The organism is Methylotuvimicrobium sp. KM1 (genome assembly GCF_044788715.1).
Taxonomy (GTDB): Bacteria; Pseudomonadota; Gammaproteobacteria; order Methylococcales; family Methylomonadaceae; genus Methylotuvimicrobium.
Map to the genome: position 1 here is coordinate 2,998,193 of NZ_CP173170.1, position 230,686 is coordinate 3,228,878.

Consider the following 230,686-nt stretch of genomic DNA (forward strand, 5'->3'; position numbering starts at 1 on the left):
TTAAAGGCCCGTCCGAGTTTGATCGTGAACGTGAACATCAAATACATCACGCCGAAGAAGATCGGAATGGCTAAGAATCGGTTCAATATCACATGATCGATCTTATCGGAAAGGTTCCGGCCCAGCTCGGACTGCCGTGTGAGCGTCTCATTTACCAAGAGACTGATAAAACCGTAGCGGCTGTCCGCGATCAAAAGATCCGCCTCTTCGGCGGCCTGGTCTTGGACCGCATGGCGCAGCTGTTTCGCAGTCTCGGTCAGCAAGGGATCGGCATGGCCGAGCGCAAAACCGTCCTGTTCCAGCAATTTGACGGCGAACCAGCGCGCATCGCCGTAACGGTTGTCCAGTTGTTGCTCGACCAGCGGTGTGAGTCGATCCAACGCTTCCCGAATCGCAAGCGGATAATCGATCACCGAATGCGACAATTTTTTATGCTCCACCGCTTGGTTGATCGCCGCTTTCAAGGCCCTGACCTCCTCGACTCGAGTCGCAACCAACGAAACCAATGGGCATTCGAGGCGGCGGGCTATTTCGTCACTATCGATTTTGATGTCGCGGCCGGTCGCGTCGTCCATGTTATTCAACACCACCAGCATCGGCAATCGCATTTCCAACAATTGTGTCGTCAGATAAAGGTTATGTTCGAGATGCGAAGTATCGACGATATTGATGATCAGGTCCGCCTGCCGCGCAAGAATGTAATCCCTGGCGATTTTTTCATCCAGCGCCGTGGCCGTATCGTTCACATCCAACGCATAGATACCGGGCAAATCGACGACTTTGACGGTCTTGTTATCGAACCGATAAGAGCCGCTTTTGCGCTCGACGGTTACGCCCGCCCAATTACCGACATGCTGACGGGCGCCGGTCAAACCATTGAACAGCGTGGTTTTTCCGCAGTTGGGGTTGCCGATCACGGCGACGGTATATTCCTGTTTCTGCAAAACAGGTATCGGGGCCGGCGACACTTTGTCCAGACGCTCTATTCTCAAGCCGGCGATCTCATCTTGGCGCACACTGAGATCGGTACCGCGCACTCTGATTTCAATCGGGTCGCCTAACGGTGCGATACGGATGATTTTGAATTCGGTGCCGGGCGTCAAACCCATCGCCAGCAGTTTATGCCGGTAAGGTAAGAAGCTTTTGTCGTAACCCAGGACGCGTCCGCAATCGCCCGCTTTCATATCGCTCAAATTCATTTGCATCGAAAGCCACCCTTGTTCCTTTTAAAACGCAAAAAACGCCAATGCCGTTGCTGAATCAGCAATCTCATCATAGCCGGTCTGCATTTGTTTTATCTTATATTCTAAAGTCTAGCAACTCGTCTTACTTACGAGAAAACATCAACTCTATCGATACCGACAGTGAAACCCGAGTATTTTCCAGACCTCACAGCACTTCATACAGTTAATTTAGGCTATGCTCGCGTTAATAGTTGATACCCAATTTGAACTCAAAGTCAGCAGAAACCAAAGGATATAGCTCTAAATAACTTGTCTTATTCAATATTGATCGGATTGTTGAAAGGAGGGTACGGTTGCTCAATTGACAGGTATCGGCGGCAGGGCAGATTTTTGCTCCTGCAAAATCTGCATTTACCCAGCATCTAAATTCCATAATCCATTATCTATGGTTAACTATCTTAGATAGTTTAGGTGCTGGGTTCATGCCATCCTTGGCAATCAGTCGTCCCAGTCAAGCCTTGTATGATTAATTTAATGAATTTTAGCCAGGAAATACTTTAAGCTTTAACGAGTTCATTGGGAGGTCGCTCAAGCCCGAGGACTGGATTAACCAGAGCCTGTCTATAGATTGCCCCCCGCCCTATTCACTTACATGGAGGTATTTACCCAGCACCTAAATTATCTATGTAATCAATCATGGCCAATAGGCTATGGAATTTAAGTGCTGGGTTTACGGCGTCCTGTCAGACGAGTAATCGTGCCCTCTTCCATGCTCAATGTATTGGAAAGCAATCATTGACTATTTCCTAAATGGTTTATTTAGTAGGAAAGATAACCGTTTCAACGTAATTATTCACATCCCCCCTATCGTTCCCACGCTCCAGCGTGGGAATGCAGCCCGAGACGCTCTAGCGTCTCGTACCGCTGGAGCGGTACTCAGGCATTCCCACGCAGAGCGTGGGAACGAGAATGGCCGGGGAACTGAATACTCACGTTTCAACTGCTAACATGAACATAGTTTTTTAAAGGGGATGCAAAGTTCCAGCTTATTTTAAATGTAGGGGTCTGAGTAATTGCAATGTATTAGACAGATTTCTTAAACGAACGGCCTTTTTTAAAAACGCCTAAACTTGCTAAAGCCGAACCGAAAAACCAAAAAGCCGCTGGTAATGGTACTGGGGTAGTACTAAATGTAATATTGTTTATTCCTAGATTCCAACTTGTCCCCAATATTATGCCAATCGAACTAGCTGTAATGTTAGGTTCGAAGATGTAAGCTACGTCACCCGGCACGGTAAAGGGATTACCCAAAGGTGCGTAATCAATCAATATATTAGTTATATCGTTTCCATCAACAATACGTAAATCGCTTGCATCCCTCGATGTTTGAAGGTATCCACCAACTTCAAAGCTGCTAAGCGTAACATAATTGTTAGGATTAACAGCAGTCAATGTTATATTCAGAAGTCTTCCATTAGCATTAGCAAAAGCGGCGGTATTGAGATCTGCATAGCCGGCATTCCAAAGCAGAACATTCGAAGATTCCACGGTACCATCAGAATTTAAAGTTTGATAAAACACAGATACTTCGGGTGTGGAACCGAAACTCTCCGGAACCGCCGAGTAATTTGAAAAGGGTTGAAGTTCGTCGAAATTTATTGTACTTGCCTGACAATCGAAAAATGCGAAACCCAAGATTAACAAATAAATAATTTTATTTAGCATTACACTTACCATTGATGATTATTGGTTAAAAAAGTCTAGCGCGAAACATAACTCGTAAAAGAATAAATGACTCAGGCTCATTCAACACTTTCATCAAGCTACACATGAATCAAAGCAAAATACATACCATATCTATAGATCGCTGATTTATACTATCTTTTAAGTAACCACCATTTTTCGATGTAAAAAATACTGACAATTGATTTTCGGTACTGGCAGTCATATCAAAAGCAACTCTAGCGAGTCGGTCTTTACGGGCTAGCATTGCTGTTATTGCAACGCACATAAATCCCCCTTCATCCCTGCGTAATTTCATGGCTGCGGCTGCGACTTGTCCCCGCTTGGATTCTTAGCTTCAACAAACTGAAACATCTTGCTAATCACCAAAAATCATTACAGATGATCTTACCGAAATTTGACAAGTAACACTTGACTACCGCCTGCCTTATTCTGCCTAAGCGCCTCAATACAGCTCTTGCGATAACGCTTAAATAAAGGCTTAAACAGCTCCAATTGAACGTTGAGTGAAATGATCGATACGCCTCCAACGCACTTGGATTGCCGGTTACCCGCTTCCCTGCTTTTCATAACTGACCAATTCATCGGCGGTTTTGAAAATCGTACTATCAAAACCAAGAACTAGCCCCTTCTCGTTCGAACAAGGATTAACCCAACGCCTTCCGGTTTGCGTAACTGTATGTACAAGGCCAACTGAAAGATATGCAGTTTTTCATTGGCACTGGTCAGATTGTTTTCGGTAGCAATCATCCAAAAAATAACTTAGATATTGATAAGTAATTAATACCCAAACCAAACATATAATAAATAGAACGGTTTTTTTAAATTTATATATTAGATAAAACAATTCTGGATTGTTAGTATGCTTGCAACTTCAATCCAGGAAGGGCTCGTCAGGAATGATTTCACATTATTAATGTGTTTGCTATCGCTCGTATCGAGTAAAAACTTTAGATTGTACTGCATCCTACTCACACCGAATGAGACTTCATTAGGATCGGATGCAGCGCTTCCCAACCACGGAGATTTACTTAAATGACCGCTTTATCGATTATTCCCGTCATCGCAGGCCCGGTTTCGCTGTTACTGCTGGGACTTGCGCCTTCATCGTGGGCCGAGCGTCAACCGTTAAAGATCGCTCGATCGACAGAAATCGCTGCGATTGCCGGTTTGTTTTCAGCAATACTGGCCACTTGGTTTTACGCTGAACACGGTTTGATCGAACAAGGATTCGCCGGAATCGATATTTACTTCGATGCACTCTCGGCGACGATGTTGATATTGGTTTCCTTCGTGAGCGTCATCGTCATTCGATATTCGCGTAATTATTTGGCTGGCGATCCCGGACAGGGACGCTTCATGAAGTGGTTGGCGCTGACGATCGGTGCCGTACTAACGCTGATCGTGTCGGGTAACTTGGTGTTATTCACGCTGGCCTGGATGGCGACCAGCCTCAAACTCCATCAATTGCTCACTTTTTACTCAGACCGTCCGGCAGCACTGATCGTCGCGCGCAAGAAATTCGTGATCAGCTGGATCGGCGATCTGTGTCTGATTCTGGCGATGGCGTTAATCTATCAGCGCTTTGGCAGTCTTCGTTTCGGAGAAATTTTCGCGGCGGCCGATATCGTATCGACGACTTCTCAGTCGGTCGATGCCGGCAGCGAGTTATCGTGGATCGGCATCTTACTCGTATTGGGAGCCTTGTTGAAATCCGCACAATTCCCATTCCACAGCTGGCTGCCCGAAGTCATGGAGACACCGACGCCGGTGTCGGCATTGATGCACGCAGGCATCATCAACGCCGGCGGTTTTCTGATAGTCCGCATGAGCCATGTGATGATACTCGCGCCGTCCGCCTTAGATATACTTGCAGTCTTCGGAGCAATAACAGCCTTGTTCGGCGCTCTGTGTATGCTGACGCAAACTAGTGTCAAAAAGTCGTTGGCCTTCTCGACAGTCGGACAAATGGGCTTCATGATGCTGCAATGCGGTCTGGGAGCCTTCTCATCGGCGATATTGCATATCGTCGCGCATTCCTTATACAAAGCGCATGCCTTCCTTTCCAGCGGCAGCATCGTCGATATCGCAAAGTCGTCGTGGGTTCCACTCGTGCGCAAAAAACGCGATTCATGGCACTTGCTTAGCGGTTTCGTACTCGCACTGGTGTTGACATTTTCAGTGTCCACGTTGTTCGGCTTCACTTTTTCAAATCACCCGGGTGTTTTGATTTTGGGCGTCATTCTGCAGATAGCATTGACTTATCTCCTCTGGAACGCGATCGAAATTCATATCGGCAAGCGCCTATTCATAAGCGTCAGCATCATTGCCGTACTCGTATCGGTCGTTTACTTCGCGCTGCAAGCCGCGTTTATCGAGTTGTTGCAAAATGCGCTGCCAACTGCAGCGCTAGTGAGCGGGGCTTTCGACATTGGACTGTTATTGTTCGTGTTGGCGTCATTCATGTCGGTGTTATGGCTGCAAGTACGCTTCTCCAGCGACGACATTGGTTCAGGTTGGCAATCGGCTTACGTTCATTTTTATAACGGCCTTTATATCAGTAGCTTCGCGAACTTGTTGATTCGCCGCTATTGGCCTGCCAAGTCACCTCGTCATTCTTGATCGGAGCATGCTGCGATGAAAACTTTAAACGTGTTATCCCAAAGTGCCGATGTCGCCCTGAACGAATCCTTTAACGGGAAACAAGCGACCGTTCGTCCGCAAATCCTATCGGCGGCGGCAACCGCATGCTCATATGTGCCGCCGCTCTGGCCTTTGAAGCAGTTTGTTGCGGTCAATCCTTTCCTCGGCTTGTTGCCGCAACATTTTTCTCAGGCCAATGCCTTCATGCGCCGGGCCGCGCATAAGGATTTACTGATGTCGGCGGATTTTTACTTTAATCAACTCGCCGGCGGGCGTATCGCCGATGCCGATCTGGCTAAAGCGTTGACCCTATTCGACAAGAACGGTGAATTCGGGTCGGTCGATGACGTCAAGGCCCGCTTATGTTCGATGCCAAACGAGGCGCACGCCGGCAAGCATGCCATACATACGGTTGCCGATTTGATCGATTCGGAACTGGGGACCGACTGGACTGCATTCGTTATCGATGAAATTTCGAAATGGTGTGCGGCCTATTTCGACGAGGGTCAATCGTCCTGGCGCATGCCTTGGTCTTCACTGCCGTTATTCGAAGCTTGGAAGCAGGCCGCGAGCATTGATCGCAATGCGGAAATTCACGGCATCAAAGGGTTGCGCGACTTCGTTCGCACGTTGCCGGATGAGCCATTGCAGGCAATCGATTTCGTATTGCGGAGTATTCACGTTCCCGAAGCGAACCTGACGGATTTTTTTCACCGGCAATTGCTGACGGTCGGCGGCTGGAGCGCCTATATTCAATACCGAGCTCGGGAATCCGGCATGCAAGGTCATGACGACGATACGTTGCTGCATTTGCTTGCGATCAGACTGGTTTGGGACCGGGCTCTCCAAATGACCTATTACGATCAATTACCGGCCTTGGATGATGTCATCGAGATCGAGCCGACCGAACCGGGCGTTTCGGAAAAATTGAGACTGCTGCTGCAACAAGCTTATGAAATCGGTATTCAACGAAAGCTTGTCGACAAATTAACGTCGCCCGACAATCTTAAGGCGCAACCTCTCCCTAAAGCCATTAAGAACAAAGCGGTTCAAGCCGTTTTCTGTATCGATGTCCGCTCCGAGGTTTACCGCAGAGCACTGGAGACCGCATCGCCAAGAATCGAAACCTTCGGCTTTGCAGGCTTTTTCGGCTTCCCAATAGAATATATACGCTTAGGTCATCAACACGGTGCTGCGCATTGCCCGGTCTTGTTAACGCCGAAATACCGCATCCGCGAAAGCCTTATCAATGCGACGGTCGAAGAGTTAAGCGATGCTCTTAATAAGCGTTGGTCCATTAAACGCTTCAATAAAATATGGAAATCGTTCAAGACATCGGCCGTATCATGCTATTCCTATGTCGAAATCGCAGGCTTGGCATTCGGCGTCAAACTGCTGACCGACAGTTTCGGTCTGACCCGGACCGTCACGAAGCCGGGCACCGAAGGCTTAAACGCAACTTCGGTGCTCCGTCTCGGCCCTCAAATCACTCGCCAACGCGGACGCCTGGTAGCGAACGGCAAAGTCCTCGAAACCGGTCTGCGTTTGACCGATAAAGTCGAATTAGCCAAAAACGCCTTGCGCGGCATGGGTTTGACTTCGGATTTCGCTCGACTGGTTTTGCTGTGCGGACATGGCAGTACGACAGTCAACAACCCCTATGCCGCCGGCCTCGATTGCGGAGCATGCGGCGGCCATAGCGGCGAAGCGAATGCCCGTGTTGCCGCGGCGGTGCTCAATGATGTATCGGTCAGAGGGGGCTTGGCAAGCCAAGGCATCGACATTCCGCCTGATACTTGGTTTCTGGCAGGACTTCATGACACGACGACCGACGAGCTGCGTCTGTTCGATCTCGATTACCTGCCTTCCGGATACGAAAAAGACATTGCCTGTCTTCAAGAATGGTTGTCCGACGCATCCGAATTGGCGAGAACCGAACGTTCCGTTCTACTGGGCATTGGCGAGACACATCCCCAAGAGATTAAACAGCATATTAAGGCACGCAGCCGTGATTGGTCGCAGGTGCGTCCGGAATGGGGCCTGGCCGGTAATGCGGCCTTCATTGCCGCCCCCAGGGAAAGAACTCGTCAGGTAAAGCTTAACGGCAGAGTCTTTTTGCATAATTACGATTTCAAACAAGACTCGGATGGTTCTATTTTAGAATTGATCATGACGGCGCCTTTGGTCGTCGCGAGCTGGATCAACCTGCAGTATTACGCATCGACGGTCGATAACCGTCTGTTCGGCAGCGGCAACAAGGTCCTTCACAACGTGGTCGGCACGATCGGCGTACTCGAAGGTAACGGCGGCGATCTGCGGGCCGGCTTGCCCTGGCAATCGCTGCATGACGGCTGCAAATTCGTGCATGAACCGGTCCGCCTGAGTGTCTTCATCGAGGCACCCAGATCGGCAATCGATGCGGTCATAGTCAAACACGAAACCGTCAGACAATTGACCGATAATCAATGGTTACATTTGTTCAGTATCGAAAACGACGGCGACTGTTACTTCAGATACCTGGGACATAAAAAATGGCAATTGGAAAGCGACAACAGAAAAGAGGAAGGCAATGCTTGATACAACTCAAATCATTATTGAAAATCAAAATCACCTAAATGCGGACGATCAAGCAAGGATTTCGCATTCAAATGCAAACCAACATTTAGACTGGTTAGAATCAGAAGCGATATTCATTTTGCGGGAAGTTGCGACCGAATTCAAAAACCCCGTGCTGCTTTTCTCCGGCGGCAAGGATTCGGCGGTACTGTTGCATCTGGCTTACAAAGCTTTTCATCCCGAAAAGATCGGGTTCGTATTGCTGCACATCGATACCGGCCATAATTACGGCGAAGTCATCGAATACCGCGACCGCATAGCAGAGCGCTACGACTCTATGCTGCATGTCCGCAGCGTCGAGGATTCGATCCGACGCGGTACCGTGCGTTTACGTGATCCCCTCGAATCGCGTAACGCTCATCAATCGGTGACGCTGCTCGAAGCGATCGAAGAACTGGCGTTCGACGTCTGTTTGGGCGGAGCGAGACGCGACGAGGAAAAAGCCAGAGCCAAAGAGCGCATCTTCAGTCTGCGCGACGAATTCGGTCAATGGGACCCGAAAAATCAACGCCCGGAACTTTGGATGTTGTTCAATACGCGGATTCGCCCCGGCGAGCATATGAGAGTCTTTCCCCTTTCGAATTGGACCGAGCTCGATATCTGGCAATATATCGAGCGTGAAGGCATTGAATTACCGCCGATCTATTTCGCCCACGACCGCACCGTGGTCCGGCGCGGCGATCTCTTGGCGCCAGTGACCGAAATCACGCCACCGAAACCGGGCGAGACAACCGAAACGGTACGCTGCCGATTCAGAACCGTCGGAGACATTTCATGCACCGCGCCGGTCGAATCGACAGCGGTCACGATAGACGAAATTATCGCCGAAATCCGATCGTGCAAAATCACCGAACGCGGCGCGACACGGCTCGACGATCGAGCCTCGGAGGCTGCGATGGAACAACGTAAAAAAGAAGGGTATTTCTGATGACCGCTCCATTGACTCCAAACCTTACTCCATCGGAAAGCGGCAACTCCGCAAAAAGCTTGCTGCGTTTCATTACCGCTGGCAGTGTCGACGACGGCAAAAGCTCGCTGATCGGACGACTGCTTTACGACACGCAAAGCATTCATAGCGACCAAATAACAGCGATACAACAAACATCCGCTAAACGCGGTTTGAGCGAATTAGATTTATCGTTGCTGACCGACGGCCTGCAGGCCGAACGCGAACAAGGCATTACGATCGATATCGCTTACCGTTATTTCAATACCGAACAGCGCAAATTCATCATCGGCGATGCGCCTGGACACGAGCAATATACGCGGAACATGGTCACAGCAGCGTCGACAGCGGACCTAGCCATCTTATTGATAGACGCGCGTAAGGGTGTCGTGACACAAACGCGTCGTCACACTTATCTGGCTCATTTGTTGGGAGTCAACGAGATCGTGCTGGCCGTCAATAAAATGGATCTGGTCGACTGGCGCCAAGACATCTATCAAACGATTCGGTACGATTATCTGGCATTTGCCGCCTCCCTTGGCATCGAGCAAGTTTGTACACTGCCGATCTGCGCATTGGAAGGCGACAACATCGTGCACGCTAGCCGATCGATGAATTGGTATGATGGGCCGACATTGATCGACTATTTGAATCGTGTTTCGGCACACCGCGATAGGTCAGAAAATCCGTTGCGTTTTCCGGTACAACGGGTCGCACGAGTAAAGCTCGGAAACGGTGTAGCAATAGAAAACAATGACTTAAACACAGAGTTTCGCGGTTATCAGGGCACATTGGCATCAGGAACGCTGGTAGTTGACGATGAAGTACTAGCATTGCCGTCCGGACTCGCGGCAAAAATAAAATCGGTTAAGCTGGCCAACCAATCTCTACCGCACGCGGCTCCAGATCTTTCTGTCGTCGTTGAATTAGATAGAGAGATCGATATATCGCGAGGAGACATGCTGGTCGCTAAGAACGATCTGCCGGAGACGGTGCGTGAAATTCATGCCGATATTTGCTGGCTTTCCGAAGAGCCTCTGAACACCCGGCGCAAATATCTCATCAAGCACACGACACGCACGGTCCGTTGTCTGTTTTCAGACTTGCAATATCGAGTGGATGTGAATACGTTGCAAAAACATCTAAAACCGAGCGACATCGTGATGAACGATATCGTCAGAGTCGAACTGAAGCTACAACAACCGCTATTTGTCGATCATTATGCGGAAAATCGCGTTACCGGCAGTTTCATTATCATCGACGAAGCCACTCATGCCACTATTGCAGCAGGCGTGATCGTGTAATCCTAAATTCGGCAGTTCAACCATGAAGTAGATGAAGTTATAGTTCGTAGATTGAGACTCTTTATCTAATTTTTTGATATACAAATCTCCGTTCTGCCAATGCCGGTTCCGAAGAGGATGCGGTTGCTCGACCGACAGGCGTCGGCGGCAGGGACAGCCGCCGTCGAGCCTACAGGGACGTATTCACCCAGCACCTAAATTCCATAACCCATTGGCTATGGTCAATTATCTTGGATAATTTAGGTGCTGGGTTCACGGCGTCCTGTCGGGCGAGTGACCGCACCCTCCAGCACCAGAGAACTTTCATTTGCCGGGGCGATGGCCGGGCCTTTATTAACGTTACTGTGAAAGTTCGCAGTTTTGCATCCTTATGTAATTTTTTCGATATGCAAAACGCTGCTGGCTGCGAAGAGAGTGCGGTTGCTTGATTGTCAGGTGTCGGCGGCAGGGCAGATTTTTGCTCCTCGGCAATTGCTGAGTTACAAGGATGTAACGAATGCAGAAAATGCAGGAGCATTTTTCTGCCCTGCATTGCCCTAATACACGCCATCCATGGCGTAATGCAAAATCTGCATTCACCCAGCACCTAAATTCCATAATTCATTGTCTATGGTTAACTATCTTAGATTTAGGTGCTGGATTTACGGCGTCCTTTGACGGATCCCCGGCACCGAGTTTTGATCTGCGATGGGTATATAATCTATTTATCCTATAACTGAAAATGAACCGCGATGTCTCTACAATCTGACCGTAACAAAATCGTCATCATGGGCGCCGCCGGACGTGACTTCCATAATTTCAATGTCGTCTACCGAAATGATCCCGGCAGTGAAGTTGTTGCATTTACCGCCGCGCAAATCCCGGATATCGCAGGGAAGCGCTACCCACCGGCATTAGCCGGCCCATTTTATCCCGAAGGCATCCCTATCGTCGATGAAATCGAACTGGCAGACCTATGCCGAGAACAACACATCGACCAAGTGATTTTTGCCTACAGTGACGTCTCACACAGCCAAGTCATGCATCAAGCGTCGATCGCACTGGCCGGCGGAGCCGATTTTACCCTACTCGGCCCCAAGCGCACGCAGTTGAAAGCATTGGTTCCAGTCATCGCTTGCTGCGCGGTGCGCACCGGTTGCGGTAAATCGCAAGTCACGCAATGGCTTTCGAAACTATTGAAATCCCGCGGTCTCAAAACCGCAGTAATCCGCCATCCTATGCCTTACGGCAACCTCGAAAAACAGGCCGTGCAACGTTTTACCAGTATGGACGACCTCGACCGTGCCGATTGCACGATCGAAGAGAGGGAAGAATACGAACCCCATTTGTCTCTCGGCAATACCGTGTTCGCTGGCATCGACTACGCCAAAATCCTCGCCATTGCCGAGCAAGAAGCCGACATCATTTTATGGGACGGCGGCAATAATGACTTTTCGTTCATCCGTCCCGATTTGCTTATCGTATTGACCGACCCGCTAAGACCGGGTCATGAGACAGGCCATCATCCAGGCGAAGCCGTATTGCGTATGGCGGACATCGTGCTGATAAACAAAGCGAATTCGGCTACCGATGAGGCTATAGAATTCGTCTTTGAAACCGTCAGACAGATTCTTCCATCTGTGCCGGTTATTAAAACCTTTTCGAAAGTCACTCTCGATCAACCTCAACGAGTGAAAGGCAAGCGTGTCATCGTCGTCGAGGACGGTCCGAGCATAACTCATGGAGGCATGGCCTACGGCGCGGGCTTTATTGCTGCAACTCAAGCTCAAGCCGCCGAGATTATTGATCCGAGAGCATTTGCGTCCGGACAATTGACCGAAGTATACCGCCAATACCCGCACATCGGTAATGTACTACCGGCTATCGGTTATCACCCTCCGCAGTTAAAGGCACTGCAGCAAACTCTTAATGCCGCCGATGCCGATCTCATCGTTTCGGCCACGCCATGTGACTTATCGACCTTGATCGCTATCAATAAACCCATTGTATGTGCGCGTTATGAATTTATAGAAGACAAAAATGCCGAATTTAGCCGACATATCGAAACTTTCTTAAAAAACCATTTATAAACCCCGGTAAATAAATGTCATTTATAACATTCGTTACGTTTGCAGAATCAATTAACCGGTTCCGTTTTATTTTTTCGCCTTTATAATACTGAAGACGGCAGTCTGTTATGACATTCAATTACATTCCGAAAAATATGAAAAAACCTAAATCGATACAGTTAAAAATCATCGAAAAGCCGGAAGATCTGATTCACAAAGCAAAACAAGCCGCTGAGAATTACGGCTTACAGTTTTTAGGCGATATTGAGCAAGGCATCATAAAAGGCTTCGGCATAGAAGCCGACTATATGCTGCAGGAAGATATTTTAACGATTACGGTTTTTCGCAAGCCGATTTTAATTTCGTGGGCTACGGTTGAACAAAAAGTTCGAATGTTAGTGCAACATGGTTAAACTGAATGATAATTACGCAACTCTTGGATTCAAGCGATCGACTTACAACCCTTTAAGGGTTTAGTAAAAAATAACTTCCCGATTATTCATCATTCCTACGCCCTGCGTGAAAATGCATCCCGGAACCGGGACGCATGGGAACGATAAACTTGTGTGGGATGTGCGCAAGGCGTGAGAAACATTTAGGAGAGTTATTTTTTACCGTATCCTAAATAACTTTGGGAGATCTTAAATCCCATGCACTAACCTAATAACTCGACATTCCGGCAAGAGTTCATACTAAGTGTAGGGTGCGCATCGCGCACCCTATAGTACTCGATAGACACATCCCATACCTTTTATTCATAGACGGTTTTTCGATCAAAAGGGAGTAGTCAACTGAACCGCTTGCCGTTACGACAGAAATTCATGTCCTTTTATCTTTTGTCCTAAACTCGGCAGTTTAACCATGAAGTTCATAAAGTGCTTAAACGGCTTGTCCTAAAATTTTGAATATCCTTTTGGGGGAGCAAAAAAGAGTTGCATAGGAAAAATAAGTCATTGAATTAACTTCTTATTCTTCATGATCTTCAATGCTGATGTCTAATATCTTTGCCTTCGACCATGAAAATCATGAATTCGGCAATATTGATACAATGATTCCCGCAACGCTCGAGCGCTTTCATAATTTGCAAGATATCCAAAGCCCTTCCGATCAAGCGGGCATCCTGAATCACGAAGGTCAATTGCCGACGAATGCCGTCCTGAAACTCTTGTCCGCAATCCCAGTCTCCCCTAATAAGCTCGTAAGCATCATCCAAATTACCGGTATCGAAAGCGTCGGTAGCCTTTCTGAGCATGCCGCGCGCCATCGTACCCATCTTGACGATGTCCCTGAGTAACTGAGGATTCGGATCGCTCGTTTGCGGATCGAACATGTCGATGATCAATTTCGCTATTCTTACCGTCTCGTCTCCGATCCTTTCCAAGTCCACAACGATTTTCGAAATGGAAATCACTCTGCGCAGGTCATTAGCAACCGGACTGCGTTTAGCGAGAGTCGACAGGACCTCGGCATCGATTTTTAGCTCATATTCGTTAACTTCCCGGTCTCGAGCCACCACTTTTTCGGCGATAGAGGCCTCGCCTTCATCGAGAGACATCATGACCGCATCCAATTGATCGATGACCAAGCCGGCCATTTCAAGCACCAGATAATGTAAATGGCTGAGTTCGCCGTCGAACAGATGAACCGTATGTTCTTTCATAGATTATGATCTTGTGTAAGTAATGAGCCGCTTCGATTTGATTATCCGAATCTTCCGGTAATGTAATCCTGTGTCAATTCGTGCAAAGGATTGGTAAATACATCGCTGGTCTTACCGACCTCGATCAATTTACCGAGATGGAAATAAGCCGTTCGCTGCGAAACCCGTGCGGCTTGTTGCATCGAATGCGTCACGATCGCAATCGTATAGCGCTGTCTCAGTTCGTCGATCAATTGCTCGATTTTCGCGGTCGCAATCGGGTCCAATGCCGAACATGGCTCGTCCATCAAAATCACTTCGGGCTCGACCGACAAAGTCCGGGCGATGCACAAGCGCTGTTGTTGACCGCCCGACAAACCGGTACCTGGTTGGTCTAGCCGGTCTTTGACTTCGTCCCAGAGACCGGCCTTACGCAATGACAACTCGACGATTTGATCCAATTCGGCTTTCGTCGAAGCCAGGCCATGGATTTTCGGGCCGTAAGCGATATTGTCGTAAATTGACTTCGGAAAGGGATTGGGTTTTTGAAACACCATACCGACTTGTGCGCGAAGCGGCACGACATCTAAATGCTTTGAATAAACATCGACATCGTCGATTTTGATTTCGCCGCTCACCCGGCAACCTTCGACTGTATCGTTCATTCGGTTCAAACAACGTAAAAAAGTCGATTTGCCACAACCGGATGGGCCGATCAGCGAAATGACTTCATTCGTGCCGATATCCAGGTTGATATCTTGTATCGCATGGTTTTCAGCGTAAAACACATTGACATTACGGCAAGTTATCCTTGGATTATCAGCATGTATCGATCCGACTGTCGCCCCCATCTCGCCTTGAAAATTCACAGGTTTAACGGACATACTTTTATTTATAAGTGTTTTCATGCGAGAAACCGATTCCGGTTTTGATTGAGTTACAGTATTCATAATGTTTAACTTCTATCCGATCGAAAAGCACCTAACGTTCATGAAGGCCAGGCAATCACCCCGTAACTATTCCCCCCCCGGATGATGAAAGCTCTCGGGAGTTGAGGTTGCTGAGTGGGTTTGCGAAAATATCCCGTATTGAAAAATGTTCACCAACGCCGCTCGAATCGCTTGCGTAAAAACACCGCAACCGCATTCATCGAAATCAAAAACGCCAATAAAACCATGATCGCCGCCGAAGTGCGTTCGACAAATGCCCGTTCGGGACTATCCGCCCAAAGATAGATTTGCACCGGCAGTACGGTCGCAGAGTCGAAAATGCCTTTCGGTATATCGACGATGAAAGCGACCATGCCGATCATCAATAAGGGTGCGGTTTCGCCCAGGGCCTGGGCCATGCCGATGATGGTACCGGTCAACATGCCCGGCAGCGCCAACGGCAAGACATGGTGAAAGACCGTTTGTAATTTTGACGCGCCCATGCCAAGCGCTGCTTCTCGAATCGACGGAGGCACCGATTTTAGCGCGGCGCGTCCCGCAATGATGATGGTCGGCAAGGTCATCAAAGTCAGCACCAGTCCACCGACCAACGGCGCGCTCCGAGGCAAACCGAAAAAATTGATGAACATCGCAAGGCCCAATAATCCGAATACGATCGACGGCACCGCCGCGAGATTATTGATATTGACTTCGATCAAATCGGTCCATTTATTAGTCGGCGCAAATTCTTCCAGATACACGGCGGTCGCGGCGCCGATCGGAAACGACAGTACCAGCGTGACAAATAATGTGTACATGGAGCCCATCAAGGCGCCAAGGATGCCGGCCATCTCGGGGGCCCTCGAGTCTCCTGCAGTGAAAAAGAAAGTGTTGAAGCGTTTCTTGATTCGACCCTGTTCAAGCAATTGGTCGACCCAAGCCACTTGATAATCTTTCAGGCGCCGTTCGCTTTCCGGAACACTGCGATCGATATGGCCTTTCATCAACATATCGTAATCGTCGCTGGCAAGGAGCCATACCCTCTCGCTTTGGCCGATCACACTGGGGTCTTCCAGAACCCGGTCGCGTAATTGAAACATCGCTCCGGTACTGATCATCCGGTTCAGGTCGCGTATTTGGCGGCGTCCTTTAACTTCAGGAAAGGTCTTAGCCAAAGAAGTTCTAATCAAGGCATTGTAATCGGCTCTCGATATCACCTTATTTTCGCGCGTTTGATCCTGATCGATTACGGATTCTAAAAACTCGATATCCAGGGCGATCTGAGTCTGTTGAAATGCGCCATATCCCTTGCCGACAATGCTGATAAATAGGATCAACACAAAGACCAAACCTAACACGATGCCGGTCAAACCATAAAAACGGAAACGGCGTTCTGCCGAACGTCTTTTCGCAATGCCTTTGCGAACTTTTTCCATGGTCGATAATGATTCCGGACGATTATTCATATTGCTCCCGGTATTTTCTAACGATATGCAATGCAATCACATTCAACGCCAAGGTCACGGCAAACAACATCAAACCCAACGCAAACGCAGCCAGTGTTTTCGGACTGTCGAATTCCTGGTCACCAACCAATAACGTAACGATCTGGACGGTCACCGTCGTGACCGCTTCCAGCGGATTAGCCGTTAAATTAGCGGCCAAGCCCGCCGCCATGACCACGATCATCGTTTCACCGATAGCCCTGGAAGCGGCCAACAAAATACTGCCGACAATGCCTGGCAAGGCCGCCGGCAAAATGATTTGTTTGATCGTTTCGGCTTGCGTGGCGCCCAAGGCATAGGCTGCATCTCGCAAAGACTGCGGCACGGCATTGATAACGTCGTCGGATAGCGACGACACGAACGGAATGATCATGATGCCCATCACCAAGCCTGCGGCCAAAGCACTTTCCGATGACACCACCCAGCCCCATTGTTCGCCGGTTTCGCGAATGAAAGGCGCTACCGTCAACGCGGCAAAGAAGCCGTAAACAACCGTCGGAATGCCAGCGAGAATTTCCAATGTTGGCTTGGCTGTGTCCCTAAACTTGGAACCGGCAAATTCTGAAAGATAGATGGCCGACATCAACCCGATAGGCACCGCGACTATCAATGCAATTGACGAAATCAACAAAGTACCGGCGAATAACGGAACCGCTCCAAAGGCGCCGGACGAACCTACCTGATCGGCACGCAATGCAGTCTGAGGGCTCCATTCCAAGCCGAACAAAAAATCGAAAAGCGGCACTTGCCTGAAAAACAATACCGACTCGAATACTACCGATGCGACAATGCCGACGGTCGTGAATATTGCAATCGTCGAGGCAACTATCATGAGCCCGGTCATGATCTTTTCGACGACGTTACGCGCCCGGTAATCCTTGCTGATTTTTTTATGTGCCAACCAAATGCCGGTCAGAGAGCAGGTCAAAACTACGAGGGTTAGCGTGAAATTACTGATTTTGCGTAATTGGTTATAGTATTCGGCGGCTTCCACTATGAACGGGTCGACTCGTTGACTAACCTGAAGGCCTGCGGCAACGTTTTTAATATTGTTGAGCTGAAGATTTAGTTTGCTGCTGGGCAGGCTTTTGATTTCTTCAGGCAGCGAAGCGACAGTTTGATGAGCCAGCCAAGTTGGTTCGAAAGATAGCCACACTAACATCAGAAACAAAGCAGGTATCAAGCCCCAAAGCGCAGTGTAATATCCGTAATACGCAGGCAAGGAATGCAATTCTCGGAGCGTGCCTTCGACAACGGTTACCGACCGCCTCTTGCCGATAAAATAAGCGAGGACGCTTAAAATCAGCAGCGTAAACAATAAATAAGGGGTTTGCATGTCTTTTGAAAAATCGATTACCGTTGTTGGTTGAAAATGCAATCCGGTTTGGCAATGAATAGTGAATAGTGAAATGATTCGTGATTTCAACTACTTGTCAAGCGCCGTTTTCACCTTTCACCTTTCACCTTTCACCTTTCACCTTTCACCTTTCACCTTTCACCTTTCACCTTTCACCTTTCACCTTTCACCTTTCACCTTTCACCTTTCACCTTTCACCTTTCACCTTCCCCTCACATCTCCAGTTCCTTCAGATTCCGGACATCGTCGGCATAGCGCTTTCGCTCATCAGCAGGCATCGGAATCAAACCTTTATCCGTGAGATAACCTTCCTCACCCCAGGCTTTCTCACTGGTAAATTCTTCCAGAAACTCCTTTAACCCCGGTATCATCGAAACATGCGCTTTTTTGACGTAAACATACATCGATCTAGAAACCGGATATGCGCCGGAAGCGATTTCATCGAAATCAGGCTCGACTCCATCGATTTTCAAACCAAATAATTTGTCGGTATTTTGATCTAAGAAACTGAAACCGAATATGCCCAAGGCATTCGGGTTGGTATCCAGTTTTTGCACGATCAAGTTATCGTTTTCGCCGGCCTCAACGTATGCGCCATCCTCTCGAATCGAATGACAGATGGTTTTATATGCGTTTTCATTACTGTCTTTCAGTGCTTTGATGAATGGAAAGGCTTGGCAACCGCCCTCCATTGCTAATTCTACAAACGCATCGCGAGTGCCCGAAGTCGGTGGCGGCCCCATCACTTCGATGGAAGAGTCCGGTAATGAAGAGTCGATTTGCCTCCAATTGGTATAAGGATTGGGAATGGTTTTTTCGGAACCGGAAGGGTCCGGAGTTTCTTTCGCCAACGCCAAAAACAATTGTTTTAAGGTCAGGTCGAACGCTTGGCCTTTATTCGAACGGGCTAACGTGATACCGTCATAACCGACCTTAACCTCGACGACGCTTTTCACTCCATTTTTTTGACAGTCCGCAAATTCGGAGGCTTTGATTCTGCGCGAAGAATTGGCGATATCGGGGTGCTTGACACCCACGCCGGCGCAGAACAGTTTCAATCCGCCGCCGGATCCGGTCGCTTCGACGACCGGCGTCTTAAACCGGGTCATTCTTCCAAACTGCTCCGCTACTACGGTCGTAAACGGATAGACGGTTGATGAGCCGACTATGACGATATTATCGCGTACATTCCTGGCCGAAACCGGCAATTGAACAAACATCAGGGCAAGCGCTGTCAAGGCTAATAATTTTTTGTTCATACTTTTGCTAAAGGATTGTTAAGTAGGTATATGCGCAACTTTAATACCTCAATATGACAACAACATGACAGATGATTGAATATTTGCCCGATTCAACGACAACCCGGAGGTTCATCAATTTGTCAAAAAGCACGGTTACAATCGAACACCGTTTGTTTCGCCGCAACATTTTTATCGATACTTAATTACTCCCTTTTGACTAAAAAACCGTCTAAGAATAAAAGGTATGGAATGTGTCTATCGAGGACCGCCGTTCACCCAGCACCTAAATCCAGCACCTAAATTCCATAGGTCTTTGGCAATGATTCAAAATCATGGCTTATTTAGGTGCTGGATGAATTATCCCAGATAGTTAACCATAGCCAATGGACTATGGAATTTAGGTGCTGGGTAAACCCCTCCATGGGGGCTTGACGGCAGCAATCCCTGCTGCCGACATCCTCGCTAGCCACACCCCATACCTTCATAAAGTTAACTAATTTTTGAGTATAAAGGGAGTATGACTACGACCGCTAAAGATAAAACCATCCCGTTCGATAAAGACCCCTATCGTGAAATTCTGTCCCAATTGCTCTAAGACATAGCGGAAATCCAGCGTAAAGTCGGCCTCAATGCCGAAAAGCGCTTACAAAATTACTCGCCGTATTACCGGTCCGTCGTATTGACGAAAGGCGCGTCGAACTTGGCACACTACCTGGCGCTTCTGCAATTCGATCTGCGCCACTTGCAGCAACGACTCGCCCAAGCGGGTTTATCCTCATTAGGCCGCGCCGAATCGTCCATTATGTCGACACTGGATACGGCGAAATTTCTCAAACTGGGCGTTGCTGGAATGATAAATACTGCAAGCTAGACGTAAGTTTAATCGTTTATAGTTCGATAATTTTTAAAAAGAAATTTCCCCCCTATTTGTTTACAGGATTCCGTTTTACGTTCAGGAGAGACTATGCATTCAACCAACCCATTGACTTCATCTTTCCATATTATTCTGCTAACCGCCCTCGCCTGCTTACCTACAATCCAAACGACCAGCGCCGAAACGATGAGAACCGAGGACGGCGATGCCGCACTGAGTAGCGGCGCACCTCATATTCCCGAACCGATGGTCTTCGATTTGGTGCGGCCGCTCGGCGTTAGGCAAGGCGATGCCGAAGTTAACGTACTCACCGAGCACTCACTTCGTACCGGTAATACCGAGTGGGCTCCTGAGTTCGAATTCGGATTATTCGATAACTTTGCCGTCGAATTTGAACTGCCTTTCGATAATTTAAGATTAAGTGAATATAAATTAGCACTGCAAGGCACTATCGGCACCGGATTTAACGATCATTTCATTCATGGCTGGCAAATGATCGGCATTCACGACCGCGATACCGAAAAATATTCCGTCGATGCACTTTACTTGGCCGGTTACCGTTTTAATTCCGAGGTCAGCAATTTTAATATGATCGGTGTGAGGCGTGACGATATGGAGCGCGACGGGCATTTCGTGGGCTTATTCAACACCACTTGGTTTTATGATTATTCCCAGGATTTAACCTTCGGCATTGAAATGAATAATGAATTTCGCGAGAAGTCCGACTGGACTTATCTGTTGATGCCGCAAATTCATTGGGATATCACCAATCACGCAACATTACAATTCGGCGTAGGCTTAAGCCAAGCCAATCGCAAAGAAACCAATTGGCTCGGTTCTTGGCGAATGATTTATGCGTTCTGATCCCAAAAACATCCACTGTAACGTTCATGAAGGCTTGGCCATCGCCCCGGCAAATGAAAGTCCTTTGGTGGGGAGGGTGCGGTCACTCGCCCGACAGGACGCGGTGAACCCAGCACCTAAATTATCCAAGATAGTTAACCATAGCCAATGGGCTATGGAATTTAGGTGCTGGGTAAATACGTCCATGTAGGCTCGACGGCGGCTATCCCTGCCGCCGACGCCTGTCGATCGAGCAACCGCACCCTCTCCGGAACCGACATTGTTTTTTCATATCGAAAAATTAGATAAGGAATGCAAAACTGCGAACTTTCACAGTAACCTTCATAAAATTAGCCATTGTTCGAATATAAAGGAATTAGGAATAGGCATATAAGAAATTACGCAATCGACGCCGCAATTTTTATTCGTATGCAAGGCGCGCAAACAGACGCATAGCAACGCCTTGATTCAAAATTTTTAACCATTTGACGTAATCCCTGATAAAGTTTGCCATAACTTTAATTGCAAATGCCCCTGTCAATACATCATGCAATCCACTTTATTCGTTCAACTATTAAGACTCATACGCTTAGCCGTATTCGGCGCGATTATTCTTTTTGCCGCTGTCTATGTTTTGCAACATTATCCGACGTTGTTCAGCTCGAAAAGCGCTGAACCGAGAACGGTCACGCCGCGAGGCACCCTCACCGAAGCGGAACTAACCACGATAGCGATTTTTGAGCACGCCAGTCCCTCAGTCGTCAACATCAGTACGATCGGCAGACGCGTCAACCCCTGGACTAGAGATGTCACACGTGTTCCTAGAGGCAGCGGCAGCGGTTTTTTTTGGGATGAGCGAGGCTTTATCGTGACCAATCATCATGTCTTGGCCGGCGCATCGGAAGCGTGGGTTCGCCTTCAAGACCAACGCAACCTTCGCGCTTCGTTGGTTGGCACCAGTCCCGAGCATGATCTCGCCGTCCTTCGTATTTTGGTCCCTTTCGACAAAACCACGCCTATTCCTATCGGTTCCAGTAAAGCGCTCAAGGTCGGGCAATCGGTCTTTGCAATCGGCAATCCATTCGGTTTGGATCATACGCTGACTACCGGAGTCATCTCGGCTCTCAACCGCTCGATAGCGGCTGCTCCAGGCCAAACCTACGATGACTTGATTCAAACCGACGCCGCCGTCAATCCCGGCAATTCCGGCGGCCCCTTACTCGATAGCGCTGGACGATTAATCGGCATCAATACCGCCATTTTTAGTCCGTCCGGTGCCAGTGCCGGCATTGGCTTTGCCGTGCCGGTCGATACGATAAACCGAATCGTGCCGATGCTGATCGACAAGGGGCGCTATATCAGACCGGTCATCGGTATCGGTTCCGACAACCGTGTCAGCGCGATGATCACGCAAAATATCGGCGTGAAAGGTCTATTGATTTTGGAAGTCAAGCCGGGGTTTCCAGCCGACAAAGCAGGACTAAAAGGCAGTTCCATCGATGATGCCGGCAACATTATCCCCGGAGATATTATCCTCTCTGTAGAAAATAAATCGGTTCGAGACATGGAAACCTTATTGGATATATTGGACAAGTATAGCGCCGGCGATACAATTAAAATCGCAGTATGGCGAAACGGGGAAACCTTCGAGACACAGCTAACGTTACAATAAGCGAGACCATGCTCTAGCGCCTACTCCTTTTTGATCGGAAAACCGACTAATTTTCAGGATGTGCGGGGTGTATTTGGCGAGGATGACGGCAGGGACCGCTGTCGTCAAGCCCCCATGGAAGGGTTACCCAGCATCTAAATTCCAAAGCCTATTGGCTATGATTAACTATCTGGGATCATTCATCCAGCACCTAAATAAGCCATGATTTTGAATCATTGCCAAAGACCTATGGAATTTAGGTGCTGGGTGAACGGCGCTCTTCGACGGGCATATCCCGTACCCTAAACACGGCGAAATCTCTCAAACTAGGAATTGCTGGCCCAAGTCAGCATAATCGGGCATTTTGCAATATCGGTGATATGATAAACGCTTATTTCAGGACATCTTTTACCGAACGCAGATGAATTATTTCGCGGCTAATTCGCCTTTACGCTATATGATTCCCGGTCTTTTATTGGCTGGATTATTGCTGTTGGGCTACTGGATATTGAGTGAATTTTTATTATCGCTAACTTGGGCTTTCATCATTGCCTATGCAACTTGGCCGGCTTATCGGCGACTGCGCACTTTATTAAAAGGTAACGGCAATCTCAGTGCTTCGATCATGACCGGCATCATTGCCATGATCATTATCCTAGCAGTATTCGGACTTGCCACACTCCTTCAAGAAGAAATTAAAATCGCCTATCAAGCATTGGCATTTAATTTATTGCAAGGACCTTACGAATTACCTGACCCCATCAAACGCATCCCCTGGCTAGGCAACTATTTGCAAGATTGGCTGGATCGATTAATTAACGACCGGGCCAGCCTTACCGCCCAGATAACCAATTTGGCAACGCAATCGCTAGGCTATCTGGGTAAAATCATGGGGGGACTCGGTTATTACATCATCAAAATCGGGATAGTGGCGGTTACGCTATTTTTTTGCTTTAGAGATGGTGAAGATGTTATGAGGCAAATCAATAAAGGCTTAGTCCAATTTCTTGGCAAACATCAAGATATTTATCTGCACGCTATCGCCAATACCACTAGCGCCGTTGTTTACGGTTTGGTTCTTACCGCATTGGGTCAAGGAATTTTAGCCGGACTGGGTTTTTATATCGCCGATGTTCAAGCCCCTGCTCTATTCGGCGCTATTACTGCATTACTGGCGTTGGTACCGATGGTTGGAGCCGCTTTGGTTTGGATGCCGATCGGCATCACATTAATTTTTATCGACCGGGTCTCGGATGGTATCGGTGTGCTTCTATGGGGATCGTTAGTGGTCAGCACTATCGACAACGTTATACGTCCGATTATCATCAGCGGTGCGGGTCGCGTTCCTTTTTTAGTCGTTTTTTTCGGAGTTCTCGGCGGCTTGGCTTCTTTCGGAGCGGTCGGGCTGTTTCTGGGCCCTATTATCTTAGCGGTATTATTGGCGGTATGGAGAGCCTGGCTGGAACAACAAAGCGAACAGCCGGATATCAGTAGCTAATCGCTTCTCTATACTTTTTTCAATTTTCATCAGACTGATCAACCTAAAATATCAGTTGAGCATTCTAAATCTCGCTCGCCATGAGCCTAGTCGAAGGCCGGGTGGGATTTAAGATGCTCACCCAATGGGTGGCGCTTGGAATCCGCTTATGCTTCGACAAGGTTCACCTGAGCGCTGCCAAAGAGCTCAGCACGAACGCATTCCAAGCGCTTCAACTGATCTTTTTAGGATCAATTAAATTTTGATGACAACAGTGCCTGCAGCCGCTCAGCACCGACCGGCTCCCGCATTTGCACAGGCACGATGGCCAGTCGCTCGGCATGATTTTGTCGAATCGAAGCCAATTGCCGTAGCTCTTCGTTCGCGCGTTGCCGCAGTAAGGCCGAGGTCGGCCGGGCCGCCGCCAGGCTATTGTTGACGACCCAGGCCCAGGGTTTGATGCCGGCCCTGCGCAGATCCTCCTGCAGGTTCGCCGCCTCGAGCACAGGGGTGGTTTCAGCCAATGTCGCGATCAACACCTTGGTTTGTTCGGGATCTTGAAGACGCATCATCGGCGTCGTGAACTGCAACGACTTGCCTTCCATGTGACGGGCGATTTCACGATGATACGATCCGGTCGCATCCAGCAATAGCAGGGTATGCCCGGTCGGCGCGGTATCCATCACGACGAAATGCGTTTGAGCTTCGCGGATGATGCCCGAGAAGGCTTGAAATACCGCGATCTCCTCGGTGCACGGCGAACGCAGATCCTCTTCGAGCAGCGCACGGCCCTGAGCGTCCAGTTTTTTGCCCTTGGTCTCCAGGATATGTTGACGATAGCGTTCCGTTTCCGCTTGCGGATCGATACGGCTGACCGTCAGATTCTCCATCTCGCCGACCAGGGTTTCGGTCAAATGCGCCGCCGGGTCTGTCGTCGTTAGATGCACCCGATAACCGCGTTCGGCCAGCGCGATTGCGATCGCGGCGGACAGCGTGGTTTTGCCGACGCCGCCTTTGCCCATCAACATGATCAAACCGTGACCCGGTTGAGCCATCTCGTCGATCATCGCCTGCAGCGAAGGCAGGTCGGGTAACCGATAGTCGCCGACGGACGCCTCGGCGGCCTGCTCGTCCTCATTGAATAACGAACGCAATGCCTTTAGACCAACCAGATTGCAAGGCAGCAAGCGGGTACGATCGAAAGTCAATTCGCGAAGTGGCTCAGGCAAGGACTCAAGCGCTTGCCGTTCGCGTAGAAAGATCGCCGCCGCCAACGGATCGTCGGTTTCAGACTCGGGCATAAGGCCGTTGATCACCAGATATTGATTACTCAGGCCGGTGCCGGCCAACTCGCCGCTGGTTCGCGCAACTTCCAGCAAGGTCGAGGATTGGGCGCGGGCCACCAGCACCAAGCGCGTGCGCGCAGGATCCGACAATGCCGCGACGGCCTGTTGATAGCGTTGCTGCTGTTTTTCGAGTCCGGCCAATGGCCCCAGGCAGGAAGCGCCTTCTGGATTGCTTTCGATGAAACTGCCCCAGGCGCCGGGCAATTGCAGCAGGCGAATCGTGTGTCCGGTCGGCGCGGTATCGAAAACGATATGATCGTAGCGACCGATCAGTTCGGCATCGGTCAATAACGCGGTGAATTCGTCGAAGGCGGCGATTTCGGTCGTGCAGGCGCCGGACAATTGCTCTTCGATGCTGTTGATCGCCGATTCCGGCAATTTGCCGCGTATCGGGCCGACGATGCGCTCGCGATAGAGCGCGGCCGCCTGCGCCGGATCGATTTCCAATGCCGCGAGATTGGCGACCTCAGGAATCGGCGTGATGCGATGGCCGATGGCTGTGCCGAAAACCTGACCGACATTGGACGCGGGGTCGGTGCTGACCAGCAATACTTTCTTGCCGGCATCGGCCAGATGCACCGCCGTGGCGCATGACAAGGAGGTTTTACCGACGCCGCCTTTGCCGGTGAAGAATAAAAATGTCGGGAGCTGCTGTAAAAAATTCATGACCGGCAATCAACAACAACCCGGTTTACAGCAAGCGGAAGCGGCGGCCTTGCTTTCGGCAGGCGCGGCCTCGATCGCGCACCAACGCGCCAATTCTTCCCGGGAAGGATAGCGCCCGGCCAGCGCGATTTCACCGTCAACCAGCACCAGCGGCAGCCCCTGCTCGCCGGAGCGCACCAGAAAACCATTGACGACCTTGTTGTCGACAAACGCCATCGGCTGCTGGGACAGGTTATAGCGGACAATGTTTCCGCCTTGCTGTTTCAGCCAATCCACATCGGCCGAAAATGTCACCAACGCTTCGTCCACATCGGCACCGCATACGCCGGAGCTGCAGCACAACGCCGGGTCGAATATTTCTATTGTTTTCATAGTTATTCAGCCTTTTGAAATTGAAAATAAATTAAATTATGTCGGATTTACAGACGACAAAATAAAATCTGCCTTACCGACTTGATTGCTTGACTGTCTCTTGGGAAAACCAGCCTTTCGTTTTTTTGCAAAAACCGACCAAGGCCAGCATCAGCGGCACTTCGATCAAGACGCCGACGACGGTCGCAAGCGCCGCGCCTGACGACAAACCGAACAACATCACGGCGGTCGCGATCGCAACTTCGAAATGATTCGACGCGCCGATCAATGCAGAAGGCGCGGCGTTTTCATAACTGAAACCCCACAATTTCGCGCCCAGATAGGTAATCGCAAAGATCAACAGAGTCTGAATCGTCAGCGGTATCGCAATCCATAAAATCGTCAATGGATTCGCGGTAATCACGTCGCCCTTGAACGAGAACAGCAAGACCAGCGTCAACAACAGCGCGATGATCGTGACCGGCGTCAACAGATGCAAGAATTTCTGTTCGAACCAAATCGGCCCTTTGCTGGCGATGATCCATTTCCGCGAATAGTAGCCGGCGAACAACGGCAGCGCGACATAGATGCCGATCGACAGCAGCAGCGCTTCCCAAGGCACCGGCAACTGACCGACGCCGAGCAAATAGCCGCCGATCAGGCCATATAACACCAGCATCACCAGCGAATTGATCGCGACCATCACCAGCGTGTGACCGGCATTGCCGCGCGCCAGATAGCCCCAGACCAATACCATCGCGGTGCAGGGCGCGACGCCCAACAAGATGCAGCCGGCCAAATAGCTACGCCACAGCGGCACTTCGAGCATCTTGACGCCGTCTTGCAACACGACGGTACCGGAACCGTATTCGCTGCCGACCGGCAAATCCAGGCCGAACGGCATCTTGACCAGATCGACCGCATCGGCACCGATCAGCTCAAAGAACAGTCCGCCCAGAAATAACGTGGCGATGCCGTACATCGTAAACGGCTTGATCGCCCAGTTAACGAACAAGGTCAACGACACCGGCTTGACGCTCTTGCCGGCCTTGACGACTTCGGCGAAGTCGATCTTGACCATGATCGGATACATCATGAAGAACAGACACACCGCGATCGGTATCGATACGACCGGCGCGCCGTTGACATCGATGCTCATGCCGTCGAGCGTCTTCGCGAATTCCGGCGCAAATGTGCCGAGCAGAATGCCGGCGACGATGCACAACGCCACCCACAGTGTCAGATAACGTTCAAAAAAGCCCATATCGTGTGTTTTTTCGATCATAACGCCTCCCCGCCGGCTTTCAAGCCGACAATTGGCCGATTTCGTTGAGTTTCCGGGTCAATTCGTCGCGCGGCATCGCTTCCAACGGCAATTCGAGCATAGTCTTGACGCGCAATTCCAGCGTCGCGAAAGTTTGCTCGAACGCGGCGATTTTTTCCTCCTCGGTACCCTCGACATGGCCCGGATCGGACACGCCCCAATGCGCCCGCACCGCTTGGGTCAGATAGACAGGACAGGTTTCGCCGTGCGCGCTGTCGCAGACCGTGATCACGAAATCCATCGGCTGATGTTCGAAGTCTTCCCAGGACTGGCTTTGATAGCCTTCGGTCGGCAAACCGTGACGTTTCAAAGTCGCCAGCGCGCCCTGGTTGATCCGTCCGATCGGGTGACTGCCGGCCGAAAAGGCCCGGACGCGGCCCTGGCCGTGATGATTGAACAAGGCTTCACCCATGACGCTACGGCATGAGTTGCCGGTGCACACAATCAGAATATTTAGCATGTTTGATCCTAAATGGTAGTCATTAATAATGTGTTATTCGAATAAGCATATATTTAAATCAAAATTTTTAGCCGCAAACCGCCATGTCCGGACGACAGTCCATCTGCCGCAGGCGCTCCCGATCCTTTTCGAAAGTTTCACTGGATTGTAAAGCCGACAGGGCGTTATTAAGTAGCGGGGTGGCCCAACTCGGCAAATCCGGATTAATCCGGTAATAAACCCATTGCCCTTCTCGGCTGTCCAGCAACAAGCCGGATTGGCGCAACAAAGCCAAATGCCTCGAGATTTTCGGCTGCGACAGAGCCAAAGCCGCTGTCAATTCGCAGACGCAGAGTTTGCCTTCAAGGTGCAGCAAGGTCACGCAGCGCAGGCGCGTATCGTCGGCAAGACATTTGAAAAATTGGACCGGTGTCAGCATAGTGAACAAAGTATATATGAAAAAACGCATATTGTATCAATTAAGCTTGTAAATGTGTAAAGTATCTGCTTTTACACACATTGCAATCCCATGAGAACCAATATAGTAATCGACGATGAACTCATGGCCGAAGCCCTCAAGTCAAGCGGCCTGACAACCAAAAAAGAAGTCGTGGAGCAAGGTCTTAAACTGATCGTTCAGCGCAGCAACCAACAAGCTATTCGCAAATTGAGAGGCCGACTCAAATGGGAGGGTGATCTGGGCGAGATGCGAGGCGGAAAATGATACTGGTCGATACCAGTGTCTGGATAGATTATTTCAACGGCGACATCAATGCTCAAACCGACGCATTGGATGCCGCGCTAATCGAGGGCACAGTCGCAATTGCCGACCTGATCTTTCTGGAAATACTGCAAGGTTTCAAAAGCGATAAGGACTATCAGATAGTCAAAGAAAGATTAGCCTCGCTCGATCAATACTCCATATTCAATAGCGGCATGGTCGAAAAGTGCGCGCAAAACTTTCGAACTTTACGCAAAAGAGGCATCACTATCAGAAAAACGAATGATGTCATCATTGCGACTTATTGTATCGAGCACCGACTTCCTCTTCTTTACATCGACCGTGATTTCGAACCTTTTGTGAAATATCTGGGCTTGATATCGGCTTGACTGATGAAGTTAAAAACTTTCAAGACTCTCATTGAAACAAGCGAACCAATCCCGGCACTTAACCAGTCACTCCTGAACTACCCGCCGCAACACGAGCCCTGTTGCTGAATCGGCGGACATTTGACCGAACCGTAAGAACAAAACACGCAGCAATCGCCGCGCTTCGGTTTGAGCAGGGTTCCGCAAGACTTGCATTCGTAGAAGTACCAACAGGCATCGGTCGGCATCGTTTCCGTTTCGGCATGCTCGCAGTGTGGGCAAGTAATCGTCGATTCGAGAATGACGGCGTTCATTGAAGCTCCTTTTGACTACCAATAAAAGATATGGCTAATTTTTAGGAAGCTTTTACAAATTTTCCGATAGCGGCGCTCGACATGACCCTGCGCAAATCGTCGGCATTGATATCTAAAGCATATCCCAGTATGCCGCTGCCAATAACAACCCGTGCGTAATTAAAAACGCCCTCATCGACGAGTATGCGAATCGAATCGGGTAAAGCAATAGGCGGTACCGCGCCGATCGGAAACCCGGTTGCTTGCAAGACTTCTTCCGGCTCCGCCATTGCCAAACGGCGTTCGCTTAACTGTTTGCGCAGCACGCCCCAATCGGCGCGACCGCCGCCGGCGACCGCCAATAAAACAAAATCGCCGGACCCTGTTCGAAACAATAAACTGCGTACAATTTGCTCAGGATCACGACCGATGGCTGCCAAGACCTCTTCGAGTGAACGAACCGGCTTTTTATCAGGGTCGAGTGGGATTTCGATCCATTCGTATTTAATTCCCATCTCGTCGAATAAACGTGAGACGGGAGATTTCAATTGATCGGTCATCAGTGACTCCTAATAATGGCAACAAATAAATCAGTCTTGCAAAGCCTCTAGCGCTTCGGCTTTCTGTTCGACCGACCACAATTTTTCCAATTGATAAAACGCACGCGCTTGATCGGTCATCAAATGAACGATCACATCGCCCAAATCCAGCAATACCCAATCCGCTCCGATACCGCCTTCTTGCCCTAATGGTTTCTGCCCGTTTTCCTTGACTTTTTCCGAAACATAATCAGCCATGGCATTGATATGTCGATCGGATGTACCTGTTGCCAGTATCATGTAATCGGTCACGCTGGTCTTACCGCGGACGTCCAACACGGTAATATTGTGCCCCTTCCTTTCGTCCAAAACGTCCTGGACTATTTTCAATAACGCTTCTGTTTGCATTCAAATTCCTAATCAAATTCGCGCCGCATAAATACTGATAAAGTTAGCGCTGATAAAGTTTATGTTGTCGGATGTATTGTATGACGGACTCGGGCAATAAAAAACCCGGATCCCGATGTTTAGCGATGATTTGCCGAATGGCGGTTGCGGAAATTTCAAGACGGGTAACCGACTGAAAAAATAAATACCCTGCCGAATATTCATTCAAGACTTGGCGGTCTTCGGTCAAACGGTTGGTCAAAAATCCGTCGACTACCTGCGCATTAAAACCCGGCCGAGTCATTACAACTACATGCGCGAATTCAAACAGGCGTTGCCATTGATACCAAGCGGTAAGGCCGGTAAAGGCATCGGCGCCGATGAATAGCAATAAAGACCGTTCGCCGATCTCGGCACGAAGAGACATTAATGTCTCGACCATATAGGAAGGACCGCCACGGTCGATCTCGCGCGTATCGACCGTCATATTCGTACGATTTTCCAGTGCCAATTCCGACATCCTTAGCCGCATCGAAGCGGGTGCCGATGGGCTATCGCGGTGAGGCGGAATAAAGCAAGGAATGAGACGAATTTCGTCCAGCGCGAAAACCTCCTTGACTTCCAGCGCAGTCCGCAAATGACCAAAATGAATCGGATCGAACGTGCCTCCGTAAATACCGATCATTTATTGCCGAATGTGGCCATCGCCGAGCACGATGTATTTTAAGGTAGTCAAGCCGGTTAAACCGACCGGCCCCCGCGCGTGCAACTTGTCGGTACTGATGCCGATCTCGGCGCCGAGGCCGTATTCGAATCCGTCGGCAAAACGTGTCGATGCATTGACCATGACCGAACTGGAATCGATTTCTCGTAAAAAACGTCTGGCCAGCGTGTAATTTTCGGTCACGATCGCGTCGGTATGTGCGGATCCATACCGATTGATATGCTCGACGGCCTCATCGAAACCGGCAACCACTTTGACCGACAGGATCGGCGCAAGATATTCGGTTTGCCAGTCTTCCTCGACGGCCCGCTTGCAATTCGGAATCAGCGAGCAGCTTTTCAGACAACCGCGCAGTTCAACACCTTTCTCTTGATACTTCGCCGCCAAACCGGGCAGAACTTTCGAAGCGATGCTCTCATGTACCAGCAGCGTTTCCATCGCATTGCAAACACCGTAGCGGTGCGTCTTTGCATTCAAAGCGATCGCGACGGCTTTATCGGGATCGGCTTCGCTGTCGATATAGACATGACAAATGCCGTCCAGGTGTTTGATAACCGGAATCGTCGCTTCTTTCGATATGCGCTCGATCAAGCCTTTACCGCCGCGCGGCACGATCACATCGACGAAATCCGACATCGTAATCAATTCACCAACCGCCGCACGGTCGGTCGTTTCGATCACCTGTACAGCCGTAGCAGGCAAGCCGGCCCGTTCCAAACCTTTGCCGATGCATTCGGCGATTGCCTTGTTCGAATGGATCGCCTCCGACCCGCCACGAAGAATACAGGCATTGCCGGATTTCAAGCAGAGTGCGGCCGCGTCGACCGTGACATTAGGACGCGACTCGTAAATAATGCCGATCACACCCAACGGGACGCGCATCTGACCGACTTGAATGCCGGAGGGACGATAGGTCATATCGTTGATTTCGCCTACCGGATCGGGTAGAGCTGCAACTTGTTGCAATCCTTCAACCATCCCAACAATGCCTTTGTCTTTCAATTCCAATCGGTCCAACAAGGCCGCGTCGAGCCCATTGTCGATACCCGCTTGAACGTCTTTGCCGTTTTGTTGAATCAAATATTCCCGATTATTTTCGAGTTCTTCGGCGATAGCCAGCAAGGCCGCATTTTTTATTCCGGTTTCGCTACGGCTCAAAACTCTGCCGGCTTTTCTGGCCTCGCGGCCGAGTGACTGCATATAATCAGTGATATTCATTATTGAAAAAAGCTCGTGTTAAATAGGTTTAACGGCGGTAACCAAAGCATTGACTTTTATTCGCTGATTTAAGGCAATATCGACAAAACCGGCTTCCTCCAACTGTTTTAGCGAAATGCCTTCGCGCATGACGTGATTTTCCGATTCGTCGTTAAATAAATGGATGATCCATTGTTCAAGCAAGTCCGGTTTATTTTCACCGATCAATACCTCGAAAAAACCGCTGATTTCTTCTTGAACGGTGCGGGTATGCTCGAAAATATCGTCCAAAGCATAACGATCGCCATTGATGAATTGTCCGCCCGGCTTTAAAACTCGAAAAATTTGTTCGATGACGCGCTCGCGATAACTGTGTTCGAAATTATGAACCGTGTAAGCCGTTGCCAAAACATCCGCGCTGTTATCAGCCATTTTCGTTAATGCACTGTAGGCATCGTCAAGTTTGAAAAATAAGCGCCCATTATCGACCCATTGCTTTAGGTTTTCCTTAGCTTGATTCTGCATCGTCGGCTCGCTATCGATGCTCGTGACTACCACATCATCATTAGACGACAAGATAGCCAGCGTCGTGATACCGGTACCGCCGCCTAACTCTACAACATTCAAAGGCCGCCCGGATTTATCGGCATAATGCTTGACTGCACGACCGACTATTTTGCTCATTTCAGCCGATAATGGGCTCATGCGCTGCAACATGTCGTAATCACGCCCGATGATGCCGGAAAATATTGCATCATAAGAAATACCGTTACTCATGTTTTTTCCCTTTTTGCTTGAGTTCGTAGGCCGCTAACTGTTCGGGCGTCGCTTCGGTTTGATGGCGCTTCTTCCAATCGGCATAAGGCATGCCGTAAATAATTTCCCGGGCTTGATCATAATCAATCTCGACCCCCTTATCTTTCGCGGCCCCCGAATACCATTTCGCCAGGCAATTACGACAAAAATCGGCCAGAATCATCAAATCGATATTCTGAACTTCCGGATGGCTTTGTAAATGCTCGACTAAGCGCCTAAAGGCGGCCGCTTCGAGTTCGGTTTGAATCTGCTTATCCACGATAACACCTCCTTAAAACTGGACTATTCTACCAGAAAGCCATTGCCAAGCATGTACAATCAAGCGGATTAATTCTACAATAGCGTTCAATTTTCCATTGCATTATGCCTTGACATGGAAATACATGTAACTTCGCTTAACACTTCCGCGCTTAAATTAAACCCGCAAAACGCTGGACAGCAGGATACTGTCCAAAATCAACCCGACAATAAGCGCGCGAATTCCGATAAGCCCTTACAAAACTCGGCAACTGCAACTCAGACTCCCGAGGAAGTAGAACAGCTATTAGACGATGCCGGATTATCCGACATAGCTATGTTTAACACCGACCGAACCGAAAACCCCATCAACACTCGATTATTAAATGCCGTCAATGCTTACACCACAACCTTCAACCAGCCGATGCAAGATCAGCGCGCTCAATTGGTAGCCGGTATTGATTTTTACGTATAACCCCCATCAATTGAATCGACATGAAGCAACTTTTTGAATTTTTCCCTATCATTTTATTTTTCATCGCGTTTAAACTTTATGATATTTATATCGCCACGGCTGTAGTCATTGTCGCAACCATCCTTCAAGTGGCTTTCATGTGGTTTAAGTATCGAAAAGTCGAAACGATGCAATGGGTCACATTAGGACTGATTCTGGTCATGGGCGGCGCCACAATTTACTTGCAAGACGAACAATTCATCAAATGGAAATTGAGTATTGTCGAATGGTTGTTCGGCCTGGCTTTTCTAGCTAGCCAGTTCTTCGGCGAAAAGCCGTTTATCGAACGCATCATGTCCGCCAATATCACATTGCCTTCGCCGATTTGGCGACGACTTAATCTGATGTGGGCCTTGTTTTTTATCGGCGTCGGTTTTATCAACCTTTATGTAATGTACAACTATAACACCGACGACTGGGTTAATTTCAAAACCTTCGGCGTACCCGGTTTGATGGTTGTTTTTATCGTATTACAAATGCTTTATCTCTATAAACACATGCCGGATACCGAGGAATAAACTGTGCTCTACGCGATCATCAGCACTGATACCGATAACAGCTTGGATAAAAGAAAATCGGCCAGACCGGCCCATCTTGCCAGACTGCAACAACTTCAAGACCAAGGCCGATTGATTTTAGCCGGCCCTCATCCCGCCGTAGACTGTGACGACCCCGGAGGTGCCGGTTTTACCGGCAGCCTAGTCGTCGCCGAATTCGCCGATCTTGAAGAAGCCAAGCAATGGGCCGATGCCGACCCCTACCTGGAAGCCGGCGTTTACGCAAAGGTTACCGTTAAACCATTTAAAAAGGTATTACCTCAATGACTACCGAAGTAATTAGAAAACTGCTCAACGACTCACTCAAGCCCGAGCAAATTGAAATCATAGATAATAGCGCGGCCCATGCCGGCCATATCGGCTCCCAAAGCGGCGGCGGCCATTACCATGTTACGATCGTATCCGACGCTTTTGAAGGTAAGACCTTGGTGCAACGCCACCAACTTATTTACAAAGCGTTGGGCGATATGATGAAACAACAAATTCATGCCTTAGGCATTAATGCGATGAGCCCCAGCGAATACACCAACCCGTGAAACTTACAAAGGAAAACTAAATGACCAATAAACTCGTCCCATTCTTTTTAATCGGCGCTTCGCTTGTAGCCGGTTGCGACAACCAACAACCGACAACAACTCCTATTGCACCTAAAGTCGATAAAGCCGATGCTGTCGCCTCGGTCAATGGCGTCTATATCAGCAAAACCGCATTGCAAGAGCTTGAAAGCGACATTGCCGAACGCACCCAAGGCCAATCTTTCCCGAAAGATAAGTTAATCGAGGAATTAGTTCAGCGGGAATTGCTGGTCCAAGAAGCCCTGCAAAAACAACTCGACAAATCGCCCGAGTTTATTCAAAGAATGGACGTCGTTAGAAAATCATTGCTTTCGCAGGCCACCTTACAAAATCATCTAAAATCGAATCCGGTGACCGATGAGGAAATTAAAGCCGAATACGAAAAAAATGTCGGCGGCGAAAACAACATGGAATACAAAGCTCGTCACATTTTGGTAAAAACCGAGGATGAAGCGAAAAAAATTATTGAACAACTCGATAAAGGCTCAAAATTCGACGAATTGGCTAAAAAGAATTCTACCGGCCCTTCAGGCCCGGAAGGCGGAGACCTAGGCTGGTTCGCACCAAGCCAAATGGTAACGCCATTCTCCGAAGCAGTCATCGCTCTTGAAAACGGCAAATACACGAGCGAACCGGTTGAAACCCAATTCGGCTGGCACGTTATCTTAAGAGAAGATTCACGCCAGCAACCCCTGCCGGCGCTGGAAGAAGTGAAAGAACAAATAATGCCTTACTTGCAACGCCAAAAAGTTCAGACGATGCTGGAAAATCTGCGTGCCGGCGCTCAAGTCGAAATCCTGATTCCAATCGAAGCGCCTGCGGCCCCGCAACCTGATGAAACCACAGCGCCTGAAGCCGAAACGGAAGCTGCCCCAACTGAAGAATCGCCAGCAGCCGACCAACCCACAAACGAAAAGCCTACGGAATCGTTAGAAGCGCCAGCAGATAAATAAGGTTACACTCCTTTTACTTCCTTTGGCAGGACGGGATTTACAGCCCCGCCCGAAACGTTTGAACCGTGGCCGAAGCAAGCCGAAACGCTTAGGCCAAACCGAAACGTTTGGGACGGGTTAAATAACCCGTCCCGCAGTAGGTGCTTTATTCGTCTCTATACCTTTCGCACTTCAAATTTCGGCAGTGCCCGAGGAGGCGCCGGGGTGTCCGACAAAGGCTTTGCCAGCATGGAGCTGGCATAGAGCCTACATGGACGTATTCACGGCGTCCTTTGACGGACACCCCGGTGCCGAATTTTTATCTACGATGGGTATAAATAAATGGGAATAGAAAGACTAACACTTTATTGATGATAAAAAAGAAGAAAACAGCTATCCGCCCGCCCGCGGCGGATACACCGCTTTTGCTTATCCCGCCTTAACCAATTTCCTGATTAGCAAGTTTCTTCAGCTAAAGCCCAAAGATCAGCATATCCCTAGCAAGACGGGGTTCGCAAGCCATGCGCGTCAAGCTAAAAACGGCCAACCCACATCACGCTCTTTCCCAAGCTAGCTCTCATCGTTATACATAAGTCAAAAATTACCGTTTTGCAATCTTAGCTAATGAGTCTTCGATACCATTTATTGTTACTTAACACTTTCGACCTCGAGATCGCGATCAGGGGATCGCTCCCACAGAGCATCCGCCCCCTTGTGGGAGCGACGCCTTCGTCGCGATTTCGAAGCCACTGATGTTCAATTGTTAATGGCCAATTAAACTGAGCCAAAAATGGCCAACAATTTTGAGCCACTTTTTCAGACTTTATTTGTACAAATAAATCTGACAGAGTCCCTGAATTTTTTCAGGGAGCGTCATGAAGGAGTGGATTGTGATTCATCAGATTAAAGCGTTATACAACGATGGCAACGGCTTATCCGAGCGTCAGATTGCCAGTCAATTGGGTATTTCCCGTAATACCGTGAGCAAATACCTGAAGCTGTCGGCTGCGGACATCAGCACCCTGCAGGAAGAGGCAGCCCGTGGTAAGAAGCTGGACGATTACCGCGACTACATTATTCAGTTGCTGCAAACCTATCCGGGCTTGTCAGCGGTCAAAGTGCTGCGCAAACTGAAGGCCAAAGTGGACGATTTGGCGGTTTCCGACCGTTCGGTACGGCGTTATATACAGGCTCTCAAGCAAGAGATTAGCTTTAAGCAGGCGCGTTATTATGAGCCGGTATTGGACATGGTGCCGGGTGAGCAATGCCAGGTCGATGGCGGCGAACTGCGCGATGTGATGATTGGCGGCGTGGCGACGACGGTCTATTTCATGGTGTTTGTGCTGTCGTATTCGCGCCTGATGCATGTTTCGGTAAGCGCCAAGCCGATTGATACCGAGACGCTGATTCGTCAGCATGATGCGGCATTTCGCAATTTCGGCGGCATGCCGAACGAATGCGTGTACGATCAAACCAAGCTGGTGGTCATCAGCGAAGTGTTTCGCGAGTTGCGCTTGAACCCGCGCTTCCACCAGTACGCCACGGCAGCGGGCTTCACGATTCGGGCTTGTGAAGGCTATGATCCGGAAAGCAAAGGTAAGGTCGAGGCCGGGGTCAAATACGTCAAACAAAATGCCTTGTATGGCGAGACTTTTACCGACTGGGAGGCTTTACAGGCCCATATGACCGACTGGCTCGACGGAATAGCCAATCAACGGCGACACGGCACCACTGGCCAACAGCCGGCGACACATTACGCGGCCAACGAGCAAGGCCATATGCGGCCTTACCTGACGCCGTCTTGTGTTGACGCGACCGCCAGCCAGGCCGGCATGACCCGCAAGGCGGATAAAACCGGCTTGATCGCCTGGCAATCCAATAAATACTCGGTACCGATGGCATATCAATGCGCCCGTGTCGCCGTGCATGAAGCTAACGGCGTCATCCGGATCAGCGATCTTGGCACGCATAAAGTGATCGCCGAACATTCTGTGTGTCTGGAAAAGGGGCAAATCATCAAGAATCGGCATCATTACCGGGATATGTCGCTACGCATCGAAACGCTGGAAAAGGACTTGCATGAACTGCTGCCGTTTCCGGCAGTCGTGACTCAGCTGTGTGCCCTGTTGAAAGCCACCTCGCCGAAAATCTACAAAGACCAACTGTTCGGCGCCAAGCAAGTGCCGACCGAGCAGATCAACCGGCAGGGTGCGATTCCCGAAGCGGTGCTGACGCGACTGATCGACACGCCTCGGTTAACGGCCAGCGGCCTGAAAGAACGACTGGAGGCCTGGCGGCAGTCTGCGGGACGCTCGGACGACAGCGATGCCCTGTCGATTCAGCCATCAGCGCAACCCGCTGACGCCATCCAGCAAGCCTGTCCGCTGGCCCGTTATCGTGCCCTGAATGGCCACTCGGCTGGCCAAGGAGAGCGCCATGCCATCCATTGATCAGATTGCCAGGCAATACCGCAGCTTGTGCCTGACGGCCATTGCCGAGCACTTGCCGACCTTGCTTAGCCAAGCCGAGACCCATGAAAGTTCCTACCTGCAGTTTGCCGAAAGCTTGGTTGAACATGAACAGCGCCAGCGCAACACCAAGCGCATCGAGCAAAACCGCAAACGCGCCGGCTTTCCTTTGCTCAAAAGCCTGGAAGAGTTCGATTATCGCTTTCAGACCACCATCCGTAAACGGGAAGTCAACAGTCTGCTCGATTTCGGCTTTATCGACAATCGGGACAACGTCGTCTTCATCGGACCACCCGGGGTCGGCAAGACACACCTGGCCATCGGCATCGGCCTGAAAGCCATCGATGCCGGTTATAAGGTCAGCTTCAACACTGCACTGGGCTTGATGGAGACCTTGGAACTGGCCGAACTCAAAGGCGAGTTGAAAAAGAAAATCAACCAACTGCTCAAATTCGATGTGCTCATCATCGACGAACTGGGTTACCTGCCGATGAACAAACAAGGCATACACAACCTGTTTCAGCTCATCAATGCGCTGTACGAATACCGCTCGGTGATCCTGACCACCAACAAGGAATTCACCAACTGGGGCGAGTTTTTTATCGATGACAACGTCGCCGTACCCATCGTCGACCGCATCATCCATCATTCACACATTTTTATGCTGGGAGGGGAAAGTTATCGACTCAAATCAAAGCTAAATCAAGCATCGTAACCCTGGAAAAGTGGCTCAATTTTAATGGCCAAAAGTGGCTCAATTCTGTTGGCCATTGACATCAATATCCGCAGATTTATCAAACAACACCGTTCTCAGGTATACGATGACCTCTGTTTAGCAAGTTTACCGATACTTGTGTATAACGATGAGAGCTGGAGCTTGGGTAACAGCATATTTTAGTTTTAGCGACTACGACTGCCCCCTGCTCGAATACTTGTCTTCGGCAAACGGAAGCATCTTGCTAATCAGGACCAATTTAGCAGTTAAATCCAATCATATCTTTTGGCTAATTCCCTAGTATTTTAGTAAACTTTTGAACCATCATACCGTCCAATTTATATTTTTATTTAGGACGTTATTTTTTACACAGCCCAACTCAAACACTTTGCTAAAAGCCAATAGAAACATGATGCCTTTATTTAACTTCGATAACACCTATGCCCGCCTACCCGAACGTTTCGGTACGCGCTTAAATCCTACACCGGTTCAATCCCCACGTTTGATCAAACTGAACAGCAACTTAGCGAATCAGTTGGACTTGGGATTTGATGAACTCGATAACGAAACCGCAGCTGCACTCTTTTCCGGCAATCTCGTTCCGGAAGGCGCGGAACCGCTCGCTATGGCTTATGCCGGACATCAATTCGGAAACTTCGTGCCGCAATTGGGCGACGGACGGGCGATTTTACTCGGGGAAGTCATTGATCGTGCCGGCAGGCGCTGGGATATTCAACTAAAAGGCTCGGGGCAAACGCCTTTCTCGCGCCGCGGCGATGGACGAGCCGCATTAGGCCCTGTGCTTCGGGAATATTTGATTAGTGACGCGATGCATGCACTCGGCATTCCTACGACACGCGCTCTGGCCGCCGTAACGAGCGGTGAACCGGTGTTTCGGGAAACGCCGCTACCCGGTGCTGTATTAACGCGGGTTGCCTCGAGCCATATTCGCATCGGCACATTTCAATATTTTGCTATGCGAGAAGATTGGGAAGCCGTCAAGCTTTTAGCCGACTACGCAATAAACCGCCATTACCCGGATTTGAAATCCGCATCGAATCCCTACTCGGCTTTGCTGACAACCGTTCAAGAGCGGCAAGCGTCGTTGATTGCACGTTGGATGCATGTCGGTTTTATTCATGGCGTCATGAACACCGATAATATGACGATATCGGGCGAAACGATCGACTACGGCCCATGCGCATTCATGGATCAGTACAATCCGGACACCGTATTCAGCTCAATCGACGATTTTGGCCGTTATGCTTTCGGCAATCAGCCACGAATAGCCCAATGGAATTTAGCAAGGTTCGCGGAAACCTTATTACCGCTACTCCATGACGAGCAAGACTCGGCAATCGCTATCGCCGTTGAAATCATCAATCGCTTTTCAGATATTTTCGACAATTTTTGGTTGACGGGCATGCGTCGCAAACTAGGCTTAGCCACCGCGCAACAGGATGATAAACAATTGATCGATTCCTTGCTTCAATTGATGCAGCAACATAAAGCCGACTACACCAATGTTTTTCGAGCACTGAGCCATATCGCCGATGGTCCCGCTACAGAACCGACCCTGAATGATTATCTGCCACAAACGCCGGACTTTGACAATTGGTTAGAGCGTTGGCAAACCCGTATCGATCAAGAACCGGGGTCTCCGACGCAACGAGCCGAAGCCATGCGTCAAGTCAATCCGGCTTATATTCCGCGTAACCACAGGGTCGAACAAGCATTGAGCGCGGCGGTTCAAGAAGAGGACTTTTCAAAGTTTGAAACATTGCTCGCCGTATTCAACAAACCATTTACCGAACAACCCGGTTGCAGGCATTATCAAGAACCGCCTCAACCCGACGAACGTGTTTATCAAACGTTTTGCGGGACTTGATTATCCTAAAAAATCAATTCTCCATGAAGATCATGAAGAGTAAGAAGTTAATTCAATAACTTCTTACTCATTTGTATAAAGCTCTCGCTCACCCGAGAGGCAAACGAAGATACCAAGCCAACTTCTTGATTTACTTCATGTGCTTCATGTGCTTCATGGTTAAACTGCCAACTTTAGCATTAACCCAGTGTCGTAATTTGACTCGCAAAGGGTATCGATGGGCTTCGGCTGGTCGAGATTAAGATTATCGCTCTAGCTTTTCTTCCAACGCCAAAATCCGCTGGGTCGTCTGCAATACCGTATCCGGATTCAAACTCATCGAATCGATGCCGATTTCGACCAAGTATTCAGCCATTTCCGGATAATCGGACGGTGCCTGACCGCATAAGCCGGAATGCTTGCCGTTACGGCGCGCGCCTTCCACGGCCATACGAATCATTGCTTTGACGCCCGGATCGCGCTCATCGAAATCCTCGGCAAGTATTTCGGAATCGCGATCGACGCCGAGCGTCAATTGAGTCAAATCGTTCGAACCGATCGAAAAACCGTCGAACAGCTGCGAAAACGCATCGATACGGATCACATTATTCGGAATTTCGCACATCACATAAATTTCAAGCCCGTTTTCACCTCTTTTCAAACCGAGCTCGGCCATATAATCCAAAACACGCACCGCTTCTTGCTCCCGGCGGCAAAACGGAATCATAAGAATCACGTTGGTCAAACCCATGTCTTCGCGAACCCGCTTCATCGCTCGGCATTCGAGTGCGAAGCCTTCCTTATAATCGGGGTGAACATAACGCGAAGCACCTCTGAAACCGATCATCGGATTCGCCTCGTCGCGCTCGAACCATCGCCCACCGAGCAAGGTTGCATATTCGTTAGTCTTGAAGTCGGACATCCTGACCACGACCGGTTTCGGATAAAACGCTGCCGCGATCGTACCGACTCCCTCCGCAAGACGCTCGATGAAAAAATCCTCCGGTTGTGCATAATGGCGGGTCAAGCGTTTAACCATTGCTTCTTCGTCGGCATCTTGGATGCGTTCAGGATGAATCAACGCCATCGGATGAGCTTTGATAAATTCGGTAATGATGAATTCCATCCGCGCCAATCCGACGCCGTCATTCGGCAAAAAGCTGTGTTTGAATGCCAATTCCGGATTGCCCAAATTCAACATGATTTTAGTTTTCGGTCGCTTCAATCCGGAAAGATCGGTCGTATTAACATCGAAACTCAACTCGCCTTCATAAACCTTGCCGGCATCACCTTCGGCGCAAGATACCGTGACAGCCGTACCGGTCTTAATCGTTTCGGTCGCATTGTCGCAGCCGATCACGGCTGGGACACCCAGTTCGCGGGCAATGATCGCTGCATGACAGGTACGCCCGCCTCGATTAGTCACAATCGCGGCCGCCGTTTTCATGACCGGCTCCCAATCCGGTGTAGTCATGTCGGTGATCAACACTTCGCCGGGTTTGAAGGTATTCAATTGGCTAACATTTTTGATCACATGCGCGGTACCGACCGCGATCTTGCTGCCGACCGCTCGTCCAATCACAATCGCCTCGGCCTTTTGTTTCAATTCGTATTGTTCGAGTGTCGTACCGCTCAACTGCGACGCGACCGTTTCGGGCCGTGCCTGCACGATGTAAAGTTGCCCATCCAGACCATCCTTCGCCCATTCGATATCCATCGGCCTAGGCTGGCCTGCCTTCGCGCTGTAGTGCTTCTCGATCTTGATCGCGTAATCGGCTAAGGTCAGCACCTCGTCGCCGCTTAGACAAAATTGCGAACGCTCCTCGGCAGATGTCACGACATTACAAGTTTGCTCTCGCGTGCGGCCTTCGCTATAGACCATCTTAATTTTTTTAGCACCTAGAGACCGTCGAAGCACACAACGATGACCTTGCTCGAAAGTCGGCTTATGCACATAAAACTCGTCCGGATCGACCGAGCCCTGAACGACATTTTCACCGAGACCGTAAGCGCCGGTGATGAATACCGCATCCTTGAAGCCCGATTCGGTATCGATCGAAAACATCACCCCGCTCGAAGCCAAATCCGAACGGACCATTTTCATTATGCCGATCGATAACGACACCTTGAAATGATCGAAACCTTGATCGACCCGGTAATGAATCGCCCGATCGGTGAACAGACTCGCAAAACAACGTTTACACGCATCGAGCAAGGCTTGTCCACCATGTACATTTAGATAAGTATCCTGTTGGCCGGCGAAGCTTGCGGTTGGTAAGTCTTCTGCCGTTGCCGAACTTCTAACCGCAACGGTCAATTCTTCATCGTATTGCCCTTGCAATTGATCGAAAGCACGCAGAATTTCATGCTCTAATTCTTCTGAAAGCGGCGCTGCGTAGATGATATCTCGTGCTTTTCTGGCTCGCTTAGCCAAGACGTTTACATCATCTGGATTCAATGTATCGAGTGCTTCATGCAAGGCTGCCCAGGCATCCGCTTTATCGAGCATGTGCCGGTATCCTTCCGCTGTAATTGCAAAACCGTTCGGCACGCAGATGCCTTCGGCGGCTAGTTCCCGGTACATCTCGCCTAGCGAGGCATTCTTGCCGCCAACCAAGGGAATATCGTCGATCGTTAGTTCATCGAACCAACGGATGTACTTGAATTTTTCTGACATGTGCGTTCCTCCGGTTTTGACTCAACAGTCTCAATCATTGTAGTCGTTTGATCATCAATCTTCACACATGATTAACACCCAAGCAATACAATCATTGGCAAATACCATCGTTGAGATACAATCCTTTATGGCGTCACATTTTTTACAAATCATGGGCTCATTTATAGCCATCGTAGATCAAAATTCGGCGCCTGGGTGTCCGCTAAAGGACGCCGTGAATACGTCCATGTAGGCTCTATGCCAGCTCCATGCTGGCAAAGCCCGTATCGGACACCCAGGCGCTGCCGAAATTTTAAGTGCGAAAAATATATGCCAATTTTCATTTTAACTTGCCTATCCCTGGGCTACCTTGCCGATAATAACCATCCTCTGGTTGCCTATTTATTGTCGCCGTTTGTCGTTCCGGTCATGGGATCGGTAATGGCGCTTAGCGGAATCGGCGTATTGGTTAATAAGCCCAGCTATCTTAACTGGCATGACTTTTATGCATCGAGCACGTTGTTCGTATGGTTTGCTTATTGGCACCGTTTTTTCGAACCCGATGCGCCGATGTTCATATATTTCCCATATTTTCTAGCTTTCGTTTCATTTATAACGGTAATACTTTTTGTCGGACAAAGGAAGAACATCGATCAAGAAACGCTGAGCGTCATGTTAAAGATTGCTGGGCGCAAGCCCTTACTGTCATTGGTAGTGATGGGTTTTTCAGTTGCCAGCTTGCTGCTTATTGAACATTTTTTGCTATTTCCCATCGCAATCACGCTATTCATTATCCAATATTCATTGTTAGAATGCGTCAAACAGGATGAATAATGTCGTCCTTCACCACCATTATTGCGCTTAATTTGAATGAGGTCATCATCATGAGTTGGAGAGAACGCAAGCACGAAGAAACCTATTCCGACCAAGAGGTCGAAGCTAGACTCAAAGCGGAATTACCGAACTGGTATCTTGAAAAAGGATGGATTCGACGCAAATATAAAACAAGCGGTTGGAAATCGACACTGATGGTCGTCAATACTGTAGGCCACTTGGCCGAAGCGGCTTTCCATCATCCCGATCTAACCGTGTCCTATGCTTTCGTGATCGTCAAATTGGTCAACCACGCCGCAAAAGGCATCACGAACAAAGATTTCGAACTGGCAAAAAAAATCGAGGAAGTTGTCATGTGGCAGCCCGGATTAAATGAAAATTCATCGCTAGAGGGCACACCGGACGACCCTCGTTTTAAATATATCAAGTACGATTGAACACTATTTCTTTCGGACAATAGTACCCAGTCAGCGTAATTATTCACCCCCTATAGTTCCCACGCTCCGGCGTGGGAATGAAGACCGAGACGCTGGAGCGGTACTCAGGCGTTCCCACGCAGAGCGTGTGAACGCTAATTACCAGGGGACTGAATAGTTACTCATTCACTACTCAAATAACGTAAGCCTATTAACGCACCATTTTTTTCTGGCTCTTGTTCATGTTGTATCCAACAAATCTTAGCCATCCCTTTCATTTGCAGGGATTCGGAATATAAACTAACCACGACATTCGGCAACAAATCTTTGTCGGGGTCTTTTACATAGATCATCAAGCCATCTACCGAAATGTTTTTTCCTTCGAATTCCACTCTCTTGTTTTTAAGCATCAAGAATCCGACAAAAGACTGTTTTTTACGATAATATTGACGCTTTAACCATAAGCGATCGGCATTGTAAATAACATGCTTGAATTCCAAACCCATCAAGATATTATTATCTTTTTCTTTTACCCAGATAATTTCAACTTCGCCGGTTAGCATTAAGTCTTTAACAAAAATTTCAGCCGCACTATTTTCATTAATAAACGATTCAAAATCGCTAAAGGTAGACAACAACCTACCGGGCACGATTTCGATCAAGATACCATTCACAGAAACATCGTGACTAATAAAGTCCAATGTTTCACCTGCTAAATGCAATTTCCCTGAAGAAGTTAGGTTTTTTCTATATTCTTTTCGTTCTCGAAACATTGGTATATAACCTTGCCAATTAAGAATTTATCAATAAGGATAGACTAAACGTTAACAGTTGAATAAGAATTTATGCCGTATTTAACGACTCTTGAGGCGTGTTATACCTTTCGTACTTCAAATTTTGGCAGTGCCGGAGGAGGCCTCGGGGTGCTCGATAAAGGCTTTGCCAGCATGGAGCTGGCATAGAGCCTACATGGCCCTATTTACCTAGCACCTAAATGGTAATTATTCACACCCACTATCGTTCCCACGCTCCGGCGCTCGCCGTTATACACAAGTATCGGTAAACTTGCTAAACAGAGTTCGTCGTATACCTGGAAACAGTGCTGTTTGATAAATCTGCGGATATTGAACATCAGTGGCTTCGAAATCGCGACGAAGGCGTCGCTCCCACAAGGGGGCGGATGCTCTGTGGGAGCGATCCCCAGATCGCGATTTCGAAGTCGGGAACGTTGGGCGACAAAAAATGGTATTGAAGCCTCATTAGCTAAGATTGCAAAACAGTAATTTTTGACTTATGTATAACGATGAGCGCAAAGCGTGGGAACGATAATTTCCGGGGGACTGAATAGTTACCCTAAATGAGCCATGATTTTTGTATTATTGCCAAATACCTATGGAATTTAGGTGCTGGGCCTTTGACGGGCAAAAAATGACTTCTAAATACTTGCCGAATAGGCCATGATAGGTATTGAACCATTTATGCTAAACCATTATTTACAAGGGGCTGATATGTTTATGAAAACCATTATCATTATTTTTTCGGCGATAACGACATTTGCCACTATCGGTTGCGCTTCGTCTAGGCAATTATGGAGTCAAGACGGTTTCTCACACGAACAATCCGTTACTGCTCTGTCCGAATGCAAATATCAAATCGGTTTAAAGCAGATACCGGAAACACAGCAAGAGGAGTTGCTCAAACACTGTATGCAAGGGAAAGGTTATCGACTCAACGATTATTGATATTATTTACCCGGCACCTAAATTCCATAGCCCATAGAGGTAAGCTATCGAATTTAGGCGCCGGGCCTTTGGACGGTCACCCCGGCGCCGATTTTTGATCTAAGGGTATAAATTAATAAATTAATTAGGGCTCGACTTTATAAACGGATAAATAACCGCCCCACCCGCTTTGATAAACCAAACTAACCCCATCAGGCAGCTTTTTTAGCGAAGCGATAAACGGCAACAGACGAACCAAGAGCGTATTCTTACTATTGCCTTCCGTCTCTGTCACCCATGTCCGGTAATAACGCCCTTCCTTATGAGCCAGATAGTTGCCTTCCCCGTTTTCATGCGCCCAACGCTTAACCTGTGCGATATCGCCATGCAAATTGGCTCCGGCCGGAATATTCTTAGCTTTTAAGCCTAAATCCGAACCGCCGTAAGCCTTAATTTCAGACAAGCGCAATAGCAGGTCGTTATTCACCAATAAGTAGATAGGGCGTGAATTGCCGAAATACTCGACAATTTCGCTTAAGGCCTTGTCGGCATCCATCGTCAGCCAACGCGCCATATGCTTCAATCGATCTCTTTCCTTATTGGACGCTTCAATCAAGTCTGAACGAAAAGCCCCCCAAACCGAGCTTGAGAAAGTTTCCTCGCCTGGCTTTTGCAGCCAAGCTTCTCGTCCGCTTAAATATTGAATCCTTTGACCATCGTCCCACCAACTCAAAAACAGCGCCTCTTCAGGCGCATGTTTCGAAACGGCCTCACTGGATGACTGCCAAATTTCGTTTCGTAATCCCGTTTGACTGGATGAAATCACCCCGTCTTGCGATTCCTTCGGAAAAAGTACGGCGCTCGCCCTGGCTCCCGAAGCATTTCGATACTGGACGACAGCTAAGCTAAAAGCATCTTTATCGTCATAACGAAAGGAATAAAGCCTCGCGGAATCGGCCGAAAAAAAACCCGGTAAATCGGCCGCTGGTAAGGATGAAGAATTGACATTCAATCGCTCGTCGACTTGAACGGCGCCGGGGGAAGCCGGGCCGCTCAATTCATGAAAGAGTATCGCACCGCCTCCCAACAGCGATGCGAAACCGACCAACAATAGAAGCGCTTTTCCGTAGCGTCCTTTTATCACTTTTGTCCCTGATCCGATTCTGGTTTTGCAGGCTTTAGCATCATGTAAGCAATACCTAAACCGAATGCAATCAACAACAATGCACTAAGGAGCAAGCTGTTATCATTGCCCGAAGAAGATTGTTGAGCCGAAGCGGAAACCTTTTGCAATTTACCGCCGGATTTCATCGCGGCCATTTCGCGCAAACGCGTGTCTTCATCCATGATCTCGGTGTAACCGCGCATCAGATTCGACCAACCCTCAGTGTAAGTAAAACCGCCGGGATTAGCATGGAAGATGCCTTTATAGTGCTTGATGACATCATGTTCCCACATATCGGCATAAACTCTTTCAACATGGCTCGGATTATTGCCTTTAGCCCAGAACAATTGGAAGAATCCGCCGGCCGCATCTTTTTCAGGTGCAGGAGGCGCCGGACGATTGCTGTTTTGGCCGACTAACAAACCATCGTCATAGAGTTTGTTAATGACTTTTTTGGCTTCCTGCTCGACCGCCAGCCCTTGAATCGTGCCTTTATCGGCCGCATCGAGGTATGCTTTGGCAAAACTGGCCGAGTGACACAAACTACAAGTCTCTACCCATGACTCTTTACGCTCTTCGAACCAAGGATGGTCCAGGTTGTCGGCGATGGCCGGAGTCGGGTTGAACGCCCAACGCACCTTGCGTACCAGATTGTGCGAATATTCGCCCTTGTATTCGAAATGGCATAACTGACAGGTCGGCGCGGTATAGCCGCCTTTCGCGATCGCGTCTTTCAACGGCACTTCGAAATTCCATTTGGCTTTACCCAAAGTTTGATACTGCGTACCGTGCTTCGAGGTCATGAAGTTTTCGAACTCATTATGATCGACGCCGTTGTGACAAGTCGCACAGGCTTCGGGTTGTCTAGCTTCGGCGACTGAAAAGGTGTGCCGAGTATGACAGCCGTCGCATTTGTTTTGCTGATAATGGCACATGTCGCAGCCTTGCGCGACTTCACGCTCGGGCATCGCCGCCCAAATCGTGTTTTCGACGTTGGCTTCCCAATCGACCGCATGCGAAGGATGGCCTTTACTCCATTGCTTTTGCGGCCATTCTTGATCTTTTTCTGACTCGGCTTCGGCAAACTCGCTCAAATGGCAAGTACCGCAAGCAACCCGGTCCGGCATGACCAGATTCTCAGCATGATTGATGGTCTCTTTGCCGACACCGCCATGGCAATCGATACAACCGACTTGGTCGAGCTGCTGACCTTTTTCGAGCAATCCCAGCTTTGTCAAATTGGCTTCGACTTCGGCTAGTTTTTTCTTTTTATAGGCGCGCACGTCGCTATCCGGCAAGTTGCGGATCTTCTTCAAATCGCCATGAACACTGTTTTTCCAGGCATGGAATGCGCCGGGAGAGGTGCTTTGGTGACAGCCGATACAGGTATCGCGGCCAACTTCGCCCTGAACGGTTTTAGGTGGTGTATAGAAATCTTTGGGATTCCAATATTTTTGAATGGGAATCGGCTCCCAATATTTACCGTGAGATCCTTTCCCCGGATGCGATTCGTAATAATCTTTTTTAAGTTGTTCGAAATCGGGTTGTGCGGCGAAGGCAAAATTACCCACTCCAAACCCGATTAGACTGAACAACAACGCGATCAGTAAACTGAGCGATTTGTTTTTCATGGCGTTCCCCTCCCAGAGGTTGATTTGATTTTTTTAGTTTGACTGCGTTACTCCTTTTTGATCGAAAAACCGTCTAAAAATAAAAGGGAGTAATAAACTTAGTCTTGGCTTCGAAGCACTCTCTTGCCCGATTCTTCCACCGATTTGGATAGCCCAATAATAAATTTACACAGCCGATAGAATCATATAGTTTCGTATCGAAACTTAATTTTAACAAGAACCGACCTTTTTCCCTAATTTTTATCAATACCAGCCAGTCGGCAAGAATGCAGCGATTTAAGAACCATTATAAAATTCCACACGATTTCGTCCATTTTTCTTAGCTCGATACAAAGCTTGATCGGCGCGAATCAAGACAGAGTCGGCTTGAATATCTTTTGACATCAATTCGGAAATACCAATGCTGACAGTGGTAACGATCGATTGCCCATCGGTTAACAAAGGCGTTTGTGCGAGTTCTTGCCGTAAGCGCTCCGCAAATATTCCGGCATCGGAAAGGCTTGTTTCCGGAAGAAATATTCCAAACTCCTCCCCGCCGAGCCGGCCGACAGTATCGATTTTGCGCAGCTCTTTACGTAAAATTGAGGAAAAATGCTTCAGCACCTGGTCGCCAACGGCATGACCATATCGGTCGTTGATTTTTTTGAAATTATCCAAATCCAACATCAAAACCGCGACTTGATGAGAGTTATTGCGCTCCGAACGGTTGATTTCCTCACCCAATCGTTCCATGAAATGTCTTCTGTTAGGCAGTCCTGTCAAGGGGTCAGTAGTCGCCAATTGTATTAGTTCGGCTTCCAATCTTTTACGCTCACTGATGTCCTGTTTAATTCCGACGAAGTGCGTAATCTTACCCTTATCATCCGTGACCGGAGCAATTGTGAGTTCTTCATCATACAAATCGCCGTTCTTACGTTTGTTGATCAATTCTCCGCACCACGTTTTACCGGAACGAATGGTTTGCCACATATCATCGTAAAACAAAGAATCTTGCTTTCCGGATTTAACAAGGTCTTTCGGAGCCTTGCCGAGCGCCTCCTCAAGCGTATAGCCGGTCAGTTTCCCGAAGGCTGGATTAGCCCATTCGATGCGAGCACTGGTGTCGGTGATCACAATACCATGACCGACCGCTTCGAGCGCCGCAATTAACAAACGGTCGCGAGCCTCAGCTTGCTTACGCTCGGTGATATCCTCATGCGCCACGACGATATATTCGTTACTGTCTTTAAAAGGTGTAACCCTGGCATTGAACCAACGCTCTTCGTTATCTGAATGACAAGGGTATTCCATCTCAAAAATATCGACATCCCCCTTCATGACCGAACGAATGCCCGCGGCCATTTGCGTTGCTTGCTCCGAACTTTCATCCGTTGTGCAATCACAAACCGCTAAATAGTTACTGTCTATAACCGATATGCAATTACTCGACGCACCCGCATTATTTTGGTAAAACTCTCGCCATGCTCGATTGACCGCCACAATTGTACCGGATTTATCCAATACGCAAATGTGGGCCGATAACGCATCGATGGTAGAAACCGCAAACTGTTTGGATTGTTGCAGCTCCTGCTCCATATTTTTCCGATTAGTGATATCGGACAATGTACCGATCATTCGTTGAGGAAGCCCCTCGTCGGTCCAACTGACGACTACACCTCTATCCATAAACCATCGCCACTGCCCGTTCTTACACTTCAATCGATGCTCGCAACCATAGCTTTCGACTCTGCCGTCGAGATGAGCTTGAATATTGGCCTCAGCAATCGGCAAGTCTAATGGGTAAACACGTTTCTCCCATTCGTCGAGATTATTGCCAATCTCATTTTCTGAAAAGCCGAGAAGCGCTTTCCATCGCGGAGAATAAAAAACCTCATTGGTCAATAAATTCCAATCCCAAACACCATCGCCAGCGCCCTCCAAAGCAAATCGCCAACGCTCTTCCGCTTCATGTAGCCGTTGTTCGAGTTTCGAACGATGTAAAGCATAGCGGATGGCTCGAATCAAGGCATCCCCATCAAACCGTCCTTTGATTAAATAATCCTGAACGCCGGACTCTAAAATATCGAGCGCAAAACCGGTATCGTCATGCCCGGTTAAAACAATCAACGGCAGAGTGGAGTGATCAGACGAACGTATCGCTTTTACTGTTTCAAGTCCCTTAGAATCCGGTAACGATAAATCCAACAACAAAATATCGTGTTCATCTTTTCGTAACTGCGCTAAGCCTTCGGATAAAGAAACGACCCATGTCAATTCGAAACCGACATCCGTAGACAACTTCAAATAGCGACCTACCAGGTGCGCATCACTGGGATCGTCTTCAATTAATAACACTCGATAAGACAACTTGGCATACATGATCAACTCTTTTTAGGCAGTCGAGTCAAAGTAAACCAATAATTATCAAGTTGCCGAATCGCATCGATAAATTGCGCCATATCGACCGGCTTAGTGATGTAACTAGCCGCTCCGAGTTTATACGAAGCCACGACGTCTCGCTCGACATCGGAAGTCGTCAACACCACGACGGGAATAGCCGAAAAGTGCTCGTCTGTTTTGATAACACTTAAAAACTCCCGACCGTTCATGCGCGGCATGTTTAAGTCCAATAAAATCAAATCCGGTTGGGGAGCATTTTTATAAACATCGCCTTCGCGCCGTAAAAAATCCAAAGCATCACGCCCGTCCAATACGTGATGCAACTGGCAATAAACTTTATTTTCTTTGAGAGCCGACTTCACTAAATGGGCATCGGCCGGCTCATCTTCGACCAGCAAAATATCGAAGGGTTGGCTATTTTCAATTAACATGTTGCATATTTTGGTGATTTTCGTGTGTTTGGTGGACAAAATGCTTTATATAGGATAAAAATCATTCCGGAACCACCGGAATTTTGCCTATCTTAGCTTGCCATTGTTTTGGACCGCTCTTATGAATAGACTCGCCGTCGACATCGACCGCGACCGTGACCGGCATGTCTTCGATCACGAATTCATGCACGGCTTCCATGCCCAAATCTTCGAATGCGACGACTCGCGATTTCCGTATCGCTTTCGAAACAAGGTATGCCGCACCACCGACCGCCATTAAATATACCGCACGATGTTTTTTGATCGCTTCAATGGCAACCGGACCGCGTTCCGCCTTGCCGATCATGCCGATCAAACCGGTTTGCGCGAGCATCGCCTCGGTAAATTTATCCATGCGCGTCGCAGTCGTCGGGCCCGCAGGTCCGACAACTTCATCGCGAACCGGATCGACCGGACCCACGTAATAGATGAATTTGTTCGTAAAATCAACGCCCTCAGGCAAAGAATCGCCACGCTCCAGCATCTCGACGATCCTCTTATGGGCTGCGTCGCGACCGGTGAGCAGCGTGCCGCTTAGCAATAATGTTTGACCGGGCTTCCATGTTGCTATTTCGTCCTTGGTAACGGTGTCTAGATCGACCCGTTTGGCGATACTCCCACCTTCCCAGGCAATTTTCGGCCAATCCTCCAAACGCGGCACCGGCAGTTCGGCCGGCCCGGAACCGTCGAGTTCGAAATGGATATGGCGCGTTGCGGCGCAGTTCGGAATCATCGCAACCGGTTTATTGGCAGCATGCGTCGGATAATCCTTGATCTTAATATCCAAGACCGTGGTCAGCCCGCCCATGCCTTGTGCACCGATACCGAGTGCATTGACCTTTTCGTACAACTCCAAGCGCAATTCCTCAAGCGCATTGACCGGTCCACGCGCGATCAACTCGTGAATATCGACCGATTCCATGCAAGCCTGCTTAGCGAGCAACATTGCTTTTTCGGCGGTACCACCGATACCGATGCCTAATATCCCCGGAGGACACCATCCCGCGCCCATCGTCGGTACGGTTTGCATAACCCAATCGACAATGCTGTCGGACGGATTCAACATCGCAAACTTGGATTTAGCTTCGGAACCGCCGCCCTTGGCCGCGATTTCGACTTCGATTTTATTTCCGGGAACGACCTCCATGTATACGACCGCCGGCGTATTGTCGCGCGTATTGATGCGTTTGCCGGCCGGATCGGACAAAATCGATGCACGAAGTAAGTTGTCGGGATGCATGAACGCGCGCCGAACGCCTTCGTTGACCATATCGGTCACACTTATCCGAGCATCCCATCGCACGTTCATACCGATTTTCAGAAATACCACGACGATGCCGGTATCCTGGCAAATCGGTCGATGTCCTTCGGCACACATTCTGGAATTAATCAAAATTTGTGCGATTGCATCCTTGGCAGCCGGACTTTGTTCATTTTGATAGGCTCGATACATCGCCTCAATAAAATCACCTGGATGATAATAAGAAATGTATTGCAGCGATTCGAATATGCTTTGGATAAAATCTTCTTGGCGAATCAATGTCATGCACAATTACCTGAAATATTGGTTATTATACCCATCGTAGATCAAAATTCGGCACCGGGGCGCGTCAAAGGACCCAGCCCCTAAATTAGTAAGACTATTAACCATGACCGATGGGCTATGGAATTTAGGGGCTGGGTGAATACGTCCATGTAGGCTCTATGCCAGCTCCATGCTGGCAAAGCCTTTGCCGATCACCCCGGTGCCTCCTTAGGCACTGCCGAAATTTGAATTGCGAAAGGTATAGTTTGGACGCAGCTTTCTTTGTTGCTGTATTTAATATTTTCGAAACGTTTTTAGATTAATGAACGCTTATTGCTTGCCATCAATCGTCACCGCAACCTCTCGATGAAGCTTTTATCGATCCGACAGCCGCCGATTTCAGGGTAATCGGTCAGGCTTTGCTCAAAGTCTCGAAAAGTCGGATGCTGAAAAGCAATCCGCGAAATTTTTCCGGATTGAATTTCAAATTCCATTGCACCGCCTTTCGGCCAAGGCGAACCGTCTTGCGTCGTGAACATCAATAAGCCGATATGGCCTAATGGCTTGCCTTGCTCGATGGCCGGCCGCGTACAACTCAGCTGATCGATATAAAGCCACGAAAAAACTTGTTCGAATTGTTGATACCCGATCACTACCCCCTCTCCGGGCATATAGTCGATGTCGAGCAAGCTCTCGAGGCCGAATTCGCCAAGATGATTCTGCAATAGCACCTTACCCCCTCCCTCTTTAAGGGTAGCGATCAACGGATAAATCTGTCGCGCCATTTCCGCCGGATTTTTGTTCTGAATCACCGCGGTCAATTGACGCCCGATCGATTGTACCGGTCCTAGCACGTTTTCTTTCTTTTGACGGGCATTCTGAATGGTCTGCCAGTCTTGTGCGCTATTGACGGACAAGCCCATCATCGCCATCGTTTGATAATCCTCATCGATCAAACAGCCGGAAAAATTGCGGCTTCGAAATTGTTGTAGCGTTGCCGGTCGAAGGTCATCGGCGATAGCGCGAATTTTCGGAATATTGTAGTTCGACCAATCCGGGGACTGAGCGAGATAATAATAAAGCACTGCATTTCGGTCGAATTTATTAAAACCTAAGCCTCGCAAGGCCCGCTTTAACTTACGGCATTGGCTTTCAACTTCGCCGTATTTCCTCCAATCCGGCTGCAAATTGGGCTTCTCATCGATTGGAGTTTTTTCCAGTAACTGCTTGAGCTCGATATTGCCTTCACCCATACGAATCGGCATGCTCAATAACTCCTGCAACGAAACATCCCTCGCACTAGGTATCCCTGCGGAAACTTGTTTGAGCAATAATGACGAGCGTATTTCCGGATAAACCCTCAACTCGCCCAATTGTTTCGGTCCGCCTGAGAACGGATTGCCGCCTTCGACGACTTCATAAACCGGCAGACGCGTTTCTCTAAATACTGTCTTATTGCCATCGCTTTGAATAGCGAGCGGTAAGGTATGAGTCTCGGTACTGACTTTTGCTTCGGACGGCGTCGATACCGCAGTTTGTCCGATCGGACTCTGCACCCACTCGTCGGCCAACTTACCCATCACAGCAATGCCGATACCGACCCCGGTCAAAGCCAGAAGATTTGTACTTTTATGAACATCACCGATAATTTTGGATATATCGGTATCGCTCTGATTACTGGTCATGAATTGATAATCGATCGTAGTGTCCTTGCTTAAATCCAACCTTAACCATGGCGTTAGCGCGGCTTTGCGCGTTTCGAGATTGAAGTTGCATTTTCCGCTACTGCCTTGATAAACGAGCGCCGTAACCTCCTGCTTATAATTTAGCGCTTCGTTTTTAACTTTAAAAACGACCGCCGCTGTCGAACTTCCTTTCTCATAGCCGGAGCCTATTTCGCTGCAGCCCGTTTTGAGCGTACTATCGCCTTTTAACTCGAATTCGGAAAATAGCTGAACGTAATAGTCGTCTCCATCAACGGCTTGATAACCGCCGAGAGGCTTTAAATCATTTGCTTGAGCAACCGGATAATCGACCGCAATCTGGTGGGAAGTAGCGCATCCCGTTAGGACAAGACCAACCGCTCCAGCAAGTTGCAGCAGAAAAAAATTACGAAAACGCATACTCATACCTTAAATAATAAAAATGACATAAACGATCACTTTGTGTATTCGACTCGTTCATTCGACCATCGACTGCAAAATAACGAATTTACGATTAGCGGCAATAACCAAAACATTGCCGAATAATTTTTTCAACTCCAGATGGTAACCCAAGTGGCGATTACCGATGACCAGCAACTTCCCTCCTTGCTTTATGACTTCTCTAGCCTGCCGAAACATTTTAGCGGCGATCATATCGCCGACTGCATTCTGTTGATGAAAAGGCGGATTGCACAAAATCACATCGGCCGATTCTGCGGTAAAGTCGGACAAACAATCGCCGACACTAAAATTCGCTAACCTGCTCTCGCCGAAAGCCAATTTAAAATTTTCCCGCGCCGACGCAATCGCCATGAACGACTCGTCTACGAAATGAACCACTGCATTCGGATTGCGTTCAGCTGCAAGCAAGCCAACGATACCATTACCGCAACCAAGATCGATGATAGTTTCGGCATTGGGAAAACAACCGATATGCTCGATAAAAAACCGAGTACCGATATCGAGACTGTCTCGAGAAAACACATTGGCATGATTAACGATCGTATAATTCGTCCCCTCTAACCGATAACGGACCGGATAAGGATTTACCGGCAACGAAATATTATCGTCCAGTTCGGAAAAAATCAGTCGCGATTTTTTCCATGCCCTCGCGGTGCTTGTTGGACCGACAATCGTTTCCAATAAACGCCAAACCGTAGCGCTGAGATTTTTGACCATCCCGATTGTGATAACTCGAGTAGCCGGGGTCATGAAAGACCGCAACGAAATCAATTGGTATTCGAGCAATGCCAATGTTTTCGGCGACTTAATCACAATTAAATCATAACTTTGCTCGGGCAACTCGAGACTTGTCATCAACCGAACGCCGTCTATCGACAAGGCATTCTCGGAAAAATTTATTAGTGTCGCTTGTTGGCTTAAATAGGAGTCGGATAATGCAGACGGCATGAAGCCATGTAAGGCGACCGTTAGAGCACCGAAACTGTCATTAACGATCAAGACGCGAGCGCCAATAGAAGGCAATTGAACTTCGGACAGATAATTCAGCAAATATTCGTCGGAAGCATCGTATGCCCTAAGTTGCTCACGCCGACGTAAGGGCAAGCGCCGCAAGTTAAATCGACCTTGCGGGACCGATAAGAGATCAGCCATAAGAAAACAAATATTTTAATCGGCGGTTCTGTGGCATCATTGATGAAGAAATCGGCAAGCCATAATCGGCGCGATATTATAGCCCAGAATTAAACCTTATCTTTAGTCTTGCTTTTTTTGCATTTCAAGGCTAAATTCGCGCGGCTTTTCATTTACTTGAGTAATATTACTTGCAACCCAGCTTATTACCTACCACGACACCGACTCATCCGAAGCCTATTTTCGACGAACTAGCCGATCAATTGATCGATAGAGGCTGGCATGTCATTGAAAATTACTTCGATACTACGTTAATAAAAAGCTTAGTTGCCGACCTTAAAGCCTACGATAACGATGGCGAACTAACTCCGGCCGGCATCGGCCGGGGCATCGGCTTCACGTTGGACGAAAATATCCGCGGCGATAAAACCCGGTGGCTTACACGAAGCACCGATGCGCAAAAGCGCTATTTAGACGAAATGGACATGCTTCGTCATGAAGTCAACCGGCTACTCTTCATGGGCTTATTCGAATATGAAAGCCATTTTGCATGCTATGAACCGGGTGCTTATTATCTTAAGCATAGGGACAGTTTTCGAGGTGCGGCAGGGCGGATCTTAACGACAGTGGCTTACCTTAACGAAACTTGGCAAAACGAAGATGGCGGTTTTCTGGCCCTCTATAACCCGAAAAGTGAACAAGTCTTAGCACGAATCAAGCCTTTGGCAGGAACACTGGTCGTCTTTCTCAGCGAAGATATACCGCACGAGGTTGAGCCGACACACCGTCAACGCTTGAGTATTGCCGGCTGGTTTAAATGCCATACCGGCGAAGTTATCTAAGGAGCGTGGTTTTTGTAGCTCTCGATAAAATATGCATTCCCGCGACGATAGTAAAGGCCATGAAAACAAAAATGCCGTCTTAACGACGAGGTCCTTTGTCGAGCAACTCAAAACCAAAATTTGGCTAAATTGGGTATGTTTCCTTAGCACCAACTCAATAGCCTGTTATCAATTTCCGGCGTGTTTGGTAAGATACGGTCAGTAACTTACAAATTCGAAGCAATCTTCTCTTTATTAGGATCGAGACCACCATGAAAAAACCATCCTTAGCATTATTAGTCAGCGTACTGACAGCTTCAATTCCGCAAATGAATGTTCAAGCCGCGGATGTCGACGCCGGCCGAGCAGCTTTTGAAACCTGTCGAGGCTGCCACAGCATCCCCGCCTACAGTAATGCCTACCCGACTTATTATGTGCCGAAAATCGGCGGACAACGCGCCGACTATGTGGCTTCGGCATTGAAAGCTTATCGAGAAAAAAATCGCCCGCATGGCACCATGAAAGCCAATACCTATGACCTAAGCGATCAAACCATCGAAAATATCGCGGCTTATATTGAATCCGCGCCGGGCAAAGAAACCAAAAGCCCGGCCGGAGGCGATCCGGCAGCCGGTAAAAAACTCGCGCAATCCTGCCTAAGCTGCCATGTGGAAGGTAAAGATGCGCAAAGCAATGTACCGAGATTGGCCGGTCAATACGGCAATTATCTGATCAAAGCCATGCAAGACTATCAATCCGGCAAAAGAAATAACCCTATCATGCAGTCGATGTTACAAGGCTTATCCGGCGACGACCTGGAGAACATCTCGGCCTATTTCGCAAGCTTGAAAGGTTTAAACACTACCGATTAAAGCAGCACACTCACTCATTGCGACGGGCGCATGCCATTCGGCCTGCCCCGTCTTATTCTTACAGACTTATTATTTGAGATATTCCAAACGCAAACCCAAGCGTTCTTTTCTAAATAAGCTTAAGCGACTAACGCTTTATCTAGCGCTATTTTTCATAACAAGTTCATTGTTATCGGTCGTTTTGCTAAGTCATATACCGGTGCCTATATCGGTATTCATGCTTTATCGTCACGCAGAATATTTTCAACAACACCGGTCATTTAAAACAATCGATTATCGCTGGGTAAAGCGCGAACAAATCTCACGCAATGCCTTCTCGGCAGTCATTGCATCCGAAGACCAGCGTTTTTTTAGTCACCACGGCTTCGATTTCAATGAAATGCAGAATGCTGTCGATCAATACTTAAAAGGCGGAAAACTTCGGGGCGCCAGCACGATTAGCCAACAAGTCGCCAAAAACCTGTTTCTGACACCCTCCAAAAGCTTTTGGCGCAAAGGGTTCGAATTTTGGTTTACCGGACTGCTTGAAATGCTTTGGCACAAAGACCGCATTCTGGAAGTGTATTTGAATATTGCGGAATTCGGCGATCATCTCTTCGGCATCGAATCGGCCAGCCAACGTTATTTCGGCATACCTGCCAGTCAATTGAGTGCTTCGCAAGCGGCGCTATTAGCAGCGACGCTGCCCAATCCTCATATATATAAGGCAGACAAACCTACGCCGTATTTACTTAAGCGCAAAGCCTGGATAATGAAGCAAATGAAAAATTTGAATTACCGACATCGGCAACATTCATCCTAAATTCGGGCAGTTTAACCATGAAGCTCATGAAATTAATTCAGAGTGAGCAAAGCGCATAACACTTTGCCCATCGCATTTTTATAATAAAGGCTTAGTCGGCGTTTTATTCGCCTTTCTATGTCCTCTCCATACCAGCCATCCGCCCAACCATAACGCGAACCAGGAAATAAAATTAACAAACGAAAAACCGTTGATCTCCTGCCCCATCGATCTGAATAATTTATCCCAATCTTTTCGACTCTTATCTTGCCCATAAGGCTCGACAACTTTATTAGATGTGACTTGCCAAAGCTGTGCATACATATAGGCATAATCATGTACTAACCCGGGAATCAGCAACAAACCGGTCGGACTCAATAGCGCCCATAATGGTCTCGGAATCGAAGCGCCGTCGAATTCAAAGCCTTTAGGGATTAAAATCTTGGAACCATCGGACAATTCGTAATACCAATTTTCGGTTAAAACCCATTTTCTGACTTCAAAAATCGAAGCCACTATTTTTTGCAGTTTTGTTTTTTGATTTTTTGTCGGTATAGGTACCGGCTTAACGGCCGGCATTGAATCTAAAGAAATTGCAGGCAAGGCATCTAATTGTATAAATATTTTGATTATAAACAACAATAAGTAGCCGGCCAGGAGCACAGTGGCAATCCAGCCAATCCAGTAAATGAAATCAAGCATAACTCCCCCTCCAAATTATTTTATTGAGGCTGATAAGAGCCTACTTTACTAACCACTAAGAACCTGGCTTCCTATGACTTGAAAAAACGGTAATGTTACAAGGACGAATAGAAAACCGTCTTAATCTTACGATATACACGAATCAAATTGCAAAGAAATTAATTTTAATTTCAAAAGCTTAACTATCATGCCGCACTACCTTCGGTAATCAATTTCTGAAACTCCTGTTCCGAAACGATATCACGATTCGTTTCGACACGATCGAGATAAACCAATCCATCCAAGTGGTCGTATTCATGTTGAAAAACCCTCGCGACAAAATCCTCCAAAATCAGCGTCTGACTGACTCCCTGCTGGTTAAGATAACTAACGCTAATTTTGCGGAACCGAGGTACTAAAGCCCGAATGCCGGGAATACTCAAACAACCTTCCCAATCCTTTGCGATCTCGTTCGATAGCACATTAAATTCGGGATTGACCATCACAGTTGGATCCATAGTTGGAGCCTTAGGATATCGAGGCGTGGAACGCGAAGCGACGATCATTATCCTAAGCGATTCGCCAATTTGCGGAGCGGCCAACCCAACCCCCTCGGTACTTGCCAATGTTGCTTGCATCGCAGCAATTACATTGATCACAGACGGATCGTCGACTCGTTCGACCGGCATGGCAATTCGCCTTAGGACTTGTGCGCCGATTTGCTCGATAGCGCGGATGTTTGTATTACTATTCATCATTTTTCATTACTCCCTTTATACTCAAAAAACGGCTAACTTTATGAAGGTATGGGGTGTGGCTAGCGAGGATGTCGGCAGCAGGGGTTGCTGCCGTCAAGCCCCATGGATGGGTTTACCCAGCACCTAAATTATCCAGGATAGTTAACCATAGACAATGAATTATGGAATTTAGGTGCTGGGTGAACGGCGGTCCTCGATAGACATATCCCATACCTTATTTTCTTAGACGGTTTTTCGATCAAAAGGGAGTAGCCTAAAAAATCCTACAAAAGAAGCCGACTCAAAAGCCCGTTCGTCTAAAAGCCTTGTTGTAATTTTGCGATCAAGGCTTGCCGTTCGGGCTTCGGCGATACTTGCGTTTGAAATATCGCATGGATATCGCGGATTATTTCAGGATCGATCAAGTTGCGATAATCGACAAGTTCAGTATCTTTAGGGACAGAAAATTCAGGCATCAATGCAACACCCATGCCGGCACGAACCATATTCAAAATCCATTCTTCGCTATTACTCCGATAGGCCGCATATAATTCAATATGTAAATCCCGACACACACTTTTAAGTTTTTCGCGTAACTCGCAATTGAGCCTATCTAGATAAGGTTCGGATTGCAAAGCTTTTAGATCGATATTCTGCATTTGCTTAAATCGATGCTGATTACTGAAAACGACGACGTAACGCTCCCGGTATAGCAATAACGACTGAAAGGGGCGGACCGGCAAAGCAATCGGCGCGCTGATCACCAGATCGAGATAACCTGCATCCAATTGCCTCAGTAAATTACTCTCGGTATCGACAATCAACTCCAGCTCGATACGAGGAAAATCGCGTTGAAAATCTGCGAACACCGGATTCAAGCTCTGCGAACCGATCGTATTCATCATGCCGACACGAATAGGCACCGTATTCAAACGGGTAAATCGTATCGCTTCAGCTTTGATGGCCTGCGCTTCAAGAAAAATCCGGCGAAGATTCGGTTCGACCAAACGACCTAACGCAGTTAAATGGCATCCCCCTCTATCCCTTACAAAAAGTTCGCCGCCCAACTCCTCCTCAAGCTTTTTAATTGCTTGTGTCATCGATGGCTGTGAGACATAGACCGCTTGTGCTGCGCGTGTGAACGTGCCTTTATCGCAAACCGCCAGAAAGTAACGAATCTGATGCATTTCCATAACAGCTAGCCTAATTGCATAGAGAAAAGCTATTCTTTCATAGAAAGCGGCTATTTTACATAATGAATAAATAGTTGTTACATAACGCAGCCTATTAAAGAACTATACGAGATACTTATGCAAGCGGCAAAGTTAATTGTCATGTATCCTAAACCGACCGACCTGGATGTCTTCGAGCACCGTTATACAGAAGAGCACGTACCTATGGCCGTAGAAAAAATGGTTGGTAAAACACGCTTCGTCGCCTCATTGATAACTTCGACTGCCGATGGCAAGCCGGCGCCCTATCACCGAATAGCCGAAGTTTATTTTCCGTCGATGCCGGCTCTAGAAGCCTGTTTAAATTCAATCGGCGGGCAGGAAACGGCTAAACATGCCGTTGAAATTTCGAGCGGCGGCGCACCTTTATTCCTAATTTCCGAAGTCGAAACTGTCGACTTTTAGCCAACCCCAACAGGAGACTGTGATGAACAAAGGCATAATAACTACAAAACGTTCACGGATCTTAACCTATCGTCTTTTTTTCGAGCAGTTGTTGATCGCAGCTTTTTTACTCTCGAGCTTGATTATCGTTTCACCGGCGCATGCCCATCGGGGGGCGGTTGATGAAATCGACGCCTGCAATATCCGTGTCGGAGTCGATAGCGTCCATTTCACCGCTTATACCCCTGAATTATCGGGCAGCAAAGGCTATTGCAACGCGATTCCGGACGTCGGTCAAACGCATTTGGTCTTTGACTACGGCGGCAAGGCTTTACGCACGATCGACGTGGAATTCGAGATCACGAAAGAGCCGGAAGGCACCCGAATTTTTCATCAAGAACCGCAAAAAGTCAAAACCGGATCGTTTAGCGGCATTGTCGACTTTAGCCAGTACGGCGCAGGAAATTATTTGGCCCATATCACGATCGTCGACAACGATAAGCAACTCGATTCGCATATCCCTTTTTCAGTAGGCCTCGAAGATCCCGACAGCTTCAATTTTAAGCCATTACTGTTCGTATTCGGCTTATCGGCTTTTGTGGTACTGGCATTTATGTATGTGAGTAAGGATAACGATAAACCTAGCGACACGCCGGAAGCCTAATCTGAAGCGCATTTAACCCAATTTCAAAATCCGGAATGCGTCAATGATTGATTTCTCAACTATCAAACCCCACCTGACCAAACGAAACATATGGCTGGCAGCGATTTTTCTGCCACCCATTCTGTTAGTGTTAATCATGACGTTGATGGAAACCGGGAGCAGTGATTATGCTCAGATGGGCAACGCCGTTTATCGGCCCGAGTCAATTCAAGGCCGGTGTCAAACGGAACAGCTAAAAGGATCAGCCGGCGCCACTCATGGCGAATCCACCGAAGATGGAATCAAGTATAACGTCCGAACACCTTTAAATTACGATCCGACATTCCCTCACCCGTTGTTATTGGTATTATCGCCTGCCGGTTCCAATCGAGCCAAAACCGAAAAAACGACCGATCTAACACTGGCGGCAACAACCGCCGGTATGATTGTCGCTTATGCGGATCATCCGCCTCTATCGCCCACCACGACCGTCGAACTCGGCACTATTCCCGAACTCATCGCCAAAAAATGGTGTATCGACGATAAAAGAATCTATATCACCGGTCATTCCGATGGAGGCACCTCCGCCATGGCCTTGGCATTCATGTCCGGCACCAAGCATATTCCAAGCGCCATTGCTCCGAGCGCGGCCGGCATCAATTATCAGGAATTGCGCCAACGCCGTTGCCCCGACCCGATTCCGGCCATGATCATGCATAGCGCAAAAGACAAGCTGTTTCCGGGTTATGGAAAGGAATCGGCGGGTTGGTGGGCGATATGCAACCAATGCGACCCGATCCCGGAACCGCTCGATAATGGATGCAGCGCTTACACGAACTGCGCTAACGGTATAAAAACCTGGTACTGCGAAGGCGATAAACCGCATTCGCAATGGCCGGATATCAACGCAACGTTGATTGATTTTTTTGTTGCATCAGACCAAAAAGAAAAGCAACCTTAAGCTCGACGAACCAAACGTGAGTTTCATCGATTATTTCAAACAATTGCTAAGGAGTAAAAAACCGCAAACGCTAGGTAAGGCCTGAATCCCGGCGCCGAATTTTAACTGCAATGGGTATATATGACGGCCGTTCCTTAGCCGACCTAGACCCAAATCATCCCAACAAACAGGAGGCGAACATGAATCAAGCAAAGCTCCAAACTTTAGCATTCACCTTGGCGATTGGCCTGACGAGCTTAGTTTTGGTCGCTTATTCATCAACTGCTGCCTCTAGATCAAAAATTCAGTTGCAAGTGTTGGGTGCCGGCGGTCCGGAAATCAACGACCGGCGCGCGGGGAGTTCTTATTTGCTCCGTATCGACGATAAAGCGGTAGTGATGATCGATACCGGCCCCGGTAGCAGTCTTAATTTCGAAAAAGCCGGCGCTGATTTCAACGATTTGCAGGCCCTGTTATTCACGCATTTTCATGTCGATCACAGTAGCGATTTTCCAGCCTTGGTAAAAGGCTCCTATTTTACCGACCGAAAAAACGACTTACCGGTCTATGGCCCATCAGGCAATGACCTTATGCCTTCGACAAAGGAATTTGTCGAGCAATTGTTCGGCAAAACCGGCATCTACCGTTACTTAAACGAATACATCACCCCCAACAGCCCGAGTAATTATAAAATACAAGCACATAACGTCCGTTTCGCTAAAAACAAAATACAATCATTCAACATTGCACCGAATATCGATATCAACGCCATTTCCGTGCATCACGGCCCCTTGCCCGCTTTAGCCTGGCGTATCGACGCAGGAGACTGTCGCGTCACGATTTCCGGCGACACCAGCAACCAATACGAAACCTTGGTTAAACTAGCCGAAGGCTCCGACCTACTGATCGCCCACCATGCAATACCGGAACAAGCAACAGGAGCCGCCCGAAATCTGCACATGCCGCCTTCGGAAATCGGCAAAGTCGCTCAAGCCGCAAAGGTCAAGCATTTAGTCTTATCGCACCGCATGCGGCGAACCGAAGGCTCGGAAGAAGAAACCTCGGCAATCATTCGCAAGCACTTTACAGGACCGATCGATTTTGCCGACGATTTGGAGAGTTACCCCTTGACCGGCTGTGGAAAGTAGCTACTGACCGTACCTAACGCCCATGAAGACCCCGCCATCGCCCCAACAAATGAAAGTTCGGCGTGGCCTAACGGGACCCAGGGAGGAATACCATAAGCTAAACCAAATTGACTAAGCGTTCTAAGCGACAGGGTAACATATTGATATATTAATTATTTTAATGCGTTTACCCTGAATTTCTGCCTTGATGCCTTGATCAACTTTGAACTTTGACAGAGACTATACGAAATTGAATTTTTAAAGCTTCGCTAATCAATTTGCGGTATTTCCAAACTTACCAACACAGATAGTCGGTAATCAAGAACATTTATCCAAAAAATTGATACGTCTTCCTGTTGGGCATTGGAAAGGATGAAAATTCTGAATCTTCAATACGAATGAAAATTTCTGGAAAGAATGCTTTTATGATAGGATTTTATTGACTTGCTTTATGGATAAAAGCACATCAGAACAAGAATTAGATAAGTTACCTAAAAATTGATGATTGGGTAACTAACTGTAAGATTTTTATCTATAGATCCGTAGGCTACGGTAGAAGTTAAGGCACGCTTAAAGCTATTGCTATTTTTATATATAAATCAATAACTTTCGAGGAGTAATGGCGGAGAGACAGAGATTTTATAAAACCGCCAATAAACCATTGATTTTCAACCCCTTTTGTTAATCCTCAGAATTTTTATGTAGCAAGTCTCTGTCACCGCAAAGATTAGCCCAACTACGCACCGCAATCAATCCTTTCGTTCCTTGTAATCTTTGGCTGACAGATTTTTATGAGAGCATAACCGATAATAAAGTTGTCATGTCTGAAAACTGAACTTTGTTTAATTGCCGGTAATGACAAAAACATAATAAATACTTATAAAAATGGAATATAAAAACATGAGACTAACTTTGTCATTTGCATTGTCATTCAATTTATTCGGTTGCGTTAGCACTCAATATGAAAAAGCCATTTCGGTAACAAAAGATGCGAACGGAAATCTTATATCAACAACCGTAACCGAACGGGTTATACAGCCTAATCAGCAAGGCTGGCCGGTAAAGTTTGAATACTTGAATGGAATTCAGCCCTGAGCTTTTAAGTTTTTTCTTAGCATATAAAAATGAAAAAATTATTTCATTAAAACCGCGCGATAACTATTTGCAGCTAATCTAATCGCCACTTATCAACCAGAGTATTTATTCCTTTAACGTCTAAATAAATATGAAAGCAAATATAAAATTATCAATTTTAGTAATCTGTTCAATGAACCTATTTGGTTGTGATAACACCTCAGCAATATTAGAAAAAATAAGGGTAAAAGAGCAAGTTGCTAACGTAATTCAGATAAGAAATGAAATCGCTTATTTGCCGAACTCAGATGTTCCATTTACTGGAAAATATGAAACATGGTATGAAAACGGCCAAAAGAAACATGAGGCTCATTACAAAGACGGGAAAGAGGATGGCTTAGATACCTTATGGTTTGAAACCGGACAAAAGAGTCGTGAGTTGAATTTTAAAGACGGGAAGATAGATGGCTTAACAACCTTATGGTTTGAAAACGGACAAAAGGAAGGTGAGGCTCATTACAAAGACGGGAAGATCGAGGGTTTAGTTATCCAATGGTATAAAAACGGTCAAAAAGCAGCTGAGTTAAATTCCAAAAACGGTATGGATGATGGCTTAGCTACTTATTGGTATGAAAATGGCCAAAAAGAATCTGAGATCAATTACAAAGACGGAAAGGAAGATGGCTTAAAATCCCAATGGCATGAAAACGGCCAAAAGAAATCTGAGACACCTTACAAAAACGGAAAGGAAGATGGCTTAAAAGCCCAATGGCATGAAAACGGCCAAAAGAAATCTGAGACACCTTACAAAAACGGGGAGAAAGATGGCTTAGAAACCTTTTGGAGTGAAAATGGCCAAAAAATGGCTGAGACACCTTACAAAAACGGGGAGAAAGATGGCTTAGAAACCTTTTGGAGTGAAAATGGCCAAAAAATGGCTGAGATACCTTACAAAAACGGGGAGAAAGATGGCTTAATGTCCATGTGGTATATAAATGGTCAAAAAGCAACTGAGACCTCTTTCAAAAACGGGAAGGAAGATGGCTTAGAAACCTTTTGGAATGGAAAAGGCCAAAAGATAGCTGAGCACCATTACAAGAACGGAAAATTACTTCATTAAAACCGCGCCATCACTCTTTAAAGCTGATTCAATCGCCACTCACCACCGCGCGCGGTTTTGATATCAAGCTGATTCATTTCTTCGACCATTGCGCGCTGAGTCTATCCGCGCGCTTTCCCTGTCCGGCCTCGATAGCTCATCCTATACTGTAAATAAGGTATACTTTATTTAACACCCTCGACACCCACCGCAAGCCCGCATTCCTTTGTGTAAATAAAAGTCTATTTGCATTTATTTTACACTGTGTTAATATGTGTCTAAGACATAATTTTACACATAAGGGGAATGCAAGCATGAAAGGTCAAAACGTTGGATACCGAAGAGTAAGCACAGCGGAACAAACTACTGACAGGCAATTAGTTGAAGTGGTTTTAGATGTGGTCTTTGAAGACAAGGCTAGCGGCAAAGATGCCAAACGTCCAGAGCTTGAAAGATGCCTCAGTCATTTACGCGCCGGCGATACGCTGCACGTTCATTCAATCGACCGACTTGCAAGAAACCTTAAAGATTTACAGGAAATCATCGAATCATTAACGCTCAAAGGCGTAACAGTCAAATTTTACAAAGAGCACTTAACGTTCGAAGGCTCGAATCATTCACCCATGCAAATGTTAATGCTTCAAATGCTTGGCGCGTTCGCACAGTTTGAGAGGACCTTGATTAGAGAGCGTCAAGCAGAGGGTATTCAGGCAGCAAAGGCACGCGGTCAAAAGTTAGGCGCACCAAGCAAATTATCAGCAGAGCAGATTGAAGAGCTTAAAGCGCGTGCTGCAACCGGCACCGACAAAAGCCAGCTTGCCAAAGAGTTCGGTATCTCACGACCGACCTTATACAAAGTCATCGCAGCTTGATCGATGAAACGACCGCCCACTAAGGGCGGTTTTTTTTGCCTTAAAAACGAGTGCAACGAATCCACCACCAGAAAGCACCGCCCTTCCTGCCGCAGCCCCAAAGCAGGCAAAATTATATTGTTTCTCTAAACAAAACAATACCTATATCAATTATCATGCCATCCTGTAAGCCACGAATATAAAGGCTTTCAGAGAGTTGGCGCGTAATCATGCTAGGCATTTTTTTATTTCTTTTTCGTGAACAATAAATTTTTGCCTCGACACGAATTTTTTTGTAAAATATTGTTGTTTTTCAATTAAATGGACTATTTAAAATGGATCGATACAAGAAACGAGGCCCTAAGCCAATTTTGGGCAGACCAATGACCGCATTGGAACGCAAGCAACGCCAGCTTATCAAGCGCCGGATTCTTTTAGACACGGCAAAGGCTCGCGACTATACGCCGATCACCACCCTAATCAGCAACTCTCAAATCAAAGCCCTTCAGCAGCTCGAAGCCTATCCGGATCAGCCAGCCAACGAGCGAATGAACCTACTCATCGAAGAGGCAATCGCTCAATCACTTCAAAGCGAGATAGCGCCGGATAAACACACCGGCAACCTCGAAACAATCTATCGAGAGGCGCGGCAAGCATTCGCCGAATTTCAGGAGCAACAACGCGCCAACGCATAACATCAAGGAGATTTTTAGAATGGACGCAACAACCGCATTTTTAAACCGCAGCGAAGCAGCGCATTACCTGCACACCCTTTTCGATGAGCAAGTCCAGCTTGGCAACGTCGAAGATCACCACCCAAACTTCTATAGTCTGCTCGTAGAGAATCAGCGCAACCCCAAAAGCGCCAGCGCCGTAAAAGTTGGCTATCTACGCGGTAATCGCCTCAAGTATTCGCGCGTCGATTGCCTTCGAATCAATAAGCAGGTTATGTTCACTCGAACAACGCTTAAGGAATGGTTCGAGCGTCATTATTTGCCGGTCGTCATTAAGAAGGCAGCATGACAGGCAAGGTCAAAACGCCGGATCAAATCAAGCGAGCGATCCTCTTACGCGAAGTAGGTTATACCCTTGCATCGATCACAGAGCAGACCGGCATAAGCCCCACGACATTAGCGCGTCATTTCAGGACACACAAACCAATCAAAGGCACGTTAAAGCCTGAAGCAATCGCAGAGGCACGGCGGCAGCTCATCGAAGACGGCGGACTTGTGAACGAGCTCAAGCATCAGATAGCCTCAACAGTCGTAGACGATTACGCGCAATTCCTCAGGCTTCGAGAGGCGACAACCTTAACGCTCGAAGAGCTAATGAATGACGGCGGCTTGCCAGCGCATTACAAAACGCGCGGCTTGGCGGCGATTGCGACAACCTTGCGGCTATCTCAGGAATTGGCGCGTAAAGCATTAGGCGCGGATAACTTGCAACCTGAGCCGACAGCTTTACCAGAGCTGACCGTTCGAGAGCTGACCGTAGAAGAAATTGAAGGTATGCGACAGGAACAACGAGAGTTATCAACGCTCTTCGAAGTGGGCAATTCTCCGGACGATGATGAGGTAGTCGAAGAGTTCGACGACAAACACAACCGGCTTGACGATATGACAACGGCAGCCAGACGACAGAAAGCAAACCCTTAGAAAAAAACGACCTCAGCGGAACCCTATTTATTCATCACCTGAGGTCATTTTGAAAATTTGGAAATAAAAAGCCCCATAAGCGCGCCAACGCTGGGGCTAGGACTTTACAAGTGAAACAAAATTATACCCGAAGAACGGCGAATTTGAAAGCTAGGAAGAAAGCCCATCGTGCAAAAAAAATCCGCAATTTTCGAACAACGTCAGAGATCAATAAACGCCTCTTCAGCAGAGACGCTATGCGGCTTGCAGCGGATTCGGTAAAGGGTTTTTTAGAGGGGACTATAGTATATATAGATTTACTATCTAACCACCTACCAAAAACCCTTAACAACAAACCCTATCACCTACCGGAATGGCGCCATATATCCGAGCAGGCTAAAGGCTGCTTCTATCAGTTGGCAGGGGCAGACATAGAAGCACAATCGGACCTTATTGCAGCACCATTCACATTTAACCTATCTGTAACACTATGGAAGGCAGCAGCAGAAGACAAAAGCCCAGATGTGACTTACCTACAGCACCGCATTAAAACAACGCTAAAAAGGGCCTTAAAGCGCGCTCCTGACTTCTGGTTTGCCTATGAGCTAAACCATTCACCCAACAACACCGGAAAGCCCCACCTTCATGGCACGATACTTCTAAAGCCTACCGAATACAAAAAAGCCCGTGATGCCTTTCACCAGATGAACGGCAATGTATCGCCAGACTTTAAACGCCATGCAATAGTATTTTCATCAGGCAAGCGCCAGCGCCAAACAAAAGAGCTGGGCGGTATCTATACCAACCTAAAATGGGCCTTATACTGCACCAAAGAGCGAGGCTTTACCCGTTACTTTTACCTTCCCCGTCAAAACACCGTTACAGCTTCACGATTACTTGCACAGGCCGCGAAACAATATTATCAACAAACTCGACAGCATCAAAGTAACGTAATAAGTCACCGCTAACTTACTGAATTAACTAGAAATCATCCTTGCTTGTATCAAGGTGCAAATGATATAAAAGCGCCTCAAATTAACCATCCAAAAGGATCATTTCCCATGCAAGTAACCACTATCGGACTTCAGGAATTCGCGGACACGCTCGAATCACTGCAAAATTTGAAAACAGAGAGCGCAGGTCCTCAGCTCATCCACACCGGCAACATCGGCAATAAGGTTGTCATTCTCATGCAAAATGGCGCAACCGACACCGCAACGCGCATAGAATTGGGCTAAAAACCGACATTCCAGCGCAACCCATACCTACCCTATGCCTTACGCGCCAATCGGCTTAAAATTGGTGCGCAGGGCTTCACAAAATCAATATCAAAACTTAGTTTCTCAATCGTTGCCGCCTTGTCAGCGAGCGGCACCTTTAGCGCATCTTCATCGACATAGCTGAGCGATACAGCCGGAACTTTGTTACCTGATTCATCAAGCACATCATTTTCATGACCGATGATGGGCAAGATTGCACCCAGAAAACCGCCTTTATACGCATGGGTTAAAACGGTCTTCCGAAATCCATGCATACCAGTGAGCGCCCTTCCTTTGGTCGAATCACGAAGGCCGATATCTTCCAAGAATCGCCGGAAATCATGCCCAGCACTATCGCCAGCTTTTGCGCCTTTCTTTTGCGCCCATTGCGGAAATAGGCGGGTATGCCCTGCCTTACGGACAGACTCAACGTAATCTAGAAAGCCCAATTCGATCAACCTTGAATGAACGGGAACAACACGGACACCGGCGGCAGTCTTAACGGATTTTCCCTCACCATCATTGTTAATTGACAGATACAAAACGCCGGAATCGTCCAAAATCACATCCTTTTGCGGATTGATTTGACATATCTCGGAAACCCTAGCGCCCGTGAACAATCCGACAACAGGAAGCCAAAACTTATGAACCCCCTTTCCATTTTTGCAATGCTCTTGCATTTCTTCGCAGGTAAACAACTTTACAAGCTCAGTATCTTTGAAAGCTCGTTGTTTACCTTCGGGCTCATCACGGGAACCGCTGTATTTAATCGAACGCATATCAACATTATCGAAAGCGCGTTCGTATCGTGCACGCGTCCAGTCTATTAACTGACTGATTGATGACTTGTAACTTTTGAAGGTCTTTAAGTGGGCTTGTTTGCAGTAATCGGCGCAATGACGACTAAGGTCAATGTGTCGTATTTCATCTACGTGCTTATCGCTAATTGAATCAAGAAGGCGCGGTAAGTTTGTTCGATGTTTTCCAAGCATAGCCTTTTTTGTTGGATCATATTCAGCCACAAACTCATTGATAACGGCAGATAACAAAGGAGCTTTGCTTTTTGATGTGACCGAATCCCCTGCACCACCGGATTGAACAACGCTCCGCTCGCCCCTGGATTGGACAACGCTCTTTAGTATCTCATTTTCAGTCTTTAGGACGGTCTCCGCTTTAGTTTTGAGAATTTCAAGCCGACGATCAACTTCAATATTCCTAAGCTCATCATTGTGCATTTGCTCTTTAAGGCTCAGTTTATCGCGCAATGCCTGTATACGGCGTTTTTCGGTCATATCCATAGTTCGAGCCTCATTAAACAGAATCAACGCTTCAGCGGCCATTTTTAAAGCCAGCGGCACAGCTTCAGCGCGTCTTTCAGTTTTAAGGCTTCGGACAACTTCACGACATTGAAATATATCTCGCAGATCAGCGGGAATGGCGATTCGGAAACTAAAACGGTTTCCACGCCTAAAAAGGTAGGGGGTTCCTGACATATCGTAACGCCAAATGTAGCAACGTTTTGTAGCAAACGCTGTTTCAGGGTCACGACAGGAAAAAATATTTTCCTTATCAATCAGTTAGATATGTTGGCGGAGAGACAGAGATTCGAACTCTGGGTGGGCTACAAACCCACGACGGTTTTCAAGACCGCTGCCTTAAACCACTCAGCCATCTCTCCGTGAGCCGCTTATGATAACGGATCGAATTTATTATTCAAGTTTTTTTTCTATTTTTTCGCCCTTCTCTTAAAGGATTTCTTTTAATCGAAGCCGTTAAGACTCCTTCTGTTGGCCTCACAATCCCTTAAACCAGTTTACTGCCGTAAGCTCCGCCGCCGGGCGTTTCGATTTGCAGCACGTCTCCGGCTTGCATTTCGACTTGGGCGCAACCGTCTAAAGACTCGACGGCCCCGCTTGCCCGCCATACGCTATTTTTGCCGACTGCGCCGGGCTCACCGCCGTGCAGTCCGAATGGGGCGGTTGTGCGGTGGCTCGATAGAATGTTGACGCTCATCGGTTCGAGAAATTTTATTCTGCGAACGACCCCATCGCCGCCCTTGAACACGCCCTTGCCGCCGCTGCCTTGACGTATCGAAAATGTTTCGAGCAGGACCGGAAAACGCCATTCGAGCACTTCCGGGTCGGTAATGCGCGAATTGGTCATGTGCGTGTGTACCGCACTACATCCGTTGAAACCGTTGCCGGCACCGGCGCCGCCGCAAATCGTTTCATAATATTGATAACGCTGACTGCCGAAGGTTAGATTGTTCATCGTGCCTTGCGATCCGGCCAATACGCCTAATGCACCGTACAAGGCATCGACGATGATTTGCGAGGTCTCGACATTGCCGGCGACGACCGCGGCCGGATACTTCGGATTAAGCATCGATCCTTCCGGAATGACGATATCGAGCGGCTTGAGACAGCCGGCATTGAGCGGAATATCGTCTTGCACCAAGGTTCTGAATACATACAATACAGCTGCCTTGCAGACCGCCGACGGCGCGTTGAAATTACCGGACTGTTGTGGCGAGGTACCGCTGAAATCGATGCGTGCGCGCTGGTGTTCGCGGTCGACACTTACGCGCACGGCGATTTCAGCGCCGTCGTCGAGTGCATAACGAAAATGCCCATCCGGCAGATTTGCCAAAATCTTGCGCACCGACGCCTCGGCATTATCCTGCACGAAACGCATATAGGCTTGCACAACCACCAATGAATAATGCTTGATCATTTTATGCAGTTCTTGAGCGCCTTTTTCATTCGCGGCGACCTGAGCCTGAAAATCGGCAATATTCTGCTCGGGATTGCGTACGGGATAGTCTCCCGACAGTAGCCAATCCCTCAGAGCCTCCTCGTTGAAACGGCCTTGTTCGACGATTTTAATCCCCGAAGTCAACACGCCCTCTTCCTCGATCTTGCGGCTATGCGAAGGCATCGAACCCGGCGTGATGCCTCCGATATCGGCATGATGACCGCGCGATGCCGTAAAAAAAAGCAACCGCTCCCGATCGAAAACCGGCGTGATGATCGTGATGTCGGGTAGATGCGTGCCGCCTCGATAAGGCGAATTGACGAGAAAGACATCGCCGGGCGCCATCGTAAAATCTCGGTTTTGCAACAAACATTTGACGGTTTCGCCCATCGAACCCAGATGTACCGGAATATGCGGCGCGTTTGCAATCAACTCGCCTTGCGCATCGAACAGCGCACATGAAAAATCCAGCCTTTCCTTGATATTGACCGAGTGCGCGGTGTTTTGCAACACGAAACCCATTTGCTCGGCGATCGAGATGAATAATTTGTTGAAGATTTCCAACATGACCGGATCGGGCGATGCCTCGGTCGTCAATGCGCTATGTTCACTGTCCCGTTGGCGCGATAGAATCAGGTTGTGCACCGGGTCGACTGTCGCCTGCCACTCCGGATCGATCACAAGGGTCGAGGTCGGCTCGATGACGATGGCCGGCCCGTCGATAATCCTGTCCGGATTTAATTGTTCGCGCCGATAGACGGGCGTTTGCCAATGCCGTCCACGGAAAAAAACCGATTCGGTCGTCAGCGGCGCGATATCTTCGAAATCACCCACCTCTGCCGGTATCGACGCGTCTTGCCCGCTGAGCCCGATGACTTCGACGGCCAACGATTCGATGATGATCGGCTTGTCGGCATAGGTAAACCCGAATTGGCGCAAGTATTGCCGTTCGAAATCGGCCTGCATGACCGACTGTTCGGCAAATTCGACCGCCAACGCGGTATCGGTGCCTTGGTAGCGTAAAAACAGGCGGCGAACCGCTTCGATGCGACTCTCTTTGACGCCTTGCGCGGCAATCTCGGCATGCCCTTCGCGCGCCAACGCATCGAATTCAAGCGGTAAATCGTCCAGGGAAACCTGATTCCAATGCCGTTCCAAGGCTTTTTGCCGAACAGTGCGCAAGTCGGCCAGACCCATGCCGTAGGCCGACAAGACGCCCGCGAACGGATGCAGAATGATGTGCCGCATACCCAAACGATCGGCCACCGCGCAGGCATGCTGTCCCGCCGCCGCGCCGTAACAGCACAAAGCATATTCGGAAACGTCGTAGCCTTTTTGCACCGAGATGGTCTTGATGGCTGCCGCCATGTTTTCGACCGCGATATCGAGAAAACCTTCGGCGACTTGTTCGTGACGTCGATCATCGCCGGTCGCCTCTTGTATGCGCTGCGAAAGTTCGGCGAACAAAACTCCAACCCGGTTCCGATCGAGCGGCAAATTGCCTTCTGCGCCGAAAACGGCCGGAAACAGCGGCAATTTCCCCAGCATGATATTCGCATCGGTCACGGTCAACGGACCGCCTCGCCGGTAGCCGGCCGGACCCGGATTCGCGCCGGCCGAATCGGGACCGACCCGGTAGCGCATGCCGTCGAAATGCAGAATCGAGCCGCCGCCCGCCGCGACGGTATGTATTGCCATCATCGGCACGCGCATCCTGACGCCTGCGACTTCGGTTTCGAAGCGACGCTCGTATTCGCCCGCAAAATGCGCGACATCGGTCGAGGTGCCGCCCATGTCGAACGCGATGATTTTGTCGAAACCGGCCTGTTGCGCGACCGCGACCGCACCGACGATACCGCCGGCCGGGCCCGATAAAATACAGTCGCGGCCTCGGAAACGCTTGGCATCGGTCAAGCCGCCGTTCGATTGCATGAACATCAAGCGAACTTCATCCGAGCGCTCGCCGCCCAAACCCGAGGCAACCTGATCGACATAGCGCTGCAACATCGGCGATAAATAGGCATCGACGACGGTCGTATCGCCGCGCCCGACGATCTTCATTAAAGGACTGACCTGATGCGAAATGGAGATTTGCGTGAAGCCGACTCGTTCGGCGATTTTTTGCAAACGCAGTTCATGCGCCGGATAGCGCCAGGCATGCAGCAATACCACCGCGATCGCGCGCAAACCTTGGTCGTAAAGCGTTTGTAATTGCCGTTCGGCAAGCTGTTCGTCCAGAGCTTTCAGCACCTTGCCTCGTGCGTCGATGCGCTCGTCGATTTCAACGACGGTTCGATAAAGCTGCTCGGGCAGTTGGATATTCAACGCGAAGATATCGGGTCGGTTCTGGTAAGCGATGCGCAGACAATCCTTGAAGCCTTTTGTGATTATTAGCGCGACGGGTTCGCCTTTGCGTTCGAGCAAGGCATTGGTGCCGACCGTCGTGCCCATTTTGACAAGTTCGACGGCATCCGCCAGCGGCTCTGCTGGCCCCGCATTCAGGATATCGCGTATGCCTTGCAGCGCGGCATCCCGGTAACGTTCCGGGTTATCCGATAGTAATTTATGCATCAGCAGGCGTCCGTCCGGATTTTTCGCGACAACGTCGGTAAACGTACCGCCCCGGTCTATCCAAAATTGCCAGCGTTTGACATCATTCATAAGCAACCTTCAAGCCGATCCGAAGACCCAATTGCCGTTCGGCATGGCCTTGATTGACGGCGATTTCGACCAAGCCGCATGAATTGCAATACCAAAACGGCTCACCTACCGAGGCTTCGCTGAAGGTGCCGGCTTGCTCGAGCCTGCGTCCGTCGACCATTAATATCCGTCCATCCAGTTCGGAACGGTAACGCAGGCCGGTAAAGGCATTGCCGTAGCCGTCGAAATAAATAATTTCGGCCAGATCTTCAGGCCAATCGGCGATATCGACATGGTAAGGTTTTAAATCGTCTGCCGCTTGAGCTAGGGCGAGGCGCGCCGCGACCGGCGCGAACAAATCGCGGCCGTGAAAACTCATCGAGCAAATTTCGGGACGCCAGACGATTTCGAACCAATCGCAGCGTTCGGCATGCTTGGCGACGATATTCAACAAGCCGTTATCCGGGCCGACGAATGTTTGTCCATCCGCCTGCAATACCAAGGGTTTACGCGCCCCGCCGACACCGGGATCGACGACGCAGAGAAAAACCGAATCTTGCGGGAACTGTTGCCGCAGTGCGGCCAATAGATAGGCCGCAGCTCGCGGATTGCCGCACGGCGCATTACTGACGAGGTGAATGACGGGATGGGACGGCGCAAGCTGGCGAAGCACGATTTCGACCTGCCCGAGATAAGGGCCAGCCGGCCCGAAATCGGTGAACAGTGCGATAGCTGCGCCGGTCATTCACATTGCCAAGACCGACAAACCGGCGTCAACATCGATCGCTTCGCATCCGTTTAGCGGGCTCGGGTTGGCTTTGAGTCCGGCGAAATCGAATAGTTTTGTGTCGGCCAATTGCGATGGCGCGACGTTTTGTAGACTCGTGAAAATTGTCTCCAAACGGCCGGGAAATTGTTTGTCCCAAGTTTTCAACATTACTTTCATCGCCTGACGTTGCAGGTTTTCCTGCGAGCCGCACAGATTGCACGGAATGATCGGATAATCGCGGAACGCGGCGAAGCGTTGTATTTCTTTTTCGCGGCAATAGGCGAGCGGCCGGATCACGATGTTCTTCTTATCGTCGCTGAGCAGCTTCGGCGGCATCGCCTTTAGTTTGCCGCCGTAAAAAATATTCAGGAAAAAAGTTTCCAAAATATCATCGCGGTGATGGCCTAAGGCTATCTTGGTAATGCCGTTCGCCTCGGCAAAACCGTATAAGGTACCGCGCCGCAATCTCGAACACAGACCGCAGGTGGTTTGACCTTCGGGAATCACACGCTTGACCACGCTGTAGGTGTCTTTCTCGATGATATGGTAAGGAACGCCGAGGGATTCGAGGTATTCGGGCAAGACATGCTCGGGAAAACCCGGTTGCTTCTGATCCAGATTGACCGCCAGCAGTTCGAACTTGACCGGCGCGGTTTTTTGCAGATTCATCAAGATGTCCAGCATCGTGAACGAATCCTTGCCGCCGGACAGGCAAACCATGATTTTATCGCCATCCTCGATCATGTTGTAATCGGCGATCGCATCGCCGACCGCATGACGCAAACGTTTCTGCAGTTTGTTGAATTGGGTTCGGGATTTTTGAATCGGATGAGTCATACGAAATAAATTATAGGCTACGCATCGCGTACCCTTTTCGGGGCGCGGAAAATACTTTCTGGTTTTCTAGTTCCCACGCTGGAGCGGTGGGAACGAGGAATGACCTATGCATGAATACTCTCAAAGCCTCTGGCGCGATGGGAACCCTGAATCGCTTGCAAAGGTGCGCGATGCGCACCCTACGGAAAGAAGGTTCCCGCGCTAAGTCCGTGGGAACTTGACAAATATCAACCGTTATAACGCTGGAATATCAAAGTCGCGTTGGTGCCCCCGAAACCGAAACTATTCGACATGATCGTGTTCAGTGTGACGTTGTCCTTAAATTCACGCACGATAGGAATATCGGTTGCATCGGGGTCGAGTTCGGTAATATTGGCCGAAGCGCTCAAAAAACCTTCTTCCATCATCAACAATGAATAAATCGCCTCATTGACGCCGGCCGCGCCCAGTGCATGACCGGTCAGCGACTTGGTTGAACTCACCTGCGGCACTTTGCCTTGCCCGAATACGGCTCGCAACGCTTCGAGCTCTTTGGTATCGCCGACCGGCGTGCTGGTGCCGTGCGCATTGATATAATCGATCTTCGCATCGACAGTCGCCATTGCCTGCTGCATACAGCGGATAGCACCCTCGCCGGAAGGCTGCACCATGTCGTAACCATCCGAAGTCGCACCGTAACCGGTTAATTCGGCATAGATTTTAGCGCCACGCGCCTTGGCATGCTCGAGTTCTTCGATCACTAACACGCCGCCGCCGCCGGAGATCACGAAGCCGTCGCGCGTTGCATCATAAGGGCGTGATGCAGTTTCGGGAGCATCGTTATATTTCGACGACAACGCGCCCATGGCATCGAATAATAGCGACATCGTCCAATGCACCTCTTCGCCGCCGCCGGCGAATACGACATCCTGCTTACCCATTTGAATCAGTTCCATTGCATGACCGATGCAGTGCGCGCTGGTCGCACAGGCCGAACTGATCGAATAATTGACGCCTTTAATCTTGAACGGCGTGGCCAAACAGGCGGTGTTCGTACTCGACATCGTTCTCGGCACCATGTAAGGACCGACTTTTTTAATGCCTTTTTCGCGCAAAATATCGGCAGCATCGACCAAATTCGATGTCGACGGGCCGCCGGACCCCATGACTAATCCCGTTCTGAAATTAGAGATTTCAGACTCCTCAAGCCCCGAATCCTCGATCGCCTGTTGCATCGCAACATAATTGAACGCGGCGCCGTCGCCCATGAAACGTTTAATTTTTCGATCTATGAATTCATTAAGATCGATATTAATCGCGCCGCGCACATGGCTTCTAAAACCAAGCTCTTGATAATCATTGGCAAACGAAATTCCGGAACGACCTTGTTTCAAGGAATCGACTACCTCTATACGATTATTTCCGATGCTGGAAACAATACCTAAACCGGTCACTACGACTTTTTTCATCAACTACGCCCCCAAACCATCAATTACGCCCCTAAAAATCTTCTGTTGAAGTAAACAAACCCACTCGCAAATCGGTCGCTTCGTATATTTCCTTACCATCGACTTCCATCGTGGCATCGGCAATGCCCATGACTAATTTTCGCATAATCACTCTTTTCAAATGAATACGATATGTCACTTTTTTTGCGGTGGGACGAACTTGACCTGTAAATTTAACTTCGCCGACCCCCAATGCACGGCCTTTACCGGGCCCGCCCATCCAGCATAAATAAAACCCGACCAATTGCCACATTGCATCCAAACCGAGACATCCCGGCATCACCGGGTCGCCTTGAAAATGGCATTCGAAAAACCACAAATCGGGTTTAATATCCAATTCAGCAATGATTTCACCTTTACCATACTTACCTCCTTCGTCGGAAATATGAGTGATGCGATCCATCATTAACATATTCGGTAATGGTAATTGCGCATTTTCCGGCCCGTACAACTCCCCCCTGCCGGACATTAATAATTCTTCGCGCGTAAAACTATGCTGCTTCCCCATTATTAGTACCTAAGCTAAATTTTTATTAAACGGTGTATTATCCATTAGATAACAAAAAAAATCAGCTCAATTTTCATCCGAAATGGCGATAAGGAACGAGCATGAAATAACTTCGACGACTGTTAGAAGGGGGTTCGGTGGTTCGATTGACAGGTGTCGGCGGCAGGAATAGCCACCGTCAAGCCTACATAGACGTATTCACCCAGCACCTAAATCCAGCACCTAAATTCCATAGTCCATTAGCTATGTTTAATATTATGGCTAATTTAGGTGCTGGATGAATTCCATAGCTCATTGGCTATGGTTAACTATCTTGGATAATTTAGGTGCTGGGTTCACGGCGTCCTATCAAGCGAGTTACCGAACCGCCCCAAAGCCTACTACTTGTATAAGTTATTTTGTGCATATTCCTAAGGAACATTGTCAATACTTCCCGACAACATCAACCGGGCTGCACATCTTTCATGACATCGCCGAGCCGAATCGAATCTCGTTCCATCATAAGCTGATAAATCATCGCATAACCTAAAACCGCAGCGACATATTCTCGGGTTTCCTTAAACGGGATCGTTTCCATCCAAATATCGGCCGGTAAAGGATGATGCCTCGGTAACCATCGATCGACTCTTCCCGGACCGGCGTTATAAGCGGCTGCGGCAAGGGCAAAATGACCGCCGAAACGGTCGAGCATTTGCTTGTAATAATGCGTACCGTACTTAACATTTACATTAGGCTGATACAAGCTATTTTCCGATTGCCATGTTTCATTGAGTTTTCGCGCGATTTGCCGACCGGTTTGCGGCATGATTTGCATCAAACCGCGCGCGCCGGCCGGCGACCTTGCCTTAGGATCGAAAACGCTCTCCCGACGTATCAGCCCCAATACAATAGCCGGGTCTAAGGCCTGTTGTCTTGCCTGTTTTTTAATGTCGCCGAGATAATCGAGCGGAAAGCGCAAGCTTACATCGTCCCAATATTCCGCTTTCGCAATCGTAAATACCGCGGTCTGCGTCCAGCCCCACTGCTGCGCTAATTTGGCGGCAACTAGAATTTGCTCCTTATCAAGCCTATTCAGCAAATACCACCATTGCCGAAGTCCTTCCTGCTCTCGACCTACTGACTTCAGTTCGGCAACGAGACTCACGGCAGGCATCCGTTCAAAACTTGCCAATTGCTCCGATGTCAATGCCAGAGGGCGATCGGAGAGCATCGGTGGCTTATTCAGAGTTTCCGCCGCGATAAACCCGAACAAACTGCGATCGCTTGCCAATGCTTCGAATACCTTGCTGCCTCGCTCGCGTTGCCCGGCTTCATTCAACGCGCGGGCCAACCAATATTGCCAACGGGGTTGGTTTTTTTCCTGTTCGCTTAAACCGCTCAAAGCTTCAATGACATGAGTCCAGTTTTGTTCGAGCAAGGCCGCTCTAACCCGCCATTCCCTAGCCGCAGCATCGGCATTGTTAACCCTACTCAATCGGTCATAAGCTCCCGGCCTTCTCTCAAAAGCCAGTGATAGGCCTAACTTACGTTCGACTTTATCGATAGTCTCGACCGACATTCGATAACGACCTTTATTGCCGTCCCAAACACTCAACGCCGCATCCAAACCGGAATCGGCCAAGCGCTCGATGCCGTAAGCGAAAATAGATCCAAGCATTCGATAATCTTTTTGCCATTCGGACGACTGCTCGACTATTCGAGGCGACTGATGCACCTTGAGCCAAAAGTCGGCCACTGACTGCTCGTTCGGACCGAGCAATTTTTTAATATATTGGGCCAAGGAAACCCTGTTGTTTCTCAAGGCCAGCTCGAATCTCCGCCAAATCATGTCTTGCGTTAATTGACCCGAAGCCATCAATTCGTTTAATAGAGCATCACAAGCTTTTGGCTGCGAATAACCGACCGTCCAAAGTTTTTTGGCTTCGATCAATGCGTCATCCCGAAACCCGGTTTTTAATCTGGCCCATTGATAATGACATGCTAACTCGGCATTGCCAGTCGGCCGATAATGCTCAACCAATGCCTGCCACCGCTTGCCGTCCGCCAAATACTTCAACCAATCGCGTCTCAACAACGCCGAATAGCGCATGTCTGAATAATCGTTCAAATAACGTTTAATCTCTCTATCGCGGTCCAAATTATTTTTAAGCCATTGATACTTTAGCAACGGATATAAGGGATAATCGCTGAGCGTTTCGGCATTTTCAGGAAAAGCACCGCGATTCATTGACGCAATTTGTTTCTCGGCATTCAAAAATGCCTGACGCCGATCGTCGATATTCATTGCCGATGCGACTGAAAACGGGCTGAACAGCCCTATCAGGCAAATAATTAATTGAACATTCATTGGGTTTAGGGTTTTTAAAAAATACGACACGGCTTATAATTTTATTTATTTATCTCAGTTAACGCGGCGGAACGTGCATAGTAAAAAGCTCATTCAAAAACCATCACTATACACTTGGAATTATATTTATCGCATCGCGCTGCTGCATAAAAAAGAATTGCTTGTTGCCCATATCATAGCGATTCTGGGAACGATTGCCAGTGTTCCTGTACCTTTACTAATGCCGCTACTAGTCGACGAAGTGCTGCTCGACAAGCCAGGCCTAGTCATCGCCACGATAAATCGTTTCACACCCGAAGCCTGGCAAGGCCCCATTCTCTATATCCTAACGATTCTACTGCTCAGCCTATTGCTGCGCATTATCTCGATCCTGTTTCACATCATACAAGGCAAACAATTCACCTGCATTGCCAAGGATATCGTTTTTAGAATTCGACGTAACCTGATCGACCGCCTGCAGACCATATCGATGTCCGAATACGAAAGCTTGGGCGCCGGCACGGTCGTCACGCACTTGGTTACAGATCTCGATACGATCGACAGCTTTATCGGCACCACGATCAGCCGCTTATTGGTTGCCATGCTGACCATTGTCGGCACAGCAACCATTTTGCTATGGATGCATTGGCAATTGGGTCTCTTTATTTTGCTGTTGAACCCTATCGTTATCTATTTCACGCGCGCGGTCGGTTCCAGAGTAAAAGACCTCAAATCGAAAGAAAATGCTTCTTACGGAGTCTTTCAGCAAGCCTTGACCGAAACGCTCGAAGCGATTCATCAAATCAGAGCGAGCAACCGAGAGAAACATTATTGCCTACAACTGATCGACGCAGCGCGCTCGGTCAAAGACTATTCGACCGCCTTTGCCTGGAAAAGCGATGCGGCAACCCGCTTGAGTTTTTTGATTTTTTTATTCGGGTTCGACATATTCCGCGCACTGGCAATGCTGATGGTGTTTTATTCCGACCTCAGTATCGGCCAAATGCTTGCGGTATTCGGTTATCTTTGGTTCATGATGGCGCCGGTTCAGGAAATTTTGGGCATCCAATATGCCTTTTATGCCGCTAAAGGCGCGTTGAATCGAATCAATAAACTCAACGCGCTGCAACAAGAGCCGCATTATCCGCATATTAAAAACCCTTTTAGCCATAAAAAAACCGTCTCGATCCGCGTCGAAAATCTGAATTTCGGTTATAGCGACGAAAAGGTCTTGAACAACATTAAACTCACCATACCTGCAGGCGAAAAAGTCGCTTTGGTCGGAGCCAGCGGCGGCGGCAAATCGACTCTGGTGCAAACCCTAATCGGCCTCTACACGCCCGATAGCGGCACCATTTATTACGACGAGGTCCCGGTCGAACAGATTGGACTCGAAGTTATCCGTGAGCATGTCGTCACGGTATTGCAGCATCCGATTTTGTTTAATGACACGATTCGAACGAATCTGACACTTGGCAAACCGGTCGATGATCGTGAACTCTGGAAAGCCCTTGAGATTGCTCAATTGAAAAGCGCTATCGACGAATTGCCCAAGGGACTTGACACCATCGTCGGCCGGCAAGGCATGCGCCTGTCGGGCGGACAGCGGCAAAGAATGGCGATCGCCCGCATGATCGTCGCAAATCCGAAAGTCGTGATACTCGACGAAGCCACCTCGGCTCTCGATTCCGAAACCGAACACAAACTGCATCAAGCCATGGCCCAATTTCTCGAAGGCCGAACGACGATCATTATTGCCCACCGCCTGAGCGCCGTTAAACAAGCCGATCATGTCTATGTATTCGAGGAAGGCGGCATCTGCGAACAAGGCCGCCATGAAACCTTAATCGCACAAAAAGGTCTCTATGCAAAACTCTACGGTGAATATCAATGAAAGAGCAGGCGAAAGACGAAAGAGAAAAGATGAATACACTAAGGTCATCTTTCGTCCTTCATCTTTCATCTTTCATCTGTTACCTTTCATCTTTTACCTTTCATCTTTCGTCTTAATTCAACCATGCCAGAAAACTACGACCTCCACAGCCACTCCACCGCCTCGGACGGCGCATTATCGCCTAGCGAACTGATTCAGAGAGCCAAGGAGCAAGGTGTCACCTGCCTCGCATTGACCGACCATGACACGACCGATGGGCTCGCCGAAGCCAAGCAAGCGGCAAACGTAGCCGGTATCGATCTAGTTTCAGGCATCGAGCTATCAACCTCTTGGCATAAACACTGCCTACACATCGTCGGCTTGAATATCGATCCCGAAAGCCCCCACCTGAAAGAAGGCATACACAAACTGCAAGCGCTACGCGGCCAACGTGCCGAACAAATTGCCGGGAAACTGGAAAAAAAACGTATTTTCGGAGCGCTCGAAGCGGTTAAGGCGGCCGCAGGCGACGGCATGATCACGCGCACCCATTTTGCCGATTTTTTGTTATCGGAGGGCCATGTCACGACGCAGCAAGAAGCGTTCGACCGATACATCGGCCAAGGTAAACCCGCCTTCGTCTCGACCGAATGGGCCGGACTCGAAGAAGCCATCGGCTGGATCAAGGAATCGGGCGGCATCGCGGTATTAGCGCACCCGATGCGTTACAAACTCACCGCTTCCTGGATGAAACGTTTATTAGCCGCGTTCAAAGAAGCCGGCGGCGACGCGATCGAAGTGGTCTGCGGTCGCAACGACCCGGCCGAAATTCAAACCTCGATGCAATACGCGCAAAAATTCGATCTGGCCGGCTCGAAAGGTTCGGATTTTCACAATCCGAAATACGTCTGGGTGGAACTCGGGCGCTTAAAGCCATTACCCGAACGCATAAAACCCGTTTGGGATTTATTCGAAGCGCACGCCTAAATATTGGTTATGTATGCGCTACTCCCTTTATACTCAAAAATTAGTTATCTTTGTGAAGGTATGGGGTGTGGCTAGCGAGGATGTCGGCAGCAGGGCAGATTTTTGCTCCTGCAAAATCTGCATTCACGCCATCCTTGGCGTTCGAGCGCTGCCGTCAAGCCCCCATGGATGGGTTTACCCAGCACCTAAATTCCATAGTCCATTGGCTATGGTTAACTATCTGGGATAATTTAGGTGCTGGGTGAACGGCGGTCCTCGATAGACACATCCCATACCTTTTATTCTTAGACGGTTTTTCAATCAAAAGGGAGTAATAATTGAAAAAACCATGCCTTTTCAAAAGCGCTTAAAATTCAAGGCGCGTCGTAGGGTACGCTTCGCGTACCTTTTTTAGGCAGGACAACTCCTGAAGACTTGCGAAATGGTACGTGGTGCTTTCTTCACGCGGGCGGGTTATTCAACCCGCTCCGAACGTTTTGCTTTGGCCACGGTCGAAACGTTTAGGACGGAGTTGCAAACCCCGTCCTAACAAGTCGTCGAGCAACCACACCCTTTTCGAATCGTGTACTTTCGCAGTAAATAGGTACTTCGCGTGGTCACAAATACCACTATCGGTTGACGTGTTAAGCCGATTGAAATTAACATGACTCCAATTAAACCGGATAACAATTATGGGGCAGGAAATCTCAGCATCGCATTACGATTTGGGCGATTTCGACCGGTTCCATCGAAAATTGACTCAGGAAACTTTACTCCTCAGTAAATTATTCGATCGACAAGCCTTTTCGACCCGTCATCCGGTCGCAGGCTTCGAGATCGAAGCCTGGTTGGTCGACGATAACATGGTTCCCGCACCGATTAACGATCGCTTCCTGTCCGGCTTAAACGATCCTTTAGCCTGCGAGGAGTTGGCAAAATTCAATATCGAACTCAACAGCGTACCGACACCATTGGCCGGCAATCTCGGCAGCCGCCTTACCGAACAATTGCAAACAACCTGGAGTAAGGCGCGCCATCAGGCAGAAAACTGCAATGCTCACATCATCATGATAGGCACGCTTCCGACACTGAAACAAGCCGACCTTAACCTCGGCAATATGTCGGATCTCAATCGCTACCGCGCCCTAAACGAACAAATCCTGCATTCCCGGGGTAAACCGATACATCTCGATATCACCGGTATCGAACATCTGAAAACAGACCATTATGACGTAATGATGGAATCGGCAACGACCTCATTCCAAATCCACACGCAGGTGCCGCTTGCTATCGCGCATCATTTTTATAACGCATCGATTATCGCTTCGGCGCCGATGGTCGCGCTATGCGGCAATGCCCCGTATTTGTTCGGTAAAAATCTTTGGCACGAATCGCGAATTCCACTGTTCGAGCAAGCCATCGAAACGGGCGGCTATGCCGGTGCTGCGCAAGGACCGGTCAAACGGGTCAGCTTCGGAACCGGTTACGCTAGAAAAACGATCCTAGAATGCTTTCAAGAAAACTTAGATCATTTCCCAATCTTACTGCCCGAAGACTTAGGCCCCGTCTCGGAAATTTTCGAGCATTTAAAATTGCATAACGGAACAATTTGGCGTTGGAACAGACCGTTGATCGGTTTCGACGACGACGGCACCCCGCATATCCGCATCGAACATCGAACACCCGCAGCCGGACCGACCGTGATCGACGCAATCGCCAATGCCTTATTTTTTTATGGATTGACCAAAAATCTATGCGATGAAATCATCGACAAAGGCATCACGGTTCCGTTTAGCCAAGCTAAAGATAATTTCTATCAAGCGGCACGATATGGTTTAGAAAGTCCGATCGCCTGGCTAGACGGCGTCAAACACCGCATGCAGTCATTATTCGTTGCCGAGCTCGTCGCACGCGCGGTCATGGGATTAAAATCTCTCGGCATCAGCCGCTGCGATATCGAAGACTTTCTAGGCATTGTGCAGCACCGTATTGCAACCAAGCAAACCGGTTCACAATGGCAACGCGACTTCATGACGAACAACCCGGACGACTTTACCGCGATGACCCGGCAATATCTCGTCAACCAAAACCGAGGCAAGCCGGTCAGCGAATGGCTATTAATTTAAACTCTATTTCAATGAATACTGCTCCATTAAATTCTGTGCAACTGAATCAACTCGACTATTTACCGGAAGGCCTATTAACGGCCTCCTCCGAAACCCTGCATGAGATACTGCCCAACCCGACGCTGATACATTTAATAGGAAAAGACCCGGCGCCCTTATTCATATCAGTGTTATTGCATGGCAATGAGCCGACCGGCTTACTCGCAGCACAGGCCTTACTAAAAAAATATAAAGACCGCGAACTGCCCCGTTCGGTATCGATATTTTTCGGTAATACGCAAGCCGCCCGACTCGGCTTGAGAAGACTCGACCGGCAACCCGATTTCAATCGCATCTGGCCCGGTAGCGAGTTACCGGACTGCCCTGAAATTCGAATGACCCAACAAGTTGTCGATACTATGCGGGCTAAAAACGTATTCGCGAGTATCGATATTCATAACAATACCGGATTGAATCCGCATTACGCCTGCGTCAATAAACTGGATGACAAATTTTTACAACTCGCATCGCTTTTCGGTCGGCTAATTGTTTATTTTACGCGACCGAAAGGTGTGCAATCGGCCGCCTTCGCCGAACTCTGCCCATCGGTAACCTTAGAATGCGGTAAACCGGATCAACTACACGGCATCGAGCATGCTTTCGAATTTCTCAATAGCTGTTTAAACTTGAGAGATTTCCCGGAACATCCGGTTTATCCGCAAGACATCGATCTTTATCATACGGTTGCACAAGTTAAAATCCCCAAATCCATAACCTTCAGCTTTCAAGAAACAAAATCCGACTTGCTGCTCAATAAAGATCTCGATCACATGAACTTTAATGAAATACCTGCAGGAACCGTTTGGGGATCCGTAGACGGCTTAAAAACTCTGCCGGTTCTTGCCTTGGACGACAATGCGCAAAATATTAGCGATCGATTCTTTAAGATTCAGGACGGCGAATTGCGCATCACGCGCAAAGCCATGCCATCAATGCTGACACTGGACGAAAAAGTCATCAAACAAGATTGTCTCTGTTATTTAATGGAAAGATTACACCCATGAGCTTCTGGAAAACCAAAAAGCTGATCGACATGAGCGTTCAGGAATGGGAATCGCTATGCGACGGCTGCGGCAAATGTTGTTTAAATAAATTGGAAGACGAAGACACCGGCGAGATCTATCTCACCAACGCCGTTTGCGACCTGATCGATCTAAACACTTGTCGTTGTACTCGTTACCAGGAAAGAACGCGGTTGGTACCCGACTGCGTCGATTTAAAACAATCGACGACATGGACCGCTTTCGATTGGATGCCGGAAACGTGTGCTTATCGGCTGCTGGCAATAGGCGAAGACCTACCCGATTGGCATCCCTTGGTTAGCGGCAATCCAGACAGCGTCAAAGAAGCCGGCATATCGATTTCAAGTTTTGCGATCAAAGAATCCGAAGTCGACGATCTGGAAGATCATGTGATCGATTGGCAGTAAACAGTTATTCTTCAAACATGTCCGATAACCCTAAATTCGGCAGTTTAATCAATAAGCACATGAATTCCGCTGCTGGATGCGGTTTGCAGCGTGTAGCCCGTATGCAGCGCAGCGGAATACGGGAATGGCGTGGCTCCGAGTTTTCTGGTTCCCACGGTCCTCCGTGGGAACCCCTACCTTGGCTGCAGAAGCAACATCGGTATGCATTCCCACGTGGGAGCGGTGGAAACGAGGAAAACATAGCTTTTTAAATTCATTATTCTTTCGGACTATTCATTCATGAAAATCATCTCTTGGAACGTCAACGGCATACGCGCAGTGATGGGCAAAGGCTTTGCCGAATCAATGGCTAAACTCGACGCGGACTGCATTCTGTTACAAGAAACCAAGGCACAGGACGACCAAGTCCAAACGGCCCTGGAAAGTATCGACAGTTATCACATTTATTCCAACTCGGCAGGACGAAAAGGTTATTCCGGCGTCGCGCTATTAACCAAGCAAGAGCCAATACAAATTCTGCAAGATATCGGCATCGACGAGCACGACCAAGAAGGCCGCGTCATCGCGGCCGAATTCGAAAATTTCATTCTGCTTAATGTCTATGTGCCCAATTCCGGAGAAAAACTGGTGCGCCTCGACTACCGGCAAATCTGGGATAAGGAATTGACGGCCTATTTTCAGCAACTCAATAGCCGAAAACCGTTAATCGCCTGCGGCGATTTCAATGTCGCGCATCAAGAAATCGACATCGCCCGCCCGAAAGCCAATTACAATAAATCGGCCGGCTATACCCAAGCCGAAATCGATGGCTTCAGCCGAATGTTGGAAGCAGGCTTCGTCGATACCTTCCGGCATTTACATCCGGACACTGTCGCCTACAGTTGGTGGAGTTACCGGGCCGGTGCGCGCGCAAAAAATATCGGTTGGCGGATCGATTATGTATTGACGAGCCAAACGTTGATCGGCAAAGTCAAAAACGCATTTATCGCGCCCGACATCTTCGGCTCGGATCATTGCCCGGTCGGCATCGAGATCGACCTTTAAGCATGACCTCATATCAAGTACGCGAACATCTAATGCGCGAGCATCGTTCGGCACTGGCCCAATGCAAGGAATGCCCGGAAATGACCGGGCCGGTCGTATCGGGCCGCCCGGTCTTGTCGCCAATATTGCTGATCGGCCAAGCCCCTGGGGACAAGGAAGGCGGTTTCGGCAAACCCTTTGCCTGGACAGCCGGAAAAACTTTATTCAAATGGTTCGAAAGCATCGGCCTAGATGAAACCGCATTTCGCCGGCGTGTTTATATGGCCGCAGTATGCCGCTGTTTTCCGGGAAAGAATCCCAAAGGCGGCGACCGTGTACCAAATAGGCAGGAAATAGAAAACTGCGCAAAATGGCTACAAGCCGAAATCGATTTATTGAAACCCGAATTAATCCTCCCGGTCGGCAAACTTGCCATCGCTCAGTTGATGCCGGTCAAAAGGCTCAACGACGTCGTCGGCGGCATTAACAGCGTAACCTTTCACGGCCACTGCACCGACGCAATTCCCCTACCCCATCCGTCCGGCGCCTCGACCTGGCACCGAACCGAACCGGGCATGGCCTTGTTAGAATCAGCCTTGCAGAAAATTGAAAGCCATTCGGCTTGGAGGAAAGTAGTGAGCAGTGAGCAGTGAGCAGTGAGCAGTGAGCAGTGAGCAGTGAGCAGTGAAATGGTGTAGCATTTCGACTACTTGTCAAACGCCGATTTCACCTTTCACCTTTCACCTTTCACCTTTCACCTTTCACCTTTCACCTTTCACCTTTCACCTTTCACCTTTCACCTTTCACCTTTCACCTATTTCTTCTTGATATAAAAAATCTGCTTATCTTCTTCTTTTAAATAATCAAGAATCCGGTGCCCGGTTTGATCGGAATAAACCCCGATATCCAAATGCGCGGCGGGGTCGGTTGCGATGACTTTGACCACATGGCCGCTCATCATTTGTTGCAGAGCCTTTTTCAAACGCAACAAGGGCAATGGACAATTTAGGCCGGAGGCATCGACTTCAATATCGTATTCAATCATGATTCAGTTTTAATTTTTAGTACAATCCGAGGAGTCGCTATAATATACTTCACACAGCCAAATTTGCGATTTTCTGTCGCGCTCTTTTGTCCGATAGCTACGTTACGAAAACAGTTACATAGCTTGCTATGCGCCTGTTTTCGCGCCTTGCTACCGAACAAAATAGCATTGTCATAAAAGACGCAAATACGGCCGTGCGAAGTATATCACTCTCGTCCCCATACGCGAATTGCCAAACCCAATGGACTATTTCCCAATTTTTTTCAAATTGACCGGTAAACCCTGCCTGGTCGTCGGGGCCGGAGAAGTTGCCGCCCGTAAAATCGACCTGCTCGCTAGAGCCGAAGCCGACATTACCGTCATCGCCGAAGACATCGGCGAAACGGTCGCCGCAATGGCTGAACGCTGCCAATTGACGATCAAACAAAAATCTTTTCAACCCGAAGACCTTGAAAACTTCATTTTGGTTGTGTCGGCAACTAACCGGCTCGAAACCAACCAACAGGTTTCAAAATCCGCACACGAACGCAACATACCGGTCAATGTCGTAGACAGCCCGCAGCTTTGCTCATTTATTTTTCCGGCCATTATCGACCGCTCGCCTCTGGTAGCCGCCGTATCGTCAGGCGGCGCCGCACCCGTTCTAGCCCGCCTGCTTCGCGCAAAAATAGAAACCTTGATTCCGTCAGGATACGGCCGCTTGGCACAACTCGCCGAGAAATTCAGACCGTTGGTGAAACAACAAATCGACTCTCCGTCTCTGCGTAAAATTTTCTGGGAAAACACCTTTCAAGGAGCGGTAGCGGAACTGGTGTTCGCCGGTAAGGACGAAGAAGCCGAACAACAACTGCTAAAATCCTTGCACGAACATCAAAACGCTAAACCCCAGGGAGAAGTCTATTTAATAGGCGCCGGCCCCGGCGACCCTGACTTACTCACATTTAAAGCCCTGCGCTTAATGCAACAAGCCGATGTTATCGTTTACGACCGCCTGGTCGCACCGGCCATTTTGGATCTTGCACGCCGCGACAGCACCAAAATTTATGTCGGCAAACAGCGTAGCGAGCATAGCCTGCCGCAAGACCGGATCAACGAATTGCTTGCCGATTTAGCCAAACAAGGCAAACGCGTGGCGCGAGTTAAGGGCGGCGACCCCTTCATCTTTGGGCGCGGCGGCGAGGAAATCGAAACCCTAATGGAACAAGGCATTCATTTCCAAGTCGTTCCCGGCATTACCGCTGCATCGGGTTGCGCATCCTATTCGGGCATTCCGTTGACGCACCGGGATCATGCGCAATCGGTTACCTTTGTCACCGGCCACTTGAAAGACGACACCGTAAACCTTAACTGGCAACAACTTGCAAAACCGAATCAAACGCTCGTCATTTACATGGGCTTGGTCGGCCTACCGATTATTTGCCGTTCACTGATCGAACACGGCGCCAGCGAAAACTTACCGGCCGCATTGATACAACAAGGCACAACCGATCGGCAGCGCGTGTTTGCCGGTTCATTGAGCACCCTGCCCGAGATTGCCGCAAAACAAGACATCACACCGCCAACATTAATTGTAATCGGCACTGTCGTCTCTTTGCATGAAAAACTTCAATGGTTTACCGGCAATCAAGCTGCAACCGTCTTATGAGAACACTAATATGATCATCCGGGTTATCCTGGCACTCTGGCTTGTCGCATTATCGATCGGGTGCGACCGAACGCCGAAAGCCGATAAAACGGTCGTCTTGGCTAATGACGGCATTTTTTCCGCCGATCTGACCGATCATTATGCGTTAATAGGAAGAACCTCGGGACCTGCGGAACTTTGGCAATTAAAACCCAGGGCGCTTTTGCATAGCTGGAAACACCTGGAAGACGAAAGCGGCATCGTCCATGCCTCGATTTCAGGAAACGAACGCTACGCCGTCACCGCGCAGCGCGACTCGATTGCCTGGTGGCGAATCGCCGACGGCGCGCTGCTGAATGTTTGGAGCCTGCCCGGAATCGGTTCGGTCAGCTTATCCCATGACGGCTTACACGCCTTGATCGGACTCCCGGATAAAGCCGTCTATTTTGCATTGAATCAAGGCCGAACGCTTTACGCCTTTGCGCACGATAAAGCCGTCTTAACTACTGCACTAGACCGAATCGGTCACTATGCATTAACCGGGTCGGAAGACAACACTGCAAAATTATGGGATTTAACCAACGGTACGCTCAAATACAGTTGGCCGCATCACAATAAATTGGCGACTGTAGCATTAAGCGATGACGGACAATATGCATTGACCAATGCGGCCTTGAGTCAAGTTCTTATTTGGAAAACATCAACCGGCAAAGTGTATAAAGACGTAGGCCCTAAACTGCTAACCTTATCTGCCGCGAGCTTCTCCCATGACGGTAAATACGTAGTTACCGGCCGCACCTCGCAGCGCATCGATCTTTGGCGAGTCAGTACCGGCAAACTCGAAAAACTTTGGCGCCCCAAAAAAGAAGACGCCTGGCGCCCTTCGGCCGCAACCATATTGTCTCTGAGCTTTACCGACAATGAATCGAAAATATGGAGCATCGCCGCCAACGGCTACCTCCAGCGCTGGAAAAAATAAGGCTGTGTTCGCGTTAATATAGTCATCGCACCCCAGACTTCGGCATTAGTATCTACTTGGCCTGGCTGCCCCGAAGCAAGATCGGTATGCATTCCCACGCAGGAGCGGTTGGAACGAGGAGTAAAACATCCCACCACCGGAAGCACTTCTCCCTGTAAATAATGACTCCGGTTCAGTTTATATTCAGCCGGAATAACAATAATACTCCTCAACAAAGCGATATTTTTCAATTGAAATGCCGAAGAAACAGCCCTGCTGACTTAAATCTTTAGCATGAATTGGACAAAATCCGTTCTTTGTTTCAAAACCATACTATTATCCTCCAGCCGAAGGCAATGGCTAACCGGAACAAGGAAGTACCGGAACTTTTTGTGTAACGCGTATTGTTTAATAAACTCATAGAGAATCAGTCAACTTTTTACGAGGCTCAAACCTATGATTTACGATTACCCGTACTCACTCCATTATCGGCGATCGAGTTTAATTTCGTTGTCTAGCTATGCGCATACATACGTCTTTATAAAACAACAATCTACAAATACATACTTTAAATACACCGAATAGTTACAGAAACGCAACCGCACTTACCCGGAACTCAAGCGAAGCATTTCAGGAAATAATCCTAATAAAACAAACAAATTGTATTTGAATTTTTACGTTAAATCCCCTATTCTTTGCGGCTTTAACTTTTAATCGAACCGTAACCGGGTTATGGTTCTTTTTTAATCACCAAGAGAGGTCAACAATGAAAAAATCCTTAATCGCAGCAGCAGGTTTCGCAGCTCTGGCTTTAACCAGTCAAGCATTCGCAGCCAGTGACGTAAAAGTCGGCAAAAAAATCTATGATCGCGCATTCGGTCGCGGCTGCGGTGCTTGCCACGATATTTCATCAAATCCGCAATTACGTGAGCTGATCAAAAGCGGAGCCTTGGACCGTGCAAAATTCGGCACTGTATTGAAAGAAGGCAAAGGCGGCATGCCGAAAGCAGTCGATCAAATCATGAAATTGGGCCCTGTCAAAAAATCAGGCATGAGCGAAGAAGAAGCAATCGATTCTGTATACGAATACCTGAGCAAATAAATAATAACAATCGTCGGTCAAACTTAAACGTTTGACCGATTTGCTTAAAAAAAGCCGCTAAAGGTTATCCGTTAGCGGCTTTTTTTATACATTGGATTCGACACATTGCCCTCGTTCCCATCGCTTCAGCGTGGGAATGCATACCAATCTTGCCTCGGCAGCCAAGGTATGGGTTCCCACGGAGGACCGTCACTGCCATTAAGTTAAGCACTTTTCCGTTCGTCCTGTGCCCTTCGGCTACGCTCAGGAGAGCCTTGTCGAAGGATGAATGGAGAAGTCCGAGTCGATAAGTTAAGCCGTCCATGGTTCGACAGGCTCACCACGAACGACTTAACTTAATGGCATTGACGGAGGACCGTGAGAACCAGGGAGAGAGTATGCCGCTCGTTCCCATGGAGGACCGTGGAAACCAGAAAAGTTGCGCTTTTTTTGGGGGTTAGCTATTGCTTGTTTTATCGATCACTGGGGATGCAGAGCGTAGGAACGATGATACATTAGGATTAATGCTTACCTAAAAAACCGCGACGTTCATTTTGGTGAACCAACCTTCTGCGCGTTCTAAACCAAACGCCTGCAATTGCCGCGAGCATCAGCCCGCAGGAGCCGAGAGTCAAATAGATCAGATTCTTTAATTGCGACATTTCAGCCAACAATTGTTCGTTATTAGCTTCAGAAGGATTGGGTTTAGCCGCATCGGAATAAGAGCGCAGCATCTTGACATCGTTCTTAAGATCCGCAATCGTACCCAAAGAATAATTGACGCTACCTAATTTCACGCTTTGCTCGAGCGTTGTCAATTTACTTTCTATCGAACCGCTAATCAAGCCGATCAGCTGCGCCTTGAGAGTATCGATTTCAGCAGACATGGCAGGATTCTTAGTTTTAAAAGCCTGCTCCATTTGAACGGCCTTTAAATGGTTGATAGTGTCATGAGAAGGCATAAGAAAAAAACCCATCAGAAACACCATAGCTGTTAAAAAAAACACCGCATAGATCAAAACCCGGTTCACCTTCACCAGACTCTGATGCGACGGAATTCTTTCCACAACCATCAAACCACTGTCCCGTCCATTACCAGAGTTCGAATTTAGCTTTTCGCTCATTATTTCTTCCTCTCGATACGGAAATTCCTTAGCTGACAGCTTCCCCACCGAAATTTTTTATTATTGACAAAATTGACCCGCATAAATCGCTTTCATCCGATAACCGCGCAATAATGCCTAACACTCAGCGGTTCGAGATAAAAAATTAACCTGGCAATTATACAAGTTTAAATGAAATTGTCCTTCTTTTTATCGGGATCGCCAGCCAGCCAATCGGCAAGACGATCCCTTATCGGTTTAGCGGCCTTTTTTTGCTGCAATTCGCATTCTCAATGCATTCAATTTAATAAAGCCTTCGGCATCCTTTTGATTATAGGCTCCGGCGTCGTCCTCGAAAGTCGCAATCGACTCGTCAAACAAACTATCGGTATCGGAAGAGCGGCCGGCCACAATGACATTGCCTTTATAGAGCTTGATTCTAACGGTACCGTTAACATTGACCTGCGATGCATCGATCATTTCCTGCAACATTTTCCGCTCAGGACTCCACCAATAACCGTTATAAATCAAACTGGCGTAACGCGGCATCAACTCATCCTTCAAATGCGCGACTTCTCTATCGAGCGTCAAAGACTCGATTGCTCGATGCGCTTTGAGCATGATCGTACCGGCTGGCGTTTCATAACAACCGCGCGATTTCATACCGACATAACGATTCTCGACGATATCGAGCCGACCGACGCCATTGGCGCCTGCGACTTTATTCAATTTCTCCAACACTTCGGCAGGCGAATGAGGCACGCCGTCGATCGCGACGATATCGCCGCCTTGGTAAGTCAATTCGATATAAGTCGGCTCATCGGGCGCCGCTTCCGGCGAAACCGACCAACGCCACATCGACTCCTCGGGTTCCGCCCAAGGATCTTCGAGAATACCGCCTTCATAAGAAATATGCAGTAAATTAGCATCCATCGAATAAGGCGAAGCCTTGCCGCGTTTCATTTCGACCGGAATACCGTGCTGCTCGGCATAGCTGAGCAATTTTTCGCGCGAGGTCAAATCCCACTCGCGCCACGGCGCAATAATATGAATATCGGGACGCAACGCATAAGCGCCCAACTCGAAACGAACCTGATCGTTGCCTTTGCCGGTCGCACCGTGAGAAATCGCCTCGGCGCCGGTTTCATTAGCGATTTCGATCAAACGTTTCGCAATCAACGGGCGGGCAATCGACGTACCCAGCAAATATTCGCCTTCGTAAATCGTATTGGCGCGGAACATCGGAAACACGAAATCGCGCGCGAACTCTTCGCGCAGATCGTCGATATAAATTTCCTTGATGCCCATGGCCTGAGCTTTTGCTCGCGCCGGCTCGACCTCTTCGCCCTGGCCGATATCGGCGGTAAATGTGACCACTTCGCAAGAATACACATCTTGCAACCATTTCAAAATGACCGACGTATCCAAACCGCCGGAATAAGCCAAAACCACTTTATTAATATCGGACATATCGCCTTTAAATACCTTGAGTTAAAAAATGTCGTAAATTATACCGTAAAAAAGCCGTAACAATAGAATCGAATCCTACGTTAACAGCAATTCCCAGTTTGAAAAATTTCGCCGTATTCAGGGTGCGGGGTATGCCTGTTTTATCCTCAAATTGGGAATTGCTGCTGCATTAATGGGTTAACTGATTAACATCCGAACGCAACAAAAGCAGCTTATGCGCGCGGTTCAATCGTTTGATGGCAATCTCGCGCTTCGTTGCGGAACTGCGATCGTGCCCGCCTTCCAAATAAACCAGACGCGAGGCTTGCCGCCCGCGAAAATATTTCGCGCCTAGCCGGCCTTCCGAATGCTCCCGGAAACGCCGGTCAATATCCTTGGTAATGCCGGTATACAGCGATTCGTCGCTACACAGAATCATATACACGAACCACTGCATCGCGGATTAATCGTCCTGCTTAATCTTGAAGCTATGCACCCAAACCAAGTGTTCCGGCTCCCAGGTCATGCCCGGATGCATCGATAGAATCAACGCGCGATAGCTTTCCAAATTCGGATAACCTTCCGCCTTGGCGTGCTCGTCGGTCATATCGCCTAAACGCTCGCGTTGCAAATCGGTTACGACGAAGGCCGTGCCGTCCAACTCAAACACCTCGCCCGGCCAAGCATAAACGCCGTCTCGGCGTTGTTGAGTTTTTACACCGGACTTGGCGGCCTCGATGAGCTTCGGATGACGAATCAAACGATCGATAGAACAGGTTTTCTCAGGGTATTGGGACATAATGACTAATTTCCAAAAACTCGAAAGTATAGCGGACCTGTCGTTATACACAAGCGCAGACGGCTATCCGAGTAAAAACAGTAATCGGGCGATAAATAGCATTAAGCGTTAATACTGTGGGAGCGACGCCTTCGTCGCGATTTCGGAGTCGATGCCGTTAAGCTGTCTTTGTTTTTTTCGAAGCCTGCAATGTTTCACTGTTTTTTTCGGAGCTTGGGCGATGCGACTTCGATTACATGGTTCGTTTTTTGGCATTATCGGCCTCGACAATCGCGATCTGGGGATCGCTCCCACAGTGAGAGTCTCGACCGCCGAAGATCTGGATGCTGTGGGAGCGACGCCTTCGTCGCGATTTCGGAGCCGAAAATGATGGGTAACAAATAAAGGCATCGAGGCCACAGTCGCTAAAGAACAAGCATACCAGGCTAATCAGATTTCGGCTCGAGAAGGATAAACTTCTACCGTATCAACTCAAAATCCTATTCACGCCGCCGGTAAACAACAACACATCTTCCGGAAACAACTGCATGCCCAAGGTTTTGATTTCGCCGTTTTCCGGCAAACGATAACAACGAATATCATCCTCCCGTTCATCGATCAAATGCCCAAGAGCCTGCAACAAGCGCAACAAACGAGGCCGCTTCATCACGACGATAAACACCGAATACTGCACCGGCAGGCCCTGCTTTTTCAACACCCGATGGGTTTTCGACAACCGCTTAGGATCGGCAATATCATAAGCAATCAAATACAAACCCGCTAGACTATCCGCCATTACGAAGCTCCCATCAAAAACCGATGCAACTTATTGACCGTGCCCCGAAACAATATGCCGACCCGGTCGGAACGGTGCTGATACAACTGTGCAATCTCGCGTTCGCCTGGAGCTTCGAACCGACGAGATTTTAAATCCAACAGCGGCAAATAAAAATCCCACAGCAACAAGCGGCTGAAATCGGCGGCTAAATCCAAGCGATTGGCTTGAACGCTTTCATCCTGTAGATCCAATCCCTGCTCCAGCAACAACAATGTCATTTCGCCATACAGCAACGACTCGACCCGATACACTACATTCGGCCAATCGTTCAATAAATTCAAGCGCAAACCGCTTAGCAAATCCGCAACCGGTATCTCCCGCCAATCATGCAATCTTGCGCGCCGGGCAAAACTGCGAGCCGCCATTTTTTGCATGGCCGCCCGCCACGTTTCATAACCTTGCATTCCATCCGGCCTTGACAATAAATCAAGCAAACGCTGCGCAAACAATTGCCTATCGCGGCTGACGCCCAACCAACGCGCCCTGACCTCGCCGGTTTTCGACAAGATCAGAACGACGATACCGGCATCGGCGCAAGCCAACAATGCGCCCATCGTCCAATCGACCGAACCGGAACACACCACCCGCGAAATTCGGGCTAACGGAAATAAGCGGTCGGCCTTGTCCGGTACCGAAATCCAAAGCGCAGGCTCATCCAAAACCACACGGCAACCGGGCTTACCTTCGATATATAAGGGCCGCATTATTAACTCTCCGCTTCCGACCGCAACCTATCGGCCAAGGCATAACCGTAACGGCGCAGCAAACGCCGTGCGCTGCCGACTTGGCTTTCGTAAAAACCGTAAAAACGCTGTCGGCCCTCCTTATTAAGCAAACACCGGCCCTTATCATCGCTAAAATGTTCGGCTCGCAAACGCCGTTCGCGAAACAAATGCCAAACCCATTTATCCATTAAAGGCCGCAACGGCTCCATCAAATCGCAGGCCAAAGAATCCCGGCCGAAACTCACATCGTGATAAAAACCCAGCATCGGATCCAAACCGGTCCAATGACAAGCCCTGACCGCATCGTAATGCAGCAGCGTATAGCCCAACGACAAACAGGCATTGACAGGGTCCGGCGGCGGACGCTTCTTGCGCCCGGCAAAATTGAGCGAGTCGGCGAACAAATGCCGGTAAGCGCCAAAACAAGCCGCCGCCGCACTACCCTCATAACCTCGCAGTTCCGACAATGAAGCGCCAAACGCATCGCCGCGTAACGTGCCGCCGATGCCTTGCAAGGTATTCAGCGCGCCCGTCAAAGGCTTTCTTAAATCGGGACGCGCGGCCAAAGCATCCTGCAACAAACGCTGCTGCCCTCGCAACTTAGCCAAAACCAACCACTTCGCCAGCGGACGCCGTGTCTCATCGCTCAAACTCATCCGGTACTGCCCTAACCTTCTAAGCGCATCGCCATGCGGCTTACCCGAAAGCATCGCGGTCGCTTCGGTGGATCGCCCAGACAACACCAGAAAACCGATGTTGCGCTGCGTCAACGCGCCCAACACCCGGCTTTCCAATTGAATATTGCCTCTCACAATAACGCGATCCAAAAGATGCAACGGAACCGTCCCTTTCTTTTGACCGGACTCATAAAGCGCCAAAGCCTGACCGTCGAGCTTGACCGCCAATTCCTTTCTATCCAAATATAAACTGCTCATCGTTCACCCCACATAAAAAAACGAACCGTCCTGAGGCAACACCGCCTTGCCGAGCGTACGAATCGACTTCGGCCCAACCAACTTCAGCAAAATAAACCGGTCTTCCACAGGATCGATAACCCCGGCGACTTCATCCAACAGCGCGCGCTTTTCCGCCGGCGTCAAAAAACATTCGAACACCGATTTCTGTCCGCCCGAAGCATAAGCGCGCAGCACATACAAAGCCTTACGCAAACGCTTGTTGCAGGAAATGTCGTAAGCCGCGAGATAAAGTTGCCGTTTTGTCATGGTTAAACAGCATAACGGTTAATTGCGGATCGAAAGGGGTTGGCAAGCTTGCCGGGTTGGGGGTGAGTGGTGAATAGTGAATAGATTTGCAAGGGGTGAAGCGAGTTCCGGCACTAAAACGCCTTGGTATGGAACGCGTTATTATAAATTTACCAATAGTCGAAAAGCTTAGACTCTTTGTGGGAGCGACGCCTTCGTCGTCCCTCACCTAACGCTAGGTGAGGGAAAGCCCTTGCCGCCAAACGATCGTTGTCTTTTTCGACGCTTTGAATGGTGAAAGATGAAAGGATTTGCAGGATCGAAATGAGTTCCCATGCCGAATTCGTTTCTCGATTATCGTTCCAATGCTCTGCGTTGGAATGCAGCCCGCAACGCTCCAGCGTTGCGAGTCCGATTCTAGCGGACCACGGCCCCACGCGCCGCAGCACGTCTTGATGCGCTTATCGCACAAAGCACGGAAACCATAAATAAGTAACCCCCCTCAAAGATTTTAGAACAATAAGCCTGGGAGCGCGGGCGTCCTGCCCGCACTGAATACGGCCAGGATGGTCGCATTCCTAGGAAAATGTTCAAGGGGTATAGATAATTACATAAACAGGGGAGCCACTTACGCTCCGCCGTTTCGTCAACGATACGGAGCGCAGGGTTAAAAGAAGGTAAAGCAACAGAATAAAATCAATCGACGACCACAGTAGGCGGCACATTGACTTCCGGCTTCAATTCGGCAGCCTCATAACTATAGATAGCCGGATTGTACGCTTTATTCACATATTCGATACTCAACGGAATCTCGGTTTCTTCACCCACATGCGCATAACTGTGTATGGCTTGCCCATAGGCTCTATTGACATAGATCAGGGTCGGTTTCAGAGATATTGTGCCGGCTTGTTTGCTCAAGTAACTGAATATATTGTGATTGATCGATTTGGATTGGTAAATGAATTGAGGTTGATTTTCCGTTTCAGCATTCATTCTCGCTTCCGCGCTCAATGGAACCATGCCAATCAATGCTGCGGCCAATGCTATCGATACAGTGTTTTGGATTCTTCCTGTTTTTATTTTCATTGTTGTGATCCTCATTTTTCGTTAAGGGCACTTGTAAGACTTAAATCTTGCGGCTGAGGTTCCAATGAAAATTCAACGCTGTCCCTATTCCGTTAAACCGGATTCGCAACGCAGGAGCGTTGCGGGATGCAATCCCACGCAGAGCGCCACTGCCATTAAGTTAAGGGAAACCCGTCATTCCGCCATGGATTGGCGGAATCCAGTGCCATGGATGGCAAGCTTTTGAAGCACATTCGAGCCTGAATGACAGCATTATTTATTTTGTGGCGGCTTAACTTAATGGCATTGACGCAGAGCGCTCATCGTTATACACATCTTTACGTATGCCACGTCATTCCGGCAGGGATTGCCGGAATCCAGACTACATGGATGTATATGGCTTGCCATCCTTGGCACTGGATACCCGCTTCCCGGCGGGTATGACGGTACTTATGTATAACGATAAGCGCAGAGCGTGGGAATGCTAATTGCCGGGGGACTGAATACTTAACAATTAGTGGGTCTCCCATTTTAAACGGGACAAATTGACTTTTCGTTAAACGGATCAATCGGGCTGCTGGCTGAGCGGAGTCGAAGCCAATCGCTTTGTTCGCTTCGACTCCGCTCAGCGAACAAAGCTTAAACCATCCCGGCTTAAGTGGGTAGCCTAATAAGTGCGTATGAGATGTTCATGATCGACGAGACATCTTAATCCCTTCTTAATAAGGTCTGGTATTCAAATAAAATGAATATCTTAGCTCAAAAAGAAACCCTTGTCTTAATCCCTTCTTAATAAGGTCTGGTATTCAAATCAAGGGGAGTTAATAAAATGAGCCAATTAAGCAGTCTTAATCCCTTCTTAATAAGGTCTGGTATTCAAATGCATATATGTATGAAAGTGAAACAACCATTCAGTCTTAATCCCTTCTTAATAAGGTCTGGTATTCAAATACACAAAAAAATGCCGCGGTAAACGATTTCATGAGTCTTAATCCCTTCTTAATAAGGTCTGGTATTCAAATAAGAATATGAGAATAACCCTAATTTAGATTATGAGTCTTAATCCCTTCTTAATAAGGTCTGGTATTCAAATGTAGCAAAGGAAGCCAAGTATAAAGAATTATTTGGTCTTAATCCCTTCTTAATAAGGTCTGGTATTCAAATCGGCAAGTCGGACAATGTAACCGGCATTGCCGTCTTAATCCCTTCTTAATAAGGTCTGGTATTCAAATTGTGCCGTGCCGCTCGATTCAGCGCGGACCGCGTCTTAATCCCTTCTTAATAAGGTCTGGTATTCAAATGATTGAGGGAGGCAAATAGAGCTAATCCGTTTGTCTTAATCCCTTCTTAATAAGGTCTGGTATTCAAATATGACTATGGTTACATTACCCATGAAAACGCGTCTTAATCCCTTCTTAATAAGGTCTGGTATTCAAATAGACCTGGCAACAACACTATGGCAATGCGAAGTTAGTCTTAATCCCTTCTTAATAAGGTCTGGTATTCAAATATGATTGCATTGCCTATATGTAGAACGTTTAACCTTGTCTTAATCCCTTCTTAATAAGGTCTGGTATTCAAATAGCTCGTCGTTTTTCTCCTTTTATTATCAATGGGTTGAAAAGGGGGTTACCGGGGTTTTCGGTTTTTGAAAAGTTAATTGCTTTCATCTAATCCATTCCGTCAACCGTTGTGATAATTGCGCCAAATTTCGATGCGCGCAGATGGATATGCCGAGATCGTGCGCTCTTTGTAGATCGTATTTGTTCGGCGAGTTGTAGCTTACCAGCATTGCGCGGGCTTGTAACCCTCCCAATAGATCCTTGAGACTATCGAGTTTGTACAATGCCTGGGTATTTTTGTTGTTGGCCGGGCTTTTGTCGTGATGGGTTTTGCATTCTATGATGTATAGCCGGTTGTCCTTGAGCAGCGCAATATCCATTTCATTTCTGATTGGCGGGTTCCGGTGGTTGCGTTCGACCTCAATGCTTCGGCCGACGTCTTGCAATACTAGAGATTTTTTCAGATTCAGGCAGACACCCCAAACGTGTTGCTCCAGCCAGCCGCCATTGATGTAAAAGCGTGCGTCCTCGCTGGAAAAGGTTAGCCGGTCGCCTTTTAATTCGAGTAATCTAAGTTCTTGGAATAGCTCGATCAGCTTTTCGAATTGACGGTAGTGTCGATGCTTCGGCTCCAGTGCGGCGGTCAGTGCGGATTTGGCTTTTGCCGCATAGGCATTGAGCACCCGCAACGGTTCGGTGTAAGTTTCCGCGTTTAGGATCAGAGTTTGCGTCAATTCTCGGTAACGTTGCGGCACGCCGTACTTATCGCCTTGGGCGGTCACTTCGGCACCGAAGGCTTTTAGAAATTCCGGTAGTTTGAGACGGTCGGCCAGATCGCCGCCAGGTTGGTCCGCCGGATGCATCCAGATTATCCGGTCGTGTTCCGGATGTACGTAGAATATCGGTTTGTCGAACGTGCGAAACACTTCGTAGGCGGCGATGCTCATCGGCTTGGTGCCGCCGGTGGCGTTGAGCGCGATGTTTTCCGGGTAAACATCGAGCAATTCGATCACTTGATCGCGGATGTGTTCGATATCCCAGGCGTTGTCGATCGACCAACGGTTGATATGACTGACTCTGCTCCGGATTACCGATTCCAACCAATCGGCGCGTTGCCGCATATCGGCGCTGACTAGCATGACGACTTTCTTCGGACGGTATTGTTCATCGAGTATCGGCGTGATGTTGGGCACGGCTTGCGCCGATATTAGGATCAGATGGGTGTCGATGTTCATGGTGTTTTCTTATGCGCTGCTTATTTTTGCTATTTCAAAAGGGGCTGCCGAACTCCGGTTTGTTTTGATAACCGGAGTTTTTATGCAAACTTAGACTTTGGGCGTCGATATTGTCTGTTGGTTATCCAAGGCTTCCGGGCCTCGACGATCGCGATCTGAGGATCGCTCCCACAGGGTGCTGTGGATGTTCCAAGCAGCCCGCAGTGGGAGCGACGCCTTCGTCGTCCCTCACCTAACGCTAGGTGAGGGAGAGTCGATGCCGTTAAGCTGTCTTTGTCGTATTCGAAGCCTGCAATGTTTCGCCGCCTTTTTCCGGAGCTTGGACATTTTGACTTCGATTCCGTTGTTCGTTTGTTTAGCATTACGACTTCGACGATCGCGATCTGGGGATCGCTCCCACAGGGTGCTGCGGGTGTTCCAAGTCCCGCTGTGGGAGCGACGCCTTCGTCGTCCCTCACCTAACGCTAGGCGAGGGAGAGTCGATGCCGTTAAGCAGTCTTTGCCGTATTCGAAGCCTGCAATGTTTCGCCGCCTTTTTCCGGAGCTTGGACATTTTGACTTCGATTCCGTTGTTCGTTTGTTTAGCATTACGGCCTCGACGATCGCGATCTGAGGATCACTCCCACAGGGTGCTGCGGGTGTTCCAAGCCCCGCTGTGGGAGCGACGCCTTCGTCGTCCCTCACCTAACGCTAGGCGAGGGAGAGTCGATGCCGTTAAGCAGTCTTTGCCGTATTCGAAGCCTGCAATGTTTCGCCGCCTTTTTCCGGAGCTTGGACATTTTGACTTCGATTCCGTTGTTCGTTTGTTTAGCATTACGACTTCGACGATCGCGATCTGGGGATCGCTCCCACAGGGTGCTGCGGGTGTTCCAAGTCCCGCTGTGGGAGCGACGCCTTCGTCGCGATTTCGGAGTCGATGCCGTTAAGCTGTCTTTGTCGTATTCGAAGCCTGCAATGTTTCGCCGCCTTTTTCCGGAGCTTGGACATTTTGACTTCGATTCCGTTGTTCGTTTGTTTAGCATTACGACTTCGACGATCGCGTCTGGGGGTCGCTCCCACAGCATTAGAACTCTCTTTTTCGCGCTTGAATGTAAACTTTATTCTCGCTATAGCCAAATCGCATCCCAATGCGGGTATTCGCCGATCTTCTTGACCAATCCGGCGCGTAACGGATTGGCTACGATATATCTGGCTATGGCTTGCAAGTCCTCTTCTTTTCGCACCGCTCGATCGTGATAACCTTCCTGCCAAATGGGTCGGCCGACTTTTTTGGCCGATAAGCCTTTTACACTTTGCAATACCTTCGAAAGACTCATTTGACCGGTCAATTGCAACAACCAGTGTAAATGATCGGGCATGACCACGAATGCGAGGGTATTAGCCCGTCCCAAAGCTTGCTCATTCCTCATGATATTAATAAGCCCTCTTGCCGCGTTAAAATCTTTGAAAACCGGAATGCTATTTTCAATATTGATGGTAACCGAATAAATTTGATTGGGCGCGGAAAAGCGGCCTTTCCGCAGGTCTTTACTGTGCGGTTTTGCGTTTTTTTGTGCTTTCAATGTTACCCCCCGAATCGCCACTATCGGCTCAGCTTTTATTGTGGGAGCGACGCCTTCGTCGCGATGTCGAGGCCACCGATACTCAGCAGCCACCGACTTTGATCTAAACCTTGGCGCATTGATTTCGATACCATCAATAAGTCACTCGACTCCCTCGACCTCGATTATCGCGATCTGGGGATCGCTCCCACAGGGAGAATTCTCTAATCAAGCCTTCAATTATTCAATCTACAAGTCATAACTTTGCGGCAGTTGCGGTGGCATGTCTTTTATCCCGACTCGACGTCTTTCTGCCAATAGCATCGGCAGGAAGCACGTTTCCGCCAGTTGCAAGCCAATGCGACTGTTGAACGGGTTCAAAGCCGTGCGCCAAGATCGATTGATTGCGGCTTTTGATTTGATTGAGCAGATTTTTTTCTTCAGCTTGGATAAATTCGGCAGCCGCACCTTGGGTTTTAACTTTAACCAACTGCCAAGCCTGAAACAGACCTGCTTGGTAGATTCCTTCTCTATTAGGCGTTAGCTCCAAACCGGCGGAAATTTCGGCTTTCGCTATGTTGGCCGTATCGATGCCGCAGTGCAATTTCAACAGCCATTGCGCGGTCCATTCGATCAGGCGATAAACCCGCGCAACGGCATCGTCGTAGCGGCCTTGCGCGGCGCGGCGCCGGGCATTGAGATACAAGTCGAACAGTTGCGCCGGCTCGCGTTTTTCCGGGCGTTGATCGCGCAAGCGCATGGCAATCGGCAGATAAGCTCTAAGTTCGTTCGGCAATCCGGGCGCGTAGTTTTGCAGCAGATCGAGCGCCGTTTGATGGTTGAAGTTGTCCCATTCGGCAAAGGCGCGGCTCAAGTCGCGAAAACGCGTGAAGCGACTGCGTAACAGCGCATGTCCCGGTGCCTTGATGTCCTTTAGCCCGGCCTCCGCTTCGCTGTAGGCGAATCGTTTCCAAGCCTGGCGATAGGGCGCGATTTGCCGTTCGAAACGGATTTGTTCGATATTAGCCAAGGCCGCGTATTGCGAGCCGTCATTTACCTTGATCAAATCGGCTCGGCTGCCGGTCACCAGTTGCAATTGAATATCTTGCCGTTCCATCGCCGCCATGACCAATCCGGCGCTCATCGATTTGGTGCCGCCGGTGTAATCGGCCATGATCTCCGCATTCGGAAAACGTTGCACTAACTCATCCAGGGCTTGATTGCAATCGGCGTAGATTCGGTCGAGGTCGTCGGACAAAGTCAAACACACCTCGTATTGTTCCGGCGTCAATCCGGTTTGCGCCGGGATATTGGGCAGGCTGGGTTTGTCGTCCTTGGGCTCGGCTTTGATGCAATTGCCGCTACCGGTAATTTGTACGACGGAACCGGGCCGCCCGGTCGCGGGGTCTTTGTCGGTGCAGACAAACAAAACGAAGTCGGGGCGCAGGTCGTTGATAGCGGTTACGATCGGCTGATGACTGCCGCCGACGGTGCAGATTAAGATTTGGGTCATGGTTTGATTATTTTTAGTTGTAGATCATCGTTCCCACGCTCTGCGCTCATCGTTATACACATCTCTTTGAGAGAGCCTCCTGAGCTTCCAGTGCGATGGCAAAGTCATGTAAACGTTGTAAGCCGATCCACATGACTTTAGGTCCAGGAGGCCCATCGTGCTTACGCCCGAGATAACCGCCTAGACTGGCTACCCAAGCCACCATTTCACCTAATGTCGGTGGTTTTGACGGTGGCGAGCTCCGTTTGACAACAATATAGGCGGTACGCCATTCCTGCTCATCAAAAAGGATGTCACACGCCATGTCAGGGCAAGCTCGACCCAACATCAAAGTAAACAGAACTCGCCAGGCAATGATCATATAGAGCGCCAGACAAGGTAGTAAGCGTTCTTCGGTTTCTAAATGCAATTGTTTGATCTGACAGCCACTTTTTAACACATGGAAGTAGATTTCAATGCACCAGCGAACACCATACCACTCGATAACGGTTGCCGCTTGTTCAAAACCATCGACCGGCAAGCTCGTCAGGAGTAACCATTCGAGTGCTGCTACTCCGATAGGCGGATTTTCTTCACGCGCCAACACCGCATGGATCGTCACTTCAGGTAACCGGTAGCCCACCCGTGCCGGCGGCTTAAGTTTTACAGACGCGGCCCGTACGGTGACGTCGGCCATTCGTCCGGCGCGTCCGATTCGTGGCTTGACCTCGATTTTCAAACGACCTAAAGCCGGTGACCGCTCCAATTCATCCCTCAGTAATTTTGTCCCACTCTCGTTCGGTTGCAAGCGGCGGTTTTGTGTTGCGCGTACGATCCAGTCGGATCGCACATCAGCAGCATAATCATCGTATTCAGCAAACCACTCATAAATATCTCCTTCCCGATCAGCGAGATTGACCAATAAGGTGTCGGGCATTTGAGCTTGGAGCGCACAGCTATCTTGGTAACTCGCTATCCAATGTCCGCTTTCTTTTTCATCCACGCCTTTATGCCGTCTCTCGCTCCGTGGGCTGGGGTTATCCCGTTTCCAGTAAGCCGCTTTGACGACCCCTAAGCAGATTCGTGAGGGCGTAAAAGCAATAGTCGGATGTAAACACCGTTCTATCTTTTTCGTGTTTTTCAACGTGCCAAGCCCCTTAGGGCCTAAGCAAATATGTTCATCATCCTCTGTGGTATCTTGTGCCAACAGTACCACCGGACTGGCTTTCATGCGTTCAATAGTGGCATCCCGGTGAGGGGCCAAAATCGATTCGAAGTCGGTCTTTTCGTTATCGAAAAAACGGTAGGCCGCCAGGGTTTCCGCCCATCCTCCACACGCCGATGGAATGCTCAATTGCGGATGTACACCCAATTGTTCCAGTATTATCCCTAGTCGATGGTTTAACCGGCTATCACCTAAGTCTGCTGTTTTGACTTCATCATAGACCCAACTGTTCATCGCTATTCTCCAAAGTCGTTCTTTACCCTAAAGTATATGTATAACGATGAGTGCGCTGCGTGGGAGCTATAGGGGAATTTGAATAATTACCTCGATTAGGCTATATCGCAGTTATTATCGATAGCTATTGAAATGCACTGGCGAATTGCCTATGCTCCGCAAGCGGAGTTTAATTAACTTCGTATTTCATAACGCTCGACTCGATTCACGGCACATCAACAACGATATTGCCCTATAAGCCCACAGGTCTAATCGGTCAGTAGCCCTCATACCGGGACGATGTGCTTAAACAAAAACAAAAAGGAAGCACTATGAAAATTGGTATCCCTAAAGAAGTACACGAAGGTGAAAAGCGCGTCGCGACGACGCCAGAGGCCGCCGAAAAAATCATCAAGCTCGGTTTTTCGGTCGCGGTCGAATCCGGCGCGGGTCTCGGCGCCGATATTTCGGATGAAGCCTATCGAAAAGCCGGCGTTGAAATTATCGATAGCCCCGAAAAAATTTGGCAGGACTGCGACCTGGTCATGAAAGTGCGTCCGCCTCAGAAACATCCCAAGCTCAAAAAAGACGAAGCCGAATTGATCAAGGACGGCGGACATTTAATTAGCTTCATATGGCCCGCACAGAATGAAAAATTAATGCAGAAGCTGGCCGCGAAAAACGCCACGGTACTGGCAATGGACAGCATCCCCAGAATTTCCCGCGCGCAAAAAATGGATGCACTCAGTTCGATGGCCAACATTGCCGGCTATCGCGCCGTCATCGAAGCGGCTCAGCATTTTGGCCGCTTTTTTACCGGTCAGATCACCGCGGCCGGTAAGATTCCGCCAGCAAAAGTCTTGGTCATCGGCGCGGGGGTTGCAGGGCTGGCCGCGATCGGCGCTGCAAAATCGCTCGGCGCGATCGTCCGGGCCTTCGATACCCGCCCCGAAGTCAAAGAGCAAATCGAAAGTATGGATGCCGAATTCTTGATGCTGGATTTCGAGGAAGAAGGCTCCGGCACCGGCGGATATGCCAAAACCATGTCCAAGGAGTTCATTGAAGCCGAAATGGCCTTGTTCGCGCAGCAAGCCAAGGATGTCGACATCATCATCACGACCGCTTTGATTCCCGGAAAACCGGCACCGAAGTTGATCACCAAGGCAATGGTCGAGTCGATGAAGTCCGGCAGCATCGTCGTCGATCTAGCCTCCGAGCAAGGCGGTAACTGCGAACTCACGCAAAAAGACAAGGTCGTTGTCGAACACGACGTCACGATCATCGGCTACAGCAATCTGCCCAGCCGTTTAGCCAATCAATCCAGCCAACTCTATGCCACCAATTTAAGACATTTATTGACCGATCTTTGCCCCGAGAAAAACGGACAGCTCAATATCGACATGGAAGATGAAGCGATACGCGGCGCCACGGTCGTCAAGGAAGGTAAAATCACTTGGCCGCCGCCTCCGCCGACATTGTCTGTCGCGCCGAAAACAACGGACGATACTAAAGTCCCGGCCGTCATCGAAAAACCTTCAGGATTGCCGATACCGCAACCGCTCAAGCAACTGCTACCGCTGATTCTCGGCGGCCTGGCACTATTCAGTGTCGGATCGGTCGCACCGGAATCGTTCATGTCGCATTTCACTGTATTCGTGTTGGCCTGCTTCATCGGTTATCAAGTGATCTGGAACGTCACGCCTTCGCTGCATACGCCGTTGATGAGCGTTACCAATGCGATTAGCGGCATCATCGTGATCGGCGCGCTGATTCAAGTCTCGGCGCCAGGCTTTTTGATGACGTTATTGGCCGGTCTCGCCGTGCTGGTCGCGTCGATCAATATCGTCGGTGGCTTTGTCGTAACGCGCCGTATGTTAGAAATGTTCAGGAAATAGGAAGGTCCCATGTCTCAAAGTCTAGTTTCAATGTCCTACATCGCGGCGGCCGTTTTGTTCATCTTGAGCCTGAGCGGACTCAGCAACCAAGAAACCGCCCGTCGCGGCAATTATTACGGCATGGCCGGCATGACCATCGCGATCTTGGCCACTGTACTGAGCGATTCGGTCACGGCTTATGTCACACTGATCATTGCCTTGCTAATCGGCGGCACCATAGGCGTCAAAGCCGCTCTGAAAGTCGAAATGACGCAAATGCCCGAATTGGTTGCGATCATGCACAGCCTGGTCGGTCTAGCGGCGGTGCTGGTCGGCTACGCGAATTTTATCGAGGAAGGCACATCCCTTTTCGGCGTCGAAAAAACGATACATGAAATCGAGATTTATGTCGGCGTGCTGATCGGCGCGATTACGTTTTCCGGTTCGGTGATCGCATTCGGAAAACTCAGCGGCCGTATCGACGGCAAACCGCTTATATTGCCCGCCCGGCACTGGCTTAATCTTAGTCTGTTGATCTTGGCGATTTTGCTCGGCAAATGGTTTCTCGCGCAAGCCGAAACCGGCGGCGGCATGTTTCCGTTATTGTTGATGACACTTATCGCGCTGGCCTTCGGTGTACACATGGTCATGGCGATCGGCGGCGCAGATATGCCGGTCGTAGTGTCAATGCTGAATAGTTATTCTGGATGGGCCGCGGCTGCGACCGGCTTTATGCTTAGTAACGATTTATTGATCGTTACCGGCGCGTTGGTCGGCAGCAGCGGCGCAATCTTGAGCTATATCATGTGCCGCGCGATGAACCGGCATTTTCTTAGCGTGATTGCAGGCGGTTTCGGTACCGGAAGCAGCGGCGCGGCGGCCGAAGTCGTCGGCGACGTTAATCCGATTACGCCGGAGGAAACCGCGCAATTGTTAATGTCGGCGGGACATATCGTGATCGTTCCGGGTTACGGCATGGCCGTCGCTCAGGCGCAGCATACCGTGTTTGAAATCACCAAATTGCTCCGCCACAAAGGCAAGAATGTGCGCTTCGGTATTCACCCTGTCGCGGGACGCATGCCCGGTCACATGAATGTACTGCTGGCCGAAGCTAAAGTGCCTTACGACATCGTCTTTGAAATGGAAGAAATCAACGAAGACTTCCCCCATATCGATGTCACACTGGTGATCGGCGCAAACGATATCGTCAATCCGTCGGCGCTCGACGACCCGAACAGTCCGATCGCCGGCATGCCGGTGCTCGAAGTCTGGAAGGGACAAACGACGATCGCGATGAAACGCAGCATGGCTTCGGGATACGCCGGCGTCGGCAATCCGTTGTTCGTGATGGAAAACACCCGCATGCTGTTCGGCGATGCGAACGATACGCTGCAGGCGGTCTTGAAAGCGTTGAGCGATTGAAAATGAGTTGTTAGCTCCCCGCCCCGGACGGAGTTTTCCTCCGTCCGGCTTTGACCGAATACGGCATGATTTACCGCATCCATTGTCTAGGAGATGCATGATGTCCAATAAAATTGCTTTGTCGCTCCGGTTCTTCTTCTTTTTCGTTTCAATCGCGATCGTTATCGCATCGAAGAGCGCATCTGCCAATCTTTTCACTTCCACCGATTCGTTGAGCCTACTGGAAAACGCATGTTCAACCGAGGTCGGTTCTTACCAACAACTCAGCGATTTAACACAACAGATTGCCGCTTCCGAGAATTTAGAGACAGCTAGAGCTCTCGCACTTACCCCAACCGATGAAGCTATCGATGCCTTGAAAAACGCGCGTACGATCATGCCGTTCAGCGATGAGCTGCAAATGGCCGAAAACCGGTTGAGCGATGCCCGCAACCGCATCTTATTGGCCTCCTCGCAGAAGCAAGTTGCCGACGAATTCTCCGGCATAATGCTCGCGTCACTCGACGATGACCAAGCCGCTCGTGTCGACCTCGGCAAAGTCAGTTGCAATTATTCGACCGGCGAAGTTATTGCGATTGTGATCGGCTTGATTTTAGGAATAATCCCCGGACTGATCTTACTCATCGTGCTATGTTGACACCGAGGTTTCGGGATCGACGAAATAGAATTGAGCGCTAATTCACATTTATCGTAAATCACCACACGGCTTGTTTGTTAGAATAGTGCACTATAAATTAAAACTTCTTGCAAAATAGACAAACGGCCTCCCCTGCTTGCATTAGGATTATTTGCATGACTCGACGCCCCCTTAACAAATTAAGGCTCAAGGTAATTTATCATGGACGTGAAGAACGTAGATATATTGATTATTGACGATACCCCCGCCAACCTCCACTTATTAGCTAGTATTCTTAAGGAAGAAGGCTATAAAGTCAGACCCGCCGCGAATGGTGAAATGGCTTTAGCAGCCATTGCTAGTAGGCCCCCCGACTTGATCCTTTTGGACATTAAAATGCCCGGCATGAACGGTTTTGAGGTTTGCGCACGCTTAAAGTCCGACCCGTCCACTCGTAATATTCCGGTACTATTCATCAGCGCTCTAACCGACGTTAACGACAAACTTAAAGCCTTCAGTGTCGGCGGACTGGACTATATTAGCAAGCCCTTCCAATTCGAAGAAGTCAAAGCGCGCGTTTCCACGCATTTGCAATTGAAAGAACTACAAAATCAAATGGAACGAAAGATCGAGGATGGCGTACGAAGGATTCAACAGCTCAACCAGGAAATTATCGACACGCAACGCGAAGTCATTTTAACGTTAGGCGAAATTTGCGAAACGCGTTCTCACGAAACGGGCCTACATGTCAGGCGCGTGGCCGAATTTAGCTATTTGCTCGCGCAACTGTACAGATGCGAAGAAGCGAAATTGATCAAACACGCATCGCCGATGCATGACATCGGCAAGGTAGCGATTCCGGATCATATTCTGAACAAACCCGGAAAACTGACTGCGGAAGAATGGGAAATCATGAAAACCCACAGTGAATTGGGCTTTCAAATGTTATCGGTTTCTAATCGACCGCTATTGCGCATGGCGGCAATCATCGCGCAACAACATCACGAAAAATGGGATGGTAGTGGCTACCCCCTTGGCTTACAAGGCGAAAACATTCATATTGCAGGCCGCATCACCGCGATCGCCGATGTCTTGGACGCCCTTGGCCACGAACGCTGCTATAAACCGGCATGGGCGATAGAAGACATACTGGATTTTTTTAATCAACAAAGAGGCACACACTTCGATCCGGTACTCATCGATTTGTTTATGGAAAATCTCGATCAATTCTTGGCTAAAATAGAATACTTTAAACAATTAGACCGATTCGACGCGGCAATCGATTGAAGTCGATCATACCTGTTTCGATGCACATAACGCCCTATAGCTAAAGAGAAAACTTATGCCCCTAGCAATAAGATTTTTGTTCGTGCTACTCCTGACTCAAACTCCAGCTTTCGGTAAAGAAGTCGCTCTGCCCGTTCCACCCGAATCCGTCGGCTTGTCCTCGATGCGCTTACAGCATATCAGCCGTTTAATCGACCGGCATATCGACGAGAAAAAGATTGCCGGCGCCGTCGTACTGGTGGCGCGTAAAGGCGAGATCGCCTATTTTCGCGAAGCAGGGCAAGCCGGTATCAATCAACCCATGCAAAAAGACACCATTTTTAGAATCGTGTCGATGACCAAACCGTTGACCAGCGTGGCGACGATGTTGTTGTACGAAGAAGGCAAGCTGCTGCTGTCCGATCCCGTTTCTAAATACATCCCTGAATTCAAAGACCCCAAGGTATTGGAAATGCAGCCGCCCGGCTCGGCATCCGAATACAAACTGGTTCCGGCAAAACGGGAAATAACCATTCGCGATCTTCTTAGCCACACTTCCGGCTTGCTATATCTGTTTCCCAATAATTATTATCATGAACGAAACCGACAGTTAGTAGTCGATTTTTACAAAGAAGTCGGGATTACCGACGGCTTTTGCCGGCCCAACGAAACGATTGGCGACATGGTCAAGCGCCTTGCGCGCTTGCCGCTTTATAAGCATCCGGGCGAACTTTGGGAATACAGTCTCGCCAGCGATGTGCTGGGCTATCTGGTAGAAGTCGTATCCGGCATGCCGTTCGACCAATTTATGCAACAACGCATTTTCAATCCGCTAAAAATGCACGACAGTCATTTTTATCTGCCCAAGGAAAAAATGCACCGCCTGGCTTCCGTTTGGAAAAGCGATTGGCAAGGCTCCTTGGCTCCGGCACCCGACAAGATGATTGACGGCGATTTGGCCTTATGTCCATCCGATGCACGGGCCTTATCCGGAAAATACCTAACAGGCGGCGCTAATGTGCTGTCCACGGCCCAAGACTATTACCGTTTCGCGCAGATGCTGCTCAACAAGGGAGAGTTGGACGGCGTACGCCTGTTGAGCCGTAAAACGGTGGAATTGATGACCGCCACCAACCATATCGGCCAATTCGATGCAGACTTTTTACACGGCCCGGGCTGGAAGTTCGGCTTAGGCTTCGCCATTCAGCAAAACCGCGAAAACGATGTCGACTCCGGCGATCAAGGCGTGTTCGAATGGGCGGGCATCTATTCGACCCGTTTCAGCATTAATCCGAAAGAAGAAACCATCACAATATTTCTGTCGCAAACTTCGCCATTTAACTTGCATTTCGGATTGTGGGACACCTTGCTGGTGCTGACCAACTCGGCCATTATCGATTAAACGAGAGACTGATATGAAACTCACTAAAAAACCGGCTCGATTCGTCTTAGCGTTAATGGCAACCTTGTTGTCCCCTGCGCTTGTCTCGGCCACTGGACCTCGTATCAAACCCGATTTATTCACCGACAGCGCCAATGTCATTTACGCGCTTGACGCGCCGCCGTTGATTACGACCGAGCTTGTCGGCGGCGGAGTGGCGCTCGAAATCGTCAAGACCGTCCTGGAAAGACAAAATATCGAAGCCCCCATCAACACGCTCCCTTTATCGCGTATGCTGAAATATTACTTGTTTCAAGAAAACGCCTTGGCCTTGGTCGGCTCTCCGCTTAGCTTTACCAAAGACCAACAAAAATCATTGATTTTCATTCCGTTATTGCGCTTACAGGATCATTATTTCATTTACCGACCCAATCAGCCCGAAGGATTGCCCTGGTCGGGCGACCTTAAAGCCCTAGCCGGGCGCGTCTATGGCGCTAACCCTGAAGAAGACATCAATGCCTACCGGCAAGCCGGTATTAAATCGATAACAGGCAACATCCTCAGCCTATTGGAAAAGTTGCAAGCCGGTTCGGTCGATTTCATCAGCGATACGGAGTTGACCGTCAATTGGTTTCTCGATAAAAACCTACCGACTGAAAAAACGAGTTTCATCAAGCTGGAGCCCACCGCAGGAGAGCGCACCTTATTCATTATTTTCAATAAACAACATCCGAAAGGAGAAGCCTTGGCACGGCAATTCAGACAAGGACTCGATGCCATTATTGCCGATGGAACTTACAAAAAAATACTCGAACAAGCCGCAACCACCTCCGTTTTACCTCTGCAGTAGATTGTCAATGCGTTGCTTATTATTATCGCTTTGGCTTGGACTGACAGTCACACACGCCGATGTCATCGTCATCGATGCGAATGAAAGCGTTCCCTATTGGTGTCGTTCGTCGCACGATGGCGGATTAGGTAGCGAGCTAGTGCAAGCCATGTCGGCCGCAGCGGGTTTGACCACGCAAATTCGTTTCGTGCCACTTTCGAGAATGATTGAAGACCGGTCCAATAACGACTCGGGTAACCCCGAGTTTTTCATGTGGCAGCAAGAGTTTGCCGCGATTATTCCGATCGCGATTTCGAAAATGTCATTTTTTTATTACCGCCCCCATCATCCCGAGCCATTGGAAGTCAACGACTTCAAAGATCTCGAACCCTATAAGATCGGCGTTTTGAAAGGCATTTTGATTGACCGACAAGCTTTCGAACAAATGGGGATCAATTTTGAAAGCAGCTATACTCAAGCCTCGTTATTTAAAAAGCTCAAAGTAGGCCGTATCGACATGGTCATTGAAATCGATTTGGTGGGTCGGCAAATGATTGACCAACTCTATCAGGAACTAGCCGATGATTTCGTCCGCATACCGATAACTAATAGCGTTTCGCCGATCGCAATCATGATCGATGCCAATTATCCTAACGCCGACAACATTGCCGAACGATATCGACAAGGCTTAGCAAGCATTATCGCCAATGGCCGGTATCAACAAATCGTCGAACGTTATTATCCTGACGGCAAATTACCTGCCGACTGGTTTGCCGATTTGGAGCGCTTCCAGAAAATGTATGCCTATTAACCTAGAAAAAGCATTTCATCATGAAGAATAAAAAGTGAATTCACTAGCTTATTTTGCCTATGCAAATCATTTTGCTCACCAAAAAAGTTATTCAAAATTTTAGAGCAAACCATCGAAAGAATTCATGAGCTTTATGTGCTTCATGGTTGAACTGCCGAATTTAGGATTAAGGCTCCATATGACATTCCGTTTAAAAAGCATCAAATCCAGGCTCACCCTTCTACTGCTGACCATAGCCATAATGGGTTTCGGACCCTACGAAACTTACAACTATATCCAGACAAAGCAGCGTCTCCATGATGAACTGGAAATTTCAGCCGATAGGCAAATAAGGCGTTTGAAAGAAAGTCTAATCATCCCGCTATGGGAAATGGACGACCGTTGGATCGACAAATTAATCAACATCGATATGCTTAACGAGAACACCTATGCGATACAAGTATCAGGAGACGAGCAATTATGGGTCGCCCGAGTCCGGAATAACGAATGGCAAGCCATTCCGGGAAACCGGCAGCCGATCGACGGCGACTTTGTTTTTCGCGAAGGCACTGTAAAACAGGATGACGTCGAAATCGGTCGAGTAAAGCTTTATCTCAGTAAAAAACGCTTAGAAGAGCAATTGCAAGAGGCTCGATTGGTCACCACGATCAGGGGGCTAACGCTCATATTTTTAATCGTGTTCTGCCTCCGTCTTGCTTTGGCACTGATCGTCGTGAAACCGCTTTTACAGTTGCTTGACGTGGTTAAACGAATTGCCGCCGGAAATTACAACGTCACTTTTAACCAAAGACTACATGGCGAATTAGGATTATTGGCGCGCGGCATTCTGCAAATGATGCAAAATCTACATCAGCGTGAAACGGAGCGCGATTTCGCCACCGCCGAATTACAAAAAACCAACAAAAAACTGGCTCACGAATTACACGAGCATGCCAAGGCGCAAATCGCTCTGAAAGATCTGAACGAAACCCTGGAGCAACGCATCGATGAACGCACCGAGGATTTAAATCGCAGCAATCAATCCTTGCGGGAAATCAGTCTTGCCTTCGAAAAAGCCAAAAATGACGCCGAGTCTGCCAATAAAGCGAAAAGCATTTTCCTAGCCAATATGACCCATGAACTGCGTACGCCAATGAATGCCGTATTAGGATTTTCCAGGTTAATGCAAAGCGATAGCGACCTAACCGCCACACAACGCGAAAACCTCGACATCATCAACCGAAGTGGCAGTTATTTACTGGAATTGATCAATCAAGTGCTGGATATGGCTAAAATCGAATCGGGGCGCATGATCGTCGAAAACGCACCTTTCGACTTAGGAGCCGTAATCCGCGATATCTTCGACATGATGCAAGAGCGCGCCAAATCGAAAGGCTTGCAACTGCGTATCGACCAATGTTCGACATTTCCCCGTTTTATCGATGCCGACGCCGCAAAATTTCGGCATATCCTGCTTAATCTTCTCAGTAATGCCATCAAATATACCCGTAAAGGAAAAGTCACCTTGCGGCTTAATGCGCACCGCCAAATAGACCGTAACGGTTTGATGTTGATTTGCGAGGTTGAAGACACCGGGATTGGCATAGCCGCTGAAGATCTGCCTCATATTTTTGCCCCATTCGTACAGTTAGGTTCTTTATCGGATCAACAAGGCACGGGATTGGGCCTGGTCATTACCAAACAATATGTCGAACTCATGGAAGGCAAGATTTGCGTTCAGAGTCAGCCTGAAAAAGGTTCGCTATTTCGCGTCGAAATTCCGGTCGGCGATGTCTCAGAATCGACGATCGAAGATTTTCATGAGTCCATCAATAGCCGAGTTATCGGTCTGGTACCCGGCCAACCCGACTTTAAGATACTGATTGTCGAAGACAAGGCGGAAAATCGCTTGCTGTTGAAAAAAATATTGGAATCGGCCGGTTTTAGCGTTTTTGAAGCGACCAACGGCCAAGAAGGCGTCGAAGCATTTAAGCGCTGGCATCCCGATTTTATTTGGATGGACCGACGCATGCCAGTCATGGACGGAATCAAAGCCACTGAAATGATTTTGGCCTTGCCGGAAGCCGATAAAGTCAAAATCGCCGCGGTCACAGCATCGGTATATTTGGAAGAACGGCAAGCTTTTTTCAAGGCAGGAGCCTGCGACATCGTTAACAAACCCTATCGTAACGAGGAGATTTTCGATTGCATGGCCCAGCATTTAGGTGTGCGCTATTTATATGATCAAACCGAAATCAAAAGCGCTTCAAACGATGAAATGATTCAGGAAAATCTACTTGAACGGCTCAAACAACAGCCACTAAACTGGCTTAAGTCGTTGGAACTTTCCGCAATCGAACTGGATGTTGAGCAATGCCTCGAACTTGTCAAAAGCATCGAAACGGACGATGTCGAATTTTGGGAGCAATTATTGGCAATAATCAAGCACTTCGAATTTGACCGCCTATTGCAGCTATTAACAACGGTCCAGCAAAACATGAAAGAGAATTAGGATTGGATCACACTCCTTTCATACTTAAAAACCGTACGACTTGATTTATACCTTTCGCACTTCAAATTTCGGCAGTGCCCGAGGAGGCGCCGGGGCCCAATTTTCATCTACGAAGGATATATTTACAGGGCTGTCAATCGCATCCCTGCTTTCAAAATCACCGAACAATTTTTCAGAATGGAGGACGTAATGTGGAACCTCAGCCTTATTCTAACCATAAGGGCGTCAAGGTTGTTGCTTATTTCGAAATGCCGGTGTTAAAGTACAGATAAGATTGATTGAATCAAGTCGCATGGCGTCTTAGGATTTCGTGAAAAAATAACTTCCTTGTGCTATTGAGTTTTATAGCAGGCTCGGTAACTCGCTTGACAGGGCGCCGTGAACCCAGCACCTAAATTATCCAAGATAGTTAACCATAGCCAATGAGCTATGGAATTTAGGTGCTGGGTGAATACGTCCGTGTAGGCTTGACGACGGCTTTCCCTGCCGCCGACACCTGCCAAGCGAGCAACCGAACCTGCTTGCCTTGCATTCAAATAGGGAAATTATTTATGACCGAATCCTTAATAAAGGTTAGTCAAATCAATTAACGGTCACACCACTTTTTAACGGTTACGCTTATGATCCATCATGCCCTAGCCTTACATTTTCACCAACCAGCCGGTAACCTTGAGTTTCTTTGGGAACATGAGCCTTGGGAAGCGGAAAAAATTCTCTTTGCGCTTGACCGGATTCCGAGAACGCTTTGGCCATATCAAGGCTTGGGTAAAGTCCACATCTCATTATCGGGAACTTTACTCGAAACTCTGTCGAACCCGTCTTTCCAGCAGCTCGTATACGGGAAAGTCGACTGTGGTACATTACTATGGTATCTCCAAAATGAAGAGATCATCCGAGTACTCGGCTCCGCTTATTACCACCCCGTTCTGCCGCTGATACCCGTAGCCGATCGCGAGCCTCAGGTGGAGCGCTGGCAGGGTATAGGAAAACACCTCTTCAACCGCGAGAAATTTTCGGGTTTTTGGCCGCCTGAAATGGGTTTCACGATGGAGTTGATTCCACTACTCAAACGATTCGGCTATAAATATGTCTTTGTCGATAGCGAACATGTGGAAGCATTAACACCGATGAGCTGGGAAGAATTGCATTATCGGCCTCACATAGCCCGTAACGGCAACGATAGCATCGTAGTGATCGTCAGAGACAGAGATCTATCGAACGCTCAAGAGTCTGGAATGGACTACGGGTGGTTCAGCCGCGAGGTTCACGACAGAACGCGTTGGTGCGATTTTGAACCATTAGTAACAACCTGCTCCGATGGCGACAATGGCGGATGGTTCCGCGATACCTCGCCTCATAACAACTTCTGGGGCGTCTTTTATCAAGAATTCATGGCGCAAGCCCAAAACGGCACCGACAATATTCGACCCGTATTTGTGGAAGATTATCTGGCTAAGCACGGTACCTATGGCGAGGTCTATGTCCGCCCCGGGGCTTGGAATACCGGTTGGCATCACGGCCGCGACTTTCAACAATGGACCGGCTCGCAAGCTCAAAAAGACGCCTTGGCTCGTGTCCATGCGATCAGCAAAATCGTTCACGAAACCCACTGGCAGACTTTAGAACAACCAGATATCAACTCTAAACTTGAGGATTTGCAGGAATCCACGATGTGGCACTTACTTCGTTCGGAAACCAGTTGCAACTTCTATTGGGGAGAAGCCTGGGTACATCGCTGTCATGAAGACCTTAACGACTGTGTAACGACCTTAGAAGCCATACACGAACTTATTGCCAACCCGAAATGATTGATTAAGATCACACATAAAATTAATTTTGATAAGCAAGAACATTAAGCCGATTGCCAAGAATAAACCTACCCAATTGACACAGGATTTTTGTTCGACTACAACATCCGGAAAGGAGCCTAGAGTTGCGCTCTGTAACCCTTTCCGGCTTGCAGTAGTAAATAGGCCGAAAGACCAATCTGTTGAGTATTTTTTCGTCGGAAGTCGCTTAAACCAACGTTTATCGTTGATCCTAGAAAGAGCAGTTACCATGTGTTGTAGACCGTTCGTGCTGAGTAAAGTCGAAGCATGAAGAGTCTACAACACTTTCACCCGCCTGGTGAAGCCTCAAACTATCGTTCACCCTTCGACAAGGCTCTCCTGAGCCTAGCCGAAGGGCTCAGGGCGAACGGTAGTTTGAGGCTCTCAACTGCTCTTTTTAGGTTGATACTTCACCCCCCATCATCCCTATCGGCCGGATGCCGTCGTCAAGCTTTCATGGAAGTGAAAGCCCATTGCTATCCACGATGTCGTCCCGGCAGCCCATGCCCGAGCGACAATTAACGCATATATAATCTAACGTAAACTCAACCAATGAGGAATCTCAAATGGATCAACTTCCGGAATATGTCGATGAATTTCCCAATTTTTGCGGTGCCGAAGAACAAGTCTTGAAAACCGTCCGACAAGGACGTCGTCAAGAATTCTATCGAGAAGCCGGCAAAATAGACTTCAGCAATACTCGCGCCGCCTGCGCGATTGCACTACACATGCATCAACCGTTAATTCCTGCGGGCGGCGGCGACTTGTCGACCGCGGCCATTATCAGCAATCTGCAATATATGATGGAACACCCCGATATCGGCGACAATCACAATGCCGGCGCGTTTCATTATTGCTACAAACGGATAGGCGAATTTATTCCGCAATTAATCAGTGAAGGCAAAAACCCTCGCGCGATGCTGGAGTATTCCGGCACACTGTTCCACGGCCTGCGCAAAATGGGGCTTCACGATGTTTTCGATACGCTCAAAACCGTCACTTGCAATCCCGAATTCAATCACGCCGTCGAATGGTTAGGCGCGCCATGGGGGCATGCCGTCGCACCGTCGACCCCGGTTCAGGATTTTCGTTTACACGTATTAGCGTGGCAACAGCATTTCGCGGCTATTTTCGGTTGGCAAGCCTTAGAGCGCGTCAGAGGCTTTTCACCATCGGAAATGGCATTGCCCAATCATCCGGATGTCGCTTATGAATTCGTTAAAACTCTTGTCGATTGCGGCTATCAATGGGTGCTCGTACAAGAACATAGCGTCGAACATCCCGAAGACGGCAGCAACCCGCGTCAGCCGCATTTACCGCATCGTCTGGTTTGCACCAACTCAGCCGGCGAAACCGCGAGCATTATCGCCATTGTTAAGACCCAAGGTTCCGACACCAAACTGGTTGCGCAAATGCAGCCTTGGTATGAAGCGCAAAGCCTATCGACGCTAACGCTAGCCGGACACAAGGTGCCGCCATTAGTGACGCAAATCGCCGACGGCGAGAACGGCGGCGTCATGATGAACGAATTTCCCGGCAAATTCATGGAAGTCGCCAGGGAGTCTTCTTGGAGCGACGTGCCGATGATGAATGCCAGCGAATACCTGGAGCATCTTTGGTCGATCGGCATAAAAGAAGATGACCTGCCGGCAATTCAACCGGTTTTTCAACGGGCTATTTGGCAGCGGATGAAGCCGGGAGACGGCTCGGATCGCTTGGCCAAAGTCATCGAAGAGATTAAAGGAGAAGACCATCGATTTCATATGGATGGCGGCAGTTGGACCAATGATTTATCCTGGGTCCACGGTTATGAAAACGTGCTAGGACCGATGGAAGAGATTAGCTCGTTATTCAATGAAAAAGTCATTAAGAAGAAAATACCGAGTTCCGATGCGCGTTATCGCAACGCCCTCTTTCACTTACTATCCTCGCAAACCAGTTGTTATCGTTACTGGGGCCAAGGCCAGTGGACCGACTACGGACGGGAAATTTGCCGGCGTGCAAAACATGTATTGGAATTCGATTTTTGATGTTTCAAGTTTTACCATGGAGAACATGAAGGTCATGAAGAAAAAAGCAAGTAATATCAACGAGCTAATTCATTTGGCAGGACGGGGTTTATAACCCCGCTCTAAACGTTTCGCCCGTGGACAAAGCAAACCGAGATGTTACGCTGTTTCCCAAGCTCCAGCTTGGGAAAGAGCGGACAGCGAGCCTCTGCGCGAGTTAAAATTCATTTTAAAGACCAATGATTTTCCTAAACGTCAAATTGATCCGGGGTGATTTCAATTGCCCGGTTTTAGGAATGGCATGGCGCCAATGGTGCTGAAGCGAGCCGGCCATGATCAATAAATCCCCATGACCCAACTCCAAGTCCAGCTTCTCCTTAGATTTGTTATGAACCAGTCTGAACAGCCGTTCATCCCCCAAACTCAACGAAGCAATCGCAGGATTCATACCCAGTTCTTTTTCGTTATCGGCATGGTAACCCATCGAGTCCTGTCCGCTTCGGTATAGATTAGCCAGGACGCTATTGAAAGTATATGCAAAATCCGATTGGATTCGTTGCCGTATCGCATTTAGTTCGACCGTCCAAGGCAATGGCTCATGCTTGACCCCGGAATAGGAATAAATCGCTCCAGGATCGCCGTACCAGCATGTCAAACGCGGCACGTTAACCGGCTTTCCGAACATCCATATCGACTCTTCCTGCCAAGCCAGCCTATCGAACAATATCGCAAACAGTTCGTTCGCTTCTTCTAACGAGTAATATTGTTTGAACAAAAAAACGTCGCCATCCCGAGGCGCTAAATTTTTGAGGGCGGATGAGTCGAGTAACGGCATTTGTTTGACGGAATGAAAAGCCAGTGATCGGTTGCTATTGAGCCTTAGCGGCTAAATTGAGCAACCGAAGATCTTGTAATAACACCGGCTTGCCGATTCCGTAACCTTGCGCATAATCGACACCCAGCTCACTCAGTAGCTGTAAAATACGCTCGTTTTCGACGAACTCGGCAATGGTTTTCTTACCCATCACATGACCGACCTCATTGATCGACCTGACCATCGCCAAATCAACTACATCGTCGACAATATCCTTGACGAACAAGCCGTCGATCTTTAGAAAATCCACCGGTAAATTTTTCAAATAAGCGAATGAAGATAAACCACTGCCGAAGTCATCCAACGAGAAAAGACTACCCCGCTCTCTCAGCGTATGAATCGCACGCGTAGCATTCGATAAATTAGCAATCGCGGCAGTCTCAGTGATTTCGAAACAAATTTTATCGGTCGGAATTTCCCATCGAGTAAATTGATTGGAAATATATTCCAGCATCGTTTCATCGGATAACGACAATCCCGAAAGATTGATCGAACATAAGGACATTTTATCGATAAACCCGGGACGCATCGCCAGCCATTCGAAAAGCGATGCTATCACCCACTTATCCAAGGCAGCCGCCAAATTATAGCGCTCCGCGGCCGGTAAAAAAGCGCCTGGCGGTACAATATGTCCGGCGTCGTCTTGGTATCGAATCAATGTTTCAAAATGCAAACCTTCATTGTTATGGCCGATAGGAACAATAGGCTGTCCGTACAAACGAAATTGATGATGAGCGATGCCTCGTTGAATTTTCTCGACCCACTGCATTTCCCCCTGCCTGGAAGCCAACTCTTGATCGTTGGGCCGAAAAAGATGTACCCGATTGCGGCCTTTTTCCTTGGCCGCATAACAAGCCGCATCGGCATCCTTAAGCGATTCGGTGCTATTACCGCTGATACTGTTGATACCGGCAATGCCAATACTAACGCCGATCGAAAAAGTTCTATCTTCCCAAGCAAATCGAAACTCCTGTATTGCCTTTCGAATTTTTTCACAGGTAATCGCGGCCTGCGTCAACAAACAACCTTTCATCAAAATACCGAACTCGTCTCCGCCCAAGCGCGCCAATAAATCGTCTTGGCGAATTTGACTTTTGATCAATACACTCAATTGTTTCAAAAGTTCGTCTCCGGCCACATGACCGCATGTATCGTTAACGACCTTAAATTGATCCAAATCGAGATAGCATAAGGCATATTCGGTTCTCGAATTACGTGCGGAACGCAAGGCCTGTTGTATTTGTTTATCGAATTCGGTTCGATTAAGTAGACCGGTCAAGCTATCGTGTTGCGCTTGATAGGTTATTTGCTCGGATAATTTACGGGCCTCGGTTATATCCTCGCACACCAATAAAATATTCATTTTATTTTGAGCTTGAATCACCCGCGCCGCACCTCTGACCCAGATAACACTATTGTCCTGACAAACCATACGAACTTCGATTTTATTGACCCGGAGCGGGTCTTTCACACAAAGTCCAAACATCTCTTCCATCAACGTGCGGTCGTCAAAATGAACGAAATTAAAAATCAAATCGCCTTGCAAGCGACGGTCGCTATGTATTAACTGCCTCGCTCCAAATTTATTGACAGAAATAATGCGTCCGTCCGGTTCGACATTAAAAATAATCGTAGGATTATCGTCATAAAGCAGTAAATAGCGATTTTTCGCTTCTATCAGCGCTTTATTCTGCGTTTGGACAGTCTCGATCATCGCATTGAAGGTCTCGAACAACTGACCTAGCTCATCATCGGCGAACTTTTTGGCGCGAAACGAATAATTCCTTCCGGCATCTATTTTTTTAACGGTATCGAGTAAATGATTGATCGGTGCGACGATGAATCGAGATAGCTGTATTTTCAATAGTAGCGTCAATAAGATACTTGCCAATAGCGTGATAATGAACCAACGGAAAAAATGAACCTGCTCCCAAAACATGCCCGATACATCACCAACGAGATAGACCAAGCCGATAGTCTCGTTATTGACTTTAATCGGGGTACGGGCAACCGCTCGTAACCAATACTGATTTTCTAATTTATGTAATTCCGGGCATTGTTTCGAACCGTCCAAACTCGAAAAAACATTCCCTTGATTATCATAAACACACGCCAATGTGATGCCGTTCAGTCGGCTAGCCGTTTTCAATTCATGCTCGATAGGCCCTCGCTGACTCATTGATAAGGCCATGGCACTGCGCTCGCTAATCGTCTCGGCAGATGAAACCAAGGCAGTGGAAGCGGTCTGCTTCATTCCGAGCAGTTCAAAAAATGCCCACAATAAAAAAATGCATACGCCGAGACAAAGAGCAGCGAAAAATGTCGCCATCGAAATTTTATGCTCAAGCGACAAACTACGTATCGAGGGCATCATAATGTCCTAATTTATTTGGCAGTGCTATAGTCATAAGCTTTCCAATACCTACTCAGGACAAATCTCCATCGTCGAATTCGATCGTAGCCGAATCAATATTGAAAAAAACATTTGAACGCATCGATCATGTAACCGTGATCCAAAACACCGGCGCTTTCGCGAATACTGTGCATCGCCCACATGGGATTACCGACATCGACCGTTCGCAGACCCAATTTGGCTGACGTCATCGGACCGATGGTACTACCGCAAGGCAAATCGCTTCGGTGAGAATATTTTTGATACGGTACGCCGGCTCGCTCGCACCAGCCCGCGAACATCGCCTCGGAAACGCTATCCGAGGCGTAGCGTCGATTGGCATTGACTTTAATAACGGGTCCCTTGTTGACCAGCACCTTATGGTCGGGTTCGTAAAACATCGGAAAATTGGGTTGATAGGCATGCGCCATATCCGCGCTGATCATGAAACTCTGCGTCAAGGCGCGTTGATAATCCTCGCCTTGCAATCCGAAGTTCGATGCAATCCGGCCCAATAAGTCCGGTAAAAAACTGCCGTCGGCGCCTTTGCAAGTCGTACTGCCGATTTCTTCATGATCGAAAAACGCGCATACCAAAGTTTTACCCGATGTCAGCACTGTTTCGTCCAATAAGGCCGTTAACGCGGCATGACAAGAGGCTAAATTATCCAGCTGGCTGTTCGCATAGAATTCATTATCCGCCCCCCAAAACGCACCTTTCTGCGTATCGTAGACATTGAGTTCGAAAGCCAGCAATTGCTCCGCCCTGATATCGGTGACTTGTTCGAGTAATTCCGAAAAATAGGTTGGCGGCAACTGCTGTTCGGCGAACAACGAAAGTATTAACGGCAGTTCGAGTTGTTTGTTTAATTTCAAGCCGTCTTCATTGACCCCTCGATTCATATGAATCGCCAAATTAGGCAAGCGCAACAACGGCCGCTTGAAATCGATCAATTCAGAATGTATACCATCGCCGGACTTGTAGCTAACTCGCCCCGCCAAACTCAAATCCCGATCGGTAAAAGTAGCCAGAATCGGTCCGCCATACACTTCGACGCCGACTCTGATATAGCCATCCAATAAATTCGCGGCATTCGGCTTGACTCGAAGCCCTGGGGAGTCGGTATGCGCACCGATAATCTTGAAACCGGTTTCATCGAGCGGTTGATGCCCTTGTACAAACACGACGACCGAGGAATCGTCGCGAACGACATAGTAGCGCCCGCCGGGTTCCAAGGACCATTTAGCAGTCTCGTCCAGCTTAACGAAACCGTAAGGGAGTAAGGCTTGTTCAACCGTGCTTACAGCATGCCACGGGCTCGGGCTTGTATCGATAAAATCCAGTAATTGTTGAACCTGTAAACGTGAATCGATCATTTCTTTTTCAACTCCAATGCTGCCGAATTGATGCAATAACGAAGGCCGGTCGGTTCGGGGCCGTCTTCGAAAACATGGCCTAAATGCGCATGACATGATTTACATGTCACTTCGACACGGCGCATGCCATGACTGCTATCCTCCGATTGAGTTAAGCTGTCGGCGGAAAAGACATCCCAAAAACTAGGCCAGCCCGAACCTGAATTGTATTTAGTATCGGAATCGAAAAGCGGATTACCGCAGCAAACACAATGATAAACCCCCTCTTCTTTACAATCGGTATATTTTCCGGTGAACGGCGGCTCGGTTCCTTTATTCCAACAGATGTTGTACTGTTCCGGTGTCAGTTTTTCTCGTAATTCTCGATCTTGTTTCGGCTCCGTCATAGCACACCTTTAATGCGGTTAAATTGCTCATGATAAGCCTTAAGTACCGGTTCGGCAAAACAGACCAAGTAAACCGATTCCAAGTCGGCACAACATTGCAAATTTTCGGCTATCGAATTGATCGTTATTGCTGCAGCCTGGTCAACTGGATAGCCGTATACGCCGCACGAAATCGCAGGAAAGGCAATCGACTTAAAGCCTTGTTCGGCTGCGATATCCAAACAAGAACGATAACAAGAAGCCAACAACCGCGCCTCACCGTGGGTACCTCCCGACCATACCGGCCCGACGGTATGAATTACGAAACGGGCCGGCAATCGAAAACCGGGGGTTATTTTTGCCTGACCGACCCGACAGCCATTCAGTTTTTTACAGGCTTCCAGTAATTCGGGGCCTGCGGCACGATGTATCGCGCCATCGACGCCGCCTCCGCCCAATAATGAAACATTGGCTGCATTGACGATCGCGTCGACTTTCAGTTGGGTAATATTATCCTGGATAATTTTTATCGTCGCCGTCATAGTGCTCTCCGAATAATTTAACGCTAAAGCTTTGTCCGCGCCGAGTCGCTTGGCCTTATGATACAATTTCGCGATCGTAACTTTATAGATAAATCACAAACTATGACTGAAATATTAATCAGGGGCGGTGAGTTAATGGCGATAGGCATGGGGATTGTATTTCTGTTCCTTGCGATGTTGATTTTTGCCGTCAATTCGATGTCGGCACTAATCGCGCGTTTTATCGATGGATCAATTACCATCTCAGCAAATGTCAAATCCATACCCTCCGCCGCTAATGAAACTACCGACCCGGCCGTCATCGCCGCAATCACGTCTTCAGTTCATCAATATCGGAACCGGCACCCGTAATCGAGTTAAAACCGGACACGCCGAGGTTGCCGTTCGGGGAGTCGGCGCGACTACTAAGTATTTGGTCATAAATAAATTCCCTATTTTATGGAGGATTAGGTAACTCGATTGGCAGGTGTCGGCGGCAGGGCAGATTTTTGCTCCTCGGCAATTGCCGAATGAAAGGGAAGTCATGAATGCAAAAAATGCAGGAGCATTTTTCTGCCCTGTATCGCCTAAAGCGCCTACTGTTGGTGCCCTAATACACGCCATCCATGGCTATCAGATTCCGCCGTCAAGCCTACAAGGACGTATTCACCCCGCACCTAAACTCCATAGCCCATTGGCTATGGTTAACTATCTTGGATAATTTAGGTGCTGGGTTCACGGCGTCCTGTCAAGTGAGTTACCGAACCCTCAACAAGTAAGTAGTCAGTCCTCTCTTTGATAAAGAGCGGCTAGGGGAGATTCTTTAAATAAATCCCCCCCCTCAATCCCCCTTTTTCAAGGGGGAGGCTAACAATTACACCTAAATTGCAGTAATTTGCCAGCGGGGTCTGAACACTTACCTCAACAAAGCTCATAGTTCCAGGACGTTATTTATCACGAAATCCTAAATAACTATGCGGGCATACATTATTTAACTTTCAAGTCTTAAGCTAACTAAGTATATATATGAACCCAGAAAACAGTTATACAGATTTAACCTCTACTTCCTCTTGGCAAAATTATCTTCTTCGCCGTCATGTCGAATGTTTAGTCATTCTTTTCGTATTAGTGCAGCCATTTGGCGAAATCTTTTTGCTGCCACTTATTATTTTACTATTGCTGAGCTTGCACAAATTTTATCGGGATGGTGTTCGGCATCTGCCTGATTTATCGCTGTATGTCAATATCACCTTATTGCTTACGGTGCCGTTACTAATTTCTAGCGTTAGTGCCTATAAGATTGATAAAACGCTCATTACCGCATTATATTTTATATTGTACGCAGTCGCCGGAGTCTATGTGATTCGCCGGTTTTCGGAAAGCTTTAGCTCCAATTTTTTGTTCTATGGGATTGCCGCGATCTTGATGTTTTGGACACTCGATGCGTTGATTCAATATTTCGTTGGCCATAACCTTTTTGGATGGCCCTATAACGGCTATCGTTTAACCGGGATTTTCCACCCTAAGATGAGAATAGGTATTATATTTGCGCATTTGTCGCCTTTTTTGATTGAAGCAGGCCGACGTCTGTCGCAACGTTCGGGTCATAACTGGCATTGGTTATTTTTGGCCCCTTTTCTTGCGGTCATTTTGTTCTCGGGAAGTCGTTCCGCTTGGTTAACGTTGCTGATCGTATCGTTCGTCTATTTCGTTATCTTGTTGCGACATCGCGCTTTTAAAGTCATAGGGCAAGTTTTACTCTTGTTAGCGTTGTCCGCTAGTGTGAGTATATTGGTTTCCGAAAGTCTTCAAGTCAAATTAACACAAACGGTTTCCGGCTTTTCAACCGACCCCGAAGCCTTAAATGAGGCGACCTCGCTGAGGGTTGATGTATGGCGAGGCGCCTGGCAATTGTTTCTTGACTCGCCGATTACCGGCATCGGTGTAAAAGCATTGGGCGATTTGGGCTTTCAGAGAGGTTACACCTCGATTCCTTTCGGTCATGCGCACTTTTATGGGTTGGATGTATTGATGGTTACCGGTATTATTGGCTTTGTTGCCTATCTTACGGCTTTTGGCTTAATCTTCTGGAAAGCTGTTATTTCGGTTTGGTATGAAACTAAGGCTTTTCCGTTTTGGTTAGCGGCTGTGGCGATGATGTTGCCTCTCAATATGCATTGGGAATTCCATGGTGTTCGGTCTTATGCCTGGTTATGGATGCTGCTTTTTCTCGCATTTGCAGTTGAATACCGCTACAAAAACGAAACATCGAGCAAAGCAAATGAATAAACTCGATGAATACCAAACCCAAGCTTTAAAAATCGTTCAAATCATGCTCGCCAAATGAAATCGGTAAACTTGCTAAACAGAGTTCGTCGTATACCTGGAAACGGTGCTGTTTGATAAATCTGCGGATATTGAACATCAGTGGCTTCGAAATCGCGACGAAGGCGTCGCTCCCACAAGGGGCGGATGTTCTGTGGGAGCGATCCCCAGATCGCGATTTCGAAGTCGGGAACGTTGGGCGACAAAAAATGGTATCGAGGCCTCATTGGCTAAGATTGCAAAAAGGTAATTTTTCACTTATGTATAACGATCAGTGCTCTGCGTGGGAACGATAGGGGGTGTGAATAATTACCATGGCGTTTCGATGATGGGGCATTGGAATCCGTTTAGCGAAATGGGATCTTGAGTTCAAGTAAAAGTGTAACTGAAGAAACTTTGGGGATAATGCATCATGCAATTGATAGAGACATTGAACATCGTTAAGAAAAAATGTTGATTACCACTTTAGCTGACGGAATTTAGTAAATTTCCGTAAACCTTTAACGTATTGCCGACCATCGCATCCAATGTAAACTCATCCTTACCGATCTTCCAGACTGGCTCCATCAGTTTACACCAACGGTCTTCGTTGAAAATCAATTCATCTAATTTTTGACGAATCGCTTCAACATTGGCATCCATGATCAGCGCCTTATCCAGCACCTCATTGGCAACCGGCACATCAGTCGACAAAACGGGTTTTCCGAGTAACACCGCTTCCGCGAAGACATAAGAAAAACCTTCATTTCTCGATGAAATAATCACACCGTCGACACCGGACAGAATTTTCGGAACATCGTTTCGAAAACCCAACAACTTGATACGATCCTGCAGCTCAAGTCGTTTAATCTGTGATTCAAGCTCGTGTTTCAAAGGCCCATCACCTACGACCAACAGATTAGCGTCAACTTTTTTCATTGCCTCGACCAGTAAATCGAAGCCCTTCGCCGGCACTAGCCTTCCGACTCCACATAACAACGGTTTGTTCGGCTGCAAGCCAAATTCTTCGATCAACTGACGCTTAGTTAATTTTTGCTCATCGAGATTCAATCGAATCCCGTTATAGACAACCGTCATCGGAATCTCTTTTCGGATAAAACTTCCGGCCGCTTTACTTACCGCAATGACATGATCAATGTTCTTAAAAGGACGCCCTTTTTTTCTGTTCGCGTTATGAATAGTACCGAGAGTCTTGGCTGAAATCGCTGGACTCAGTTTCGATAGCAGTGAGACCGCCTTATTGGCTTGCGCATGTACAATATCATAATCGCCTTTCCTGATGACAGTCAGTAAATCCCAAAGCATCAGCGGATTGTGCCGGCTTCGACTGAAATCGAACGGAATGAAATGAACTCTTTCGGAAATAAATTTGCACAAATCAGAGGGGGCTACTAACGTGACGTCCTCGATTTTCGACAATTCGTTAGATAACTCAATGACGTGCTTTTCAAGCCCCCCGAATCCGGAGCTTGCAACAATTTGACAGATTTTCATAGCATTTCAGATCCGAGGTTTACTGATAGGGCCGAAAATTCGGTCAACGGCTTATTCATATTGCTTTATGTTTTCTAAGTAAGTCGGAAAATCGTATGCGTCTGTGCATGTTTGCGACTAACGATAAAGATCCCCTCCTGTCGAGTCGTCGAAGATCATAATTTCGGTTTTTTTCTGTTTCCCACGGTTCTCCGTGGGAACCCATACCTTGGCTGCCGAGGCAAGATCGGTACGCATTCCCCTAGAGAGCGGTGGAACACTCCCGGCAGTACTGATGCGTACCGGCGTGCGCTCTGCGTGGGAACGATAGAAAATCGGAAACTTAAGCAGCCATATCCTAAACGTAACTCAACCACTCCTGATGGTCGGCGCGTCTGCCATGCACATAATCGAAATACAGCGTTTGCAATTTTTCGGTTATTGGCCCTCTCACACCGTTACCGATGGACCGACCGTCCAATTCGCGAATCGGCGTCACTTCTGCGGCAGAACCCGTGAAGAAGGCTTCGTCGGCGACATAGATTTCGTCGCGCGTGATACGCTTTTCCGACACTTCCAAGCCCTGCTCTCTTGCAATCGTTATTACCGTATCGCGGGTGATGCCTTCGAGTGCCGACGTCGTTTCCGGAGTATAAATTTTACCGTTACGAATGATAAACAAGTTTTCGCCGCTACCTTCCGCCGCAAAACCTTCGTGATCGAGCAATAAAGCTTCGTCATAACCGGTCGCCAAGGCTTCTTGGAGAGCCAGTATCGAGTTGATATAATTGCCGTTTGCCTTGGCCTTACACATCGTGCTGTTGACATGATTGCGCGTATAAGAGGATGTCCTGACGCGAATGCCTCGCTCCATGTTTTCGGCGCCGAGATAAGCCCCCCATTGCCAGGCCGCGATCATGACATGCACTTGCAAGTTATCGGCTCGAAGTCCCATGCCTTCCGAACCGTAAAAACACATACTTCTAATATAGGCGGTTTCCAGATCATTCTTAGAAACGGCTTCGCAATGGGCCTGATTGAGCTCTTCCTTGCCATAAGGAATAGGCATATTGAGAATTTTCGCAGAACGAAACAATCGGTCGGTATGTTCGGCCAACCTAAAAACCGCCGTGCCTTGGTCGGTCTTATAAGCCCTTAAACCTTCGAAAACGCCGGCACCGTAATGCAGGGTATGCGTCAACACATGGACTTTGGCCTCCCGCCATTCTACCCATTTGCCGTCCATCCAAATCAGCCCATCTCTATCGTCCATCGTCATTATCGTGTCTCCACTTCAACTTGAAAAATGCTTGTCATTAATCCATCACCTGTTGCCAAATACGTTCTACTTGAGCTCTCAATTGCGCAAAACTCTCTTCCGAAGCCACGGCTTTATCGTCTTGCAGTGCTTGTTTGTGACCGTAGTCGCGATAGCAGCAATAAGCCTGTTTGAGCTGCTCGGTCACCGGCTCCGATAAAGTCCCGATTTGCGCCAACCCGTCCAACAAACGGATATTATCGGTATAGGTTACCAAAGACTCGTTGGCAGCCGCCTGATCTAAAACGCAGAATTGTACTATAAACTCAATATCCGCAATACCACCTTTGCTTTGTTTTAAGTCGAACTCGCCGGGTTTCGTCGTATCGAGATTTTCACGCATTTTTTCGCGCATGTCGCGCACTTCTTTTTTCAAGACATAATGATCCCGAGGCATGCATAGAATTCGTTTGCGAATCGCTTCGAACTCGGTTTTTATCGTCGGGTCGCCGGCGACAAAGCGCCCTCTAACTAAGGCTTGATGTTCCCAAGTCCAAGCATTATCGCGCAGATAGTCCTCGTAAACATCGACATGATTGACCAGTAAGCCGGCATTGCCGCTTGGACGCAAACGCATGTCGACTTCATATAAAATGCCGGACAACAGACGCGTATTGAGCATCTGCATGACTTTTTGCCCGAGTCGACCGTAAAAATGCGAGCAACTAATCGGTTTAGCGCCGTCGGTCAGCGCATGCGTATCCTTGCTGTCGTACAAAAACACCAGATCGAGGTCGGACCCATAGCCAAGCTCGATGCCGCCCAATTTACCGAAACCCAACACGCCGAAGCCGATCGAAACATGATCGGTATTCGGCGGAGCGCCGTGCTTGTCGGTCATGATCCGCCAACATAGCGCGACGGTGTGCTCGACAATGGTTTCGGCGATATAGGTCAAATAATCGCTGACCACCATGATAGGGATAATGCCCATGATATCGGCGGCCGCTACCCTAAGCAGATTGATATGCTTAAACTTGCGCAGCACCATCATCAATTGCTCGGTATCTTGAATGTTGATATCGGCCAGCATCTCGGCAAGTTCGGCTTGCAAGGCTTGCTTTTTCAGAGGTTCGTACAACGAACGGGTATCGAGCAACTCGTCGAATAATACCGGATAGTGAGCCAAATAATCGCAAATCCACGGGCTTGCCGCCGACAACTTGACCAATTGCGTCAGCGCTTCGGGATTTTCATAGAGCAACGATAAGTAAACATTACGTCCCGCTACCGCTTCGAATAAACGCAAAATACGTTTCAAGGTTTCATCCAGATTTTCGACTTGCCGCACCGACTCCAGCAGTTGCGGCATCAAGCGGTCCAGCACGGCTGCTCCTTTGGCGGTGAGCCGCTTGACGGCCGGCGATTTTTTGAATTCACGTATTTGAAGCAACATTTCTTCGGCGCTGCTAAACCCTAAGTCCACCAATTGCGAACAAAGCTCTTCGTCGTCCGCATGCGCCGCCCAAATCGATTCGGCCTCGAGATTTCTTTTATCTTGCTTGGACAGCGAAAACACCAGATCGAATTCGTCATGAACTTGCCGGCGAATATCATCCAACTTCGCCTTGAAACTCTGCCAGCCCGAAAAATCCATCGAATACGCCAGGATGAGTTGAGCCTGAGGATCTTGCGGCAAATCGTGAGTTTGCCGGTCTTGATATTGTTGAATATGATTTTCGGCTTCACGCAGAAATCGATAATGACCGATCAATTGCTCGGCATCGTCCGGCGCCAATAACTCCATCTCTCCCAGCCTCTGTAAAACTTCGACGATACGTCGATTTTGCAAAGACTTTTCCTGGCCGCCGCGGATTAATTGAAAGGCTTGTCCGATAAATTCGATTTCGCGTATGCCGCCGGGACCGAGTTTAATATTGTCGAGCCTGTCTTTGCGCTGCAATTCTTGCGTAATTTTATACTTTAACGAACGCAGTTCTTCGAATGCGCCGTAATCGAGATAACGACGATACACGAATGCATGCAGCATCTTCATCAATTGCGGACCGGTGTATGCGTCACCTGCAACCTGGCGGGCTTTAATCATTGCATAGCGTTCCCATTCGCGCGCCTGGGTCAGGTAATAATTTTCCATGCCGTCGAAGGTCATGATCACAGGACCGCTATCGCCAAACGGCCGAAGCCTGATATCGGTTCTGAACACAAAGCCGTCGGCAGTCGTTTCGTCCAGGATTTTGACCAGCTTGCGGCAAATTTTGCTAAAAAATTCACCATACGTGGTTTGTTTTCTATCGTTTAAAACCCCGTCTTCGGCGAACGCGAAAATCAAATCGATATCTGAAGAATAGTTCAGCTCATAGGCGCCGAGCTTGCCCATGCCGAGCACCACCATTTGCTGGGCTTGGCCGTTTGCCAGCATTGGCGTGCCGAATTTATCGCAGGCTTGCCGATATAAAAAATCTAAGACATAACGAATGCAGGCTTCGGCCAGCCATGTCAATTCATGCAAGGTTTCTTCGAGCGTCGCCCAACCGGCCAGATCACGCCATGCAATACGAACCATTTCCCGATTACGCAAGCGTCGCAGCGACACCATCAATCCGGCTTCGTTCTCATCCGTCAACTTTGCTAGTTTGTCGGCATACTGCGTCTCGGTATACGACTTAAACAACTCGTCCGACTCGATCAAATCGCACAACATTTCGGGACGGCGAATGCAACTATCGGCCACGAAAAGACTCGATGTCCAAACCTTAATCCACGAGGCCAGTAATGGTTCGGGATAATCCGAAACAGTCGTTAACGATGCGGTCTGCTCGTCCCATTGCTGCAATTTTGCCTGTACGTTTTCAACAAGTTCTGCAGGCAAAGTTTGTAATTGCGATTGAAGTTGGTCGATTAAAGTCATAGATAGTCGAAGAATTGAATAAGGCGAATTTACAAGAGCTTTTTATCCTAATCCTTTTTGATCGAAAAACCGTCTATAAACAAAAGGTGTGGAGCATGTCTATCGAGGAGCGCCGTCATCACATACCTTTTATTCTTTGACGGTTTTTCAATCAAAAGGAAGTCACTTCAAATTTACGCGAACACAGCCTAATTTTTTATACCGACCCCTTTATGCAACAAATACAGACTGAATAGCGTGAGAAAAACAATAAAACCGCCGGTTATCGCAAATGCTATTTGAATATTGACATCGGTCACGTTGATCAAGCCGTAACGAAACGCATTGATCATGTAGAGTATCGGATTACCCAACGAAATTTTCTGCCAGATGTCGGGCAGCATCGATACCGAATAAAATACGCCGCCGAGATAGCTTAGCGGCGTCAACACAAAACTGGGAATGATCGCAATATCATCAAAGCTCTCTGCAAATACCGCATTGATAAAGCCGGCCAACGCAAACAAAGTTGCGGTCAACAGGAATACGGCAACAGTAACCCAAGGGTGTGCGACATCGATTTGAGTAAACAACAATGAAATCGCAGCGACTACCAAACCAACCATGATGCCTCTAACAATACCGCCGCAAACGTAACCGGCCAAAATTACCCAATTCGGAACCGGCGCCACTAACAATTCCTCGATATGGCGCTGAAATTTGGTCGAATAAAACGAAGATACGACATTCGCATAAGAATGACTAATCACCGACATTAAAATAATTCCAGGTACGATGTATTCCATATAACTGGCCCCATCGATCGGGCCGATACGATCGCCGATCAATTTACCGAAGATCAAAAAATACAATGCGGTCGTCACGGCTGGCGGCAAGAGTGTTTGCGGCCAAATTCGCGTAAACCGGCGCACTTCTTTGACCACGATGGTTTTGAATGCGATTGCGCTATTCATTCAGTGGCTCCTTGCTGCTTAGGAACGAGCATGAAATAATTTTGACAACTGTTAGAAGGGGGGGGGCGGTGGCTCGATTGACAGGTGTCGGCGGCAGGGAAAGCCGCCGTCAAGCCTACAGGGACGTATTCACGACGTCCTGTCAAGCGAGTCACCGAACCGCTCCAAAGCCTACTACTTGTATAAGTTATTTTGTACATATTCCTTAGTCGAATCGATCAGATCCATAAATAATTGTTCAAGCCGATTCGATTTATTTTTGAGACTGGCGACCTGAATGTTTTGTTCGGACAGCGACGCAAACAATTTATTCAGACCCTCTTCTTTCGGCACCCCGACATCCAACGAATAATCGGATAGGCGTTCGATATGATATCCAGGTATCGCCGGCGTCGATACCAGTGGGGCGGCCAGGTCCAAAACGAAATGATTGACATGCAAACGGGCCAACAAGCCGGCCATATCGGAATGCTCGACAATACGCCCATGATTGATGATTGCAATATTGCGGCACAGACTTTCGGCTTCCTCCAGATAATGTGTCGTTAAAATGATAGTCGTGCCCTGCCGGTTGACTTCCTGCATCATTTCCCACATAGAACGCCTGATTTCGATATCGACACCGGCGGTCGGCTCGTCCAAGACCAATAACTTTGGCGAATGCACCATCGCTCTGGCAATCATCAATCGTCGCTTCATGCCCCCTGACAGACGCCTAGAAACATCGGTGCGTTTATCCCATAAATCCATTTGTTTCAGACAAGTTTCGGTGCGACGGATCGCTTCTTTCCGCGGCATGCCGTAATAACCGGCCTGATTGAGCACAATTTGCTGCGGCGTTTCGAATTGATTGAAGTTAATCTCTTGCGGCACGATACCGATACAGCTTTTCGCGAGATCGCGTTGTTTTCTTAAATCATAATCGAATATAGTCACATCACCGCTAGTTGCGGTGACTAGAGAACTGATAATACCGATTGTGGTAGATTTACCGGCGCCGTTCGGCCCAAGCAGCGCAAAAAAGTCGCCGGCTTGAACATCCAGATCGATGCCTTGCAAAGCCTGAAAACCGTTATTATAAATTTTAGTGAGATTACGAATGGATAGGGCATTCATCGGAAAAGTAAGACTTAACGCAAACCAGCAAATAAGTTAAATTAGGCGCCTGCTCGACGTATATGACGATACACGTTCGGCGTCGATATTTCGATTTGGCAGAAAAACCATGCAATTCTATCAGAAACCCAACCTTTTCGCCGACTAAACTGGAAAGACAGTGCCTCAAAAAATACCCGAAATCGTAGCCGCCGTGGACCTCGGTTCCAACAGTTTCCATATGATCGTATGCAGCCTAAAAGACGGCAAAATGCATATTATCGACCGAATCAAAGAAATGGTCCGATTGGCGTCCGGCCTCGATAAAAAAAATCATTTGGATTTGATCACCCAAAAAAGAGCGCTCGAATGTCTCGAGCGATTCGGTCAACGCATTGGCAATCTTCCTTCCGAAAGCGTTCGATGCGTCGGCACCAGCACCTTACGCAACGCAACGAATTCAAGACAATTCATTCTCAAGGCCGAGCGTGCTTTAGGCCACCCGATTCATGTCATTTCCGGCGTCGAAGAAGCGCGCTTGATTTATCAAGGTGTCGCCTACAGCTTAAGCAGCAGCGCCACCAAACGATTCGTAATGGACATCGGCGGAGGCAGCACCGAATATATCATCGGCACAGACGATAAACCGCGTATTAAAGAGAGCTTGAATATGGGCTGCGTGTCGGTCAGCAACTTGTTTTTCCCGGATGGAAAACTGTCCGTACAAGCGGTCAATGACGCACTGCTATTTGCCCAGCAAAAACTCGACCCGCACCAAAAAAGTTACAACCATAAGAATTGGGATGAAGCGATCGGCGCTTCGGGTAGTTTAAGAGCCATTCAAAAGGTTCTGGAAGCGACCGGTTGGAGCAATAACAACATTACCTTAGAAGGCCTCGACAAACTCATGGAGCGCATCAAATCGGTTAAGCATATCAATGACTTGAATTTACCGGAACTCGACCCGGAACGCTTGCCGGTATTCCCTGGCGGCGCCGTGATCGTCGCCGCAACCTTCAAAGCCTTGGGCATCGAACAAATGACGGTATCCGACGGCGCATTACGCGAAGGTCTGGTCCATGATTTATTGGGGCGCATCTATAACCGGGACATCCGTTCCGATACGGTGCACATGCTATGCGAGCGCTATCACACCGATCAAGCTCATGCCGACCGCATCAAAAATACATTACACACGATGCTGAAACAAATCGAACTTTTTCGGGACGACGATAACAAAGAAAACGGTATCAACTTTTTAGATTGGGCTGCCGACCTACATGAAATGGGCCGCGACATCGCTCACAGCCAATATCATAAACATGGCGCCTATATCATCGCGAATGCCGACCTGGCCGGTTTTTCCAAACAGGATCAAGCTATAGTGTCGGTTTTAATTAAATCGCATCGCAGAAAATTTTCAATGAAACGCTTCGAAGGACTGTCCGAACCATGGCAATACTATGCGCCGTTCATGACAATATTACTGAGACTTGCGATATTGCTCCACCGCAATCGTAATGACATTGAATTACCCGAGTTTTCAATAACAATTGTTAAATCCAAACTGAAATTAACCTTTCCTGAAGATTGGCTCGACCAGTCGCCGCTGACCCGTGCCGATTTAAACAAAGAGGCCGATTATTTAAAGGCAGCCGGATTCAAACTATCCTGTTTCTAAGGAACATGCGCAAAATAACAATTACAAGTATTAAGCTTTGTGGCGGTTCGGTGAGTCGAAGTTATTTCATGCTCGTTGCTGACTTTTAATGTTACTGCTTACCCGTTTTTTATTCGCTTTATTCACCGCGCCGCCGGTACTTTTGGCCATAGTCATGCTCTATGCCGTAGAACCCGAACCTTCGGTTCGAGCCGATTGGCAAATGAATGACGAGGATGTCGAACGGGCTAAACAAATTTTCGAAGGAAGCCCTATTAGCGACAACATCAGAACCATCGAGCTGAACGAACGGGATTTGAACATAGCGCTGAACTACATTCTCGATAACTATCTAAACAGCAATTCAATACTGACACTTGATGATACATCGATCGGTTTTAAAATATCGCTGCACTTACCGAAAAATCTTTTCGGCAATTATCTTAACCTTCAGTTCAACTTAGCCAAGACGAACGGCTCGACACACATTCACTCATTAAAGATCGGACGCGTCGATGTCGCCGACGAACTTGCCGGATGGCTGATTAAGAAAACGATCAAATATGCCCACCTGAAACAACACTATATATTGGTAACCGAGCAAATTCTGGATTTTCATTTCAATAGAGAAAGCCTGAGACTCACCTATATCACCGACCCCGCTTTCGCCGAACACACGGCCGATTTATTGCATCGCGCCAAAGACCGTCAGTCGATGATCTTTTATCAACAAAAACTGACCGAAGTGATCAATAATCACGACCCTGACTGGCTTTTATCGCTCGCCGATCTGATTCAACCGCTGTTTAAACTCGCCTACCAACGATCCAGCCTCAAGACGGCTATCAAGGAAAACCGGATCGTGATTTTTACGATCAACAGCTATGTCAACAAACATGAAACGATGCCTTATCTGCCTAGAAATATCATTGCCAAGCCGCGCACTGAATATCCGGTATTTTTATTTCGAAGAATCGATCTGGCTAAGCATTTCATCGCATCGGCAACGCTAACGGCAACCGGCGGCGGTCATTTGGCAAATATGATAGGAATGGAAAAAGAATTGAGCGACGCAAGAAGCGGCAGCGGGTTTAGTTTTGTCGATTTGGCCGGCAACCGGGCCGGCATGCGTTTCGGCCAATTGGCCGTATCGAGCCCGGAAAATGCGCGCCGTCTGCAGCAGGCGATGGCTGAAATTAAAGACTACACGGCGTTCATGCCGGATGTCAGGGATTTTCCGGAAAACCTCGACCGTTCCGCATTCAAAAAACAATACGGCTCGGTTTACAGTCCGAAATATCAGGAAATGTTGATGGTGATCGATAATCGTATCGATCAACTAGAGATCTATCAGGATTAGGATTTCGTGAAAAATAACTTCCTGGAGCTATGAGTCTTGTAGCGGGTTCGGTAACTCGCTTGACAGGACGCCGTGAACCCAGCACCTAAATTATCCAAGATAGTTAACCATAGCCAATGAGCTATGGAATTTAGGTGCTGGGTGAATACGTCCGTGTAGGCTTGACGGCGGCTTTCCCTGCCGCCGACACCTGTCAATCGAGCAACCGAACCTGCTTACCGCGTATTAAAAATAGGGAAGTTATTTATGACCGAATTCTTAGCGAACGTCTAGCGCACCGCGCTAGACGTTCGACTTAAATAAAGGCAATGTTGGCGTTAGCAGTTGAAACGGTTCACTTTGCTACTAAATAAACTATTTAGGAAATAGCCAATGATTGCTTTCCAAAACACTGTGCATGGAAGAGGGTACGATTACTCGCCTGACAGGACGCCGTAAACCCAGCACCTAAATTCCACAGCCTATTGGCCATGATTGATTACATAGATAATTTAGGTGCTGGGTAAATACCTCCATGTAGGCTTGACGGCGGCTTTCCCTGCCGCCGACACCTGTCAATCGAGCAACCGCACCCTCCTTTCAACAATCCGCTCAATATTGAATAAAGCAAGTTATTTAGAGCTATATCCTTTGGTTTCTTCTGGCTTTGAGTTCAAATGGGTATCAATTAATAACGCGAACATAGCCTAAATAAACACTTATTTGGCAACACGCCCCGGAGTACCCGGTAAAGTCGGCATGCTTTGTTTTGGAAATTGCCCCGTCAGCCCATTCAAGAACGCAACGATATCTTCAATATCCTCGTCCGGTAAATCTTTGTCCAACTGAAGTTTGCCCATCAATTTAACGGCTTTTTCCAAAGTATCGACCGAACCGTTATGGAAATAAGGCGCGGTTAACGCTACATTGCGCAAAGTCGGTACTTTCCACATATGTTCGTCTTCCGGGTTATTGGTAACTTCAGCACGGCCTTTGTCTCTTTTGAATTTATATTGCGCTTCAAAATAACCGTTACTGTTCACAGGGAATTTTTGATAAGTGCCTGCACCGTTAAATGCCGGTCCGCTATGACAAGAAGTGCAACCCAGCTCAGCAGCTTTGTTCAGACCGCGAACTTGTTGCTCGGTGAGGGCCGATTTGTCGCCTTTGACATATTTGTCATAAGGGCTGTTTGGAGTAATTAGCGTTCTTTCATAAGCGGCGATCGCCTTGGTTGCGTTTTCCTGGCTGATCGAGTTTTCACCGAACACTTTGGTAAACGCCTCCTGATAACCTTCTATGGTTTTCAAGCGGGCAACCACATCGTCCCAACTTTTCATGCCCATTTCGATAGGATTGGTCACAGGGCCTGCCGCTTGGTCTTCGAGACTCGCCGCGCGGCCGTCCCAAAACTGGACTTTGTTGAAAGCCGCATTCCAAACGGTCGGCGCGCTTCTGCCTCCGGTTTGACCGTTTACGCCCATGGAATTCGGGCGATTATCCTCGCCGCCGAGCATGGTGTTGTGGCAAGAAGCACAAGACACAGTACCCGTTGAAGACAAGCGAGGGTCATGATAAAGCATTTGACCTAATGCCACTTTTTCAGCAGTCGTTGGGTTATCGGCGGGCTCCGGAGCCTTCGTAGGTAATGCCTCCAAAGCATAAGCACCCGATACGGAACCGGCTAAAACCAGAGCTGTCACCAGCGAACGAATTTTAAACATACTATCCTCCTAATTATTATTAAACGACGAGAGTCGATCGGTATAGCCGGAAAATCAATTCGCCATGAATGATCGAACCGGCTTTGCACACTGCACACGAATTGTATGCCAAGCAATCAGTTAGGTAAAACCGAATCGTTACCGGACACAAATCGCGCCAACCGCGTACAGTGGCGTATTCAATGCCCTAGCCTCATTCCGACAAGTTGCGATAAGCCGACCGGAAATAAAGCAACGGAGAACCTGATCGGCACACGACATCCTGCACTTCCCCAACCATGATCCAATGAGTACCCGCTTTAACTTTTTCGACGACCTTGCATTCCAGACTTGCGAGGCAGTCGTTTAAAATCGGCATGCCGCAAATGCCATTTTCCCATGACACATTCGCAAAACGCTCTTCTTGACTGGCGCCGCCGGCAAATTGATTGGAAACCTCTTCTTGTTCCGCAGTGAGAATATTGACCGCAAAATGCTTGCTTTCTTCAATACCGTCTCCGGTATCCGCATTCTCATTGATACAAACCAAAATTTGCGGCGGTTCCAACGAAACGCTGCAAAAAGAAGTTGCCGTCATGCCTTGCGTCCCGTAGCGTTCGGTATTTGTTGTAATTACCGTCACACCGCTAGCCCAAAGTTGCAGAGCGTTTTTAAATTCATTTGCTTCAACAGCCATTTTTTTCTTTGTATCCTTTTTAAGTGATCGGACAGATGCCGATTGAACATAAGGCCGAACATTATAGGATAAATTGTTTTGATGTTGAAAAACTAAGTCGGATTTCGAGACAATGTGCCAACGAAACGAGGCAAATATAAACCCAAAAAATGGCTGAGGATTTCGTGAAAAATAACTTCTTGGGTAACTATTCAATCCCCCGGCAATTATCGTTCCCACACTCTGCGCTCATCGTTATACATAAGTCAAGAATCCCCCTTTTACAAGCTTAGCCAATGAGCCCTCTATACCCTTTATTGTCACTTAACACCCTCGGATCTCCCTCGCCTAACGTTAGGTGATCCGCGTAGGGTACGCTGTGCGTACCATGGTAACCCCGCGATGTTCATGTGCTAACCGAATCGCCAGGGCACGGCTTTGGTACGCGCAGCGTACCCTACAATTTATATATAACGATGAGCGCTGGACCGTGGGAACAATATGGGGTGTAAATAATTACCTTCCTGGAGCTATGAGTTTTGTAGCGGTTTCGGTAACTCGCTTGACAGGACGCTGTGAACCTCAGTGCCGAATTTTGATCTACGGGGTATCGATCAAAAGGGAATAGATTGAAAGCTTGCAAACCTAGCTTTCGTAGCGTTGCCTCAACATTTCGATTTCTTCGAGCAACTCCAGCACCAATGCCGCACCGGGGAGATTTATGCGAAGATCGCGCTGAAGCCGTTGAACGGCTTGAAGCCTTTTCAACGCGTCCGCCCCGAAACGCCAGTCGCCGATTTCAGAACCTTCCGGCTCCAAAACGCCCTCCTCGACCAGTTCGATAATCCACTCGGCGCTGGTTTGTCCGAACCGGCACAATTCCAGCAACGTAAAACGGGTATTATCATCCAGAACGGTCACGCTGCTTATGATGACTTCATTGCTCATACTAGACTCCCATCCCGGCTCTCGGATTCAGCGGCATCGCTCTTGCCATTTGTTCGTATATCGCTTTATCGGCATCAGACTTGGCTGGAGGCACGACAACTTTCAAAACGGCAAACTGATCGCCAGGCGGATTGCCGGGTAAGCCTCGCCCTTTCAGACGTAGCTTATGACCGGTTTGCGAACCGGGCGGTATTTTTAATTCGACCGAGCCGCCCAGCGTCGGCACGGCAACTATTGCGCCCAATGCAGCCTCCCAAGGCGTTACCGGCAGTTCTAAATAGATATCGAGCCCTTCGGCATGAAAATAACGATGCTTTCTGAACGCAACTTCAAGATATAAATCGCCTTGCCGCCCCTTTCCGATGCCTGGCCCGCCTTGACCGGTCAAACGGATTTGTTGTCCGGCCTTAACGCCTTTAGGAATTTTGACGTTCAATGTGCGCGTTTTATTGATCATACGCCCGGCATCATCGAGCTCAGGGATTTGTAGACTAATTAGGCGAGAAGCGCCGTGATAGGCATCTTCGAGATCGATCAGAATTTTAGCGCGATGATCTTGTCCTTGTGCTGAAAAATTCCGGCTATAAGTCTGTCTGCTTGCCCCGAACGGCGCGCCTCTCCCGAACAGCGTTTCGAAAAAGTCGCTGAAACCCGACGTATCGCCGCCGGTAAAGCCGCCACCGGAAAATTCGAAACCGACATCCCAATCGGGCGGCGGCGTAAACGGCTGACCTTCACGCCATTGACTGCCGATGCGGTCGTAGGCCGCTCTTTTTTGAGGATCTTTCAGGACTTCGTAAGCCTCGCCGACTTCCTTGAATTTTTGTTCAGCATCGGGCTCCTTGCTGACGTCGGGATGGTATTTTCGCGCCAGCTTACGGTAGGCGCGCTTGATCTCGTCCTGAGTCGCGGTTTTTTCGACACCCATGATTTTGTAATAGTCTTTGTATTCCATCGAAAAACCTTTCCTTATCTGTTTCTATGCCTCAGGTTTCATAGCTCCGGCGTATGGAGAGGGTTGTGTATAACAAAGAGTTCAGTGCCGCTCCTGCGGCACGGGACGCTAGAGCGTCTCGGGCTGCATTCCCACGCCGGAGCGTGGGAACGATAATCGAAAACGCTCAACGACTGCCTTGCATCAGGCCCCGAATTTTTGCGACCAACTCCGCTTGCATGCCTGGCGCGGGTTCGCAATCGCCCATCAATAACGGCAAAAGCAACGAATCTTCCAGATTCAGCAAGGCTAGAAACGATTTTTTTTCGTCGTCCCCGGCGGCCAAATAACCATACTCGAGATAATTGATCAGCATGATATCCAGCTCCAGCGTGCCGCGTCGGCATCTCCAGCGAAGTTTGGCCAATTCGCTCATTACCCCAGTTTTCGTTGCACCAGCAGTTTTTTAGTTTCCGCTATCGCCTTGGCCGGATTCAAGCCTTTCGGACAAGTGTCGGTACAATTCATGATCGTGTGACATCGATACAACTTAAACGGGTCTTCCAATTCGTCGAGACGTTCGCCGGTTCCTTCATCGCGGCTATCGACGAGCCAACGATAAGCCTGCAACAAAACGGCCGGACCCAAATAACGCTCGCTGTTCCACCAATAACTCGGACAACTGGTCGAACAGCAGGCACACAGCACGCACTCGTAAAGTCCGTCCAATTTTGCCCTGTCCTCGCGGCTTTGCAGTCTCTCGGAGTCGGCCGGCGGCGGCGTTTGCGTTGCCATCCACGGTTTAATCGAAGCGTATTGCGCATAAAAATGCGTCATATCGGGAACCAAGTCTTTGACGACCGCCATATGCGGTAACGGAAAAATCTTGATCGTGCCTTTATATTCGTCGATCGCCTTGGTACAAACCAAGGTATTTTTGCCGTTGACATTCATCGCGCAAGACCCGCAAACCCCTTCGCGGCAGGAGCGCCGGAAAGTCAAGGTGCTGTCGACCTCGTTTTTGATCTTGATGATCGCATCGAGTACCATCGGTCCGCAGCTGCCGATATCGACATCGTAAGCATCGATGCGCGGGTTTTCACCCGAATCGGGGTCCCAGCGATACACCTCGAATCGTCGGACATTCGATGCGCCGTCGGGCGCTTTAAAAAATTTACCTCGGGTCAACTTGGAATTTTTCGGCAATGTAAACTCAACCATCAGTAAACCCTCTCTTTCGGCGGAATGGCTTCGACTTCATCGGTCAAGGTATATAAATGCACCGGCCGATAGTCGATTTTGACTTCATTATCGTTTAACCAAAGCAAACTATGTTTCAGCCAATTCGCATCGTCGCGCTGACTGAAATCCTCACGCGCGTGACCTCCCCGGCTTTCGGTTCGATTCCCGGCCGCAGCCATCGTTACGACGGCTTGGCTCATTAAATTATCCAATTCCAAGGTTTCGACCAGATCGGTATTCCAAATCATCGACTTGTCGGCCACGCTCACATCGGCAAGACTTTCTCGAATGGCTTTGAGTTGCGTCAAGCCCTCCGCCAATGTCGAACCGGTTCTAAACACGGCCGCTTTGCTTTGCATGACCCGCTGCATGTCGAGACGGATCTCGGATGTCGTTCGGCTGCCATTGGCGTTTCGCAATTTGTCGAAACGCTCCAAGGCCTTGTCGCATGCATCGCTCGCGAGCGGTTTATGAGCTGTGCCAGGCTTGATCAGTTCCGCGCAGCGAATTGCCGCCGAACGCCCGAAGACGACCAAATCGAGTAGCGAATTGGACCCCAAGCGATTGGCGCCATGCACCGACACGCAAGCCGCTTCGCCGATCGCCATCAAACCCGGTATCACCTTGTCGGGATCGCCGTCTTTCAATGTAACGACTTCGGCTTTGTAATTAGTCGGAATACCGCCCATGTTGTAATGCACGGTCGGCAGCACCGGAATCGGTTCCTTGGTGACATCGACACCGGCGAATATGCGAGATGTTTCGGCGATGCCCGGCAAACGTTCGTGAATGATCGCCGGATCCAAATGTTCGATATGTAAATACACATGATCTTTGAGCGGACCGACGCCGCGGCCCTCGTTAATCTCGACCGTCATCGCGCGGCTCACGACGTCGCGGGATGCCAGGTCTTTCGCCGACGGTGCGTACCTTTCCATGAAGCGCTCGCCTTCGGAATTGGTCAGATAACCGCCCTCCCCGCGCACGCCTTCGGTAATCAGACAGCCCGAACCGTAAATGCCGGTCGGATGAAACTGCACGAACTCCATGTCCTGCAAAGCCAAACCGGCCCGCAACACCATCGCGTTGCCGTCGCCGGTCACAGTATGCGCCGACGTACAAGAAAAATAACTGCGCCCGTAACCGCCGGTCGCCAGTACGGTCATGTGACCCTTGAATAGATGCAAGGAACCGTCATCCAAACACCAAGCCAGCACGCCCCGGCATTCATCGCCTTCCATGATTAAATCGAGCGCGATATATTCGACGAAAAATTCGGCATTATGTTTCAAAGACTGCTGATACAAGGTATGCAAAATCGCATGACCGGTCAGGTCGGCCGCCGCGCATGTGCGTTGCGCCTGACCTTTTCCGAAATGCGTGGTCATGCCGCCGAACGCGCGCTGATAAATCTTGCCTTCCGGCGTTCTGGAAAACGGCACACCGTAATGCTCCAACTCGATCACGGCCGGAATCGCTTCGCGGCACATATATTCGATCGCATCCTGATCGCCCAGCCAGTCCGAACCTTTGACCGTGTCGTACATATGAAAACGCCAATCGTCCTCGCCCATGTTGCCGAGCGCGGCGCTGATGCCGCCTTGAGCGGCCACGGTATGACTGCGAGTTGGAAAGACTTTCGAAATACAAGCAGTCTTGAGACCCTTTTCAACCATCCCGAAAGTCGCACGCAGCCCCGCCCCTCCCGCGCCGACCACCACAACGTCGTAACTGTGTTCGATAATCTTATAACTTCCCGTCATGTTTAGCCTGCTAGAGATATTTGTAAAACAGCGAACAATGCCGCGACAGCAATTGCCGTAAACAGTAAATGGCACGTCCAGACCGCACTCATTTTCGCGCCTTCGGTGGAAACATAATCCTCGATGACCACTTGCACGCCCAATGCCGCATGGAAGCATACCGCTAAAATCCATAGCGCGATAACAACCGTATTAAGCGGTGCCGCCAGCCAGCTTACCGTTTCTTGATAAGTCGCGGTGGTCGCCAGCTTGATCAAAACAATCAACCAATACGACAAGGGTATTAAAGCTGCCGCGGTGACGCGTTGCAGCCACCAATGTTCGGTGCCGGATTTAGCCGAACCCAAACCGCGCGCTTTCGAAATCGGAGATCGATATTCCATGCTTGACTCCTAAAGAATGAAAAATGCAAAGGTGGCTGCTGTCAAAACCAGCGAAACGAAAAGCTCGATTAGCGCATAGCGATTCAATGTTTCGTTGTCGAAACTGCAACCGGCATCCCAAATCAGATGACGAACACCGTGACACAAATGAAAAAACAAGGCATACATGAAACCCCAAAGCACGATTTGCAGCAAAATCGAATCGGTCATCGCCTGCATTGCCGAGAAGGCTTCGGCACCGCCGGCAATCGCATATAACATGCATAAAAATAGGATTAGGCCTAAAGAAAGCATGACACCGGTCATGCGATGGGTAATGGAAATGAGGCCCGTCAAGGGCAATCGGTAGACTTGTAGATGAGGGGATAAAGGTCTGTTAGTACTGTTCATAACCGCCGCCTGCTGTTATTGAAAGCCACATACTACCCTTAGCATAGGGAATTTTCCAGGTTAAAAGTCGATACACCGGCCTTTCTTTTCCCAATCGCCGTATCGGGTCGGCTCAGGGCCCGGAGCGCCTCCTATTTCAGGAGTAGAATTCGGTGGCTTTGTACTCGTATCTACAGGCGTTTTTTTGTCTTGCTTATTCATTTGGCGTTCTTTATTCGGGTCGTTTTTCATGTCGTCTGTTCCTAAATTTTATTGTGACCTACCACATCGTTCGATTTCGCTCTTTCCCAAGCTCCAGCTTGGGAAATACATCCCGGAAGCTCCAGCTTCCAGAGACCGAAACAACCGCAATTAACCCCGACTCGCTCGTTCAATCTTCCTTGATCGTCGGGAAGCTAGAGCTTCCTGAACAGCTTACCCAAGCTGGAGCTTGGGTAACAGCATAACCAGCCGATTTGCTCTTTCCCAAGCTCCGGCTTGGGAAACGCACCCCGGAAGCTCCAGCTTCCAGAGACCGAAACAACCGCAATCAATCCCGGCTCGCTCGTTCAATCTTCCTTGATCGTCGGGAAGCTAGAGCTTCCTGAACAGCTTACCCAAGCTGGAGCTTGGGTAACAGCATAACCAGCCTTGGTATAGGGCGGCAAGATTTTGCCATTCATCCCGTCATGTTATTGACGCAATGAATCCATAACATTGATATAAAAGTGTTTTTACATTTTGGCACGATCATAGCAATAATCCTAAAAACAAATCTTTATCGAGGATTTAGCCATGCAAAAAAAAGCCGCCAATCTCGCCGTTGTCAGTAACAACACATTCGAAGCCTTCAAAGCGGATAATTTGACTCATTATGACATTAGCAGCGCTTTGCAAACTACACTGGAGTTCGATGAGCTAATCCATATCTTCAGTAATAAAATTCAAAACCTGATTCCACATAGCGGTTTTGTTTACAACAACGATGAATTCGGTCTTGAAATCAAAAACGGCATAGTGACTCGAAGCTCATGCTCTTATGCAATGAAGGTCGAAGAACAGCAACTCGGCGAACTCAAATTGATGCGCCGTCAGAAGTTTTCCGAACAAGAATTAAAAATGATTGAAACGCTGCTTTGTTGCTTGATTTATCCGCTCAGAAACGCGACTTTATTTCAGCAAGCAATGAATCTGGCATTTACCGATGTGCTAACGCAAACACGAAACCGATCCGCTTTCAATGACATCGTTCGCCGCGAAATGCGCCTTGCACATAGAAACGGCAACCATCTATCGGTAGTATTTATCGATATCGATCATTTCAAAAGCATCAACGATAATTATGGCCACCAATGCGGCGATCTTGCGCTGACATCGATCGCCAAATGGATCAATGAAAGCATTAGAAGCAGCGACATCGTGTTCCGTTACGGCGGCGAGGAATTCGTCGTTCTTCTCAGCGACACCGATTTAGACGGCGCCGAATTGCTGGCGGAAAGAATTCGGCAAAACATTGAAAATCATATCTTCGCTTACGGTTTGGAAACGATTCGCATGACCGCAAGCCTCGGCACCAGCACATTACGCGGCGACGACACGCTAGACGAATTCATCGACCGGGCCGATCAAGCCATGTACCGAGCCAAACAAACCGGCAGAAACCGCGTCGTTACGGCTTAATGATGATTTTTCGCCTGAAACCAGAGCTCCAGCATCATCAACAAGCTGTTTCCCAAGCTCCAGCTTGGGAAACACACTCCGGAAGCTCTAGCTTCCAGAGATCCTCACCATTGCCGAACCACTTCAATCATCCCTTCTTGCCCTAAATAATTTCGTGCACTGGAATAGCGCCAGTGTTCCGGCTTATCCACATAGCCTCGTTTAACGGGGTTTTGATGAATATATTCCAGCTTTTGACGCATAACCTTCTCTGACTCTATTATTTGCGGATGGCTGCCTTCTTCCCAAACCTGATAGTCGCTCTCATGCTTGTGTACCCGTTTAAACAATGCCAGTAATTCCAATAACCTATTTGAACGATGCTGTTCAAGATAGGCAATGAGTTGTTTTGCCGTGTATGATTTAAATCGCTGGATATCACGGCTTAAATTTTCGGATGCGGCAATCAGATGTAAGTGATTTTCAAGGATGACATAACCGTATAGTTGAAAACTGTCATTACGCTGGAGATAACGCCAGGAGTCCAATACGATATCGACTAGTTTTGGATTTGTGAACAATGGTAGCCAGTGGTTTATCGTTGCTGTCAGGAAATGCGGGCAAGGGTTGGTTAGCACTCGATAACTGCTTCTTGGCATAATTGCGCTCCGTTTTTTAACAGGAAGCTAGAGCTTCCGGGACCGGTTTCCCAAGCTGGAGCTTGGGAAACAGCGAAACCGTATAGTTGAAAACTGTCATTACGCTGGAGATAGCGCCAGGAGTCCAATACGATATCGACTAGTTTTGGATTTGTGAACAATGGTAGCCAGTGGTTTATCGTTGCTGTCAGGAAATGCGGGCAAGGGTTGGTTAGCACTCGATAACTGCTTCTTGGCATAATTGCGCTCCGTTTTTTAACGGGAAGCTAGAGCTTCCGGGACCGGTTTCCCAAGCTGGAGCTCTCGCCGTTATACACAAGTATCGGTAAACTTGCTAAACAGCGTTCGTCGTATACCTGGAAACGGTGCTGTTTGATAAATCTGCGGATATTGAACATCAGTGGCTTCGAAATCGCGACGAAGGCGTCGCTCCCACAAGGGGGCGGATGCTCTGTGGGAGCGATCCCCAGATCGCGATTTCGAAGTCGGGAACGTTGGGCGACAAAAAGTGGTATCGAAGCCTCATTAGCTAAGATTGCAAAACAGTAATTGTTGACTTATGTATAACGATGAGAGCTGGAGCTTGAGAAACAGCGAAACCGTATAGTTGAAAACTGTCATTACGCTGGAGATAACGCCAGGAGTCCAATACGATATCGACTAGTTTTGGATTTGTGAACAATGGTAGCCAGTGGTTTATCGTTGCTGTCAGGAAATGCGGGCAAGGGTTGGTTAGCACTCGATAACTGCTTCTTGGCATAATTGCGCTCCGTTTTTTAACGGGAAGCTAGAGCTTCCGGGGATGGTTTCCCAAGCTGGAGCTTGGGAAACAGCGAAAACGGCAGAAACCGCGTCGTTACGGCTTAATGATGATTTTTCGCCTGAAACCAGAGCTCCAGCATCATTAAGATCCAAATCAATTCGCCGTAATAGGCGGCATGAATGCTTTGATGCATCTTGACGGCATGATCGAGAAAATCGGCGCGAAAATAATCGCGTTTTTTCAAGGCACCGATACTATCGTAAGCCAGTTCTTTCAACGGCTGATGATCCTGCAACCAAATCCCGAACGGCAAACCGAAACCATGCTTGGATTTATTGATAATGGCCTCAGGCAAAACATCGCGCATCGCTTGCTTATAAAACCAACGCAATTGCTGACCTTTCAACTTTTCCGAAGACGGTATCCGGCAAGACAAATCGACAATCTCGTTGCTCAGTAAGGGGTATCGCACTTCGACACCGATCATCTCGCACATTCGGTTGACTTTCACCAGATCGTTATCATGCAAAGTTGTTTTCCAGTCCATAAAAAGCATACGGTTTAAAGCCGAAGCGTTTTCCGGCCGGTCATAACAATCCCGTAGACTCTGAATCGGCCGGTCGATATCGATGCCTGTCAAAAAATCATCGGTAAAAATCTCCTGAGCCGGATGCCGGTTCATGAAGTTATAGTCTTGCAAACGGTCCGGCAACGGCACTTCGGCTTGCTCGACATAGCGCTTAGCTTTGAATAGGATTTTATTTTTCAGCAGCGCATCGGGTGCATTGTACAAACCGGCTCTCAACAAAGTCCTAGCAAAACCGGGTATTCGATAATAGCGATTAAACAACAATTGTTTCGCATAGCGTTCATTGCCCGCGAACAACTCATCGCCACCGTCGCCGGCCAGCATTACCTTAATACCGTTGTCCTTAGCCAATTTAGCGCAATAATAAGCCGCCAGTGCCGATGAATTGCCGAACGGCTCGTCGTAAAACGCGGCGATCTTCGGCACGGCGGCCACGGTATCGTCCGGCGTCACATAATATTCATGCGCTTGGGTTTTGAAACGTTCAACGGCAATACGCGCATACTCGATCTCATCGTAGCCTTCGACCGGAAAACCCATCGTAAACGTTTTGGCTTGATCCGGAAACACCGTCGATAACGCGCCGGCAACGCTCGAACTGTCCAAACCGCCGCTCAAAAACGCGCCGGTCTCCTCAAACCCTGCGACCGACTGCCGGACAGCTTCGACAATTCCTTGCTGTAACGCTTGCCCGGATTGCTCGAGAGAATAATCGCCCTGTTCAGAAAAAACCGGTAGCCAATAATAGCTCAGGCTGATTTTTCCCTCTTGATAAGTCAATAATTGCCCGCCCTCCAATTTTTTAACCTGCCGATAAATCGTATGCGGGCTCGGACAATGATGAAAATAAACATAGTCGTAAATAGACTGCCTGGAAATCTCCGAACTGACTTCGGGATGCGCGATGACGCTATCGGCCGTCGAACCGAACACAATCCCGTTCGCTGTTTGCGCATAATACAGATTGTTTTGCCCTACGCGGTCCGTAGCCAATAGTAATCGCCGCTCGGATTCATCGAACAACATCAAGGTAAAAGCGCCTTGCATAACCTTGATAAAATCGGCACCTTTAGCCTTATAGTTTTCGACAATCGCTTCTAGCGGCCCGAAACCGTGACCGGTGAGCGCAAGCCGGCAATGCCCCTGTTCAAGCGACCGTTTATCATCGGAGACTAAAGCAAATGATTCGGCTATGCGTATGCCGATCGTTTTTTTAGTCGACTCGGGCGCACAACTTTTCAGCGATTCGGCAAGCTCAGGCGCTTGATTTCGATCGATACCGGTACCATACCAGCCAGCAATAAATCCCATTTTTCACCCTTTAATCGATTTTTGTTTTTTCTAAAATCTGCTTAAATTCGGCAACCAAAGTATCGACACGGTGATGCCACGCATTCTGCTCGGCATAATGCCTGATCGCCTGTCTGTCCCACTGTTTATTCAACGCATCCGATAAAGCAAGTTGTAATGCCGATGAATCGCCGAACGGCACGATCGTACCTAATGACACATCATTGACGACTTCGCTATTGCCGCCGACATCGGTGGTTATCACCGGCAAACCGCAAGCCATCGCTTCCAAAAAAACATTGGCCCACCCTTCATTGGCAGTCGACAATACAAACGCATCTGATGCCGACAACGGCGATTTCAATTGCTCGGACGGCAACGGCCCTAAAAAGCGGACATGCTTTTGCAAATTCAAGTCGGCGACTTGTTGTTCCAATTGCTTTCGATTATTACCCTCGGCGCAAGCCCCACCGACGATCAAATAAACCAAGTCGGGAAATTCTTCGAGCAATAACGGCATCACTTCAATGACACGGTGATAACCTTTGCGATCGACCAAACCGCCGACCGATATCAATACGGGAGCATCCTCAGGTAAATTCAAATCGCGCCTGACATCAACGCGATCGACCGGTTGAAATTTATCGGCATCGACGCCATTGCCGACGACCCGTATTTTGTTCGAATCGATGCCCAACGTAACGACGTGACGCTTGAGCGAATCGGCCACCGAAAATATTTTCGTGGCCCGCTGCAAGGCCGAAACAATCCGAAGTTTGCGTGCCGGAAACTTCGACAAACTGACTTCAGTCCCTCTTAACGTAATCGTCACCGGCACCTTAAACCATTTCCCGAGCCAGGTCGCGGCATAACCGTCCGGATAGGCGAAATGCGCATCGATTAGGTTAAACCGGTGTCGACGCTTCAATCGGACCATGGTCGGCAATGCACCCAACGCCATCATAAAACCGTCCCACTGCTTTAATAACCCCGGAATCGACAAAAAACGAGGATAATAAACCTCAACACCCTGTTGTAATTCGAACTTCGGCGGCTGAGGCCGAAAACCGGGCTTCACCAAACGGATCAGGCCTTGCAAAGGAAACCACGCGACCGGCGAAACGACGACAATCGGTAATTGCTTACCGACCCGAAACATGCGTTCACGAATGAATACACCCGAATTCGGTTGCACGGAACTGGGAAACAACGAGCAAAAAACGACGAGGCGAGGAGTTTTATCAACCATGGACAATCATTTTTTCAGCAAGCATTGATAGACATTTTGATAACGGCTTACGCTATAGGCCCAATTCCGTTTTTCCTCGACGAAACGGCGCCCGTTCGCACGAATCGCATCCCATTGGGAACGATTGTTCAACAAGCGCAGAACCGTTTGCGCAAGGCTTTCGGCATTTCCCGCTGCAAATAAATAACCGGTCTTTTCATCGTCGATCAATTCCTTATGTCCACCGACATCGGACGCCACGACCAACCGCCCTTGCGCCATCGCCTCCAACGGTTTGAGCGGCGTAACCAAATCGGTCAAACGCATCGACAGGCGCGGATAAACGAAAATATCGACCTGATTGTAATAATCTTGCACTTGATCATGCGGAACCCGCCCGGTAAAAACGACCTTATCCTGCAAACCCAAATCGCGGGCCTTTTGCTTGATCGCGTCATCCTGAGGACCGCCGCCGACCAACAATAAACGAACATCCGGAATTTCCTTGAGAATCGAGGGCAAGGCATCGAGCAAGAGAGGAATGCCTTCATAGGCATAGAACGAACCGATAAATCCCAACACCACCTTATCCACCAATCCCAGTTGTTCGCGCAATGGCAGATCAGGCTCGACGCCGTAACTGAATTTATCGATATCGACCGCATTCGGAATTACGGTAATTTTGCTATCGGCAACGCCCCGGCCGATAATGTCGTTTCGCAGACCTTCGCAGATTGTCGTCACGGCATCGGCATTTTTGAACACATGGGTTTCCAGAAAATGAGTTCCGCGATAACGCAAACTGCCTTCGGTCGTCGAACCATGATCGACCGCCGCATCCTCCCAAAAGGCACGACACTCGTAGACCAAAGGAATATTGTGTTTTCGTGCCGCTTTAAGAGCGGCTAAGCCATTCAATGCGGGGGAATGCGCATGCAAAATATCGGGTTTAATTTCAGGAATGATTTCATCCAAGCGCTTACAGAGCGATTTCACAATCGCCCATTGGTTCACAATCGGCCAATCGGCCCAAAAACATTGCGGCATCGGCGACCGGTAAAATAGCAACCCGTCGACTTCTTCAACCGTTTGCTCGGCCACTTTATGCTTTGCCGAAGTCACATGAAATGTTTGCCAACCCAGTTTCTTTTGCTGTTCTAAAATAGCACGGGTTCTAAAAGTGTAGCCGCTATGCAGAGGAATCGAATGATCAAGTATGTGCAGTATTTTCATTTTTTGTTGTTATTCAAACTGGCTTCCCACTTAAAGCGGGACAAAAGCACTAAGGATTAACCGTTCGCCCTGAGCCTGTCGAAGGGTGTATGGTTAATCCCCCCATGGTTCGACAGGGCTCTCATGAGCGTAGCCGAAGGGCTCACCACGAACGGATTAACCTTAAAACTGTCCCGCGTTAAGTGATTAGCCTTCAAACTCGACAAGCCCATCAATTAAGTTTGGAATGTATGATTAAGTTTAGCCCGAAAATTGCGATAATATACAGCATCTTTTTAGCGACGGGTTAGTTGTACTACAATTTCAAACGAAACCATCATGAACATATTATTACTAGGTAAAAACGGACAAGTCGGACGGGAACTTCAACGAACACTTCTCCCCCTTGGCCACGTTAGCGCATTCGGCCGCGACGAAGCGGATCTGCAAAACCCTGACGCGTTACTCGGTTTACTTAAAGAACGCAAACCGGAAATTATCGTCAATGCCGCCGCTTACACCGCTGTCGACAAAGCTGAAACAGACGAGAAAGCCGCATACGCAATCAATGCCGAAGCGGTCGACGTATTGGCACAATACACTAGCACCCACGATGCATTATTCGTACATTACTCGACCGATTACGTTTTCGATGGCGAAAAAAAAGAAGCCTATCTCGAAACCGATACAACCGACCCGCAAAGCATTTACGGAAAATCGAAACGCGCAGGCGAAGAAGCCATTTTAAAAAGTCAATGCAATGCACTGATTTTTCGTACCAGTTGGGTATTTTCCGCAGATGGCAATAACTTCATTAAAACCATCCTGAGGCTCGCCCAAGAACGCGATAGTCTCAACATCGTGGCCGATCAATTCGGCGCGCCCACTTGCGCCGAACTCATCGCCGATGTTACCGCCCACGCCATTATCGGCTTTCGCCGTGATCAGCTAACCGGAGGCATATACCACTTGACATCCGGCGGCGAAACGACCTGGCACGGACTGGCCTGTTACGCCGTTCAACGAGCCAACGAAAACGGAATGCAACTTAAGCTTAAACCTGAAAACATACAGCCGATTTCAACCGAAGCCTATCCGCTGCCGGCCAAGCGTCCGAAAAACTCGCGCTTGAATACCGGCTCACTCGCCAATTCTTTAGAGTTACATTTTCCCGATTGGCGTTTGTATGTGGACAGGGTAATCAGAGAATTATGCAATCGAGATTAAAGCCTTACCTGATTAGCAAAATGCTTCAGCTTGCCGAAGTCAAGTGTCCGAGCGAGGCCCAGTCGTAGCCGCAAAAACTAAAATATGCTGTTACCCAAGTTCCAGCTTGGGTAACCTGTTCAGGAAGCTCTAGCTTCCCGACAATCAAGAAAGATTGAACGAGCGAGCGAGTCGGGGTTGATTGGGAATGTGCGGAGCTTGTGTCGGTCTCAGTAAGCTCTTGCTCTGAGCCCTTCGGCTGCGCTCAGGAGAGCCTTGTCGAAGGGGGAGCTTCCCGGTGCTTTCCCAAGCTGAAGCTTGGGAAAGAGCGTGATGCGGGTTGGCCGTTTTTAGCTTGAAGCGCATGGCTCGCGAACCCCGTCCTGCTAAGAATATGTTGATCTTTGGGCTTTAGCTGAAGAAACCTGCTAATCAGGAAACCTTATAAATAAAAACTGGAGTACACCATGACAGCAAGCTCACTTACCACTCAAAAACAGCCTCCAACTCGAAAAGGGATCATCCTGGCCGGCGGCTCAGGCACCCGACTGCACCCGGCAACGCTTGCCATCAGCAAACAATTACTGCCGGTTTTCGACAAACCAATGATCTATTATCCGCTCAGCACACTGATGCTGGCCGGCATACGCGAAATCTTGATCATATCTACCCCCCAAGACACGCCGCGTTTCGAACAACTGCTCGGCACCGGAGAACAATGGGGATTAAACCTGCAATATGCCGTACAAGCCTCGCCCGACGGACTCGCCCAAGCCTTCATCATCGGTCAATCATTTATCGGCAACGACTTAGCGGCCTTGGTACTCGGCGACAACATTTTTTACGGTCATGACCTTCATCAATTGCTCGGTAATGCAATGAAGCGCACCGAAGGCGCCACGGTATTCGCTTATCATGTGCAAGACCCCGAACGCTATGGCGTCGCAGAATTCGACAATAACGGCAAAGCGTTATCGCTGGAAGAAAAACCCCAACAACCCAAATCCAATTATGCTGTGACCGGCCTTTATTTTTACGATAACGATGTCGTCGAACTCGCTAAAAACCTTAAACCGTCTCCTCGCGGCGAACTGGAAATAACCGATTTGAATCGGCTCTATTTAAACGAAAAAAAACTCAATGTCGAAATCATGGGGCGCGGCTATGCCTGGCTAGACACAGGCACGCACGATTCGCTGCTCGATGCCGGTCAATTTATTGCCACGATAGAACACCGCCAAGGATTAAAAGTCGCCTGTCCTGAAGAAATCGCCTACCGGCAAAAATGGATCGACAATTCCCAACTCGAACGACTGGCCCAACCCCTCTCAAAAAACGGTTATGGGCAATACTTATTACGGATTCTTAACAACGAAAAGGTTTTTTGATGAAAGTCATACCGCTCGCAATCCCCGATGTTATCCTTCTCGAACCGAAAGTGTTCGGCGACGCTCGCGGCTTCTTTCTGGAAAGTTATAATCAGGAATCCTTCCGGCAAGCCACCGGGCAAGCTATACAATTCGTTCAAGACAATCACAGTCGCAGCTCCAAAGGAGTCCTGCGCGGCCTACACTATCAACTTGCGCCAAAAGCACAGGGCAAACTCGTTCGAGTCGTAAGCGGCGCCGTATTCGACGTAGCAGTCGATGTCCGAAAAGGTTCCTCGACTTTCGGTCAATGGGTCGGCACCGAACTCAGCGAAGAGAACCACCGGCAAATGTGGATTCCCCCAGGCTTTGCCCACGGTTTTGTCGTCCTCAGCGAAACAGCCGATTTTCTGTACAAAACCACCGACTACTACGCACCGGAACTCGAACGCTGCATCGCTTGGAACGATCCGGCCATCGGCATACAATGGCCGGCAAACATCGATCCCGTTCTTTCCGACAAGGACAAAGAAGGAAAAGCGCTAAATGAAGCGGAATGTTTTGAATAAACTGTAGGTATTTGAGCATTGCCATCCTTGGCACTGGATTCCGCCAATCCCTGGCGGAATGACGCCTCATTCTGCTGTTACCCAAGCTCTAAACCGATACGTGAAGTTCTAGCTTCGCGATAAAAGTGAATAAAAAACAAATAACTCTGCGGGACGGGCTATTTAACCCGTCCCCAACGTTTCGATTTGCTCCAAACGCCTCGGCGTGCTTTGGTCACGATCGAAACGTTTAGGACGGGGCTGTAAACCCCGTCCTGCCAAGTCTGAGCATTGCCATCCTTGGCACTGGATTCCGCCAATCCCTGGCGGAATGACGCCTCATTCTGCTGTTGCTGTTTCCCAAGCTCTAGCTTGGTAAACAGATACGTGAAGCTCTAGCTTCGCGATACAAGTGAATAAAAAACAAATCTCTGCGGGACGGGTTATTTAACCCGTCCCCAACGTTTCGATTTGCTCAAAATGCCACGGCGAGCTTTAGCCATGGTCGAAACGTTTAGGACGGGGCTGTAAGCCCGGTCCTGCCAAGGTAAAAACTTCTGCGGGTTTACCATCCCTGACGGAGTAACGCGCCATTTCCTAAGGTTGGCGCTTATGGTTGCAAGCCACGTATTGCCAAAAACCCTTTTCCATAGAGTGAAAGAACACCAAACCCTTTTCAAGTAAAACTACAACCAAACCATGCTAATCATTATCACTGCGCTACTGACAATATGGATTTTACTCGCCACAATCCTTTTTGTTTGGAAGCGCGATCTATTCCTAAAAACCTGGCAAGAACCTTATTTCGCCGACACGCCGATATTAATCGAAAGCGATGACTGGGGTCCGGGCGGCGATTTTCATGCCGACCGTCTTGAGACCCTGTTAAACGCCTTATCCGAACAAAAAGACAGCACCGGACGCAGCGCGGTATTGACCGCAGATGTCGTGCTGGCCGTACCCGATACCAGTGCGCTAGAAAAAGCATCCGGCGGCGAATATCCGAGAAAAATGCTCGACAATGACTTCCCCGGCATTTATCGAACGATGCTGAAAGGCATCGAGAACGACGTTTTCGTCCCGCAATTGCACGGATTGGAACATCTAAATGGCGAAGCCTTCGTTAAACTTTGCCGAAATAACGACCCGCGCACGGCAAATGCACAAGCCGATTCTCACTGGTGGGACTGGGAAACTCTCGAATCACCTTTACAAGGGCATTATGTCGATGGAAGCAACTTACCGACACAACCGGTCGGCACTGAAAAAGCGCGTAAAATCATCGAAACGGCCACCGAAACCTTTCAACGCTTATTCGGTCATCCAACCTTAACGACCGTTGCCCCTTGTTATCTCTGGAACGACGATATCGAAGCCGAATGGAAGCGCCATTCGATACAAGCGATTCAAACGGCCGGCTATCGCTGTCCCGAAAGAGCGCACGACGGACGCTATATTCAAGACAAGCAATTAATTAGAACCGGCGATATCAATGCCTTCGGGCAAGTTTATTTAGTCAGAAACGTCATGTTTGAACCGGTCGACGGCAAAAACACGCCGGACAGCGCCTATCAAGAAGCGCTACAAGCTTACCGGCAAGCCTTACCCGTTACGATTTCGACCCATCGCTACAACTTCACGCGCACTGAAAACGAATTCGAGTTTTCGCTCGCGGGACTGAAGATTCTATTGAATAAACTGACGCAAAACTTAAGCGGAACGCGCTTTCTATCCTCGGCGGAATTGGCCGAAGCTCTTATTTCGCCAAACAGCCCTGTAGTCAATCGCTTCAATCAAAAAACGCTGCCACCGATCGAGCGAATCAAAGGCCCAGCCAAACTCAGCCCGTTTTTATACCGGCTTTATTATCGACACCCGAAACTTGCCATGATCGGTAAAATAAGCGGTTTAATAGTGCCAGGCTGGCTAATTTGCCAATATACCTTAAAAAAAACCATTAAATCATGAACATCAGCGTCGTCATTCCTGCCTATAACAGTGCCGAATTTATTGCCGATGCGGTCCATAGCATCCTAAAACAAACTCGACCCATCACTGAAATCATAATCGTAGACGACGGTTCGACCGACAACACACAACAAATCGTCGAAGCTCTGCCCGGCCCGATCACTTATATCAAACAGCCCAATCAAGGCCCTTCGGCGGCCAGAAACACAGGCATCAAGGCCGCAAACAGCGAATGGATCGCTTTTCTCGATGCCGACGACCAATGGACGCCTGATAAAATCGACAAGCAACTTAAACTATTGCGACAAATCCCGGAGCTCGTGTTGATAGCCGGCGACATGGCCGAGATCGACAAAAGCGATCAATTGATCACCGAATCGGTCTTGGATAAACACCAGCTATTAAATAAATTTCAAGCCATCCAAGACCGAGCAATCCCAAACGCACTAGCCGAACTCGTCACCAAAAACTTCATTCCCACCGGTACCGTGCTAGTCAACAAATCGGCACTCATAGAAGCCGGCTTATTCAATCAAGCCATACGTTTCGGCGAAGATTTGGAGCTATGGGCAAAAATCGCCGCGAAACATCCGATCTCATGCATACCTGAAATTCTGATGCTACGCCGACAACACGGCAACAACGCCACACAACTGACCGCGCCGTTGCTGAGCGATCTAGCCAAAGTCATGACCTCGATTAGAAATTACGCCGCAAAAGAACTGTCATTACAAAATATCGACCCCGGACGACTTGTCGCCAATGCCTATAACGACTTAGGCTACTGGCATTTTAGCGAGTACGATTTAATTGAGGCCAAGCAAGCATTTTCGGCCAGCCTCAAAGAAAAGCCGAATAAACGCGCCCTACTCTACTGGCTAGCCTGCTTACTGCCAGCAGGAATAATCAAGATGTTGCGTAGAATAAAAAATCTATGACCGACCAAACCAATCAACCTAAAAATCAGTCCTGATTAGCAAGATGCTTCAGCTTGCCGAAGCCAAGTGTCCGAGCGAGGCCCAGTCGTAGCCGCAAAAACTAAAATATGCTTTTACCCAAGCTCCAGCTTGGGTAGCCTGTTCAGGAAGCTCTAGCTTCCCGACAATCAAGGAAGATTGAACGAGCGAGTCAGGGAATGTGCGGAGGTTGTGTCGGTCTCAGGAAGCTCTTGCCCTGAGCCCTTCGGCTGCGCTCAGGAGAGCCTTGTCGAAGGGGGAGCTTCCGGGGGCTCTTTCCCAAGCTGGAGCTTGGGAAAGAGCGTGAAAATACTACGCCAGGTTACCTTATTAATCATTGGTACACTTCAGATACACAAGCAAAAACAACCGCGTAGCCCGGATGGAGCAACGCGCAATCCGGGGCAATCGAAGCTACGAAAGCCCCGTATTCCGCTAACGCTGCATACGGGCTACACAAAGCCGACAGGGTTGTTTTCGGCTCCCCGGTGCTAAACTAAACTTTCTGCTAGACCCGACTTTCTAATGACTTTGCGGGACGGGTCATTTAACCCGTCCCCAACGTTTCGATTTACCCCAAACATCACGGCGCGCTTTAGGAAGGCTTCATGAACGCTCTTGTTCTTGCAGATAAGCAAGCATATCGGGATTCTGAACACGCCGATAGATATCGGCAACCGACAAAGTCAATCCTATGGATTCAAGCACAAATTCATCGCCTAAAAAATAATGCCGTGACAACCAATCGTTGCTGCGTCTGCAAACTTCGACATCGACAAAATCCAGCTCGATCAAAACCAACTCTTGTAAACTTGGAATCGATTGGTAAGCCATGCGCTTTATCGTTTGATCCATGCGGCGCGTCGATGACGACAACACTTCGACTAAAACCGTCGGAGAATCGCTGTAATAAGGATTCTCGGAACGATCTTCACAAACAACCATGACATCGGGATAAAAGAAATCTTCATCAACCTTTACTTTCACGTCGCTCGCAAAAGGTTCGCATGAATGGTTTTGTAAATGAACATGCAGAAGAACAAAAACATTACCTGCGATACGCTCATGATCCTTACTGGCACCCGCCATCGCATAAGCAACACCATCGATCAACTCATGCTTGATTTCCGAAGAGGACTCACCCAGCAAATAGTCGTCTTCACTAATGCCCTGTTTAATTGCAGCGTTTGATGCCATGACTAACCTCAGGTAATTATTTACACCCCTATCATTTCCACGCAGAGCATGGGAACGAGAATGGTCGTGGAACTGAATACTCACAACCTCAGTAATTCCCGCCATATCTAAAAAACAATTATAATCATTGCATTAGATCATTGATAAAACGCTTATGTCAAAAGTATCAGGAGAGCCGCAATGACCACCGTAACCCGAGATGAAGTTTGGGAAATGTTTCGCGAAGTCGCACGCCGCTTCGAAGAAACGAATAAACAATTCAAAGAAACCGATCAAAAATTCAAAGACACCGAACGCTTAGTTAAAGAAGTCAGCAAAAGCATCGGCGACCTGGACAACCGATTGGGCGACTTCGTACAAGAAATGGTCCGTCCGGCACTCGTGAACTTATTTCGCGAACGCGGCATCGACGTGCACGAGGTACACCCGAATGTCTATGCCGAAAGAAACGGCGAATCAGCCGAAATCGACCTATTAGTCGTCAACGAACAAACCGCAATTGCCGTGGAATGCAAAAGCCAAATGTCCATCGACGACGTCAATGAGCATTTAAATCGACTGGAAAAACTGAAGCGTTTATTGCCCAAATACCGAGATGTCGAACTGATGGGCGCTGTTGCCGCCATGGTCATGCCCAACGATGTCGCCCGCTACGCATACCGTAAAGGCTTATACGTACTCGCCCAAAGCGGCGACACCGTCTTAATCCGCAACGACGGCAAATTTTCGCCTAAAATTTGGTAACAGCTCCATCCACTGTGGAAACAATCCCCAGCTGTAGGATGGGTAACAGCGAAGCGGAAACCCATCGCTTTAGTTTGCTGTTACCCAGAGCTCCAGCTTGGGTAACCTGTTCAGGAAGCTCTAGCTTCCCGACGATCAAGAAAGATTGAACGAGCGAGCCGGGGTTGAGTGAGGTTGTGCGTAGGTTGGGTCGGTCTCGGGAAGCTGGAGCTTCCGGGGTGTGTTTCCCAAGCAGGAGCTTGGGAAAGAGCGGGAAGTCTGCTGTTTCCCAAGCTCCTGCTTGGGAAACCGGTACGTGAAGCTCTAGCTTCGCGATACCAAAAGAGGCTAATGTTCCTTCGCTGGCAGCGATTACAGCAAAGCCAAATTCAATCAGTCGAGTAGGTCTCGGGAAGCCAGAGCTTCCGGTTTTTGCTTCCCAAGCTAGAGCTTGGGAAGGAGAGAAAAGCTTACGTGAAGGATTTTCCAAGCGGGAGTGCGGGTAGCAGCGAAAAATCGTAGCGTCGGTTATCTAACTTATTTCATGCTCACTCCTGAGCTTTATCTGCTGTTTCCCAAGCTCCTGCTCTCGCCGTTATACACAAGTATAAATATACCTGCTTGTACAAAACGTAGCGACCAATCGCTAGATTGCCGTGTCGTCCGAAAAGGCTATTGGTGTTTGAGCGATAGCGGCTTCGATAGTCGCGACGTAGGCGTCGCTCCCACAGCGCTTGTCACCCTTTATGGGAGCGCCCCCCTGGTCGTCCCTCACCTAACGCTAGGTGAGGGAAAGTCAAGATTGTTAAGTGACAATAAATGCTATCGAGGTCTCATTGGCTAAGATTGTAAAAGAGTAATTTTTGACTTATGTATAACGATGAGAGCTCCTGCTTGGGAAACCGGTACGTGAAGCTCTAGCTTCGCGATACCAGTGAAAAAGAGGCTAATGTTCTTTCGCTGGCAGCGATTACAGCAAAGCCAAATTCAATCGGTCGAGTAGGTCTCGGGAAGCCAGAGCTTCCGGTTTTTGCTTCCCAAGCTAGAGCTTGGGAAGGAGAGAAAATCTTACGTGAAGGATTTTCCAAGCGGGAGTGCGGGTAGCAGCGAAAAATCGTAGCGTCGGTTATCTAACTTATTTCATGCTCACTCCTGAGCTTTATGTTTACCACGAATTTTTAATGTGTTTGCCCTGGTTTTAAGCGCCTTTCTCATAGAACCGGCTAGATACGGGTCAGCGATGCAATCGAAAATCAGAGGACAATATCGGGTTCGTCTAAAGCTTGAAAAAACCAAGCAATAGATATGCTAAACTTCACCATAACAACTCGCATAAAGCTCAAACCGTGCCGTGAAAGAAAAATATATCAACCTATTTACCGACTTTGGTTTCAAAAAAGCGTTTGGCGAAGAGGCCAGTAAAGAGCACTTGATCAGCTTTTTAAATACCCTGCTGCCGGAAAAACACCAAATCCATGAGTTGCAATTCAATCAAAATGAGCGCCAGGGTGCTTCGGCTTTAGACCGCAAAGCGATTTTCGACCTCAGCTGTATCAGCTCGACCGGCGAATACTTCATCGTGGAATTGCAAAAGGCTAAGCAGAATTTCTTTAAAGATCGTAGCGTATTTTATTCCACGTTTCCGATTCAACAGCAAGCCGAGCGAGGTGACTGGAATTTTAAGCTGGCTGCGGTTTATACGATCGGCATCCTGGATTTTGTCTTTGATGAAGACGAAAGCCAAGGCCGTCACGAAGTCGTGCATCGGGTTCAATTGAAAAATCAACATCATCAAGTTTTTTACGACAAACTGACTTTTATTTATTTAACGCTACCCAATTTCACCAAAACCGTGGATGAACTGGATACGCTGCAAGATAAATGGTTTTACGTATTCCGCCACCTGCATGAACTGGACGAAATTCCGCCAAGGCTGCGCGAAAGGGTCTTCCTGAGCCTATTCGAAAAAGCCCGGATCGCCCGCTTTCAACCGGAAGAACGCGACGCCTATGAATCCAGTCTGAAATACTACCGCGATCTAAAAAACGTAATCGACACAGCGAGGGATGAAGGCAGGGAAGAAGGAATAGAAGAAGGAATTGAAAAAGGAAGAGAAGAAGGCCGGCAAGATGAAAAACGCAACTTAGCGATCAGGATGATCCACCGGGAGATGACCGATGAAGACATAGCCGAACTGACTGGGCTCAGCATGGATGTCATTGCCGAAATACGTGCTAACCTTGCGCATTTCATTTCAAATGACCCCTTATAAAAGTCGTGGTCAAGCGCATTAAAATAACTACCCATTAATTAAGTAAAAGGGATCGGGTTCTGAGGTATCCCCTCAAAACGCTCGTTCCCATGCTCTGCGCTCGCCGTTATACACAAGTATCGGTAAACTTGCTAAACAGAGGTCATCGTAGACCTGGAAACGGTGCTGTTTGATAAATCTGCGGATATTGAACATTAGCGGCTTTCCCTCACCTAGCGTTAGGTGAGGGACGACGAAGGCGTCGCTCCCACAAGGGGGGCGGATGCTCTGTGGGAGCGATCCCCAGATCGCGATTTCGAAGTCGGGAACGTTGGGCGACAAAAAATGGTATCGAGGCCTCATTAGCTAAGATTACAAAACGGTAATTTTTGACTTATGTATAACGATGAGAGCTAGAGCTTGGGAAAGAGCGTGAATGACTCTCCTGGCACAGAGTGCTTCTCGAAACCGGTAAGCAAGAACTAACGTGACTTACCAAACCAAAGTTTAAGAAACAGCGCCCCCTAACACACAAAACACCTTCGGCTAATTTCGACTACAATAAACAAACCGTAAAACAACGACCGAATGGTGAATAAAACATGCCAACCCCGCCCCCAAAACGCATTCTTTACATAGAAAACGGCATCGGCTATGGCGGCGCGATCATTTGTCTTCGTCACTTGGTCCGAAACCTCGATCGTCAACGATACATCCCGATGGTCGTCACCGGCAGAACCGGCCCGCACTACAAAGAAATCGCCCAAGAAGCGGAATGGAAACACATACCCGATAGACATATCGACATCGTCGGCGCGCATCGAAACATAGACCCCGCAACATGGCCGGATAAAATCCCCGGCTTACGCTTCGTCATCAATCAAATACTCGCCAGAACGGACGATACCGCGAACTTCCTGCCTTTTTTCGTTCAATTGCTCTGGACCGCCAAAAAATTCAAGGTCGATCTCATCCATGCCAATAACGAACCGCTGTGCAACCGTGCCGCCTTACTTGTCGGCAAAATATTAAAAACCCCCACCGTCTGCCACGTTCGCGGCGATCAAAAAGGCTCTCGTTTGATGGAATGGGCCTACAGCCTTCCCGACCAGTTGATATCGGTATCGCACTGGGTCGCCCAAAGCGTGCGGGAAAAGCTACAAATTCCCGCAGATCAGATTGACGTCATCTACGACGGCATAGAATTGGAAAAACTAGACATCGAAGCTGACGGCAGTACGTTTAGAAAAGACCACGCCATTACAGCAAACGACTTTGCCGTCGGTCTGATAGGCCTGTTAATACCATGGAAAGGCCAAGAAATGTTTCTCGATGCCGCCAAACTATTAAGAGACAAAATCCCTCATTTAAAAATGCTCATCATCGGCGGCACACCGGACGAATGCCAAGCCTATGAAGCGGCGCTCCGGCAACGAGTCATCGACGAACAACTCGGCGACATCGTCGTATTTACCGGCCATGTCGCAAAAATGGAACCCGTCTACAACGGCCTCGATGTCATCGTATCGGCCTCGACCAGCCCCGAACCCCTCGGAACGGTCGTCATCGAAGCATTGGCAATGGGCAGACCGTTAATAGGCCCCAATCACGGCGGCGCCGCGGAAATGATGGAACATAATAAAACCGGCCTGCTATTCACGCCGAAAGATGCCACATCACTCGCCGAACAAATCGAAAGATATTACAAAGACAATGAGTTACGAAAAGCGCTAGGAAAAAACGCCCGAGAACACGCGCTGCTTACCTTTGCCGTCGAAACGCATGCCGAAAAAGTACAAGCAGTCTACGATAAGCTATTGAACTAGCCTCGTTCGATGAAAACCGACAGTCTCTTTTACCGACTTTTCCAAAATACGCCTGATCGGCAATTGCAAAATATACAACTAGAAACACTGGCAGACCAATTATGGGAAATAGACAACCTCGATAAACTACGGGAACGATTGGCTCAAGTCGGCACTGAATAAGATAGGGTTGCTATCGCTCGTTCCCAAGCTCTTTGCTTGGGAACGCAGTACAAGAAGCTCCAGCTTCTCGTAACCGGTAATCAAGAGCTTACGTGAAAAGTTTCCCAAACCGGAGTTTGGAAAACAGCAAAGAGGATCTGAATACTTACTTTTAAAACTCTCTTGGCCATTGATTTCTTTATGCTACCTTTAAAACAGACCGCCACATTTTTCTAATAATACTAACAATGCATCCTTTCATTTCCCGGAATATCGTTTACCCCTTTCAAGAAAAGCTGCTGAACCGCCCGACTTTTCCCTATCTAAAAGAACTGGAAAAAACTCAATGGCTGTCCCGAGCAGAAATCGAAGCACTGCAACTCAAAAAACTTCACACACTACTGAATATTGCTAAAGAACATTGCCCTTGGCATGCAAAACGAATCCTCGAATCCGGCATCGATCTCGAAAATCTAACCTTTCCCGAATTACAAAAACTGCCGATTATGTCTAAAACAGACGCCCAACAAAATGGCGAACAAATGACGTGGCAGAGTGTGCCGGGTGGGGCATTTCGATATACGACAGGCGGCTCGAGCGGCCAGCCGCTGATTTTCCATTTCGGACGCTACCGCCAAGCCTCGGATGCAGCCGGACGCATTCGAGCCAGGAGATGGTGGGGCGTCAATGTCGGCGATCCCGAAGTCTATTTATGGGGTGCGCCTGTAGAGCTCAACAAAACCGATCGCATCAAGACAATACGCGACCGGTTATTGAATCAACTGGTTTTGAATGCCTTTCAAATGTCGCCCGACATGATGTCGAATTATTTGGCGGCGATACGGAAATTCAATCCGAAATGTATTTACGGCTACGCCAGCAGTGTTGCTCTTCTGGCAAGATTTGCCAAAGAAACTAACCAAAAAATCGAATTGCCCGAATTGAAAGTGATCTGTACCACCGGAGAACCGCTTTATGATGAACAGCGACAGTTAATATCGGAGATTTTCAAAGTACCCGTCGCCAACGAGTTCGGCAGCCGCGACATCGGTTTTACCGCACACGAAAACCGACATCATCAGATGCTGCAAATGAGCGAAAGCATCATCATCGAAATACTCGATCCGCAAGGTAAACCGGTAAACCCCGGAGAAACCGGTGAAGCGGTCATGACCGGACTATGCTCGGAAGCTCAACCATTCATCCGCTACCGAACCGGTGACATGATGAAATTATCCCCGGAGACGGATAAAGACGGGCGTGGGCTTCATGTCATTGAAGAGATCACCGGTCGCAAAACCGATTTTTTGGTACACCAAAACGGCTCGATCGTGCATGCCCTCGCCGCAATTTATGTACTTCGCGAAACGCCGGGCGTCGAACAATTCAAAATCATTCAGCATGATATAGATCAATTTGAAATTCAGATCGTGACCAATCCAATGTGGACCGACCAAGCCAAAAACAGTATCGACCAAAAATTCAAATACCGGTTCGGCGAGACATGCAACACAGAAATCAACTTAGTCGAAGAGATTTTGCCGGAAGCATCGGGAAAAATCAGACAAGTCGTATCAAAAGTTCAAACTGCTTTCTGATTTGGTACTAAAATGAAAACAAATTATTAAGACGACCGTTGCCCAAGTCGCGACGAAGGCGTCGCTCCCACAACAGATTTCAATAACTACCTGTGGGAGCGATCCCCAGATAGCGACTTTAGACCGATCGTTATATTTATAAGTAAAGTATCACTGCCAATAAGAAATTAGTAACTATTCAGTCCCCTGGCAATTATCGTTCCAGCGGTACGAGACGCTAGAGCGTCTCGGTCTTCATTCCCACGCCGGAGCGTGGGAACGATAGGGGGTGTGAATAATTACAGAAATTAACCACGTCATTCCGCCAGGGAGTGGCGGAATCCAGCGCCGAGGATGGCAAGCGTGGAATACATCCATGTAATCCGGATATCGGCAATCCATGCCGGCATGACGGGTTAACTTAATGGCAGTGAGGTAAAGTTTGGAAACAACTGTTCAATTTGAAAGAATAATAAAAAAGCGATGACAAACACCCTCCAAAAACTGATCGCCCTACCCTTCAGATACAAACCTTGGCGTCCGGAACATTTGAGCATCATTGTCGACGACCTGAAAGGTCTGAGCAGACAGTCGGTACACTCGGACGAAGTTCATTTGAAAGCCGCGATCGAATGGTTATGCAGAGCACAAGACAAACGTAACGGACAACGGGACGAAGGCGGCGTCTCGGCGGGTTGGAGTTTCGAAGACGGTTGGCTGCCCAGTTACCCGGAAACCAGCGGTTACATCGTCGAAACCTTTCTAGCCGCCGAAAAAATCTTAAAACAACCGGAACTCGCCCAACGTGCACAACGCATCATAGACTGGGAACTCTCGATTCAAAATCCGGACGGCTCGTTTCCGGGCCATTTCGGCGAATCCGGCAGCAAACCGGTTATCTTCAACACCGGACAAATCATGCACGGCGTGCTTGCCGGATACCTTAATTTCCAACGCAACGAATGCCTCGAAGCGGCCGTCAACGCCGGCCGGTGGATGATATCGAAACAAGATGAAGACGGGTGCTGGAGACAATCGGTCCATAACGATACGCCGCATACCTACAACACCCGAGCGGCTTGGGCTTTACTGAGAACAGGACTAATTGCCAACGAAAAGGCTTTAGTTGCCGCCGCAGAAAAAAATATCCGATGGGCGCTTACCCGGCAAACACCATCAGGTTGGTTTAAAACGAACGCATTTACGACCGATGGTCTACCATTTACGCACAACATCGCTTATGCTATTCGCGGCATTATGGAAAGTGGGTTACTGCTAGAGAACCAAGAAATGCTCGACGCCGCGATTAATGCTGCTAAAGCGCAAGCCTTACAACAACGCCAAAACGGATGGTTGGCGGGACGCTATGCCGACAACTGGCACCCGCAGGCCAATTATTGCTGTCTGACCGGCCTCGCCCAAATGAGCATTATTTGGCTAAGACTGTCACAAGCCTGCGACCTGAAAGAACTCGAACGAAACGCCGATGCAGGTATTAAGTTTATTAAATCCAACCATCACATCACTGGCCAAAAGGATCACCGCGACGGCGCTATTGCCGGTTCCGCGCCGATTTGGGGACGCTACTCGATGTTCGAATACCCTAACTGGGCCGCCAAATTCTTTGCGGATGCACTTATGACTCGAATCTCAGGCGAACCGATTCCCCAAACGGCTAGGAGCTAAAGAAATGTCCAATCTTTCAGTGATCATCTTATGCGGACAATCGCCGAGACATATTTACTTTGCGAACGAACTTTGCCGGCATTGCCAACCGAAGGCGATCATTCAGGAAACGGGCAGCCATCAATTTATCGGCAAAATATTTAAACTGCTCAAAGACCCTAAAAAACTTTGGCAAAAAGTCTCGCGCTGGCTACGCGACCGTAAGCGCTACAGAGGCAACCCGGAAGCCAAATACTATTTCGGCGAAAATGAGCCCAAACTAGACCGAGCGGAATTGCGCATTGAAGTACCTTACATCAACGACGAACAAGTGCTGTCCATTGTCGACCAACATGAACCCGATGTGATCGCCGTATTCGGCACATCCTTGATCAAAGGGCCGTTACTGGAAAAAGGAAGGCTCGGCATTATCAACCTACACGGCGGACTTTCACCCGAATACCGGGGCGCCGACTGCACATTCTGGGCGCTTTACAACCATGAGCCGGAAAAAGTCGGCTGCACGATCCATTACATCAATGCCGGCATCGATACCGGCAAATTGATTGCCCACGTTAGCCCCGAAGTCAAAGAAACCGATACCGAACTCGAGCTGTTCTGGCGAGCGGTAAAAAGCAGCACTCAGGCATTTTGCGAACTTTTCAACAAACTGGAAAGCGGCGAAAAATTCGGAACCATTCAAGAAAGCAAGGGTAACCTTTATCAAGTCAAGGACAGGCAAGCCGGTCATGAACGTCGCTTGGAACAATTATTGGCAAACGGATTATTGAAAAACATGGACCTAAAAGAACGAGTCACTTGGTTTAAAAACAATTAATAAGAATTAAAAAACCGAATAGCATGACTAGAACAGACAAAAACAAATTTTATTAAGGAATACGCATGAATCTATACAAAGATGGATTTTATGAAAATAGGCATCAAATTACATTGTATGCAGCGGAAACTATACTGTCCCATGTCCAAACCTTGTTACCCAATTTCAATTCAGCGATTGACCTGGGCTGCGGTGTAGGTACATGGCTATATGTTATGAAGCAAAAAGGAGCCACAAAGGTTTGCGGTGTCGATGGAAGCTGGGTTAACAAAAATTACTTACAAGTTTCCGAAAATGAATTTATAGAACACGATTTAAGTAAAGATATCAACATAAAAATACCTAGTACATTCGACCTAGCGATTTCTCTTGAAGTAGCGGAACATTTACCTGAAAATTCTGCTCATGCCTTTGTCAACTTACTAACTAACTTATCGGATTTCGTTTTATTTTCAGCCGCTATTCCTTATCAAGGTGGATTAGGGCACGTAAACGAGCAATGGCCGAATTATTGGATTTCGATTTTTGAAAATTATGGATATATAGGACTAGACATAATTCGGAAAAATGTTTGGGATGATCAAAATATCCCACTACACTATCGACAAAATACTCTTCTTTATGTAAAGAAAGAAAGAATCAAAGACCTCAATTTAAAAAAACAAATCAACGACCATATACCACCAGAAGCATATCTTATTTATTTAAATAAACTAATTAATCCTGGAATAAAACAGTCCTGTATTAACTTAATTTCTGCTATTAAAAGACGCACTCAAGAAACATTCTACAAAAATGAATAGCATTAAATATTTCTCATAATAGAAAAAAATTTACTTAACGTATCCAACAACTATTATTTAATATAAAAATACCATATTATTATATACTTTTAATTGGAAAACGGATCAACTATGTTTAATAATTTTATTCCTTGGAGCCTGAGAGGCATTGATCCATTTCTCAGTACGTATGGCGACTATATTCTGTTTCGGTCAATTCAAAATACCCCACCTATTACGGTAAACCCAACTGCATCGACTAGCATTCATACTATTGTCCCGCATCGCTATTTGAATGCATTTTTATTGGCAATCAAGTCTTTCCTAAGATTCTATTCAGATGTCGCAGTTTATGTACATGACGACGGATCACTAACTCCAAATGATATCGCAATTATAGAAAAACATATCGATCAAGTTGTAATCCTAAAAAGAAATGAAGCAGATATATATTTTGATGAAAAAATGAACGATCCGTTTTTATCAAAAGTCAGAAGCAGTTATACAAGTTATTTAAAACTCTTTGACCCTGCATTTCGAAGTAAAAGCGATCGGATTATTCTTTTAGACACGGATACATTGTTCCTTAAACGACCTGATTTCATTATTGATTGGGCTAAAAATGGCGGAAAACCTTGGTATCATTTAGCTCCTAAAGGAAACATGAGAGCAGTTAAAAATATAAATAAAACCCAAGCCACTGGTTCAGAACATATACAGACATTAATAATTCAGCAATTAGATAATATTAATCATGAATTATCTAAAAACTATAGAATACGGCAAGGTTTTTGTGCAGGATTTATTGGCTATAATTCTAATGATATAAACTTCGAAGAGTTAAAAAAACTTTTAGAAAATTTGCATAGAAAATTTTCTGATAAAATTTATAAATGGGGATCGGAACAAACAATCCATGGGCTCATCCTCTGCGGAAATGACGCAGAACCTTTAGCAATTGATAATTATTTTGTATTTACACAAAATAATGCCCACTTAGCGGAACAGGCAACCTTTTTACATTTTGTAGGGGAAAATAGATTCCACAAGTTAATTTATCCGAAGCTTGCAAGAAAGGTTATAGATTCTCTAGCGAGTTAGCACAGATAGTTACAGTTTAGCATTTGTATATTTATTAAATTTCATTTAGTTGTAGAGGTAAAATAATGGGGCATATCGATTGCTTTTCTTTCGGTGAAAGACAACTCAACCGAGATTTAATAGAACAAAAAGATATTGTTGAAGTTGGAGCTAGCGCTGATGGCGGCTCAATGAGACCGTACTGTTTATCACTCAACCCAAAATCGTACATAGGTGTTGATATTCAAGAAGCTCCTGGGGTAGATTTAATATGCGACGCACTAGATCTTTTAGATAAACTGGGCCCCGAAAGTTGCGATGTCGTTATAGCTACTGAATTAATGGAGCACATCAGGGATTGGAGAAAATTAATCCATGTATTCAAAAATTTACTTCGTGAAGAAGGAGTGGTTATTATAACAACACGATCGCTTGGCTTTCCTTTCCATTATGCGCCGTTCGATTTTTGGAGATATGAAGTGTCAGACATGGAAGAAATATTCAGAGATTTTGAAATTATGTGTATTGAAAAAGACACTCGGGTCATAAATAATAAAATAACACCAGGTGTTTTTATCTCAGCTAAAAAACCAAAAACATTTATTGAAAATAATCTAGATAACTTGCACCTATATTCGATAATAAAAAAAGCCCGGGTAGCCAATATAAATAATATTGATATTATCAATTTCGAATTATTTGACTTAGGTAAAAATTATTTTTTTAAGCATAATTTCCTACCTTTTATAATTCGTGAAACGCTTTCCAAGCATATCATCCGCCCTTGGAGAAATCGAAAAGCGAAACATTAATAAAAAGTTTGCTATATACTTTCCAAGGATTCAAGCGCTATAACTTAGAATTAATTATCTTAATCACTACATTAATAGCATTTTGATTATGACTTTTTTTATAAAAAACTATTATACTTTATTTTTTTTCTATTTATTTTCGATTTCCGGCGCATACGGTAAAATTACTGATCCTACTGAAGCCCAACTAAAAATAATTCCTCCCTATTGTCAGGCACAATTGACAAGAGATCCAGTCCAGAGAGAAAAATGGAAAAAAAAACTTGGCAAAGGTTACACTTGGATCAATCATTATTGCTCAGGTCTCGTCCAGCAAATGAATTGTGTAAAAATAATTTCTAAGCCAAAAAGGAATTCTTGCTTAAAGGAGACATTAAGCACTTATGAATATGTTTTCAATAATGCACCTAGAGATTTTGCATTAAATCCAAAACTATATTACGAACGCGGAAAAATATATTCAGAATTAGGAAAAACTAAATTAGCCGAAATGGACTTCATAAAAAGTATAAATTTAAAGCCTAACACAAGCTCACCTTATATAGAGCTAAGCAAGATATATCAACGCCTTAACAAAAATGATGACGCTATTGCGATACTTCAAAAAGGTATCAAAATGTCGCCAAACTCTCAAAAATTAAAGAATCACCTTGCAAAACTAAAAGACGCAAATTAATTTTTTTGTATTAAGTTAGCTTTTTAGAAACCTATAAACCTAATCCTATATTTTTCTACATAAAAAATAGCAAACAACCTGACAAGACTAATCAGCTGTGTATATGAAAGCATCAACAAATAACCTATTCCACTACCGTGAACTGATTACCGCACTGGCTTGGAAAAACATTGTCATTCGGTATAAACAAGCTTATTTAGGAATCTTATGGGCAGTGTTAAAACCGCTTTTAATGATGCTAATCTTTACTTTAGTCAGAAGCTTTGTCGGTATTGAGACCGGCGATATCCCCTACCCTGTATTGACTTTTGCAGCATTACTGCCATGGATATTTTTTCAAGAATCGGCTGCGGAAGGCATAAATAGCGTTACATCTAATTCCGCGTTAATAAAAAAAATATATTTCCCGCGCGAAGTCTTCCCATTAACGGCCATGTTCACAAAATTAGTGGAACTCATGATCAGCTTTGTGATTCTTGCTGGCTTGATGTTTTATTACAAAATGGCGCCTACAGTTTACGCCTTATGGGTCCCTGCTATTGTCTTTTACACGATGATCGTCGGACTTACGATTAGTTTTTTTGGGGCTGCCCTAAATGTATATTATCGGGATGTCGCTCAAGCACTCCCTGTTGCGCTGTCTTTATTAATGTATTGCTCCCCCGTTATCTATCCGCTGAGTCTAGTTCACAAAAAATTGATTGTGGAACAAGCCGCCGGGCAGTGGTCTGAAAACCTTTATACACTCTATACGCTTAACCCTTTGGCTGGAATTATCGATAGTTTTCAACGAGTCATGCTCAAGGGATTGCCACCTGATTTTGAACCATTACTCCCAGGTATCATTTTAACGTTTACCCTTCTTCCCTTCAGTTACCTGTATTTTAAACGCGCGGAAAATTGGTTTGCGGACGTAATATAAATAAACCAATATGATTTCCCTATATCAACCGACTTTGTAAAATTTATAACAACTCATTCCGACATGCCCATTATCGAAGTCAATCATCTCACCAAAGAATATCAACTCGGTCATATAACTAGCCTTAAAGAGACCGCTTTAAACGCAATGAGGCGACTGACCTTTCGGCCCGTACATAAAAGAGAACGCTTTAAAGCTTTGGACGATGTCAGTTTTACGGTTGAAGAAGGAGAAGTACTCGGCATCATCGGCCATAACGGAGCCGGGAAGAGTACTTTACTAAAACACCTCGCCAATATCAGCAAACCCACCAAAGGCAAAGTCATTGTCCGAGGCACTGTTGCACCTTTGATTGAAGTTGGCGCCGGGATCAATCCGGAACTCACCGGAAGGGAAAATATTTTCCTAAATGGCGCGATCCTTGGCATGCCTAAAAAAATTATTAAACAAAAACTCGATGAGATCATCGATTTTTCCGAGCTCGAACAGTTTATCGATACGCCGATGAAACGCTACAGTTCGGGCATGAAAATCAAACTTGCATTTTCTATCGCAACCAGCATTGATGCCGACGTCTTGATTGTCGATGAGGTACTTGCCGTTGGAGACTTAGCATTCCAACGAAAATGCTTCGATCGCATGGAAAACCTCATCAAGCGTCAAGGCCGCACGGTATTATTAGTCAGCCACAACATCAGGCAAGTTGCTCGCATGTGTAGCAGAGTATGTCTGATAGACCACGGCAAAATAATAGCGGACGGTTTACCCTCGGATGTGTGTGAAGCCTTTTACGAGCAAAGCAACCAAAAAATAGTAACACAAGCTACCCAAGGCCATAATACAAAACAAAATATCCGTATGTCCGGGGAAGTCAATTTAGAAAAAATAGAGCTACTCGACGACAACGGAAATGAAACTCAGGAACTCGTCACAGGAAAACCCGCTACTATTCGCTGCCATTTCAATGCCAATGATAATATTGAAAATGTTGAAATCATATACGGATTCCATACTACTGACTTTATCTACATCGCCTCGATGGGCACGGCGCACTTAAAACACGCATCGAACCTATTTCAAGGAAAAAATATCATCGATTGCAATATAGAGCGCGTACCGTTAACACCGGGTGTATTTGCCGTTCGAATAGGCGTCTTTGACCAATTCCGAAGACCCATTTTTTATGGCGAAACCTTGAAAGTATTTCCGGTACGCTCAGAAAATATACCAGTAACACAGATGGCGACATTAGGAGTCGTGGATATACCGGCTAACTGGAAATTCAACACTTCAACACCGCGACATGAAAATTACAATAATTCTCATGTAAGTGTAAACCAGCTAATCAAAAATTAATTGATTATGTTAATGCTTTGTTTTAAGAGGCTATACAATTGGACTTTCTAATAATTGGCGCACAAAAATCAGGCACGACTTCCCTTTTCAAATATTTGACTGCGCATCCAAGTATTTTCATGCCACCGGAAAAGGAGGTGATGTTTTTTAACAATGATAATCTTTTTTCAAAAGGTAAAGACTGGTATATAAACCGATATTTCCAAAATGCTGATCCTAGCCATGTCAATGGCGAAGCCTCGACCCATTATATGATGTATAGTTTTGTTCCAGAAAGAATCTACTCTTTTTTTCCAAATGTTAAACTTATTGCATTATTGAGAAACCCAATTGACAGAGCTTATTCACATTACCTAATGGCTGTCCGTAGAGGTGTGGAAAGCCGTACTTTTGAAGAATGCGTTAATATAGAAATTACTAAGGGTTTTATATCTGATGAAGAAATAGATCATAATACGGATTATATTTTTTTTGGGGAATATGGTCGCATCTTGAGTAACTATCTAAACTGGTTTGAAAATTATCAAATAAAAATTGCATTTATGGAAGAGATGCAAAACGATTCCACATCATTTATTAAAGATATTTATTCATTTTTAGGAGTTGATAGTAACTTTATTCCGGAAAATGTCTCAAAAAAATACAATACTTCCGGTGTCGCAATAATACCCGGTTTAGAAATACGTATTAGAAAATTTTTAACATCACTAAAGAGAAACAAGATATTTCATATATTTTTAAAAAAAGTTAATATTGATGCGATCGTGTTTTGGCTACGAACGGAAGGAAATGTTAGAAAACAAAAAGACGAATACCAATTGACCCCTAAAGTACGTAAATTACTGGCTGATTATTATATGAACGATGTTCGTTTGCTTGAAAGCCTTTTTGAGACCAGGGCTCCCTGGAAAGACTTTAATTAGTTTATTATGTTATCTACTCATTTATATTAAAATAATTAATAATAAATAAAAGTGAAACAACCAATTATTATAGTTAAATTTATCGGCAGCGAAATACTCAGTGAAAAAGGAAGAATATTGTTTTCTTTATTGAATACTTTTTCTCAAGCTGACTATCCGATTCAATTCGTTTGTAACCCTGAACATAAGTCATTAGGCTTACATGGCGATCGTATTTTCGAATTCGATAATTTATCAGTAATTGACGATATTCCGGGCAACACAACAGACGCTATCTTTTTATACGACCACGCCGACAAACAAACTCTAAAACAACCGTGGCTAAAAACCATTAGAGTCCGATTTGATATTTTTTCATCATTCCGGTTTAACAGACCTATTTTATTTCCCTACCCTGTTCACCCGATCCATACGAGTCCCGATAAACAACTAAAATTAGATGCACTTCGTGAATCACCGAAAAAGATTAGGCTGTTCTTTTCAGGGGACATGAAAGGTTACAATAAATCTCATGTTAATTATCCTGAACCCAAATTACCCCGCCTGGAAGTCATCAATACCATTCTCGAGTCTTTACCAAACAATTTGCTACATCTCAAAGATAGTCAATCCGCCGAAACGCTATTTTCCGGTCCCTACTCCCAAAACTGCGTCATTATCGATACGAGTATGACCTGGATCGATGATCGGTATTGGCTGGACTATCTTGCCAAAAGCGATTTTTTTCTGGCACCTCCTGGCATTATTATGCCAATGTGTCATAACATCATAGAAGCCATGTCCGTTGGCGCAATTCCTGTAACGAATTATCCTGAATGGTTTCATCCCAAGCTTGAGCATTTTAAAAATTGCATTGCGTTTTCCGACAAGGCCGATCTGGTCGAAAAAGTTAAATTGGTATTGGATATGGATCGCGAACAAATCCGGTCATTACGACAAAACGTAATTCGTTACTACCAAGAATTCTTAAAGCCGGCTCGCTTCATTGAAACTGTAGAAAAAAACAAAGACCGTCACATTGATGTTTTGATGATCACCGAGCGATATGTTGCCAAAAATTCACAACGCTTAAACCGCAATTCATTCATTATTAAAGGCGCATCGGGCGAAAGTGAATCCTTTTGGAGAAAATTCATTCACGTTTTTCAATCCTAGGCCATATAAATGCATTCAATTGATACAGGAAACATAGAGTCATGACCGCTAAATCTACAAAAATTTTTTGTATCGGCCTATCCAAAACCGGAACTACAAGCCTAGCCGCCGCGTTGGAGATACTCGGATTTCGGACTAAAGACAACCTTGGCGTCACCCATTACTCATCCGGAGACCTTGAATCCTCGGTTGACCTCTCCATCATCGATGAATACGATGCTTTTACCGATACGCCGATTCCTAGTTTTTACCGGGAGCTGGACGCGCGTTATCCGAATGCGAAATTCATTTTGACTGTGCGCGAACTTAACCCTTGGCTAATCTCATGCAAAAAACAATTCAATCAACGCGCCACGGAAAAACGAGACGACGCGACGAACCATTTATTCAACGATATTTACGATTCCCCATTTTTTGATGAAGAAAAATTTACTACGGGTTATCAGCGTTTCGTTAATGAAGCTTTGGATTATTTCAAGAATCGCCCGGACGATTTACTGGTTATCGACATATCCGCGGGTGAAGGTTGGGATAAATTATGTTCGTTTTTGAACAAACCTATCCCGGATTTGCCGTTTCCCAAATCGAACGTCACTCAAATTCAATGGATAGCGATGGACGAGCTGTTCTCGATAGCCGGCGCCGCCGGCGCTGAATTAGTGAATGCCCGTGGAAAGATCGCTAGGTTGTCTTCGTCAACTAAAAATAGTCTCCGAGCAATGCTGGTTAAATTGATTCATGGCGATCGAGACAAAATCGTTGCAAATGCAATCGATAAGGCTCGTCAAACTATTATTGAAAGATTATCGAAATTGACGCCCAACATTCCCGTGCTGTTCAACGAACATCAGCCTTATTCGGATAGAAAGTCGTGGAATTATGTTTGGTTAATAGACCCCCTAATCGGCACCGACCCGTTTTTAAACGGCAGCGACGATTTCTGTCTCAGCATTGCGCTGATTCAGGACGGCACCCCCGTTTATGGCGTTATCCACTTTCCGATGTCGAATACTTCTTTTTACGGCAAAAGGGGCAAAGGCGTCTATTTCAAACAAAATAATGGCGAATGCCGAAAATTCGAAGCATCTGTCAGTAAATCCGAAGAAAGCCGATTTGTTTTACTAAACCGGCAAAACAAAAGCCTAGAGGAATTAAAGAAAACTTTAAATGTTGCCCATCCTAAACTGCAACTTGACCAAATTCCGACTATTGAGAATATCGCGTCCGCGTTCCGGTCGATCATTCAAGGTGAAACGAGCAAGCTTTTTATCGCCGACTCGTTGCCGGAATGGCAACACGCCGGCTTGAACGCCATTTTGAGAGAATTAGGGAAAGACCTTTACGATTTCGAAACCCAAAGCCTGTTTCGCTATAATCAGCCGGATTTATATAGGCATGGCGTCATCGCGGCGTAACATAATGTTAATAGCGAAATATCTGTTAGGATTTCGCCAAAATTAACTTTCCGATTTGCGAATGTCTCTTGTAGGGGCGAATTCATTCGCCCTTACAATTGAGAAGTTATTATCAGCCCATAATCCTTAGGAGTAATTTTTGAATAAGCGTGCCCGACTCATCGCCTTTCATTTGCCTCAATTTCATCCCACTCCCGAAAACGATGAATGGTGGGGCAAAGGATTCACCGAATGGACCAACGTGGCCAAGGCACAACAGCTTTTTTCAGGTCACTACCAACCGCACGTCCCAGCTGATTTGGGTTTCTACGATCTTCGACTGCCCGAAGCGCGCCATGCGCAAGCGGAATTAGCCAAGGAATACGGCATAGAAGGGTTTTGTTATTACCACTATTGGTTAGGCGATGGCAGGCGCATGCTGGAGCGCCCGTTTAATGAGATTCTTGCCAGCGGCGAACCGGATTTTCCTTTTTGTCTATGCTGGGCCAATCACAGTTGGAACACCGCCTGGCAAGGAACCGATAAAGTACTCATCGAACAAACCTATCCCGGTTGGGACGATCATGCCGAACATTTCGATTGGTTGCTTCAAGCTTTCAACGACCGGCGTTATTTGACCATCGACGGTAAACCGATATTTGTCATTTACAAACCTGACGACATTCCGAATGTTCATGACTTAACCGTCTTTTGGCGAGAACGGGCAGTCAAGAACGGGTTGCCCGGACTTTATTTGATTGGCGTCTCACATCGTAATCAAAAATGGGACCCAAGGCTGCGCGGATTGGATGCTTCGGTTATGCAAGTCCTTCCTCGGCGCGACGGGCGCATCCCTAATCGTTATCTGCTGACAAAGCTGAAACTGGCATTACAGGGTAATCGCCACGAATTGACCATCTGGGATTATGAAGAAATCATGCCCATTTTGCTTAGAAACAACGTTGTGGATTGGCCCGATTACCCCTTGGTTCTGCCTAATTGGGACAATACACCACGCTCAGGCATGCGCGGTCTCGTTTTTCATAATTCCACTCCAGAATTATTTCGAAAACACCTTAATGATGCTCTTTCAAGAGTTGAAGATCGTAAGCATGAAGAAAAAATCGTTTTCGTAAAAGCCTGGAATGAATGGGCGGAAGGAAATCATCTTGAGCCGGATCAAAAATGGGGGCGGGCTTATTTGGAAACTATTCGCGACGAAATCTATCTTCGATAGCCCAGTAAACCACATTAATTAGATTTCTCTACCCCAGATCCAACTTTGTGGAACGATACTGGGAGAGGAGTTATACCCCGACATTATTTGCTCATCGGCATTGAACCATTTCAGCCCATCATTTTTGTTATTTTCCCATGTTAATTTTACGGAATCATGTTTACTAGTATTAATCAGCAAGAATTCTTTGTGATCAACACGGCTTAAATTTACCGCTCGAAGGACAGATTTGCTTGGTAATAGACAAGGAATCGAGTGTACTTTTTGAACAACCTCTGGATTGGCTCCTAGCAGCGAAGGCGGCAAACCTTGACCGGTTTTGTCAAGATAAATAATAGCTTCAGCTAAATAATGACGATAAATGGGCTCCGAATGAAGCATGCAAAGATGATAAAGCGCTTCAGCCCAGAACGCTAATGCATCTTGACGTGACTTGGATTCCGCCAGGTATTCTAAGAAACTGGTGTTCGCAATCGCTTTTATTGCTTCATCTAATATCCCTTGTAGTTGTTGAGATGGAAAACGTCTTAAATACCTCGTCAAATCCATGATGTTGACACTTTGATAGCGCACGTTAAAATGAATGGGCGATAAATGCCTTTCAATAATCCCTCCAGGCATAACGAATCTAGGATATCTGCGCTTTATGATATGAAGCTTGGGTATCAGATGCTTCCATGTCAAACGTTTAATCGCTCGCATAGGTAGCGGCAAATTTTTGGCTTCTTGCTCCGGCAATAAAGTCAATCCGATTGTTTTGAACAATGGACGGTACAACCATTCTGCCGGTTTCAAATTGAGAACAGCCTCGGCAGTCTTGCAAGCCGAAGTTACTATATCGTTATATTGTTGGTCGCCGGTACATTCCCGGTATCGATCCATCGCAACAATGGTATCGAGATGCGTATTCAAGATCATTTTGTTGGTCGGCGACTTTCCGAGGAAAGTACTTGGAATCCATCGGGATCCGCTTTTATTCATCAATTCGGTACTCTGTTCGAGAGCATCATGTAAAAACCAAATTCCTAATTGAGTATTGTCGGTATGTTTAGCGATAAAGGCAGCCGCTTTTTCTAGGGCAGTTCGAATCAGGTTATCGGGTTCGTTATCTAAAGCCGCTTCAAGTAGAAGCATCCCGCCGCAATGCAAACGGAAATGGGACTCCATCAAATCCGTCCACTCGCCATGATGCCAGCCGCCGTCTTCGGCTTGCCGGGCTATCACCGAATACACGATTTGCCGTTTCAACAACCCATAAATTTTTTTATTCGTCGCAAGTTCCAATCCGGCAAGCGCCAGATAGAGCGAATAAGCGTCGAGCTCCGAACAGATCTTTCTTTTGTGGCTCCAATTAAATTGATTTTCGTAGACATGCCCATGAATAAGATGCTTGTACAAATCAGCCGGTTGTTGATATTTTGAATGCGAACTAAACAAAAAGACCGGTTGTTTCTCCAATACGTAAAGGTTTTCAAGTTCCCCGAGCAACTTGGATTCCTCTCCACTAAACCGCCAAATCGTGCAATCTAAATGTAAGTTTTCAGGTATCGCAATATCGATCGAAAGCGTTTGAAGCGATGCATCAAAACCTAGTAGGTTAGCGGGTTTTTCTGAAAGTATTCGTCCTTGAGGATCAAAACTCCGCACCATTGGCAAAAGCGGAATCCAGTAGGCTTCAGCGCCCGCCTCAGTCGGCTTGAACAGCCAACCGCCCCCGGCACAAGTTTCAAGCTGGTATGAACCATTGAAGCTAAACCGGACAGTCTTGTTGCCATCGCTTGACAGTCTAATAAAACAGCAACTTACACTATCTGTCTTGTCAAAGTTATCGACTATCATATGAGCAAAGTCATTAAGCTCAATCGATGATCTTTCAAATGCATCGGCTGCTGTGATTTGTCGAACATCCTTAAAATTGACCGGTTTAGTTATTTGTTCAACGGAAAAAGTAAGGTCGTCTATTTCAACTTTGTTAGTGTCCATTTTATTTATATTTGGAAGATTGATTCGGCGGATTAATAAATCTTAGTCATTGGAAGCTTTTATCGTAAGAAGAGTGGCTAGGTGCCTCAAACTACCGTTCGCCCTGAGCCTGTCGACAGGGTGAAGGGTAGTTTGAGACTTCACAAAGCCGGTGAAAGTGTTGTAGACACTTCATGCTTCTACTTGGCGCAGCACGAACGGCCTACAACACATGCCAACTGTTCTTTTTAGATTTAAGCACAATTCCCATAAGAAAAGCACGGATGATTAGCTTAAAAAATGTAATTATTCACCCCCCTATCGTTCCCACGCTCCGGCGTGGGAATGAAGACCGAGACGCTCTAGCGTCTCGTACCGCTGGAGCGGTCCACGCAGAGCGTGGGAACGATAACTTCCGAAGTCTGAATAGTTGCAAATTCACATGACCTAATATGGATTTTGCGCACTATCTTAGATTCCGTCGTCTATAGTAGATAAGCTATACTAAAAAACAAGTACAAGGGTACTTTAAAGCCCTTACTGCAATTATTCAAAGAGGCATTTATAAAAACTAATGAAAAACGAATCACCATCGAATAATTCATCGGAAAATCATGATCTTATCAGCGTCATCATGCCCTGTTACAACGCTGAGGCCTTTCTGGCCGATTCTATCAATTCGGTCCTCAATCAAAGTTATCCACACATAGAACTCATTGTCGTTGACGACGGCTCGACGGATAATTCCAGAGCTATTCTTGATGGCTTCGGCAAGCGAATAAAAACCCTATTTCAAAGCAATTGCGGCCCCGGACCGGCAAGGAACCGGGGGATCGAACAGGCAGCCGGTGAATTCATTGCGTTCTTGGACTCCGATGATTACTGGGATCCTCGATGTTTGGAATTACTTTACAAGACAATAAAATCCTCAGGTGCAGCCCTCGCCTATTGCGGCTGGCAAAACGTAGGTAAAACCACCAAACCGACTCCTGCTTATATTCCGCCTAACTATGAGACGGGCGATAAGGTACAGGATTTTCTCAGATCAGCCGCTCCATGGCCGATTCATGCCGCACTGGTGCGACATGATGTGTTGAAACAAAGCGGCAGTTTCGATGAACAATGGGCAACTTGCATGGATTATGATTTGTGGTTACGAATCGGCACCACTCATCCGATCGTTTTAGTGCCGGAGGTACTAGCATTTTATCGACATCATGGCACAGGCCAAATTACCTCAAAGCAATGGCGTCAAGCGGAAAATGTCCTCAAAGTCAAATTGCATTTCATAAAAAATCATCCGGATCTAGTAAAACATTTAACCCCAGCGCGCCTCGATGAATTAACCTACGGCGCTTATCTCAAACGAGGCTTTGATGCTTATTGGAAACGCGATTTAGTGAGCGCGCATAAGATATTTCGTAAATGCCTTTTGAGCCGTCATTGCAAACTATCGGATTTAAAATATTTATTGTTTGCATTGTTGCCGGAAGGCTTATATGTCAAGTTCATTTCTTTTTCTGACAAATCTATATTAGAAAAAATTAAACATTTTGTTTTTGTACAAAAATGCATTCCTTGGTCGGTTTCAAAAAAACTCTCAGACTGGACCGAAAAAAAGCTTTATTTCAATTATCCTTTTTTTTATCGACTGATTAAATTTAAAACAATAAAAAATAGAGTTACTCCATTAACTGGCGAACCCAATCATCACTTTTTCGGCTACTACGATAAAACCCCGTGGAGCGAATCCGGCGACAAAATATTGACCCATTCAGCCGTATTTAATGACCGCCCCCCTACCCCGAACGACATTTTGACTATTGGCTATGTTACTCCGAATAATCCGCACTCATTTACTAAAGTCACTGAAACCAAAGCGTGGAACTGGCAACAAGGCGCCATGCTGCAATGGCACCCCTTAGCGCCTGATTCGAAAATATTTTTTAATGATCGATCGGACGGAAAGTTTATAGGCATTTGTTATGACCTTGAAACAAAAGAAAAAATCGAATATAGCCGCCCGATTTATGCCGTATCACCGAAAGGTGACTTAGCTTATAGCATTAACTATTCTCGATTATTCGACTTTAGACCGGGATACGGTTACGCCGGAGTGCCGGATCCATTCCGCGATCATCAGCAGCCGACTAATGACGGTATTTTTAAGATCGATCTCAATTCCGGCAATTCCGATCTGATTGTCTCGTTGAAACAACTAGCGGATTTGAACCCGCTCCCTTCGATGCAGAATGCCAATCATTACATCAATCATATTCAAATTTGCCCAAGCGGCGAACGATTAGCTTTTTTTCATATATGGCACATTGATGACAAAGAATGGTATGTCAGATTTTATACAATTAAGCCCGATGGATCGGATTTAGACTGTTTATTGGACACTGGCGACATTTCGCACTACGATTGGATGAATGAAAACAACATATTGGTATGGGCGAAGCACCCTAACACAACAAACAATCACTTTTTACTCTGTAATTTAAACAATAAGTCAATCAACATCATCGGCAAAGAAGAGCTAAAAGAGGATGGCCATTGCAGTTTTTCTCCGGATAGAAAATGGATTGTCAATGACACTTATCCTAACGAGTATGATCATAGAACACTTATGTTGATACGCAATTCGGACCACAAAATCATAAGGCTGCATAACTTTTATTCGCCAAAAAACAAATGGTGGGGAGAAATTCGTTGCGATTTACATCCTCGCTGGAATCGGAACGGCGATAAAATCTGTGTCGATTCGGTGCATTCGGGCACCCGGCAAATGTACGTAATTGATTTAAAAGGAATTATATAATGCCTCGTATAGTAATCTTGATGTATCACATCATAGCATCCCCTAAATCGGATCAGGAAGCCAAGTATTGCTGCACGCCGTCCGAATTTGCCAAGCAGATGAACTATCTTGCCTCTTCAAATTATCGCCTAATCGATTTAAATGATATTTCATCGATATTGAAAGGCGAACTACAATTGAAGTCTGATGCTGTTGCAGTGACATTTGATGACGGCTTCGAGGATTTTTACCATGATGCCCTGCCCGTTTTGCGGGAATACAATATCCCAGCGACTTTATTCATGGTTAGCAATAGAACCGATGGTTTCAATGACTGGATGGTAAAAAAAGGTTCTCCAAAACGAAAACTACTATCCGTTCCACAATTGCTAGAAATTTCGAAAAGCAACACTATCATTGGCTCCCACACTCGTTCACACCCTAAACTGACAGAAATATCTAGCGATATGGATTCTTTAAATCGGGAAATTAAAGAATCAAAAGTTGAACTGGAAAATAAATTAGGATTAGCCGTAGACCATTTCGCTTATCCCTACGGCTTATTTGATGAATTGACCATCGATGCTGTAAAGGAAGCCGGTTATTTAACGGCTTGTTCGACACGATCCGGTTTTAATCGTGTTGATATCAATCCGTTTCTGCTAAGACGTATAGAAGTTTTTGGAAAAGATAAATTATGGCATTTCAAACAAAAGTTAAAGTTCGGAACCAATGAAATGTCATACCTCTATCCCTTTAACTACTATTTAGCACAGGCTAAATCAAAAATTATTGACAGGAACTGACCCAATGGATTTCACGGTAATTATCTGTACCTATAATCGAAGCAATAACCTTCCGAAATGTATCGCAGCATTGGAAAAACAAGAAAATACCGATCAATTGAACTGGGAAGTATTGATAGTAGACAACAATTCATCCGATGCTACCAAGGCTGTCATTGAAGACTTAATAAGCAATTCTAAAATTAAAATTCGTTATGCCTTCGAGGCAAAACAAGGTCTCAATCATGCACGAAACCTTGGGATGCAAAATGCTTTTGGAAAATACTTCGCCTATCTCGATGACGATATTACGGCCGCGCCTCAATGGCTTTCATCGATCTATGAATCCTTATCGGAAAATGATGCGGATGCCAGCGGAGGGCGGATACATTTAGACCCTGCAATTGTCTTACCTAATTGGATTAAACTAAATCCATCCATGTATGGATTTTTAGGCTATCAAGACTATGGCGATCAGCCCATGCAAGTCGATGGAATCAAACAGTATCCATTCGGAGGCAACATGGCGTTTAATCGAAGAGTTATTAATACAGTAGGCCTTTTCAATACTAATTTAGGCCGTAAAGGAGAAGGTATTATAAAAAATGAACTATTTAAAGGAGCGGAAACGGACTATTTTCATCGCTTGGCTGCCAATGAAGAATCGAAGATATTTTACACCCCCGACGCAATTGTTTATCATCACATTCTTCCACACCAACTCACTAAAAAATATTTCTTAACGATTCATTATAATGCCGGCTATCAAAAGGCACTCCATGACGATACGAATTATAAACGTACACTTCTAGGAATACCCTTATTTATATTGCCTCAGACTTTAAGAGCAATTTTTAATTATTTTAAAATCGTTTTTCTTAAAGGTTTTGACGCAGCATTTCGACAACGCATGACTGTCACTCATTTTTTCGGCACTATTTCAGGCTATTTGCACAAGAAATAATTCTTTTTTATGACCAATCAACTTTTGAATAGTCCTATATTTATAGTCGGGTCAGGAAGATCGGGCACTACATTATTACAGAGAATGCTTGGATCGCATTCGAGAATCTCATCTCCAACCGGTGAATCCCATTTCTTTATTCCCTTATATGTGAATCAGAATAAATATGGCGACTTATCTAAAGTTGAAAACGTTAAAAACGTTCTTGAAGAGATGCGCCGCATAAGCCGAGAATTCGTAGAAGAAGATTTACATGGAATAGAATTTAATTCAAGCAAACTCGCTCAGGAATTTGTTGATAATGGTTATAATTCGATTATTTCTATTATCAATGGCCTACTGAGCAAGAATGCTTACGAAGAAGGTAAGCAAAGATGGCTAGATAAAACACCTTACTATGTTTTACATATTAAAACTATTTTAGAAATGTATCCCGATGCTCAATTTATACATATTATTAGAGATGGAAGAGATTGTGCACTCTCAATGCTTGAACGAAAATTCGACTTGAAAATTTTTAATACATATCATGCGGCTTATACATGGTCTAAATATGTAAATGCAGGACACGCTGCAAAATCATTTTTGCCTGCTAATTCATATTTTGAAATAAAATATGAGGACTTAATTTCCGATCCGGAAACCAATATCATTAAAATTTGTGATTACCTAGGAGAGAAGCTTGAACCTAGTATGATACACTTTAAAAAGTCTCAAGATCCAAAAAGTAAAACACCACTCCTCAGTAAATCTCTACAAAGTACAAATACTGGAAAATGGAGAACCAAAATGAATTCTCGTCAAATTAGAATTTTTGAGTCATTAGCTGGGAATACTTTAGTTCGCTGTGGATATGAATTATCATCACCTCATCCTAAAATCAATTTTTTTGAATGGATTGCAAGCGAACTCCATATAAAGCTATGCCATTTTTATTGCCACTATTTTTTAAATAAAAATAAATAGATGAAACTCTCGATTGTTATTTGCACTCATAATCGATCCGCTTCCCTTATAAAAACATTAACATCACTATATGATGATAACTATCTGGGATTGCCACATGTCGAAATATTAGTAGTGGCAAACAACTGTTCAGATGATACGATTGGAAAGCTCATAGACTTTAATGCGAAACACCCTCACGAAATTTTAAAACTCAATTGGCTTAAAGAGTTCAAACCTGGAAAGTCTAATGCCTTAAATACAGCAATAAAAAAAACATCGGCCGAACTATTATGTTTTATTGATGATGATCAGATAGTTGAGTCAGGTTTTTTGAAAAATTTACTTAAAGGCTTAAAAGATTATCCTGACAATGACATATATTGCGGACAACTTACCCCCGCCTGGGACGGTTCTGAGCCATTTTGGGTACACACAAAAGGCAAATACTCAGTTCCTATTCGCCCATACCCTGAGTTCGATCTTGGTGAGACCTCGATTACCCTTACAGAAAAACATAAAATACCTAGTGGAGGCAACATCACAGTAAGGCGCATGGTGTTTGAAAAAATTGGAAACTTTTCCGTAGAACTTGGACCAACTGGCCATAATATGATTGGCGGAGAAGATCATGAATTTATATCTCGAGCCATACAAGCAGGGCACACAATTCGGTATTTGCCTGAAGTAAAGCAATTGCACGCCATCGATAATATAAGAACTAAAACACTTTACACTTTGAAAAAAAGCTTTTATCGGTCGCGCTCTAGCTATTTAGTAAAGCAAACAGATACAAAATACTCTATCCCACTATTCATGTTTAGGAAAATCTTATACTTTTCTACTCTTTCGATATTTTCACTCAAACAAGAGCACCGCTTTTATTACTTAGTCAGATTATTTTCATCCCTTGGTGAATTAAGTGGAGCACTACACAATATAATTCATCAAAAATGATACATTAAAATCATGCGCGATATTGTCGTTCTTATCTTTTTATGCGGATGTATTGTAGCTGCCATAAAAAAACCCTGGTGGGGTGTGCTTTCGCTTGCCATTTTTAGTTACTTGAATCCTCACGCTTATGCTTGGGGTTTTGTACGAACTTTACCGGTCTATTATGTGCTCTTTTTGGTTGTTGCTTTTCGTGCATTTACAACTAAAGATAAACAACCCATACCCAAAGACTGGCGTATCTATTTTTTTATTGTGTTGTGGCTGTATTTCATTTTCACTACTACTCAAGCGTATTTTCAAACCATTGCTTGGGAACGGTTTTGGTTTATTACCAAAATTTATATACCTTTTTATTTCACCTTAGTCTTAATCAATACTCGAGAAAAGCTTTACTATCTGATTATCACTATCGGAGCTTCTATTGGCATCGTAGCACTTAAAGGGGGACTTTTCGCCTTGGCAACCGGTTTTGGTCACCGCGTATACGGCCCGCCTGCAACTCAATTTGAAGGAAACAATGAGTTTGCGGTCGCGATGTTGATATCAATTCCGTTACTTTTAATTTGGCAAAAACAAACACTGAACCCATTGATCAAAAAAGGGATGCTTTTTTCCATACCTATAATCTATGCAGCTTCATTGTCGTCATGGTCCAGAGGAGCCTTACTGACCATGGTTGCATTGACCCTAACGTTAATATGGCATAGCAAGCGTAAGTATTTAGCTATTCCGTTAGTGTTAGTCGGCGCATTTTTTGCCAAAGACTATATGCCTCAGGAGTGGTTCGGTCGCATGGAAACCATCGACACCTATCAAGAAGATTCATCCGCTATGAGCCGAATAGAAATTTGGACAGACGGCTGGAACCACACTCTTAAACGCCCTTTTACCGGTGCAGGCTTCGAAGGATGGATGTATGTCGGCAAACGCGATTGGCACAGTTCTTATGTCGAAATGTTCTCCGAACATGGCTTCATCGCTTTCGGATTATGGCTATCGTTGATTTTAGGAAGCGTTGTCAGTTTAACATTATTGCCTAGAAAAACTCGCAATATAGAAGGCATGGAATGGGTTACCAATTACTGTTTCATGGTAAGGGCTTCTATCATCTGCTACATGGTCGGAACCGCATTTTTAGGATTGTCTTATTGGGACTTGATTTACCACTTAGTATTTATTTCGGTATTAATCAAAAAGTTTGCGCTGGAAGAAATGGCGACCAAAGAATCTGCAAGCAAACGTCAGAGAAATTTATCTCCTTTTGCCATATGATCAAATGAATAAGTAGAAAAAGGATTTAAGTCGCCAAGGTACAATTGGCGAATTTGAAATTGCTTATTCACTTCAAAATTCGCTCAGCACCTATTTTCCGAAACCTTATCTAACGAATTTTGGTTTACTCCCTTTACATTCAAAAATTGGCTAACCTTATGAAGGTATGGAAGTGTGGCTAGCGAGGATGTCGGCTGCAGGGAGCTGCCGTCAAGCCTCCATGGATGGGTACACGGCGGCCCTCGATAGACACATCCCATACCTTTTATTTTTTAGCCGTTTTTTCAATCAAAAGGGAGTAATCGCAAACCATGGGTAACACCCGCTCTATCCTGTCTCGATTAGCACTCTTTTTCCACTTTGCCACGCCAATTTCGGAAAATGTGTTGTATGGCTTGTTTAAAACAGATTGGCAATGGTTTTGCATAGCTTGATCGAAAGCTACCGAACAGCCGTCAAAAAGCCGCTTAAACTCAGCAACCGGTTCGGTAATCAATGTTTCATAACTCACTTCATGCCATTGTTCATTCGGAATCATCTTCTTAGCATTTAAAATCGCCTCATTCATCGCTTTGTATTGAAACGCGCAGACTTCTTCGATACTCGACCGGGTCAGTTGCCTCCAACCTTCGGCCAGGAAAAAACACCAGCGATTATATTTTCCATTATCGATGGCGACTTCTTCAGGCAATTCATCCGCCCATGTCCCAAACTCGTCGGCTTTATTCCAGCCGTTGATTAACGAATCGATGTTATCGCCCGGATTCCGTTTGATGTAAACGAAATGCGCATCGGGAAATAATCGGTATAAATAAGGTACGGAAAGGCCATTTTGATTGTTTTTATCGACGATACGTCGCTTGCCGGTTTGCGTGTAGAAAAAACGCGTTACGATTTCGCGGTCTTTATCGCTAGCCGATTCAGGCTCGATTTCGTGCGAATCCCAATTGCGTTCCGACAAAGGATGCAACTGCACCCAAAAATCGTGCGTTTCTTTTTGTAAACTGCCTAAATATTTCGATTCGGAAAAGGTTTTATAAACCAATGTGGTACCCGCCCTGCTGCAACCGATAACGAATATCGGTTGCTTTAACTGGATGCCGAGAATGGGATAGACAAGGTTTCGGAGTTTTACAGCGCTAATTTTTTTATAGTGCTTCAGGGTTTTAGTTATTTTTTCAGATAATTTATTCATATTTTAAGTCGATTGCCTTACAGTTTCGGGATAAGATAAAAAATAACTTTTCTAAATAGTTCTCACGCCTTGCGCACATCCCACACAAGTTAATCGTTTCCATGCTCTGCGTGGGAATATCGATTTAGACACTCCGCGTCTACTGCGTTTGGTAGTTGGATTGTAAAACGGTAGGGAGTGTATTCGCTAATTCTTGCTTGTATTATCGACCTCTGGGGACGCAGAGAGTAGGAACGATGAATAACCGGGAAGTTATTTGTTGCGAAACCCTTGGTTTTGTAATTCTAGGATTCAAATTATAAGTGCAATCATTGTATCTATAATAGCGGATCGCTCGACGTTTTCAGACGCCCGTTGAAAAAATTTGCGTAGGTCGGGTTAGCGCTAGCGTAACCCGACCTACCTGGCTCTTTTAGCACATTAGGCCTCGATACCGTTTAGTGTTATCTACCCTTTCGGGCCTCGACATCGCAACTTAGGCGTCGCTCCCACAGCGACTGGAGACTTCTATTGCTGTTCCGTTTCGGTATCGAAGCCGACCACCGAACGGCTGTCTTTGCTGAATTCTACGCCGATTAGGTGAATCGGTTGATTTAGACTTCGGTATTTGTCGGCATAGCGTTTGTCTTTGAGCTGTTGTATGGCTCTGCCTTCCGGGACTAGTTCGACCACTTTGAATTCGAATAGATAGATTTGTTCGTTGAAACAGACTGTCATGTCGATCCGGCCTTGATGCGTAACGTCTTCCAAAATGATGTCCAAGCCTAATGCCGCGATGTGGCTGTAGAATACGCTGGCGTAAAAACCTTCGTATTGCGCGATCGGGTTGTTCCGGTACCAGTCGTTCGGGATGCTGGCGAAGAGGCTTTCGAAATGGGTTTTCAGGCCGGCGAAGTCGTTAGCGCTCAATAAATCGTAGAAGCGGCTTTGCGCTTGTTCGGCTAACATGCCGTCATTTACTAGGCCTTTCAGTAAGGCGTCGTTCAATGAACTTTTCACTTCAAGATTGGGATATTTCAGCGCATATTCGATTCGCGCGCCCTGTTGTCGGCTGCCGTTCAAGGTCAGATAGCCGGTTTGCCACAGTAGCGCCACGGTGGCGATGTTGTTGACGTCGAAGGTCGACAGCAGTGCTTCGCTGGCGTGAAGGCGCTCGAAGTCCGGCGCGAAAAAGCCGCGCTCGGTCAAGATATCGATCAAAAACGTCGGCGTGCCGGTTTCAAACCAAAACGGTTTGAATTCTCGGGTGCTGAATAACAGTAGCAAGTCGAACGGGTTGTAGACCGCCTCGCCCATCCAGTTGTAGCCGTTATACCACTCGCGCATCTGTTCGCGGTCGAGCCCTTCCAATTCCGGCGCGAATACCGTGTCGACATCTTCGGCGGTGTAGCCGCAAAGGGCCGAGTAGCGTTTGTCTACGGTGATGTCTTGCAGATTATTGAGCCCGGAAAACAAGCTGACTTTGCTGAATTTCGATACGCCGGTTAAAAACGTAAAGCGTATGTGGGCGTCCGAGTCTTTGATGACCGAATATAAGTTGCGCAAGCCATGGCGTATTTCGGCGGCAAGTGCCGGGTTAGTAATGTTATCCAATATCGGTTTATCGTATTCGTCGATCAACACGACGACTCTTTCACCCGTGGCCTTGGCTGCACCTTGTATCAGTTCGGCAAAACAGCCCGGTATATCCGTTTCGTCGCTGCAGCTGAGCCCGAGATTTTCTCTATTGGTGCGCAATAAGGCGAGTATGCGGCGTTCCAAATCCGCTACGCTGCGCACCACGCCGCCGCCGAAGCTGATGCGAATGACGGGATTTCGTTTTGACCAATCCCATCGGTCGTGACAATACAGTCCCTGAAACAGCGTTTCGTTACCGGCGAATAATTCCCCTATCGTATCCAAGAGCAAGGATTTGCCGAAGCGGCGCGGTCGGGACAGGAAATAATGTGTGCCTTCGTCGATTAACTGCAAGATATAGCGCGTTTTATCGACGTAGTAATAATCGTCTTCGCGAATCTTTTCAAAAGTTTGGATGCCGATCGGGAGTTTTTTTCGGGTCATGGGCATGATTTCGGATTTTGAATGTGTTTTGGGCAGTAGTGTAGGTCGGGTTAGCGCTAGCCTAACCCGACCTACCCGGCTCTTTTAGCCCATTAGGCCTCGATACCGTTTAGTGTTACCTAGCCTTTCGGGCCTCGACATCGCGACGTAGGCGTCGCTCCCACAGCGACTGGAGACTTCTATTGCTGTTCCGTTTCGGTATCGAAGCCGACCACCGAACGGCTGTCTTTGCTGAATTCTACGCCGATTAGGTGAATCGGTTGATTTAGACTTCGGTATTTGTCGGCGTAGCGTTTGTCTTTCAACTGCTGTATGGCCCTGCCTTCCGGCGCCAATTCGACCACTTTGAATTCGAATAGATAGATTTGTTCGTTGAAGCGGACTGTCATGTCGATTCGGCCTTGGTGCGTGACGTCTTCCAAGATGATGTCTAAGCCTAATGCCGCGATGTGGCTGTAGAATACACTGGCGTAAAAACCTTCGTATTGCGCGATCGGGTTGTTCCGGTACCAGTCGTGCGGGATGCTGGCGTAGAGGCTTTCGAAATGGGTTTTCAGGCTGGTGAAGTCGTTCGCGTAGAGTCGATCGTAAAGCCGGCTTTCCAGTTCGCTGGCCCGCCCCGGATTGCCGATCATGGCTTTGACCAAGGCATCGTTTAACGCGCTTTTCACTTCCAAATTCGGATAGCCGAGCGTGTATTCGATTCGTGCACCGATGGTCCGGCTGCCGGTAAAGGTCAAATAGCCGGTTTGCCAAAGCAGGGCTTCGGGGGCGATATGTTCGACATCGAACGCCGATAGTAAGGCAATATCGACACGCAGGCTAGCCAATGTCGGCAGAAAAAAACCGCGTTGCGTCAAGATATCGATCAAGAACGTCGGCGTGCCGGTTTCAAACCAAAACGGTTTGAATTCTCGGGTGCTGAATAACAGTAGCAAGTCGAACGGGTTGTAGACCGCCTCCCCCATCCAGTTGTAGCCGTTATACCACTCGCGCATCTGTTCGCGGTCGAGCCCTTCCAGTTCCGGCGCGAATACCGTATCGACATCTTCGGCGGTGTAGCCGCAAAGGGCCGAGTAGCGTTTGTCTACGGTGATGTCTTGCAGATTATTGAGCCCGGAAAACAAGCTGACTTTGCTGAATTTCGATACGCCGGTTAGAAACGTAAAGCGTATGTGGGCGTCCGAGTCTTTGATGACCGAATATAAGTTGCGCAAGCCATGGCGTATTTCGGCGGCGAGTTCCGGGTTGGTGATGTTATCCAATATCGGTTTATCGTATTCGTCGATCAATACGACTACCCTTTCGCCCGCTGTTTTGGCCGCATTTTGTATCAATTCGGCAAAACAGCCCGGTATATCCGTTTCGTCGCTGCAGCTGAGCCCGAGATTTTCTCTATTGGTGCGCAATAAGGCGAGTATGCGGCGTTCCAAATCCGCTACGCTGCGCACCACGCCGCCGCCGAAGCTGATGCGAATGACGGGATTTCGTTTTGACCAATCCCATTGGTCGTGACAATACAGTCTCTGAAACAGCATTTCGTTACCGGCAAACAGCTCGCCTATCGTATCCAAGAGCAAAGATTTGCCGAAGCGGCGCGGTCGGGACAGGAAATAATGTGTGCCTTCGTCGATTAACTGCAAGATATAGCGCGTTTTATCGACGTAGTAATAATCGTCTTCGCGAATCTTTTCAAAAGTTTGGATGCCAATCGGCAGTTTTTTTCGAGTCATGGACATGATTTCGGATTTTGAATGTGTTTTTGGCAGTAGTGTAGGTCGGGTTAGCCCATTAGGCCTCGATACCGCTTAGTGTTACCTAGCCTTTCGGGCCTCGACATCGCGACGTAGGCGTCGCTCCCACAGTAGTGCTCAAAGTATCGTTCAAGACTCGTCCCTTGCAATAATCACTTTAAACTGACTGCCTTCCCGATCATCAATCAACTCGATATCGGGACAGGCCTTTAGCGCACGACGAATGCCGTTACCTAAGCCGCGATAAGGTAAAATTTTAGCCGCAAAAGAAGCCAACACCGGGTTGCGAATATTGGAATTCCCATTTTTGATGTGATCCACCGTTAAATTATTCGGTAAATGCCCCGGACTGATGATTTCGATACGATTGTCGAATATAAACATGCGTATCGGTGCCGAAATAAAATAATCGCGATGCACCAAGGCATTGATCAGCAATTCTTCCAAAGCGATTCGAGGAATTTCCAACTCACCTTCGGTATTGACATTGCGTTTTCTTTGCACGCGTCTTAGTTGCCGAAGCAAAAAAGCCAAAGAATCGTTGAATACGGTTTCCAACTTACCTTCGATATCCTGACTTTCGATATACCGGTCAAGATGAATGTCGTTACCGGGATAAGCGACGGCCTTCACGATAAATACCGGTAATTTGATAGACGGCATTTTGCAAAACAGTAAGGCACCGGCAAGATTAAAAACACCGTCTTGCATCAGATTCATATTGCTGAGTAACTGACTGTACGATATTGCCAAATCGTCAGGCATTTCACCGTATTGTTTCATCACGAATTGATTGAAATAATCTCTGTCCAGCATTTCTATGCCCATACCCGTTACAGGCACGACGTCCGCATGCAGCAAGTTGGCGCTTTGATACATGCGTTGAATTTCCTCGCGCGCGGTGACTCTCCGTTTATCCGCACCGGACTTTACCCAAAAAAAACCTTGCGCATCCATATAGGGTTTGTTGATGCCTTGAGCAATTTGAATCGCGACCACTAGGCCTTGTTCTGTCACAATATTTTCGGTGATCGGGTTAATCGCAGGCCGAACCGATTGCGAAGCAGTATTTGCGATGAGTTGATTTAATACCTGGAGATCTTGCTCCGATACTCCGACAATCCTCCCTGCATCATCAATACCCACGAAAATAGTTCCGCCTAAGCCATTGCTAAAGGCGACCATTTCAGCCGCTAACGCATTACCGTTGTTGATGAATTGTTTAAATTGCTGGCGACTGTCTTCGCCTTTGCGTAACAATTGTTTTAATTCGTTTTCGGTCATTGTTTAGTGTTTCGTACCATTATTAGGAACGGGCATGTAATAAGTTAGGCAACTGACTCCGTGATTTTTGTTCGTATTCAAGGCGCGTAAACAGGCGCATAGCAAGCTATGTAATTGTTTGCGCAACACAGAATCCTCTGTGTCAATATACCGACCTGCACGACCGATTAAACTTGGCTTAGCTGTAACCGCTTCATGTGAAGGAACATTAGCCCTTTTTCGGTACATCGTGAAGCTAGCGCTTCACACATCTGTTTAACAGTAAGTATTCAGTCCCCCTCTTTGAAAAAGGGGCTAGGGGAGATTTTTTAAAATAAATCCCCCTTTTTCAAAGAGGGTGGCCAATAACTACGACTGAATTGCGGTAATTTGCCAACGGGGTCTGAATACTTACGTTTAACAAGCTAGGGCTTGGGAAACAGCAGAAATTACGCTTCATCACGAGAACTCGCCGAGTTGTCCGCGTTTGTTTTTTCATTCGCTTGTTGCGTTAGATAATTAATGACATCCTCGTTTTCAACTCGTTCATAAATCGCCTCAACCGGTATTTGCAAGTCGACGGACTCTAAATAAAGTTCATCGCCCATGAAGTAGTGCTCCGATTGCCAATGATTTTTGCGTCGATTGATAACCACGTCGACAAAGTCCTGCTCGATGACGATGTATTCTTGCAGACTTTCCAAACGTTGATAAGCCTGCCTTTTTAGGGTTTGATCGATTTTACGCGTGGCTTTGGATAAGACTTCCACGATGATGATCGGCGTATCGGTGACACCGTAGTCGTTGCCGTGATGATCGCACACAACCAGAACATCGGGATAATAAAAATCGTCGGCTACCTGCACTTTCATATCCGATGCAAAAGGTTCGCAGGGGGTTTTTCTTAATTGGGTATGCAGCGCGCTTAGCATATTGGCAACAATACGATTATGATTCGTGCTCGCTCCTGCCATCGCATAAACTTGTCCGTCGATGTATTCGTGCTTGATTTTGCTATGTAGCTCGCCTTCCAGATAATCTTGAATCGATAGAGAGTCGATTTTGTATTTCAGGCTCAATGTCGTTACTCCTAATATTTTTGTTTATCGGCTTGTGTTATGGCTCGGATTCAAGTCATAAGCCCCATCGTTTTTTTATGATACCGGATCGCTCAACGTTTTCTACAGACGCCCGTTAAAAAAAAGTAACGTAGGACGGGTTAGCGCTAGCGAAACCCGGCCTACACGAATCTTTTAGCCAATTAGGCCCTGGATACCGTTTAGTGTTATTTACCTTTTCGGGCCTCGAAATCGCGACGTAGGCGTCGCTCCCACAATCTTTTTTTCCATCTTTCCGCTGTTTCCCAAGCTCTAGTTTAACAGCCAAGTTTGTTGCCAAAGCCTTCGCGTCATGGGTCATACGTGTCGTAACGCGAAGCCAGAGCTCTCATCGTTATACATAAATTGTAGGGTACGCTGCGCGCGTACCTTCATGCTGTTAAGCACCGCAGATTCAAGCTATAAGGGTTTGGTTAATATTGGTGGGGTTGCCATGGTACGCACAGCGTACCCTACGGAGCTATCTTAGCCAATGTGACTTCAATACCATTTATTGTTACGTAACGTACCGACGTTCCTTCACCTAGCGTTAGGTGAGGGAACGCCACTGACGTTCAATGTTGATGCATGTAAACTTGAGCACTCGGAAATTTCGTCCGTTGCCGGTATTCAAACTCATGCCATTTAAAATTTTCCCATTCGCGAATGATATTGGTCATGCGCTCTTTTTGCTGAGGTTCTTCCAACCAATCTTGATAGGGTTTCCATTGCCGTAGTTCGCTTAGAAACGCTTGTTCCGATCGAAAATCGAACACGATCCGGTCTCCGCCGTATTTGACATGCCCAATGAGTGCCGGCAGTTTTAAGTTGCCGACTAATTGAAAGACTGTTTTTTCTTGGTCGAGCCATTGGTTCGGCAGTCCGAATGCCGATCGAATCGCCATTTCCGCGACATCGATTTGCCCTATCGCTTCCCTTACTTCTATATTGGGATCGTTGAATATGAGCGGTATATGCGTTTGCGCGTCGTTGATCGCATGGCCGTGGCCGAGAAACCCGTCTTCAAACAGCGATTCGCCGTGGTCGCCTAGTATGACCAATGTAGTTTGGTCGTAGAGATGATTGCTTTTAAGCATTTCGACTACCTGCCCGACTGCCCAGTCGGCATTGGCGATGGCGTTCCAATAGGTTTCGGCGACTCTTCCGCGATTTTCCGCCCGGATTTCCGATCGTGGAATGAAATCGTCGATCAAGATTTTCTGCATATTCGGGTGCGAATACGGAAAATGCGCTGCCTGAAAGTTGATGTAGATAAATTGCGGCTTATCTAATTCGAGCTCGCTGACGCGTTGTTGAAATTGCGCTACGACTCGTTCTTCGCTGAGTCTCAGGCTGCCGGGGTCTTTGCTGGGAAACACCCGGTCCTTAATTGCCGTGCGCGCGTCGAATAAATAAATGCCTGCGTTGGTCATGCCGGTGTTTTTTGCAATGTCGCCGAACGATTCGTCTTGACCAGAAATGATCGAGATCCCGTAACCGGATTTTTGCAAATAATCGATCAAGCGGGTGCGGTGATCGTGCTGTATCAATTCGCGGTTGAATATCGCCATCAACGAGGTGGTAGTGTAGCCGGTATGACTGTAAGCGTAATCGACCGAAGTACCGGTTTGTGCTATTTCGCGTAGAACCGGCGCGACATAACGCCCGTTGATTTGCTGTTCAAGCAAATCGAATCGCGCGGTTTCCAATACGATCAAGACAATGTGTTTTCCCGCCTGCGGTTCTATCGCTCGCAATGGATCGGGTTTAAGCGGCATTAGCTCGGCATCGCCCATGATACCGTCTTCGTCGATACGATTGCCGGGAATATCCATGGCGCCGGGATAAATACGTGAATCGAATAATGCCGGGTCTTTTGGGTAATTGAAGAGACCGTAGCCGTCCCGGTCGAAGTCGGTTAATGTATCTAGTGCCGAGCTAACCAAATGATAAGAGGTCTTTTTTTGCAAGCCGTAGCGAAGATAATGGTTTTCGGAAATAAAATAGGTCAAAAAGGGGGTGATCAGACCGAGCGTTATTAATAAACGTTTGAATGTTTTAGTATCGGTGCTTTGTTGGTGGTAGTCTCGAACGAATTCATGATTGGTTAATAATCTGGCAATCACGATAAATACGATGATAATAACGGCCATGATGCCAACAAACAAAGCGATTTCGTTTGAGGCATAGAGCAAGCCTTCCCTCAGGCTGCCCCCGCCCAAGTTTCTGATGATTTGGTAATTGATTGTGTCGTTGAAATAGGACAGAACTTTGAACTTGAGTCCGAGCCAAATCCCCATCGCCAACAGTAAGATGACCGTAAAGCCGTAATAGATAATGATGCCGAATTTATTGAGCCGGTCGGCGGTATAAAACCAAAGGCTCGCCAGTATGCCGCAGAGAAAGAAGTCGTACCAAAGTGTAAGTAGTAAAAATATAGCTCTTTCGGGTAGTGTTTTGTATGAATAAGGCTGTAAGAATCCGCCGGTAAAAATATCGTATTTGACGTGCAATAATGCCAGTTCGAAAAATTGAATGACCACAACAGAAAAAAACACGACAAACGGTCTTCTGTGTCGCCAAATGAATTCTTCGATCTTCAGGAAGGGCATGGATTGTGTGGTTTAATTATTTTGTTGGGAGCTTGTGATTAGGATTCTAGGTTATTTCTTTGAATTAATCTGATAAAGCGTCGTTAGATACCGTTATGCCGGAGCTAAAGCCTAAGTTATTTTGTGCCTATTCATAAGTCAAAATAATTTCGCTCCTTCCCAAGTGCTAGCTTGGGAAGCAAAAACCGGAAGCGCTGGCTTCCCGAGACCTGCCCGACCGATTGAGTTTGGCTTAGCGGTAACCGGTGCCTGCGATGGAATATTAGCTTCTTTTTTACTTGTCTCGCGAAGCTAGAGCTTCACGTATCGCTTTCCCAAGCTGGAGCTTGGGAAACAGCAGATTACTTATTTCGCTCCTTCCCAAGCTCTAGCTTGGGAAGGAAAAACCAGAAGCTCTGGCTTCCGGAGACCTGCCCGACCGATTGAGTTTGGCTTAGCAGTAACCGGTGCCTGCGATGGAATATTAGCTTCTTTTTTACTTGTCTCGCGAAGCTAGAGCTTCACGTATCGCTTTCCCAAGCTGGAGCTTGGGAAACAGCAGAACAGCAGTCCCCTTCTTTTTCAAAGTGGGGATCTTAATAATTACCATCAAATAGTGTTATAGCACTCAACAGCTCTGTTTTGATTCATGGTATAAATTGGTTCTTATGATACAGGCTCCCCACTTTTCAAAAGATCAAGCACTGGCTTTAAAAGGCGTCGGTATCCTGTTAATCGTTTTGCATAATTTTTTTCATAATTTGTCGCCGACTATCGGAGAAAATGAGTTTTCCTTCTCCATTCAATCATCCTCGAATTTTTACCAGACGCTTCAATTTCATCCCGCCGAGTTTTTTCGTGCCGTTTTCGCCTATTTCGGCCATTACGGTGTCCAGATATTCGTTTTTTTCAGCGCTTATGGCTTAACCAGAAAATACATTAAACGACCGCTAGTTTATAGCGAATTTATCAAAAGACGAATTTTCAAGATTTATTTTTCTTTTCTGATCTGCCTTGGCGTTTATATTGGGTTGGGCCTATTGAAAACCTATTTGATAAGCGATAGTAAGGTTCTTTACTGGGACAGCCTGCTTTGGAAAGCGTTATTGGTGTCTAATTTCATACCCGGACAAGCGCTTATGCCGGTTGGTCCTTGGTGGTTTTTACCGTTTATTTTTCAGTTTTATCTGATTTACCCGTTTTTTTTGAAGTTATATCAAAAATTCGGAGCACCATTTCTTTTTGCTATCTTTGTACTCTTTACTTGCCTGGAATGGTTCTTTAACCCCGTTTTAATGGACTACCACCTAAACCTGAATTACATGGTATTTGGCCATGCATCGGTTTTAGGCTTGGGTGTCTATTTAGGATCACAAGAAAATATTAAAATCCCGGTCATTTGTGTTGTCTTGTCTTTGCTGTTGTTTGCGCTGGCATCGGTCAATCACTTTGCCTGGATTATTTCCGATCTGACTTTTACTGTTTTGATTTTGACTTTTTCCTTATGGATCTTCAAAACTCGATGGCAGCTATCAATCCTAATAGCCTTGCTTGTTTTCTTAGGCGATCTTTCATTCCATTTATTTTTGGTTAACGGTTTTTTGAGAACACCTTTTCATCTTATTGCCGAAGCCTATAATCTTTGGTGGGTCGATAATTTAACGGCCTTAGCTAGTCTGCTTTTTTCCACGCTTTTTGCGTTTGGCTTGAGCCGGTTCGACAAAAGACTTCGCGTTGTTTTTGGATTATGACTCGCTATCGCAGATCGGCGGCAACTGAGATTAGCTGCTGGCGTCATTCTTTCATATTTCGGAAAATCCTAAAAATCCTGTCATTCCGCCAGGGATTGGCGGAATCCAGGGCCGGGATGGCAAGTTTTCGGCTATCTCATTACTTAATTTTCCCCCGGAGGAAGTGAAACTATTCACCTCCCTGTGACGGGATTCCGCCAGTCCATGGCGGAATGACGGCTTGAATTGGCGAAAGTCAGGTATACGAAATTGCCGGCGAAAATACCCACAAGGTTTTTTCATATTTCGGAAAATCTTAAAAATCCTGTCATTGCGCCAGGGATTGGCGGAATCCAGGGCCAGGGATGGCAAGCTTTCGGCTATGTCATTACTTAATTTGCCCCCGGAGGAAGTGAAACTATTCACTTCCTTGTGCCGTAATCCCGCCAGTCCATGGCGGAATCCCGGCTTGAATTAGCAAAGGCCAGTTACACGGAAGTGACAACCAAACTTGACCACAAGTCTTGCCAATTGGGATTAGTACTTTCAATCAGCCGGATTTTAGCGGCTCGCTCCCAGGTTTTCAGGCGCTTTTCCTTCAAAATCGCGCTCTCCATTGTTTCGTGAAGTTCGTACCACACCAATTGATGAATACCATAACGCTTGGTAAAGCCCTCTACCTGGCTTTCTCGATGTTGATAAACACGCTGAACCAAATTGGATGTAACACCGACATACAATGTCCCGTTCTTATTGTTGGCTAAAATATACACACAAGGTTCTTTTTTCATCTATCAGAAAAACTTAAAAATTTCGTCATTCCGCCAGGGATTGGCGGAATCCAGGGCCAGGGATGGCAAGCTTTCGGCTATGTCATTACTTAATTTTCCCCCCGGAAAGGAACTGAAACTATTCACCTCCCTGTGACGGGATTCCGCCAGTCCATGGCGGAATGACGGCTGGAATTGGCGAAGGTCAGGTATACGAAATTGCCGGCTACTAATGCTGAAAACCCTTTATCGCTTAATTGCATCGTGGTTTGATGTTTAGCCGATTTATTAAGCTCGCTTGCATCGACATCAAGCCGTTTTTTAGCCGACTCCGATACCTGTTCTTCAGTGATAGCTAATACGCGAGAGTTCGTCGACGGCTCTTTCTCTTTAAGAGGAACGGGTTTAGCCGAAGCAATTGAGCGATTTTGTTGTACTTGCCGAAGCCCTTTGAGCCTGATTACCGCAGCTAAAATAGCTAAAGCAACGCTCAAGAATCAATCTTTTCCAATCCATACTGAATCGAGATTATGCGTTCTTTTTACTCTGGCTGCATAAGCGGATGCCTCATTCCGGCTCTTAAATCCGGAAACCGATAACCTATACCAAGTTTGACCTTTGACTTGCACCGGAATAACCTTGGCCGGCACTCCCTGCTTTGAGAATTCAGCGGCTTTTCTATTGGCGTACCAGTCTTGCTTAAACGAAATCAGATTCACCGACCAACTGGCCGACGGCGCCTTGGGTTTTGGCGGACTTCGTTTGACCGGGGCTGGCTTTTTGCTTGCCGCTTTTTTGACTGGCGGAGCGGTCGCCTTAGCAAGCTTCTTTTCTAATTCTTTGATTCTAGCTTCCAATGCCGCTACTTGACTGGTCTCTTCAGTAACATCGGATACCGGCGGTGAACCCTCCTCTTGCTCGATTTTCTTTTCAGTATCGGTCGGTGTTGCCTCGGCTGGGCTTTTCGCTTGAGTTAATTGCGCTTCAGAAGAAGCCGTTCCATTCGCTTCCGTTTCGGTAAGCTTTGGTGATAACGGTGTTAACGGTGTTAACGGAATAACCTCGGTATTATCGCCTTCAAAAGATTCATCTTGAAAAGCCATTGGCGCAGAGCTTGTTTGAGCGACTTCCGGTAAATTATTTTTGATCAATAAAGCATTCAATTCGGTTTGATTTTCTTCCAACGTACCGATTAATTCAGTCAAAGACTCGATCTCATTATCGCTTTGCAAAACTAAATATGCGAACACACTGGCCGTTAATAAAGCCACAACAGCAATGGCCATGGCCACATAAGTAATCGTCGGTATTTTAGCGCCTTTGTCGAGTTGTTTTTTTAATTGGTTTTGGGCCTTAGACAAACGATCGATTTCATCGGTCTGCCCTTGACTCGTCGAAGCGCTCATTGTGGCCAATTGTTGCTTTAATATTTCCTGCTCACTAAATAATTGGCTGATTTGTGTCGTAATAACATCGTCGACGACTGTTTTATGGGGTTCTTCCGCCGTCACCGCTTCAGGAAGCTCCGAAGCATCGTCATAGACCGCAAAGTCCAGATCTGGTTCTTGCTCTAGATCTTCTGGGTCTTTCATTGCATCAGAACTTTCCTCCTCTTCCTCAAATGCTATATTTTCGTCCTGAGTCGTTGCAAATTCGTCGATTTGATCTTCCGGATCGGAAATATCGAATTCCGCTAACGTAAAGTCATCGCTATCGAAATCCGTTTCCGCCTCTTCTTCCGGCGGTGAAGAATCAGGGATCGGTTCCGGCTCGGTTTCTGCAAACTCGTCGAAACCTATATCTGAAAACTCATCGATTTCGGCCATTGCCGAATCTTCAGAAGAATTGGACGGCTCCTGGTCTTGAACTAAATCGGCTTCACCCCCTGATAGATCATTATCAGCATCTAAATCATCGGCAAATAACTCTCCGAATTCGTCTTCGTCATCGTCATCGGACAATTCTTGCTCATCAAAAGCGCTATCCATCAATAATTTGTCGATAGCGTCATCATCATTCATTAATTCATCGCTATCGATTGACGAAGCCGCATCATCGAGCATTGAATCTAAGTCATCGGCAAAGTTGTTAGGCGATACTGACTTTTTTTTATCTTCTGAGTCGGCCATGGTCGAGCGGTCTCTTTATTGAAATAGTTGAATAAGGTTTATTATAGTGCTTTCCGCTACTTTTGCGATTTTGCCGCTTACGATATTCATGCTATTTAACTACAATCCATTCATCGCTGATGCCGCATGCCCCATCAAAACTCCAAATCAACCTCCCCTTCATAATCGAATGGAAGTGTTATAAGGCTGCGCATTAAACCTAGATGCCCGGTCAATTGGTAGCGAATGGGAGCGCCATCACGTCGAGTCAATTGACGTAAAAGCGTCTTTAATTTGACGCTCACGGGCAATTCGACAACATATTCGCCATATTCGGGAATCGTAATTTCCTGATCGCTGATGCCTTGAGCAAAATCGACACCATTAAGTTTCAGCGCATAGACCATGTCTCTTATCGCTAATTCGGAATCGTTCCTATTTTGCAAATGCAAACGTATATTAAAACGTTGTTTGAATAAGCTAAACTGTGAAGGCTCAATAGCCAACAATTTAACCTTTGGTGCTTTGAAATCGTCATACATCCATGTGCACGCATTAAGCTGCGAGACAAAAATAAGCATCGCTAAAAACTGAATCCATTTCACCGATTGAAAACCTACTGTGAAAAAAAGGAGTAATCCTACCTCATCTATACCTTTCGCACTTCAAATTTTGACAGTACCTAAGGAGGTGCAGGGGTGTTCGGTCCCTCACCTAACGCTAGGTGAGGGACCCGCATGGAGCTGGCATAGAGCCTACAGGGATGTATTCACGGCGTCCTTTGACGGGCACCCCGGTGCCGAATTTTTATCTACGCTGGGTATATCACTAATGCAATAGCGTTTAGATATAATCGTTTGAGCATTCGGATTCGATTATCGGTAAAATAGACTCTGACTCAGATCCACAAACTATTAATATGACACTCGAAGACGAATTTTCTGAAAAAGCCGTGCAATTAATCGAAGCCGGACGCTTTATCGATAGGAAAGGCTTGGTACCGGCAACTAGCGGCAATTTTTCCGCACGCTTGTCCAATGGCGATGTAGCTATTACCGTTTCAGGCAAACACAAAGGTCGACTCAGTGCAAAAGATATCATGCTGATTGCTCCTGACGGTACGTCCCTTGACGGTAAAAAACCGTCGGCCGAAACACTATTGCATACAGCGCTATATCAAAGATTCCCGGAGGTGCAAGCCGTTTTACACCCACATTCGTTGAATGCCACGCTCATATCCAAGCTATTTAAAACCGAGCTGGTACTCGATGATTATGAGCTTTTGAAAGCGTTACCCGATATCGATACACATGAAACGCGAATCAGCATTCCCATTTTCGCGAATGATCAAAATATGCATAGACTTTCAGCAACGATCGATGCTTATATGGATCAACGCGAATCAACTTATGCTTATATTATCTCGGGACACGGCTATTACACATGGGGTCGGAGTGTCGAAGATGCGCTAAGACATGTTGAAGCGTTGGAGTTTTTATTTGACTGTGAAATACGACTGTACGGAGCCTTAAACCGATGAGCGCATTGACTGTATACCCCGATAATGATCCGACTAACGGCAATACTTATCTTGATTTCAGCGATATACAAGCACAACTGGAACCACTGAATATCCGTTTCGAACGTTGGAGCGCAGGATTCGAGCTTACGGACGATGCCGACCAGGATGCTATATTACAAGCCTACCGGCAACCGATTGACCGCTTACAAGAAGAATACGGCTTTCAATCCGTCGATGTTATCGGTATAAGCCCGAATCACCCCGAAAAAGAGACATTACGACAAAAGTTTTTATCCGAACACATCCATGACGATTTTGAAGTTCGTTTCTTTATCGAGGGCAGAGGGCTATTTTCATTACATGTCGACGACAAGGTGTATTGCATTTTATGCGAGCAAGGCGATTTAATCAGTGTTCCTGCAGGCGCTAAACATTGGTTCGACATGGGCCAAAATCCCAATTTCCGATGTATTCGCCTGTTCACGACACCGGACGGCTGGGTCGCGAATTTCACCGGCAGCAAAATTTCCGAACAATTCCCCAGTTTCGACGACTATGTTCAACAATTAGATTAATATTCTTTCTATTCTTTTCCCTTAGGAATGGACACGAAATAACATAGGTTTACCTAATTTCTACCTTTTATACCCATCGTAGATCAAACAATCGACACTTATGATCACAACCATCGTCACCGATATTGAAGGTACAACCTCATCTTTATCCTTCGTTAAGGAGGTATTATTTCCTTATGCTAGAGCCCATATTGCCGAATTCATTCGCAACCATGGTCACGAACCGAAAGTTAGAGAATTACTGCACGATGCCGCCAAGCTAATCGACGACCCGACGAATACCGAATCATTAATCGAACAAATGATTCAATGGATCGATCAAGATCAAAAAGTCACTCCATTGAAATCCTTACAAGGATTGATTTGGGAACACGGTTATCGTCAAGGCGATTTCAAGGGACATATTTATACAGATGCAGCTCGAGCCATGCAGGAATGGCATAATCAGGGCATCAAACTTTATGTATATTCATCGGGCTCGGTCTATGCGCAACAACTGTTATTCAAGCATACCGACTTCGGTGACTTAACCTCGCTATTTTCCGGCTATTTCGACACGCACATCGGCGGTAAAAAAGAGACCGCCTCTTATTCGGCAATCGCCGAACAAATCGAAACCGAACCGGAAAATATTTTATTTTTGTCGGATATTACCGAGGAGCTAGATGCCGCTTTAAAAGCAGGATTCAAAACATGCCGATTAGTCAGGGAGGGAAAAGCCGATGACCCAAGCGATCACGACACCGTATCTAATTTTTTTGATATCAAATTGTAGCCGGTCAGCGCCATATCGGCATTGATCGCCGATATCCTGGATTGTACGGAGCTGAAGCCACGCATTGCCATCCATGCCGATGGATTCCGCTACAAATTCGTATGGAACGGATTTGCATTTACCCGAAGGGCTCCGGGCAGGATAGCCCGGAGTGAATCCCTGACGGAATGACGCTTCGGCACCTCTGGGTTTGATGGCAACCCGAACGCCAAGGATGACGATGAATGCAGATAAAGTATCAGAATGCTTGCCACCAAGGCTCATTCAAACAAATCGAAATCGTCCATCGATTCATCGACCATCGGCATAGGCTCTTCTTCCACCTTTGGTTCCTCTTCTACCGGCTTAGCTTTCAGTAAGTTTTTAGCATCGGGACCCATCGCGATTGAATAATCGGTAGTCGCTACAAAATATCCGCTATCGATATCGACAACTCTTAGCGATACATAAGCATTTCTCTTACCCGGCGCAAAAGTGCCTACTAACAAAGCTTGCGCGCCAACTTCGGCCAATCCGGCTTTAGTTTCATCGGACAACTGCAAAATACCGGTGTCATTTTTGACGAAAATTTCGGTCGGTAACTCCATACCCATGACACGATAACCTGAACGATGAAATGCCGATGCAATTTGATCGGAAACGATTCGACCGAACGAAAACGATTGACTCATATCATCTACATTGACTAACGAGTTAACAACAACCAAGCTTCCTCTAGGCAATGGATGTCTGAGATGTGTCAATAACTCATCTACCGCATCGTAGCTGACTTCCACTAAGTCATCATCGTCGACATCCTGGGCATAATAAACCCGATTACACCCGCCTAGTGCGGTTACAGCCGAAATCAGCAAAACAATTGCCTGCTTTTTGAACATTAGGAATCTCCTTTTTAAATTTGCAAATCATAAAAACTGAAAACCGTATCGCGTCAATGCTTAGGATATACTCAAAAACAACCTCCCTGTGCGCACTTCGAATCTGCCATCGCCCGAAAGGCGAGGAAGCAAAATCCGGAAGTTATACCTATCGCACATCAAATTTCGGCAGTACCTGAGGCGGCGACTGATTGCCATGGATGGCGTGTATTAGGGCACCAACAGTAGGCGCTTTAGGCGATACAGGGCAGAAAAATGCTCCTGCATTTTCTGCATTCATTACATCCCTGTAACTCAGCAATTGCCGAGGAGCAAAAATCTGCATTCACGCCGACGCCTATCAGTCGAGCAACCGCACCCGCTTCGCGTACTTCCACAGTAATAAATCTATTACGTATCGATAGAGTTGAGGCACAATACATTCAATTAAACTTTCAAGCAATTATAGACCAGGTAGAACTGTTTCAAAAAATACTACGCTTTTATAATTGCCGAAACCGTGACAGGGTTATCCTAAAGACCCTATTAAACCAACACCATCCGATCCGAAGCCAATGAAACAACCCTTACATAAATTTTTAATTGCACTAACGATAATCGCTTTATTCTTGCCGAAAATGTCGACTGCCGAGCATCTAAGCGTTGAAGAATCGATACGCGAGCGAATTGAATCCGCGGCTGAGATTCTTGATCTTTCAATCGATAACCAACCTTTAAACTCGCAAAAGGGCCTTATCACCTTTTATTCAGACAGGCAATTTTCTAAAGCTTGGCTTGCCAACGGTCAACCGACCCCGCAAGCTTATCAACTGATTCATATACTCAATAGCGCTGATCAGCATGGTCTCAACAAAAGCAATTACCATGTCACGGCAATTAATGAGCGCCTGGAAAGATTAAAAGCACCGCTGGATGAATCCGAAGTCTTGATGCTCTCGGTCGATTTAGACTTATTATTAAGCGATGCCTTTCTGACTTACGGCACCCATTTGGTACAAGGACAAGTCAACCCACAAAAGCTCCAATCGAAATGGGATACCGGTCGACGAGCAACCGATATGGTCAAAATTCTGACCGATGCGATCAACACCAATTCGATTGAGCAAAACCTCAAGGCGTTAATTCCGAATCAACCCGGCTACCGTTCTTTGGCACAAGCTTTGGCCGATTATCGTGCGATCAAGGATCGGGGCGGCTGGCCTTCAGTGACGGATGGCCCCAGTCTTCGTCCTGACGAAATAAATCCTCGCATCATCGAACTCAGAAAAAGACTAGCCGCCTCGGGCGAATTACCGAACGATGTTACTCTTGACAGCAAAGAGTTCGACCAGTCACTCCAACAAGCAGTTAAATACTTTCAAAAACGACACGGATTAGAAACCGACAGCATTGTTGGAAAAGCCACGCTTGCGGCACTCAACGTCAGCGTCGATCAGCGCATCAATCAGATTCGCGCTAACCTTGAACGTTGGCGTTGGCTACCGGAAGATCTTGGCGCGCGCCATATCATGGTCAATATTGCAGGATTCGAACTTAATTTTGTCGGGAACGGCGAAGTCTTGCTGCACATGCCGGTCATAGTCGGTAAAAAATACCGAGAAACCCCGATATTTACCGGCTCGATGACTTATTTGGTCATCAACCCTTCATGGTACGTACCTAACAGCATTGCAGTCAAAGACAAATTACCGATTCTGGCCAGGGACCCCTATTACATCGAACGAAATCACATGAAGCTTTACCGTGGTTGGGGAGCAGATAGAACAGAAATAAACCCATTATCGGTTAATTGGCGGCAAGTAGACCCGAATAACTTTCCCTTTCGCTTGGTCCAAAAACCAGGACCCAAAAATGCCATGGGCAAGGTTAAATTTATGTTTCCCAATCCGCATAACGTATATTTACACGATACGTCGGAACCAAGTTTATTTAATCGGGTCGATCGTACATTCAGTTCCGGCTGTATTCGTGTCGGCAAACCTTTCGCATTGGCAAACTTAGTGCTTGAAAACAATTCCCGCATGACGCCGGATGCTATTCGAGAGGCTTTCGACCAAAGCGATCAAAAAACCGTCACGCTGCTTAACCCGATACCCGTGCATATCTTATATTGGACTGCTTGGGTTGATTCGGAAGGTGTCGTTCAATTTCGCAGAGACATATACAACCGTGACGATGAACTCATCCAAAAATTACAAAAATCCTTTTAGCTCTCAACCATCCCTCAAAAGCATTGATGAAATTAAGCGCATTATTGATAATCGTATTATTATCTTACTCCAACCTATCACAGGCAGGACATCATCGCAGCGAACGAAACAGTTTTTCAGTTACTATTCATTCTTTTTCGAAACATAGCAGCAAAAACGAAGACATTCCCTTTAATACTCTTGGCATCTTTGTATTACCCAATGAAAGATTTATTCTTCAAATTAAAACAAAAAAACCCTCAGTCCCTGTAAAGTTTAAAGCTGCCGAAGGAAAAACACGGCAGCTTGCCCAACAACAATGGCAATGGCAAGCACCCAATAAACCTGGTCTGACCGTTATACGACTGACTCACCCCATTAGCAAGGAAACGACAGAGCTGAACGTTTTTGTCATGGTACCGGCTAGCAAAGTGAAAAAAGGTGTGCTCAACGGCTACCAAATCGGAAGCTACCCCCGCTTACCGTTTAAAAACATGACAACCTACGAAACACCGCAAGGTTTTATCGAAGTCACCGAAGCTAATCAAGACTCTAAAGTATCGCCGCATTTCACGATCGGAGAATTCCTGTCCCATCAAAAAGACGGCTTTCCGAAATATCTGGTACTGCGCGAACGTTTATTACTCAAGCTTGAACACATTATTGAAACTCTGTACAGCAAACATTTTCCGGTCGATTCGCTTCATATTATGAGCGGCTACCGAACGCCATGGTATAACAAATCGCTCGGACAAGGCCCCTATAGTCAACACATCTATGGCGGCGCCGCGGATATTTACATCGATGTAAAACCCAAGGACGGCTATATGGACGATCTCAACAAGGACGGTAAACGAGATTATCAAGATGCCAAGGTCTTGATCGATATTATCGAGGAAATGGAAGGTCAATCTCTATACAACAAATTCATCGGCGGCCTAGCGCGTTATCGAACGACGCCGCACCACGGCCCCTTTGTGCATATCGACGAACGCGGCTATAAAGCGCGTTGGAATGATTAAACTAATTCGCCGGAAAGTCTTAGTGAATAGTGAATAGTGAATAGTGAATAGTGAATAGTGAATAGTGAATAGTGAATAGTGAATAGTGAATAGTGAAATGATTCAGTATTTTGAGCACTTGTCAAGCGCCGATTTCACCTTTCACCTTTCACCTTTCACCTTTCACCTTTCACCTTTCACCTTTCACCTTTCACCTTTCACCTTTCACCTTTCACCTTTCACCTTTCACCTTTCACCTTTCACCTTTCACCTTTCACCTTTCACCTTTCACCTTTCACCTTTCACCTTTCACCTTTCACCTTTCACCTTTCACCTTTCACCTTTCACCTTTCACCTTTCACCTTTCACCTTTCACCTTTCACCTTTCACCTTTCACCTTTCACCTTTCACCTTTCACCTTTCACCTTTCACCTTTCACCTTTCACCTACCCCATCAAACCACTCTGCTTGATACCGTCGAAAACAAACTGAACCGCCAATGCCGAGAGTAGAATCCCCGAAATCCGGGTAATGACTTGGATGCCGGTAACACCCAAGAATCGATGAATTTGACTGGCCATTAACAATATCGACAGTGTCAGCAACATGATAATGAACAATGACGACAAAACGACTAATTGACGGGAGAAATCGCCGGCAGCATCGGCCATTAGCAAAATAATCACGCCCATAGCCCCGGGACCGGCAATCAAGGGAGTCGCCAAGGGGAAAATCGAAATATCATGCCTCAAACGGGCTTCATCGGTTTCCGCCGACGTTGTCGTAAGTGCTCCCGAAGAACGCGCGAAAACCATATCGAGAGCAATCAAAAACAATAAAATGCCGCCCGAGGTTCTCAAGGCAGCCAGCGAAATGCCCAAACTATTTAATAAAAAGTCGCCGGCAAACGCAAAGACCAATAAGATCATGGTCGCACTAAGGACTCCGCGAACCGCATAGACCTGTCGTTCCTTAAGCGTCGCCGAAGCAGTCATCGCGGTAAAAACGGCGGCCACATCCAATGGCCCGACCGTCGTAAATAAAGCGGCTAAAGCAACCGTTGCGGTATCGATCATCATATTATCCGGGGGAAATTTACTTTAGTCGGTATGACTGACTCTAATCCCGAAATAATCCAACTCGGCTATTAGCTTGAATTTCGGCGGCTTCTCTATATCAAGCAACTCGAAAATCTCTTTCAACCGCCTTTGTTTTAGCTTTTCAAGATCGCCGTATCGAATCGCAAACAACTTATCTTGCTTACCGGACGGATAGCGTTTTTTGATCTCGTCTATTCTGCGATTTATTGTCAGCACCGCATTTTTCAATAAAACCGAAATTTCCTGAGCCGATTCAATCGTTTCATTTCCATCGGTTAAATCTCTCGATTTATCGAAATGATCCGTTTTAAGGCCCTGCTTAGCCAATGAAGCTAAGCGCTTACTCTTAACTTGCGGTACTAATAGATTTGCTTCAGTTAAAACAATCTTTGTAGAATTTTTATGGGTTATCATCGGATTACATTATGGGTTCCTTCGAAGGACCGTGAGAACCAGAACAAAGAATTTTCTTATCCATTGATTACCAGCCTCTTCCGGAACGACGAGGGGCTATTAATATAAAAACGGAGGCATGATACGAGCATTATGAATTTTCGATTCGGCATTTCGTATGCCTTCTACAAATTCCTGTAAGGATTTTTTTGCATTTTGCAAATAATACTCATCTAATTTCGGGTCTTTCTCTATCAATTTAGTCAAATACTGCTTGGTATTGTGCCGCTTGATTTCCAGGCTCGGCGCGCATTGCTCATAAGCCATTTTTGTACTCAGATTGCCCTGTATTGACTGATGACGTAATTGATCGTAGCGCTTGCAAACCTCGTCGAATTCTTTTTGGATCAACTCTATTTCGCTCTTGCTATTCATAAACTTTGCTCAATATCTGCACTGATCAATAACGCCAATATTTCGGTGAAAGCAATACTAAAATCGTAAATATTTCCAAGCGCCCCAAAAGCATCGCAAAACATGCCAACCACTTGACCGGGTCGCTTACCGTTCTAAAACTTGTCGCAACATCGCCTAGGCCTGGGCCGACGTTATTGATACAGGCCGCGACCGCGGAAAAAGCCGTTACTTGATCGAGCCCCCCGGCCATCATCAATAACATGATAATTCCGAAGGATACGACATATAAACCGAAAAAGCCCCAAACTGCCTCGATAATGCGTTCTTGCTGCACTTCCTTACCTACTTTAACAGGAATACAGGCATTCGGATGAATCAAGCGTTGGATTTCTCGGTCACCTTGTTTATAAAGTAACATTACGCGTATGACTTTCAAGCCTCCAGCCGTCGAACCCGCACAGCCGCCGACAAAGCCGATAAACACCAGCATTACCGGCACCGGTCCTGGCCAGTTATAAAAATCGGTCGTTGAAAAACCGGATGTGGTCATAAACGAGACGATTTGAAACATGCCATGACGCATTGCATCGAACAACGAAAAATCAGAGATATCTTTATAATATAATACTCCTCCGACCACTGACCCCGATAAAATCATCAGCAACAAATAGGTACGCGCCTCGCTATCCAATAGATAAACTTTCAACGAAGCACTTTGCAATGCTGCAAAATGTAAAGCGAAATTCATACCGGATACGGCCATAAAAAAAATCGCGACGCTTTCTATCGCCGGATTTTTGAAAAAGCCGATGCTGTCGTCATGCGTCGAATAACCGCCATTAGCCGTTGTCGAAAAAGAATGCCCGATCGCATCGAACCAATCCATACCGGCAATTCGATAAGCGATCGCACAGATTATCGTGATCCCTAAATAGATCACCCAAAGCGCCTTAGCAGTCCCGGCGATACGTGGCGTCAACTTACTGTCTTTGACCGGCCCCGGCACTTCGGCTCGAAACAACTGCATACCGCCGATACCCAGCACAGGCAAAACCGCTAATGCCAGCACAATAACACCCATCCCGCCGAACCATTGCAACAATTGCCGATAAAACAAAATCGACTTAGGTATATCGTCCAAACCTTCGAGAATGGTCGCGCCGGTCGTCGTGAAACCCGAAACCGATTCGAACACGGCATCGGTGATCGACAAACTAGGCGTATCGCCTAAAATAAACGGCACGGCTCCCATCGTCCCCAGAATCATCCAAAACAACGCGACGATCAAAAAACCGTCACGATGATAGAGCTGACGCTTTTCATTACGGAACGGAAACCAAAGCATGGCACCCGCACCCAGTAGGATCAAAAAACTTTGCCAAAACAATAATTCGGCTTGATCCTGGTAAATATAAGAAACCAACAACGGCAGGAACAGCGTAGTGCTGAACATCATCAACAGCAAACCGATGCTTCTTAAAACGACTTTAGCTTGCATATGACAGTCCGTTAAATGCGCTGAAAATAGCTTTCAATGTTTTTAACCAGCTTTTTATCCAGCGCGAACATCACGATATGATCGTTCTCTTCGAAAATCGTATCGTGATGAATCGGAATAACTTCTTTATTTCGAATCAAGGCGCCTAGCACGACACCTTCGGGAAGCTTCACTTCATCGACTCTAAGCCCCACGACCGATAATGAACGGCCGTCTTCGTCCTTATGTGCGATTGCCTCGATAGCTTCGGCGCTCCCTCCGCACAAAGAACTTACCCTGGCGACATCGCCCTTGCGAACATGTTTAAGAATATGCCCCAAAGTTTCCTGATTCGGCTGAACCACAACATCGATTTCACTGCCGGTCAATAGCTTGATATAAGAACCATGATTGATCAAACAAATCGTTTTCTTGACGCCCAACTTTTTCGCCAAGGCGGCGGCAATAATATTGACGCCGTCGTTATTAGTGACTGCGCAAAACAAATCGGTTTTGGCAACGAGTTCATCGACGAGTAACGTTTCTTCGGTACAGTCGCCCTGTAGTACTACAGTATTTTCGAGTTCGTTGGCAATTTTCTTAACCCGGATCGGGTCGTGTTCAATGACCTTGACTTGATGATTATGCTCGAGCGCCATCGCCAAGCGCTTGCCGATATGGCCGCCACCGGCGATCATGATCGTTTTGACCGGTTCTTCCAAAGTATGAAGTTCGGTCAATACTTTGCGGATTTTATGCCTCGGCGATACGAAAAAAACTTCGTCGCCTTCGAGTATATCGGCCTCGCCATTGACATCCAACGATTCGCCCTGTCTGAATATCGCCACGACGCGGATTTTTCCGTTGGCAAGCTTTTGTTTGAGCGCCTTTATTTTTTTGCCGGTTAAAAAGCCCTCGGGAACGGCCTTGATCGAAAACAGCCTTACCAGTCCGTCCGCAAATGAAGAAATATGTAAAACGCCCGGAAACTTGATTAAATTATGAATCGCTTCCATGACAATCTGCTCGGGACTGATCACGATATCGATCGCGATTCCATAAGGATTGAATAATTCGGGATGCTTAAGAAAATCGATTGCCCTTACCCGAGCGATCGTTTTAGGCTTACTGTATAGGGTATTGATGATTTGGCAAGCCAGCATATTGGTTTCATCACGGTCGGTCACCGCGATGACGATATCGGTATCGCGAACACCGGCCATCTCTAATATACTGGGATGAGCCGCATTGCCGGCTACCGTAGCAATATCGTAGCGTTCTTTCAACGCCGCTAATAATTCCGGTTTTCTATCGATTACAACAATATCGTTTTCTTCGCTTGCCAAAGCACTGGCAACGGACGAACCGGTCATACCGGCTCCTAAAATGAGTATTTTCATTAAATCATAAAGTCGTCATAGTTGAGCTAGTTCATGCCAAGCTCGAATTAAACCGCAACATCAAGGTAAACCCGCTCATTTTATAGCAATTACCGATCTGCTTCGAGCCTTAGATTCCTCATTTTCTTGCTGGTTTTACAAGGCACAACTATTATTGGTAATTGCGTCACAATAGTTCAACTTACACGAATCACATCAAGCCATGAAAATATTGGTCGTAGACGACATAGAGCAAAATAGACTGATGCTGTTTAAGCTATTATCGAGAAAAGCGCATCAAATCCTATTTGCCGAAAACGGACTCGAAGCCATCGAACAATTCAATCACGAACATCCGGACTTGGTACTGATGGATATCATGATGCCGGTCATGGATGGCTTTGAAGCGACTGCCAAAATCAGAGCCTTGAATATCGACAAATGGGTTCCGATTCTTATTTTGAGCGCTGTCGACGGCGAGGATAATATCGTCAAAGGCCTTGAGGCCGGCGCCGACGATTATTTGCCCAAGCCCATCAATCCAGCGATTCTCTATGCGAAGCTAACAAGTATCGAACGATCGATCGAGATGCAAAACAGCATCATTGAGGGAAATCGCCAACTCCAAGCCTACCAAGACCAAAATGAAGTCGAACAACATTTCGCGCAGACGATTTTCGATCGTTTGATTCATCAAAACGACTTACAAGACCCGCAGTTGAATTATTGGCTACTGCCAGCCAGACGTTTTAGCGGCGATTTAGTTTGCGTTAAACGTATCAGCCCCGACCGGCTTTATTTTATGTTGGCCGACTCGACCGGACACGGCCTTGCGGCGGCGCTGCCGACCATCATCGTCAATCAAGTTTTTCAAGGGATGACGAAAAAAAGATTATTGGTTTCTTGCATTGCTAGAGAAATCAACAACCGCTTAAAAAAAGAATTACCAGCGGGTCATTTCGTAGCTTTAGCACTAGGCATGATCGATAACCGTAACCAATGGGTTGAAATATGGAACGGGGGCTTACCCGACCAATGGGCTCTGGATCTTCAAGGCATTCCGATCCATGCTTTCAAATCGCAACATACATTCGCCGGCGTCCTGGACGATGACGAATTTGACGATGGCACAGAAATCTGGCAATGGCAGCAAGCGTGCGAATTATTTTTCTATTCCGACGGACTCGTCGACATTGAAGACCCTCTCTCCGAATGTTCCGGCCATGACTGGTTGTTGAAAACTTTAAAACAATCCACATCGGGACAACGAATACAAGCCATTCAAGCCGAATTATCCGACTACATGCAAAAAAATGAAATTCACGATGATATTTCTTGTCTATCTATTTTATGCCGTTAGACGCCTTGCTACTCCCTTTATACTCAAAAAATGGTTAACTTTATGAAGGTATGGGGTGTGGCTAGCGAGGATGTCGGCAGCAGGGAGCGCTGCCGTCAAGCCCCCATGGACGGGTTCACGGCGGTCCTCGATAGACATATCCCATGCCTTTTTATTTTTAGACGGTTTTTCAATCAAAAGGGAGTAATCAAATTTCGGCGCCGGGGTGCCCGTCAAAGGACGCCGCGAATACATCCATGTAAGCCCCTCACCTAGCGTTAGGTGAGGGGCTGAACACCCCGACGCCTCCACACCTTAATGCCGAAATTTGAAGTGCGAAAGGTATAATCGATAAGCGTAATTTTAAAACACTAACGAACCGAGCCTACAGACAATGAACCATTGGCAAAAGGTGAGCTTATGCTGCCGAACTTAACCAGCACTCAACCCGCTTTTGTAGGATTTAATTTTCGAAATACGGTAGCTGCCGAACAAAATCCTAGCGCTGCCGAAAACAATACTCAAACCCAAGGACGAGACACAAGCCTTGCGGATGATGCGCAATTTTCTATTGAGGAACAGCGTCAAATCGAGGCATTAAAGGCCCGGGACGCCGAAGTCAGGGCTCATGAGCAAGCGCATATAAATGCGGCCGCTGGCATTGCCGTCAGCGGCGCAAGCTTTTCCTATCAAACCGGACCCGACGGAAACCGCTACGCCATCGGCGGCGAAGTCCAAATCGACACCTCTCCGGCCCCCGGCGATCCGGAGGCAACGCTGAGAAAAGCCGAATCTATTCGCAGAGCGGCACTTGCTCCGGCGCAACCATCCGCTCAAGATTTTAGTGTGGCAGCCAACGCCGCCAGAATGGCAAGCGATGCCAGAATTGAACTTCTCAAACAAACGCAGGAAAACGCCGGCCCTCAGTTTGGCACAGCCATCGATATCGCCGTTTAAAAGCAGTTGAGCACCGAAAGAGAAAGGCATGGTTTATTTTCTGGTTTGAGTGCGCCATAACTGCACAATTTGATCCACATCCAAATCGTCAGGCCCTTCACGCCAACCCGTATAATAATCCACGTCATTACTTTTCGGCTCGGGATTGGGACGATAGATCTGCACGCGCGTCGGCAAAGGCGCAGCCTCGCCCAGAACTAACGCCTCACCTCTTCCGAGAGAAGTTAAAATATCGGTCAAGTCGCCTTCGGCTTCCGGAACCAATCCACGTATATAGGCTTGATCGTCCGGGTTAGTGGTTCTCAGGCAGAAAAACGAACTGCATTGGGCCAACATCGTTTCCGATAATTCGGTCGGCCTTTGGCTAATGACCCCGATCGAAACGCCGTATTTTCGCCCTTCTTTTGCGATACGTTCCATCATCCTTTTCGTTCCTTCGAACTGACCGCCTTTTTCACGCGGGATATAAGCATGAGCCTCTTCGCAAATCAGCGTAATCGGAAATTCCCGGCGTCTCGGGTTCCAATAATTGAATTCATAGGCCAACCGGCCTACTTGTGCGGAAACGGCCGGCCTGACATCGGTTGGCACCGAACTCAGGTCGACAACGGTAATATTGGCCTTGTTATCGCCCAATCCGATGAACTGCCGCAGTAAATCGGCCATGCCGGCTGAAGTATTGCGTTTTTTCGGTTTTAACAAGAAATCATAACGCACATCATTGAATCGACTCTGCATTCTGACTAAAAATTCGTCGAATTGCCCGAATAAGGCACCTTTACTTTTACCGAAATCCTTACGCTCTTCATTAGCATTCTTGAACTGCATATACAATTCGGCCAGTGAAAAATAGATCGGCGTATCGATCGAAACCACGCCTAAACCGATTTCCTTTGCTTCCTTCCGCTTGAGTTGTTGCAAGATTTCACGCATGAATGCCATTTGCATCGAAGCGCCGTTATCGTTGCGATCGATAAAGAGATCGACTAACTCTGCATAACTCATCATCCAATAAGGCATCTCCATATCCATCGCATCGACATAGTTGACCATGTTACTAGGAAAGGCAGATTGAATTGTGCCATTATCGTCCTTCCAACAATATTCCCCGTGTAGATCCAACATGATCAAATGAGCCTTCGGCATGGCCTTGATGGTATGTTGAATCAGGCTAGTGACGGTCCAGGACTTACCCGAACCGGATTGTCCAATGATCGCGAAGTGGCGCCCGAACAAGGCACGAGGATCGAGACTGAGATGATATTCCTTATGCGATGCTAACTGGCCGATAAAAAATTCGTAATCCCTAAAGGCAGAAAAAATAGCGTTAATTTCGCTTAAGCCGACCGCGTAAACTTTCGCACCGGGTGTCGGATAATGTCTAACGCCGCGAACAAAGCTGCCGTTTTCCTGGATTTCCCCGACCGGAATCAACGAGATAAAACGGTCCGCCTTACGTATCCCGACCGAATCGAAACGATCGCGCTCCCACATTTTAAAAACCAGGGCCAGTACGCCGATTACACCTTGTCTAATAACGACATACGAACCAATATGACCGGCCAGGATTTCTTCGTTACCGATTCGAATGATCGGCAAGTCGGAAGAATGCTGTTCGGCTATTCTGGCCTCCATGCCATCGCCTCGCACTTCGGAAAGATAGCCGATTAGAATACTATTTAAGGGTTGCTCGGACATTATGTGCTTCCTATCAATTCAAAGATATTAAGCATTTTAGACGAAATTTAAGTTTTAAACTTCGTTCGGATGTTTTTTGGCTGCACTTTCAAATTTGGAGAAAAAACACGCTATCAAACGACATGAATTTAATCCGATCTTGTTTTACGTGAAAAATAGCGCCTATGCGCTTTGTTTCGCGAAGCTAGAGCTTCGCGTACCGATTTCCCAAGCTGGAGCTTGGGAAACAGCGGAACTCACCTTTCACCTTTCACCTTTCACCTTTCACCTTTCACCTTTCCTCTTTCCCTAATCAATCCATTCATAAAATTCGGTTAATGCCGGGTCGCATTTACAACAACTGGTTCCACACGACCCATTCGGCGATGACGATTTAATTTTTCCTTTACTGATCCATTTACCTAACATGCCTCTTATCGCGTCGGCATCCATATCGAAATGATTGACCAGATCAACCATCGCCACTTTATGTCTTTGCTTAATATAGTTTCTAAGATCGGACAGTATCACCGGTTTTCTCCTGTTGAACGGGGTTGCTGGAGTTTCGCCCGGATAAGTGCAACACTAACAACACCAATAAAAAGAAAAGACTTAGCCCAATCAACCATGTCAACGAATAACTCGGATGATCGCTAAAGGTCGATAATTGATAGAAAAATGTTGCGGTCATATAGGCAATACCGGTCGTCCAAAAGACGACAAACAATGTCCAACCTAGATTAGTTTCTCGATAGATCGCCGCCGTCGCCGCAACGCAAGGCGCATACAATAAAATGAATAATAGGTAAGCGAAAGCCCCGGCTTGACCGTCGAAACTGACTCGCATTGCCCCGTAAGTTCCTGTATCGACTTCTTGCTCATCGACCGCCGTTTCAATGTCGAGTCCCAATGGATCCAACAGATTACCGGCAACACTCAGTAAGTTTTCAGGAATCGTCTTCACCGCCTCACTCAAGGTTGCGACCAAATCGAAACCTTCATCATCAGCCTCAGCGTCATCGAACGCCATTTGGCTGTAAAGAGCATTCAAAGTACCGACTACGGCCTCTTTAGCCAACACGCCGGTAAAAATACCGACCGTGGCAGGCCAATTGTCTTTCTCTATGCCCATGGGTTTGAATACCGGCGTCAAGCCACGGCCTATTTCGCTTAGTACCGATTGATCGCTGTTTTCACGACCGAAACTACCATCCGTACCCATCGCATTGAGAAAATTCAAAACCAATACCATCGGCACGATCACCTTACCGGCATTGAAAATGAAAGTTTTGAGTCGATCCCAAGTTCTGAGTAAAACGCTCCGCAGGCGCGGAATATGATAAGCCGGCAGTTCCATGATAAATGGTGTAGCCTCGCCCTTGAATAAGGTATGGCGCATAATCAGGCCGGTAAAAACCGCCACCGCAATGCCGATCAAATACAATCCAAACACTAAATTTTGTCCGCCGACCGGGAAAAAAGCCGCCGCGAACAAAGCATAAACCGGCAACCGAGCACCGCAAGACATGAACGGGTTCATCATATTGGTTAGAATCCGATCACGTTGATTTTCCAGCGTTCTGGTCGCCATGATTGCGGGTACGTTACAACCGAAACCGACGATCATCGGCACGAAAGATTTTCCCGGCAAACCGATCATCCGCATAAAACGGTCCATCACGAAGGCGGCACGCGCCATGTAGCCGGAATCCTCCAAAGCGGACAACACCAAAAATAGAAATCCGACAATAGGAATAAACGTCGCGACGACTTGCACCCCTCCGCCCGCGCCTTGAGCGATTAAAACCACTAACCACTCCGGCCAATTCATTTGATTTAATACAAACGCTAAACCATCGACAAAAAATGCTCCGGTCACTTGTTCAAAAAAATCTATGAAAGCGCTGCCGATATTAATCGTGAACATGAACATCAAATACATCACCAGCAAAAAAATCGGTATGCCTAAAAAGCGATTCAATACCAAGGCATCAATTCGTTCGGTAGTATGCCGATTTAATTGTTGTGTATGGATCACGAAACGCTGAGTCAATGAATTGACGAATCCATAGCGAGCATCGGCGGCTAGAATATCGATCTCGTCATCGGTTTCGGTTTCTATTTGTCGTTGCAGAGCCGCAACAGTCCCTTTGAGTTCATGACCGGCAATTTGTTTAGCTAAAGTGTCGTCTTCGAGCAAACGAACAGTCAACCAACGCAGGTCGCAACGGCGCTGTTCGGCCAGCGGTTGCAATAACGGCGATAACTTGTCGATAGCTTGTTCTAAAGCCGGAGCATAAGGAATATCGAGACTCGGAATGGGCTTATCCTGCGCGGCACGATTAATAACTTCCTTTAAATGCCTTATTCCTTCTCCGGTCGATGCACTGATTGGTACAACCGGGCAACCCAATAAATTGGAAAGTTCATCAACATCGATCGCCACGCCTTTTAGTCGAGCGGCATCAATCATGTTCAGTGCGATCATCATCGGCACCCGCATTTCCAGGAGCTGAGAAGTCAAATATAGATTACGCTCAATGTTTGACGCATCGACGATATTAATGATCAAATCCGCTTCCCTAGCCGCAACATAGTCTCTGGCTACTTTCTCATCGAGAGAAACATCGTCATCGGCCGCTTCCAGGGAGTAGGTACCCGGTAAATCGACCACACGCACGATTTTATGATCGAAGCGGTATTCGCCGGTTTTCTTTTCGACGGTCACACCTGGCCAATTGCCTACATGCTGTTTAGAACCGGTCAAAATGTTGAACAGGGTCGTTTTACCGCAATTCGGATTACCGACGACGCCTATCGTAAAATCGATTGCCATTAAATTTTCTCGATCAATAAGACGGAAGCTTCATCCTTACGCAATGTCAATGAAAAACCACGCAGTTTTATCTCGACAGGATCCCCCATTGGCGCAAAGCGAGTGACACAAAACTGTGTCCCTGGCGTTAAACCCATCGCCAACAAACGTTTCCGGTAGGCCTTTGCAGATTTATCGAAGCCGGTAATGCGGCCGCAATCGCCAACGATGAGGTTTTTTAAACTTAAGTTCATTCGCTTAGCCTCTTAGTCTTGGAAACCCAAAACAATATAATAAGTAATAATGATTCTCATTAAATGACTATATCATAACTAGACTTAACGTCAAAACATGGTTTTCCGAACTTGCTTGATATTGGCGGGTCGAGCGCAGTACGCGTCTCTTGCCTTGATTATTCGTGCATGAGAAAGGTCAAAATAGTCCCTTTTGACCGAGAAACCGTCTAAGAATAAAAGGTACGGGATGTGTCTATCGAGGACTGCCGTTCACCCAGCACCTAAATTATCTCAGATAGTTAGGAACGAGCATGAAATAACTTCGACAACTATTAGAAAGGGAGACGGCAGGGAAAACACATTAAAATAACTAATATATCAATATGTTAACCTGTTTCCTGGAACGCTTAGTCAATTTGGTTTAACTTATGGTACCCCTCCCTGGGCCCCGTTAGGCCGCGCCGAGCACTGGCGATTTTGCCGAGAATAGCCCGCTAGGGGAGCGGCAGGGATGCCGCTCGTTTTCGGAGGGCGAGGGATAGCCCTTCCGAAAACCCTCGGCAAAATCGTCAGCGCGCAGGATGCAGCGGCCTCCGGGTGTCTTTTCTTTTGGATACTTTTCTTTGGACAAGCAAAGAAAAGTATCGCGGCGGTCGGTCCGCGAACCGACTCCACATAAACGTCGCGATAGCGACACAAAGCCTTATTTAGGTTTCAAACAAACTAAATCTTATAGTTAACCAGAAAAAAGAATATTTTAACTATTTGATTTTCTATAGTGTTTTAATGAGTTTATCCTGGGGGCTCGATTGACAGGTGTCGGCGGCAGGAATAGCAGCCGTCAAGCTTACATGGATGTATTCACGGCGTCCTTTGACGGACCACCCTGGTGCCGAATTTCTATCTGCGATTAGCATAACCTAATTAGGGCTATTGACCTTTTTCGATTTTCTTCATTAATTTTGCATATTGGCTTTTCCATTTAAACGAACTAATACCGGAAACCAATACGCCAATGATAATACCCGCCAGCAACTCTAACGTTAAAGCCAAAGTGAGCGGCATCGAAATAGTAAAGAAATAAAAATTAATTTGAACTGAATGAAAATTCAGAATGGAAAAGATCAACGCAACAATGAAAATACTGATGAAAATAACGATCGAAAGAAATTTCATTATTGTCCAATTGTTACGTTGACTGGGGGGATATAACTATCATTGCCTGCTTTATTAAACACTGGTAAGCAAATTAACGAAACGGCAATTAATCCGTTATTTTGCAATTTTCACGAGACATATCGACTCTGTCTCGAAGCTCCTTACCAGGCTTAAAGTGCGGTACATATTTTTTGGGTAAGGCCACCGATTCGCCGGTTTTTGGATTACGCCCCATTCTAGCTTCGCGCTCACGTAACGAAAAACTGCCAAACCCTCTAATTTCTATTCTTTCATTGGAAGACAACGACTGACTCATCTGTTCGATGATGCATTTGACCGCCAACTCGACATCTTTTAAAGCGAGATGCGGTTGATGTTTTGCGAGTGCTTCTATTAATTCCGATTTTGTCACATTCTATCCTGCGAAAATGAATAAAATCAAAAGGGTGCGCACTAATGCGCACCCGTCTGCATGACTTTACTTTTCCATTTGCTTGAAGATATCGCCCAAGGTAGGCGTACCCGCAGGCTGTTGAGTATAGTCTTTGAGCGCTTCGGATTCTTCATCCTGATCCTTTGCCTTAATCGACAAGGAAATCGATTTGCTCTTTTTATCGACACCGATAAATTTCGCTTCGATTTGCTCACCTTCTTTCAGTAAAGTCCGAGCATCTTCAACGCGATCTCGTTGAATCTCGGAAGCACGCAGATAACCTTCAACATTATCGGCTAATGTGATAACAGCGCCCTTCGCATCGACTTCTTTAATCGTTCCGTTTACCAGGCTGCCTTTTTCATGCAGTGCCAGGTAGTTTTGGAACGGGTCTTGCTCAAGCTGCTTAATACCCAGTGAAATACGTTCACGCTCGGCGTCAACTGCCAAAATAACAGTTTCTACCTCATCACCTTTCTTGTAATCGCGAGCGACTACTTCAGTATCGTCGGTCCAAGAAATATCGGACATATGGACCAAACCGTCAATGCCCCCATCCAATCCGATGAAAATACCGAAATCGGTGATCGATTTGATTTTGCCGGAGATTTTGTCGCCTTTGTTATGAGTCGCGGCAAACTCATCCCATGGATTAGTTTGGCATTGCTTCATACCCAACGAAATGCGGCGACGCTCTTCGTCGATTTCCAATACCATGACTTCGACTTCATCGCCCAATTGCACGACTTTGGAAGGATTGACGTTTTTGTTGGTCCAATCCATTTCGGAAACATGCACCAAACCTTCAACGCCTTCTTCGATTTCGATGAAGCAGCCGTAATCGGTCAGGTTGTTGACTTTACCGAATACGCGTGTACCGGCCGGGTAGCGGCGAGCAATATTTTGCCATGGATCTTCACCCAATTGTTTCATGCCTAACGAAACGCGGTTTTTCTCTTTATCGAATTTCAGAACCTTGACTTTGACCTCTTGGCCTATTTCGACACACTCGGAAGGATGACGAACACGACGCCACGCCATATCGGTGATATGCAACAAACCATCAATGCCGCCTAGATCGATAAATGCGCCGTAATCGGTCAAGTTTTTGACGATACCGGTGACTTCGGCGCCGTCATGCAAGGACTTGAGTAGTTCTTCTCTTTCTTCGCTGTATTCTTTTTCAACGACTGCACGACGCGACAATACGACATTGTTGCGTTTTTGGTCGATTTTAATAACCTTGAATTCCAGGTCGCGATTTTCTAGAAAAGTCGTATCCCTAATAGGACGAACATCAACTAATGAGCCTGGCAGGAATGCTCTCAACGCGCCTACGGAAACAGTAAAGCCGCCGCGAACCTTGCCGGTAATGCGACCGGTAATGGTTTCTTCATTCTCAAAGGCCTGTTCCAGTTCGATCCAAGCTTTGTTTTTCTTGGCTTTATCGCGGGAAAGAAGAGTGGCACCCAGGCCGTCTTCAAATAAATCGAGAGCGACTTCGATTTCATCGCCGACTTCGACTTCCAAATCGCCATCGGCATTCAAAAACTGCCATTTAGGGATCACACCCTCTGATTTGGCTTGGGTACTGACGATCACGAATTCATTTTCGATATCGACAACGGTACCCATTAACATTGCACCAGGACGCATTTCCGTCTTGGCTAAACTTTCTTCAAATAATTCAGCAAAGCTTTCGCTCATTGTTCTTCTTTCCCAAGCTTGTTGTACATAGGCACAAGCTTCATGTAAGTTATCAAGGTTAAAAAAAAAGCCGCTTAATACTGCTTGCGGCGTATGTAAATACTACTCAGCGAATCAAATT

The 230,686-nt window shown here is 47.3% G+C and carries 201 protein-coding genes, 1 tRNA gene, 1 pseudogene and 1 CRISPR repeat array (2 of these 204 cut by a window edge); of the genes and pseudogenes, 98 read left to right on the plus strand and 105 right to left on the minus strand.

Annotation, left to right across the window (positions count from 1 at the left end; genetic code table 11):
- The 3 genes from feoB (ACINK7_RS12860) to ACINK7_RS12870 all read right to left on the minus strand — a co-directional run.
- Positions 1-1,205, minus strand: partial view of a Fe(2+) transporter permease subunit FeoB gene (gene feoB / locus ACINK7_RS12860; protein ID WP_404355685.1) — the start only. Its footprint begins 1,324 nt before the window's first position; the window shows 1,205 of its 2,529 coding nt (coding positions 1-1,205); its start codon is at positions 1,203-1,205; the stop codon falls past the left edge of the window.
- Between the two features lie 1,062 nt (positions 1,206-2,267).
- The gene (locus ACINK7_RS12865; protein ID WP_404355687.1) at positions 2,268-2,909 is read right to left on the minus strand and encodes a hypothetical protein; all 642 of its coding nucleotides are present in this window, start codon (positions 2,907-2,909) and stop codon (positions 2,268-2,270) included.
- A 109-nt stretch (positions 2,910-3,018) separates the two neighbouring features.
- A complete protein-coding gene (locus tag ACINK7_RS12870) occupies positions 3,019-3,195 on the minus strand; it encodes a hypothetical protein (RefSeq protein ID WP_404355689.1) in 177 nt (58 codons plus the stop codon).
- A 767-nt stretch (positions 3,196-3,962) separates the two neighbouring features.
- Here ACINK7_RS12870 and ACINK7_RS12875 point away from each other — a divergent pair.
- From ACINK7_RS12875 to ACINK7_RS12900, 6 genes are all read left to right on the plus strand, one after another.
- On the plus strand, positions 3,963-5,549 hold the full coding sequence (locus ACINK7_RS12875; RefSeq protein WP_404355690.1) for a proton-conducting transporter membrane subunit: 1,587 nt from the start codon (positions 3,963-3,965) through the stop codon (positions 5,547-5,549).
- A gap of 15 nt (positions 5,550-5,564) precedes the next feature.
- Positions 5,565-8,147, plus strand: coding sequence for a YbcC family protein (locus tag ACINK7_RS12880; protein WP_404355692.1), 2,583 nt, complete (start codon positions 5,565-5,567; stop codon positions 8,145-8,147).
- A complete protein-coding gene (gene cysD, locus ACINK7_RS12885; protein WP_404355694.1) occupies positions 8,140-9,114 on the plus strand; it encodes a sulfate adenylyltransferase subunit CysD in 975 nt (324 codons plus the stop codon). The genes ACINK7_RS12880 and cysD overlap by 8 nt, the downstream gene beginning before the upstream one ends.
- Complete coding sequence (locus ACINK7_RS12890) at positions 9,114-10,436, plus strand: sulfate adenylyltransferase subunit 1 (RefSeq protein ID WP_404355695.1); 1,323 nt, start codon at positions 9,114-9,116, stop codon at positions 10,434-10,436. The genes cysD and ACINK7_RS12890 overlap by 1 nt, the downstream gene beginning before the upstream one ends.
- Before the next feature lie 731 nt (positions 10,437-11,167).
- The gene (locus tag ACINK7_RS12895; RefSeq protein WP_404355696.1) at positions 11,168-12,505 is read left to right on the plus strand and encodes a cyclic 2,3-diphosphoglycerate synthase; all 1,338 of its coding nucleotides are present in this window, start codon (positions 11,168-11,170) and stop codon (positions 12,503-12,505) included.
- Positions 12,506-12,612: 107 nt separating this feature from the next.
- Positions 12,613-12,897 (plus strand): hypothetical protein, encoded by a 285-nt coding sequence (locus tag ACINK7_RS12900; protein WP_404355698.1) that lies wholly within the window; start codon positions 12,613-12,615, stop codon positions 12,895-12,897.
- Positions 12,898-13,466: 569 nt separating this feature from the next.
- On the opposite strand, the gene phoU is transcribed toward ACINK7_RS12900, so the two are convergent.
- The 5 genes from phoU to ACINK7_RS12925 all read right to left on the minus strand — a co-directional run bounded on the left by phoU (position 13,467) and on the right by ACINK7_RS12925 (position 19,173).
- On the minus strand, positions 13,467-14,144 hold the full coding sequence (phoU, locus tag ACINK7_RS12905; RefSeq protein ID WP_404355700.1) for a phosphate signaling complex protein PhoU: 678 nt from the start codon (positions 14,142-14,144) through the stop codon (positions 13,467-13,469).
- A gap of 41 nt (positions 14,145-14,185) precedes the next feature.
- The gene (pstB, locus tag ACINK7_RS12910; protein WP_404361449.1) at positions 14,186-14,974 is read right to left on the minus strand and encodes a phosphate ABC transporter ATP-binding protein PstB; all 789 of its coding nucleotides are present in this window, start codon (positions 14,972-14,974) and stop codon (positions 14,186-14,188) included.
- Between the two features lie 248 nt (positions 14,975-15,222).
- Positions 15,223-16,518, minus strand: a complete 1,296-nt coding sequence (pstA, locus tag ACINK7_RS12915) for a phosphate ABC transporter permease PstA (RefSeq protein ID WP_404355702.1) — start codon at positions 16,516-16,518, stop codon at positions 15,223-15,225.
- Positions 16,511-17,893 carry a phosphate ABC transporter permease subunit PstC gene (gene pstC, locus ACINK7_RS12920; RefSeq protein WP_404355704.1) on the minus strand — a complete coding sequence of 461 codons (1,383 nt, stop codon included), beginning with the start codon at positions 17,891-17,893 and terminating at the stop codon, positions 16,511-16,513. The genes pstA and pstC overlap by 8 nt, the downstream gene beginning before the upstream one ends.
- Before the next feature lie 233 nt (positions 17,894-18,126).
- Complete coding sequence (locus ACINK7_RS12925; protein WP_404355705.1) at positions 18,127-19,173, minus strand: PstS family phosphate ABC transporter substrate-binding protein; 1,047 nt, start codon at positions 19,171-19,173, stop codon at positions 18,127-18,129.
- 682 nt (positions 19,174-19,855) lie between these two features.
- Here ACINK7_RS12925 and ACINK7_RS12930 point away from each other — a divergent pair.
- The 4 genes from ACINK7_RS12930 to ACINK7_RS12945 all read left to right on the plus strand — a co-directional run bounded on the left by ACINK7_RS12930 (position 19,856) and on the right by ACINK7_RS12945 (position 24,021).
- The gene (locus tag ACINK7_RS12930; protein WP_404355707.1) at positions 19,856-20,026 is read left to right on the plus strand and encodes a hypothetical protein; all 171 of its coding nucleotides are present in this window, start codon (positions 19,856-19,858) and stop codon (positions 20,024-20,026) included.
- Positions 20,027-20,119: 93 nt separating this feature from the next.
- Complete coding sequence (locus ACINK7_RS12935; RefSeq protein ID WP_404355709.1) at positions 20,120-20,893, plus strand: hypothetical protein; 774 nt, start codon at positions 20,120-20,122, stop codon at positions 20,891-20,893.
- A 526-nt stretch (positions 20,894-21,419) separates the two neighbouring features.
- Positions 21,420-22,544, plus strand: a complete 1,125-nt coding sequence (locus tag ACINK7_RS12940) for a S1C family serine protease (RefSeq protein ID WP_404355711.1) — start codon at positions 21,420-21,422, stop codon at positions 22,542-22,544.
- Between the two features lie 400 nt (positions 22,545-22,944).
- Complete coding sequence (locus tag ACINK7_RS12945; RefSeq protein ID WP_404355713.1) at positions 22,945-24,021, plus strand: AI-2E family transporter; 1,077 nt, start codon at positions 22,945-22,947, stop codon at positions 24,019-24,021.
- Positions 24,022-24,251: 230 nt separating this feature from the next.
- On the opposite strand, the gene arsA is transcribed toward ACINK7_RS12945, so the two are convergent.
- From arsA to ACINK7_RS12970, 5 genes are all read right to left on the minus strand, one after another.
- Complete coding sequence (gene arsA / locus ACINK7_RS12950; RefSeq protein WP_404355715.1) at positions 24,252-26,012, minus strand: arsenical pump-driving ATPase; 1,761 nt, start codon at positions 26,010-26,012, stop codon at positions 24,252-24,254.
- 9 nt (positions 26,013-26,021) lie between these two features.
- A complete protein-coding gene (gene arsD, locus ACINK7_RS12955) occupies positions 26,022-26,384 on the minus strand; it encodes an arsenite efflux transporter metallochaperone ArsD (RefSeq protein ID WP_404355717.1) in 363 nt (120 codons plus the stop codon).
- Positions 26,385-26,457: 73 nt separating this feature from the next.
- Positions 26,458-27,648 carry an ACR3 family arsenite efflux transporter gene (gene arsB, locus ACINK7_RS12960; protein WP_404355719.1) on the minus strand — a complete coding sequence of 397 codons (1,191 nt, stop codon included), beginning with the start codon at positions 27,646-27,648 and terminating at the stop codon, positions 26,458-26,460.
- Positions 27,649-27,667: 19 nt separating this feature from the next.
- Positions 27,668-28,147 (minus strand): arsenate reductase ArsC, encoded by a 480-nt coding sequence (locus tag ACINK7_RS12965; protein ID WP_404355721.1) that lies wholly within the window; start codon positions 28,145-28,147, stop codon positions 27,668-27,670.
- 67 nt (positions 28,148-28,214) lie between these two features.
- Positions 28,215-28,562: a metalloregulator ArsR/SmtB family transcription factor gene (locus tag ACINK7_RS12970; RefSeq protein ID WP_404361450.1), complete on the minus strand. Its 348-nt coding sequence runs from the start codon at positions 28,560-28,562 to the stop codon at positions 28,215-28,217.
- A 93-nt stretch (positions 28,563-28,655) separates the two neighbouring features.
- Between ACINK7_RS12970 and ACINK7_RS12975 the strand changes: the two genes are divergently transcribed.
- Together ACINK7_RS12975 and ACINK7_RS12980 are read left to right on the plus strand one after the other, a co-directional pair.
- On the plus strand, positions 28,656-28,850 hold the full coding sequence (locus ACINK7_RS12975) for a type II toxin-antitoxin system VapB family antitoxin (protein WP_404355723.1): 195 nt from the start codon (positions 28,656-28,658) through the stop codon (positions 28,848-28,850).
- Entirely contained in the window at positions 28,847-29,236 is a 390-nt protein-coding gene (locus tag ACINK7_RS12980; protein WP_404355724.1) for a PIN domain nuclease, read from the plus strand. Before ACINK7_RS12975 ends, ACINK7_RS12980 begins: the two co-directional genes overlap by 4 nt.
- A 77-nt stretch (positions 29,237-29,313) precedes the next feature.
- On the opposite strand, the gene ACINK7_RS12985 is transcribed toward ACINK7_RS12980, so the two are convergent.
- Genes ACINK7_RS12985 through ACINK7_RS13015 form a run of 7 tightly spaced genes read right to left on the minus strand, consistent with a single transcriptional unit; the run spans position 29,314 to position 33,430 of the window.
- Positions 29,314-29,529 carry a GDCCVxC domain-containing (seleno)protein gene (locus tag ACINK7_RS12985; RefSeq protein ID WP_404355726.1) on the minus strand — a complete coding sequence of 72 codons (216 nt, stop codon included), beginning with the start codon at positions 29,527-29,529 and terminating at the stop codon, positions 29,314-29,316.
- A gap of 41 nt (positions 29,530-29,570) precedes the next feature.
- Positions 29,571-30,068 carry an aminoacyl-tRNA deacylase gene (locus ACINK7_RS12990; RefSeq protein ID WP_404355728.1) on the minus strand — a complete coding sequence of 166 codons (498 nt, stop codon included), beginning with the start codon at positions 30,066-30,068 and terminating at the stop codon, positions 29,571-29,573.
- A gap of 30 nt (positions 30,069-30,098) precedes the next feature.
- The gene (gene rsfS / locus ACINK7_RS12995; RefSeq protein WP_014148326.1) at positions 30,099-30,455 is read right to left on the minus strand and encodes a ribosome silencing factor; all 357 of its coding nucleotides are present in this window, start codon (positions 30,453-30,455) and stop codon (positions 30,099-30,101) included.
- A 43-nt stretch (positions 30,456-30,498) separates the two neighbouring features.
- Entirely contained in the window at positions 30,499-31,119 is a 621-nt protein-coding gene (gene nadD, locus ACINK7_RS13000) for a nicotinate-nucleotide adenylyltransferase (protein ID WP_404355730.1), read from the minus strand.
- A complete protein-coding gene (locus ACINK7_RS13005; protein ID WP_404355732.1) occupies positions 31,120-32,376 on the minus strand; it encodes a glutamate-5-semialdehyde dehydrogenase in 1,257 nt (418 codons plus the stop codon).
- 18 nt (positions 32,377-32,394) lie between these two features.
- Positions 32,395-33,132, minus strand: a complete 738-nt coding sequence (locus ACINK7_RS13010) for a class I SAM-dependent methyltransferase (protein ID WP_404355734.1) — start codon at positions 33,130-33,132, stop codon at positions 32,395-32,397.
- The gene (locus ACINK7_RS13015; protein WP_404355736.1) at positions 33,125-33,430 is read right to left on the minus strand and encodes a DUF1244 domain-containing protein; all 306 of its coding nucleotides are present in this window, start codon (positions 33,428-33,430) and stop codon (positions 33,125-33,127) included. Before ACINK7_RS13015 ends, ACINK7_RS13010 begins: the two co-directional genes overlap by 8 nt.
- A 114-nt stretch (positions 33,431-33,544) precedes the next feature.
- Between ACINK7_RS13015 and ACINK7_RS13020 the strand changes: the two genes are divergently transcribed.
- The 8 genes from ACINK7_RS13020 (at position 33,545) to ACINK7_RS13055 (ending at position 41,057) form a co-directional block, all read left to right on the plus strand.
- Complete coding sequence (locus ACINK7_RS13020) at positions 33,545-33,883, plus strand: hypothetical protein (protein WP_404355738.1); 339 nt, start codon at positions 33,545-33,547, stop codon at positions 33,881-33,883.
- Between the two features lie 20 nt (positions 33,884-33,903).
- Positions 33,904-34,440: a septation protein A gene (locus tag ACINK7_RS13025; protein WP_404355740.1), complete on the plus strand. Its 537-nt coding sequence runs from the start codon at positions 33,904-33,906 to the stop codon at positions 34,438-34,440.
- A 3-nt stretch (positions 34,441-34,443) separates the two neighbouring features.
- The gene (locus ACINK7_RS13030; protein ID WP_404355741.1) at positions 34,444-34,746 is read left to right on the plus strand and encodes a YciI family protein; all 303 of its coding nucleotides are present in this window, start codon (positions 34,444-34,446) and stop codon (positions 34,744-34,746) included.
- Entirely contained in the window at positions 34,743-35,015 is a 273-nt protein-coding gene (locus ACINK7_RS13035) for a BolA family protein (RefSeq protein WP_404355743.1), read from the plus strand. The genes ACINK7_RS13030 and ACINK7_RS13035 overlap by 4 nt, the downstream gene beginning before the upstream one ends.
- A gap of 20 nt (positions 35,016-35,035) precedes the next feature.
- On the plus strand, positions 35,036-36,007 hold the full coding sequence (locus tag ACINK7_RS13040) for a peptidylprolyl isomerase (RefSeq protein ID WP_404355745.1): 972 nt from the start codon (positions 35,036-35,038) through the stop codon (positions 36,005-36,007).
- A gap of 869 nt (positions 36,008-36,876) precedes the next feature.
- Entirely contained in the window at positions 36,877-38,436 is a 1,560-nt protein-coding gene (istA, locus tag ACINK7_RS13045) for an IS21 family transposase (RefSeq protein ID WP_404361451.1), read from the plus strand.
- Positions 38,423-39,169, plus strand: a complete 747-nt coding sequence (istB, locus tag ACINK7_RS13050; RefSeq protein ID WP_404355747.1) for an IS21-like element helper ATPase IstB — start codon at positions 38,423-38,425, stop codon at positions 39,167-39,169. The genes istA and istB overlap by 14 nt, the downstream gene beginning before the upstream one ends.
- 409 nt (positions 39,170-39,578) lie before the next feature.
- Positions 39,579-41,057: a YdiU family protein gene (locus ACINK7_RS13055; RefSeq protein ID WP_404355748.1), complete on the plus strand. Its 1,479-nt coding sequence runs from the start codon at positions 39,579-39,581 to the stop codon at positions 41,055-41,057.
- Positions 41,058-41,301: 244 nt separating this feature from the next.
- Here the strand turns inward: ACINK7_RS13055 and ppsA are convergent, their stop codons facing one another.
- Positions 41,302-43,713: a phosphoenolpyruvate synthase gene (gene ppsA, locus ACINK7_RS13060; RefSeq protein WP_404355749.1), complete on the minus strand. Its 2,412-nt coding sequence runs from the start codon at positions 43,711-43,713 to the stop codon at positions 41,302-41,304.
- Between the two features lie 309 nt (positions 43,714-44,022).
- Between ppsA and ACINK7_RS13065 the strand changes: the two genes are divergently transcribed.
- Together ACINK7_RS13065 and ACINK7_RS13070 are read left to right on the plus strand one after the other, a co-directional pair.
- The gene (locus ACINK7_RS13065; RefSeq protein ID WP_404355751.1) at positions 44,023-44,526 is read left to right on the plus strand and encodes a hypothetical protein; all 504 of its coding nucleotides are present in this window, start codon (positions 44,023-44,025) and stop codon (positions 44,524-44,526) included.
- A 50-nt stretch (positions 44,527-44,576) separates the two neighbouring features.
- Positions 44,577-44,963 (plus strand): 4a-hydroxytetrahydrobiopterin dehydratase, encoded by a 387-nt coding sequence (locus ACINK7_RS13070; RefSeq protein WP_404361452.1) that lies wholly within the window; start codon positions 44,577-44,579, stop codon positions 44,961-44,963.
- A 161-nt stretch (positions 44,964-45,124) separates the two neighbouring features.
- Here the strand turns inward: ACINK7_RS13070 and ACINK7_RS13075 are convergent, their stop codons facing one another.
- Entirely contained in the window at positions 45,125-45,715 is a 591-nt protein-coding gene (locus ACINK7_RS13075; RefSeq protein WP_404355753.1) for a PilZ domain-containing protein, read from the minus strand.
- 741 nt (positions 45,716-46,456) lie between these two features.
- Here ACINK7_RS13075 and ACINK7_RS13080 point away from each other — a divergent pair.
- Positions 46,457-46,684 (plus strand): hypothetical protein, encoded by a 228-nt coding sequence (locus ACINK7_RS13080; protein ID WP_404355755.1) that lies wholly within the window; start codon positions 46,457-46,459, stop codon positions 46,682-46,684.
- A 124-nt stretch (positions 46,685-46,808) separates the two neighbouring features.
- Here ACINK7_RS13080 and haoB read toward each other — a convergent pair whose 3' ends face one another.
- The 7 genes from haoB to ACINK7_RS13115 form a co-directional block, all read right to left on the minus strand.
- Positions 46,809-47,807, minus strand: coding sequence for a hydroxylamine oxidation protein HaoB (haoB, locus tag ACINK7_RS13085; protein ID WP_404355757.1), 999 nt, complete (start codon positions 47,805-47,807; stop codon positions 46,809-46,811).
- Positions 47,804-49,459: a multiheme c-type cytochrome gene (locus ACINK7_RS13090; protein ID WP_404355759.1), complete on the minus strand. Its 1,656-nt coding sequence runs from the start codon at positions 49,457-49,459 to the stop codon at positions 47,804-47,806. The genes haoB and ACINK7_RS13090 overlap by 4 nt, the downstream gene beginning before the upstream one ends.
- A gap of 276 nt (positions 49,460-49,735) precedes the next feature.
- Entirely contained in the window at positions 49,736-51,817 is a 2,082-nt protein-coding gene (locus tag ACINK7_RS13095; RefSeq protein ID WP_404355761.1) for a diguanylate cyclase, read from the minus strand.
- Between the two features lie 2 nt (positions 51,818-51,819).
- A complete protein-coding gene (locus ACINK7_RS13100) occupies positions 51,820-52,269 on the minus strand; it encodes a response regulator (protein WP_404355763.1) in 450 nt (149 codons plus the stop codon).
- Positions 52,270-52,330: 61 nt separating this feature from the next.
- Positions 52,331-53,854, minus strand: coding sequence for a fumarate hydratase (locus ACINK7_RS13105; RefSeq protein ID WP_404355765.1), 1,524 nt, complete (start codon positions 53,852-53,854; stop codon positions 52,331-52,333).
- Between the two features lie 329 nt (positions 53,855-54,183).
- Entirely contained in the window at positions 54,184-55,962 is a 1,779-nt protein-coding gene (locus ACINK7_RS13110; protein WP_404355766.1) for a hypothetical protein, read from the minus strand.
- Positions 55,963-56,013: 51 nt separating this feature from the next.
- Positions 56,014-57,150 (minus strand): methyltransferase, encoded by a 1,137-nt coding sequence (locus ACINK7_RS13115; RefSeq protein WP_404355768.1) that lies wholly within the window; start codon positions 57,148-57,150, stop codon positions 56,014-56,016.
- A 170-nt stretch (positions 57,151-57,320) separates the two neighbouring features.
- On the opposite strand from ACINK7_RS13115, the gene ACINK7_RS13120 reads away from it, so the two are divergent.
- The 3 genes from ACINK7_RS13120 to mtgA all read left to right on the plus strand — a co-directional run bounded on the left by ACINK7_RS13120 (position 57,321) and on the right by mtgA (position 59,624).
- Positions 57,321-57,971: a 2OG-Fe(II) oxygenase gene (locus tag ACINK7_RS13120; RefSeq protein WP_404355769.1), complete on the plus strand. Its 651-nt coding sequence runs from the start codon at positions 57,321-57,323 to the stop codon at positions 57,969-57,971.
- Positions 57,972-58,222: 251 nt separating this feature from the next.
- Positions 58,223-58,822: a c-type cytochrome gene (locus tag ACINK7_RS13125; protein ID WP_404355771.1), complete on the plus strand. Its 600-nt coding sequence runs from the start codon at positions 58,223-58,225 to the stop codon at positions 58,820-58,822.
- A 73-nt stretch (positions 58,823-58,895) separates the two neighbouring features.
- Positions 58,896-59,624, plus strand: a complete 729-nt coding sequence (mtgA, locus tag ACINK7_RS13130; protein ID WP_404355773.1) for a monofunctional biosynthetic peptidoglycan transglycosylase — start codon at positions 58,896-58,898, stop codon at positions 59,622-59,624.
- 78 nt (positions 59,625-59,702) lie between these two features.
- Here mtgA and ACINK7_RS13135 read toward each other — a convergent pair whose 3' ends face one another.
- The 3 genes from ACINK7_RS13135 to ACINK7_RS13145 all read right to left on the minus strand — a co-directional run bounded on the left by ACINK7_RS13135 (position 59,703) and on the right by ACINK7_RS13145 (position 62,214).
- Entirely contained in the window at positions 59,703-60,305 is a 603-nt protein-coding gene (locus ACINK7_RS13135) for a DUF1353 domain-containing protein (protein ID WP_404355775.1), read from the minus strand.
- Positions 60,306-60,490: 185 nt separating this feature from the next.
- The gene (gene def / locus ACINK7_RS13140; protein ID WP_404355777.1) at positions 60,491-61,042 is read right to left on the minus strand and encodes a peptide deformylase; all 552 of its coding nucleotides are present in this window, start codon (positions 61,040-61,042) and stop codon (positions 60,491-60,493) included.
- Between the two features lie 296 nt (positions 61,043-61,338).
- Positions 61,339-62,214, minus strand: coding sequence for a LysR family transcriptional regulator (locus ACINK7_RS13145; protein WP_404355778.1), 876 nt, complete (start codon positions 62,212-62,214; stop codon positions 61,339-61,341).
- 117 nt (positions 62,215-62,331) lie between these two features.
- Here ACINK7_RS13145 and ACINK7_RS13150 point away from each other — a divergent pair, with 117 nt between their 5' ends.
- The 11 genes from ACINK7_RS13150 to ACINK7_RS13200 all read left to right on the plus strand — a co-directional run bounded on the left by ACINK7_RS13150 (position 62,332) and on the right by ACINK7_RS13200 (position 71,243).
- Complete coding sequence (locus tag ACINK7_RS13150) at positions 62,332-62,658, plus strand: EthD family reductase (protein ID WP_014148296.1); 327 nt, start codon at positions 62,332-62,334, stop codon at positions 62,656-62,658.
- A 22-nt stretch (positions 62,659-62,680) separates the two neighbouring features.
- Positions 62,681-63,301, plus strand: coding sequence for a hypothetical protein (locus ACINK7_RS13155; protein WP_404355780.1), 621 nt, complete (start codon positions 62,681-62,683; stop codon positions 63,299-63,301).
- Positions 63,302-63,344: 43 nt separating this feature from the next.
- Positions 63,345-64,241, plus strand: coding sequence for a poly(3-hydroxybutyrate) depolymerase (locus ACINK7_RS13160; RefSeq protein WP_404355782.1), 897 nt, complete (start codon positions 63,345-63,347; stop codon positions 64,239-64,241).
- 179 nt (positions 64,242-64,420) lie between these two features.
- Positions 64,421-65,368 (plus strand): MBL fold metallo-hydrolase, encoded by a 948-nt coding sequence (locus tag ACINK7_RS13165; protein WP_404355784.1) that lies wholly within the window; start codon positions 64,421-64,423, stop codon positions 65,366-65,368.
- A 1,204-nt stretch (positions 65,369-66,572) separates the two neighbouring features.
- Complete coding sequence (locus tag ACINK7_RS13170; protein WP_404355786.1) at positions 66,573-67,541, plus strand: toxin-antitoxin system YwqK family antitoxin; 969 nt, start codon at positions 66,573-66,575, stop codon at positions 67,539-67,541.
- Positions 67,542-67,834: 293 nt separating this feature from the next.
- Positions 67,835-68,392 (plus strand): recombinase family protein, encoded by a 558-nt coding sequence (locus ACINK7_RS13175; RefSeq protein ID WP_404355787.1) that lies wholly within the window; start codon positions 67,835-67,837, stop codon positions 68,390-68,392.
- Between the two features lie 314 nt (positions 68,393-68,706).
- The gene (locus ACINK7_RS13180; RefSeq protein WP_404355789.1) at positions 68,707-69,066 is read left to right on the plus strand and encodes a hypothetical protein; all 360 of its coding nucleotides are present in this window, start codon (positions 68,707-68,709) and stop codon (positions 69,064-69,066) included.
- 19 nt (positions 69,067-69,085) lie between these two features.
- Complete coding sequence (locus tag ACINK7_RS13185) at positions 69,086-69,394, plus strand: hypothetical protein (protein WP_404355791.1); 309 nt, start codon at positions 69,086-69,088, stop codon at positions 69,392-69,394.
- Positions 69,391-70,026, plus strand: coding sequence for a hypothetical protein (locus ACINK7_RS13190; RefSeq protein WP_404355793.1), 636 nt, complete (start codon positions 69,391-69,393; stop codon positions 70,024-70,026). Before ACINK7_RS13185 ends, ACINK7_RS13190 begins: the two co-directional genes overlap by 4 nt.
- A 110-nt stretch (positions 70,027-70,136) precedes the next feature.
- Positions 70,137-70,973, plus strand: coding sequence for a hypothetical protein (locus ACINK7_RS13195; RefSeq protein WP_404355795.1), 837 nt, complete (start codon positions 70,137-70,139; stop codon positions 70,971-70,973).
- Between the two features lie 93 nt (positions 70,974-71,066).
- A complete protein-coding gene (locus ACINK7_RS13200) occupies positions 71,067-71,243 on the plus strand; it encodes a hypothetical protein (protein ID WP_404355797.1) in 177 nt (58 codons plus the stop codon).
- A 32-nt stretch (positions 71,244-71,275) separates the two neighbouring features.
- On the opposite strand, the gene ACINK7_RS13205 is transcribed toward ACINK7_RS13200, so the two are convergent.
- The 8 genes from ACINK7_RS13205 to ACINK7_RS13240 form a co-directional block, all read right to left on the minus strand.
- Positions 71,276-72,757: a DUF6538 domain-containing protein gene (locus tag ACINK7_RS13205; RefSeq protein WP_404355799.1), complete on the minus strand. Its 1,482-nt coding sequence runs from the start codon at positions 72,755-72,757 to the stop codon at positions 71,276-71,278.
- Positions 72,758-72,851: 94 nt separating this feature from the next.
- A tRNA-Ser gene (locus ACINK7_RS13210) sits at positions 72,852-72,942 on the minus strand.
- A 125-nt stretch (positions 72,943-73,067) separates the two neighbouring features.
- Positions 73,068-76,679, minus strand: coding sequence for a hydantoinase B/oxoprolinase family protein (locus tag ACINK7_RS13215; protein ID WP_404355801.1), 3,612 nt, complete (start codon positions 76,677-76,679; stop codon positions 73,068-73,070).
- Positions 76,672-77,403 carry an S-adenosyl-l-methionine hydroxide adenosyltransferase family protein gene (locus ACINK7_RS13220; protein WP_404355803.1) on the minus strand — a complete coding sequence of 244 codons (732 nt, stop codon included), beginning with the start codon at positions 77,401-77,403 and terminating at the stop codon, positions 76,672-76,674. The genes ACINK7_RS13215 and ACINK7_RS13220 overlap by 8 nt, the downstream gene beginning before the upstream one ends.
- The gene (ttcA, locus tag ACINK7_RS13225) at positions 77,404-78,264 is read right to left on the minus strand and encodes a tRNA 2-thiocytidine(32) synthetase TtcA (protein ID WP_404355805.1); all 861 of its coding nucleotides are present in this window, start codon (positions 78,262-78,264) and stop codon (positions 77,404-77,406) included.
- Positions 78,265-78,491: 227 nt separating this feature from the next.
- The gene (fabB, locus tag ACINK7_RS13230; protein ID WP_404355807.1) at positions 78,492-79,712 is read right to left on the minus strand and encodes a beta-ketoacyl-ACP synthase I; all 1,221 of its coding nucleotides are present in this window, start codon (positions 79,710-79,712) and stop codon (positions 78,492-78,494) included.
- Positions 79,713-79,743: 31 nt separating this feature from the next.
- Complete coding sequence (gene fabA / locus ACINK7_RS13235; RefSeq protein ID WP_404355808.1) at positions 79,744-80,259, minus strand: 3-hydroxyacyl-[acyl-carrier-protein] dehydratase FabA; 516 nt, start codon at positions 80,257-80,259, stop codon at positions 79,744-79,746.
- 442 nt (positions 80,260-80,701) lie between these two features.
- Complete coding sequence (locus ACINK7_RS13240; RefSeq protein ID WP_404355810.1) at positions 80,702-82,606, minus strand: transglycosylase SLT domain-containing protein; 1,905 nt, start codon at positions 82,604-82,606, stop codon at positions 80,702-80,704.
- A 73-nt stretch (positions 82,607-82,679) separates the two neighbouring features.
- On the opposite strand from ACINK7_RS13240, the gene ACINK7_RS13245 reads away from it, so the two are divergent.
- The 7 genes from ACINK7_RS13245 to ACINK7_RS13275 all read left to right on the plus strand — a co-directional run bounded on the left by ACINK7_RS13245 (position 82,680) and on the right by ACINK7_RS13275 (position 90,694).
- A complete protein-coding gene (locus tag ACINK7_RS13245) occupies positions 82,680-84,479 on the plus strand; it encodes an ABC transporter ATP-binding protein (protein ID WP_404355812.1) in 1,800 nt (599 codons plus the stop codon).
- Between the two features lie 123 nt (positions 84,480-84,602).
- Complete coding sequence (locus ACINK7_RS13250) at positions 84,603-85,445, plus strand: PHP domain-containing protein (protein WP_404355814.1); 843 nt, start codon at positions 84,603-84,605, stop codon at positions 85,443-85,445.
- Between the two features lie 671 nt (positions 85,446-86,116).
- Positions 86,117-87,550 carry a glutamate--cysteine ligase gene (locus tag ACINK7_RS13255; RefSeq protein WP_404355816.1) on the plus strand — a complete coding sequence of 478 codons (1,434 nt, stop codon included), beginning with the start codon at positions 86,117-86,119 and terminating at the stop codon, positions 87,548-87,550.
- 35 nt (positions 87,551-87,585) lie between these two features.
- Positions 87,586-88,593 carry a M14 family metallopeptidase gene (locus ACINK7_RS13260; protein ID WP_404355817.1) on the plus strand — a complete coding sequence of 336 codons (1,008 nt, stop codon included), beginning with the start codon at positions 87,586-87,588 and terminating at the stop codon, positions 88,591-88,593.
- Complete coding sequence (locus ACINK7_RS13265; protein ID WP_404361453.1) at positions 88,581-89,018, plus strand: YcgN family cysteine cluster protein; 438 nt, start codon at positions 88,581-88,583, stop codon at positions 89,016-89,018. Before ACINK7_RS13260 ends, ACINK7_RS13265 begins: the two co-directional genes overlap by 13 nt.
- A gap of 279 nt (positions 89,019-89,297) precedes the next feature.
- Positions 89,298-90,062, plus strand: coding sequence for an exodeoxyribonuclease III (locus ACINK7_RS13270; RefSeq protein WP_404355819.1), 765 nt, complete (start codon positions 89,298-89,300; stop codon positions 90,060-90,062).
- Between the two features lie 2 nt (positions 90,063-90,064).
- A complete protein-coding gene (locus tag ACINK7_RS13275) occupies positions 90,065-90,694 on the plus strand; it encodes a uracil-DNA glycosylase family protein (protein ID WP_404355821.1) in 630 nt (209 codons plus the stop codon).
- A gap of 161 nt (positions 90,695-90,855) precedes the next feature.
- On the opposite strand, the gene ACINK7_RS13280 is transcribed toward ACINK7_RS13275, so the two are convergent.
- A complete protein-coding gene (locus ACINK7_RS13280) occupies positions 90,856-91,086 on the minus strand; it encodes a sulfurtransferase TusA family protein (RefSeq protein WP_404355822.1) in 231 nt (76 codons plus the stop codon).
- Positions 91,087-91,327: 241 nt separating this feature from the next.
- Between ACINK7_RS13280 and cysG the strand changes: the two genes are divergently transcribed.
- The 3 genes from cysG (at position 91,328) to ACINK7_RS13295 (ending at position 94,770) form a co-directional block, all read left to right on the plus strand.
- Complete coding sequence (gene cysG, locus ACINK7_RS13285) at positions 91,328-92,731, plus strand: siroheme synthase CysG (protein WP_404355824.1); 1,404 nt, start codon at positions 91,328-91,330, stop codon at positions 92,729-92,731.
- Positions 92,682-93,689, plus strand: a complete 1,008-nt coding sequence (locus tag ACINK7_RS13290; protein WP_404355826.1) for a WD40 repeat domain-containing protein — start codon at positions 92,682-92,684, stop codon at positions 93,687-93,689. The genes cysG and ACINK7_RS13290 overlap by 50 nt, the downstream gene beginning before the upstream one ends.
- 745 nt (positions 93,690-94,434) lie before the next feature.
- The gene (locus tag ACINK7_RS13295) at positions 94,435-94,770 is read left to right on the plus strand and encodes a c-type cytochrome (RefSeq protein ID WP_404355828.1); all 336 of its coding nucleotides are present in this window, start codon (positions 94,435-94,437) and stop codon (positions 94,768-94,770) included.
- Positions 94,771-95,270: 500 nt separating this feature from the next.
- On the opposite strand, the gene ACINK7_RS13300 is transcribed toward ACINK7_RS13295, so the two are convergent.
- The 13 genes from ACINK7_RS13300 to ACINK7_RS13360 form a co-directional block, all read right to left on the minus strand.
- A complete protein-coding gene (locus ACINK7_RS13300) occupies positions 95,271-95,873 on the minus strand; it encodes a hypothetical protein (RefSeq protein WP_404355830.1) in 603 nt (200 codons plus the stop codon).
- 237 nt (positions 95,874-96,110) lie between these two features.
- Positions 96,111-97,322, minus strand: coding sequence for an argininosuccinate synthase (locus tag ACINK7_RS13305; RefSeq protein WP_014149087.1), 1,212 nt, complete (start codon positions 97,320-97,322; stop codon positions 96,111-96,113).
- Between the two features lie 169 nt (positions 97,323-97,491).
- Positions 97,492-97,758, minus strand: a complete 267-nt coding sequence (locus ACINK7_RS13310) for a GIY-YIG nuclease family protein (RefSeq protein ID WP_404355832.1) — start codon at positions 97,756-97,758, stop codon at positions 97,492-97,494.
- Between the two features lie 6 nt (positions 97,759-97,764).
- Entirely contained in the window at positions 97,765-98,100 is a 336-nt protein-coding gene (locus ACINK7_RS13315) for an ASCH domain-containing protein (protein ID WP_404355834.1), read from the minus strand.
- Positions 98,101-98,566: 466 nt separating this feature from the next.
- Complete coding sequence (gene cas2, locus ACINK7_RS13320; RefSeq protein ID WP_404355836.1) at positions 98,567-98,875, minus strand: CRISPR-associated endonuclease Cas2; 309 nt, start codon at positions 98,873-98,875, stop codon at positions 98,567-98,569.
- The gene (locus tag ACINK7_RS13325; protein WP_404355837.1) at positions 98,875-99,621 is read right to left on the minus strand and encodes a CRISPR-associated endonuclease Cas1; all 747 of its coding nucleotides are present in this window, start codon (positions 99,619-99,621) and stop codon (positions 98,875-98,877) included. Before ACINK7_RS13325 ends, cas2 (ACINK7_RS13320) begins: the two co-directional genes overlap by 1 nt.
- A 2-nt stretch (positions 99,622-99,623) precedes the next feature.
- The gene (cas1, locus tag ACINK7_RS13330) at positions 99,624-100,577 is read right to left on the minus strand and encodes a CRISPR-associated endonuclease Cas1 (RefSeq protein WP_404355838.1); all 954 of its coding nucleotides are present in this window, start codon (positions 100,575-100,577) and stop codon (positions 99,624-99,626) included.
- Positions 100,578-100,580: 3 nt separating this feature from the next.
- Entirely contained in the window at positions 100,581-100,865 is a 285-nt protein-coding gene (gene cas2 / locus ACINK7_RS13335; protein ID WP_017839245.1) for a CRISPR-associated endonuclease Cas2, read from the minus strand.
- Positions 100,866-101,540: 675 nt separating this feature from the next.
- On the minus strand, positions 101,541-101,930 hold the full coding sequence (locus ACINK7_RS13340) for a hypothetical protein (protein ID WP_404355841.1): 390 nt from the start codon (positions 101,928-101,930) through the stop codon (positions 101,541-101,543).
- 684 nt (positions 101,931-102,614) lie between these two features.
- Positions 102,615-103,492: direct repeats of the CRISPR family, unit length 37 nt; unit sequence GTCTTAATCCCTTCTTAATAAGGTCTGGTATTCAAAT.
- Positions 103,493-103,575: 83 nt separating this feature from the next.
- Complete coding sequence (locus tag ACINK7_RS13345; RefSeq protein WP_404355843.1) at positions 103,576-104,706, minus strand: Card1-like endonuclease domain-containing protein; 1,131 nt, start codon at positions 104,704-104,706, stop codon at positions 103,576-103,578.
- 1,106 nt (positions 104,707-105,812) lie between these two features.
- Positions 105,813-106,268: an REP-associated tyrosine transposase gene (locus ACINK7_RS13350; RefSeq protein WP_404355845.1), complete on the minus strand. Its 456-nt coding sequence runs from the start codon at positions 106,266-106,268 to the stop codon at positions 105,813-105,815.
- A 235-nt stretch (positions 106,269-106,503) separates the two neighbouring features.
- Positions 106,504-107,760, minus strand: coding sequence for a TIGR02710 family CRISPR-associated CARF protein (locus ACINK7_RS13355; protein WP_404355847.1), 1,257 nt, complete (start codon positions 107,758-107,760; stop codon positions 106,504-106,506).
- Between the two features lie 52 nt (positions 107,761-107,812).
- The gene (locus ACINK7_RS13360; RefSeq protein ID WP_404361454.1) at positions 107,813-109,204 is read right to left on the minus strand and encodes an IS4 family transposase; all 1,392 of its coding nucleotides are present in this window, start codon (positions 109,202-109,204) and stop codon (positions 107,813-107,815) included.
- Positions 109,205-109,509: 305 nt separating this feature from the next.
- Between ACINK7_RS13360 and ACINK7_RS13365 the strand changes: the two genes are divergently transcribed.
- The 10 genes from ACINK7_RS13365 (at position 109,510) to ACINK7_RS13410 (ending at position 123,726) form a co-directional block, all read left to right on the plus strand.
- Positions 109,510-111,072, plus strand: coding sequence for a Re/Si-specific NAD(P)(+) transhydrogenase subunit alpha (locus ACINK7_RS13365; RefSeq protein ID WP_404355849.1), 1,563 nt, complete (start codon positions 109,510-109,512; stop codon positions 111,070-111,072).
- 9 nt (positions 111,073-111,081) lie between these two features.
- Positions 111,082-112,473: a Re/Si-specific NAD(P)(+) transhydrogenase subunit beta gene (pntB, locus tag ACINK7_RS13370; protein ID WP_404355851.1), complete on the plus strand. Its 1,392-nt coding sequence runs from the start codon at positions 111,082-111,084 to the stop codon at positions 112,471-112,473.
- Between the two features lie 97 nt (positions 112,474-112,570).
- Positions 112,571-113,110: a hypothetical protein gene (locus ACINK7_RS13375; protein ID WP_404355852.1), complete on the plus strand. Its 540-nt coding sequence runs from the start codon at positions 112,571-112,573 to the stop codon at positions 113,108-113,110.
- Positions 113,111-113,311: 201 nt separating this feature from the next.
- Entirely contained in the window at positions 113,312-114,376 is a 1,065-nt protein-coding gene (locus ACINK7_RS13380) for a two-component system response regulator (protein WP_404355854.1), read from the plus strand.
- A 55-nt stretch (positions 114,377-114,431) separates the two neighbouring features.
- Positions 114,432-115,757, plus strand: a complete 1,326-nt coding sequence (locus ACINK7_RS13385) for a serine hydrolase domain-containing protein (RefSeq protein ID WP_404355856.1) — start codon at positions 114,432-114,434, stop codon at positions 115,755-115,757.
- 13 nt (positions 115,758-115,770) lie between these two features.
- On the plus strand, positions 115,771-116,586 hold the full coding sequence (locus ACINK7_RS13390) for a substrate-binding periplasmic protein (RefSeq protein ID WP_404355858.1): 816 nt from the start codon (positions 115,771-115,773) through the stop codon (positions 116,584-116,586).
- A 7-nt stretch (positions 116,587-116,593) separates the two neighbouring features.
- The gene (locus ACINK7_RS13395) at positions 116,594-117,376 is read left to right on the plus strand and encodes a substrate-binding periplasmic protein (RefSeq protein WP_404355860.1); all 783 of its coding nucleotides are present in this window, start codon (positions 116,594-116,596) and stop codon (positions 117,374-117,376) included.
- A gap of 178 nt (positions 117,377-117,554) precedes the next feature.
- Positions 117,555-119,867, plus strand: coding sequence for an ATP-binding protein (locus tag ACINK7_RS13400; RefSeq protein WP_404355862.1), 2,313 nt, complete (start codon positions 117,555-117,557; stop codon positions 119,865-119,867).
- Positions 119,868-120,487: 620 nt separating this feature from the next.
- Complete coding sequence (locus ACINK7_RS13405) at positions 120,488-121,675, plus strand: glycoside hydrolase family 57 (protein ID WP_404355864.1); 1,188 nt, start codon at positions 120,488-120,490, stop codon at positions 121,673-121,675.
- 587 nt (positions 121,676-122,262) lie between these two features.
- A complete protein-coding gene (locus tag ACINK7_RS13410; protein WP_404355866.1) occupies positions 122,263-123,726 on the plus strand; it encodes a glycosyl hydrolase family 57 in 1,464 nt (487 codons plus the stop codon).
- 208 nt (positions 123,727-123,934) lie between these two features.
- Here the strand turns inward: ACINK7_RS13410 and ACINK7_RS13415 are convergent, their stop codons facing one another.
- The 5 genes from ACINK7_RS13415 to ACINK7_RS13435 form a co-directional block, all read right to left on the minus strand.
- Positions 123,935-124,540, minus strand: coding sequence for an alpha-ketoglutarate-dependent dioxygenase AlkB family protein (locus ACINK7_RS13415; protein WP_404355867.1), 606 nt, complete (start codon positions 124,538-124,540; stop codon positions 123,935-123,937).
- Positions 124,541-124,574: 34 nt separating this feature from the next.
- On the minus strand, positions 124,575-126,833 hold the full coding sequence (locus ACINK7_RS13420) for an EAL domain-containing protein (protein WP_404355869.1): 2,259 nt from the start codon (positions 126,831-126,833) through the stop codon (positions 124,575-124,577).
- Positions 126,834-127,045: 212 nt separating this feature from the next.
- Positions 127,046-128,347, minus strand: coding sequence for a M18 family aminopeptidase (locus ACINK7_RS13425; protein WP_404355871.1), 1,302 nt, complete (start codon positions 128,345-128,347; stop codon positions 127,046-127,048).
- On the minus strand, positions 128,344-128,733 hold the full coding sequence (gene msrB / locus ACINK7_RS13430; protein WP_404355873.1) for a peptide-methionine (R)-S-oxide reductase MsrB: 390 nt from the start codon (positions 128,731-128,733) through the stop codon (positions 128,344-128,346). The genes ACINK7_RS13425 and msrB overlap by 4 nt, the downstream gene beginning before the upstream one ends.
- Positions 128,730-129,254: an O-acetyl-ADP-ribose deacetylase gene (locus ACINK7_RS13435; protein ID WP_404355875.1), complete on the minus strand. Its 525-nt coding sequence runs from the start codon at positions 129,252-129,254 to the stop codon at positions 128,730-128,732. The genes msrB and ACINK7_RS13435 overlap by 4 nt, the downstream gene beginning before the upstream one ends.
- 102 nt (positions 129,255-129,356) lie before the next feature.
- On the opposite strand from ACINK7_RS13435, the gene ACINK7_RS13440 reads away from it, so the two are divergent.
- Both ACINK7_RS13440 and ACINK7_RS13445 read left to right on the plus strand, forming a co-directional pair.
- Complete coding sequence (locus ACINK7_RS13440; protein WP_404355876.1) at positions 129,357-129,605, plus strand: OadG family protein; 249 nt, start codon at positions 129,357-129,359, stop codon at positions 129,603-129,605.
- Between the two features lie 813 nt (positions 129,606-130,418).
- Positions 130,419-131,522 (plus strand): O-antigen ligase family protein, encoded by a 1,104-nt coding sequence (locus ACINK7_RS13445; protein WP_404355878.1) that lies wholly within the window; start codon positions 130,419-130,421, stop codon positions 131,520-131,522.
- 501 nt (positions 131,523-132,023) lie between these two features.
- Here the strand turns inward: ACINK7_RS13445 and ACINK7_RS13450 are convergent.
- The 5 genes from ACINK7_RS13450 to ACINK7_RS13470 all read right to left on the minus strand — a co-directional run bounded on the left by ACINK7_RS13450 (position 132,024) and on the right by ACINK7_RS13470 (position 139,287).
- Entirely contained in the window at positions 132,024-133,052 is a 1,029-nt protein-coding gene (locus tag ACINK7_RS13450) for a glycosyltransferase (protein ID WP_404355880.1), read from the minus strand.
- Between the two features lie 337 nt (positions 133,053-133,389).
- Complete coding sequence (locus ACINK7_RS13455) at positions 133,390-134,310, minus strand: branched-chain amino acid transaminase (protein ID WP_404355882.1); 921 nt, start codon at positions 134,308-134,310, stop codon at positions 133,390-133,392.
- Between the two features lie 37 nt (positions 134,311-134,347).
- Complete coding sequence (gene glnE, locus ACINK7_RS13460; protein WP_404355884.1) at positions 134,348-137,218, minus strand: bifunctional [glutamate--ammonia ligase]-adenylyl-L-tyrosine phosphorylase/[glutamate--ammonia-ligase] adenylyltransferase; 2,871 nt, start codon at positions 137,216-137,218, stop codon at positions 134,348-134,350.
- Between the two features lie 188 nt (positions 137,219-137,406).
- Complete coding sequence (locus ACINK7_RS13465; protein ID WP_404355885.1) at positions 137,407-138,171, minus strand: ABC transporter permease; 765 nt, start codon at positions 138,169-138,171, stop codon at positions 137,407-137,409.
- 174 nt (positions 138,172-138,345) lie between these two features.
- Positions 138,346-139,287 carry an ABC transporter ATP-binding protein gene (locus tag ACINK7_RS13470; protein ID WP_404355887.1) on the minus strand — a complete coding sequence of 314 codons (942 nt, stop codon included), beginning with the start codon at positions 139,285-139,287 and terminating at the stop codon, positions 138,346-138,348.
- A gap of 160 nt (positions 139,288-139,447) precedes the next feature.
- Here ACINK7_RS13470 and ACINK7_RS13475 point away from each other — a divergent pair, with 160 nt between their 5' ends.
- Together ACINK7_RS13475 and ACINK7_RS13480 are read left to right on the plus strand one after the other, a co-directional pair.
- Positions 139,448-140,947, plus strand: a complete 1,500-nt coding sequence (locus ACINK7_RS13475; protein ID WP_404355889.1) for an exopolyphosphatase — start codon at positions 139,448-139,450, stop codon at positions 140,945-140,947.
- An 88-nt stretch (positions 140,948-141,035) separates the two neighbouring features.
- Positions 141,036-142,286 carry a hypothetical protein gene (locus ACINK7_RS13480; protein ID WP_404355890.1) on the plus strand — a complete coding sequence of 417 codons (1,251 nt, stop codon included), beginning with the start codon at positions 141,036-141,038 and terminating at the stop codon, positions 142,284-142,286.
- Positions 142,287-142,984: 698 nt separating this feature from the next.
- Here ACINK7_RS13480 and ACINK7_RS13485 read toward each other — a convergent pair.
- The 10 genes from ACINK7_RS13485 to ACINK7_RS13530 all read right to left on the minus strand — a co-directional run bounded on the left by ACINK7_RS13485 (position 142,985) and on the right by ACINK7_RS13530 (position 150,535).
- Positions 142,985-143,989 carry a cytochrome-c peroxidase gene (locus ACINK7_RS13485; RefSeq protein WP_404355892.1) on the minus strand — a complete coding sequence of 335 codons (1,005 nt, stop codon included), beginning with the start codon at positions 143,987-143,989 and terminating at the stop codon, positions 142,985-142,987.
- Between the two features lie 193 nt (positions 143,990-144,182).
- Positions 144,183-144,665: a flavin reductase family protein gene (locus ACINK7_RS13490; RefSeq protein WP_404355894.1), complete on the minus strand. Its 483-nt coding sequence runs from the start codon at positions 144,663-144,665 to the stop codon at positions 144,183-144,185.
- A 624-nt stretch (positions 144,666-145,289) separates the two neighbouring features.
- Complete coding sequence (locus ACINK7_RS13495) at positions 145,290-145,592, minus strand: chaperone modulator CbpM (RefSeq protein ID WP_404355895.1); 303 nt, start codon at positions 145,590-145,592, stop codon at positions 145,290-145,292.
- Position 145,593: 1 nt separating this feature from the next.
- Positions 145,594-146,547, minus strand: a complete 954-nt coding sequence (locus ACINK7_RS13500; protein WP_404355897.1) for a DnaJ C-terminal domain-containing protein — start codon at positions 146,545-146,547, stop codon at positions 145,594-145,596.
- 166 nt (positions 146,548-146,713) lie between these two features.
- Positions 146,714-146,962 (minus strand): succinate dehydrogenase assembly factor 2, encoded by a 249-nt coding sequence (locus ACINK7_RS13505; RefSeq protein WP_125219819.1) that lies wholly within the window; start codon positions 146,960-146,962, stop codon positions 146,714-146,716.
- The gene (locus ACINK7_RS13510) at positions 146,962-147,747 is read right to left on the minus strand and encodes a succinate dehydrogenase iron-sulfur subunit (RefSeq protein ID WP_404355899.1); all 786 of its coding nucleotides are present in this window, start codon (positions 147,745-147,747) and stop codon (positions 146,962-146,964) included. The genes ACINK7_RS13505 and ACINK7_RS13510 overlap by 1 nt, the downstream gene beginning before the upstream one ends.
- The gene (gene sdhA, locus ACINK7_RS13515) at positions 147,747-149,531 is read right to left on the minus strand and encodes a succinate dehydrogenase flavoprotein subunit (protein WP_404355901.1); all 1,785 of its coding nucleotides are present in this window, start codon (positions 149,529-149,531) and stop codon (positions 147,747-147,749) included. The genes ACINK7_RS13510 and sdhA overlap by 1 nt, the downstream gene beginning before the upstream one ends.
- Positions 149,532-149,533: 2 nt before the next feature.
- Entirely contained in the window at positions 149,534-149,914 is a 381-nt protein-coding gene (gene sdhD, locus ACINK7_RS13520; RefSeq protein ID WP_404355903.1) for a succinate dehydrogenase, hydrophobic membrane anchor protein, read from the minus strand.
- 9 nt (positions 149,915-149,923) lie between these two features.
- Positions 149,924-150,304: a succinate dehydrogenase, cytochrome b556 subunit gene (gene sdhC / locus ACINK7_RS13525; RefSeq protein ID WP_404355905.1), complete on the minus strand. Its 381-nt coding sequence runs from the start codon at positions 150,302-150,304 to the stop codon at positions 149,924-149,926.
- A 60-nt stretch (positions 150,305-150,364) separates the two neighbouring features.
- A complete protein-coding gene (locus ACINK7_RS13530; protein WP_404355907.1) occupies positions 150,365-150,535 on the minus strand; it encodes a DUF1674 domain-containing protein in 171 nt (56 codons plus the stop codon).
- 543 nt (positions 150,536-151,078) lie between these two features.
- On the opposite strand from ACINK7_RS13530, the gene ACINK7_RS13535 reads away from it, so the two are divergent.
- Positions 151,079-151,963, plus strand: coding sequence for a GGDEF domain-containing protein (locus ACINK7_RS13535; protein WP_404355909.1), 885 nt, complete (start codon positions 151,079-151,081; stop codon positions 151,961-151,963).
- Positions 151,964-152,067: 104 nt separating this feature from the next.
- On the opposite strand, the gene ACINK7_RS13540 is transcribed toward ACINK7_RS13535, so the two are convergent.
- The 4 genes from ACINK7_RS13540 to ACINK7_RS13555 form a co-directional block, all read right to left on the minus strand.
- A complete protein-coding gene (locus ACINK7_RS13540) occupies positions 152,068-152,601 on the minus strand; it encodes an REP-associated tyrosine transposase (RefSeq protein WP_404355911.1) in 534 nt (177 codons plus the stop codon).
- Positions 152,602-153,464: 863 nt separating this feature from the next.
- Positions 153,465-155,264, minus strand: a complete 1,800-nt coding sequence (locus ACINK7_RS13545) for an asparagine synthetase B family protein (RefSeq protein ID WP_404355913.1) — start codon at positions 155,262-155,264, stop codon at positions 153,465-153,467.
- 10 nt (positions 155,265-155,274) lie between these two features.
- Positions 155,275-156,492, minus strand: coding sequence for a glycosyltransferase (locus tag ACINK7_RS13550; RefSeq protein WP_404355914.1), 1,218 nt, complete (start codon positions 156,490-156,492; stop codon positions 155,275-155,277).
- 6 nt (positions 156,493-156,498) lie between these two features.
- The gene (locus tag ACINK7_RS13555; protein ID WP_404355916.1) at positions 156,499-157,704 is read right to left on the minus strand and encodes a TIGR04063 family PEP-CTERM/XrtA system glycosyltransferase; all 1,206 of its coding nucleotides are present in this window, start codon (positions 157,702-157,704) and stop codon (positions 156,499-156,501) included.
- A 318-nt stretch (positions 157,705-158,022) separates the two neighbouring features.
- On the opposite strand from ACINK7_RS13555, the gene rfbD reads away from it, so the two are divergent.
- From rfbD to ACINK7_RS13580, 5 genes are all read left to right on the plus strand, one after another.
- Positions 158,023-158,910, plus strand: a complete 888-nt coding sequence (gene rfbD, locus ACINK7_RS13560; RefSeq protein ID WP_404355918.1) for a dTDP-4-dehydrorhamnose reductase — start codon at positions 158,023-158,025, stop codon at positions 158,908-158,910.
- Between the two features lie 446 nt (positions 158,911-159,356).
- Positions 159,357-160,277 carry a glucose-1-phosphate thymidylyltransferase RfbA gene (gene rfbA / locus ACINK7_RS13565; RefSeq protein WP_404355920.1) on the plus strand — a complete coding sequence of 307 codons (921 nt, stop codon included), beginning with the start codon at positions 159,357-159,359 and terminating at the stop codon, positions 160,275-160,277.
- Positions 160,277-160,825, plus strand: a complete 549-nt coding sequence (gene rfbC, locus ACINK7_RS13570; RefSeq protein ID WP_404355922.1) for a dTDP-4-dehydrorhamnose 3,5-epimerase — start codon at positions 160,277-160,279, stop codon at positions 160,823-160,825. The genes rfbA and rfbC overlap by 1 nt, the downstream gene beginning before the upstream one ends.
- Positions 160,826-161,503: 678 nt before the next feature.
- Complete coding sequence (locus ACINK7_RS13575) at positions 161,504-162,772, plus strand: hypothetical protein (protein ID WP_404355924.1); 1,269 nt, start codon at positions 161,504-161,506, stop codon at positions 162,770-162,772.
- A complete protein-coding gene (locus tag ACINK7_RS13580; protein ID WP_404355926.1) occupies positions 162,769-163,710 on the plus strand; it encodes a glycosyltransferase family 2 protein in 942 nt (313 codons plus the stop codon). The genes ACINK7_RS13575 and ACINK7_RS13580 overlap by 4 nt, the downstream gene beginning before the upstream one ends.
- A 624-nt stretch (positions 163,711-164,334) precedes the next feature.
- On the opposite strand, the gene ACINK7_RS13585 is transcribed toward ACINK7_RS13580, so the two are convergent.
- On the minus strand, positions 164,335-164,925 hold the full coding sequence (locus ACINK7_RS13585) for a Uma2 family endonuclease (protein WP_404355928.1): 591 nt from the start codon (positions 164,923-164,925) through the stop codon (positions 164,335-164,337).
- A 180-nt stretch (positions 164,926-165,105) separates the two neighbouring features.
- On the opposite strand from ACINK7_RS13585, the gene ACINK7_RS13590 reads away from it, so the two are divergent.
- Positions 165,106-165,669, plus strand: coding sequence for a DUF3782 domain-containing protein (locus ACINK7_RS13590; protein WP_404355929.1), 564 nt, complete (start codon positions 165,106-165,108; stop codon positions 165,667-165,669).
- Here ACINK7_RS13590 and ACINK7_RS13595 read toward each other — a convergent pair.
- The gene (locus tag ACINK7_RS13595) at positions 165,656-166,138 is read right to left on the minus strand and encodes a hypothetical protein (protein WP_404355931.1); all 483 of its coding nucleotides are present in this window, start codon (positions 166,136-166,138) and stop codon (positions 165,656-165,658) included. The two genes, ACINK7_RS13590 and ACINK7_RS13595, sit on opposite strands and share 14 nt — an antisense overlap.
- Positions 166,139-166,999: 861 nt before the next feature.
- Here ACINK7_RS13595 and ACINK7_RS13600 point away from each other — a divergent pair.
- The 16 genes from ACINK7_RS13600 to ACINK7_RS13675 all read left to right on the plus strand — a co-directional run bounded on the left by ACINK7_RS13600 (position 167,000) and on the right by ACINK7_RS13675 (position 184,283).
- The gene (locus tag ACINK7_RS13600; RefSeq protein WP_404355933.1) at positions 167,000-167,920 is read left to right on the plus strand and encodes an Rpn family recombination-promoting nuclease/putative transposase; all 921 of its coding nucleotides are present in this window, start codon (positions 167,000-167,002) and stop codon (positions 167,918-167,920) included.
- Between the two features lie 581 nt (positions 167,921-168,501).
- Complete coding sequence (locus ACINK7_RS13605) at positions 168,502-169,725, plus strand: glycosyltransferase family 4 protein (RefSeq protein ID WP_404355935.1); 1,224 nt, start codon at positions 168,502-168,504, stop codon at positions 169,723-169,725.
- A 9-nt stretch (positions 169,726-169,734) separates the two neighbouring features.
- Positions 169,735-169,887 (plus strand): hypothetical protein, encoded by a 153-nt coding sequence (locus ACINK7_RS13610; protein ID WP_404355937.1) that lies wholly within the window; start codon positions 169,735-169,737, stop codon positions 169,885-169,887.
- A gap of 227 nt (positions 169,888-170,114) precedes the next feature.
- Positions 170,115-171,464, plus strand: a complete 1,350-nt coding sequence (locus ACINK7_RS13615; RefSeq protein WP_404355938.1) for a phenylacetate--CoA ligase family protein — start codon at positions 170,115-170,117, stop codon at positions 171,462-171,464.
- 462 nt (positions 171,465-171,926) lie between these two features.
- Entirely contained in the window at positions 171,927-173,129 is a 1,203-nt protein-coding gene (locus ACINK7_RS13620; RefSeq protein WP_404355940.1) for a prenyltransferase/squalene oxidase repeat-containing protein, read from the plus strand.
- Positions 173,130-173,133: 4 nt separating this feature from the next.
- A complete protein-coding gene (locus ACINK7_RS13625; protein WP_404355941.1) occupies positions 173,134-173,946 on the plus strand; it encodes a formyl transferase in 813 nt (270 codons plus the stop codon).
- 65 nt (positions 173,947-174,011) lie between these two features.
- The gene (locus tag ACINK7_RS13630) at positions 174,012-174,749 is read left to right on the plus strand and encodes a methyltransferase domain-containing protein (protein WP_404355943.1); all 738 of its coding nucleotides are present in this window, start codon (positions 174,012-174,014) and stop codon (positions 174,747-174,749) included.
- A gap of 111 nt (positions 174,750-174,860) precedes the next feature.
- Positions 174,861-175,829: a hypothetical protein gene (locus ACINK7_RS13635; RefSeq protein WP_404355945.1), complete on the plus strand. Its 969-nt coding sequence runs from the start codon at positions 174,861-174,863 to the stop codon at positions 175,827-175,829.
- Between the two features lie 65 nt (positions 175,830-175,894).
- Positions 175,895-176,620 (plus strand): class I SAM-dependent methyltransferase, encoded by a 726-nt coding sequence (locus tag ACINK7_RS13640; protein WP_404355947.1) that lies wholly within the window; start codon positions 175,895-175,897, stop codon positions 176,618-176,620.
- Positions 176,621-176,708: 88 nt separating this feature from the next.
- A complete protein-coding gene (locus ACINK7_RS13645; protein ID WP_404355948.1) occupies positions 176,709-177,296 on the plus strand; it encodes a tetratricopeptide repeat protein in 588 nt (195 codons plus the stop codon).
- Between the two features lie 103 nt (positions 177,297-177,399).
- Entirely contained in the window at positions 177,400-178,218 is an 819-nt protein-coding gene (locus ACINK7_RS13650) for an ABC transporter permease (protein ID WP_404355949.1), read from the plus strand.
- Positions 178,219-178,281: 63 nt separating this feature from the next.
- Positions 178,282-179,574, plus strand: a complete 1,293-nt coding sequence (locus tag ACINK7_RS13655) for an ABC transporter ATP-binding protein (protein WP_404355950.1) — start codon at positions 178,282-178,284, stop codon at positions 179,572-179,574.
- 38 nt (positions 179,575-179,612) lie between these two features.
- Complete coding sequence (locus ACINK7_RS13660) at positions 179,613-180,497, plus strand: sulfotransferase family protein (protein ID WP_404355952.1); 885 nt, start codon at positions 179,613-179,615, stop codon at positions 180,495-180,497.
- 51 nt (positions 180,498-180,548) lie between these two features.
- Positions 180,549-181,652, plus strand: coding sequence for a glycosyltransferase (locus ACINK7_RS13665; RefSeq protein WP_404355954.1), 1,104 nt, complete (start codon positions 180,549-180,551; stop codon positions 181,650-181,652).
- A 41-nt stretch (positions 181,653-181,693) separates the two neighbouring features.
- Complete coding sequence (locus tag ACINK7_RS13670; RefSeq protein ID WP_404355956.1) at positions 181,694-183,067, plus strand: inositol monophosphatase family protein; 1,374 nt, start codon at positions 181,694-181,696, stop codon at positions 183,065-183,067.
- Between the two features lie 139 nt (positions 183,068-183,206).
- Entirely contained in the window at positions 183,207-184,283 is a 1,077-nt protein-coding gene (locus ACINK7_RS13675) for a glycoside hydrolase family 99-like domain-containing protein (RefSeq protein WP_404355958.1), read from the plus strand.
- An 18-nt stretch (positions 184,284-184,301) separates the two neighbouring features.
- On the opposite strand, the gene ACINK7_RS13680 is transcribed toward ACINK7_RS13675, so the two are convergent.
- Entirely contained in the window at positions 184,302-186,266 is a 1,965-nt protein-coding gene (locus tag ACINK7_RS13680; RefSeq protein WP_404355960.1) for a hypothetical protein, read from the minus strand.
- A gap of 553 nt (positions 186,267-186,819) precedes the next feature.
- Between ACINK7_RS13680 and ACINK7_RS13685 the strand changes: the two genes are divergently transcribed.
- From ACINK7_RS13685 to ACINK7_RS13710, 6 genes are read left to right on the plus strand one after another with little or no spacing between them, the layout of a single operon-like run.
- A complete protein-coding gene (locus ACINK7_RS13685; protein ID WP_404355962.1) occupies positions 186,820-189,066 on the plus strand; it encodes a glycosyltransferase family 2 protein in 2,247 nt (748 codons plus the stop codon).
- Positions 189,066-189,851 carry a polysaccharide deacetylase family protein gene (locus ACINK7_RS13690; RefSeq protein ID WP_404355963.1) on the plus strand — a complete coding sequence of 262 codons (786 nt, stop codon included), beginning with the start codon at positions 189,066-189,068 and terminating at the stop codon, positions 189,849-189,851. Before ACINK7_RS13685 ends, ACINK7_RS13690 begins: the two co-directional genes overlap by 1 nt.
- A gap of 4 nt (positions 189,852-189,855) precedes the next feature.
- The gene (locus ACINK7_RS13695) at positions 189,856-190,794 is read left to right on the plus strand and encodes a glycosyltransferase (protein WP_404355965.1); all 939 of its coding nucleotides are present in this window, start codon (positions 189,856-189,858) and stop codon (positions 190,792-190,794) included.
- A 9-nt stretch (positions 190,795-190,803) separates the two neighbouring features.
- Positions 190,804-191,760 (plus strand): sulfotransferase family protein, encoded by a 957-nt coding sequence (locus ACINK7_RS13700; protein WP_404355967.1) that lies wholly within the window; start codon positions 190,804-190,806, stop codon positions 191,758-191,760.
- Entirely contained in the window at positions 191,761-192,696 is a 936-nt protein-coding gene (locus ACINK7_RS13705; protein WP_404355968.1) for a glycosyltransferase, read from the plus strand.
- Between the two features lie 12 nt (positions 192,697-192,708).
- Positions 192,709-193,968: a putative O-glycosylation ligase, exosortase A system-associated gene (locus tag ACINK7_RS13710; RefSeq protein ID WP_404355970.1), complete on the plus strand. Its 1,260-nt coding sequence runs from the start codon at positions 192,709-192,711 to the stop codon at positions 193,966-193,968.
- A gap of 265 nt (positions 193,969-194,233) precedes the next feature.
- Here the strand turns inward: ACINK7_RS13710 and ACINK7_RS13715 are convergent, their stop codons facing one another.
- The 6 genes from ACINK7_RS13715 to ACINK7_RS13740 all read right to left on the minus strand — a co-directional run bounded on the left by ACINK7_RS13715 (position 194,234) and on the right by ACINK7_RS13740 (position 203,950).
- Positions 194,234-195,163: a sulfotransferase family protein gene (locus ACINK7_RS13715; RefSeq protein ID WP_404355971.1), complete on the minus strand. Its 930-nt coding sequence runs from the start codon at positions 195,161-195,163 to the stop codon at positions 194,234-194,236.
- Positions 195,164-195,670: 507 nt separating this feature from the next.
- Positions 195,671-197,224, minus strand: coding sequence for an AAA family ATPase (locus ACINK7_RS13720; RefSeq protein WP_404355973.1), 1,554 nt, complete (start codon positions 197,222-197,224; stop codon positions 195,671-195,673).
- A 179-nt stretch (positions 197,225-197,403) separates the two neighbouring features.
- A complete protein-coding gene (locus ACINK7_RS13725; protein ID WP_404355975.1) occupies positions 197,404-198,957 on the minus strand; it encodes an AAA family ATPase in 1,554 nt (517 codons plus the stop codon).
- Between the two features lie 150 nt (positions 198,958-199,107).
- Positions 199,108-200,262 carry an RNA-binding domain-containing protein gene (locus ACINK7_RS13730; protein WP_404355977.1) on the minus strand — a complete coding sequence of 385 codons (1,155 nt, stop codon included), beginning with the start codon at positions 200,260-200,262 and terminating at the stop codon, positions 199,108-199,110.
- Between the two features lie 428 nt (positions 200,263-200,690).
- Positions 200,691-201,320, minus strand: coding sequence for a Uma2 family endonuclease (locus tag ACINK7_RS13735; RefSeq protein ID WP_404355979.1), 630 nt, complete (start codon positions 201,318-201,320; stop codon positions 200,691-200,693).
- Positions 201,321-201,913: 593 nt separating this feature from the next.
- Positions 201,914-203,950: a sulfatase-like hydrolase/transferase gene (locus tag ACINK7_RS13740; protein ID WP_404355980.1), complete on the minus strand. Its 2,037-nt coding sequence runs from the start codon at positions 203,948-203,950 to the stop codon at positions 201,914-201,916.
- Positions 203,951-204,597: 647 nt separating this feature from the next.
- Between ACINK7_RS13740 and ACINK7_RS13745 the strand changes: the two genes are divergently transcribed.
- Positions 204,598-205,680, plus strand: a complete 1,083-nt coding sequence (locus ACINK7_RS13745; RefSeq protein WP_404355982.1) for an acyltransferase family protein — start codon at positions 204,598-204,600, stop codon at positions 205,678-205,680.
- A gap of 467 nt (positions 205,681-206,147) precedes the next feature.
- Here ACINK7_RS13745 and ACINK7_RS13750 read toward each other — a convergent pair whose 3' ends face one another.
- The 4 genes from ACINK7_RS13750 to ACINK7_RS13765 form a co-directional block, all read right to left on the minus strand.
- Positions 206,148-206,450 (minus strand): GIY-YIG nuclease family protein, encoded by a 303-nt coding sequence (locus ACINK7_RS13750; RefSeq protein WP_404355984.1) that lies wholly within the window; start codon positions 206,448-206,450, stop codon positions 206,148-206,150.
- Positions 206,451-206,572: 122 nt separating this feature from the next.
- Complete coding sequence (locus ACINK7_RS13755; protein ID WP_404355985.1) at positions 206,573-206,923, minus strand: hypothetical protein; 351 nt, start codon at positions 206,921-206,923, stop codon at positions 206,573-206,575.
- 3 nt (positions 206,924-206,926) lie between these two features.
- Complete coding sequence (locus ACINK7_RS13760) at positions 206,927-208,558, minus strand: SPOR domain-containing protein (RefSeq protein WP_404355987.1); 1,632 nt, start codon at positions 208,556-208,558, stop codon at positions 206,927-206,929.
- 134 nt (positions 208,559-208,692) lie between these two features.
- On the minus strand, positions 208,693-209,142 hold the full coding sequence (locus tag ACINK7_RS13765; protein ID WP_404355989.1) for an LEA type 2 family protein: 450 nt from the start codon (positions 209,140-209,142) through the stop codon (positions 208,693-208,695).
- A gap of 314 nt (positions 209,143-209,456) precedes the next feature.
- Here ACINK7_RS13765 and ACINK7_RS13770 point away from each other — a divergent pair, with 314 nt between their 5' ends.
- From ACINK7_RS13770 to mtnC, 3 genes are all read left to right on the plus strand, one after another.
- Entirely contained in the window at positions 209,457-210,077 is a 621-nt protein-coding gene (locus ACINK7_RS13770) for a methylthioribulose 1-phosphate dehydratase (RefSeq protein WP_404355991.1), read from the plus strand.
- Positions 210,074-210,634 (plus strand): 1,2-dihydroxy-3-keto-5-methylthiopentene dioxygenase, encoded by a 561-nt coding sequence (locus ACINK7_RS13775; RefSeq protein ID WP_404355993.1) that lies wholly within the window; start codon positions 210,074-210,076, stop codon positions 210,632-210,634. The genes ACINK7_RS13770 and ACINK7_RS13775 overlap by 4 nt, the downstream gene beginning before the upstream one ends.
- Before the next feature lie 100 nt (positions 210,635-210,734).
- Positions 210,735-211,409, plus strand: a complete 675-nt coding sequence (mtnC, locus tag ACINK7_RS13780) for an acireductone synthase (protein WP_404355995.1) — start codon at positions 210,735-210,737, stop codon at positions 211,407-211,409.
- Between the two features lie 260 nt (positions 211,410-211,669).
- Here mtnC and ACINK7_RS13785 read toward each other — a convergent pair whose 3' ends face one another.
- Entirely contained in the window at positions 211,670-212,287 is a 618-nt protein-coding gene (locus ACINK7_RS13785) for a FlgO family outer membrane protein (protein WP_404355997.1), read from the minus strand.
- Positions 212,288-212,841: 554 nt separating this feature from the next.
- On the opposite strand from ACINK7_RS13785, the gene ACINK7_RS13790 reads away from it, so the two are divergent.
- A complete protein-coding gene (locus ACINK7_RS13790) occupies positions 212,842-214,497 on the plus strand; it encodes a murein L,D-transpeptidase (RefSeq protein ID WP_404355999.1) in 1,656 nt (551 codons plus the stop codon).
- Between the two features lie 473 nt (positions 214,498-214,970).
- On the plus strand, positions 214,971-215,498 hold the full coding sequence (locus tag ACINK7_RS13795; protein WP_404356001.1) for a D-Ala-D-Ala carboxypeptidase family metallohydrolase: 528 nt from the start codon (positions 214,971-214,973) through the stop codon (positions 215,496-215,498).
- 425 nt (positions 215,499-215,923) lie between these two features.
- Here the strand turns inward: ACINK7_RS13795 and ACINK7_RS13800 are convergent, their stop codons facing one another.
- From ACINK7_RS13800 to trkA, 5 genes are all read right to left on the minus strand, one after another.
- Positions 215,924-216,556 (minus strand): MarC family protein, encoded by a 633-nt coding sequence (locus tag ACINK7_RS13800; RefSeq protein ID WP_404356003.1) that lies wholly within the window; start codon positions 216,554-216,556, stop codon positions 215,924-215,926.
- A 21-nt stretch (positions 216,557-216,577) separates the two neighbouring features.
- The gene (locus ACINK7_RS13805; RefSeq protein WP_404356004.1) at positions 216,578-216,991 is read right to left on the minus strand and encodes a hypothetical protein; all 414 of its coding nucleotides are present in this window, start codon (positions 216,989-216,991) and stop codon (positions 216,578-216,580) included.
- A gap of 99 nt (positions 216,992-217,090) precedes the next feature.
- Entirely contained in the window at positions 217,091-217,405 is a 315-nt protein-coding gene (locus ACINK7_RS13810; RefSeq protein WP_404356006.1) for a hypothetical protein, read from the minus strand.
- 25 nt (positions 217,406-217,430) lie between these two features.
- Complete coding sequence (locus ACINK7_RS13815) at positions 217,431-218,885, minus strand: TrkH family potassium uptake protein (protein WP_404356007.1); 1,455 nt, start codon at positions 218,883-218,885, stop codon at positions 217,431-217,433.
- A gap of 11 nt (positions 218,886-218,896) precedes the next feature.
- Positions 218,897-220,264, minus strand: a complete 1,368-nt coding sequence (gene trkA, locus ACINK7_RS13820; protein ID WP_404356009.1) for a Trk system potassium transporter TrkA — start codon at positions 220,262-220,264, stop codon at positions 218,897-218,899.
- A gap of 202 nt (positions 220,265-220,466) precedes the next feature.
- Between trkA and ACINK7_RS13825 the strand changes: the two genes are divergently transcribed.
- Together ACINK7_RS13825 and ACINK7_RS13830 are read left to right on the plus strand one after the other, a co-directional pair.
- A complete protein-coding gene (locus tag ACINK7_RS13825) occupies positions 220,467-221,603 on the plus strand; it encodes a response regulator (RefSeq protein ID WP_404356011.1) in 1,137 nt (378 codons plus the stop codon).
- 399 nt (positions 221,604-222,002) lie between these two features.
- Positions 222,003-222,539 carry a putative metalloprotease CJM1_0395 family protein gene (locus ACINK7_RS13830; protein WP_404356013.1) on the plus strand — a complete coding sequence of 179 codons (537 nt, stop codon included), beginning with the start codon at positions 222,003-222,005 and terminating at the stop codon, positions 222,537-222,539.
- Positions 222,540-222,572: 33 nt separating this feature from the next.
- Here ACINK7_RS13830 and ACINK7_RS13835 read toward each other — a convergent pair whose 3' ends face one another.
- The 8 genes and pseudogenes from ACINK7_RS13835 to cmk form a co-directional block, all read right to left on the minus strand.
- Entirely contained in the window at positions 222,573-224,237 is a 1,665-nt protein-coding gene (locus tag ACINK7_RS13835; protein WP_404356015.1) for an ATP-binding protein, read from the minus strand.
- A 288-nt stretch (positions 224,238-224,525) separates the two neighbouring features.
- Positions 224,526-224,747, minus strand: coding sequence for a FeoC-like transcriptional regulator (locus tag ACINK7_RS13840; RefSeq protein ID WP_125219880.1), 222 nt, complete (start codon positions 224,745-224,747; stop codon positions 224,526-224,528).
- Complete coding sequence (gene feoB, locus ACINK7_RS13845; RefSeq protein ID WP_404356017.1) at positions 224,728-227,052, minus strand: Fe(2+) transporter permease subunit FeoB; 2,325 nt, start codon at positions 227,050-227,052, stop codon at positions 224,728-224,730. The genes ACINK7_RS13840 and feoB (ACINK7_RS13845) overlap by 20 nt, the downstream gene beginning before the upstream one ends.
- Complete coding sequence (locus tag ACINK7_RS13850) at positions 227,052-227,285, minus strand: FeoA family protein (protein WP_014148944.1); 234 nt, start codon at positions 227,283-227,285, stop codon at positions 227,052-227,054. Before ACINK7_RS13850 ends, feoB (ACINK7_RS13845) begins: the two co-directional genes overlap by 1 nt.
- 912 nt (positions 227,286-228,197) lie before the next feature.
- Positions 228,198-228,443 (minus strand): lipopolysaccharide assembly protein LapA domain-containing protein, encoded by a 246-nt coding sequence (locus ACINK7_RS13855; RefSeq protein ID WP_014148945.1) that lies wholly within the window; start codon positions 228,441-228,443, stop codon positions 228,198-228,200.
- An 88-nt stretch (positions 228,444-228,531) separates the two neighbouring features.
- Positions 228,532-228,837, minus strand: coding sequence for an integration host factor subunit beta (locus tag ACINK7_RS13860; protein ID WP_014148946.1), 306 nt, complete (start codon positions 228,835-228,837; stop codon positions 228,532-228,534).
- A 66-nt stretch (positions 228,838-228,903) separates the two neighbouring features.
- Positions 228,904-230,571, minus strand: a pseudogene (rpsA, locus tag ACINK7_RS13865) (30S ribosomal protein S1); the annotation flags it as partial.
- Between the two features lie 100 nt (positions 230,572-230,671).
- On the minus strand, positions 230,672-230,686 hold the 3' end of the coding sequence (gene cmk, locus ACINK7_RS13870) for a (d)CMP kinase (protein WP_404356020.1). Its footprint extends 642 nt past the window's final position; 15 of the gene's 657 nt are visible here — the last part of the coding sequence; the start codon falls outside the window, past its right edge — the gene reads right to left on this strand; it ends in the stop codon at positions 230,672-230,674.

Coding starts and splice junctions, on each gene's coding strand:
- ACINK7_RS13240 (WP_404355810.1), bottom strand. CDS start 82,606: ATGAATGTTCAATTAATTATTTGCCTGATAGGGCTGTTCAGCCCGTTT.
- ACINK7_RS13020 (WP_404355738.1), top strand. CDS start 33,545: ATGGAAATACATGTAACTTCGCTTAACACTTCCGCGCTTAAATTAAAC.
- ACINK7_RS13190 (WP_404355793.1), top strand. CDS start 69,391: ATGACAGGCAAGGTCAAAACGCCGGATCAAATCAAGCGAGCGATCCTC.
- ACINK7_RS12900 (WP_404355698.1), top strand. CDS start 12,613: ATGACATTCAATTACATTCCGAAAAATATGAAAAAACCTAAATCGATA.
- ACINK7_RS13215 (WP_404355801.1), bottom strand. CDS start 76,679: ATGAATGATGTCAAACGCTGGCAATTTTGGATAGACCGGGGCGGTACG.
- ACINK7_RS13710 (WP_404355970.1), top strand. CDS start 192,709: ATGCGCGATATTGTCGTTCTTATCTTTTTATGCGGATGTATTGTAGCT.
- ACINK7_RS12925 (WP_404355705.1), bottom strand. CDS start 19,173: ATGAACAAAAAATTATTAGCCTTGACAGCGCTTGCCCTGATGTTTGTT.
- ACINK7_RS13115 (WP_404355768.1), bottom strand. CDS start 57,150: ATGGCTGATCTCTTATCGGTCCCGCAAGGTCGATTTAACTTGCGGCGC.
- ACINK7_RS13295 (WP_404355828.1), top strand. CDS start 94,435: ATGAAAAAATCCTTAATCGCAGCAGCAGGTTTCGCAGCTCTGGCTTTA.
- trkA (WP_404356009.1), bottom strand. CDS start 220,264: ATGAAAATACTCATTTTAGGAGCCGGTATGACCGGTTCGTCCGTTGCC.
- ACINK7_RS13545 (WP_404355913.1), bottom strand. CDS start 155,264: ATGGGATTTATTGCTGGCTGGTATGGTACCGGTATCGATCGAAATCAA.
- ACINK7_RS13705 (WP_404355968.1), top strand. CDS start 191,761: ATGAAACTCTCGATTGTTATTTGCACTCATAATCGATCCGCTTCCCTT.
- ACINK7_RS12965 (WP_404355721.1), bottom strand. CDS start 28,147: ATGCTAAATATTCTGATTGTGTGCACCGGCAACTCATGCCGTAGCGTC.
- ACINK7_RS13155 (WP_404355780.1), top strand. CDS start 62,681: ATGAACAAAGGCATAATAACTACAAAACGTTCACGGATCTTAACCTAT.
- ACINK7_RS13290 (WP_404355826.1), top strand. CDS start 92,682: ATGAAAAACTTCAATGGTTTACCGGCAATCAAGCTGCAACCGTCTTAT.
- ACINK7_RS12890 (WP_404355695.1), top strand. CDS start 9,114: ATGACCGCTCCATTGACTCCAAACCTTACTCCATCGGAAAGCGGCAAC.
- ACINK7_RS13310 (WP_404355832.1), bottom strand. CDS start 97,758: ATGCAGTGGTTCGTGTATATGATTCTGTGTAGCGACGAATCGCTGTAT.
- ACINK7_RS13380 (WP_404355854.1), top strand. CDS start 113,312: ATGGACGTGAAGAACGTAGATATATTGATTATTGACGATACCCCCGCC.
- ACINK7_RS13075 (WP_404355753.1), bottom strand. CDS start 45,715: ATGTTTCGAGAACGAAAAGAATATAGAAAAAACCTAACTTCTTCAGGG.
- sdhC (WP_404355905.1), bottom strand. CDS start 150,304: ATGAACAGTACTAACAGACCTTTATCCCCTCATCTACAAGTCTACCGA.
- ACINK7_RS12865 (WP_404355687.1), bottom strand. CDS start 2,909: ATGCTAAATAAAATTATTTATTTGTTAATCTTGGGTTTCGCATTTTTC.
- ACINK7_RS13770 (WP_404355991.1), top strand. CDS start 209,457: ATGACACTCGAAGACGAATTTTCTGAAAAAGCCGTGCAATTAATCGAA.
- ACINK7_RS13150 (WP_014148296.1), top strand. CDS start 62,332: ATGCAAGCGGCAAAGTTAATTGTCATGTATCCTAAACCGACCGACCTG.
- ACINK7_RS13670 (WP_404355956.1), top strand. CDS start 181,694: ATGACCGCTAAATCTACAAAAATTTTTTGTATCGGCCTATCCAAAACC.
- istB (WP_404355747.1), top strand. CDS start 38,423: ATGCCATCCATTGATCAGATTGCCAGGCAATACCGCAGCTTGTGCCTG.
- arsD (WP_404355717.1), bottom strand. CDS start 26,384: ATGAAAACAATAGAAATATTCGACCCGGCGTTGTGCTGCAGCTCCGGC.
- ACINK7_RS13825 (WP_404356011.1), top strand. CDS start 220,467: ATGAAAATATTGGTCGTAGACGACATAGAGCAAAATAGACTGATGCTG.
- ACINK7_RS13625 (WP_404355941.1), top strand. CDS start 173,134: ATGTCCAATCTTTCAGTGATCATCTTATGCGGACAATCGCCGAGACAT.
- pstC (WP_404355704.1), bottom strand. CDS start 17,893: ATGCAAACCCCTTATTTATTGTTTACGCTGCTGATTTTAAGCGTCCTC.
- ACINK7_RS13785 (WP_404355997.1), bottom strand. CDS start 212,287: ATGTTCAAAAAGCAGGCAATTGTTTTGCTGATTTCGGCTGTAACCGCA.
- ACINK7_RS13110 (WP_404355766.1), bottom strand. CDS start 55,962: ATGAGTATGCGTTTTCGTAATTTTTTTCTGCTGCAACTTGCTGGAGCG.
- ACINK7_RS13080 (WP_404355755.1), top strand. CDS start 46,457: ATGAAAACCATTATCATTATTTTTTCGGCGATAACGACATTTGCCACT.
- ACINK7_RS12985 (WP_404355726.1), bottom strand. CDS start 29,529: ATGAACGCCGTCATTCTCGAATCGACGATTACTTGCCCACACTGCGAG.
- ACINK7_RS13530 (WP_404355907.1), bottom strand. CDS start 150,535: ATGAAAAACGACCCGAATAAAGAACGCCAAATGAATAAGCAAGACAAA.
- ACINK7_RS13555 (WP_404355916.1), bottom strand. CDS start 157,704: ATGAAAATACTGCACATACTTGATCATTCGATTCCTCTGCATAGCGGC.
- ACINK7_RS13410 (WP_404355866.1), top strand. CDS start 122,263: ATGGATCAACTTCCGGAATATGTCGATGAATTTCCCAATTTTTGCGGT.
- ACINK7_RS12990 (WP_404355728.1), bottom strand. CDS start 30,068: ATGACCGATCAATTGAAATCTCCCGTCTCACGTTTATTCGACGAGATG.
- ACINK7_RS13835 (WP_404356015.1), bottom strand. CDS start 224,237: ATGTCCGAGCAACCCTTAAATAGTATTCTAATCGGCTATCTTTCCGAA.
- ACINK7_RS13165 (WP_404355784.1), top strand. CDS start 64,421: ATGAATCAAGCAAAGCTCCAAACTTTAGCATTCACCTTGGCGATTGGC.
- ACINK7_RS12870 (WP_404355689.1), bottom strand. CDS start 3,195: ATGTGCGTTGCAATAACAGCAATGCTAGCCCGTAAAGACCGACTCGCT.
- ACINK7_RS12875 (WP_404355690.1), top strand. CDS start 3,963: ATGACCGCTTTATCGATTATTCCCGTCATCGCAGGCCCGGTTTCGCTG.
- ACINK7_RS13420 (WP_404355869.1), bottom strand. CDS start 126,833: ATGAAGCAGACCGCTTCCACTGCCTTGGTTTCATCTGCCGAGACGATT.
- ACINK7_RS13405 (WP_404355864.1), top strand. CDS start 120,488: ATGATCCATCATGCCCTAGCCTTACATTTTCACCAACCAGCCGGTAAC.
- ACINK7_RS13465 (WP_404355885.1), bottom strand. CDS start 138,171: ATGAATAGCGCAATCGCATTCAAAACCATCGTGGTCAAAGAAGTGCGC.
- fabB (WP_404355807.1), bottom strand. CDS start 79,712: ATGAAAAAAGTCGTAGTGACCGGTTTAGGTATTGTTTCCAGCATCGGA.
- ACINK7_RS13175 (WP_404355787.1), top strand. CDS start 67,835: ATGAAAGGTCAAAACGTTGGATACCGAAGAGTAAGCACAGCGGAACAA.
- ACINK7_RS13695 (WP_404355965.1), top strand. CDS start 189,856: ATGGATTTCACGGTAATTATCTGTACCTATAATCGAAGCAATAACCTT.
- arsA (WP_404355715.1), bottom strand. CDS start 26,012: ATGAATTTTTTACAGCAGCTCCCGACATTTTTATTCTTCACCGGCAAA.
- ACINK7_RS13280 (WP_404355822.1), bottom strand. CDS start 91,086: ATGATTGAATACGATATTGAAGTCGATGCCTCCGGCCTAAATTGTCCA.
- ACINK7_RS13850 (WP_014148944.1), bottom strand. CDS start 227,285: ATGAACTTAAGTTTAAAAAACCTCATCGTTGGCGATTGCGGCCGCATT.
- ACINK7_RS13540 (WP_404355911.1), bottom strand. CDS start 152,601: ATGCCAAGAAGCAGTTATCGAGTGCTAACCAACCCTTGCCCGCATTTC.
- ACINK7_RS13070 (WP_404361452.1), top strand. CDS start 44,577: ATGAGTTGGAGAGAACGCAAGCACGAAGAAACCTATTCCGACCAAGAG.
- ACINK7_RS13690 (WP_404355963.1), top strand. CDS start 189,066: ATGCCTCGTATAGTAATCTTGATGTATCACATCATAGCATCCCCTAAA.
- ACINK7_RS13170 (WP_404355786.1), top strand. CDS start 66,573: ATGAAAGCAAATATAAAATTATCAATTTTAGTAATCTGTTCAATGAAC.
- cysD (WP_404355694.1), top strand. CDS start 8,140: ATGCTTGATACAACTCAAATCATTATTGAAAATCAAAATCACCTAAAT.
- ACINK7_RS13610 (WP_404355937.1), top strand. CDS start 169,735: ATGAAAACCGACAGTCTCTTTTACCGACTTTTCCAAAATACGCCTGAT.
- ACINK7_RS13800 (WP_404356003.1), bottom strand. CDS start 216,556: ATGATGATCGATACCGCAACGGTTGCTTTAGCCGCTTTATTTACGACG.
- ACINK7_RS13145 (WP_404355778.1), bottom strand. CDS start 62,214: ATGGAAATGCATCAGATTCGTTACTTTCTGGCGGTTTGCGATAAAGGC.
- ACINK7_RS13585 (WP_404355928.1), bottom strand. CDS start 164,925: ATGGCATCAAACGCTGCAATTAAACAGGGCATTAGTGAAGACGACTAT.
- ACINK7_RS13510 (WP_404355899.1), bottom strand. CDS start 147,747: ATGGTTGAGTTTACATTGCCGAAAAATTCCAAGTTGACCCGAGGTAAA.
- ACINK7_RS13065 (WP_404355751.1), top strand. CDS start 44,023: ATGCCAATTTTCATTTTAACTTGCCTATCCCTGGGCTACCTTGCCGAT.
- ACINK7_RS13490 (WP_404355894.1), bottom strand. CDS start 144,665: ATGGCTGTTGAAGCAAATGAATTTAAAAACGCTCTGCAACTTTGGGCT.
- ACINK7_RS13180 (WP_404355789.1), top strand. CDS start 68,707: ATGGATCGATACAAGAAACGAGGCCCTAAGCCAATTTTGGGCAGACCA.
- ACINK7_RS13325 (WP_404355837.1), bottom strand. CDS start 99,621: ATGCGGCCCTTATATATCGAAGGTAAGCCCGGTTGCCGTGTGGTTTTG.
- ACINK7_RS13605 (WP_404355935.1), top strand. CDS start 168,502: ATGCCAACCCCGCCCCCAAAACGCATTCTTTACATAGAAAACGGCATC.
- arsB (WP_404355719.1), bottom strand. CDS start 27,648: ATGATCGAAAAAACACACGATATGGGCTTTTTTGAACGTTATCTGACA.
- ACINK7_RS13355 (WP_404355847.1), bottom strand. CDS start 107,760: ATGACCCAAATCTTAATCTGCACCGTCGGCGGCAGTCATCAGCCGATC.
- ACINK7_RS13135 (WP_404355775.1), bottom strand. CDS start 60,305: ATGCTTGATTTCATTTACTGGATTGGCTGGATTGCCACTGTGCTCCTG.
- ACINK7_RS13790 (WP_404355999.1), top strand. CDS start 212,842: ATGAAACAACCCTTACATAAATTTTTAATTGCACTAACGATAATCGCT.
- cysG (WP_404355824.1), top strand. CDS start 91,328: ATGGACTATTTCCCAATTTTTTTCAAATTGACCGGTAAACCCTGCCTG.
- ACINK7_RS13550 (WP_404355914.1), bottom strand. CDS start 156,492: ATGGTTGATAAAACTCCTCGCCTCGTCGTTTTTTGCTCGTTGTTTCCC.
- ACINK7_RS13160 (WP_404355782.1), top strand. CDS start 63,345: ATGATTGATTTCTCAACTATCAAACCCCACCTGACCAAACGAAACATA.
- cas2 (WP_404355836.1), bottom strand. CDS start 98,875: ATGGCGGATAGTCTAGCGGGTTTGTATTTGATTGCTTATGATATTGCC.
- pntB (WP_404355851.1), top strand. CDS start 111,082: ATGTCTCAAAGTCTAGTTTCAATGTCCTACATCGCGGCGGCCGTTTTG.
- ACINK7_RS13275 (WP_404355821.1), top strand. CDS start 90,065: ATGACCTCATATCAAGTACGCGAACATCTAATGCGCGAGCATCGTTCG.
- ACINK7_RS13685 (WP_404355962.1), top strand. CDS start 186,820: ATGAAAAACGAATCACCATCGAATAATTCATCGGAAAATCATGATCTT.
- ACINK7_RS13250 (WP_404355814.1), top strand. CDS start 84,603: ATGCCAGAAAACTACGACCTCCACAGCCACTCCACCGCCTCGGACGGC.
- ACINK7_RS12975 (WP_404355723.1), top strand. CDS start 28,656: ATGAGAACCAATATAGTAATCGACGATGAACTCATGGCCGAAGCCCTC.
- glnE (WP_404355884.1), bottom strand. CDS start 137,218: ATGACTTTAATCGACCAACTTCAATCGCAATTACAAACTTTGCCTGCA.
- ACINK7_RS13760 (WP_404355987.1), bottom strand. CDS start 208,558: ATGGCCGACTCAGAAGATAAAAAAAAGTCAGTATCGCCTAACAACTTT.
- ACINK7_RS13105 (WP_404355765.1), bottom strand. CDS start 53,854: ATGACATTGATTCGCCAAGAAGATTTTATCCAAAGCATATTCGAATCG.
- ACINK7_RS13055 (WP_404355748.1), top strand. CDS start 39,579: ATGATGCCTTTATTTAACTTCGATAACACCTATGCCCGCCTACCCGAA.
- fabA (WP_404355808.1), bottom strand. CDS start 80,259: ATGGGGAAGCAGCATAGTTTTACGCGCGAAGAATTATTAATGTCCGGC.
- ACINK7_RS13315 (WP_404355834.1), bottom strand. CDS start 98,100: ATGTCCCAATACCCTGAGAAAACCTGTTCTATCGATCGTTTGATTCGT.
- ACINK7_RS13305 (WP_014149087.1), bottom strand. CDS start 97,322: ATGTCCGATATTAATAAAGTGGTTTTGGCTTATTCCGGCGGTTTGGAT.
- rfbC (WP_404355922.1), top strand. CDS start 160,277: ATGAAAGTCATACCGCTCGCAATCCCCGATGTTATCCTTCTCGAACCG.
- ACINK7_RS13100 (WP_404355763.1), bottom strand. CDS start 52,269: ATGTTAATTGAAAATAGCCAACCCTTCGATATTTTGCTGGTCGAAGAT.
- ACINK7_RS13635 (WP_404355945.1), top strand. CDS start 174,861: ATGTTTAATAATTTTATTCCTTGGAGCCTGAGAGGCATTGATCCATTT.
- ACINK7_RS13535 (WP_404355909.1), top strand. CDS start 151,079: ATGCAAAAAAAAGCCGCCAATCTCGCCGTTGTCAGTAACAACACATTC.
- ACINK7_RS13200 (WP_404355797.1), top strand. CDS start 71,067: ATGCAAGTAACCACTATCGGACTTCAGGAATTCGCGGACACGCTCGAA.
- ACINK7_RS13855 (WP_014148945.1), bottom strand. CDS start 228,443: ATGAAATTTCTTTCGATCGTTATTTTCATCAGTATTTTCATTGTTGCG.
- ACINK7_RS12880 (WP_404355692.1), top strand. CDS start 5,565: ATGAAAACTTTAAACGTGTTATCCCAAAGTGCCGATGTCGCCCTGAAC.
- pstA (WP_404355702.1), bottom strand. CDS start 16,518: ATGAATAATCGTCCGGAATCATTATCGACCATGGAAAAAGTTCGCAAA.
- ACINK7_RS13035 (WP_404355743.1), top strand. CDS start 34,743: ATGACTACCGAAGTAATTAGAAAACTGCTCAACGACTCACTCAAGCCC.
- ACINK7_RS12895 (WP_404355696.1), top strand. CDS start 11,168: ATGTCTCTACAATCTGACCGTAACAAAATCGTCATCATGGGCGCCGCC.
- feoB (WP_404356017.1), bottom strand. CDS start 227,052: ATGGCAATCGATTTTACGATAGGCGTCGTCGGTAATCCGAATTGCGGT.
- ACINK7_RS13400 (WP_404355862.1), top strand. CDS start 117,555: ATGACATTCCGTTTAAAAAGCATCAAATCCAGGCTCACCCTTCTACTG.
- ACINK7_RS13205 (WP_404355799.1), bottom strand. CDS start 72,757: ATGTCAGGAACCCCCTACCTTTTTAGGCGTGGAAACCGTTTTAGTTTC.
- cas1 (WP_404355838.1), bottom strand. CDS start 100,577: ATGAGCAGTTTATATTTGGATAGAAAGGAATTGGCGGTCAAGCTCGAC.
- ACINK7_RS13340 (WP_404355841.1), bottom strand. CDS start 101,930: ATGAAAATAAAAACAGGAAGAATCCAAAACACTGTATCGATAGCATTG.
- ACINK7_RS13005 (WP_404355732.1), bottom strand. CDS start 32,376: ATGAATATCACTGATTATATGCAGTCACTCGGCCGCGAGGCCAGAAAA.
- ACINK7_RS13470 (WP_404355887.1), bottom strand. CDS start 139,287: ATGAATGCCCTATCCATTCGTAATCTCACTAAAATTTATAATAACGGT.
- ACINK7_RS13090 (WP_404355759.1), bottom strand. CDS start 49,459: ATGAAAAACAAATCGCTCAGTTTACTGATCGCGTTGTTGTTCAGTCTA.
- ACINK7_RS13620 (WP_404355940.1), top strand. CDS start 171,927: ATGACAAACACCCTCCAAAAACTGATCGCCCTACCCTTCAGATACAAA.
- ACINK7_RS13645 (WP_404355948.1), top strand. CDS start 176,709: ATGACTTTTTTTATAAAAAACTATTATACTTTATTTTTTTTCTATTTA.
- ACINK7_RS13715 (WP_404355971.1), bottom strand. CDS start 195,163: ATGAATAAATTATCTGAAAAAATAACTAAAACCCTGAAGCACTATAAA.
- sdhA (WP_404355901.1), bottom strand. CDS start 149,531: ATGACGGGAAGTTATAAGATTATCGAACACAGTTACGACGTTGTGGTG.
- ACINK7_RS13345 (WP_404355843.1), bottom strand. CDS start 104,706: ATGAACATCGACACCCATCTGATCCTAATATCGGCGCAAGCCGTGCCC.
- nadD (WP_404355730.1), bottom strand. CDS start 31,119: ATGATCGGTATTTACGGAGGCACGTTCGATCCGATTCATTTTGGTCAT.
- ACINK7_RS13095 (WP_404355761.1), bottom strand. CDS start 51,817: ATGTATGCCAAGTTGTCTTATCGAGTGTTATTAATTGAAGACGATCCC.
- ACINK7_RS13415 (WP_404355867.1), bottom strand. CDS start 124,540: ATGCCGTTACTCGACTCATCCGCCCTCAAAAATTTAGCGCCTCGGGAT.
- ACINK7_RS13795 (WP_404356001.1), top strand. CDS start 214,971: ATGACAACCTACGAAACACCGCAAGGTTTTATCGAAGTCACCGAAGCT.
- ACINK7_RS13730 (WP_404355977.1), bottom strand. CDS start 200,262: ATGACCGAAAACGAATTAAAACAATTGTTACGCAAAGGCGAAGACAGT.
- msrB (WP_404355873.1), bottom strand. CDS start 128,733: ATGACGGAGCCGAAACAAGATCGAGAATTACGAGAAAAACTGACACCG.
- ACINK7_RS13575 (WP_404355924.1), top strand. CDS start 161,504: ATGCTAATCATTATCACTGCGCTACTGACAATATGGATTTTACTCGCC.
- pstB (WP_404361449.1), bottom strand. CDS start 14,974: ATGGGGGCGACAGTCGGATCGATACATGCTGATAATCCAAGGATAACT.
- ACINK7_RS13010 (WP_404355734.1), bottom strand. CDS start 33,132: ATGAGTAACGGTATTTCTTATGATGCAATATTTTCCGGCATCATCGGG.
- ACINK7_RS13435 (WP_404355875.1), bottom strand. CDS start 129,254: ATGACGGCGACGATAAAAATTATCCAGGATAATATTACCCAACTGAAA.
- ACINK7_RS13365 (WP_404355849.1), top strand. CDS start 109,510: ATGAAAATTGGTATCCCTAAAGAAGTACACGAAGGTGAAAAGCGCGTC.
- ACINK7_RS13125 (WP_404355771.1), top strand. CDS start 58,223: ATGAAAAAACCATCCTTAGCATTATTAGTCAGCGTACTGACAGCTTCA.
- ACINK7_RS13485 (WP_404355892.1), bottom strand. CDS start 143,989: ATGTTTAAAATTCGTTCGCTGGTGACAGCTCTGGTTTTAGCCGGTTCC.
- ACINK7_RS13375 (WP_404355852.1), top strand. CDS start 112,571: ATGATGTCCAATAAAATTGCTTTGTCGCTCCGGTTCTTCTTCTTTTTC.
- ACINK7_RS13805 (WP_404356004.1), bottom strand. CDS start 216,991: ATGATAACCCATAAAAATTCTACAAAGATTGTTTTAACTGAAGCAAAT.
- ACINK7_RS13700 (WP_404355967.1), top strand. CDS start 190,804: ATGACCAATCAACTTTTGAATAGTCCTATATTTATAGTCGGGTCAGGA.
- cas2 (WP_017839245.1), bottom strand. CDS start 100,865: ATGACAAAACGGCAACTTTATCTCGCGGCTTACGACATTTCCTGCAAC.
- ACINK7_RS13390 (WP_404355858.1), top strand. CDS start 115,771: ATGAAACTCACTAAAAAACCGGCTCGATTCGTCTTAGCGTTAATGGCA.
- ACINK7_RS13615 (WP_404355938.1), top strand. CDS start 170,115: ATGCATCCTTTCATTTCCCGGAATATCGTTTACCCCTTTCAAGAAAAG.
- ACINK7_RS13815 (WP_404356007.1), bottom strand. CDS start 218,885: ATGCAAGCTAAAGTCGTTTTAAGAAGCATCGGTTTGCTGTTGATGATG.
- ppsA (WP_404355749.1), bottom strand. CDS start 43,713: ATGTCAGAAAAATTCAAGTACATCCGTTGGTTCGATGAACTAACGATC.
- ACINK7_RS13750 (WP_404355984.1), bottom strand. CDS start 206,450: ATGAAAAAAGAACCTTGTGTGTATATTTTAGCCAACAATAAGAACGGG.
- rsfS (WP_014148326.1), bottom strand. CDS start 30,455: ATGCAAACAGAAGCGTTATTGAAAATAGTCCAGGACGTTTTGGACGAA.
- ACINK7_RS13680 (WP_404355960.1), bottom strand. CDS start 186,266: ATGGACACTAACAAAGTTGAAATAGACGACCTTACTTTTTCCGTTGAA.
- ACINK7_RS13480 (WP_404355890.1), top strand. CDS start 141,036: ATGTTACTGCTTACCCGTTTTTTATTCGCTTTATTCACCGCGCCGCCG.
- ACINK7_RS13455 (WP_404355882.1), bottom strand. CDS start 134,310: ATGACGATGGACGATAGAGATGGGCTGATTTGGATGGACGGCAAATGG.
- rfbD (WP_404355918.1), top strand. CDS start 158,023: ATGAACATATTATTACTAGGTAAAAACGGACAAGTCGGACGGGAACTT.
- ACINK7_RS13505 (WP_125219819.1), bottom strand. CDS start 146,962: ATGAGCGAATTGGCCAAACTTCGCTGGAGATGCCGACGCGGCACGCTG.
- ACINK7_RS13385 (WP_404355856.1), top strand. CDS start 114,432: ATGCCCCTAGCAATAAGATTTTTGTTCGTGCTACTCCTGACTCAAACT.
- ACINK7_RS13185 (WP_404355791.1), top strand. CDS start 69,086: ATGGACGCAACAACCGCATTTTTAAACCGCAGCGAAGCAGCGCATTAC.
- ACINK7_RS13580 (WP_404355926.1), top strand. CDS start 162,769: ATGAACATCAGCGTCGTCATTCCTGCCTATAACAGTGCCGAATTTATT.
- ACINK7_RS13720 (WP_404355973.1), bottom strand. CDS start 197,224: ATGACCCGAAAAAAACTCCCGATCGGCATCCAAACTTTTGAAAAGATT.
- ACINK7_RS13740 (WP_404355980.1), bottom strand. CDS start 203,950: ATGCCCTTCCTGAAGATCGAAGAATTCATTTGGCGACACAGAAGACCG.
- ACINK7_RS13725 (WP_404355975.1), bottom strand. CDS start 198,957: ATGACTCGAAAAAAACTGCCGATTGGCATCCAAACTTTTGAAAAGATT.
- ACINK7_RS13300 (WP_404355830.1), bottom strand. CDS start 95,873: ATGAGCGAAAAGCTAAATTCGAACTCTGGTAATGGACGGGACAGTGGT.
- ttcA (WP_404355805.1), bottom strand. CDS start 78,264: ATGACTCATCCGATTCAAAAATCCCGAACCCAATTCAACAAACTGCAG.
- ACINK7_RS13640 (WP_404355947.1), top strand. CDS start 175,895: ATGGGGCATATCGATTGCTTTTCTTTCGGTGAAAGACAACTCAACCGA.
- ACINK7_RS12980 (WP_404355724.1), top strand. CDS start 28,847: ATGATACTGGTCGATACCAGTGTCTGGATAGATTATTTCAACGGCGAC.
- ACINK7_RS13025 (WP_404355740.1), top strand. CDS start 33,904: ATGAAGCAACTTTTTGAATTTTTCCCTATCATTTTATTTTTCATCGCG.
- ACINK7_RS13255 (WP_404355816.1), top strand. CDS start 86,117: ATGGGGCAGGAAATCTCAGCATCGCATTACGATTTGGGCGATTTCGAC.
- ACINK7_RS13745 (WP_404355982.1), top strand. CDS start 204,598: ATGATACAGGCTCCCCACTTTTCAAAAGATCAAGCACTGGCTTTAAAA.
- phoU (WP_404355700.1), bottom strand. CDS start 14,144: ATGAAAGAACATACGGTTCATCTGTTCGACGGCGAACTCAGCCATTTA.
- ACINK7_RS13650 (WP_404355949.1), top strand. CDS start 177,400: ATGAAAGCATCAACAAATAACCTATTCCACTACCGTGAACTGATTACC.
- ACINK7_RS13830 (WP_404356013.1), top strand. CDS start 222,003: ATGCTGCCGAACTTAACCAGCACTCAACCCGCTTTTGTAGGATTTAAT.
- ACINK7_RS13810 (WP_404356006.1), bottom strand. CDS start 217,405: ATGAATAGCAAGAGCGAAATAGAGTTGATCCAAAAAGAATTCGACGAG.
- ACINK7_RS13655 (WP_404355950.1), top strand. CDS start 178,282: ATGCCCATTATCGAAGTCAATCATCTCACCAAAGAATATCAACTCGGT.
- ACINK7_RS13440 (WP_404355876.1), top strand. CDS start 129,357: ATGACTGAAATATTAATCAGGGGCGGTGAGTTAATGGCGATAGGCATG.
- ACINK7_RS13395 (WP_404355860.1), top strand. CDS start 116,594: ATGCGTTGCTTATTATTATCGCTTTGGCTTGGACTGACAGTCACACAC.
- ACINK7_RS13040 (WP_404355745.1), top strand. CDS start 35,036: ATGACCAATAAACTCGTCCCATTCTTTTTAATCGGCGCTTCGCTTGTA.
- ACINK7_RS13270 (WP_404355819.1), top strand. CDS start 89,298: ATGAAAATCATCTCTTGGAACGTCAACGGCATACGCGCAGTGATGGGC.
- ACINK7_RS13220 (WP_404355803.1), bottom strand. CDS start 77,403: ATGACCGGCGCAGCTATCGCACTGTTCACCGATTTCGGGCCGGCTGGC.
- ACINK7_RS13630 (WP_404355943.1), top strand. CDS start 174,012: ATGAATCTATACAAAGATGGATTTTATGAAAATAGGCATCAAATTACA.
- ACINK7_RS13495 (WP_404355895.1), bottom strand. CDS start 145,592: ATGAGCAATGAAGTCATCATAAGCAGCGTGACCGTTCTGGATGATAAT.
- ACINK7_RS13590 (WP_404355929.1), top strand. CDS start 165,106: ATGACCACCGTAACCCGAGATGAAGTTTGGGAAATGTTTCGCGAAGTC.
- ACINK7_RS13425 (WP_404355871.1), bottom strand. CDS start 128,347: ATGATCGATTCACGTTTACAGGTTCAACAATTACTGGATTTTATCGAT.
- def (WP_404355777.1), bottom strand. CDS start 61,042: ATGATGAATAGTAATACAAACATCCGCGCTATCGAGCAAATCGGCGCA.
- rfbA (WP_404355920.1), top strand. CDS start 159,357: ATGACAGCAAGCTCACTTACCACTCAAAAACAGCCTCCAACTCGAAAA.
- ACINK7_RS12935 (WP_404355709.1), top strand. CDS start 20,120: ATGCATTCAACCAACCCATTGACTTCATCTTTCCATATTATTCTGCTA.
- ACINK7_RS12945 (WP_404355713.1), top strand. CDS start 22,945: ATGAATTATTTCGCGGCTAATTCGCCTTTACGCTATATGATTCCCGGT.
- sdhD (WP_404355903.1), bottom strand. CDS start 149,914: ATGGAATATCGATCTCCGATTTCGAAAGCGCGCGGTTTGGGTTCGGCT.
- ACINK7_RS13775 (WP_404355993.1), top strand. CDS start 210,074: ATGAGCGCATTGACTGTATACCCCGATAATGATCCGACTAACGGCAAT.
- ACINK7_RS12940 (WP_404355711.1), top strand. CDS start 21,420: ATGCAATCCACTTTATTCGTTCAACTATTAAGACTCATACGCTTAGCC.
- ACINK7_RS13450 (WP_404355880.1), bottom strand. CDS start 133,052: ATGAAAATCTGTCAAATTGTTGCAAGCTCCGGATTCGGGGGGCTTGAA.
- mtnC (WP_404355995.1), top strand. CDS start 210,735: ATGATCACAACCATCGTCACCGATATTGAAGGTACAACCTCATCTTTA.
- ACINK7_RS13500 (WP_404355897.1), bottom strand. CDS start 146,547: ATGGAATACAAAGACTATTACAAAATCATGGGTGTCGAAAAAACCGCG.